The organism is Pseudomonas fluorescens, assembly GCF_001708445.1.
Lineage (GTDB): Bacteria > Pseudomonadota > Gammaproteobacteria > Pseudomonadales > Pseudomonadaceae > Aquipseudomonas > Aquipseudomonas gorinensis.
In genome coordinates, this window is the sequence record NZ_CP015637.1 from 2970250 (window position 1) to 3200935 (window position 230686).

The 230686-nt window shown below is 60.5% G+C and carries 206 protein-coding genes, 2 tRNA genes and 9 pseudogenes (2 of these 217 running past the window's edge); 122 read left to right on the forward strand and 95 right to left on the reverse strand.

Translation table 11 applies throughout. The features are described 5' to 3' along the window. Window positions 1-1241: the 5' portion of a tyrosine-type recombinase/integrase gene (locus tag A7317_RS13170; RefSeq protein ID WP_069076009.1), read on the reverse strand. Its footprint begins 13 nt before the window's first position; only the first 1241 of its 1254 coding nucleotides appear in the window; it begins with the start codon at window positions 1239-1241; its stop codon lies beyond the left edge, outside the window. Between the two features lie 446 nt (window positions 1242-1687). Between A7317_RS13170 and A7317_RS13175 the strand changes: the two genes are divergently transcribed. Next, entirely contained in the window at window positions 1688-2305 is a 618-nt protein-coding gene (locus A7317_RS13175) for a CatB-related O-acetyltransferase (RefSeq protein ID WP_024075416.1), read from the forward strand. Between the two features lie 263 nt (window positions 2306-2568). Here the strand turns inward: A7317_RS13175 and A7317_RS13180 are convergent, their stop codons facing one another. After that, window positions 2569-3318 carry an SDR family NAD(P)-dependent oxidoreductase gene (locus tag A7317_RS13180; RefSeq protein WP_069077397.1) on the reverse strand — a complete coding sequence of 250 codons (750 nt, stop codon included), beginning with the start codon at window positions 3316-3318 and terminating at the stop codon, window positions 2569-2571. 99 nt (window positions 3319-3417) lie between these two features. Here A7317_RS13180 and A7317_RS13185 point away from each other — a divergent pair, with 99 nt between their 5' ends. Continuing rightward, the gene (locus tag A7317_RS13185) at window positions 3418-3786 is read left to right on the forward strand and encodes a winged helix-turn-helix transcriptional regulator (protein WP_024075414.1); all 369 of its coding nucleotides are present in this window, start codon (window positions 3418-3420) and stop codon (window positions 3784-3786) included. A gap of 64 nt (window positions 3787-3850) precedes the next feature. Here the strand turns inward: A7317_RS13185 and A7317_RS31565 are convergent, their stop codons facing one another. Continuing rightward, window positions 3851-4714: a methyl-accepting chemotaxis protein gene (locus A7317_RS31565; protein ID WP_371128904.1), complete on the reverse strand. Its 864-nt coding sequence runs from the start codon at window positions 4712-4714 to the stop codon at window positions 3851-3853. Beyond that, window positions 4709-5479 (reverse strand): annotated as a pseudogene (locus A7317_RS31570) (MCP four helix bundle domain-containing protein); the annotation flags it as partial. The pseudogene A7317_RS31570 and the gene A7317_RS31565, both read right to left, overlap by 6 nt. A gap of 185 nt (window positions 5480-5664) precedes the next feature. Here A7317_RS31570 and A7317_RS13195 point away from each other — a divergent pair. Further along, complete coding sequence (locus A7317_RS13195; protein ID WP_069076010.1) at window positions 5665-6876, forward strand: multidrug effflux MFS transporter; 1212 nt, start codon at window positions 5665-5667, stop codon at window positions 6874-6876. 93 nt (window positions 6877-6969) lie between these two features. Next, window positions 6970-7827 carry an SDR family oxidoreductase gene (locus A7317_RS13200; RefSeq protein WP_069076011.1) on the forward strand — a complete coding sequence of 286 codons (858 nt, stop codon included), beginning with the start codon at window positions 6970-6972 and terminating at the stop codon, window positions 7825-7827. Between the two features lie 65 nt (window positions 7828-7892). Here the strand turns inward: A7317_RS13200 and A7317_RS13205 are convergent, their stop codons facing one another. Both A7317_RS13205 and A7317_RS13210 read right to left on the reverse strand, forming a co-directional pair. Next, entirely contained in the window at window positions 7893-8807 is a 915-nt protein-coding gene (locus tag A7317_RS13205) for a site-specific integrase (RefSeq protein WP_024075410.1), read from the reverse strand. Window positions 8808-8914: 107 nt separating this feature from the next. Next, entirely contained in the window at window positions 8915-9733 is an 819-nt protein-coding gene (locus tag A7317_RS13210) for a M949_RS01915 family surface polysaccharide biosynthesis protein (protein WP_069076012.1), read from the reverse strand. Between the two features lie 493 nt (window positions 9734-10226). On the opposite strand from A7317_RS13210, the gene arnC reads away from it, so the two are divergent. The 16 genes from arnC (at window position 10227) to A7317_RS13290 (ending at window position 27597) form a co-directional block, all read left to right on the forward strand. Beyond that, window positions 10227-11264, forward strand: a complete 1038-nt coding sequence (arnC, locus tag A7317_RS13215; RefSeq protein ID WP_024075408.1) for an undecaprenyl-phosphate 4-deoxy-4-formamido-L-arabinose transferase — start codon at window positions 10227-10229, stop codon at window positions 11262-11264. Next, complete coding sequence (gene arnA / locus A7317_RS13220) at window positions 11261-13252, forward strand: bifunctional UDP-4-amino-4-deoxy-L-arabinose formyltransferase/UDP-glucuronic acid oxidase ArnA (RefSeq protein WP_024075407.1); 1992 nt, start codon at window positions 11261-11263, stop codon at window positions 13250-13252. The genes arnC and arnA overlap by 4 nt, the downstream gene beginning before the upstream one ends. After that, window positions 13252-14136, forward strand: a complete 885-nt coding sequence (arnD, locus tag A7317_RS13225; protein WP_024075406.1) for a 4-deoxy-4-formamido-L-arabinose-phosphoundecaprenol deformylase — start codon at window positions 13252-13254, stop codon at window positions 14134-14136. The genes arnA and arnD overlap by 1 nt, the downstream gene beginning before the upstream one ends. Continuing rightward, complete coding sequence (gene arnT, locus A7317_RS13230; RefSeq protein ID WP_069076013.1) at window positions 14133-15788, forward strand: lipid IV(A) 4-amino-4-deoxy-L-arabinosyltransferase; 1656 nt, start codon at window positions 14133-14135, stop codon at window positions 15786-15788. The genes arnD and arnT overlap by 4 nt, the downstream gene beginning before the upstream one ends. Further along, window positions 15785-16132 carry a 4-amino-4-deoxy-L-arabinose-phosphoundecaprenol flippase subunit ArnE gene (gene arnE, locus A7317_RS13235; protein WP_024075404.1) on the forward strand — a complete coding sequence of 116 codons (348 nt, stop codon included), beginning with the start codon at window positions 15785-15787 and terminating at the stop codon, window positions 16130-16132. The genes arnT and arnE overlap by 4 nt, the downstream gene beginning before the upstream one ends. After that, window positions 16129-16530 (forward strand): 4-amino-4-deoxy-L-arabinose-phosphoundecaprenol flippase subunit ArnF, encoded by a 402-nt coding sequence (arnF, locus tag A7317_RS13240; RefSeq protein WP_024075403.1) that lies wholly within the window; start codon window positions 16129-16131, stop codon window positions 16528-16530. Before arnE ends, arnF begins: the two co-directional genes overlap by 4 nt. Then, window positions 16527-17906 (forward strand): UDP-glucose dehydrogenase family protein, encoded by a 1380-nt coding sequence (locus A7317_RS13245; protein ID WP_024075402.1) that lies wholly within the window; start codon window positions 16527-16529, stop codon window positions 17904-17906. The genes arnF and A7317_RS13245 overlap by 4 nt, the downstream gene beginning before the upstream one ends. Window positions 17907-17909: 3 nt before the next feature. Further along, window positions 17910-19532 (forward strand): ArnT family glycosyltransferase, encoded by a 1623-nt coding sequence (locus tag A7317_RS13250; RefSeq protein ID WP_024075401.1) that lies wholly within the window; start codon window positions 17910-17912, stop codon window positions 19530-19532. Window positions 19533-19745: 213 nt separating this feature from the next. Further along, window positions 19746-19997, forward strand: coding sequence for a type VI secretion system contractile sheath small subunit (locus A7317_RS30640; RefSeq protein ID WP_081329281.1), 252 nt, complete (start codon window positions 19746-19748; stop codon window positions 19995-19997). A gap of 165 nt (window positions 19998-20162) precedes the next feature. Continuing rightward, a complete protein-coding gene (locus A7317_RS13260; protein WP_024075399.1) occupies window positions 20163-20873 on the forward strand; it encodes an HPP family protein in 711 nt (236 codons plus the stop codon). Window positions 20874-21136: 263 nt separating this feature from the next. Next, a complete protein-coding gene (locus A7317_RS13265) occupies window positions 21137-22738 on the forward strand; it encodes an acyl-CoA dehydrogenase family protein (protein WP_237141789.1) in 1602 nt (533 codons plus the stop codon). A gap of 2 nt (window positions 22739-22740) precedes the next feature. Beyond that, window positions 22741-23958 (forward strand): cytochrome P450, encoded by a 1218-nt coding sequence (locus A7317_RS13270; RefSeq protein ID WP_069076015.1) that lies wholly within the window; start codon window positions 22741-22743, stop codon window positions 23956-23958. Window positions 23959-23960: 2 nt separating this feature from the next. Next, window positions 23961-24362, forward strand: a complete 402-nt coding sequence (locus A7317_RS13275) for a RidA family protein (RefSeq protein WP_024075396.1) — start codon at window positions 23961-23963, stop codon at window positions 24360-24362. Continuing rightward, window positions 24359-25204 (forward strand): alpha/beta hydrolase, encoded by an 846-nt coding sequence (locus tag A7317_RS13280; protein WP_069076016.1) that lies wholly within the window; start codon window positions 24359-24361, stop codon window positions 25202-25204. Before A7317_RS13275 ends, A7317_RS13280 begins: the two co-directional genes overlap by 4 nt. A gap of 134 nt (window positions 25205-25338) precedes the next feature. Next, window positions 25339-26442: an enoyl-CoA hydratase/isomerase family protein gene (locus tag A7317_RS13285; protein ID WP_069076017.1), complete on the forward strand. Its 1104-nt coding sequence runs from the start codon at window positions 25339-25341 to the stop codon at window positions 26440-26442. Between the two features lie 3 nt (window positions 26443-26445). Beyond that, window positions 26446-27597, forward strand: a complete 1152-nt coding sequence (locus A7317_RS13290) for an acyl-CoA dehydrogenase family protein (RefSeq protein ID WP_069076018.1) — start codon at window positions 26446-26448, stop codon at window positions 27595-27597. A gap of 320 nt (window positions 27598-27917) precedes the next feature. Here the strand turns inward: A7317_RS13290 and A7317_RS13295 are convergent, their stop codons facing one another. From A7317_RS13295 to A7317_RS13315, 5 genes are read right to left on the reverse strand one after another with little or no spacing between them, the layout of a single operon-like run. Then, window positions 27918-28691 carry an enoyl-CoA hydratase gene (locus A7317_RS13295; protein WP_069076019.1) on the reverse strand — a complete coding sequence of 258 codons (774 nt, stop codon included), beginning with the start codon at window positions 28689-28691 and terminating at the stop codon, window positions 27918-27920. Window positions 28692-28702: 11 nt separating this feature from the next. Further along, the gene (locus tag A7317_RS13300) at window positions 28703-29830 is read right to left on the reverse strand and encodes an acyl-CoA dehydrogenase (protein ID WP_069076020.1); all 1128 of its coding nucleotides are present in this window, start codon (window positions 29828-29830) and stop codon (window positions 28703-28705) included. 12 nt (window positions 29831-29842) lie between these two features. Then, window positions 29843-31027, reverse strand: coding sequence for an acetyl-CoA C-acyltransferase (locus tag A7317_RS13305; RefSeq protein WP_069076021.1), 1185 nt, complete (start codon window positions 31025-31027; stop codon window positions 29843-29845). Window positions 31028-31039: 12 nt separating this feature from the next. Further along, window positions 31040-31807 carry an SDR family NAD(P)-dependent oxidoreductase gene (locus A7317_RS13310; protein WP_024075389.1) on the reverse strand — a complete coding sequence of 256 codons (768 nt, stop codon included), beginning with the start codon at window positions 31805-31807 and terminating at the stop codon, window positions 31040-31042. 22 nt (window positions 31808-31829) lie between these two features. Beyond that, entirely contained in the window at window positions 31830-33479 is a 1650-nt protein-coding gene (locus tag A7317_RS13315; protein ID WP_024075388.1) for an AMP-binding protein, read from the reverse strand. A gap of 230 nt (window positions 33480-33709) precedes the next feature. Here A7317_RS13315 and A7317_RS13320 point away from each other — a divergent pair, with 230 nt between their 5' ends. The 4 genes from A7317_RS13320 (at window position 33710) to A7317_RS13335 (ending at window position 39044) form a co-directional block, all read left to right on the forward strand. Further along, window positions 33710-34603 carry a bestrophin family protein gene (locus tag A7317_RS13320; protein WP_024075386.1) on the forward strand — a complete coding sequence of 298 codons (894 nt, stop codon included), beginning with the start codon at window positions 33710-33712 and terminating at the stop codon, window positions 34601-34603. Window positions 34604-34679: 76 nt separating this feature from the next. Further along, window positions 34680-35738 carry a tetratricopeptide repeat protein gene (locus tag A7317_RS13325; protein ID WP_024075385.1) on the forward strand — a complete coding sequence of 353 codons (1059 nt, stop codon included), beginning with the start codon at window positions 34680-34682 and terminating at the stop codon, window positions 35736-35738. A gap of 136 nt (window positions 35739-35874) precedes the next feature. After that, a complete protein-coding gene (locus A7317_RS13330) occupies window positions 35875-37374 on the forward strand; it encodes an ATPase domain-containing protein (RefSeq protein ID WP_069077398.1) in 1500 nt (499 codons plus the stop codon). Continuing rightward, a complete protein-coding gene (locus tag A7317_RS13335) occupies window positions 37374-39044 on the forward strand; it encodes an ATP-binding protein (protein WP_024075383.1) in 1671 nt (556 codons plus the stop codon). Before A7317_RS13330 ends, A7317_RS13335 begins: the two co-directional genes overlap by 1 nt. 89 nt (window positions 39045-39133) lie before the next feature. Here A7317_RS13335 and A7317_RS13340 read toward each other — a convergent pair whose 3' ends face one another. From A7317_RS13340 to A7317_RS13360, 5 genes are all read right to left on the reverse strand, one after another. Next, complete coding sequence (locus A7317_RS13340) at window positions 39134-39511, reverse strand: response regulator (RefSeq protein ID WP_003217591.1); 378 nt, start codon at window positions 39509-39511, stop codon at window positions 39134-39136. A gap of 78 nt (window positions 39512-39589) precedes the next feature. Next, window positions 39590-40783, reverse strand: a complete 1194-nt coding sequence (locus A7317_RS13345) for a hybrid sensor histidine kinase/response regulator (RefSeq protein WP_024075382.1) — start codon at window positions 40781-40783, stop codon at window positions 39590-39592. Then, window positions 40777-41376 carry a chemotaxis protein CheB gene (locus A7317_RS13350; protein ID WP_024075381.1) on the reverse strand — a complete coding sequence of 200 codons (600 nt, stop codon included), beginning with the start codon at window positions 41374-41376 and terminating at the stop codon, window positions 40777-40779. The genes A7317_RS13345 and A7317_RS13350 overlap by 7 nt, the downstream gene beginning before the upstream one ends. Further along, a complete protein-coding gene (locus A7317_RS13355) occupies window positions 41373-42203 on the reverse strand; it encodes a CheR family methyltransferase (RefSeq protein WP_024075380.1) in 831 nt (276 codons plus the stop codon). Before A7317_RS13355 ends, A7317_RS13350 begins: the two co-directional genes overlap by 4 nt. Further along, the gene (locus A7317_RS13360) at window positions 42204-45701 is read right to left on the reverse strand and encodes a response regulator (RefSeq protein WP_069076022.1); all 3498 of its coding nucleotides are present in this window, start codon (window positions 45699-45701) and stop codon (window positions 42204-42206) included. 297 nt (window positions 45702-45998) lie between these two features. Here A7317_RS13360 and A7317_RS13365 point away from each other — a divergent pair, with 297 nt between their 5' ends. Together A7317_RS13365 and A7317_RS13370 are read left to right on the forward strand one after the other, a co-directional pair. Next, window positions 45999-46364 carry a response regulator gene (locus tag A7317_RS13365; RefSeq protein ID WP_155766399.1) on the forward strand — a complete coding sequence of 122 codons (366 nt, stop codon included), beginning with the start codon at window positions 45999-46001 and terminating at the stop codon, window positions 46362-46364. A gap of 229 nt (window positions 46365-46593) precedes the next feature. Next, window positions 46594-47994, forward strand: a complete 1401-nt coding sequence (locus A7317_RS13370) for a DUF1254 domain-containing protein (RefSeq protein WP_024075377.1) — start codon at window positions 46594-46596, stop codon at window positions 47992-47994. A 12-nt stretch (window positions 47995-48006) separates the two neighbouring features. Here the strand turns inward: A7317_RS13370 and A7317_RS13375 are convergent, their stop codons facing one another. From A7317_RS13375 to A7317_RS13390, 4 genes are all read right to left on the reverse strand, one after another. Beyond that, complete coding sequence (locus A7317_RS13375) at window positions 48007-48678, reverse strand: DUF3313 domain-containing protein (RefSeq protein WP_024075376.1); 672 nt, start codon at window positions 48676-48678, stop codon at window positions 48007-48009. 72 nt (window positions 48679-48750) lie between these two features. Next, entirely contained in the window at window positions 48751-49245 is a 495-nt protein-coding gene (locus A7317_RS13380; protein WP_024075375.1) for a hypothetical protein, read from the reverse strand. An 83-nt stretch (window positions 49246-49328) separates the two neighbouring features. Further along, window positions 49329-49793, reverse strand: a complete 465-nt coding sequence (locus tag A7317_RS13385; RefSeq protein ID WP_024075374.1) for a DUF934 domain-containing protein — start codon at window positions 49791-49793, stop codon at window positions 49329-49331. Beyond that, complete coding sequence (locus tag A7317_RS13390; protein WP_069076024.1) at window positions 49790-51454, reverse strand: nitrite/sulfite reductase; 1665 nt, start codon at window positions 51452-51454, stop codon at window positions 49790-49792. Before A7317_RS13390 ends, A7317_RS13385 begins: the two co-directional genes overlap by 4 nt. Before the next feature lie 237 nt (window positions 51455-51691). Here A7317_RS13390 and ccoN point away from each other — a divergent pair, with 237 nt between their 5' ends. From ccoN to A7317_RS13405, 3 genes are all read left to right on the forward strand, one after another. Next, window positions 51692-53119 carry a cytochrome-c oxidase, cbb3-type subunit I gene (gene ccoN / locus A7317_RS13395; RefSeq protein ID WP_069076025.1) on the forward strand — a complete coding sequence of 476 codons (1428 nt, stop codon included), beginning with the start codon at window positions 51692-51694 and terminating at the stop codon, window positions 53117-53119. A 1-nt stretch (window position 53120) separates the two neighbouring features. Continuing rightward, the gene (locus A7317_RS13400) at window positions 53121-53330 is read left to right on the forward strand and encodes a hypothetical protein (protein WP_024075371.1); all 210 of its coding nucleotides are present in this window, start codon (window positions 53121-53123) and stop codon (window positions 53328-53330) included. A gap of 90 nt (window positions 53331-53420) precedes the next feature. Next, complete coding sequence (locus A7317_RS13405; protein WP_069076026.1) at window positions 53421-54113, forward strand: aspartate/glutamate racemase family protein; 693 nt, start codon at window positions 53421-53423, stop codon at window positions 54111-54113. Here A7317_RS13405 and A7317_RS13410 read toward each other — a convergent pair. The 3 genes from A7317_RS13410 to A7317_RS13420 all read right to left on the reverse strand — a co-directional run bounded on the left by A7317_RS13410 (window position 54110) and on the right by A7317_RS13420 (window position 57015). Next, a complete protein-coding gene (locus tag A7317_RS13410) occupies window positions 54110-54622 on the reverse strand; it encodes a GNAT family N-acetyltransferase (protein WP_069076027.1) in 513 nt (170 codons plus the stop codon). The genes A7317_RS13405 and A7317_RS13410 overlap by 4 nt on opposite strands. Window positions 54623-54671: 49 nt before the next feature. Further along, window positions 54672-55817, reverse strand: a complete 1146-nt coding sequence (locus A7317_RS13415) for a glycerate kinase (RefSeq protein WP_024075368.1) — start codon at window positions 55815-55817, stop codon at window positions 54672-54674. A gap of 91 nt (window positions 55818-55908) precedes the next feature. Beyond that, entirely contained in the window at window positions 55909-57015 is a 1107-nt protein-coding gene (locus A7317_RS13420) for a sugar diacid recognition domain-containing protein (RefSeq protein WP_024075367.1), read from the reverse strand. A 173-nt stretch (window positions 57016-57188) separates the two neighbouring features. On the opposite strand from A7317_RS13420, the gene A7317_RS13425 reads away from it, so the two are divergent. Next, window positions 57189-58499 carry an MFS transporter gene (locus A7317_RS13425; protein ID WP_024075366.1) on the forward strand — a complete coding sequence of 437 codons (1311 nt, stop codon included), beginning with the start codon at window positions 57189-57191 and terminating at the stop codon, window positions 58497-58499. Between the two features lie 157 nt (window positions 58500-58656). On the opposite strand, the gene A7317_RS13430 is transcribed toward A7317_RS13425, so the two are convergent. Beyond that, complete coding sequence (locus A7317_RS13430; protein WP_069076028.1) at window positions 58657-59361, reverse strand: SDR family oxidoreductase; 705 nt, start codon at window positions 59359-59361, stop codon at window positions 58657-58659. A gap of 101 nt (window positions 59362-59462) precedes the next feature. On the opposite strand from A7317_RS13430, the gene A7317_RS13435 reads away from it, so the two are divergent. After that, window positions 59463-60365: a LysR family transcriptional regulator gene (locus tag A7317_RS13435; protein ID WP_024075364.1), complete on the forward strand. Its 903-nt coding sequence runs from the start codon at window positions 59463-59465 to the stop codon at window positions 60363-60365. Window positions 60366-60446: 81 nt separating this feature from the next. Further along, complete coding sequence (locus A7317_RS13440) at window positions 60447-61457, forward strand: aldo/keto reductase (RefSeq protein ID WP_069076029.1); 1011 nt, start codon at window positions 60447-60449, stop codon at window positions 61455-61457. Between the two features lie 34 nt (window positions 61458-61491). Here A7317_RS13440 and A7317_RS13445 read toward each other — a convergent pair whose 3' ends face one another. After that, the gene (locus A7317_RS13445) at window positions 61492-61968 is read right to left on the reverse strand and encodes an Lrp/AsnC family transcriptional regulator (protein WP_024075362.1); all 477 of its coding nucleotides are present in this window, start codon (window positions 61966-61968) and stop codon (window positions 61492-61494) included. A 134-nt stretch (window positions 61969-62102) separates the two neighbouring features. On the opposite strand from A7317_RS13445, the gene rarD reads away from it, so the two are divergent. Next, on the forward strand, window positions 62103-62984 hold the full coding sequence (gene rarD, locus A7317_RS13450) for an EamA family transporter RarD (protein ID WP_069076030.1): 882 nt from the start codon (window positions 62103-62105) through the stop codon (window positions 62982-62984). A 56-nt stretch (window positions 62985-63040) separates the two neighbouring features. Here rarD and hppD read toward each other — a convergent pair whose 3' ends face one another. Together hppD and A7317_RS13460 are read right to left on the reverse strand one after the other, a co-directional pair. Beyond that, entirely contained in the window at window positions 63041-64117 is a 1077-nt protein-coding gene (gene hppD, locus A7317_RS13455) for a 4-hydroxyphenylpyruvate dioxygenase (RefSeq protein ID WP_024075360.1), read from the reverse strand. 245 nt (window positions 64118-64362) lie between these two features. Continuing rightward, window positions 64363-65286 carry a DMT family transporter gene (locus tag A7317_RS13460; protein WP_024075359.1) on the reverse strand — a complete coding sequence of 308 codons (924 nt, stop codon included), beginning with the start codon at window positions 65284-65286 and terminating at the stop codon, window positions 64363-64365. Between the two features lie 77 nt (window positions 65287-65363). On the opposite strand from A7317_RS13460, the gene A7317_RS13465 reads away from it, so the two are divergent. From A7317_RS13465 to A7317_RS13475, 3 genes are all read left to right on the forward strand, one after another. Next, window positions 65364-66275 (forward strand): LysR family transcriptional regulator, encoded by a 912-nt coding sequence (locus A7317_RS13465; protein ID WP_024075358.1) that lies wholly within the window; start codon window positions 65364-65366, stop codon window positions 66273-66275. A 47-nt stretch (window positions 66276-66322) separates the two neighbouring features. Further along, complete coding sequence (locus A7317_RS13470) at window positions 66323-67864, forward strand: EAL domain-containing protein (protein ID WP_069076031.1); 1542 nt, start codon at window positions 66323-66325, stop codon at window positions 67862-67864. 198 nt (window positions 67865-68062) lie between these two features. Continuing rightward, a complete protein-coding gene (locus A7317_RS13475; RefSeq protein ID WP_024075356.1) occupies window positions 68063-68428 on the forward strand; it encodes a histone-like nucleoid-structuring protein, MvaT/MvaU family in 366 nt (121 codons plus the stop codon). A 109-nt stretch (window positions 68429-68537) separates the two neighbouring features. On the opposite strand, the gene A7317_RS13480 is transcribed toward A7317_RS13475, so the two are convergent. Beyond that, window positions 68538-69074, reverse strand: coding sequence for a DUF4946 domain-containing protein (locus A7317_RS13480; RefSeq protein WP_069076032.1), 537 nt, complete (start codon window positions 69072-69074; stop codon window positions 68538-68540). A 199-nt stretch (window positions 69075-69273) separates the two neighbouring features. On the opposite strand from A7317_RS13480, the gene gloA reads away from it, so the two are divergent. Next, complete coding sequence (gene gloA / locus A7317_RS13485) at window positions 69274-69795, forward strand: lactoylglutathione lyase (RefSeq protein ID WP_024075354.1); 522 nt, start codon at window positions 69274-69276, stop codon at window positions 69793-69795. Between the two features lie 51 nt (window positions 69796-69846). Here gloA and ahpF read toward each other — a convergent pair whose 3' ends face one another. The 3 genes from ahpF to A7317_RS13500 form a co-directional block, all read right to left on the reverse strand. Next, entirely contained in the window at window positions 69847-71412 is a 1566-nt protein-coding gene (gene ahpF / locus A7317_RS13490; protein ID WP_069076033.1) for an alkyl hydroperoxide reductase subunit F, read from the reverse strand. 126 nt (window positions 71413-71538) lie between these two features. Then, window positions 71539-72102: an alkyl hydroperoxide reductase subunit C gene (gene ahpC, locus A7317_RS13495; protein WP_003173835.1), complete on the reverse strand. Its 564-nt coding sequence runs from the start codon at window positions 72100-72102 to the stop codon at window positions 71539-71541. A 133-nt stretch (window positions 72103-72235) separates the two neighbouring features. Beyond that, window positions 72236-73168, reverse strand: coding sequence for a site-specific integrase (locus A7317_RS13500; protein WP_024075352.1), 933 nt, complete (start codon window positions 73166-73168; stop codon window positions 72236-72238). Window positions 73169-73338: 170 nt separating this feature from the next. Between A7317_RS13500 and A7317_RS13505 the strand changes: the two genes are divergently transcribed. Next, window positions 73339-74346: a DNA-binding protein gene (locus A7317_RS13505; RefSeq protein WP_069076034.1), complete on the forward strand. Its 1008-nt coding sequence runs from the start codon at window positions 73339-73341 to the stop codon at window positions 74344-74346. Here the strand turns inward: A7317_RS13505 and gorA are convergent, their stop codons facing one another. Then, window positions 74347-75705 (reverse strand): glutathione-disulfide reductase, encoded by a 1359-nt coding sequence (gorA, locus tag A7317_RS13510; RefSeq protein WP_069076035.1) that lies wholly within the window; start codon window positions 75703-75705, stop codon window positions 74347-74349. It lies immediately after the preceding gene. A gap of 118 nt (window positions 75706-75823) precedes the next feature. Continuing rightward, the gene (galU, locus tag A7317_RS13515; RefSeq protein WP_003212579.1) at window positions 75824-76663 is read right to left on the reverse strand and encodes a UTP--glucose-1-phosphate uridylyltransferase GalU; all 840 of its coding nucleotides are present in this window, start codon (window positions 76661-76663) and stop codon (window positions 75824-75826) included. A gap of 309 nt (window positions 76664-76972) precedes the next feature. Here galU and A7317_RS13520 point away from each other — a divergent pair, with 309 nt between their 5' ends. Then, on the forward strand, window positions 76973-77158 hold the full coding sequence (locus A7317_RS13520) for a hypothetical protein (RefSeq protein WP_016969599.1): 186 nt from the start codon (window positions 76973-76975) through the stop codon (window positions 77156-77158). Window positions 77159-77301: 143 nt separating this feature from the next. Next, a complete protein-coding gene (locus tag A7317_RS13525) occupies window positions 77302-77583 on the forward strand; it encodes a hypothetical protein (RefSeq protein WP_024075349.1) in 282 nt (93 codons plus the stop codon). An 11-nt stretch (window positions 77584-77594) separates the two neighbouring features. Here the strand turns inward: A7317_RS13525 and A7317_RS13530 are convergent, their stop codons facing one another. From A7317_RS13530 to A7317_RS13535, 3 genes and pseudogenes are all read right to left on the reverse strand, one after another. Continuing rightward, window positions 77595-77825: a hypothetical protein gene (locus A7317_RS13530; RefSeq protein WP_069076036.1), complete on the reverse strand. Its 231-nt coding sequence runs from the start codon at window positions 77823-77825 to the stop codon at window positions 77595-77597. A 77-nt stretch (window positions 77826-77902) separates the two neighbouring features. Next, window positions 77903-78008 (reverse strand): annotated as a pseudogene (locus A7317_RS31575) (cytochrome C); the annotation flags it as partial. A 121-nt stretch (window positions 78009-78129) separates the two neighbouring features. Continuing rightward, window positions 78130-78480 (reverse strand): hypothetical protein, encoded by a 351-nt coding sequence (locus A7317_RS13535; protein WP_024075645.1) that lies wholly within the window; start codon window positions 78478-78480, stop codon window positions 78130-78132. Window positions 78481-78692: 212 nt separating this feature from the next. Between A7317_RS13535 and A7317_RS13540 the strand changes: the two genes are divergently transcribed. The 11 genes from A7317_RS13540 (at window position 78693) to A7317_RS13585 (ending at window position 88545) form a co-directional block, all read left to right on the forward strand. Then, window positions 78693-78995 (forward strand): DUF1883 domain-containing protein, encoded by a 303-nt coding sequence (locus A7317_RS13540; RefSeq protein WP_024075646.1) that lies wholly within the window; start codon window positions 78693-78695, stop codon window positions 78993-78995. Between the two features lie 26 nt (window positions 78996-79021). Beyond that, complete coding sequence (locus tag A7317_RS30855; protein WP_168232635.1) at window positions 79022-79186, forward strand: hypothetical protein; 165 nt, start codon at window positions 79022-79024, stop codon at window positions 79184-79186. Between the two features lie 4 nt (window positions 79187-79190). After that, a complete protein-coding gene (gene alkB, locus A7317_RS13545; RefSeq protein WP_069076037.1) occupies window positions 79191-79856 on the forward strand; it encodes a DNA oxidative demethylase AlkB in 666 nt (221 codons plus the stop codon). Between the two features lie 75 nt (window positions 79857-79931). Beyond that, the gene (gene ada / locus A7317_RS13550; protein WP_024075649.1) at window positions 79932-80984 is read left to right on the forward strand and encodes a bifunctional DNA-binding transcriptional regulator/O6-methylguanine-DNA methyltransferase Ada; all 1053 of its coding nucleotides are present in this window, start codon (window positions 79932-79934) and stop codon (window positions 80982-80984) included. Window positions 80985-81185: 201 nt separating this feature from the next. Then, window positions 81186-82244 (forward strand): NAD(P)H-dependent flavin oxidoreductase, encoded by a 1059-nt coding sequence (locus tag A7317_RS13555; protein ID WP_069076038.1) that lies wholly within the window; start codon window positions 81186-81188, stop codon window positions 82242-82244. A gap of 166 nt (window positions 82245-82410) precedes the next feature. Then, window positions 82411-83130 carry a molybdate ABC transporter substrate-binding protein gene (modA, locus tag A7317_RS13560; RefSeq protein ID WP_370531124.1) on the forward strand — a complete coding sequence of 240 codons (720 nt, stop codon included), beginning with the start codon at window positions 82411-82413 and terminating at the stop codon, window positions 83128-83130. Then, window positions 83131-83811, forward strand: coding sequence for a molybdate ABC transporter permease subunit (modB, locus tag A7317_RS13565; protein WP_069076039.1), 681 nt, complete (start codon window positions 83131-83133; stop codon window positions 83809-83811). Then, window positions 83811-84896 carry a molybdenum ABC transporter ATP-binding protein gene (gene modC / locus A7317_RS13570; RefSeq protein ID WP_420492577.1) on the forward strand — a complete coding sequence of 362 codons (1086 nt, stop codon included), beginning with the start codon at window positions 83811-83813 and terminating at the stop codon, window positions 84894-84896. Before modB ends, modC begins: the two co-directional genes overlap by 1 nt. Window positions 84897-84975: 79 nt before the next feature. Beyond that, entirely contained in the window at window positions 84976-86025 is a 1050-nt protein-coding gene (locus tag A7317_RS13575; protein WP_024075654.1) for a DNA topoisomerase IB, read from the forward strand. A 123-nt stretch (window positions 86026-86148) separates the two neighbouring features. Further along, on the forward strand, window positions 86149-87771 hold the full coding sequence (locus tag A7317_RS13580) for an ABC-F family ATP-binding cassette domain-containing protein (RefSeq protein ID WP_069076040.1): 1623 nt from the start codon (window positions 86149-86151) through the stop codon (window positions 87769-87771). 69 nt (window positions 87772-87840) lie between these two features. After that, complete coding sequence (locus A7317_RS13585; protein WP_024075656.1) at window positions 87841-88545, forward strand: YoaK family protein; 705 nt, start codon at window positions 87841-87843, stop codon at window positions 88543-88545. Window positions 88546-88699: 154 nt separating this feature from the next. Here A7317_RS13585 and A7317_RS13590 read toward each other — a convergent pair whose 3' ends face one another. Then, window positions 88700-89053: a hypothetical protein gene (locus A7317_RS13590; RefSeq protein WP_024075657.1), complete on the reverse strand. Its 354-nt coding sequence runs from the start codon at window positions 89051-89053 to the stop codon at window positions 88700-88702. Window positions 89054-89162: 109 nt separating this feature from the next. Between A7317_RS13590 and A7317_RS13595 the strand changes: the two genes are divergently transcribed. Continuing rightward, window positions 89163-89402, forward strand: a complete 240-nt coding sequence (locus A7317_RS13595) for a hypothetical protein (RefSeq protein ID WP_024075658.1) — start codon at window positions 89163-89165, stop codon at window positions 89400-89402. A 176-nt stretch (window positions 89403-89578) separates the two neighbouring features. Here A7317_RS13595 and A7317_RS13600 read toward each other — a convergent pair whose 3' ends face one another. The 4 genes from A7317_RS13600 to A7317_RS13615 all read right to left on the reverse strand — a co-directional run bounded on the left by A7317_RS13600 (window position 89579) and on the right by A7317_RS13615 (window position 93399). After that, window positions 89579-89890, reverse strand: a complete 312-nt coding sequence (locus A7317_RS13600) for an AzlD domain-containing protein (protein ID WP_024075659.1) — start codon at window positions 89888-89890, stop codon at window positions 89579-89581. Next, the gene (locus A7317_RS13605) at window positions 89887-90582 is read right to left on the reverse strand and encodes an AzlC family ABC transporter permease (protein WP_024075660.1); all 696 of its coding nucleotides are present in this window, start codon (window positions 90580-90582) and stop codon (window positions 89887-89889) included. The genes A7317_RS13600 and A7317_RS13605 overlap by 4 nt, the downstream gene beginning before the upstream one ends. A 104-nt stretch (window positions 90583-90686) precedes the next feature. Then, window positions 90687-93038, reverse strand: a complete 2352-nt coding sequence (locus tag A7317_RS13610) for a dermonecrotic toxin domain-containing protein (RefSeq protein ID WP_155766400.1) — start codon at window positions 93036-93038, stop codon at window positions 90687-90689. Window positions 93039-93183: 145 nt separating this feature from the next. Next, window positions 93184-93399, reverse strand: coding sequence for a hypothetical protein (locus A7317_RS13615; RefSeq protein ID WP_024075662.1), 216 nt, complete (start codon window positions 93397-93399; stop codon window positions 93184-93186). A 174-nt stretch (window positions 93400-93573) separates the two neighbouring features. On the opposite strand from A7317_RS13615, the gene A7317_RS13620 reads away from it, so the two are divergent. The 11 genes from A7317_RS13620 to A7317_RS13665 all read left to right on the forward strand — a co-directional run bounded on the left by A7317_RS13620 (window position 93574) and on the right by A7317_RS13665 (window position 103401). Continuing rightward, on the forward strand, window positions 93574-93930 hold the full coding sequence (locus A7317_RS13620; protein ID WP_024075663.1) for a metalloregulator ArsR/SmtB family transcription factor: 357 nt from the start codon (window positions 93574-93576) through the stop codon (window positions 93928-93930). A 19-nt stretch (window positions 93931-93949) separates the two neighbouring features. Next, window positions 93950-95233, forward strand: coding sequence for an arsenic transporter (locus A7317_RS13625; protein ID WP_024075664.1), 1284 nt, complete (start codon window positions 93950-93952; stop codon window positions 95231-95233). A gap of 12 nt (window positions 95234-95245) precedes the next feature. Further along, entirely contained in the window at window positions 95246-95716 is a 471-nt protein-coding gene (locus A7317_RS13630) for an arsenate reductase ArsC (protein WP_024075665.1), read from the forward strand. A gap of 12 nt (window positions 95717-95728) precedes the next feature. Next, window positions 95729-96415, forward strand: a complete 687-nt coding sequence (gene arsH / locus A7317_RS13635) for an arsenical resistance protein ArsH (protein WP_024075666.1) — start codon at window positions 95729-95731, stop codon at window positions 96413-96415. Window positions 96416-96465: 50 nt separating this feature from the next. Next, the gene (locus A7317_RS13640; RefSeq protein ID WP_069076042.1) at window positions 96466-97257 is read left to right on the forward strand and encodes a helix-turn-helix transcriptional regulator; all 792 of its coding nucleotides are present in this window, start codon (window positions 96466-96468) and stop codon (window positions 97255-97257) included. 75 nt (window positions 97258-97332) lie between these two features. After that, the gene (locus tag A7317_RS13645; RefSeq protein ID WP_024075668.1) at window positions 97333-97944 is read left to right on the forward strand and encodes a LysE family transporter; all 612 of its coding nucleotides are present in this window, start codon (window positions 97333-97335) and stop codon (window positions 97942-97944) included. Between the two features lie 318 nt (window positions 97945-98262). Beyond that, window positions 98263-98556 (forward strand): hypothetical protein, encoded by a 294-nt coding sequence (locus tag A7317_RS30005; protein WP_081329196.1) that lies wholly within the window; start codon window positions 98263-98265, stop codon window positions 98554-98556. A gap of 235 nt (window positions 98557-98791) precedes the next feature. Continuing rightward, window positions 98792-101506, forward strand: coding sequence for a magnesium-translocating P-type ATPase (gene mgtA, locus A7317_RS13650; RefSeq protein ID WP_069076043.1), 2715 nt, complete (start codon window positions 98792-98794; stop codon window positions 101504-101506). A 77-nt stretch (window positions 101507-101583) separates the two neighbouring features. Continuing rightward, window positions 101584-101931, forward strand: a complete 348-nt coding sequence (locus A7317_RS13655) for a DUF2493 domain-containing protein (RefSeq protein ID WP_024075671.1) — start codon at window positions 101584-101586, stop codon at window positions 101929-101931. 18 nt (window positions 101932-101949) lie between these two features. After that, the gene (locus tag A7317_RS13660) at window positions 101950-102771 is read left to right on the forward strand and encodes a hypothetical protein (RefSeq protein WP_069076044.1); all 822 of its coding nucleotides are present in this window, start codon (window positions 101950-101952) and stop codon (window positions 102769-102771) included. A 102-nt stretch (window positions 102772-102873) separates the two neighbouring features. After that, on the forward strand, window positions 102874-103401 hold the full coding sequence (locus A7317_RS13665; RefSeq protein WP_069076045.1) for a DinB family protein: 528 nt from the start codon (window positions 102874-102876) through the stop codon (window positions 103399-103401). Between the two features lie 2 nt (window positions 103402-103403). On the opposite strand, the gene A7317_RS13670 is transcribed toward A7317_RS13665, so the two are convergent. From A7317_RS13670 to A7317_RS13680, 3 genes are all read right to left on the reverse strand, one after another. Further along, complete coding sequence (locus A7317_RS13670) at window positions 103404-103862, reverse strand: GFA family protein (RefSeq protein ID WP_024075674.1); 459 nt, start codon at window positions 103860-103862, stop codon at window positions 103404-103406. Between the two features lie 291 nt (window positions 103863-104153). After that, window positions 104154-104345: a hypothetical protein gene (locus A7317_RS13675; RefSeq protein WP_041160947.1), complete on the reverse strand. Its 192-nt coding sequence runs from the start codon at window positions 104343-104345 to the stop codon at window positions 104154-104156. A 161-nt stretch (window positions 104346-104506) separates the two neighbouring features. Beyond that, the gene (locus A7317_RS13680) at window positions 104507-104983 is read right to left on the reverse strand and encodes a hypothetical protein (RefSeq protein ID WP_069076046.1); all 477 of its coding nucleotides are present in this window, start codon (window positions 104981-104983) and stop codon (window positions 104507-104509) included. Between the two features lie 224 nt (window positions 104984-105207). Between A7317_RS13680 and A7317_RS13685 the strand changes: the two genes are divergently transcribed. The 5 genes from A7317_RS13685 (at window position 105208) to A7317_RS13705 (ending at window position 109506) form a co-directional block, all read left to right on the forward strand. Then, window positions 105208-105294 (forward strand) — tRNA-Leu (locus A7317_RS13685). 428 nt (window positions 105295-105722) lie between these two features. Then, window positions 105723-106244, forward strand: coding sequence for a winged helix-turn-helix transcriptional regulator (locus A7317_RS13690; protein WP_024075685.1), 522 nt, complete (start codon window positions 105723-105725; stop codon window positions 106242-106244). A gap of 22 nt (window positions 106245-106266) precedes the next feature. After that, complete coding sequence (locus A7317_RS13695; RefSeq protein ID WP_024075686.1) at window positions 106267-107376, forward strand: HlyD family secretion protein; 1110 nt, start codon at window positions 106267-106269, stop codon at window positions 107374-107376. Then, window positions 107373-108938, forward strand: coding sequence for a DHA2 family efflux MFS transporter permease subunit (locus A7317_RS13700; protein WP_069076047.1), 1566 nt, complete (start codon window positions 107373-107375; stop codon window positions 108936-108938). Before A7317_RS13695 ends, A7317_RS13700 begins: the two co-directional genes overlap by 4 nt. A 79-nt stretch (window positions 108939-109017) precedes the next feature. Beyond that, window positions 109018-109506 carry a PaaI family thioesterase gene (locus tag A7317_RS13705; protein WP_069076048.1) on the forward strand — a complete coding sequence of 163 codons (489 nt, stop codon included), beginning with the start codon at window positions 109018-109020 and terminating at the stop codon, window positions 109504-109506. Between the two features lie 348 nt (window positions 109507-109854). On the opposite strand, the gene A7317_RS13710 is transcribed toward A7317_RS13705, so the two are convergent. The 3 genes from A7317_RS13710 to A7317_RS13720 all read right to left on the reverse strand — a co-directional run bounded on the left by A7317_RS13710 (window position 109855) and on the right by A7317_RS13720 (window position 114854). Then, on the reverse strand, window positions 109855-112941 hold the full coding sequence (locus A7317_RS13710) for an efflux RND transporter permease subunit (protein WP_069076049.1): 3087 nt from the start codon (window positions 112939-112941) through the stop codon (window positions 109855-109857). Then, window positions 112938-114059 carry an efflux RND transporter periplasmic adaptor subunit gene (locus tag A7317_RS13715; RefSeq protein ID WP_024075690.1) on the reverse strand — a complete coding sequence of 374 codons (1122 nt, stop codon included), beginning with the start codon at window positions 114057-114059 and terminating at the stop codon, window positions 112938-112940. The genes A7317_RS13710 and A7317_RS13715 overlap by 4 nt, the downstream gene beginning before the upstream one ends. A 174-nt stretch (window positions 114060-114233) precedes the next feature. Continuing rightward, window positions 114234-114854, reverse strand: coding sequence for a TetR/AcrR family transcriptional regulator (locus A7317_RS13720; protein WP_024075691.1), 621 nt, complete (start codon window positions 114852-114854; stop codon window positions 114234-114236). A gap of 87 nt (window positions 114855-114941) precedes the next feature. Here A7317_RS13720 and A7317_RS13725 point away from each other — a divergent pair, with 87 nt between their 5' ends. The 4 genes and pseudogenes from A7317_RS13725 to A7317_RS31580 form a co-directional block, all read left to right on the forward strand. Next, window positions 114942-116408: an efflux transporter outer membrane subunit gene (locus tag A7317_RS13725; protein ID WP_024075692.1), complete on the forward strand. Its 1467-nt coding sequence runs from the start codon at window positions 114942-114944 to the stop codon at window positions 116406-116408. Between the two features lie 589 nt (window positions 116409-116997). After that, on the forward strand, window positions 116998-117603 hold the full coding sequence (locus A7317_RS13730) for a cysteine hydrolase family protein (protein WP_024075693.1): 606 nt from the start codon (window positions 116998-117000) through the stop codon (window positions 117601-117603). Window positions 117604-117874: 271 nt separating this feature from the next. Continuing rightward, entirely contained in the window at window positions 117875-118027 is a 153-nt protein-coding gene (locus A7317_RS30645; protein ID WP_155766405.1) for a hypothetical protein, read from the forward strand. Next, a pseudogene (locus tag A7317_RS31580) lies at window positions 117997-118160 on the forward strand (integrase); the annotation flags it as partial. The gene A7317_RS30645 and the pseudogene A7317_RS31580, both read left to right, overlap by 31 nt. Window positions 118161-118254: 94 nt before the next feature. On the opposite strand, the gene A7317_RS13735 reads toward A7317_RS31580, so the two are convergent. Continuing rightward, complete coding sequence (locus A7317_RS13735) at window positions 118255-120537, reverse strand: heavy metal translocating P-type ATPase (RefSeq protein WP_069076050.1); 2283 nt, start codon at window positions 120535-120537, stop codon at window positions 118255-118257. A gap of 571 nt (window positions 120538-121108) precedes the next feature. Between A7317_RS13735 and A7317_RS13740 the strand changes: the two genes are divergently transcribed. Together A7317_RS13740 and A7317_RS13745 are read left to right on the forward strand one after the other, a co-directional pair. Next, on the forward strand, window positions 121109-121756 hold the full coding sequence (locus A7317_RS13740) for a BON domain-containing protein (RefSeq protein WP_069076051.1): 648 nt from the start codon (window positions 121109-121111) through the stop codon (window positions 121754-121756). Between the two features lie 35 nt (window positions 121757-121791). Continuing rightward, entirely contained in the window at window positions 121792-122364 is a 573-nt protein-coding gene (locus tag A7317_RS13745; protein WP_024075698.1) for a phosphoribosyltransferase family protein, read from the forward strand. Between the two features lie 76 nt (window positions 122365-122440). Here A7317_RS13745 and ppsA read toward each other — a convergent pair whose 3' ends face one another. From ppsA to A7317_RS13760, 3 genes are all read right to left on the reverse strand, one after another. Beyond that, a complete protein-coding gene (gene ppsA / locus A7317_RS13750; RefSeq protein WP_069076052.1) occupies window positions 122441-124885 on the reverse strand; it encodes a phosphoenolpyruvate synthase in 2445 nt (814 codons plus the stop codon). 267 nt (window positions 124886-125152) lie between these two features. Further along, window positions 125153-127219: a maltose alpha-D-glucosyltransferase gene (gene treS, locus A7317_RS13755; RefSeq protein ID WP_069076053.1), complete on the reverse strand. Its 2067-nt coding sequence runs from the start codon at window positions 127217-127219 to the stop codon at window positions 125153-125155. A gap of 85 nt (window positions 127220-127304) precedes the next feature. Then, window positions 127305-128072, reverse strand: a complete 768-nt coding sequence (locus tag A7317_RS13760) for an AraC family transcriptional regulator (RefSeq protein WP_069076054.1) — start codon at window positions 128070-128072, stop codon at window positions 127305-127307. A gap of 187 nt (window positions 128073-128259) precedes the next feature. On the opposite strand from A7317_RS13760, the gene A7317_RS13765 reads away from it, so the two are divergent. From A7317_RS13765 to A7317_RS13785, 5 genes are read left to right on the forward strand one after another with little or no spacing between them, the layout of a single operon-like run. Next, entirely contained in the window at window positions 128260-129885 is a 1626-nt protein-coding gene (locus A7317_RS13765; RefSeq protein ID WP_069076055.1) for an APC family permease, read from the forward strand. Between the two features lie 12 nt (window positions 129886-129897). Next, window positions 129898-130824, forward strand: coding sequence for a 4-hydroxyproline epimerase (locus tag A7317_RS13770; RefSeq protein ID WP_069076056.1), 927 nt, complete (start codon window positions 129898-129900; stop codon window positions 130822-130824). 42 nt (window positions 130825-130866) lie between these two features. After that, window positions 130867-131814, forward strand: coding sequence for a dihydrodipicolinate synthase family protein (locus tag A7317_RS13775; protein ID WP_024075704.1), 948 nt, complete (start codon window positions 130867-130869; stop codon window positions 131812-131814). Window positions 131815-131873: 59 nt separating this feature from the next. Further along, entirely contained in the window at window positions 131874-133445 is a 1572-nt protein-coding gene (locus tag A7317_RS13780) for an aldehyde dehydrogenase (NADP(+)) (protein ID WP_069076057.1), read from the forward strand. 3 nt (window positions 133446-133448) lie between these two features. After that, window positions 133449-134699 (forward strand): NAD(P)/FAD-dependent oxidoreductase, encoded by a 1251-nt coding sequence (locus A7317_RS13785; RefSeq protein WP_069076058.1) that lies wholly within the window; start codon window positions 133449-133451, stop codon window positions 134697-134699. 67 nt (window positions 134700-134766) lie between these two features. Here A7317_RS13785 and A7317_RS13790 read toward each other — a convergent pair whose 3' ends face one another. The 3 genes from A7317_RS13790 to A7317_RS30860 form a co-directional block, all read right to left on the reverse strand. Continuing rightward, window positions 134767-135750, reverse strand: a complete 984-nt coding sequence (locus A7317_RS13790; protein ID WP_069076059.1) for a GlxA family transcriptional regulator — start codon at window positions 135748-135750, stop codon at window positions 134767-134769. A gap of 391 nt (window positions 135751-136141) precedes the next feature. Next, the gene (locus A7317_RS13795) at window positions 136142-136750 is read right to left on the reverse strand and encodes a LysE family translocator (protein ID WP_069076060.1); all 609 of its coding nucleotides are present in this window, start codon (window positions 136748-136750) and stop codon (window positions 136142-136144) included. 262 nt (window positions 136751-137012) lie between these two features. After that, window positions 137013-137159: a hypothetical protein gene (locus A7317_RS30860; RefSeq protein ID WP_172831352.1), complete on the reverse strand. Its 147-nt coding sequence runs from the start codon at window positions 137157-137159 to the stop codon at window positions 137013-137015. A gap of 212 nt (window positions 137160-137371) precedes the next feature. Here A7317_RS30860 and A7317_RS13800 point away from each other — a divergent pair, with 212 nt between their 5' ends. Then, complete coding sequence (locus A7317_RS13800; RefSeq protein ID WP_069076061.1) at window positions 137372-137623, forward strand: hypothetical protein; 252 nt, start codon at window positions 137372-137374, stop codon at window positions 137621-137623. Between the two features lie 88 nt (window positions 137624-137711). Here A7317_RS13800 and A7317_RS13805 read toward each other — a convergent pair whose 3' ends face one another. Continuing rightward, window positions 137712-138302 (reverse strand): hypothetical protein, encoded by a 591-nt coding sequence (locus tag A7317_RS13805; RefSeq protein WP_335718297.1) that lies wholly within the window; start codon window positions 138300-138302, stop codon window positions 137712-137714. 707 nt (window positions 138303-139009) lie between these two features. Here A7317_RS13805 and A7317_RS13810 point away from each other — a divergent pair. From A7317_RS13810 to A7317_RS30020, 3 genes are all read left to right on the forward strand, one after another. Next, on the forward strand, window positions 139010-139210 hold the full coding sequence (locus tag A7317_RS13810; RefSeq protein WP_069076062.1) for a hypothetical protein: 201 nt from the start codon (window positions 139010-139012) through the stop codon (window positions 139208-139210). 370 nt (window positions 139211-139580) lie between these two features. Beyond that, window positions 139581-140069, forward strand: coding sequence for a GNAT family N-acetyltransferase (locus tag A7317_RS13815; protein ID WP_069076063.1), 489 nt, complete (start codon window positions 139581-139583; stop codon window positions 140067-140069). 891 nt (window positions 140070-140960) lie between these two features. Then, window positions 140961-142337, forward strand: coding sequence for a helix-turn-helix domain-containing protein (locus A7317_RS30020; RefSeq protein ID WP_081329210.1), 1377 nt, complete (start codon window positions 140961-140963; stop codon window positions 142335-142337). A 113-nt stretch (window positions 142338-142450) separates the two neighbouring features. On the opposite strand, the gene A7317_RS30025 is transcribed toward A7317_RS30020, so the two are convergent. From A7317_RS30025 to A7317_RS13825, 3 genes are all read right to left on the reverse strand, one after another. Beyond that, window positions 142451-143050 (reverse strand): DUF4145 domain-containing protein, encoded by a 600-nt coding sequence (locus A7317_RS30025; RefSeq protein WP_081329209.1) that lies wholly within the window; start codon window positions 143048-143050, stop codon window positions 142451-142453. A gap of 551 nt (window positions 143051-143601) precedes the next feature. After that, a tRNA-Cys gene (locus A7317_RS13820) sits at window positions 143602-143675 on the reverse strand. A 213-nt stretch (window positions 143676-143888) separates the two neighbouring features. After that, window positions 143889-146177, reverse strand: a complete 2289-nt coding sequence (locus A7317_RS13825) for an acylase (RefSeq protein WP_069076064.1) — start codon at window positions 146175-146177, stop codon at window positions 143889-143891. A gap of 238 nt (window positions 146178-146415) precedes the next feature. On the opposite strand from A7317_RS13825, the gene A7317_RS13830 reads away from it, so the two are divergent. Continuing rightward, the gene (locus tag A7317_RS13830; RefSeq protein WP_024075720.1) at window positions 146416-146796 is read left to right on the forward strand and encodes a fe2+ zn2+ uptake regulation protein; all 381 of its coding nucleotides are present in this window, start codon (window positions 146416-146418) and stop codon (window positions 146794-146796) included. 14 nt (window positions 146797-146810) lie between these two features. On the opposite strand, the gene A7317_RS13835 is transcribed toward A7317_RS13830, so the two are convergent. Then, window positions 146811-147005 carry a hypothetical protein gene (locus tag A7317_RS13835; protein WP_017846379.1) on the reverse strand — a complete coding sequence of 65 codons (195 nt, stop codon included), beginning with the start codon at window positions 147003-147005 and terminating at the stop codon, window positions 146811-146813. 188 nt (window positions 147006-147193) lie between these two features. On the opposite strand from A7317_RS13835, the gene A7317_RS31295 reads away from it, so the two are divergent. Continuing rightward, complete coding sequence (locus A7317_RS31295; protein WP_024075722.1) at window positions 147194-147328, forward strand: hypothetical protein; 135 nt, start codon at window positions 147194-147196, stop codon at window positions 147326-147328. Window positions 147329-147758: 430 nt separating this feature from the next. After that, window positions 147759-151364 (forward strand): membrane-targeted effector domain-containing toxin, encoded by a 3606-nt coding sequence (locus tag A7317_RS13840; RefSeq protein WP_081329208.1) that lies wholly within the window; start codon window positions 147759-147761, stop codon window positions 151362-151364. An 84-nt stretch (window positions 151365-151448) separates the two neighbouring features. Here A7317_RS13840 and A7317_RS13845 read toward each other — a convergent pair whose 3' ends face one another. Genes A7317_RS13845 through A7317_RS13865 form a run of 5 tightly spaced genes read right to left on the reverse strand, consistent with a single transcriptional unit; the run spans window position 151449 to window position 155875 of the window. Further along, the gene (locus tag A7317_RS13845; RefSeq protein WP_024075724.1) at window positions 151449-152219 is read right to left on the reverse strand and encodes an ABC transporter permease; all 771 of its coding nucleotides are present in this window, start codon (window positions 152217-152219) and stop codon (window positions 151449-151451) included. Next, window positions 152216-153415 (reverse strand): ABC transporter substrate-binding protein, encoded by a 1200-nt coding sequence (locus A7317_RS13850; protein WP_024075725.1) that lies wholly within the window; start codon window positions 153413-153415, stop codon window positions 152216-152218. Before A7317_RS13850 ends, A7317_RS13845 begins: the two co-directional genes overlap by 4 nt. Further along, entirely contained in the window at window positions 153402-154205 is an 804-nt protein-coding gene (locus A7317_RS13855; RefSeq protein ID WP_069076065.1) for an ABC transporter ATP-binding protein, read from the reverse strand. Before A7317_RS13855 ends, A7317_RS13850 begins: the two co-directional genes overlap by 14 nt. Then, complete coding sequence (locus tag A7317_RS13860; RefSeq protein ID WP_024075727.1) at window positions 154202-155263, reverse strand: acyl-CoA dehydrogenase family protein; 1062 nt, start codon at window positions 155261-155263, stop codon at window positions 154202-154204. The genes A7317_RS13855 and A7317_RS13860 overlap by 4 nt, the downstream gene beginning before the upstream one ends. Window positions 155264-155314: 51 nt before the next feature. Next, on the reverse strand, window positions 155315-155875 hold the full coding sequence (locus tag A7317_RS13865) for a carboxymuconolactone decarboxylase family protein (RefSeq protein WP_024075728.1): 561 nt from the start codon (window positions 155873-155875) through the stop codon (window positions 155315-155317). A 102-nt stretch (window positions 155876-155977) separates the two neighbouring features. Here A7317_RS13865 and A7317_RS13870 point away from each other — a divergent pair, with 102 nt between their 5' ends. Continuing rightward, the gene (locus tag A7317_RS13870) at window positions 155978-156898 is read left to right on the forward strand and encodes an AraC family transcriptional regulator (protein WP_069076066.1); all 921 of its coding nucleotides are present in this window, start codon (window positions 155978-155980) and stop codon (window positions 156896-156898) included. Window positions 156899-156943: 45 nt separating this feature from the next. On the opposite strand, the pseudogene A7317_RS31080 reads toward A7317_RS13870, so the two are convergent. Continuing rightward, window positions 156944-157042: pseudogene (locus tag A7317_RS31080) on the reverse strand (LysR family transcriptional regulator); the annotation flags it as partial. A gap of 542 nt (window positions 157043-157584) precedes the next feature. On the opposite strand from A7317_RS31080, the pseudogene A7317_RS31585 reads away from it, so the two are divergent. The 3 genes and pseudogenes from A7317_RS31585 to A7317_RS13880 form a co-directional block, all read left to right on the forward strand. Next, window positions 157585-158592, forward strand: a pseudogene (locus tag A7317_RS31585) (HAMP domain-containing protein); the annotation flags it as partial. Window positions 158593-158907: 315 nt separating this feature from the next. Next, a pseudogene (locus tag A7317_RS31590) lies at window positions 158908-159450 on the forward strand (methyl-accepting chemotaxis protein); the annotation flags it as partial. 64 nt (window positions 159451-159514) lie between these two features. Further along, window positions 159515-161008 (forward strand): MFS transporter, encoded by a 1494-nt coding sequence (locus A7317_RS13880; RefSeq protein ID WP_069076068.1) that lies wholly within the window; start codon window positions 159515-159517, stop codon window positions 161006-161008. On the opposite strand, the pseudogene A7317_RS13885 reads toward A7317_RS13880, so the two are convergent. The 4 genes and pseudogenes from A7317_RS13885 to fabF form a co-directional block, all read right to left on the reverse strand. Continuing rightward, window positions 161005-162303: pseudogene (locus tag A7317_RS13885) on the reverse strand (APC family permease); the annotation flags it as partial. The gene A7317_RS13880 and the pseudogene A7317_RS13885 overlap by 4 nt on opposite strands. Beyond that, on the reverse strand, window positions 162282-162446 hold the full coding sequence (locus A7317_RS30655; RefSeq protein WP_155766471.1) for a hypothetical protein: 165 nt from the start codon (window positions 162444-162446) through the stop codon (window positions 162282-162284). The pseudogene A7317_RS13885 and the gene A7317_RS30655, both read right to left, overlap by 22 nt. Before the next feature lie 80 nt (window positions 162447-162526). Continuing rightward, entirely contained in the window at window positions 162527-162907 is a 381-nt protein-coding gene (locus A7317_RS13890; protein ID WP_024075536.1) for a RidA family protein, read from the reverse strand. Window positions 162908-162979: 72 nt separating this feature from the next. Next, complete coding sequence (fabF, locus tag A7317_RS13895; RefSeq protein ID WP_069076069.1) at window positions 162980-164248, reverse strand: beta-ketoacyl-ACP synthase II; 1269 nt, start codon at window positions 164246-164248, stop codon at window positions 162980-162982. 107 nt (window positions 164249-164355) lie between these two features. On the opposite strand from fabF, the gene A7317_RS13900 reads away from it, so the two are divergent. The 3 genes and pseudogenes from A7317_RS13900 to A7317_RS31600 all read left to right on the forward strand — a co-directional run. Beyond that, on the forward strand, window positions 164356-164844 hold the full coding sequence (locus A7317_RS13900) for a winged helix-turn-helix transcriptional regulator (RefSeq protein ID WP_024075534.1): 489 nt from the start codon (window positions 164356-164358) through the stop codon (window positions 164842-164844). Between the two features lie 124 nt (window positions 164845-164968). After that, window positions 164969-165736, forward strand: a pseudogene (locus A7317_RS31595) (PAS domain-containing protein); the annotation flags it as partial. Between the two features lie 111 nt (window positions 165737-165847). Beyond that, window positions 165848-166324 (forward strand): annotated as a pseudogene (locus tag A7317_RS31600) (methyl-accepting chemotaxis protein); the annotation flags it as partial. A 48-nt stretch (window positions 166325-166372) separates the two neighbouring features. Here A7317_RS31600 and A7317_RS13910 read toward each other — a convergent pair. The 10 genes from A7317_RS13910 to A7317_RS13955 all read right to left on the reverse strand — a co-directional run bounded on the left by A7317_RS13910 (window position 166373) and on the right by A7317_RS13955 (window position 178201). Continuing rightward, complete coding sequence (locus A7317_RS13910; protein ID WP_069076071.1) at window positions 166373-167695, reverse strand: OprD family porin; 1323 nt, start codon at window positions 167693-167695, stop codon at window positions 166373-166375. A 359-nt stretch (window positions 167696-168054) separates the two neighbouring features. After that, window positions 168055-168924 (reverse strand): NAD-dependent epimerase/dehydratase family protein, encoded by an 870-nt coding sequence (locus A7317_RS13915; protein ID WP_069076072.1) that lies wholly within the window; start codon window positions 168922-168924, stop codon window positions 168055-168057. A 1-nt stretch (window position 168925) separates the two neighbouring features. Continuing rightward, window positions 168926-169891 carry a glycosyltransferase family 2 protein gene (locus A7317_RS13920; RefSeq protein WP_227496798.1) on the reverse strand — a complete coding sequence of 322 codons (966 nt, stop codon included), beginning with the start codon at window positions 169889-169891 and terminating at the stop codon, window positions 168926-168928. A 48-nt stretch (window positions 169892-169939) separates the two neighbouring features. After that, window positions 169940-171034, reverse strand: a complete 1095-nt coding sequence (locus A7317_RS13925) for a glycosyltransferase (protein WP_069076073.1) — start codon at window positions 171032-171034, stop codon at window positions 169940-169942. Beyond that, window positions 171025-172137 (reverse strand): non-hydrolyzing UDP-N-acetylglucosamine 2-epimerase, encoded by a 1113-nt coding sequence (gene wecB, locus A7317_RS13930; protein ID WP_041161220.1) that lies wholly within the window; start codon window positions 172135-172137, stop codon window positions 171025-171027. The genes A7317_RS13925 and wecB overlap by 10 nt, the downstream gene beginning before the upstream one ends. A 4-nt stretch (window positions 172138-172141) precedes the next feature. Then, window positions 172142-174241, reverse strand: coding sequence for a glycosyltransferase (locus tag A7317_RS13935; protein WP_237141790.1), 2100 nt, complete (start codon window positions 174239-174241; stop codon window positions 172142-172144). Next, window positions 174183-174908, reverse strand: coding sequence for a 2OG-Fe(II) oxygenase (locus A7317_RS13940; protein WP_069076074.1), 726 nt, complete (start codon window positions 174906-174908; stop codon window positions 174183-174185). Before A7317_RS13940 ends, A7317_RS13935 begins: the two co-directional genes overlap by 59 nt. Beyond that, window positions 174905-176191 (reverse strand): polysaccharide pyruvyl transferase family protein, encoded by a 1287-nt coding sequence (locus A7317_RS13945; RefSeq protein ID WP_081329283.1) that lies wholly within the window; start codon window positions 176189-176191, stop codon window positions 174905-174907. The genes A7317_RS13940 and A7317_RS13945 overlap by 4 nt, the downstream gene beginning before the upstream one ends. Window positions 176192-176208: 17 nt before the next feature. Further along, complete coding sequence (locus tag A7317_RS13950) at window positions 176209-177465, reverse strand: ABC transporter ATP-binding protein (RefSeq protein ID WP_069076075.1); 1257 nt, start codon at window positions 177463-177465, stop codon at window positions 176209-176211. Next, window positions 177455-178201 (reverse strand): ABC transporter permease, encoded by a 747-nt coding sequence (locus A7317_RS13955; protein ID WP_081329200.1) that lies wholly within the window; start codon window positions 178199-178201, stop codon window positions 177455-177457. Before A7317_RS13955 ends, A7317_RS13950 begins: the two co-directional genes overlap by 11 nt. A 176-nt stretch (window positions 178202-178377) precedes the next feature. Between A7317_RS13955 and A7317_RS13960 the strand changes: the two genes are divergently transcribed. Beyond that, a complete protein-coding gene (locus A7317_RS13960; RefSeq protein WP_069076077.1) occupies window positions 178378-179334 on the forward strand; it encodes a class I SAM-dependent methyltransferase in 957 nt (318 codons plus the stop codon). 9 nt (window positions 179335-179343) lie between these two features. Here A7317_RS13960 and A7317_RS13965 read toward each other — a convergent pair whose 3' ends face one another. Continuing rightward, entirely contained in the window at window positions 179344-180246 is a 903-nt protein-coding gene (locus A7317_RS13965; RefSeq protein WP_024075521.1) for a GGDEF domain-containing protein, read from the reverse strand. A gap of 210 nt (window positions 180247-180456) precedes the next feature. Here A7317_RS13965 and A7317_RS13970 point away from each other — a divergent pair, with 210 nt between their 5' ends. From A7317_RS13970 to A7317_RS13980, 3 genes are all read left to right on the forward strand, one after another. After that, window positions 180457-181371, forward strand: a complete 915-nt coding sequence (locus tag A7317_RS13970; protein WP_024075520.1) for a universal stress protein — start codon at window positions 180457-180459, stop codon at window positions 181369-181371. Window positions 181372-181418: 47 nt separating this feature from the next. Further along, window positions 181419-182339, forward strand: a complete 921-nt coding sequence (locus A7317_RS13975) for a universal stress protein (RefSeq protein ID WP_069076078.1) — start codon at window positions 181419-181421, stop codon at window positions 182337-182339. A gap of 106 nt (window positions 182340-182445) precedes the next feature. Then, window positions 182446-182700 carry an Lpp/OprI family alanine-zipper lipoprotein gene (locus A7317_RS13980; protein ID WP_069076079.1) on the forward strand — a complete coding sequence of 85 codons (255 nt, stop codon included), beginning with the start codon at window positions 182446-182448 and terminating at the stop codon, window positions 182698-182700. A gap of 38 nt (window positions 182701-182738) precedes the next feature. On the opposite strand, the gene A7317_RS13985 is transcribed toward A7317_RS13980, so the two are convergent. After that, complete coding sequence (locus tag A7317_RS13985) at window positions 182739-183722, reverse strand: zinc-dependent alcohol dehydrogenase family protein (RefSeq protein WP_069076080.1); 984 nt, start codon at window positions 183720-183722, stop codon at window positions 182739-182741. Between the two features lie 15 nt (window positions 183723-183737). Then, window positions 183738-184478: a fumarate/nitrate reduction transcriptional regulator Fnr gene (fnr, locus tag A7317_RS13990; protein ID WP_041161215.1), complete on the reverse strand. Its 741-nt coding sequence runs from the start codon at window positions 184476-184478 to the stop codon at window positions 183738-183740. Window positions 184479-184739: 261 nt separating this feature from the next. Here fnr and A7317_RS13995 point away from each other — a divergent pair, with 261 nt between their 5' ends. After that, window positions 184740-187109 carry a phosphoketolase gene (locus tag A7317_RS13995; protein WP_069076081.1) on the forward strand — a complete coding sequence of 790 codons (2370 nt, stop codon included), beginning with the start codon at window positions 184740-184742 and terminating at the stop codon, window positions 187107-187109. Between the two features lie 11 nt (window positions 187110-187120). Here the strand turns inward: A7317_RS13995 and A7317_RS14000 are convergent, their stop codons facing one another. The 3 genes from A7317_RS14000 to A7317_RS14010 form a co-directional block, all read right to left on the reverse strand. After that, window positions 187121-187546, reverse strand: coding sequence for a potassium channel family protein (locus A7317_RS14000; RefSeq protein WP_024075514.1), 426 nt, complete (start codon window positions 187544-187546; stop codon window positions 187121-187123). Window positions 187547-187554: 8 nt separating this feature from the next. Then, the gene (ftsH, locus tag A7317_RS14005) at window positions 187555-189396 is read right to left on the reverse strand and encodes an ATP-dependent zinc metalloprotease FtsH (protein WP_069076082.1); all 1842 of its coding nucleotides are present in this window, start codon (window positions 189394-189396) and stop codon (window positions 187555-187557) included. A gap of 79 nt (window positions 189397-189475) precedes the next feature. Next, on the reverse strand, window positions 189476-190123 hold the full coding sequence (locus A7317_RS14010; protein ID WP_024075512.1) for a BON domain-containing protein: 648 nt from the start codon (window positions 190121-190123) through the stop codon (window positions 189476-189478). A gap of 295 nt (window positions 190124-190418) precedes the next feature. On the opposite strand from A7317_RS14010, the gene A7317_RS14015 reads away from it, so the two are divergent. The 3 genes from A7317_RS14015 to A7317_RS14025 all read left to right on the forward strand — a co-directional run bounded on the left by A7317_RS14015 (window position 190419) and on the right by A7317_RS14025 (window position 193568). After that, window positions 190419-191339, forward strand: a complete 921-nt coding sequence (locus A7317_RS14015) for a universal stress protein (protein ID WP_069076083.1) — start codon at window positions 190419-190421, stop codon at window positions 191337-191339. A gap of 35 nt (window positions 191340-191374) precedes the next feature. Continuing rightward, window positions 191375-192757 (forward strand): MBL fold metallo-hydrolase RNA specificity domain-containing protein, encoded by a 1383-nt coding sequence (locus A7317_RS14020; RefSeq protein WP_069076084.1) that lies wholly within the window; start codon window positions 191375-191377, stop codon window positions 192755-192757. 121 nt (window positions 192758-192878) lie between these two features. Next, entirely contained in the window at window positions 192879-193568 is a 690-nt protein-coding gene (locus tag A7317_RS14025; protein WP_069076085.1) for a BON domain-containing protein, read from the forward strand. Window positions 193569-193831: 263 nt separating this feature from the next. Here A7317_RS14025 and A7317_RS14030 read toward each other — a convergent pair whose 3' ends face one another. Then, window positions 193832-195685, reverse strand: coding sequence for a response regulator (locus tag A7317_RS14030; protein WP_069076086.1), 1854 nt, complete (start codon window positions 195683-195685; stop codon window positions 193832-193834). Window positions 195686-196083: 398 nt separating this feature from the next. Here A7317_RS14030 and A7317_RS14035 point away from each other — a divergent pair, with 398 nt between their 5' ends. The 8 genes from A7317_RS14035 (at window position 196084) to A7317_RS14070 (ending at window position 205356) form a co-directional block, all read left to right on the forward strand. Beyond that, a complete protein-coding gene (locus tag A7317_RS14035) occupies window positions 196084-197466 on the forward strand; it encodes an NAD-dependent succinate-semialdehyde dehydrogenase (RefSeq protein WP_024075507.1) in 1383 nt (460 codons plus the stop codon). 64 nt (window positions 197467-197530) lie between these two features. Continuing rightward, window positions 197531-198667 (forward strand): NAD(P) transhydrogenase subunit alpha, encoded by a 1137-nt coding sequence (locus tag A7317_RS14040; protein ID WP_024075506.1) that lies wholly within the window; start codon window positions 197531-197533, stop codon window positions 198665-198667. Next, window positions 198664-199005, forward strand: coding sequence for an NAD(P) transhydrogenase subunit alpha (locus tag A7317_RS14045; protein WP_024075505.1), 342 nt, complete (start codon window positions 198664-198666; stop codon window positions 199003-199005). Before A7317_RS14040 ends, A7317_RS14045 begins: the two co-directional genes overlap by 4 nt. Window positions 199006-199014: 9 nt before the next feature. Next, complete coding sequence (locus A7317_RS14050; protein WP_069076087.1) at window positions 199015-200451, forward strand: NAD(P)(+) transhydrogenase (Re/Si-specific) subunit beta; 1437 nt, start codon at window positions 199015-199017, stop codon at window positions 200449-200451. Window positions 200452-200515: 64 nt separating this feature from the next. Continuing rightward, window positions 200516-201550 (forward strand): alcohol dehydrogenase AdhP, encoded by a 1035-nt coding sequence (gene adhP / locus A7317_RS14055; protein ID WP_069076088.1) that lies wholly within the window; start codon window positions 200516-200518, stop codon window positions 201548-201550. A gap of 20 nt (window positions 201551-201570) precedes the next feature. Next, a complete protein-coding gene (locus tag A7317_RS14060) occupies window positions 201571-202671 on the forward strand; it encodes an NAD(P)H-hydrate epimerase (RefSeq protein WP_155766401.1) in 1101 nt (366 codons plus the stop codon). A gap of 179 nt (window positions 202672-202850) precedes the next feature. Further along, window positions 202851-203549 carry a dienelactone hydrolase family protein gene (locus A7317_RS14065; RefSeq protein ID WP_069076090.1) on the forward strand — a complete coding sequence of 233 codons (699 nt, stop codon included), beginning with the start codon at window positions 202851-202853 and terminating at the stop codon, window positions 203547-203549. A 76-nt stretch (window positions 203550-203625) separates the two neighbouring features. Continuing rightward, a complete protein-coding gene (locus tag A7317_RS14070) occupies window positions 203626-205356 on the forward strand; it encodes an HAD-IIB family hydrolase (protein WP_069076091.1) in 1731 nt (576 codons plus the stop codon). On the opposite strand, the gene A7317_RS14075 is transcribed toward A7317_RS14070, so the two are convergent. After that, on the reverse strand, window positions 205334-205903 hold the full coding sequence (locus A7317_RS14075) for a GNAT family N-acetyltransferase (RefSeq protein WP_069076092.1): 570 nt from the start codon (window positions 205901-205903) through the stop codon (window positions 205334-205336). The genes A7317_RS14070 and A7317_RS14075 overlap by 23 nt on opposite strands. Window positions 205904-206137: 234 nt before the next feature. On the opposite strand from A7317_RS14075, the gene mgtA (A7317_RS14080) reads away from it, so the two are divergent. Further along, entirely contained in the window at window positions 206138-209725 is a 3588-nt protein-coding gene (gene mgtA / locus A7317_RS14080) for a magnesium-translocating P-type ATPase (protein ID WP_081329197.1), read from the forward strand. Between the two features lie 11 nt (window positions 209726-209736). On the opposite strand, the gene A7317_RS14085 is transcribed toward mgtA (A7317_RS14080), so the two are convergent. Beyond that, window positions 209737-210234 carry a BCAM0308 family protein gene (locus A7317_RS14085; RefSeq protein WP_024075497.1) on the reverse strand — a complete coding sequence of 166 codons (498 nt, stop codon included), beginning with the start codon at window positions 210232-210234 and terminating at the stop codon, window positions 209737-209739. A 244-nt stretch (window positions 210235-210478) separates the two neighbouring features. On the opposite strand from A7317_RS14085, the gene groL reads away from it, so the two are divergent. From groL to A7317_RS14110, 5 genes are all read left to right on the forward strand, one after another. After that, window positions 210479-212098 (forward strand): chaperonin GroEL, encoded by a 1620-nt coding sequence (groL, locus tag A7317_RS14090; protein WP_024075496.1) that lies wholly within the window; start codon window positions 210479-210481, stop codon window positions 212096-212098. A 92-nt stretch (window positions 212099-212190) separates the two neighbouring features. Continuing rightward, window positions 212191-212748 (forward strand): nitroreductase family protein, encoded by a 558-nt coding sequence (locus A7317_RS14095; protein ID WP_069076093.1) that lies wholly within the window; start codon window positions 212191-212193, stop codon window positions 212746-212748. Window positions 212749-212939: 191 nt separating this feature from the next. After that, window positions 212940-213479, forward strand: a complete 540-nt coding sequence (locus A7317_RS14100; protein ID WP_306661580.1) for a Spy/CpxP family protein refolding chaperone — start codon at window positions 212940-212942, stop codon at window positions 213477-213479. Window positions 213480-213593: 114 nt separating this feature from the next. Next, a complete protein-coding gene (locus A7317_RS14105; protein ID WP_069076095.1) occupies window positions 213594-214478 on the forward strand; it encodes a universal stress protein in 885 nt (294 codons plus the stop codon). A gap of 57 nt (window positions 214479-214535) precedes the next feature. Further along, window positions 214536-215243, forward strand: coding sequence for a phosphoribosyltransferase (locus tag A7317_RS14110; RefSeq protein ID WP_069076096.1), 708 nt, complete (start codon window positions 214536-214538; stop codon window positions 215241-215243). Between the two features lie 17 nt (window positions 215244-215260). Here A7317_RS14110 and A7317_RS14115 read toward each other — a convergent pair whose 3' ends face one another. Then, entirely contained in the window at window positions 215261-216628 is a 1368-nt protein-coding gene (locus A7317_RS14115) for an erythromycin esterase family protein (RefSeq protein WP_081329198.1), read from the reverse strand. 141 nt (window positions 216629-216769) lie between these two features. Between A7317_RS14115 and A7317_RS14120 the strand changes: the two genes are divergently transcribed. The 7 genes from A7317_RS14120 to A7317_RS14150 all read left to right on the forward strand — a co-directional run bounded on the left by A7317_RS14120 (window position 216770) and on the right by A7317_RS14150 (window position 223927). Beyond that, complete coding sequence (locus A7317_RS14120) at window positions 216770-217408, forward strand: c-type cytochrome (protein ID WP_069076097.1); 639 nt, start codon at window positions 216770-216772, stop codon at window positions 217406-217408. Further along, window positions 217405-219225: a DNA polymerase/3'-5' exonuclease PolX gene (gene polX, locus A7317_RS14125; RefSeq protein WP_069076098.1), complete on the forward strand. Its 1821-nt coding sequence runs from the start codon at window positions 217405-217407 to the stop codon at window positions 219223-219225. Before A7317_RS14120 ends, polX begins: the two co-directional genes overlap by 4 nt. Window positions 219226-219327: 102 nt before the next feature. Beyond that, window positions 219328-219582 (forward strand): Lpp/OprI family alanine-zipper lipoprotein, encoded by a 255-nt coding sequence (locus A7317_RS14130; protein ID WP_024075488.1) that lies wholly within the window; start codon window positions 219328-219330, stop codon window positions 219580-219582. Window positions 219583-219697: 115 nt separating this feature from the next. After that, window positions 219698-220417 (forward strand): ABC transporter ATP-binding protein, encoded by a 720-nt coding sequence (locus A7317_RS14135; protein ID WP_024075487.1) that lies wholly within the window; start codon window positions 219698-219700, stop codon window positions 220415-220417. Further along, window positions 220414-221301, forward strand: a complete 888-nt coding sequence (locus A7317_RS14140; protein WP_024075486.1) for an efflux RND transporter periplasmic adaptor subunit — start codon at window positions 220414-220416, stop codon at window positions 221299-221301. Before A7317_RS14135 ends, A7317_RS14140 begins: the two co-directional genes overlap by 4 nt. Beyond that, window positions 221301-222788, forward strand: a complete 1488-nt coding sequence (locus A7317_RS14145; RefSeq protein WP_069076099.1) for an efflux transporter outer membrane subunit — start codon at window positions 221301-221303, stop codon at window positions 222786-222788. The genes A7317_RS14140 and A7317_RS14145 overlap by 1 nt, the downstream gene beginning before the upstream one ends. Further along, window positions 222746-223927, forward strand: a complete 1182-nt coding sequence (locus A7317_RS14150; RefSeq protein ID WP_237141791.1) for an ABC transporter permease — start codon at window positions 222746-222748, stop codon at window positions 223925-223927. The genes A7317_RS14145 and A7317_RS14150 overlap by 43 nt, the downstream gene beginning before the upstream one ends. An 87-nt stretch (window positions 223928-224014) precedes the next feature. Here the strand turns inward: A7317_RS14150 and A7317_RS14155 are convergent, their stop codons facing one another. The 6 genes from A7317_RS14155 to A7317_RS14180 all read right to left on the reverse strand — a co-directional run. Next, window positions 224015-224557, reverse strand: coding sequence for an Hsp20/alpha crystallin family protein (locus A7317_RS14155; protein WP_024075483.1), 543 nt, complete (start codon window positions 224555-224557; stop codon window positions 224015-224017). A gap of 76 nt (window positions 224558-224633) precedes the next feature. Beyond that, a complete protein-coding gene (locus A7317_RS14160; RefSeq protein WP_069076101.1) occupies window positions 224634-226043 on the reverse strand; it encodes a basic amino acid/polyamine antiporter in 1410 nt (469 codons plus the stop codon). Between the two features lie 224 nt (window positions 226044-226267). Further along, window positions 226268-227776 carry an amino acid ABC transporter permease/ATP-binding protein gene (locus A7317_RS14165; protein ID WP_069076102.1) on the reverse strand — a complete coding sequence of 503 codons (1509 nt, stop codon included), beginning with the start codon at window positions 227774-227776 and terminating at the stop codon, window positions 226268-226270. A gap of 115 nt (window positions 227777-227891) precedes the next feature. Continuing rightward, the gene (locus A7317_RS14170; RefSeq protein WP_069077403.1) at window positions 227892-228695 is read right to left on the reverse strand and encodes an ABC transporter substrate-binding protein; all 804 of its coding nucleotides are present in this window, start codon (window positions 228693-228695) and stop codon (window positions 227892-227894) included. A gap of 77 nt (window positions 228696-228772) precedes the next feature. Next, window positions 228773-229825: an isopenicillin N synthase family dioxygenase gene (locus A7317_RS14175; RefSeq protein WP_069076103.1), complete on the reverse strand. Its 1053-nt coding sequence runs from the start codon at window positions 229823-229825 to the stop codon at window positions 228773-228775. A gap of 13 nt (window positions 229826-229838) precedes the next feature. Continuing rightward, on the reverse strand, window positions 229839-230686 hold the 3' portion of the coding sequence (locus A7317_RS14180; protein ID WP_024075478.1) for a sugar phosphate isomerase/epimerase family protein. It continues 4 nt past the right edge of the window; 848 of the gene's 852 nt are visible here — the last part of the coding sequence; the start codon falls outside the window, past its right edge; the stop codon is at window positions 229839-229841.

The following is a 230686-nucleotide window of genomic DNA, read 5'->3' on the forward strand; positions in this document are numbered from 1 at the left end:
CGGCTCCAGGCTGCCGAGGTGCGCTGGGCATTGTGGAGGTTGGCCGACTCGGCTAGATAACGACCTGCGTAACGGCGTGGCATAGTCGAGGTCTCAGACCAACCGCAGACTCGCCGTAGTTCGTCCGTGGCCAGCTCGAGGTCATGCCCACGCTTTTCGATCAGGTAAGCCAAAAAGTGGTCTGCAAAGGTGTGGCGAAAGTCATGCGCAGAAAGTGTAGGCAACAATCCTGGATGAGCCAGCTCAATGGTCAGAAACAGCCGATCAAGAACGTTAGACAACGCGCGGATCGACAGCGGGCGGCCACGATCCGAGATGAACAAATAGCGATACAGCAATTTCATCGGTTTACCGTCACGCAGAGGGCGCCGGTCGCTCTGGATATAGCGCTCGTAGACCTCATACAACTGTGCGGAGATGCCTACGGTCCGCCCATGTGTTTTGAGCGCAGGCTCTTCAATGCGCGGGTCGCGGGGATCATGTTCGCGATCATTGATGCTGACATAGGCGTGCTGAGACCCTTTATTGATATCCGTGGTGTAGAGCTTCAGAAGCTCTCCGCGACGGATGCCGGTCTCCAAGAGCAATTCAATCATTAGCCAGTTACGCAGTTGCAAACGTTCTGGGAACGGATTCTCCGCAGCGCCAGGGCGAATCAGTGTGCGAACGATCTGTAGTTGCGTATCTGTCAGGCTGCGGTAACGAGTGCGGTCGGGACGAGCATTGATGATATGGCTCTCAAAGCGCCGCTCAATGACGTCAGCTACATCGGCAAATACCACGTTGATGTCAGCCTGTGTGGCTGAATTCTGACGGGCGCGCGGGATGTAACGGGTGACGCACCAAGACAGGTATTTCTTCAGCAGGCGCAGGTACTGGTCACGTGTTCGTGAACTGATCTGCTGAAAAAGTACAGTGCCAGGTTTGCCGATTCGGGCGATCAGATTATCGGCATGACGGCCACTTTGGAGCCAAATAGCGTAACCGTCCAGCAAAGCCAGAATCGCCTCAAAGTGGCAGGCCAAAATGGCCTCATCGATATCCATATCTCGGCTTTTGGCATAGGCGTAGAAAGCCTGGATCGCGCGCAGGTGCGCCGCAGCCGTGTTGTAAGCGCGGTGCCTGAGTTTGAGTTGGACGTAGATGAACGGAATGAGTATGGGCAACGGCGTCGCATCACCAGCTTGTACAAGCAGCGGTAGTCGTTGACCTGAAGAGAAACGGCACTGAATCAGTTTCATCGACAGCCACCTCATTCAAGGAATCGTCATGAACACTATGGACATGGCCCGTTGAGAGAGTAGACGTCAAATACGAATTCGTCGAATCAGTGACTTACGTGGCTTATGAACATATCTGACATAGCACCTGATTTAACATAATATACATTATGCGTAATACGATGTTACGTCTTGAGGGACAATGCCCACCGGATTTCAGCAGGCAAAACCCCTCTTGGCCATTGGCCAAACCTGCGTCGTCTCAAACCTGAGCGAAACCGCCATCCACGAACATTTCGCTCCCGGTCATAAAGCTGCTTTCTTCCGAAGCCAGGAACAATGGATTCTGGCTTGAGGTGCGCACTAGGCCGAAAAAACAAACCATCCATTTCACTTGCTAGCTTGCAACCCAGGTTTTCATTCTTCAGGATAACGTCCCATTCCAACGTCTGAATAAGGTTCTTCCCATGAAGCTACTGCGCATCTGGCGTGAGCGTCAGGAACGCAAAGCGCTGCGTGCACTGCCGAAGCTTGAGCGTGCAACACACAAACTGCGCAACCGTTATCCGCAATTCAGCTTTGGTATTGGCACCTATGGCGATCTCAAGGTACATGACTGGAATGAAGGAACGACATTGCGCGTAGGCGCTTATACTTCGATTGCCGGCAACGTCGAAGTGTACCTGGGCGGTCATCACCGCATCGACTGGCTAAGCTGTTATCCGTTTCCCGCCAAGGTCGAAGAAGTTGCCTATATTACTGACTTTGGCGGCAGCAATGGCGACGTGGTGATCGGCAATGATTGCTGGATCAGTTCACATGCAAAGATCCTTTCGGGTATCACCATTGGCGACGGCGCCGTTGTGGCGGCCGGCTCGTTGGTGACCAAAGATGTGGCGCCCTATTCAATAGTAGGCGGAAACCCGGCCAAGTTTATCCGTTGGCGTTTTGATGAGCCTGTTCGCCAGGTTTTGGAACAATCCGCCTGGTGGTATTGGCCTGAGAGCGAGGTACGTAGTGTCGCGCATCTGCTGTGCAGCTCTGATATCGAGCCGTTTATCGAGTACTTAAAACAACGTCAATAAGATAACTCGCTCTTGGCTATCGAGCGCTTTAGCCTGGATATACGTCATATGAACCTTCGATTGCGCTGCAGCATGGACGTTATAGCTAAATCCAGCGCCGGGAGCTTCGCAATTTTCCCGGTACTGGATTCGGCCTTATCAGGCCGCAAGTACCATAACGTCAGCGTCATTATGCGTAATACGATGTTACGTCTTGAGGGACAATGCCCACCGGATTTCAGCAGGCAAAACCCCTCTTGGCCATTGGCCAAACCTGCGTCGTCTCAAACCTGAGCGAAACCGCCATCCACGAACATTTCGCTCCCGGTCATAAAGCTGCTTTCTTCCGAAGCCAGGAACAATGCCGCGGCGGCAACTTCTTCCGGCTTGCCGATGCGGCCCAGTGGCAACTGCGTGATCATACCGTCGACGATCGCATCAGCCTGGCCCGTTGTGGCCAATGCCGAATCCAGGCCAGGTGTCGAGATCGGTCCTGGCGAAAGCACGTTGATGCGTATGCCCGTGCCTTTCAAATCCAGCGCCCAGCTCCTGGCGAAATTACGCAGCGCCGCCTTGGTGGCGCTATACACGCTGAATGCCGGCGTACCCATGCTTGCCGTCGTCGAGCCGGTCAGGATCACCGAGCCGCCCGCGCTCATCAGCGGCAAGGCCTTTTGCACGGTGAACAATGTACCTTTGACGTTGATACCAAACGTGCGGTCAAAAGACTCTTCAGTGATCGATCCAATGGGCTGGAAATCCCCAAGCCCTGCATTGGCGAACAGGATGTCGATCCGCCCCTTGTCCGCCTTGATTTGCGTGTAAATACGCTCAAGGTCGTCCAGCCTGGAAATGTCGCCCTGGATCGCAACGGCGTCGTGGCCGATGAGCTGCAACGCCTTGTCCAGTTCCGCCTGACGGCGTCCCACGACAACGACCTGTGCACCTTCATCAGCGAAACGTATGGCAGCGGCCAGTCCGATGCCGCTGTTCCCGCCGGTAATGACTGCAATTTTTCCGATGAGCCTGTTCATGATGGTTTCCCAAGAAAAGTTGAGGCCCAACTGTAGATCCGCGCTTTTAATTTGAATAGTATGCACCTTTTGGTAAGTACCCAATCAGTGAGCACGAGCATGGCCAATAACGCTTTCAGTTGCGGGCTCGACGCGGCCCTTGCAGTCATCGGCGGGAAGTGGAAACCGCTGGTTCTTTATCATCTGGCGAAGGATGTTCACCGTTACGGCGAATTGAGACGCGCCATTGGCGGTGTGACCGATAAGGTATTGATCCAGCAATTGAAAGAACTGGAGCGCGACGAAATCATTGCGCGTATGGACTTTCAGGAGATACCGCCCAAGGTCGAGTATTCCCTCACGCCTTTCGGGCAATCCCTGGCCACTGCGCTGGGCGCGCTGTGCGCCTGGGGGACGGAGCATATGGAAACGGTCGAGCGCATCAGCGAGCGAAGAACAACCGCCCTCGCCCAGCCTTCAGTTTCCTGACGTTACTCAACTCAACTAAATGACTATTTAGTTGAGTTAAATCAATAATTTACATTAAAAACCATCAAAGGCGAAAACGATCGACTGACTGTGAGAGCTCACCTGCCAGCAAGGACAACTCATCCGTCGTCGAGGCCGTTTGTGTTATCACCCGGGTATTGTTTTCCGACATGCCCGCGATCATCTCCACTTGATGGGCAATTTCATTACTGGCCAGGCTCTGCTCGCTGATGGTGCGGGAAATATCGTTCACCAGTTCCGTGGTATTGAGGGTGGCCTGCAGAATCTCGCGGATGGCGCGCTCGACGTCAGCGGTCACCGCCATGCCTTTATCGACTTGGGCGACGCCCTCCTCCATGCTGGTCACCGCCTCCCGGGTGCTTTGCTGGATACGCCCGACCATGCTGGCGATTTCCTGGGTGGATGCACTGGTGCGTCCGGCCAGGCTGCGCACTTCATCGGCGACCACCGCAAAACCACGCCCCTGCTCACCGGCGCGAGCGGCCTCAATCGCGGCGTTCAGGGCCAATAGGTTGGTTTGGTCGGCGATCCCCTTGATGACCTGGATAATGCTGAAGATCGCTTCGGATTCCTTGTCCAGTGTACGGATCACCAAGGCCGACTGCTGCGCTGAACGGGCAATGCCGTCCATGTCACTGACGACCTGGTGAATCACCCGCCCACCATCGGTGGCCAAGGCTTGCGCCTGGTTGGCCATGGTCAGGGCTCGTCCGGCATGGCGGGTGATTTCCTCAATACTGGCGGTCATTTCACTCGCCGCTGCGGCCATGGTACTGGCGGCGGCGCTCTGCTGTTGGCTACTGCCTGACACCTGATGGCAGCCATGGCTCAGTTGCTCGCTCATGCCATTGACGCCCTGGGCATTGCTGCGCACCACTTCGATCATGCCGCGCAAATCCCGCTGCATTGTGGCGAGGCTACGGATCAGCGCGCTGGCTTCGTCCTTGCGTTTGGGCTCGATAATCGGCTCGCTCAAGTTGCCATGGGCAATGCTGTCGGCAATACGGCTGGCGGCCTGTAACGGCCCCATAATGCTCAGGGTGACCCAGCGCCCCTGCGCCAGGAGCAGCAAAAGACTGGCAATCAATACCGCGCCCAGGGTGAAGTTGGCGTTGCTGATAGTCTGGCGCGTCTCGCTGCCGGTTTGTTGGGTGTTGTTTTCGATCAGGCCACTCAAGGTCGCCATCTGTTCTTCCAACTGGCTGAAAATGCTGTTGAACGCGCCCAGATCGGCACGAGCAGCCTCTGGATTCTCCAAGGCCAGCGCGACGATACGCTCGCTGGCGCTGATATAGGTGTCGAGACTCGGTTTGATTTTTTCCAGGGCGGCCTTGAGCGTGTCATCCAGCGGCAGCTTGAGGTTATCTCCCAATACCTGCCGGAAGTGTTCGGCATGCTCGTTCAGCGAGGCAGTGACCTCGGCTTTGGTGCTGGTGCTTTTGCCCAACCCCACCAACATCGCCGACAACACGTCGGCGCGCAGGGCGTCGTGCATCATGTCGGCTTCCATATGGTTGCGCAGCACCGTCATGCTGACCTCGTTGTCCCGCACGGCATCGCTCATCTGGTTATTCCCCAGATAACTGGCCAGGCTCATGATCAGGGCGGTGATCAACCCGGTCGCAATCAACAACATCAAGCGTAGTTTGATCGTCATGCTGGTTTTCCCCATAGCCTGGACCGCCGGTTGGTAGCCCTACCGCTTGAACATCACTGAACACGTTATCGGCTGAAGCTCTATGTTATTGAAGCCTAAGTTCGAGCAACTGCGCGGTTTACCTCAAAGCCGGTGCAGCGGCTTGTTTGCAGGGAAGCGGTTCTTTAAGCTGATCGGCCTTTGCTTCGCCCGGAACTGCCATGCCCAAACGTATCGCCCACCTCGCCGTGCTGTTGGGCCTGATCACCGCCGTCGGCCCCTTCGCCATCGATATCTACCTGCCCGCGCTACCGACCTTGGGTGCCAGCCTGAGCGCTTCGCCTTCGGCAGTGCAGATGAGCCTCACGGTGTTCTTCATGATCATTGGTGTGTGCCAGTTGTTCTATGGCCCGATCAGCGACGTATTCGGGCGCAAGCTGCCGATCTACGCCGGCCTGTTGATCTTCGCCGTGGGCAGTATCGGTTGTGCCTTGGCGCCGAGCATTGAAGTATTGATTGGTTTTCGCGCGGTTCAGGCCTTTGGTGCGTGTGCCGGGATGGTGATTCCCCGGGCGATTGTGCGCGACCTGTACACCGGCCATGAGGCCGCGCGCCTGATGGCATTGCTGATGCTGGTAATGAGTGTGTCGCCGATCCTGGCCCCGCTGGCCGGTAGCCTGGTCATCTCGCTCTGGAGTTGGCGCGAGGTATTCGTGGTACTTGCCGTGGTGGCGCTGCTCTGCCTGGTGATGACCATCGTGCAACTGCCCGAAACCCACCCCGCCGAACGCCGGCTGGGCAAGACCCTGGGCAGCGCGTTCGGCAGCTACGGCGCCCTGCTGCGCGACCCGGTGTTCACCGGGTTGTCGGTGGTGTGCGGGTTTGGCCTGGCGACGTTCTTCGTGTTTATCGGCAGCGCACCGTTCGTATATATCGAGTATTTCGGCCTGACGCCGACCCAATTCAGCCTGTGCTTTGCGCTGAACGCGGCCTCGTTCTTTGCCATGAGCCAACTCACCGCACGCCTGAGCGCACGCTTTGGCCTGGCGCCGTTGATTCGCTGGTCGGTGGTGGCGGTAGCGGCGGTCATGCTCGTGTTGGCCACCACCACGCTGTGGGGCAGCCACTTGGCCTTGATGATGACGCTGCTGTTTATCGGTTTTGGCTTTCTCGGCTTGCTGTTGCCGGCCGCCGGGGTGCTGTCCCTGGAGGATCATGGCGCGGTGGCCGGTTCTGCGTCAGCCCTGCTCGGTGCCATTCAGATGATCACCGCGGCCGCGTCCATGACCCTGGTCGGGTTGTTTGCAGACCACACCCCGGCCCCCATGCTACTCGGTATCGCGCTGTGTGCCGTGGCCGCAATGCTCACCACTTTATGGACCTTGCGCCGTCTGCCGGCACACTTGCGCTCCAGTGGCCTGCCTTCGCCGTAACCATTCGTCGGGCCTGGAAGGCATCCATTACAACTATCGCGGGCGGGCAAACACCTAATTCCATAGCACCCTTAAACAGCTACGGAGTTTGAAATGACCGACTACCCTCGCCCGCCTTTCGCCCCTCAAGCCCAATCGGTACCCGGCTCCCAGAAAAAAATGGACCCGTACCCCGACTGCGGCGAGCAGAGCTACAACGGCTCAGGCCGGCTGGCGAATAAAATCGCCCTGATTACCGGTGCCGACAGCGGTATTGGCCGCGCCGTGGCCATCGCATTTGCCCGCGAAGGCGCCGATGTGGCGATCGCCTACCTGGACGAACATGAAGATGCCCGTGAAACCGCACGCTGGGTCGAGGAAGCCGGTCGCCAGTGCCTGTTGTTGCCCGGTGACATCGCGCAAAAGGCCAACTGCCAGGCGCTGGTCGACAAGACTGTCGAACAGTTCGGTCGCATCGATGTGCTGGTGAACAATGCTGCCTTCCAGATGACCCACGAAACCCTCGAAGAAATCGAGGATGAAGAGTGGGTCAAGACCTTCGATATCAACATCACCGCGATGTTTCGTATCTGCAAGGCTGCCCTGCCCCATATGAAGGCCGGCAGTTCGATCATCAACACCAGTTCAGTCAATTCCGACATGCCCAAGCCGACGTTGCTGGCCTATGCCGCCACCAAAGGCGCGATAGCCAACTTCACCGGTGGCCTGGCGCAGTTGCTGGGCAGCAAGGGTATTCGCGTCAACAGCGTCGCACCCGGCCCAATCTGGACGCCGTTGATCGTGGCGACCATGCCCGATGAAGATGTGCAGAGTTTTGGCAGCGAAACACCGCTGGGCCGTCCTGGGCAACCGGTAGAGGTGGCGCCGATCTATGTGCTGCTGGCCTCGGACGAAGCCAGCTACATATCGGGCTCCCGTTACGCCGTCACCGGCGGTAAACCGATCCTCTGATCCTGCACATTACCCGGTGGGAGAGGCTTGCTCCCTCCCACACGGTTGAACAGTGCGCTGATCGTTTACAAATCAAACCGGTCCACCGCCCGCCGCCGCTCGTTGTCGTCACGCACGTCATAACTGGCGGTGGTCTGGATATTGGTGTGGTGCGCCAGTTTCTGTGCGATCGACAGGTCGTGCTCTTCGATCACCCGCGTGATAAACGAGCGGCGGAAATCGTGGGGCATTATCTTCACGCCGACCTGCTCACCGCGCTGACGGGCAATGTAGTAAATCGCGTGCTTGGTGATGCGCTCGCGTGTGATATGGCTGCCCCGACGGATGCGGTTGAAGAGAAAGGTATCGTCTTGTTCACCTTCCTTGAGCTGTTCGCGGCGAAACGCCAGCCAGGCCTGCAACTTGGCGAAAGCCCAGTCTGGCGCGTACTTGACCAGCTCCTTGTTGCCCTTGCCGATCACCCGCAAGCTGCGTTCCTGGAAATTGATCTGCCCCAGGTCGAGGTTGACCGATTCCGACTTGCGCATACCTGAACCGTAAAGGATGCCGATCACAGCGGCATCGCGCAGGCCCTGGGGGCGCGGGTCGGCGGCGCAGACTTCCATCATTTCGCGGATCAGCGTGCGTCGCAGGTTGCGCCCCTGGCCCAGGCGGCTGCCAGGAGTCGCCTTGACCGAACGCATCTTCAACAGATGCTCCTGGCTGATCAGGCTGATGCGCCAGGCTTCGTTCATCACCCCGCGCACCGCGTTCACATACAACGATGAGGTATTGGGGGCATAGCCGTCCTCGCGCAAGGCAGCGACGAGCGCGATCACGTGTTCAGGTTGCAGCAGGTGCCAGTCAATGTCTTCGAGGTTGATGTCCTCGTACCCCAGGCGGTCGGCTGCGTCTTGCAGCACATAGCGCATGGTCAATTGGCTGGAGGGGGCCAGGCGAGTGAGATAGAGGGTCAGTGGATTGCGGATAGACTCAGTCAAGGTAGATCAGCCTTTGGATTAAATACCTCGATCAAGTCATTGTTAAATCGAGGTATTTAGTGAATGGCGAGGGGCGAGTCTAACGCAGGACCCGCCCGCCTGCCACATCACGGGGCCGTTTCGTCATCCTCGGTGGGTTCCTGAGGCTGAGGTAGGGTCTGGGACTGGCTCCACTCGGCATCCTGCTTCTGCATCAGCGCAAACCAGTGCTGGCGCATGAACGTCAGGTAGTTCTCCGGCGCCTTGGCAAAATCCTTCTCGTCGGTATAGCAACCCGGCAACGGCAGCTCGGTACCCTGCTCCTTATACTGGCTGACCAGCGCCTGTTGCCCGGCTACGCTGCAGTCCTTGGGCAACGGCATGCCGCGCAGTGCGCCGGCCTCTTCGTCCCACCAGCTTGCGCCGTAGCGGTCGACACCGCGCAAACGGTACTTCTGCGACTTGCCCACATGCATGATCAGCTTGAATTCGTTAGGGCTGACATCGCTGGTGCAGGTACGCGAGTAACCCACGGTAGCCTGGGTGAGGCCGTCGCCGGCCAGGTCGGTGACCTTGGTGGCAGCCATGTCGAAGTGCAACGCCGCGTCGAACTCACAATGCTGTACATCGTCGTAGAGCATCCACATGCGTTTGGGGCGGTCGCCATCGATCAGGTATTGGGCTGCATAGACAAATGCCGATTGGGTGCCATCGTCCTCGCGTTCATTGAGTTGTTCGGCGAGCACCAGCAGGTTCTTGCCCTGACGGTCGTCCCATGTATAGGCGGCAACCTGCTTACCACGGACTTCAACGCCCTCCGGCACCTGGGTGACCGGGGTCAGCGCCACCCCCTCATCGGCCTGCACGGTCGTGATACACGCCATCGTCATCAACAAGCCCATCAACGCGGGCCGCAACTGGCCACGCAAAAGCTGCACGCTATTCATCCGAGTACCCTGGCAAGAGATGGCTTACTTTACCGGCACTTGAGCGGCAATGCAGAGAAGATTGTTGAATAAATTCGGCGGTCGAAGCCGTTGTTTGCCCGCAGGCTCCCATCAGCGGCCAACACGCGTCTATTTCGCGGATTTACCGCACGGCTCAACACGTTAGGTACCTAGCTGAACCCTAGCTGTCTACCTGTCAAATAAACGAGTTTTTCATCAGGCTTTCATATTCGTACAACATTTTTACGCTTAATCTTGGGTTCACGGACTTGAGAGCAAACCGCGCTTTACGGACTAACTAGTTGATTACCCTTTACCTTTGCGCAAAACGGTCTTTACTCCAGTTCACTTAGGAAGAACACACGGTCAGCCTTCAGGACGTTGAATGAACACCACGCACCCCACTGCCTTTTGATCAGTTGCCTGCATTTTCGCCCACTGATTGCTGCTGTTTTCACGCACCAAGCTGATCTAACCCCGAGGTCATGAATCTTTGAAACCCTACCCTATTCATTGTGTGTCGATCGTTATTCCGGTCTACAACGAACAAGAGAGCCTGCCTGAATTGCTGCGTCGCACCACCGCAGCCTGCAAGCAACTGGCCTACGAATACGAAATCATCCTGGTGGATGACGGTAGCCGTGACAAATCCGCCCAGTTGCTGGAAAACGCCGCCGAAGAAGACGGTAGCAACGTGGTGGCGGTGATCCTTAACCGCAACTACGGCCAGCATGCGGCGATCATGGCTGGTTTCGAGCAGTGCCGCGGCGACGTGGTGATTACCCTCGACGCCGACCTGCAGAACCCGCCGGAAGAAATCCCGCGCCTGGTGGAACAAGCCGCCCTGGGTTACGACGTGGTCGCCACCGTGCGCAACAATCGCCAGGACTCGGCCTTCCGCCGCTGGCCTTCGCGCCTGATCAACCTGGCTGTGCAACGCTCCACCGGTGTGGCCATGACTGACTACGGCTGCATGCTGCGCGCGTACCGCCGCACCATCGTCGACGCCATGCTTGCCTGCCGCGAGCGCAGCACCTTTATCCCGATCCTGGCCAACGGGTTTGCCCGCCACACCACGGAAATCCTCGTAAACCACGCCGAGCGCGAGCACGGCGAATCCAAATACAGTGCCATGCGCCTGATCAGCCTGATGTTCGATCTGCTGACCTGCATGACCACCACCCCGCTGCGCCTGCTGTCTATTGTCGGCTTCTGCCTGGCGGGCCTGGGCGGGCTGTTCGCATTTGCGCTGATCATCCTGCGCCTGGCCTTCGGTGCCCAATGGGCCGGTGATGGCACCTTCGTGCTGTTTGCGGTGCTCTTCGTGTTCACCGGCGGCCAGTTCATCGGCATGGGCCTCTTGGGTGAATACCTGGGCCGCATGTACAGCGATGTGCGCGCCCGCCCTCGGTTCTTTATTGAAAAAGTGCTGCGCAACCAACCGGCAGCACCGGCACCCGTGGTCGTCGTCGACGGCCTGGCGTCCTCCCATACCACCACTACTTCTCCTTCCGATCAGGTTTCGTCATGAATTCAAAAGCCGTTGTATTCGCTTATCACGATATTGGCTGTGCTGGCATTGAAGCCTTGCTGACGGCTGGCTACGACATTGCTGCCGTGTTCACCCATGCCGATGACCCCAAGGAAAACAATTTCTACGGTTCCGTCGCGCAACTGTGCGCCCGCAACGGCATCCCGGTGCATGCACCGGAAGACGCCAACCACCCGCTGTGGATCGAGCGCATCGCCAAGCTCAACCCGGACTTCATCTTCTCGTTCTACTACCGCAACCTGCTCAGCGAAGCCCTGTTGGCCACCGCCAGCAAAGGCGCGTTCAACCTGCACGGTTCGCTGTTGCCGAAATACCGTGGCCGCGCACCGGCCAACTGGGTACTGGTCAAGGGCGAAACCGAAACCGGCGTGACCCTGCACCGCATGGTCAAGCGTGCCGACGCTGGCGCTATCCTCGCCCAGCAGAAAGTCACGATCGAGCGCACCGACACCGGCCTGACCCTGCACGCCAAACTGCGTGACGCCGCCACCAACCTGCTGCGCGATGCCCTGCCACAACTGGCCGCGGGCAAGCTGACTGAAACCGCCCAGGACGAAAGCCAGGCTACCTATTTTGGCCGCCGTACCGCCGCTGATGGCAAGCTGGAGTGGAAAAAGCCGGCTGAAGAACTGTTCAACCTGGTGCGTGCCGTGACCCAGCCTTACCCAGGCGCCTTCTGCGCCGTGGGCGAGCACAAGCTGATCGTGTGGCAAGCCGAAGTCGTCAAGGGCAACGAAGGCCTGGCGCCCGGCCGCGTGATCAGCGTCAACCCGCTGCGCATCGCCTGCGGCGAAGACTCCCTGGTGGTCAAGTTCGGCCAGCGCAATGACAACGGCCTGTACCTGGCCGGCCCGTCCCTGGCCAACGAATTGGGCCTGGTCGACGGCTCCGTCCTGCGCGGCGCCGAATCCGGCCGCAAGCCACGTCGTACCCGTGTACTGATCCTAGGCGTGAACGGCTTTATCGGTAACCACCTGTCCGAGCGCCTGCTGCGTGACGACCGCTACGAGGTCTACGGCCTGGATATCGGCTCCGACGCCATCGAGCGCCTGCGCAGCCACCCGAACTTCCATTACGTGGAAGGCGATATCAGCATCCACACCGAGTGGATCGAGTACCACATCAAGAAGTGCGACGTCGTCCTGCCGCTCGTGGCCATCGCCACTCCGATCGAATACACCCGCAACCCGCTGCGCGTGTTCGAGCTGGACTTCGAAGAAAACCTCAAGCTGGTGCGCTACTGCGTCAAGTACAACAAGCGCGTGATCTTCCCATCGACCTCCGAAGTCTATGGCATGTGCCAGGACCAGTACTTCGACGAAGACACCTCCAACCTGGTGGTCGGCCCGGTCAACAAGCAACGCTGGATCTACTCGGTCTCCAAGCAACTGCTCGACCGCGTCATCTGGGCCTACGGCGACAAGGGCCTGAAATTCACCCTGTTCCGTCCGTTCAACTGGATGGGGCCACGCCTGGACCGCCTGGATTCGGCGCGTATCGGCAGCTCCCGTGCGATCACCCAGTTGATCCTGAACCTGGTGGAAGGCACCCCGATCCGTCTGTTCGACGGTGGCGAGCAAAAACGTTGCTTCACTGACATCGCCGACGGTATCGAAGCCCTGGCCCGTATCATTGATAACGACAACGGTGTCTGCGATAGCCAGATCATCAACATCGGCAACCCGGAAAACGAAGCCAGCATCCGTCAACTGGGCGAAGAACTGTTGCGTCAGTTCGAAGCTCACCCGCTGCGCAGCAACTTCCCTCCGTTCGCCGGTTTCCGCGACGTAGAGAGCAAGGCGTTCTACGGCACCGGTTACCAGGACGTGGCGCACCGCAAGCCAAGCATCGAAAACGCCAAGCGCCTGTTGAACTGGGAGCCAACCGTTGAGATGAGCGAGACCATCGGCAACACCCTCGACTTCTTCCTGAAAGAAGCCATGCTCGAAATCGCGGACAAGAAGTAATGCAGGCAGGTCTTCGCATTGATGTCGACACCTACCGTGGCACCCGTGAAGGTGTGCCGCGGTTGCTCGAATCCCTGGATGAAGCCGGGGTGAAAGCGACGTTCTTCTTCAGTGTTGGGCCGGACAACATGGGGCGCCACTTGTGGCGCCTCATCCGCCCGCAGTTCCTGTGGAAGATGCTGCGTTCCAATGCCGTAGGCCTGTATGGCCTGGATATCTTGCTGGCCGGCACCGCCTGGCCGGGCAAGCCGATCGGTCGTGACCTGGGGCACTTGATGCGCCAGGCCAAGGCCGCCGGGCACGAAGTCGGCCTGCACGCCTGGGATCACCACGGTTGGCAGGCCAACACCGGGCGCTGGAGTGAGGCACAACTAGTGGAGCAGATCCGCCGTGGCGTCGACACCCTCAGCGATATCCTCGGTGAACGCATCGACTGTTCAGCGGCGGCCGGTTGGCGTGCCGATGAACGCGTGGTGCAAGCCAAGCAAGGCTTCAACTTTCGCTACAACAGCGATTGCCGGGGCACCAGCCTGTTTCGACCGACATTGGCCGATGGCAGCGCGGGCACCCCACAAATTCCGGTAGACCTGCCGACCTTCGACGAAGTCGTCGGGCCGGTGGTGGCTGCCAAGGACTTCAACCGCTTCATCCTCGACCGCTTTGCCGAGTCGAAGCTGAACGTCTACACGATCCACGCAGAAGTAGAAGGGATTCTGATGGCCAATGATTTTCGCCAGTTGCTGGCCCAGGCAGGGCAGCGCGGCATCGACTTCAAACCCCTGGGCGACTTGTTGCCCGCGGACCTGACCACCCTGCCCCAGCAACACCTGGTGCGTGGCGCCCTGAGTGGGCGTGAGGGCTGGCTTGGAGTGCAACAGGCATGATCCGCCGTTGGGCGCTGCCCCTGCTACTGTTGGCGTTCGGTGTGTTTTATCTGCTGCCGCTGGCCACCCATGGCCTGTGGATTCCGGATGAAACCCGCTACGCGCAGATCAGCCAGGAAATGCTGCTGACCGGCAAGTGGGCCTCGCCGCACTTCATGGGCATTCGCTATTTCGAAAAGCCGGCCGCCGGTTACTGGATGATCGCGCTGGGCCAGGCGATCTTTGGGCAGAACCTGTTCGGCGTACGCTTTGCCTCAGCGTTTAGCACCGGCTTGAGCATCCTGCTGGTGTACCTGGTGTCGCGCCGGCTGTGGAATGACCCGCACAAGAGCCTGGTCAGTACCGTGCTCTACATGAGCTTTGTCAGCGTCGCCGCCCTGGGCGGTTACGCCAACCTGGACCCGCAGTTCACCTTCTGGGTCAACCTGACAGGCGTGGCGCTGTGGTTCTGCTTCGATAGCACCACGCGTAACGGTCGCCTGGGCGCCTGGGCATTGCTGGGCCTGGCCTGCGGCATGGGTTTTATGACCAAGGGTTTTCTGGCGTGGCTGCTGCCCGTGCTGATCGCCCTGCCCTACGCAATCTGGCAAAAACGCTTTCGCGAGCTGCTCGGCTACGGCGTGGTCGCCGTGGCCGTGGCCATCGTCGTCAGCTTGCCCTGGGCGTTGGCCGTACACTCGCAGGAGCCGGATTACTGGAACTTCTTCTTCTGGCACGAGCATATCCAGCGCTTCGCCGGCGAGGACGCCCAGCACGCCGAGCCATTCTGGTACTACCTGCCGCTGCTGCTAGCCTTCTCGTTGCCGTGGATGGCATTGCTGCCGGCTACGCTCAAGCAGGCCTGGCTGGAAAAACGTACCCCCAGGATCGCCTTCCTGTTGTTGTGGTTGCTGATGCCGCTGGCGTTCTTCAGCCTGGCCAAGGGCAAGCTGCCGTCCTACATCATGCCGTGCCTGCTGCCGCTGGCCTTGCTGATGGGCAACGCCCTGGCCGATAAACTGGCTCAGGGTCGCGACCGCGCCTTGCGCATCAATGGCTGGCTGAACCTGGTGATCGGGGTCGTGGCGCTGCTGGCGTTGACCTGGCTTCAACTGAAAAAACCGGTGTACGAGCACGGCCAGGAAACCCTGAGCCTGGTGCTGGTATTCGTTTTCCTGTTCGGTTGGATCATCGTCAACCTGCTGCAAGCCGCGCGCCCGCTGAAATGGTGGGCGGCACCGGTGCTTGGCAGCTGGCTGCTGGTGGCGTTGGCCCCGGCTGCGCTGCCCCATTCGGTGGTGTACAACAAGACCCCGGACCAATTCATCATCGATCACCTGCCGGCCCTTCAACCGGCTGCCGCGTTGCTGAGCAATGACCTGGGAGCGGCATCGGCCCTGGCATGGCGCCTGCAACGCCCCGACGTCACCCTCTATAACACCGTCGGCGAAGTGAAATACGGCCTCGCCTACCCGGACGCCACCCATCACAAGGTCGACATGACCCAGGTCAAGCAATGGATGAGCGATGCGCGTAAAAAAGGCGTAGTCGGCGTGGTGATGCGCGTTAAAGGCGAGGATGAAATAGCCGAGGTTGCGTTACTGCCTAAAGACGGCCAGCGCTTTGAGCAAGGCAATCTTGTGATTCTGATCTTCCCGCAGGTTACGCCATGATCACCCTGCTGCTGTTGTTGAGCGCCTGCCTGCTCACCTGCATGGGCCAGGTCTCGCAGAAGTTTGCCGTGGAAAGCTGGCGCGACCAGCCCGACGGCTGGGCGCTGAAACTGCGTTCACCCTGGCTGTGGGCTGCCCTGCTGTGCCTGGGCTTCGGCCTGCTGGTGTGGTTGCTGGTGCTGCAGCGCCTGGAGGTCGGAGTGGCTTACCCGATGCTGAGCCTGAACTTTGTGCTGGTCACACTGATGGCGCGCTTTGTGTTCAAAGAGCACATCGACAGCCGCCATTGGCTGGGCGTGGCATTGGTGATTGCCGGTGTCGTGCTGCTGGGGCGTCAGGTATGAGCCGGGCGCAAGGTTTTGCCCTGGCCCTGGGCAGTGTCGGCCTGGTCAGCGCCGCCCAGTTGGGCATGCGCTGGAGCATGACGCGCCTGCCCCTGCCCAACGAATGGCTCACCACCACCATCGACCTGTCTGCCCTGGGCGTAGTGATCCTGGCGATCATCGCCTATGCGCTATCGATGCTCTGCTGGCTCGGCGCGCTTAAACACCTGCCCCTGGGCCGCGCCTATTCGCTGCTCAGCATCAGCTACGCGCTGGTGTACCTGCTGGCAGCCAGCCTGCCGGTGTTCAACGAACATTTTTCGCTTTCAAAAACCCTGGGGGTGGCCTTGGTCATCCTCGGAGTACTGGTTATCAACTCTCGCCGTGCTAGCGCTGCAAGCCCCAGGAATGCCCCATGAAAATCAGTGTATTTGGTAGTGGTTACGTCGGTCTGGTGCAGGCCACCGTATTAGCCGAAGTCGGTCACGATGTCATCTGCATGGACGTTGATCAGAACAAGGTCAAGCTGCTGCAGCAGGGCCATGTGAGCATTTTCGAGCCAGGGTTGGCAGCGATGGTCAAGGAGAACCTGGAAAGCGGTCGACTGAACTTCACCTATGACGAAAAACTCGCCGTCGAACATGGTGAAGTGCTGTTTATCGCCGTGGGTACGCCGTCTGATGAAGACGGTTCTGCCGATTTGAAATACGTGCTGTCGGTGGGCGACGCAGTTGCCCGTCATCGCATCGAACCGGTGATCCTGGTGGAAAAATCCACCGTTCCCGTCGGCACCGGCGACACTTTGCGCGCCCATATCGAGAAAGCCCTGCACCTGGCTGGCCGGCACCTGGAGTTCGATATCGTCTCCAACCCGGAATTCCTCAAGGAAGGCTCGGCGGTTGCCGACTGCCGCCGCCCGGACCGGATCATCATCGGCTGCGAGCGCGAAGAAGTGCGCGATGTCATGCGCGACCTGTACGCGCCGTTCAACCGCAACCACGACCGCATCATCTTCATGGACCTGCGCAGCGCCGAACTGACCAAGTACGCCGCCAACTGCATGCTGGCCACCAAGATCAGCTTTATCAACCAGATCGCCGAGCTGGCCGAACACCTGGGGGCGGACATCGAAGCCGTGCGCCTGGGCATTGGCGCCGACTCACGGATTGGCTACCACTTCATCTACCCGGGGTGCGGCTACGGCGGCTCGTGCTTCCCCAAGGACATGCGTGCTCTGATCCACAGCGCCAAGCAGGCCAACTGCTCCAGCGACCTGCTGGAAGCCGTGGAAGCCATCAACCAGCGCCAGAAGAGCAAGCTGTACGAGCGCGTCAATGCCTTCTTCAAGGGCAACCTGCGTGGCAAGACCTTCGCGCTGTGGGGCCTGGCCTTCAAGCCCAACACCGACGACATGCGTGACGCCCCAAGCCGCGTGCTGATGGAAGCACTGTGGGCCGCCGGCGCCAATGTGCGCGCCTTTGACCCGGAAGCCATGCAGGAAACCCAACGCATCTACGGCGATGACCCGCGCCTGATGCTGATGGGCACCCCCGAATCCACCCTGAGTGGCGCCGATGCGCTGATTGTCTGCACCGAATGGCAGCAGTTCAAGGCACCGGACTTCGACCTGATCCACCAGCGCCTGAAAACCCCAGTGATCTTCGACGGCCGCAACTTGTACGACGGCGAGCGCCTGGCACGCAAAGGCTTCCAGTATTTCCCAATGGGCCGTGGCGACTCCTGCCAGTTGCCGATTCCCCAGCAGCAGTGGGTACCGCAGGTTGTGGAAGCCTGAGACGTGAACAAAGCTCAAGCGCCCCTGCTCACTGCAACGATTCGCCGACAGTCCCTTGGCTTGGGGCTGCTGGCGTTGCTGTTGTTCATTGCCGGCAACTGGCACCAGGCTATCATCGGCTTTGACTCGCGCTTCGTAGTGTTCGCCCAGGAGATGCTGCGCCATGGGCCAAGCTTCTTCCCCACGACCTACGGGCAACCCTACGCCGACTACCTGGCGACCTCGACACTGATGACCTGGCTGCTGTCCTTGCCCTTGGGCCAGGTCAACAGCTTCACGGCCTGGTTGCCAACGTCCATTGCTTCGGCGCTGATTGTCATGCTGGTGTACCGCCTGACGGCGCCGTACTCCCAGCGCTGGGGCCTGTTGAGCGTAGCGATGTTGCTGCTCAGCAGCACCTTCATCAGCGAAACCCGCGCCGTTTCCTTGGACCAGATGCTCGCGGCTGTCGCCCTGGCAGTCTTCTACCTGGGCTATGCCCATGATCACTTCGGTGCGGGCAAGCGCCTGCACTGGCTGTATCTGCTTTTGCTCGTGGGGTTTGCGATTCGCGGGCCGATCGGCCTGGTGATCCCTACGGGCGTGCTGTGCAGCTACTACCTGATCAACCGGCAATGGCGCCAGCTGTTCAGCTTTGGCTTCCTGGCCCTGGCCCTGCTGGTGGCGTGTGTCGGCCTGCTGTTGCTGCTGGCCAAGCTCAGTGGCGGCGAAGTGTTCATGCAAGACGTGATCCGCATGCAGTTCATGGGGCGCATGGATGGCAGTGAAGGCTCCAGCGGTGTGCTGTATTACTTCACCAGTTCCATGGGCAATTACGCGCTGGCCTACCCGTTGGCCTTGCTGGTGCTGCTCGCGGTGGCGATAGGAGGACGGCGCGCGCCGGATCCAGCCCTGCAGTTGGTGCTGTATTGCGCGGCGGCGGGCCTGCTGGTGATGCTCGGCTTGTCGGTTCCCCAGGCCAAGAAGGCGCGGTATGTGCTGCCGATGCTGCCGATGGCGGCAATAATTGCGGCGTATCCGTTCCAGGTGACGCAGGGCCGCCTGTTTGGCTGGTTGCGCGGCCTGATGCTGGGGCTTTGGACGCTGCTGCCGGGGCTGCTGATCGTCGGCCTGTGGCTGGCACGCCCACGCTATCCCGAGCAATTGAGTCATCTTGGCGGCGTCTTCGGCATACTTGGCGTGCTGCAGGTACTGGCGCTGCTGGCGCTATTCAAGTCACGGCTGCGCTCACTCGCGCCTGCCTTGACCGCGGTGCTGGCGGTATGGAGCACTTACATTCTGGTGGTCGAACCGCTGGAGCGCAGCCTCTACGACACCCGCACCTTCAGCCTTGCTGTTCAGGCGCAGGTCAAGCAGCAACCGGCGCCTGTCGTGCTGCATGCCCTGGGCAAGGACGCCAAGGCGATCAAATTGATCGTCAACCTTGATTGCGACCGGGTACCGCTGTTTACCCAACTGCCTGCCGAACTGGCGACGATCCAGGGGCCAGCATGGCTGGTGATGAGCAAAGCTGACTTTGAAGAGCTGCAAGACCCGCGTTTTCGTTCGATCACGCCAACGCTCACCGGCGAGTTCGACAAGAACCCCTACGTGCTGCTGCACCTGTCCAAAACCATCCAACCGTGACGCTGCCGGCTTCGGCCGGCACTTCCCGGAAAACTCCTACACAACTATGGGTAATGGCGCGTGGCGCTCCCCTTCCCCGTGCTCGAAGCCCAGCGGTAAACTCGCTCGTCAAAGGCGGTAACTATTTGCCACGCCTTGATCGAATGGATAACGACAAGGACGCTATCAGCCGCAGGCAACCCAGTGGCGTACCTCATTAAAAAGGATGATGCCGTGCGCGATGACTTATTGCTTGATGCTCCTTTTCCGTTGACGCATGAGCACGTCCATCTCGGCTACATCCCCATCCCCAGGCTGGAACGCCTCATGGAATTGCGTAACGCCCTGGTGGCGCTGAAAGGTCCATTGTCCAACGACCCCAAGGTGCGCGAAAACCTGCAGGAACGGCTCTTGAGCGATGAACTGCATAATCGCATCCTCGGCCAGGTCTGCCAGGCCCCCACTCCTTCGCCGCAGCTCAACTGAGTTCATCATTATTGAACTTAACCTTCATTAATATGCATTGGCGACCTTGCATCAGGGCCGGCACACTACGCAGGTTCCTCCCCCAAATGTTGGAACGTTCAAAGGGCTTTTCCGGGCAACCAGGCAAGCCTTTTTTTTCGCCTGCTGTTGACGGACCCTTTCTCAATGCTTGCTCGCTGGTTACCTGCTGCTATCAATACCCGCCCCGCCGAATGGAGCCGTGCCGCGATTGGCATGGCCCTGGGCACCCTGCTCAGTGTCTGGGTATGCGCCCAAGTATTTGGCATGGAAGTCGCCCTGCACTTGCTGGGGCCTCTGGGCGCTTCGGCAGTGTTGCTGTTCGCCGTCTCATCCGGGGCGCTGGCGCAGCCGTGGTCGATCATTGGCAGCTACCTGTGTGCCGCAGTGGTCGCGCTGTTGGTTGCTCGGGTACTGGGGCGCACCCTGGGCAGCGCCTGCCTGGCGGCGGGCATGACCGTCATCCTGATCTGCTGGCTGCGCTGCCTGCACCCGCCGGCGGGCGGCCTGGCGATGACCCTGGTACTGGCCGACCCCAGCTCGGCGGCCCTCGGCTGGCAGGAACTGCCGGCGGTCATGCTCGGCGCCGCTGCCTTACTCATGTGCGCGCTGGCCTACAACAACGCCACACGCACGCGCTATCCCAAGGGCGCGACCGAGGTACCGGGCATCTTCACGAATAAGTCTCAGGCAGCAAGAGACCCATCGATCACCGCCGCCGACCTCAAGCTGGCGTTAGCCGACATGGAGCAGTTCTACGACATCGAGCCCTCCGAGCTGGAACAGCTGATCCACGCTGCCGAAAGCCATGCGCGGCGCAGAAGTATCGGCCAAGTGTTGGCGAGTCGCGTGGAGTAGGCGCATTCACGACGAATGGTGTTTACGCCCGTGTGTGATGGGCTAAGGTTGTACAAACCACTTGTTGTTGTCTGCTTTTCTCTGAATTCTGGATCGCCGTAAACCAGTAGCGAAGACATTGGATCGTCTGGCTATCAATGGGTGCTCACAGAGCGGTGATACAGGTCAAGGCTTTCCCGGTTCCGCTCTCATCGTCGTTCCACATGCTGGCCCTCCTGCTCAAGTGTTTTGAATGCTCCATTCAAACCTGGTGAGGATCCATCGTGGACGACCACTTGCAGAAGGTGCTGCGCGCGCCGCTTTTCGACCCCCGACAGCGTTATCACCTGCCCCTTAGAGCCTACATGGACCTGACGATCAGGCGCATGCATGCGATTTTCGATGCGGGGCTGATCAACAACGACATGTGGCTCGGCCAACCCGACGCTTCACATTTTCGAGACCTGTGCGAACGCATCGGCCTGATCGGCGCCTACGACTACGCCCTGTATTCCTCGCTGGTGGATCACATGATCGCCGCCAACGCCCTGCTGACCCAGGGCAGCCCCGAGCAGGTGGCGCGCTACCGTGATGAAGTCATCCAGATGCGTGCGGTGTATGCGTTTGGCTGTACTGAAATCGCCAGTGGCACCGACGTCCGTAACCTCAAGACCACCGTCACCTATGATCCTGAACGGCACTGCCTGGTGCTCGATTCGCCCTGCGCAGAGGCCTGCAAGTATTGGATCGGCAACAGCCTGCACGCGGCGCAGGTGGTAATGGTGCTCGCGCGCTTGCTGGTCGACAGCCAAGACCAGGGGCACCACTGGTTTCGCGTGGTGATTCGCGACCAGGAAAACGGCCCTCTGCGCCCAGGGCTGAAGGTCATTGCCTGTGACCCCAAGGGCGGTATTCATGCCAATGAAGTCGGCGCCTTGCGTTTTTGCCAGATGCAACTGGGTACCGATGCGCTGTTGCAGCGCTACGCACGGTTTACCGCCAATGGACAGTTCATCAGCGACTTGCCCAAAGGCGAGCGCTTCATCAATGCACTGGAAACGTTCCTGCAAGAGCGCCTGTTGTTGATGGCCGCCTCGCGCCACGGTGCCGGGCTGTGCGCATACCTGACGTATCGATTTGGCCGCCACCGGCTGTTAGCGGTCGGCCCGTTGCTCGGCAACCCGCTGTTCCGTCAGCGCCTCTATAACGCCCAGCTCAAGGCACTGGCGCTCAAATACCTCGAACAGGCCATCCTCACCCGCTTCGAAGCACACTGGCCGCATACCGAGCAGCGCAAGGCGCTGCATATCCTCGCGGCCCTGAGCAAATGCGTCGGTACCTGGATGGGACTGGAAGTGATCGCCCAGTGCCGCGAACTCTGCGGCTCCCAGGGGTTCCATCACTACAACCAGATCGTCACCCTGCGCATGGACTTAGAAATCAGCATTACGTTCGCCGGTGACAACAGCGTGATGGCCTATCAGGTAATCAAGGATGCCCTGGCGCGCCCACGCTTCGACCACGTACCGCCGTGCAACCTTGGCCAGCAGATCGAGCAAACCATTGTCCAGGAGTGCCGACCGGGCAACGACTTTTCCCATCGACAGGCGGTCGGGCTGGCGTACGCCCGCGCACTCGACCTGATCATCCAGGCCGCCGAATCCGCACGCCTCCAGCCGCCCATCCTGCACGACCTGACCCACGTATTTGTTGCGTACCTGCACCACTGGGGCCTGCTCGCCAGCCCCGCGGAACAGCGGCCCAGCGTGGCACGCCTCGCCCAATTGGCCGCTTGGTTGAAGCCACCTTCGGTGTTGGTCAACGCACCGATCGCCAAAGCCGACTACATCCATCAATTCACCCGTGCACTGTATAGGGAGCAATGAACATGGCCCGTCCATCACCGCCCGACTTTTCCAACCCAGACACCGTTCGTGATCCCTATCCGGCGTTTGCCTGTCTGCGCGAACATTATCCGGTGTACTGGTGCCCCCATTTCCACGCCTGGATGCTGACCCGTTTTGATGACGTCTACGCAGCGCAGGGTGATGCCAGGCGCTACTCCTCCGACCGGATACGCCAATTGGTGAATGCCCAATTGCCAGAGGACAAACGCGCGATGGTCGAGCCTTTTGTGGAAAAAGCCTCGCGGTGGATGTATGCCCAGGACGGCCAGGCACACCAGGCCAGTCGCCAATTGTTGAGCCGGGCCTTTACCCCGCGCGCCATCGACGCATTGCGCGCAGATATCCAGGCGATTGTCGATGAGCTGCTGTCGCAATTGAGCGACGAACCGGAGCTGATGGCCGAGCTGTTCAACCAGGTGCCGGCGCGTATCCTGGCCAAACTCTATGGGATCCCGCAAAAAGACGCGCTGAGGCTGCGGCGCTGGACTGATGACATTCTGGTGTTTCTGGTGGGCAGCCTGGACCCGGCGTATGGCCCCCGCGAAGCCCTGCAAGGGCTGGAAGAAATGTATGAGTATTTCGGCGACCTGATCGATCAGCGCCGCCAGGCGCCCGAAGACGACCTTGTCAGCCGTGTGATCGCCGCGGGCGAGGCAGCTGCCATCACCAAGGGCAATTTACTCGCGCAACTGGCGTTCGTGCTGGTGGCCGGCAACACAACCAGCGCCGACATGCTGGGTATTGGCCTGCTGCACTTGCTGCTCAATCCCGATCAGTTGCAGGCGCTGCGGGCCGACCTTTCACTCATGGCGTGCGCCATCGAAGAAATGCTGCGGATCGACCCCTCGGGTCAATTCAGCCACCGCGTGCTGCGGGAGGACATCGAACTCAAGGGCCGCATGATGCGCAAGGGCGAGCTGGTATTTCTGGTCCGCGCCGCCGCCAACCGCGACGCCGCGCACTTCCTGGACCCGGACCGTTTTGATATCCGACGCGAAAAGAACGACCACCTGGCCTTTGGGCGCGGCGAACACTTCTGCATGGGGACCGCGCTGTTTCGGCTGGAGGCCCATATCGTGTTCACCAGCCTGCTGATGCGGTTCCCCAACCTGCGCTTGATCGATGGGAAGCCACCGGTTTGGCGCACCAACAACTTGCAGTTTCGAGGCCTGAAAACCATTCATGTGGAGCTCCACTGATCATGAACAACGATCCGATTCAGCGCTGCTTCTCAGCGGCGAAATGGGAAAAGGCCGGTGGCTACTGCCGCGCGTTGCGGGCCGGTAACATCATTGTCACCAGTGGCACAGTGGCCTTTGACGAAGACGGCAACCCCTACGCCCCAAACGACGTGTACCTGCAGACCCGGCGCTGCCTGGAGATCATCGAAGCGGCGCTCCAGCAGTTGGGCACGGACCGTACCCGAATAATTGCCACGCGCATGTACACCACCAACGTGAATTGGTGGCCGGAAATCGCCAAGGCCCATAAAGCGTTTTTTGATGGCTGCGAACCGACCACCATGTTGCTGGGCGTCTGCGCGCTGATCGGTCCGGAATATCTGGTGGAAATCGAAGCCCAGGCACAGGCGGCGACACCATGACCCCGGAACAAGCACGCAAGGAGGTACGCGATGCCGTGGTCATGGACGTCAGCGACCTGACCTTGGCGACCGAGGGACGACCAGTGGGGGTGCGCCTGTACCGCCCCGCGCGCCCTGCCCCGGCGCCGGTGCTGATGTACTTCCACGGTGGCGGTTGGGTCACCGGGGACCTGGACACCCACGACAGCTTTTGCCGGGTCATGAGTGAGTGGGCAGGTTGCGCCGTGGTGGCGGTGGATTACCCCCGCCCACCGGAACACCGCTTTCCCGCGGCGGTGAAGAGCTGCTATACCGCCACTTCCTGGATCGCCCGCAACGGTGCGTCCCTTGGGCTGGATCCGCAGCGCATCGCGGTCGCCGGGGGCGGATCGGGTGGTGGGTTGGCGGCGGTGATCTGCCAAATGGCCAGGGACCTGGGCGCCCCGCCCATCGGTTTCCAACTGTTGCTGTACCCAGTGCTCGACTGCCTGGCGCGCAACCGCTCCCGCAGGAACTTTGCCAACGGGTTTGGCCTGACAGCCGAACTGATGGACTGGTACCTCGACCAGTACGTACCGCCCGGTATTCCCCTGGGGCATCCCTGGCTTTCGCCGGCGCGCGATACCTCGCTGCAAGGGTTGCCCGCAGCCCTGATCATTACCGCCGGCTGCGACCTCTTGCGCGATGAAGGGCGCGCCTTTGCACGTGGCTTGAAACGGGCGGGCGTGCCGGTGCAACACAAGGAATACACCGGCATGCCTCATGGCTTTATCAACTATCCTGCCACTGAGGTCAGTGCCCGGCGTGCCGTGCTGCTCTGTGCCGAGGCCCTGGCAGGCTTTTTCGACCCGCCCCCAGCCTGAGCGGCACTTCTGCATAAATGCAAAAACGACCTGCAGGATTCCGGGTTGTACTGGGCAAATTTGCACTGGTAGGATCGCGAGATGGTTCATCCGCAAACATCTAGATAAAGAACAATAAAAGCAGGGAGTTACAGATGACTGCTCAGGTTTCATCCGAAGCAAGCCATACCGATAATCTGCAGCACGAAGTACTGGCCCAAGTGCGTAACCATATTGGCCACCTCACCCTCAATCGCCCTGCCGGCTTAAACGCCATCACCCTGGACATGGTCCGCAGCCTGTCTCGCCAGCTGCAGGCCTGGGCCGATGACCCTCAGGTCTACGCCGTGGTACTGCGCGGTGCCGGCGAAAAAGCCTTCTGCGCCGGTGGCGATATCCGTTCCCTCTACGACAGCTTCAAGAACGGCGACACGCTGCACGAGGATTTTTTCGTCGAGGAATACGCCCTCGACCTGGCCATCCACCATTACCGCAAACCCGTACTGGCCCTGATGGACGGGTTTGTCCTTGGCGGCGGCATGGGCCTGGTGCAAGGCGCGGATCTGCGCGTCGTCACCGAACGCAGTCGCCTGGCGATGCCGGAAGTGGCTATCGGTTATTTCCCTGACGTGGGCGGCAGTTATTTCCTGCCGCGCATCCCAGGCGAGCTGGGTATCTACCTGGGCGTCACCGGCGTGCAGATTCGCGCGGCTGACGCGCTGTACTGCGGGCTGGCGGATTGGTACCTGGACAGCACCAGGCTGGCCGACCTCGACCAGAAACTCGATCGCCTGGCATGGCAGGACTCCCCACTCAAGGACCTGCAAGGCGTACTTGCCAAACTGGCCGTACAGCAACTGCCCGACGCGCCGCTCGCGGCCTTACGCTCGCCTATCGATCATTTCTTTGCACTGCCGGACGTACCGAGCATGGTCGAACAGTTGCAGGAAGTCACCGTGGCTGACAGCCATGAATGGGCCATGACCACCGCCAACCTGATGAAAACCCGCTCGCCGCTGGCCATGGCGGTGACCTTGCAAATGCTGCGGCGCGGTCGCCGTCTCCCCCTGGAACAGTGCTTTGCCCTGGAGCTGCACCTGGACCGCCAATGGTTCGAGCGTGGCGACCTGATCGAAGGCGTGCGCGCCCTGATTATCGACAAGGACAAAACCCCACGTTGGAATCCGCCGACGCTCCATGAGTTGAATGCCAACCATGTCGAGAGCTTCTTCCACACCTTCAAGCAGGTTGCGAACTAAGCCATGCAAGATATTGAATACACTGAAGAACAAGTCATGATTCGTGACATGGCACGCGACTTTGCCCATGGCGAAATCGCCCCACACGCCCAGGCCTGGGAAAAAGCCGGTTGGATCGATGATGCCCTGGTCGCCAAGATGGGCGAGCTGGGCCTGCTGGGCATGGTCGTGCCGGAAGAATGGGGCGGCACCTACGTCGATTACGTGGCCTATGCCTTGGCGGTGGAAGAAATTTCCGCCGGTGACGGCGCCACGGGCGCACTGATGAGTATCCATAATTCAGTGGGTTGCGGGCCTATCCTCAACTACGGCACCACCGAACAGAAACAAACCTGGCTGGCGGACCTCGCCAGCGGCCAGGCCATCGGCTGCTTTTGCCTGACCGAACCCCAGGCGGGGTCCGAAGCCCATAACCTGCGTACCCGCGCCGAATTGCGCGACGGCCAGTGGGTGATCAACGGCGCCAAGCAGTTTGTCAGCAACGGCAAGCGCGCCAAGCTGGCCATTGTGTTCGCCGTCACCGACCCCGAACTGGGCAAGAAAGGCATCTCCGCCTTCCTGGTGCCCACCGATACGCCCGGGTTCGTGGTGGACCGTACCGAACACAAGATGGGCATTCGCGCGTCCGACACCTGCGCCGTCACCCTCAACCAATGCACAGTCCCCGAGGCCAACCTGCTGGGTGAGCGCGGCAAAGGCCTGGCAATTGCCCTGTCCAACCTCGAAGGTGGCCGTATTGGCATCGCCGCCCAGGCCCTGGGCATCGCCCGTGCCGCCTTTGAAGCGGCGCTGGCCTATGCCCGTGACCGCGTGCAGTTCGATAAGGCAATCATCGAGCACCAGAGCGTCGCCAACCTGTTGGCCGATATGCAAACCCGGCTGAATGCCGCGCGCCTGCTGATCCTGCACGCCGCGCGCCTGCGCAGTGCCGGCAAGCCCTGCTTGTCTGAGGCGTCCCAGGCCAAGCTGTTCGCCTCGGAAATGGCTGAAAAGGTCTGCTCCTCGGCCATGCAGATTCATGGAGGGTATGGGTACCTGGAGGATTACCCGGTGGAGCGTTACTACCGGGATGCGCGGATCACGCAGATTTACGAAGGCACCAGCGAGATCCAGCGGATGGTGATTGCCCGAGAGCTCAAGAATTACCAGCTTTGATTGAAACGGCTGTGGGAGGGGGCTTGATGTGGCAAGTGGACTTGATGCGGCAAATGGGCTTGATGCGGCAAGTCGGCTTGATATGGTGAGCAGGCTTGTTGTGGCGAGCGGGCTTGCCCCGCGTTGGGGCGCGAAGCGGCCCCAAAACCTGACGATTTAATAGGCCTGAATAAACGCGAGGGCCTTATTGGGGCTGCTTCGCAGCCCAACGCGGGGCAAGCCCGCTCGCCACAACAGGCCCACTTGCCACCAAGCCCGCTCGCCACTAGGCCCGCTCGTCACAACAAGTCCATTTGAACCCCGGTGTTCCGGATACCGGGTTATTTATCCTTGAACGCTGGCGCGCGCTTGGCCACGAACGCCGCCATCCCTTCCTTCTGATCCTGGGTGGCGAACGCTGCGTGGAACACCCGACGCTCAAAGCGCACGCCTTCCGACAGGCTGACTTCAAACGCGCGGTTCACGCTTTCCTTGACCATCATGCTGATCGGTACCGACTTGCTGGCGATCAGGGTGGCGACTTTCAGCGCTTCGTCCAGCAGTTCATCGGCTGGCACGATACGCGCGACAATCCCGCATCGCTCCGCTTCCACCGCGTCGATGAAGCGCCCGGTCAGGCACATTTCCATGGCCTTGGCCTTGCCCACCGCGCGGGTCAGGCGCTGGGTTCCGCCCATACCCGGCAGGACGCCAAGGTTGATTTCCGGCTGGCCGAACTTGGCAGTGTCGCCGGCGAGGATAAAGTCGCACATCAGCGCCAGCTCACAGCCGCCGCCGAGGGCGAAGCCGTTGACTGCGGCGATGATCGGCTTGCGGCGGTTGGCCACGCGGTCGCTGTCGCTGAACAGGTCATCGAGGTAGATCCGGGGGTAAGTCAGCTCGGCCATTTCCTTGATGTCGGCACCGGCCGCGAAGGCTTTCTTCGAGCCGGTGAGCACGATGCAGCCGATTTCCGGATTGGCTTCCAGGCTGTCGAGCGCCAGGTTCAGCTCACTGACCAGTTGCGCGTTCAGCGCGTTCAGGGCTTGCGGGCGGTTGAGGGTGATCAGTCCGACACGGCCCTGGACTTCGAGCAGGATGGTTTCGTAACTCATGTTTCGGCTCCTTAAAGATTGCGTGAAATGACCATGCGCTGGATATCGCTGGTGCCTTCGTAGATCTGGCAGACCCGCACATCGCGGTAGATCCGCTCCAGGGGGAAGTCGCTCAGGTAACCGTAACCGCCCAAGGTTTGCAAGGCGGCCGAACAGACTTTCTCGGCCATTTCCGAAGCGAACAGCTTGGCCATGGACGCCTCGACCAAGGCCGGTTTGCCGCTGTCACGCAGGGCTGCGGCGTAATGCACCATCTGACGGGCAACCGCGATTTGCGTGGCCATGTCCGCCAGGCGGAACGCCACGGCCTGGTGTTCGATCAAGGCTTTGCCAAAGCTTTCGCGTTCACGGGCATAGTCGCGCGCCGCTTCGAACGCTGCGCGGGCCATGCCCACTGATTGCGAGGCAATACCGACGCGACCGCCCTCAAGGTTGGCCAGGGCGATACGGTAGCCTTCGCCCTCCTCGCCCAGGCGATTCGCCACCGGCACCTTCACATCCTCAAACAGGATCTGGCAGGTGTCGGAGGCATGCTGCCCCAACTTGTCTTCAACCCGCGCCACGGTGTAGCCCGGTGAATTCGTCGGCACGATGAATGCGCTGATCCCGCGCTTGCCCGCGGCGGGGTCGGTGACCGCAAACACGATCACGATCCCGGCGTTTTGCCCGGAGGTGATGAACTGTTTGCAGCCGTTCAACACGTAATGGTCGCCTTCCAGGCGCGCCCGGGTTTTCAGGCTGCTGGCATCGGAGCCCGCTTGGGGCTCGGTGAGTGCAAAGGCGCCGAGCATGGCGCCGCTGGCCAGGGGTTTGAGGAATTGTTCTTTCTGCTGATCGTTGCCGAACGTAAGAATCGGCACGCAACCGACGGAGTTGTGCACGCTCATGATGGTCGAGCAGGCGCCGTCACCTACGGCGATTTCTTCCAGGGCCATGGCATAGGCCAGGTAGCCGGTGTCGCAACCGCCCCATTGTTCCGGCACCAGCATGCCGAAAAAGCCCAATTCGGCCATTTCGCCGATGGCTTCCTTGGGAAAGCGGTGCTCGCGGTCCCATTCGGCGGCGAACGGTTTCAGGCGTTCCTGGGCAAATTGCCGGGCCGCGTCACTGATTTGCAGCTGTTCGTCATTCGGGAGCATGGTGCAGAGTCCTTAATACAGGCATTCGACGGCCATGGCCGTGGCTTCACCACCGCCGATGCAAATGGCGGCAACGCCACGCTTGAGGCCTTTTTGGCGCAGGGCCGAAAGCAGCGTCACCAGGATCCGCGCGCCGGAGGCACCAATCGGGTGGCCCAGGGCGCAGGCGCCGCCATGGATATTGACCTTGTCGTGGGGAATCTCCAGCTTGCTCATGGTGACCAGGCTGACCACGGCAAAGGCCTCGTTGATTTCAAACAGGTCCACGTCGCCCAGGTTCCAGCCGGTCTTGCTCATCAGCTTGCGAATCGCCCCCACTGGCGCCACCGGGAACAGGCCCGGCTCGTCGGCAAACGCCGCATGCCCGTGGATCACCGCCAACGGCTTGAGCCCGCGCTTGTGCGCCTCGGACTCACGCATCAGCAGCAACGCCGCCGCGCCATCGGAAATCGAACTGGAGTTGGCCGCAGTGACGGTGCCGCCTTCGCGGAAGGCCGGCTTCAGGCTGGCGATCTTGTCCAGCTTGGCCTTGGGGGGTTGCTCGTCGTGCAGGATGGTCTTCTGCTCTTTGCCCACGGTGACCTGCACCGGGACGATCTCGGCGGTGAAGCAGCCTTGGGTGATGGCCTGCTGCGCACGGGTCAGGGAGGCAATGGCGAAGGCGTCCTGGGCTTCACGGGTAAAGCCGTTGTGCTCGGCGCAATCTTCGGCAAAGGTGCCCATCAGGCGGCCCTTGTCGTAGGCGTCTTCCAGGCCGTCGAGGAACATATGGTCGAGCACCTTGCCGTGGCCCATGCGGTAGCCGCTGCGGGCGCGGTCCAGCAGGTACGGTGCGTTGGACATGCTTTCCATGCCGCCGGCAACCACCACGTCGACGCTGCCCGCCAACAGCGAGTCATGGGCCAGGATGGTCGCTTCCATGCCCGAACCACACATCTTGTTGAGGGTGGTACAGCGCGTGGCCTTGTCCAGCCCGGCGCCGAGGGCCGCCTGGCGCGCAGGTGCCTGGCCGAGGCCGGCCGGCAGTACACAGCCGAACAACACCTCATCCACGGCATCGTTGGCGATACCGGCGCGCTCGACCACCGCGCGAATCGCGGCAGCGCCCAGTTGCGGCGCGGTCAGGCCCTTAAGGTCGCCCTGGAACCCGCCCATGGGCGTACGCGCGGCACTGACAATCACGATGGGATCATTCATGACGCATCCTCCTCACTTGGCTGCCATGCGCAAGGCACCGTCGAGACGGATCACCTCGCCATTGAGCATGCTGTTTTCGATGATGTGCCGCACCAACGCGGCGTACTCGGCAGGTTTGCCCAGGCGTGGCGGGAATGGCACGCCGGCGGCGAGAGAATCGCGGACTTCCGGGGTCATGCCCGCCATCATTGGCGTTTCGAAGATGCCCGGGGCGATGGTCATCACGCGAATGCCGAATCGCGCCAGTTCCCGTGCCGCCGGCAGGGTCAGGCTGGCGATCGCGCCTTTGGAAGCCGCATACGCCGCCTGGCCGATCTGCCCGTCAAACGCTGCGACCGACGCGGTGTTGATGATCACCCCGCGTTCGCCCTCGGCATTGGCTTCGGTTTCGGCGATGGCCGCCGCGGCCAGGCGCAGCAGGTTGAAGCTGCCGATCAGGTTGACGTTGATCACCTGGGCGAAGCTGGCCAACGCGTGGGGACCGTTCTTGCCGAGGATTTTCTCGCCACGCACCACGCCGGCGCAGTTAACCAGGCCATGCAGACCACCAAAGGCAGCCACGGCGGCCTTTACGGCGGCTTCGGCGGCGGCTTCCTGGCTGATATCCGCCACGGCGCTGCGGGCGTTGTCACCCAGTTGCCGGGCCTTGGCGGCGACGGCTTCGGCGTTCAGGTCCACCAGCATGACCTTGGCACCGGCCGCGATCAGCATCTCGGCCGTGGCCGCGCCGAGGCCCGAAGCGCCGCCGCTGACCAGAAAAACCTTGTTTTCAATCTGCATCATTGTTTCCTTGAGAGGTGGATCACGCCAACGCCGCTTGGGCCTTGGCGATTTCCTGGTTACGCAAGATAAAACGTTGCAGCTTGCCGCTCGGAGTCTTGGGCAAGTCGCTGACAAATTCGATTTCCCGCGGGTAGGCATGCGCGGCCAGGCGCTTGCGCACATGCAGACGCAGCTCTTCGGCCAGCTCCGGGGTCGCTCGGTATTGCTCGTTGATCACCACAAAGGCTTTCACCAGCTCGGTGCGCTCCGGGTCGGGCTTGCCGACCACGGCGGCTTCGACCACGGCCGGGTGTTCAACCAGCGCGCTTTCCACGTCGAAGGGGCCGACCCGATAGCCGGAGGTGGTGATCACATCATCACTGCGCCCCACAAAGCTGATGCTGCCGTCCGGGTTCAATTCGACCGTGTCGCCACTGAGGTAGTACTTACCGACGAACGCCTTGGTCTTCACCCCGTCGTAGCCGGCGAACCAGCACATCGGCGATTGCTCGCGGTCAATGGCGAGAATGCCCGGTTGGCCGGCGGGCAGCTCCTGGTAATCGTCATCCAGCACCACGATGCGATGCCCCGGCGAAGCAAACCCAGCCGAGCCGATGTGTACCGGATGCGCCAGGCCATGATGGTTGCACAGCACCATGCCCAGTTCAGTCTGGCCGTAGTGGTCGTGGATGGTGACGCCCAGGTTGTCGGCAAACCAGCGGATCACTTCCGGGTTCAACGGTTCGCCGGCGCTGCTGACAATACGCAGCTTGCCCTTGATCGAACGGGCGAACTGCTCGCCCCCGGCAATCAACAGGCGATAGGCCGTCGGCGAACCGGTGAGGTTGGTGATCCCGTATTTATTGATGACCCGGCAGGTGCTTTCCAGGGTGAACGGGCCGTCGTAGAAGGTGATCGGATGGCCCATGGACAACGGCCCGGTCACGCCGAAATAGATGCCGTAGGCCCAGCCCGGGTCGGCGACGTTCCAGAACGCGTCTTCAGGACGCAGGTCGACCGCATCACGGGTATAGCTCTGGAACGCAACGATGGCCTTGAGCGGTACCGACAAGGCTTTCGATGGCCCGGTGGTGCCCGAGGTGAACATCAGCAGGAACGGCTCTTCGGCGTCCAGCAGCACCGGCTCGCAGAGCTTGGAATAGTTGGGCAACTCGGCCCAGAAGCTGAAATCGCCCCGTACCAGACCTTCACCTTTAGGGCCGGTGACCGTGACGATGGTCGGGCAGCCCTGAACCTCCGCGAGCTTGGGCCGATTCACCGCATCGGTGACCACCAGGGCAGCGCCGGAACTGTTCAAGCGGTGTTCAATGGCCTTGGGGCCAAAGGCCGTAAACAGCGGTTGATAGACCGCACCGATACGCCAGGTGGCGAACACCACCACCAGCAACTCGGCGGTGCGTGGCAACAGGCCGGCGACCTTGTCGCCACGCTTGACGCCCTGAGCCAGCAGGAAGTTGGCGAAGCGTGCCGCCTGGTCCTGCAACTCGCTGAAGGTGGACGTGGCGCTACGCCCGTCCTTGCCCTCCCAGAACAACGCGATACGCCCCGGCAAGGCATGGCGGTCGCAACATTCAACACAGGCATTCAGGCCCTGCAGGTTGCCAGCCAAGGCGGCATCTACGGTGTGCTGGTAATCAAACTCGGTGGTGGCAGCCAAATACTCACGCATCGCTTTAAATCCTTCTGTATTTTTATTTTCAGGACGTAAACGGAACCCGTGAAATAGTCGCTCTAGAGCGTTGCAGCAGCAATGGTCAAAGCCATCAACCTGGCTGACTGGTTTGGCCAATGTCCTTTCATCATAGACCCCACCGATCAGCCGGTCGGCCCAAGCGATTGGACGGTTCGCCCGCCAGCTTCTAACCTGATGGCCTGCGCCACCTAAGAAGCCCCCTTGCGATGATCGTTCGCCCCAAACCCAACCTCCTGGGCATCCTGTTTTCCCTCAAGGGCTCGATTGCCAAGCGCATCGCCCTGCGCAGCCTGCTGGTGACATTGCTGGCCTCGGTGATCGTGCTGGTGGAAACCCTGCACCCCGCCTATTTCTCCAAGGTCAACGCCACGCCGTTCACGCTGCTGGGGCTGTCGCTATCGATCTTCATGAGCTTTCGCAACAACGCCTGCTACGACCGCTGGTGGGAAGGTCGCAAGCAGTTGGGGCAGATGCTCATTGATGTGCGCTCGTTGATACGTGAAACCCAGGTGCTCGGCGACCCACTGGAACGGGCAAGCCTGTTGCGCGGCTTGTGCGGTTTTGCCCACGGTTTGATCGCGCGCCTGCGCCTGGAGGATGAAGCCCAGGCGATCAAGCCCTGGATCGGGGTGCCGGCGGCCCATCCCAATCTTCCCGACCAGGTCCTGCAACAGCTGGGCGCGCGGTTTTCCACGCTGGCCGAACACGGCGTGATCAGTGAATGGCGCTACACCCAGCTCGAAACCCGCCTGGTCAGCCTCTGCCAGGTACAGGCTTCCTGCGAGCGGATCAAGGCCACGCCCCTGCCCTTTCCCTACACGCTGCTGCTGCATCGCACCATTTACCTGTTCTGCATTCTCTTGCCATTCGCCATGGCCGAACCGCTGGGCTGGCTGACGCCGGTGTTCACCGCCATCGTCAGCTACACCTTCTTCGGCCTGGATGAAATCGGTGACGACCTGGAAGACCCGTTCGGCTTCGACGAGAACGACCTGCCCTGCAACGCCATCGTGCGCACCCTGGAGCGAGAGGTCCTCGCCGCCCTCGGTGCAACCGACCTTCCCCCTGCCCTGGAGCCGGTGGACTACGTGCTGACCTGATGCCGGTTTGACACTCGCCCTGGTCTGACCGAAGCTGAGCGCTTTGTAATAGCTGCCCAAGCTTTCGGACGCCTGCATGTCAAAGTCACGCCGTTACTCCATCGTCGGCCTGTGCGCCCTGTTGTTGATTGTGCTGATCACCTGGTATTTCTCACGCGCCACCCCGGTCGCGGTGCCCCCTGCCATCGCCCACGGTTATTCCAAGGCCCTGAAACAGGCGCACAACGGCGAACCGGGGGCGGCCCGCGTGCTGTATCAGCAGTTGGCCCGGCCAGACCTGTCCGACGAACGTCGCGCCGCGCTGCATGCCGAATTGCCCAACTACCCCAGCCCCCAGGCCTTGAAATTGGCCGACAAGGACCTCGCCAATGAATCGCCACGGGTTCGTGAGGCGGCGATTCGCAGCATTGTCGGCCTGGTGCCCACCGGCCAGCGCACCCTGTTGCTCGGGCCACTCCTGGAGGACGCCGAGCAAAGCGTGCGCTTTGCCGCCGCCAACGCCTTGCTGGGGCTCTCGCCGGACACCCTGGGCCTGTATTTCGGGCCATTGCAGCAAGTGCTCGATGAATTCGTGAAAACGCTCAAGGCTCAGCCTGAAACGGCTGAAAGCTGGATTCAACTGGCGCGGCTGTACATCCACAGCGCGTTGCTGCCGGAGGCACAAAACGCCCTGGAACAGGCGATGCGCTTGCAGCCGGACAACCTGCAGGCCGTAGTCGCGCAAATTGAGCTGCTGGACAAACAAGGCAAGACCGACGAATCGCGCCAGTTGCTGGCTCGCCAATTGGCGGCGCACCCTGAGTCCGCCTACCTGCAACACGCCCTGGGCATGTGGCTGCTGCACCACGGCGAGCGCCCTTATGCGCTGCTCGGCCTGTCCAAGGCCGTGGAGCTGGAACCCGACAATCAGGATTACCGCTACGACCTCGCCACCACCCTGCATGCCCAGCAGGAGCTCGAGGCCGCCCAGCGCCAGTTGGAAGAAATCATCCAGCGCCACCCTGCCAACCGCAAGGCGCGGGTGTTGCTGGTCAATTACTGGAAGGAAAGCGGCCAATTGCAAAATGTGCAGGTACTGCTGGCCCAACTTGAGCAACAGAACCCAGACGACCCGGCCTTGCAACAAGGTCTTTGATACCAGGCCTGCATAAACCTGCGAAACGGACAAACTAATACAATGGGTTGAACCGCCACACGCCACCACGGTCAAGAGTTTATGGCGCGCCCTGAGGCGGCGCCCCTTCTACTTGTACGTGACCCGAGGGCACTTCTTGTCTACATCCAAAGAGCTGTTCAGTGAAAAGGCGGCCACCGGTATCGAAGGTCTTGATGACATTCTTTCCGGGGGACTCTCACGCAGCCATCTGTTCTTGCTGGAAGGCGAACCCGGCACCGGCAAAACCACCGTGGCGCTGCACTTCCTGCAAGCGGGGGCACACAACGGCGAGCGGTGTTTGTATATCACCCTGTCAGAGACCGAGCGCGAGTTGCGCCAGGGCGCCAAATCCCATGGGTGGGAACTCGACGACCATATCCATATCTTCGAACTGACCCCGCCGGAAAGCCTGCTCAACGCCGAGCACCAGCAGAGCCTGCTGTATTCCTCCGACCTTGAACTGGGGGAAGCCACCCGGCAGATTTTTGAAGTGGTCGAGCGAGTCAAGCCGACCCGCGTAGTCATCGACAGCCTGTCGGAGATCCGGCTCCTGGCACAAAGCTCGCTGCGCTATCGCCGGCAGATCCTGGCGATCAAGCATTACTTCGTACGCTATGACGCCACGGTGCTGCTGCTGGATGACCTGACCACCGAATCCCTGGATAAAACCGTACACAGCGTGGCCCACGGCGTGATTCGCCTGGAAGAGCTGACGCCCACCTATGGCGCTGAGCGGCGCCGTATACGCGTGGTGAAGTACCGTGGCCAGAAATACCGAGGTGGCTTCCACGATTTCACCATCATGGGCGATGGCATCCACGTGTTCCCGCGCCTGGTGGCAGCCGAACATCGCGGTGGCTACATCCGCGAGACCTTGAGCAGCGGTATTGCGGAGATGGATGCGTTGATGGGCGGCGGCGTGGAAACCGGCTCCAGCAGCTTGATCCTCGGCCCTGCTGGGACCGGCAAGTCATTGATCTCGATGATCTTCGCCGCCGCGGCGGTCGCACGTGGCGAAAAAGCCGCACTGTTCATCTTCGATGAAGAGCTGGGGCTATTGTTCGAACGCATGAAAAACATGGGCATCGACCTCGCCGCGATGCAAGCCACCGGCAACCTGCTGATCGAGCAGGTCGACGCAGCGGAGCTGTCGCCGGGCGAGTTTTCGCACCGCGTGCGCCGCTGCGTGGATGAACGTGGCATCAAAACCGTGGTCATCGACAGCATCAACGGCTATCAGGCTGCCATGCCGGAAGAAAACGCGCTGATCCTGCATATGCATGAACTGCTGCTGTACCTCAACCGCCGGGGCGCCGCCACGTTCATGACCGTCGCTCAACACGGGCTGGTCGGCGATATGCAGACCCCCGTGGACATCACCTACCTGGCCGACACGGTCATTCTGCTGCGTTACTTCGAAGCATTGGGCAAAGTGCGTCGGGCCATCTCGATCATCAAGAAACGTACCGGCTCCCATGAATCGACGATCCGCGAATACCGTATCGGCAGCGGCGGCATGACCGTGGGCGAGCCCCTCGACAACTTCCAGGGTGTATTGCGCGGTATTCCGATCTTCACAGGCTCCGGCTCACCCTTGCTCAAGGAAGAGGGATAGTGAGCGGTTTTTCCCCCCTCTCCGAGCGCGCAATCATCCTCGCACCCTTGGGGCGCGATGGTTCTCTGGCGCTGATGATGCTCAACGAAGCCGGCTACAGCGGTATGGTAGCCAGCAACCTGAACATGCTCTGCGACGCCTTGGAGCACGGTGCCGGCCTGCTGGTGATCGCCGCTGAAGCCTTGCGCGGGGTCGACCTCGAACCGCTGCTGGATCACCTGCATCAGCAGCCGGCCTGGTCAGACCTGCCGATTGTGCTGATGACCCACCACGGCGGCAGCGAACAGAATGGCTCCTCGCACCTGAGCGGGTTGCTGGGCAACGTGACCTTCCTGGAGCGGCCTTTCCATCCGGTGACGCTGATCAGCCTGGTCAGCGCCGCCCTGCGTGGTCGACGCCGGCAATACGAAGCCCGCGACCGCCTGGTGGACCTGAGCGAAAGCGAACTGCGCCTGCAACGCACCCTGGAAACCCTCGAACAACAAGTCGAGGAACGCACGGCCCAACTGCGCAGCAACGAAGAGGCATTACGCCAATCGCAGAAAATGGAAGCGGTCGGACAGTTGACCGGCGGTATCGCCCATGACTTCAACAACATGCTGACGGGGATCATCGGCAGCCTGGAGCTGCTGCGAAGGCGCGTATCGCGGGGCAAGCTGGATGACCTCGATAGCCTGATTGATTTGGGGGTGACGTCCGCCAACCGCGCTGCCGGCCTCACCCATCGTTTGCTGGCGTTCTCGCGTCGCCAATCGCTGGATTCCAAACCGGTGGATATCAACCAACTGGTCGCTTCCATGGGAGAGTTATTGCAACGCAGCATCAACGAAAGCATCGACCTCGACATGCACCTGACTGATGGCTTATGGACCGCCGAAGCCGACCCCAATCAACTGGAAAGTGCTCTGCTCAACCTAGTGATCAACGCGCGGGATGCCATGCCCGGCGGCGGCAAACTGCTGGTTGACACCACCAACCGCCATCTGGACAGCGTTTTCACGGCGGCCTACGGCACCTTGAAGCCCGGCGACTATGTAGAACTCAGCATCAGTGATACCGGCTGCGGTATTCCGGAACACTTGATGGGCCGAGTCTTCGATCCGTTCTTCACCACCAAGCCCATTGGCCAGGGCACGGGCCTGGGGTTATCGATGATCTACGGCTTTGCCCGTCAGTCCCACGGCCATGTGACGATCCACAGCGAAGTGGGCAAAGGCACCACCGTCAGCCTGTTCCTGCCGCGCTTTGTGGGCGAGCTCACTGCGCTGGAGGCCGACAACCCGACGTTGCTGCCCTTTGCCAATGCGGGTGAAACGGTATTGATCGTGGAGGACGACCCGGCCGTACGCGTATTGGTCTGCGCGGTACTGAAGGAGCTGGGCTACGGCTTTGTCGAAGCGGGAGATGCCGACGCGGCACTGCCGATTATCGAGTCCGAACAACGCATTGACCTGATGATCAGCGACGTCGGCCTGCCCGGTATGAACGGGCGGCAGTTGGCAGAAATCGGTCGCCAGATACGCCCGGATCTCAAAGTGCTGTTCATCACCGGTTATGCCGAACACGCCGCCGTGCGCGGTGGTTTCCTCGACCCGGGAATGCAGTTGATCACCAAGCCATTCACCTTTGATCTGTTAACGGCGAAGGTCAGGGAGATGATTCAGGCGTGACGCGGGTGAACGGGCCGATCTAGGCGGCAATCCGTTGGTTCGATTTAAAGCAGTGTCCCCTCATGCGGACACTGTCGCCTTGGGCTGTTTCAAGCTAAAAGTCGCTGGATATGCTCTTGCAGCGTATCCAGGTCAAACGGCTTGGCCAAAATCGGCGCATTACGCGTGATCGGGCTATTACAGTCGAGGATTTCCTGCGGGTAGCCGCTGATAAAGATGACTTTCAACTCCGGCCGCAATTTGATCGCCGGCTCGGCGATCTGCACCCCGGAGATTCCCCCAGGCAGGCGATAATCTGTGACCATCAGGTCCAAGTGTGGCTTGGTTGCGAGGATTTCAAACGCCTGCTCCCCATCGATGGCCTTCAATACCCGGTAACCCAGGCCGGCCAGGTATTCACCCAGCACGAACATAATGGATTCGTCGTCTTCGACGATCAGTACGACATCTTGTGCATCTTCACTCATGGGAAGCCTTTGTTCGGTCATTTGCTGCAAATACGACCATAGGGTCATGCAGAGGTTGCGTCGAGGTGACGATTGATTTCACACCGGCGCATCCAGGGGCAGGCACACCCGGAACAGCGCGCCCTCGCCTATCTGGCTCTCGACTTCGATGGTGCCGCCGTGGGCCGCCACGATCTGCTCGGAAATAAACAGCCCCAGGCCCAGGCCCGCGGCTACATGGCTGGCGGATACGCGCTCGAACTGCTGGAAAATCCGCTTCTGGTTGTCTTCGCTGATCCCGATACCATGATCACGCACTTCCACCCGCGCCTCGCCGTGCACGGCATAGACGCGCACCTCCACCGGGCTCTTGGCCCCGTAGCGCAACGCATTGGTCAGCAGGTTGGAGACCACCTGCTCGATACGGAACTCGTCCCAGTTGCCCTCCACCGGCCCTTCGGCGTCCAGTTGCATCGACGACTCGGCGGCCGCCACCTGGGGGGCAAAGTTCTCCAGCAGGTTGCGTACCAATTGCGTCAAGTCAAAGCGTGCCGGGCGAATCGACAGCTTGCCGGTGCGGATACGCGACACATCGAGCATGTCTTCGATCAAGCGGATCAGGCTCTGGATCTGGCGCTCATCGCGGTCGACCATCGCGTGCATCTTGTCCAGGGTAAACGCGGCGGCGTTATCCCGCGCCAGGTGCATCTTGCGCAGTTGGGTTTCGAGGATCAGCCCGTTGAGCGGTGTACGAACCTCATGGGCAACGATCGACATAAAGTCATCGCGCATGCGCACGGCCTGTTCCAGTTCAGCCTGGGTGGCCTGCAGGCGCGTCAACAGCAGTTCCTGTTCGCGGCGACTGCGCTCAAGGGCTTCGACCTGCAGTTTCATCGCCTTGCTCTGGCGGTAGAGGTCGACGAACACATTGACTTTGCTCTTCACCGCATGGATGTCCAGGGGTTTGTGCAGGAAGTCCACGGCGCCACTTTCGTAGCCCTTGAAGGCGTAATTCAGTTCGCGGCCCGCGGCGCTGACGAACACAATCGGGATGTTCTTGGTTTTCTCGGTACCGCGCATCAGTTCGGCCAGCTCGAAACCGTTCATGCCGGGCATCTGTACATCGAGGATCGCCATGGCGAACTCATGCTCCAGCAACAACGACAAGGCCTCGTCGGCGCTCAAGGCCTTGAAGACCTGGCGATCCTCGCGCTTGATCAGCGCCTCGAGGGCCAGCAGGTTTTCCGGCAGATCGTCGACGATCAGCAGTTTGGCCTGGACAGTACTTAACATGGGGAAGATTCCAGGGAAGCCAGCAAGGAGGCAATGCGGCTCAAGGTCAGAATATGGTCGGGGGTGTGCAGGGCCAGGGCTGCCCGTGGCATCACCGCAATGCGTGCTTCGTCGGGGTCCTGTACAACCGTGGTGCCACCGCTGTGCTTGACCTGCATCAGGCCATGGGCGCCGTCCTGGTTGGCGCCGGTCAACAGAATCGCGAGCAGGCCCTTGCCATAGGTATCGGCGGCGGAGGCGAACAGGTAGTCGATGGCAGGCCGGGAATGATGTACCCGGTCTTCCTGGCTCAGGGACAGGCTGCGATCATGCTCCACCGACAAGTGATAGCCAGGGCCGGCGAAATACAAGGTGCCCGGCTCGATCGCTTCTTTGTCCTGGCCTTCCCGTACCGGGATGCGCAGGCGCCGTGAAAAAACCTCGGCCAACTGGCTGCGGCGCTCATCCGGCAGGTGCAGCACGGCGACGATCGGCAGACCGAAGGTGTCGGGCAAGTCACTGAAAATACTCAGCAACGCCTCGACCCCGCCAGCGGAAGCGCCGACGACGATGGCTTCAATCCCGCGAATCGGGTTGGCGGCGGCGTCGTTCATGATTTTCGGTAGATCCGTTCCTGCTTGACCAGGGGTTCGAATTGCTTGCTGTAGCCGGAAAATTCCAGGGTTTCCTTGCTGCCCAGCACCAGGAAGCCGCGATGGCACAGCGACTCATGAAACAATCCAAACGCCCTGTCTTGCAACTTTTTATTGAAATAAATCAGAACATTACGACATGAAATTAATTGAGTTTCTGAGAACACGCTATCGGTCGCCAGGCTATGGTCAGCGAAGGTCACATTCTCACGCAGCGTCTTGTCGAAGATCGCGTAATCGTAAGCCGCGGTGTAGTAGTCGGCAAATGAACGCTGCCCGCCAGCCTGCTGGTAGTTGGCAGTGTAGGCGCGGACATTCTCCAGAGAAAAGATCCCCTGCTTGGCTTTGTCCAGGGACGCCGGGTTGATATCGGTGGCGTAGATGATGGTGCGCTCCAGCAACCCTTCTTCACGCAGCAGGATCGCCATGGAGTACACCTCCTCCCCCGTGCTGCAGCCGGCGATCCAGATCTTGATCGACGGGTAGGTCTTGAGCAGCGGCACCACTTCCTGGCGGATCGCGAGGAAGTGCGACGGGTCGCGAAACATCTCGCTGACCGGAATCGTCAGGAATTGCAGCAATTGCATGAACGCCGCCGGGTCGTGCAGCACCCGCTCCTGCAGCGCCGAAATGGTCGCGCAGTCGAACTGGCGCAGGGCGTGAGCCACGCGGCGTTTTACCGACGCACCGGAATAGTCGCGAAAGTCATAGCTGTACTTGAGGTAAATCGCCTCGATCAGCAGGCGCAGCTCAATATCGCTGCTTTTTTCCAAAAAACTTCGCTCCACTTAAATGCGTTCCATCTTCGGTAGCCATACGCGGATCAGCGAGAACAGGCGATCCAGGTCAATCGGCTTGGCCAGGTAATCGTTGGAACCCGCCGCAAGGCAGCGCTCCTGATCGTCCTTCATGGCCTTGGCGGTGACGGCAATGATCGGCAGTTTTTTCCAGCGCGGGTCCTGGCGAATCAAGGTGGTGGCTTCGTAACCGTCCATCTCGGGCATCATCACATCCATCAGCACCAGGTCGATATCGTCGATCTCATTGAGTCTATCGATGGCTTCACGACCGTTACGCCCGATGACCACCACAGCCCCCTTGTGCTCCAAGGCACTGGTCAGGGCGAAAATGTTGCGCACATCGTCGTCCACCAACAGAATCTTGCGGCCTTCGAACACCTTGTCGCGGCTGCGGGCAGTCTTGAGCATCGTCTGGCGTTCATGGGACAGCTGGGATTCGACTTTGTGCAGAAAGAGTGTCACCTCGTCCAGCAGGCGCTCCGGGGAACGGGCGCCCTTGATGATGATCGAGCGCGAATACTTGCGCAGTTCGGTCTCTTCATCGCGGGTCAGGTTGCGCCCGGTGTAGACAATCACCGGCGGGAACGAGCAGATATCCTCGGTGGCCATGCGCTTGAGCAACTCGTTGCCGAGCATGTCGGGCAGCTTGAGGTCGATGATCATGCAGTCATAGACGTTGGCGCGCAGCAGGTCGAGGGCCTCCTGGGCAAAGCCGACGGCGGTGATTTCGATGTCATCGTCACCGATCAGGCGGGCAATGCTGTCGCGTTGCAGGTCATCGTCCTCCACCAGCAGCACGCGCTTGACCTTCTGGGTCAGCTTGGCTTCCAGGCGTGCAAACACGTCCTTGAGCTCTTCGCGGGTGGTGGGCTTGACCGCATAGCCGATGGCGCCCATATGCATGGCGGCTTCGACGCGGTCTTCCACGGAAATCACATGCACCGGGATATGCCGGGTATTGGCATGTTCCTTGAGGCGCTGCAACACGGTCAGGCCCGAATGATCCGGCAGGCGCATGTCGAGCAGGATGGCATCGGGGATGTATTCCTCGGCCAGGCTGTAGCCTTCGTCTGCGCCATGGGCCACCAGGCAGTGGTAACCCAACTCATGGGCCAGGTCGAACAGGATGCGGGCGAAGTTCGGCTCGTCTTCCACCACCAGGATGCAACGGGTGGTAAACGGGGCTTTCTCGCGATCGTCGGCAAACCGTGGGATCTGTTTGGCGTCCGCGATCGGCAAGGGTGATACCGCGATCGGCTTGGGCGCCGGGACCGCAACCACCTGGCGTGGCGGCTCGATAGGCGCCGCGTCTTCCTCACGCTCGATGTACTGCTCCGGCAACACCAGGGTAAATACGCTGCCCTTGCCCGGCTCGCTGGTCACGCTGATATAGCCGCCGAGCAAGGTGGCCAGGTCGCGGGAAATCGACAGCCCCAGGCCCGTACCGCCGTAACGGCGGTTGGTGGTGCCGTCGGCCTGGCGGAAGGCTTCGAAGATACTTTCCTGCTGGTCCGGGGCAATACCGATGCCCGAATCACGCACGGTAAAGGCAATGCCCTCCCCCGGCGCCCGGGAGACCGACAGGCTGACTTCACCTTGCTCGGTGAATTTGATGGCGTTGGACAGCAGGTTCTTGAGGATCTGCTCCAGGCGTTGGCGGTCGGTGAACAGCATGGTCGGCGAGCCTTCCAGCACTTCGACCTGGAACGCCAGCTTGCGATCGGCGGCGAGCGGTTCGAACATCCCGCGCAGGCCGTCGACCAGGCGCGCCACACTGGAGTTTTCCGGGCGCACCTCCAGTTTGCCGGCTTCCACCTTGGAAATATCCAGGATGTCGTTGATCAGATTGAGCAGGTCATTACCCGCCGAATAGATCGACTCGGCGAACTTGACCTGCTCGGCACTGAGGTTTTCCTGGGGGTTCTCGGCCAACAGCTTGGCCAGAATCAACGAGCTGTTCAGCGGCGTACGCAGCTCATGGGACATGTTGGCGAGGAACTCGGACTTGTACTTGCTGGAGCGCTGCAACTCTTCGGCGCGGTCCTCGAGTTCGAGCTGGGCCTGGTTGAGTTCGACGTTCTTGCGGTCCATGGCGTCGCGCTGCTCCGCCAGGGTCTGGGTCTGCTCGGCCAACTGCTCGTTGGTCTGCTCCAGTTCCGCCTGTTGGGTCTCAAGGTGGGCCTGGGACTCCTTGAGGATGCGCGACTGTTCTTCGAGTTCTTCGTTGGCGGTCTTGAGCTCTTCCTGTTGCACTTGCAGCTCTTCGTTGAGCTGCTGGGTCTCGGCCAGCACTTCCTGCAGGCGCTGGCGATAACGCGCGGCTTCGATGGAAGTGCCGATATTCCCGGCGATCAGCTCCAGCAAATCAACGTCACGCTCTTCCAGAGGGCGCAGGAAACCCAGTTCGATCACGCCGTTGACCCGGTCATCGTCGCTCGTCGGCATCACCATCACGCTGCGCGTGGCGCCTTCGCCCAGGCCGGAGCTGACCTTGAAGTAGTCCACTGGCACGTCGTCGAGGCGAATCAGGCGATCCAGTTGGGCAGCCTGCCCGACGATACCTTCGTCACTGTAGATCGACTGTTCCTGCTGCTCCTGCTCGCGGGAGAAGCCGTACGTGGCCACGCGCTTGAGGCCGCCGTGTTCTTCGCGCACATACAGCGCCGCGACGGCCGAGCCCATGTACTGGGCGAAGAACTGCAAGATATTGCGGCCCAGCATGTTCAAGGTCAGTTGGCCGAGGACCTGTTCGGCCAACTCGGTCTGGCCATTACGCAACCAGGCTTGCCGCTCGAGGCGCTGCGCGATCTTCTGTTGTGACGCGAGGTTTGCGCTGTAACTATCGGATAAGGAAAGTAAATTCTTACGACCGATGTAGGCCAGAAAGCCACTCAACCCGAGTACAAATGCCAGGTACAAGCTGACGCTGATGACCGTGGTACGGGTGACGTCTTCGTTGCGGGCGATACGGAACTGCTGCTCCATCGCCACCGCATCGTCGTATTCCTTGCGAATTTCATCGGTCAGGCGCTTGCCGCGGCCGGCCTTCACAGCGCTACGGTAATCACCGCTCTCACGCTGCATATCAATCATCGATTGGGCGTACTTGTTCCACTCGATCTGCAAGGCTTCCAAGCGCTTGAGGCGGTCCACCTGCTGGGGGTTGTCCGCCACCAGGTCCTGCAAATTGCGCAAATCGGCAATGATGCGGGGCTTGGCCACTTCATACGGGTCGAGGAAATGCTCGTCACCGGTGATCAGGAAACCGCGCATGCCGGTTTCCAGGTCGACGGTCAGCTTTGACGTCTCATTGAGGTTGTTGATGACCCGGTCGGTGTGCTCCACCCACTGGATTACCGACAGCAAATAAGTGATCAGGCAGACGAAAAATACCGCGCTGAGCACGCCCACGCCCAGGGGCAGCGCGACGTTTCGGCCCAGCAGTGTACGAAAGCTCTTTTCATCGACAGTCGACGCGGGAGTCATGGGCATGCCTTGGCCAATTCAGAAAAACGAGGAGTTTGCCCCAAAGTTGCGCGCGAACGCTATTTTTCTGTATTGATTCGGCTGCTTAAATATCAGGCTGCTTGGCTCCGGAACTCCTCGCGCTTTCTTCCTCACCCCAAGAAGCAAGGGGAACAGAACAACCCGACGGGACATTCTGCTCCACGAACGTCACAATGCCAGCAATTACTTTGGAACTTGCTGGCGTTGCTTCCACTCATTACTAAGTTGTCTTTTTGCCTTTCACGCTCAGCCCCTCACCTTTCAGGAATGTCTACTATGCCCACCGCCTCCACCATCCTTGTAGTCGAAGATGACGCCATCGTGCGCATGCTGATCGTCGATGTACTCGAAGAGTTGGAGTTCGCAGTGCTGGAGGCCGCTGATGCCGAAAAGGCGCTCGAAGTGGTTGAAGACACCCACCAGACGATTGATCTGATGATGACCGACATGGGCCTGCCGGGTATGGACGGCAAGCAACTGGCGGCCAAGGTCCGTGAGTTGCGTCCGACCTTGCCGATATTGTTCGCCAGTGGCTATGCCGAAAATATCGATGTGTCTACCGGTATGCAGGTGATCGCCAAGCCGTTCTCGATCGATCAGTTGCGCGACAAGGTCAAAGCGATGTTGCCGCCTGCCGCATGACCGCCCACTGTCAGCGCATGCTGCCCACCCTGGACGGCTGTCAGCGCCTGCGCAGCCTCTGACGTTGAATTTCTCATTTATTGATTCGATCGGCCAAGTCAACGGCGGCTGCACGCCTGATTTCGTGCTTTTAACGTGACGTTCGGCCAATAAAAATGGAAACTCATGGCGCATCCGCGCCATGTACCATAACTCTCCCCACCAAGCCCCCCTGGAAGGACGCAACAACATGATTGGAAAACCGACGCGCCTGCTGTTGGCGAGCCTCTCGATACTCATGAGTACCGGTGCCTGGGCCGATTTCACGGCGACGCCGAGCGAAGCGCGGGCCATTGCCAAGGAAGCCTACTTGTATGGCTATCCAGTCGTTGAGATGTACAAGACGCTCTACACCCAGGCCGTTGATAAAGGCGGGGCCAACTTCAAGGCACCGTTCAACCATATCGGCAATACCGCCCAGGCGCTCACGCCAAAGGACACCGCATTCGCGACCCCGAACATCGACACACCCTATTCATTCGTGTGGATGGACCTGCGCAGCGAGCCGCTGGTGCTCACCCTGCCCAAGATCGAAGACGACCGTTACTACTCGGTGCAACTGATCGACCTCTATACGCAGAATTTCGCTTACCTGGGCACCCGCAGCACCGGCAACAATGGCGGCCACTACATGGTCGCCGGCCCGGACTGGAAAGGTCAGCAGCCAGTCAACGTGGACCGTGTGGTGTACAGCGAGAGCAATATTGCCTACGCCCTCTACCGCACTCAGTTGTTTGATGAAAAGGACCTGAACAAGGTCAAGCAGATTCAGAACGGCTACAAAGTGCAGTCGCTGAGCAATTACGTGAAGCAAGCCGCCCCGGCCAAGGCAGCCAAGATCCAATGGCCCAAGCCATTGGCGACCATGACCGAAGGACCGCAGTTGTTTCGCTACCTGAACTTCATGCTGGCCTTCGCCGCGCCCCAGGACAGCGAAAAAGACCTGCTGGCGCGCTTTGCCAAGATCGGCATTGCCCCTGGCGCCCCGTTCAAGGTCAACCAGTTGACGGCTGAACAGCGCAAGGCCCTGGAAGACGGCATTAGCGACGCCAGGGCGGAATTCGCAGCCTTTAAAAAGGACAAGCTCGACACCCATCAGGTCGCCAGCGCCGACCTGTTCGGCAGCCGTGACCGCCTGAAGAACAACTACCTGTACCGCTACGCTGGCGCCAACATCGGGATTTTCCGCAACTCGGCCGATGAGGCGGCGTCCCTGAGCTACCTCATCGACAGCGAGGGTAAACCCGCCAACGGCGCTCGTCACAGCTACACCGTCCACTTTGCCAAGGGCCAGCTGCCGCCGGCCGATGCATTCTGGTCGCTGACCATGTACGACGCCAAGACCAAGCTGCTGGTGCCCAATCACAAGAAGCGTTACCAGATCAACTCGCGGATGCTGCCCAACCTCAAGCTGGACGCCGACGGCGGCTTGACCCTGGCGCTGCAGCACCACGAACCGCCGAAAGAAGAACAAAGCAATTGGCTACCTGCCCCTCCTGGTCCGTTCTACGCGGTACTGCGGATTTACCTGCCCAAACCTGAGGTGGGCAACGGTGAATGGAAGCTGCCACCGCTGACCCCTCTCAAGTAGACGTTGGCGGACCTAGGGCTTTCTGAACTTCAGGGAGGACTGATGCAGGTCCGACGCCCAGCCATCGATGACGCCTTTTACATCATTGGGCGTCATCGCTTGTGCGTCGTTTTCCAGGGGTTTGCCGGTGCCTTTGCGCACGACCTGGGCGACGACGTTGCCGTTGGCCCCATCGAGAAACTGTGCCTCGGTACCCAGGATCGTGTCCTGGTCGCGAATGCCGCTGCCAGCGCTGACCGCCGCCGCGACTAACGCAACAGGCACATACTCATAGGGCTTGAGCCCCTGGGTCTTGGTGCTGACCGCCGTGATCGCTGCCCGCACCACCAATACCCCGTTGCCTGGCCCTTGCGCCAGGGGCAATGACTTGCCGAGCTCGCGCTTGAGCGCCTGGTTGAAGTAGTCGTTGATGCCGCGCAACGTGCTTTCGGGGATTTTCGTCGTGGCGTGGGGCTTGGGGTAGAACTGGGTGGGTTCGATATACACCGCGTTGTAGCGACTCACATCCAGCTTGGGGTCGACCCAGCGCATCACTTCGGCCCCCGAGGGCGACTTGGCCTCCTTAAGGCGACTGTAGTCGGAAAGGAACCCCGAATATTCATCCGGTTGTGTAACTTTGCTGGCACAGCCCACCATCCCGATCGAAGCGATGCAGAGCGTGCTGATCATTCGCCTTAGCTTCATGCTTGAACTCCTTGGCAACCATCATCAGAACGTTGAGCTGTAGGTATAGCCAATCACGGAAAAATCGCGCGCTTAGCCGCGTTCGCGGGGAATCAGGCTCTGTAACTGCGCCGCGAGGAAGTTGGCGTCGAAGCCGAAGGTGTCCGGGTCTTTCAGGCCGTTGGTCTTCTTCCAGAGCCAGTCGTTCTTATCCGCGGGCAATACCAGCGAGACACTGCCATGCCGCGCGGCGGTAAGGCCCATGACCGACACGCAGATCAACCCGCCGGCGCCCATGACCTCGGGCACGAACTCGACGTTTTTGCCGGTGATCTGCACCGTGAGTTTTTCCGTGTTGAAAGGCGATGTCTCCACCGGCATGCTCGGGCCGCTGGCCACGTAGGCTTCGCGGTGAACCTCCAGCAAGCCATGGGTCTTGACCGGTTCCAGCCACTGCTCGATCTGCTGGAACAACTCGCCGAGCTTTTGCGCCCAGCGGGCTGATTGCACATCGAACTGCTGTTTTTTATGCGCTTCGCTATCGGCGTAATGACGAAGCATCTCGCCCAGTTGCTGTACATCGTCCATTGCGGATTTCCTTGGGTGAGCCCATTTGCGAAACCCGATCATGGCAGATGCGGCGCCTGGCCGTACGATTAACGCCCGCCAGGCTATCGCCTGCGAAACAACGGCCGTGGCTCGATGGCGCTGCGGCCATACAGCACGCTCATCCCCGCCAGGCCCTTGAGGGCATCCTCGGCGGACTTGTCGGCCCGCAGCGCAAACGCATCGAACCCGCATTGACGCATATGGCTGAGTTGGTCGCGCAATACATCGCCAATTGCGCGCAACTCACCTTGCCAGCCCAGTCGCGTGCGCAACAGATAGGCTTGGCTGTAGGCACGTCCATCGCGAAAGCTGGGGAAGTCCAGGGCGATCAGCGGCAAGGTGGCGAGCCAGGGTTGCAGGTGCTCGACCTCATCATCCGGCCCCAACCACACACCCTGCCCCGCCTCATAGGCCGCCAACGGCAGGATCAACGGGCCAGGCGCTCGCACCTCGTCGCGCACCAATACCCAGGGATCATCCTCGACGATCCGCGCCACACCCTGTTCCAGCCTCAATAGGTTGATCATGCCGGCTGCCCCGCGTAGACCCGTTCCTTGAACGGCTCCAGGCCAATGCGCTGCAGCGTGTCGACAAAACGCTCCTCGCTTTCGCGATAGCGCACGAAGGTGCTGATGACTCGCTCGATCACATCGGGAATTTCCACGGCGCTGAACGATGGCCCGATCACTTTGCCCAAGGCGCTGTGCTTGCCCTGAGCGCCACCGAGGGTGATCTGGTACCACTCGCTGCCATTCTTGTCGACGCCAAGAATGCCGATATTGCCGATGTGGTGATGGCCGCAGGCATTGATGCAGCCGGAAATATTCAAGCTGATATCACCCAGGTCATGCAGGTAGTCCAGGTTATCGAAACGCTGCTGGATCGCCTGGGCGATGGGGATCGACTTGGCGTTGGCCAAGGCGCAGAAATCGCCGCCCGGGCAGGCAATGATATCGGTCAACAAGCCGATATTGGCCGCACCCAGGTCGTGTTCGCAGGCCAGTGTCCACAGGGCATGCAGCTGCTCCTTGGGCACGTCCGGCAGCACGATGTTCTGCTCATGGGCGATGCGTATTTCCCCAAAGCCGAAACGCTCTGACCACTGCGCCACGGCATCCATTTGCCGGGCGGTCACATCGCCCGGCGGCGCGCTGATTCCCGGCTTGGTGGAAAGCACCACGCTGGTGTAGCCCGGTACTTTATGTGGCATCACATTACGGCTGACCCAGCGTGCAAAGTGCGGGTTGTCCGCCAGGGCGGTGCCATAAGCCAGGCTGGTGTCGGCCAGGTGCGCATAGGCCGGTGGGACGAAGGCCGACGCCACACGGGTATATTCGGCGTCGGTCAACTGCGCCGGGCCATCGCGCAGGTACTGCCACTCTTCTTCCACCTCGCGGGAAAACGCTTCGATCCCCAGGGCCTTGACCAGTATCTTGATGCGCGCCTTGTATTTGTTATCCCGCCGACCGTGGCGGTTGTACACGCGCAATATCGCCTCGACATAGGACAACAGGTGCTGCCACGGCAACCCCTCGCGAATCATCAGCCCCAGGATTGGCGTGCGCCCCAGCCCACCGCCCACCATCACGCGCAACAGCATGTCGCCCTGGCGGTCACGGTAAAGGTACAGGCCGATGTCATGCATCATGATCGCGGCGCGGTCTTCGTCGGCCGAGCAGATGGCGATCTTGAACTTGCGGGGCAGGAACAGGAACTCCGGGTTGATGGTCGACCACTGCCGCAGGATCTCCGCCAGCGGGCGCGGGTCCAGAATCTCATCGGCGGCGACCCCGGCAAAGGCTTCCGTGGTGATATTGCGCACGCAGTTACCGGAGGTCTGGATCGCATGCATGTCGACCTGGGCCAGGCGTTCGAGGATGTCGGGCACCTGGTGCAGTTCGATCCAGTTGAATTGCAGGTTCTGCCGCGTAGTGAAATGGCCGTAGCCACGGTCGTAATCCCGTGCAATGCCAGCCAGCGTGCGCAATTGCCCGGCACTCAAGGTGCCGTAGGGGATTGCCACACGCAGCATGTAGGCATGCTTTTGCAGGTATAGGCCGTTTTGCAGGCGCAGAGGCAGGAACTCCTCCTCGCTCAGGTCGCCGGCGATAAAGCGTTCCACCTGGTCACGAAATTGCGCCACGCGCTCGAACACCAACGCCCGGTCGTATGCGTCGTATTGGTACATATCACTGCCTCATCAGGGTGGGCCGCATCCACGGTGCGGCTTCTATGGCACGACTATGCACCTGCGGCGCAGCGCGTTATAGATTCACATCCAGCGATAAAAAGCGGATCAGATGGCCTTGGAGCAGCGTTTTCAGGCTGGATGAACTGATCCGCAGTAATGAGATTTTTCTGAGTCTGTTTTGTTTTGCCCACGCTTCCTACAGTGCCACCACTTGGAACCGTGGGAGGACTGAGCATGACTACAGCAACAACCGGACAGGCCTATAACTATAAAGTCGTCCGCCAATTCGTGATCGCCACCCTCGTGTGGGGCGTGGTGGGCATGGCCATGGGCGTCTGGATCGCCTCGCAACTGGTCTGGCCCGAGATGAACCTTGACCTGCCCTGGACCACCTTTGGTCGCCTGCGACCGCTGCACACCAGCCTGGTGATCTTCGGTTTTGCCGGCAGTGCGCAATTTGCCGCCAGTTACTACGCGGTACAACGCACCTGCCAGGTTCGGCTGTTTTCCGACACGCTGGCCGCATTCACCTTCTGGGGCTGGCAGTCAGTGATCGTGATCATGCTGGTCAGCCTGCCACTGGGCTACACCACCACCAAGGAATACGCCGAGATCGAGTTCTCCGGCGCGGTGTGGATGACCGTGGTGTGGGTGGCCTATGCCATTGTGTTTTTCACCACCGTGGTGCGGCGCAAGACCGCGCATATCTACGTGGGCAACTGGTTCTTCGGCGCGTTTATCCTGGTGATCGCGATGCTGCACGTGGTCAATCACCTGGCGATCCCGGTGGACTGGTTCAAGTCCTATCCGGTCTACGCCGGGGCCACCGACGCGATGGTGCAATGGTGGTACGGACATAACGCCGTAGGATTTTTCCTGACTACCGGTTTTCTCGGGATGATGTACTACTTCGTGCCCAAACAAGTCGGGCGTCCGGTGTATTCCTATCGCCTGTCCATCGTGCACTTCTGGGCGTTGATCACCCTGTATATCTGGGCCGGCCCACACCACCTGCACTACACCGCGCTGCCGGACTGGGCACAGTCGCTGGGCATGGCGATGTCATTGATCCTGCTGGCGCCAAGCTGGGGCGGCATGATCAACGGCATGATGACCTTGTCCGGCGCCTGGCATAAGTTACGCACCGACCCGATCCTGCGCTTTTTGGTGTTGTCGCTTGCGTTCTACGGCACGTCGACCTTCGAGGGCCCGATGATGGCGATCAAGACGGTCAACGCGCTCTCCCACTACACCGACTGGACCATCGGCCACGTCCACGCCGGAGCCTTGGGCTGGGTGGCGATGATTACCTTTGGCGCGCTCTACCACATGATCCCCAAGGTATTCGGGCGTGAACAAATGCACAGCGTGCCGCTGATCAACCTGCACTTCTGGTTGGCGACCATCGGCACGGTGTTGTACATCGCCTCGATGTGGGTCAACGGCATCACCCAGGGCTTGATGTGGCGCGCGGTGAACGATGACGGCACGCTCACCTACTCGTTTGTCGAAGCCTTGCAGGCCAGCCACCCCGGCTTTGTGGTGCGTTTTGCCGGCGGCTTGTTCTTTCTCAGCGGCATGCTGCTGATGGCCTACAACACCTGGCGCACGGTGCGGGTCGCCGACTTGCATGTGGCCCAGCTCGATGCGCGGATCGCTTGATATGTGGAGTTTCCTCATACTGATATGCCTGTATGGCGCGGTGGAGTACTGCCTGCGCGGGCAGACCAACGAGAGCCTGGATGAGGCCAGTCTGATTCCCTTTGCCGACGACCCGGAAGTGGCACGGCGGGTGGAGCTGGCCACGGGAAAACCGGTCCACGCGGTGGCACCGGAAACCGCCCGGCCGGGCTGGATCAACCTGGACATGTGAAACTGCTCCGGTCATTTGCTCGGCAACTGCGTATGACTATTCGGCGACCGATGAGTAAGGTGGGGCGACATTCCTTGTCAGGAGCATCGCATGCGCACCATCGGCCTTATCGGCGGCATGAGCTGGGAGTCCAGCGCCGAGTACTACCGCATCATCAACCAGCACGTGCGCGACCAGCTCGGCCCGCTGCGCTCGGCGCAATTGTTGATGTACAGCGTGGACTTCGGCCCGGTGGAACAGGCCCAGCATGCCGGGCGTTGGGACGACGCCGCGCTGATCCTGGAAGATGCCGCGCGCCGCTTGCAGGCCGGGGGAGCCGAGTGCGTAGTGCTGTGTACCAATACCATGCACCTGGTGGCGCCGCGTATTGAGGCGGCGGTGTCGATCCCATTCCTGCATATCGCCGATGCCGCCAGTGCGGCGGCCGTCGAAGCGGGCACCTTGACGGTCGGCTTGCTCGGCACGGCGTTCACCATGGAGCAGGACTTTCTCAAATCACGCCTGGCCGCCCAGGGCTTGACCGTGCTGGTGCCCGAGGCGCATGAACGCCAGGCGGTACACCGGATCATCTATGAGGAGTTGTGTGTGGGGGTGATCAGCGAGGCGTCCCGCCAGGTATACCAGCGGGTGATCGAGTCCCTGGGCGCGCGCGGCGCCCAGGCCATCATCCTCGGGTGTACGGAAATCAGCCTGCTGATCAAGCCGGAACACAGCGACCTGCCGCTGCTGGACACCACCGAGCTGCATGCGCAGGCTGCGGTGGCGTTTGCCTTGCAGGATTAAGCCGACCGACGCAGGCGCGCCATGCTCAGGGTGTCGACGAAGACGCCATCACGCAGGGCGTAATCGCGCAGCCGCCCTTCGACTTCGAAGCCGAACTTGCGATACAGGTTATGCGCGGCTTCGTTGTCGGCATACACCGTGAGTTCGACACGGTGCAGGTTCATCCAGTTGTCGGCCACGTCCAGCGCAGCGGCCAACAACCGCGAGCCCACCCCCTTGCCTTGCCAAGCCGTGGCCACGCCCATGCCGAACGATCCCACATGGGCCTGGCGTACGCGCAGGTACTGTTCCAGGCCAAGCTGGCCAATCACTTCCCCCCCATGCAGCGCCACCAGTTGGAGCCGCCGCTCGTTGTCCATCACCAGGCGTTTGCGCCAGGTTTCAGCGGACTGGAAAGGCATCTGCAGCACCTGACGGCACACGGCCGGCTCGTTGTAGAGCGCGGCGACGCCTTCAAGGTGGGCTTCGGTAAAGCGCTGGATCACGATATGGGGTTCAGGCGGGTGCATTGTGTTTCATCCTTTGAAAGACAAGTGGCCGCCCAGTGTAGGGGTGGCTCTATCGGCGGTGCAACGCCGCCAACCGCCACACCCGCGCAATATCCGCCGACCTCTCCCGCAACAAGCGCGGTGCCTCACTGCACGCCTGCTCCAGGCTCATCGGCCCGGAGGGCAAAGCAAAAGCCGCCGCCACCCCATGGGCGTACATCTGCTCGTAGCCCTCGCCCAGGGTGCCGGCGATCACGATGACAGGGACGTTGTGCCGGTGAGCGATACGCGCCACACCAAACGGGGTTTTGCCCCGCAGGGTCTGGGCGTCGAAGCGGCCTTCGCCGGTGATCACCAGGTCGGCGCCGCGTACGGCTTCGTCGAGGCCCACCAGTTCGGCCACCACCTCCACACCGGCGCGGAACTGTGCGCCCAGAAAGGCCTTGGCGGCGAAGCCCAGGCCACCGGCGGCACCGCTGCCGGGCTCGTCGCGCACGTCCCTGGGCAGGACCTGGGCGCAATGGTCGGCAAAGTGGCCAAGGGCGGCGTCCAGCTGTTGGACTTGCTCGGGGTTGGCGCCTTTCTGCGGGCCGAAAATCGCCGAGGCGCCGTGGGGACCGCATAACGGATTGTTCACGTCGGCGGCGATGTCGAAACGCACTTGGGCCAGGCGCGGGTCCAGTTGCTCGAGGCTGATACGTGCCAGTTGGCCCAACGCCAGGCCACCCGGTGCCAGGGCCTGATCTTCGGCGTCGAACAGTTGCACACCAAGGGCCTGCATGGCCCCCGCGCCGCCGTCGTTGGTCGCGCTGCCACCAATCGCCAGGATGATGCGTTGGGCGCCAGCATCCAGGGCCGCGCGGATCAGTTCGCCGGTGCCATAGGTGGTGGTCCGGCATGCATCGCGCTGGCCTGGCGGCACCCGTTGCAGGCCACTGGCCTCGGCCATTTCGATGATGGCGGTGTGGCTGTCGGCCAACCAGCCCCAACGCGCGTCAACCGTCGCGCCGAGCGGGCCGCGTACGCGCTGGTGACGCAGCTCGCCATTGCACGCCGCAAGCACCGAATCCACCGTACCTTCACCGCCATCCGCCATCGGGCACTGGATCAACTGTGCATCCGGCCAGACCTGGGCCAAGCCTTCGGCAATGGCCTGGGCGACGCCGTCGGCACTCAGGCTGTCCTTGAACGAGTCGGGGGCGATGATGATTTTCATGGGCTTTCTCCGGTTTTTATGACGCCCATGCTGCCAGTTGGCTCCGGGAATAACGCCGGTCCGATGCACAAGTGCGGGTGGGGTTTGTTGTTCATTCGGACAAAGGCTGGGGCAATAGCTGCACGCCAAGGTACAGCGCGAGCATGCCATCGAGGGTCAGCGGGTCGACGCCGCTCAGCTCGGCGATGCGTTCCATGCGGTAGCGCAGGCTGTTACGGTGGATACCCAAGGCATCGGCGCAAGCCTGGCTTTGCCCATCGTGATCGCACCAGCTGCGCAACGTGGCCAGGAGTTGGCCGTTGCTGTCTTTGGCCAGCACTTTGCGCAAGGGGTTGAGCAGTTCGTCCAGCGCATCGTCGTTGCGATGGCGCCACAGCATCACCGGCAGACGGTAACGGTTGAGGGTCAACAGGCGCGACTGGGGCAAGATATCGCGCCCATAGGCCAACAAATCGCCGACCCTGCGGTAGCATCGACGCAATCCCGCCAGCCCATCGGCCTGCCCGCCAACGGCGACGCGCAGGATGTTCCAGCCCAGGCCCTGAAGCTTCTCCAGCAGGCGGAGGTTGTCCACCGGCACGGCTGCCGGTCGGCACCACAGCAGGGAAAACTGCGCCGAGCTCACACACCAGCTGTCCGGGTAGCGCGATGTCAGCCAGGCACTCAAGGCCTCCGCCGATTGCCCCACCCCCAATTCGAACAGGTAAGGCGTGCGTGCCATCTGCGGTTTGAGCCCCAGTTGTTGGGCTTCGTCCACCAGGCGGGGAGAGTCGCCGCTGTCAGCCAGCAACAAGGCGAGCAGATCGTCGCAGCGCTGGCGCCGCCATTGTTGTTCAACCTGCTGGTGACGTTGGCTGACCAACATTTCGGCGGTCATGCGCACCAGCTCGGCATAGGTGCGCAGCCCTTCCGGCTCGCCGGTGATGCCCAGCACGCCGATCAGACGTTGGTCATGCATCAACGGCAGGTTGATACCGGGCTGTACGCCTTTGAGGTGCTTGGCAGTCTGCCCATCGATTTCGACCACGCGGCCATTGGCCAATACCAGTTGCGCCCCTTCGTGGCGGGTGTTGATGCGTTCGGGCTCACCGCTGCCGAGGATCAGGCCCTGGCTGTCCATGACGTTGACGTTGTGGGGCAGGATCGCCATGGTGCGGTCGACGATATCCTGCGCCAAGTCATGATCCAGCTCGAACATGGGGCCATCTCCTGGAAAGAAGTCGTTGAAAGGGAGGGTTGTTCATCGGCACAGCGCAAACGATGCTTCACTGTGCGCGAGCACAAAGACAGCACCCCGCCAGGTGGCCGAGACTCGTTGGGCGATCAACGTTACCTGCGCATCGCGAAAAATCATAATAAAGAGAGATCCCCATGTCACAGAGCGCCGCTGCCACACTGGCCACCGATGACGATAAAAACGCCATCTACAAGCGCATCACCCTGCGCCTGATTCCCTTCATCTTCATCTGCTATCTGTTCAACTACCTCGACCGGGTAAACGTTGGCTTTGCCAAGTTGCAGATGCTCGATGCCTTGAAGTTCAGCGAAACCGTCTACGGCCTTGGCGCCGGGATTTTCTTTATCGGCTACGTGCTGTGCGGCGTGCCGAGCAACCTGGCGTTGACCAGGTTCGGCCCACGACGCTGGATTGCATTGATGATGATCGTCTGGGGCACGCTGTCGACCTGCCTGTTGTTTGTCACCACGCCGACGCACTTCTATACCTTGCGCCTGTTTACCGGTGCCGCAGAAGCGGGCTTCTTTCCCGGCGTGGTGTTGTACCTCTCGCAGTGGTTCCCGACGTTCCGCCGTGGTCGCATCATGGCCTTGTTCATGTCGGCGATCCCGGTCTCCGGCTTGCTCGGCAGCCCGTTCTCCGGCTGGATTCTCAACCACTTCGCTGCCGGCCAAGGCGGCCTCGCGGGCTGGCAGTGGATGTTCCTGCTGCAAGGCATCCCGACCGTGATCCTCGGCGCCCTCGCCTACTTCCTGCTCAGTGACAGCTTCGCCAACGCCAAGTGGCTCAAACCCCATGAGCGCGCGGTGCTGGAGGCCGACCAAGCGACGGACTTGGCGAACAAGCCGAAAACCACCACGGACTCCCTGGGAGAAGTGTTCAAGAATCCGGCGATCTGGGCTTTCGGTCTGATCTACTTCTGCATCCAGAGCGGCGTGTACGCGATCAACTTCTGGCTGCCGTCGATCATCAAGAACCTGGGGTTCAGCGATAACCTGGTGATTGGCTGGCTCAGCGCGATTCCCTATCTGCTGGCCGCGGTATTCATGTTGCTGGTGGGCCGCTCCGCCGACCTGCGCAAGGAACGGCGCTGGCACTTGGTGGTGCCGATGCTGATGGGCGCAATCGGCCTGGTCATCGCGGTGAATTTCGCCACCACGCCGGCCATTGCGATTCTTGGCCTGACCATCGCGACCATGGGCGCCCTCACCGGCCTGCCGATGTTCTGGCCGGTACCGACCGCCATGCTCAGCGCAGGCGCAGCAGCCGGTGGCTTGGCGCTGATCAACTCCATGGGCCAGATGGCCGGCTTCCTCAGCCCGTATATCGTCGGCTTTGTGAAGGATGCCACCGGGTCGACGGATATGGCGCTGTACTTGCTGGCGGCGGTGATTGTCGCGGGCAGTGTGTTGGCGTTACGCATGACGCGGACCTTGAAGGCCTGACGCCGTTTATGTAGGAGCAAGCTTGCTCGCGAAAAACGTCAACGATAACGCGTGTTTCCTGAATCAACGCGGTGCCAGTGAGTTTTTCGCGAGCAAGCTCGCTCCTACAGAAGGCGAGGTACGCTTAACTGGGAGACCCGTTTGCCGGGCGATAGCGCTACAGCAGACCGCCGCCGTCGATATCGATCACGGCACCGGTCATAAAGCCATTCTCCATGGCCAGCACATACCCGGCCGCCACCTCCTCCGCTTGCCCCACGCGCCCTACCGGCAACGCGCCGCCCGCCTTGGCAAACATCGCCAGCCGTTGTTCTTCAGCCAGCCCGGCATATGCCGGTGTGTCGATCACGCCTGGGCTGATCACATTGACCCGACGCGGTGCCAGCTCCTTGGCCAGTTGCTTGCCCAATGCTTCAGTGGCGGCGTTGATGCCGGTCTTGATGAACTGCCCCGGTGCCAATTTTCTCCCCAACTGGCCAGAGGTCAGGCTGATGCTGCCGCGCTCATGCATAAAAGGCAGGGCCAACTGGATGGCGCGCAGTGAACCCCAGAGCTTCACGTTGAAATTGTCCTGGGCTTCGTCCAGGTCCGTTTCGACCAGGGGTTTGGCCCGTACCGAAGGGCCCGAGGTATAGACCAGGTGGTCAAAGCGCCCCACGCGTTCGAACAGTTGCTGGAGGGAGTTGGCGTCGGTCACGTCCACCGGTTCGCTGCGCACGCCGTTATCGACGCCGGAGGACAGGCGTCGGCCAGCCAACACCACCTGCGCACCACGTGCGGTCGCCGCCTTGGCCACGGCGGCACCGATACCGCTGCTGCCGCCGATCACGATCACGGTTTGACCGCTGAGGGAGGATGTCATGGGGAAATGTCCTGGGTTAGAAAGTGAGCGTTCATCTTCCCAGCTTGGCAATCGACGAAAAATCCCGGTAAAACGACAGGATCTTTAAAGGATTTTTATAAATGAGCTCGATTCTCGACCTGGAAGTCTTTGTTCGCACCGCCGACACCGGCAGCCTGTCTGCCGCCGCACGCAGCCTGGGGCTGAGCCCGGCCGCCGCCAGCATCGCCCTCAAGCGCCTGGAAACCCGCCTGGGCAGTCGCCTGCTGGCCCGCTCCACACGCAGCATGCGCCTGACCGAAGAGGGTCGGCGTTACCTCGACAGCGTGCGCGAGGCGCTGGCGACGCTGGCCGAGGGTGAGCAAGCGCTCAGGCAGCAAAGCCATGGCTTGACCGGGTTGTTGCAGTTGGCGGCGCCGTCGGATTTCGGGCGCAACGTGGTGCTGGGCTGGCTGGATGCGTTCAAGCTCGAGCACCCCAACATCCGTTTGCAATTGATGCTCAACGACAGCAATGCCGACCTGTTCCGCGAAACCGTCGACATCGCCCTGCGTTTCGGTGTCCCCCGGGACTCCAGCCTGGTGGCGCTGCCGGTGGTGCCCGATCATCGACGCATCCCCTGCGCCAGCCCCGACTACCTGGCGCGCCATGGCACGCCGCGCACCCCGACGGAGCTGGCGCAACACAACACGCTGCGCTACATGCGCCAGGGGCGCGCCAACAACACCTGGTACTTTCGCCAAGGCGCCGTGCTCCAGGAAGTCGAGGTGACGGGCGATTACCTGAGCGATGACGGTGAAATCGTGCGGCGCTGGGCATTGGCCGGCCATGGCATCGCCTATAAGGCCAACCTGGATATCGCCCGCGACCTCAAGGCCGGACGCCTGGTGCAACTGCTGCCGGACTGGCAGGGCGAACCGACGCCGTTCAACCTGATGTGCCCCCACCGCCTGCAAGTGTCGGAGCGGGTGAAGGTGTTGCACCGTTTTTTACAGGTGCGCTGCCAGGCCTTGCTGAACGAATGAAGAAACGCGCGCAGGGCTTGTTCCAGAGCCTGCGAGTCTGGTATTGCATAACGTACATTTGCGCGTTTCGAGGAGCTTTCCATGATTTACCGCACACTGGGCCAGTCCGGCTTGAAGGTCAGCGCGCTGACCCTGGGCACTATGATGTTTGGCGAACAGACCAGCACCGAGGACTCGCTGCGCATCATCGACAAGGCCTGGGACCAGGGCATCAACTTTATCGACACGGCCGACGTCTACACCGGCGGGCGCTCCGAAGAAATCGTCGGTGAGGCCATCGTGCGTCATCGCGAGGACTGGGTGGTGGCCTCGAAAGTCGGCATCGGCCCCGTCGACGGCGTACCCAACCGCAGCGGTTTGAACCGCAAGCGGATTTTCAACGCGCTGGAAGCCAGCCTGAGGCGCCTGGACACGGATTACCTGGACATCTACTACCTGCACCGCGAAGACCACGGCACGCCGCTGGAGGTGACCGTGTCGGCGATCGGCGACCTGATTCGCCAAGGCAAGATCCGCTATTGGGGCCTGTCCAACTACCGGGGCTGGCGCATTGCCGAGGTGATCCGCGTGGCCGAGCGCCTGGGTGTCGACAAGCCGATCATCAGCCAACCGCTGTACAACATCGTCAATCGCCAGGCCGAGGTCGAACAGCTCACCGCCGCCGCCGCGTACGGCCTGGGCGTGGTGCCTTACAGCCCATTGGCCCGGGGCGTGCTCAGCGGCAAGTATGCGCCCGACGTCACCCCTGAACCGAGCAGCCGCGCCGCGCGCCAGGACAAACGCATCCTGGAAACCGAATGGCGCGTAGAGTCACTGCGAATTGCCCAGCAGATCCAGCACTACACCCAAGGGCGCGGTGTGGGGATGGTCGAGTTTGCGATTGCCTGGGTGCTGAACAACTCGGCAGTGAGTTCGGCGATCGTCGGGCCTCGTACCGAAGCCCAGTGGGACGCCTACACCGGAGCGCTGGATGTGCACATCAGCGCTGAGGATGAAGCGTTCATTGACTCACTGGTGACACCGGGGCATTCGTCGACGCCGGGGTTCAATGACGTGGGCCACTTCGTCTCCGGGCGAATCGCGCGACCTTGAGCCGACGCCCATCGCTTGGATGTGCGCCGCTGGCTCAGTCCAGCGGCACATCCAGGCTGACCTTGACCCGGTCCATCACCACGATGCTGCGGAACCACTTGATATTGCGGTTCTCGTAGAACAACTGCCGGGCCAGGGTCTCGTATGCCTTCATGGTCTCCACCACGATCACCAACATGAAATCCGCATCGCCAGTGACGTAATAGCACTGCTGCACCTGGGGAATCGACATCTGCGCCTTGAGTACATCAAGGTCTTCGATGTGCGTGCGTTCGGCGTGCACCTCCACCAGGATCGTGATCGGCTTGCCCAGCGCCTCCTGGTTGACCACCGCCGTATTAGCCGTGATCACCCCGCTCTGCTGCATGCGTTTGATTCGCCGCTGCACGGCAGCCGTCGACAAGTTGACCTGCTCGCCAATCACCCGCAGGGCGGTGGTGTTGTCATGTTGCAGGTGCTTGAGAATCGCCACATCGAATGCGTCGAGGGGTGGCTGCGGGGGGATGGACATCCGTACGAACCCTGGGTGTGAGAAAATTTCCCATAAGATGCCCCAAAACAGAGCAAACGTCTCAGCTCAAAAGCAATATATTCCCAGCCTGAAATCCCCCCTCTTTTTTAGCTATCGGTTTTCGCGAGGACAGCGTGTCTAAAGGTGTTGTGTTATCGGTATCGGCCTCGGTGTTATTTGCCGTGATGTATTACTTCACGTCATTGCTCACGCCATTGAGCGGCCTGGAGATTTTTGGCTGGCGCATGTTGCTGACCGTGCCGTGCATGACGGTGTTCATGCTCGTTACTGGCGAATGGCGACGGGTGTGGGAACTGTTGCGCAGGTTGGCGGCCCAGCCACGGCTGATTGCCGGGGTGGTGGTGTCCTCGGCTTTGCTCGGGGTGCAACTGTGGCTGTTTATGTGGGCGCCGCTCAACGGGCGCAGCCTGGACGTGTCGGTGGGGTACTTCCTGCTGCCGCTGACCATGGTGCTGACCGGGCGCCTGGTGTATGGCGAACGCCTTTCGCGCCTGCAACAGATTGCCTTGGTCTTCGCCGCCCTGGGGGTGCTGAACGAGTTGTATCAGGCGGGCGGTTTTTCCTGGGCCACGTTGGTGGTGATCATCGGCTACCCGGTGTATTTCGTTGTGCGCAAATACCTGGCAACCGACCACTTGGGCGGGTTGTGGCTGGACATGGCGTTGATGCTGCCGGTGGCCTGGTGGTTCGTGCAAAGCGGCGAACAAGGCTTCGCGGTGCTGGATGCCTATCCGAAGCTGTACGCACTGATCCCGATGCTGGGCTTGATCAGCGCTTCGGCGCTGGTGAGCTATATCATTGCCAGCCGCTTGCTGGCGTTCAGCCTGTTCGGCCTGCTCAGCTATGTGGAGCCGGTGTTGCTGCTCGGCGTGGCGTTGCTGCTGGGTGAAGGGATCAAGGCCGGGCAATGGCTGACGTACATTCCGATCTGGCTGGCGGTGATGGTGCTGGTATATGAAGGCTTCAAGCACCTGGTGCGCCAGCGAAAAGCCTGACGCCAGGCAAAAAAAATCGCCCGGCCGAGGCAGACCTCGACCGGGCGGTTTTTTGTTCAGTCGGCGGTCAATACACCGCGACGTACCTGGTCACGCTCGATCGACTCGAACAACGCCTTGAAGTTGCCCTCCCCGAACCCATCGTCGCCCTTACGCTGGATGAATTCGAAGAACACCGGGCCCATCAGGGTTTCCGAGAAAATCTGCAGCAACAGGCGCTTGTCGCCTTCAATGGACGAGCCGTCCAACAGAATGCCACGCGCTTGCAGTTGGTCCACGGGTTCGCCGTGGTTCGGCAGGCGGCCTTCGAGCATTTCGTAGTAGGTGTCCGGCGGTGCCGTCATGAAACGCATGCCCATGCGCTTCAACGCGTCCCAGGTCTTGACCAGGTCGTCGGTGAGGAACGCCACGTGCTGGATGCCCTCGCCGTTGAACTGCATCAGGAACTCTTCGATCTGCCCTGCGCCCTTGGACGACTCTTCGTTCAACGGGATGCGGATCATGCCATCCGGGGCGCTCATGGCCTTGGAAGTCAGGCCGGTGTATTCACCCTTGATGTCGAAGTAGCGGGCTTCACGGAAATTGAACAGCTTCTCGTAGAAGTTGGCCCAGTAAGCCATGCGCCCGCGGTACACGTTGTGGGTCAAGTGATCGATGACCTTGAGGCCGGCGCCTACCGGGTTGCGCTCCACGCCTTCGAGGTACACGAAATCGATGTCATAGATCGAGCTGCCCTCACCGAACCGGTCGATCAGGTACAGCGGTGCTCCGCCAATCCCCTTGATGGCCGGCAGGTTCAGTTCCATCGGCCCGGTTTCGATATGGATCGGTTGCGCGCCCAACTCCAGGGCACGGTTGTAGGCTTTTTGTGAATCCTTGACGCGAAACGCCATGCCACACACCGACGGGCCGTGTTCGGCGGCGAAATACGAGGCGATGCTGTGGGGCTCGTTGTTGAGGATCAGGTTGATCTCGCCCTGGCGATACAGCTCCACGTTCTTGGAACGGTGGGTCGCGACCTTGGTGAAGCCCATGATCTCGAAGATCGGTTCCAGGGTGCCGGGGGTGGGCGATGCGAATTCAATAAATTCAAAGCCCATCAGGCCCATCGGGTTTTCGTATTGGTCTGCCATGTTCGGCGCCTCATCATGCTTATGATTAACGGATATCAATTGCCAGCAAGGATGAAGCGCGAGGGCGGTGCACACGAGAGGCCCCGCACGCTGCGGGCGAGGAAATCACCAAAGATGAGGGGGGAGCCGAGTAGCTTCATGGTTACATCAGTCTCTGACGGCCGAGGCTTGCGTGAGCGCAAGTCCATATTCTTGTATGCGTAAATCGATTCTACACAGCGTAACCGAGTTTGTCCGTACTCTTATCAAATCCCCATTGCCCTGACCCGCGCAAGGGGTTTGTTGCACAGGTAGATCCCCAGCAGGATGACCGCGCCCCCCATCAGCATCGGCGCAGTCAGAGGCTCTCCCAGCAGCAATGCGCCACAGATCACGGCCGTCAGCGGATTGAGCGCGATAAATACCCCGGAACGTGTCGCACCAATGCGCCGGATACCCTCGTAGTAGCCGATATACGCCAGGGCCGAGCCCAGCACACCCAGGTACAGCAAGCTCAAGAGTTGTGGCAGATGAACGTTGCCGAGTGCTGCGGTGGTGAAGCTTCCCGTGGCCAACGTGGCAGTGCCCAGCATCGACGTCCCCAGCAATATCGACCAGGTCACCGTCTGCAAGGGGCCCAGGCTTTGGTTGAGTCCACGAGACAGCAGCGAGTAGACGCCCCACCCCGCCACGCAGCCGAGAATGAGCAGGTCGCCGATCCAGGCGTGGCTGGCCCCCTGCAACACGTGCGGGTTGCGGCTGACGATCACCGCCGCCGCGCCAACCAGGCACAACACGATGCCCAGCCACTGGGCGCGACCCAGGCGCTCCTTGAACCACAGCCAGGACGCCAGGCCGATCACCGCCGGGTTCAGCGCGACGATCAGTGATGCCCGCGAAGCATTGATGTACTGCAGCCCATAGAAGAAGCACAGGTTGTAGAAAAAGATCCCAAAAAACCCCAATACCGCCAACCGTGCCAGTTGGCGGGGGCTTGGGCGTACCAGCGCAATGCGCGCGCAAGCCAGGTACAGCAGCAGCGCCAGGCTCGCCAGGAGAAAACGCAGGCTGGCGGCCAGCAATGGATTGATCTGATCGGCCAGGTAACGCCCGGCGACGAAGGTGCCGCCCCAGACCATGGTAACGGCGGCGAGTTTGCAGTAAGTCAGGCGATCCGGGCTGGGGCTCATAGAAAGTTGCTCGAGGGGCGAAAGAATGCAGTTATTCTTTTGCTAATACTTCCTCATCGTAAAATGAGTGTTTGCTCATGACCCTGACTCAATTGGAAATCTTTGCCCTGGTTGCCGAGCTGCAAGGCTTTACCAGTGCGGCCCACCGGCTGGGCATCAGCCAATCCGCGGTATCCCACGCCATCAAGGCGCTGGAGCAGGAGTTGGGCGTGGAACTGTTTCGACGTCACCAAACCCTGGTGGAGCCGAGCGATATTGGCCAGCAATTACTCGGACGCGCCCGTGCCATGCTGGGCCTGGCCAACACCCTGCAACAGGAGGCCGCCGATGCCCGAGGCATGAAGCGCGGCACCTTGCGCATCGGTTCGTTTGGGCCCACTGCGTCAAATCGCTTGCTGCCGAGCATTCTCAGGCGGTTTCGCGCAGCGCATCCCGGCATTGAAGTGCACGTGGACGAGGGGCCTGATCGGCAAGTACTCCAGTGGCTGGATGAGCGGCGTATCGACGTCGGTTTCGTGGTACTGGAACAAGAGCGCCTCGATACCTTTGCGGTGTTCGAAGACCAGTTGGTGGCGCTGTTGCCCGCCGATCATCCCCTGGCCGCACGAGAGGCCCTGACCCTGCGAGACCTGTGTGACGATCCGTTCATTCTCACCGAGGCCGGCTCCTCGGAGTTGGTCACTCGCCTGTTCAGCGCGGCCCGGTTGCAGCCGAAGGTACGCTATCGCTGCGCCCAACTGCTCAGCACCCTGGAAGCGGTCAGTCGTGGCGATGGCCTGAGCATCGTGGCAGAAGCCTCGTTACCGCAGGCAAGCGACCCGCGTTATGTCAAACGCGCGTTGTCACCCCGCGTGCCGCGCCAGATCGGCCTGGCCGTGCTGGACCGGCGTCAGTCGTCTCCTGCCACGCTGGCCTTTATCGCGATGGCACAGGCCCCGGGAATGGCGAGCATATTTCCAGCCGGCCATCTATCATCGACGCATCCCTGACCGGCCTACCGGTACATTCCCCCACTGTGTAACAGGCCGTAGAACTCATGCCGCTCACCGTCCAAGGTCCTCGAAAGCCCTTCACACGCTACTCGATCAGTGCATTGTCCGGGCTGCTGCCGATCCTGATGGGTGTCGTCATCCTGTACTGGCAAGCCGAAGGCACGCTTGAACAGAGCACGGCCCAGACGGCCCAGGAGGCCGTGCGCCAGTTCGACCTGATGCTCGACAACACCGCACTGGCGGCCCAAGCCTTGCTCCCGCTGGCCGGCCAACCCTGCGACGCCGCTACGCAATTGGCCTTGCGCGAACAGGTCACGCGCCGACCGTTCGTACGCGCCACCACCTTGTCCTGGCAGGAAAACATCTATTGCAGCTCATTGTTCGGCAGCCACTACGCATCGCAGGTCAATCCGGATGATTATGTGGACGGTCGCCTGTGGTTGATGAATGGCAACCCGGTCACACCGGATACCGCGCTGCTGGTCTATCGCCTGGTCGAAGGCGACCAAGGTGCCTTTGCCTCGATCGATGGCTACCACCTGACCAACGCCCTGCGCCTGATCAGCCGCTATGCGCAATTGGTCCTGCAAGTGGGCCCCCATTGGCTGGACGCTGAGGGCAACGTGCATGACACGGCCGTGCCGCAGTTCGCGGTGGCCCATCACCACCTGGTCTCGCCGCGCTATCACTACAGTGTCGAAGCCGGTATGCCGGCGGGCGAAACCTGGCGTTATATGCAAGCGCGCTACCCGGCGATGTTCAGCCTGGTCGTGTTCTTCGGCATCCTGGCGGGCCTGCTTGCGCACTGGCTGCAAAAACGCGTGTCGGCCCCCTCCCATGAGTTACAACGCGCATTGGGGGCCAACGAGTTCATGCCTTATTTTCAACCCGTGGTCCGCGGCGATACCCGCCAGTGGGCGGGTTGTGAAGTGCTGATGCGCTGGAAACACCCCAAGGAAGGCCTGGTGCGCCCCGACCTGTTCATTCCGCTGGCCGAGGATTGCGGCCTGATCGTACCGATGACCCGCGCGCTGCTACGCCAAACAGCCGCGCAACTGGCGCCCCATGCCGCGCGCTTCAGCCCAGGCTTTCATATCGGCGTGAATATTACCGCCCGCCACTGCGAGGACCTGGCGCTCGTGGAAGACTGCCGGGAGTTTCTGGCGGCCTTCACGCCTGGCCAGGTCACACTGGTACTGGAGCTGACCGAACGTGAGTTGATCGAGCCCACGGACATCACCCGCCGCCTGTTCGACGCCTTGCATGCGCTGGGCGTCATGATCGCCATCGACGACTTCGGCACGGGTCATTCCAGCCTGGGTTACTTGCGTAACTTCAATGTGGACTACTTGAAGATCGATCAAAGTTTTGTCGCCATGATCGGTGTGGACGCGCTCTCGCGGCACATCCTGGACAGCATCATAGAACTGTCCGTCAAGCTCGACCTGGGCATCGTTGCCGAAGGCGTGGAAACAGCAGAGCAATGTGAATACCTTGCCGCACACGGTGTGCACTTCCTACAGGGTTATCTGTTTGGTCGTCCTTTACCTTGTGATGAATTCATTAAATCCCTGGCCCGCCATTGAATAGCCAGCGACTAATACGATGAAATAATGTTGTTCAGACAAAAGACATGATTTACTCATGACGGATTAACTACTACAATTTTTCTTGCCTGTGCAGAAGTCCGCAGGACGGCTTTTTCCTCGAGTCGCCTTAACGCGCTTGGCTTGTAGCTTTGTCTGCAGTTGATATCAGTCAAATACACTATTGGAGTACAGATTTTGTCCAGACTCGCCGAATTTCGCGCAGCAGAAAAAGCCCTTCAAGAACAGCTTGCCCAGCTGGAGTCCTTGAAGAACGATGCCGGCCTGAAGAAAGAAATCGAATTCGAAGAAAAGCTTCAAGCGCTCATGAAGAGCTATGGCAAAGGGCTGCGCGATATCATCTCGATCCTCGATCCCAACCTGGGCAAGGCCGGTGCGTCGGTTGTCGCCGCACCAAAACAGCGCCGCGCACGCGTGGTCAAGGTTTACCAAAACCCGCACACCGGCGAACTGATCGAAACCAAGGGCGGCAATCACCGCGGCCTGAAAGCCTGGAAAGAACAGTATGGCGCCGCCACTGTAGACTCCTGGCTTCGCGGCTGATCCACCGCACTAACAAAAAGCCTCGCATAAGCGAGGCTTTTTATTTTCGAGTTCGAAAACGAACTTAAATAACATTTCATTCGGTTCAAAAACGATTGATGTAACGCCATCAAAGTTTCAAGCTGTCACGCACCGAACTGACTTCATCCTTGCTCGCTTCGTAAGCTTGCGCTTGGCCCGCGTATGAAAATACATAGGCTTTATCGACATCAACAGCGCCCACCAATGTTTGCGACAGCACATGCCGCCCGTTTTCGGTAATCACGCAAGTAGTTTCGAGCGCATCGAGGCGACTCAACGTCGTGGGGTGCATCTTGGTGCAAACGCTTTGATAACCGCCTTGGGCAAAATCCTTCTGGATGGATTTACGCATTTCCAGCAATACCCCCTGAAGATTAACTTTATGCCCGGCCTCGATCGGCGTGCCAGTCAACTCCATGACCATCAGGGTGCTGCCGTTTTCATCGTTCTTGATGGCCCGTTGGCGCGACACGGCGGCAGGGTTGGCGGGTGCCTGGTCGTCGGGCACCACCTCCTCCACCTGCCAGCCACTGGGCCAATGAATTTCCGGGTCGGCCGCCAGCACAAAGGGGCTGCCCATCAGCAAACACAAGGAACTCAACAGCGGTCTACGAAATTCGATCATTGCAAAAAACGCCCAAGGTTCAAGCGACAAAGTTTGAGCCTCGGCACCCACGGGCCGCAAGGTCCGTGTGGGCTTTTTCATTTGGCGCTGCGCGCAGGCCTTGCGTATCATGGTTCGGCTGCACGGATGCCAGCCGCAAGCCAAGGGACCGCTCATCTCACATCGAGCCGCATTTGCCCGATTTTTTTCTGGAGGGCCCATGAGCCTGCACGATCTGAACACTTTCCCGGGCGTCACCGCCCAACCTGACACCGCCACCGCGAACTTCGTGTTCAACCACACCATGCTGCGGGTCAAGGACATTACCAAATCGCTGGATTTCTACACCCGCGTACTGGGTTTCTCCCTGGTTGAAAAACGCGACTTCCCGGAAGCCGAATTCAGCCTGTACTTCCTGGCGTTGGTGGATAAGGCCCAGATCCCGGCCGACGCTGCCGAGCGCACCCAGTGGATGAAGTCGATCCCAGGCATCCTGGAACTGACCCACAACCATGGCACCGAAAACGATGCCGACTTTGCCTACCACAACGGCAACACCGATCCGCGCGGCTTTGGCCATATCTGCATTTCGGTGCCGGATATCGTGGCGGCATGCGAACGTTTCGAAGCCTTGGGTTGCGATTTCCAGAAGCGCCTGACCGATGGTCGCATGAAAAGCCTGGCGTTCATCAAGGACCCGGATGCGTACTGGGTTGAGATCATTCAGCCAGCGCCGCTGTAAACGAAAAAACCCCATGATCGCTCATGGGGTTTTTCATTTCCGGGCCCGGATTTACGCCGGAGCGGACGTCCGAATCAGGTGATCGAATGCACTCAGGGAAGCCTTGGCGCCCTCTCCAACCGCGATCACAATCTGCTTGTACGGCACCGTGGTCACGTCACCGGCAGCGAATACACCGGGCAATGAGGTTTCGCCACGGGCGTCGACAATGATCTCGCCACGGGGCGTCAGCTCCACGGTGCCTTTGAGCCAGTCGGTGTTGGGCAGCAAGCCGATCTGCACAAAGATGCCTTCCAACTCGAGGGTCTTGAACTCGCCGCTGTCGCGATCCTTGTATGCCAGGCCGGTGACTTTCTGGCCATCCCCCTTGACTTCACTGGTCAACGCGCTGGTGATCACGTCAACGTTGGGCAGGCTGTACAACTTGCGTTGCAGCACCGCATCGGCGCGCAGCTTGCTGTCAAACTCGAGCAGCGTGACGTGGCTGACGATACCTGCCAGGTCAATGGCGGCTTCGACGCCGGAGTTACCGCCGCCAATCACGGCCACGCGCTTGCCTTTGAACAGCGGGCCATCGCAGTGCGGGCAGAAACACACGCCCTTGGCCTTGTATTCCTGCTCCCCCGGCACACCCATTTCGCGCCAGCGGGCGCCAGTGGCCAGGATCACTGTCTTGGACTTGAGCGTCGCACCGCTTTCAAAGCGAATTTCGTGCAGCTCACCGGCATTTTTCGCCGGGATCAGGCTGCTGGCGCGCTGCAGGTTCATGATGTCGACGTCGTACTGGCGCACATGGGCTTCGAGCGCGCTGGCCAGTTTCGGCCCTTCGGTTTCCTGTACCGAAATAAAGTTCTCGATGGACATGGTGTCCAGCACCTGACCGCCGAAACGTTCGGCTGCCACGCCGGTACGGATGCCTTTGCGCGCTGCGTAGATGGCGGCTGCCGAACCGGCCGGGCCACCACCGACGACGAGTACATCAAAGGCGTCCTTGGCGCTGATTTTCTCAGCGGCTTTTTCGATGCCGCTGGTGTCGAGCTTGGCGAGGATTTCTTCCAGGCCCATGCGGCCTTGGCCGAAGTTCACCCCGTTGAGGTAGACACTGGGCACCGCCATGATCTGGCGCTCATCGACTTCCGCCTGGAACAGCGCGCCGTCGATGGCGACGTGGCGTATGTTCGGGTTCAGCACAGCCATCAGGTTCAGCGCCTGGACCACGTCCGGGCAGTTCTGGCAGGACAGCGAGAAGTACGTCTCGAAGCTGAACTCGCCTTTAAGGGCGCGAATCTGTTCAATCACTTCGACACTGGCCTTCGACGGGTGGCCACCGACTTGCAGCAGGGCCAACACCAACGAAGTGAATTCATGACCCATGGGGATACCGGCGAAACGCAGGCTGATATCGGCACCCGGGCGGTTGATGGAGAACGACGGCTTGCGCGCATCATCGCCATCGGTTTTCAGGGTAATCAGCGTGGTGAGGCTGGTTACGTCCTGCAAAAGGGCAAGCATTTCCTGGGATTTCGCGCCGTCGTCGAGGGAGGCGACGATCTCGATCGGCTGGGTGACCCGTTCCAGGTATGACTTCAACTGAGCTTTAAGATTGGCGTCCAACATACGGGCGATTTCCTGTTCATTCGGTTTATTGCAGACAAAAAAACGCCCGAGCGTATCTCGCCCGGGCGTTTCGAGGGCGGTGTTGCTTACTTAGGTGCGGTAATCCGCCCTTGATACTTCACAGACTTAGATCTTGCCGACCAGGTCCAGGGACGGCGCCAGGGTGGCCTCGCCTTCTTTCCACTTGGCTGGGCACACTTCACCTGGGTGGGCAGCGACGTACTGGGCTGCCTTGATTTTGCGCAGCAGCTCGGAAGCGTCACGGCCAACACCACCGTCGTTCAGCTCAACGATCTTGATCTGACCTTCAGGGTTGATGACGAAGGTGCCGCGGTCTGCCAGGCCAGCTTCTTCGATCAGTACGTCGAAGTTGCGGGAGATGGTCAGGGTCGGGTCGCCGATCATGGTGTACTGGATCTTGCCGATGGCTGGCGAAGTGTTGTGCCAGGCAGCGTGAGCGAAGTGGGTGTCGGTGGAAACACTGTAGATTTCCACGCCCAGTTTCTGGAACTCGGCGTAGTTGTCAGCCAGGTCTTCCAGCTCGGTAGGGCAAACGAAGGTGAAGTCGGCTGGGTAGAAGAACACTACAGACCATTTGCCTTTCAGGTCAGCGTCGGTCACGTCTACGAAGTTGCCGTTTTTGTATGCGGTAGCTTTGAACGGTTTTACTTGGCTGTTGATGATAGGCATCGTTGACTCTCCGTCAGGGGTTAAGAAGTTGATGAAGTGAATCCTACCCACTCTTCTGGACGATGGCTCATTGGCAAACCTGATGCTGACGATTGGCTTTCTCTATCAGGCAACCGTATTAATAGAAGAAACATCAAATCAGCGCGGGAGTGGCCAAGGTCATGCCGAGAAAGGGTGTTGCTTCAACATAGCGCATGGCCGATTTCATGTCGCTCCAGCCGACGTAACTCATCAGCGACTTCAAATCCCAGCCGCTGCGATGGGCCCAGGTCGCAAAGCCGCGGCGCAGGGAGTGACTGGTGTAGTGCTCGGCAGCAATGCCCGCACGCTCAAGGGCCTGGCGCAGCAGCGGAATCACACTGTTGGGGTGCAACCCCTGCTCGCCCACGTTGCCCCAGCGGTCGATACCGCGAAATACCGGACCGCGCACCAGGGCCGACGCGCTGAGCCACTCGCTGTAGGCCTGCACCGGGCACAACCTTAGTAAAGCGGGGGTTTGGTAGGTCTTGCCGAGGTTGTCGCGATCGCTTTTGCTGCGTGGCAGATACAGGCTGATGCCGGCTCCGGGCACGGCCTGGACATGCTCGATGCTCAGCCGACATAACTCATCGCTGCGAAACCCCCGCCAGAAGCCCAGCAGGATCAGTGCAGTGTCGCGCTTGGCGCGCAACCATCGAGCTTGATCCTGAGCCTTGCCCGCCTCGATCGCCTCAACCTCAAGGGACGCCACCACTTGCTCCAGATGCTTGAGCTGCAACGGCTCGGCCTGTTTTTCCTGCGCAGGGTGCACGGCGCGAATGCCCTTGAGCACCTTGCGCACGACCGGCGCCTTGGTCGGGTCGGGGAACCCCTGGCTGGTGTGCCATTGCGCCAGCGCCGAGAGCCGCAGTTTCAAGGTGTTGACCGCCAATACCCCAGCGTGCGCCACCAGATAACGCGCCACGCTGTCGCTCGTCGCCGGCAGGAATCCGCCCCAGCTCACTTCGAAGTGCTCGATGGCCGCGCGATAGCTGCGGCGCGTGTTATCGCGGGTGGCGGCGTTGAGGTAACGATCCAGATCGCTCATGAAAGGCCTATTCGTACTGCTATCGGGGGTATCGGCGGCTGAAACCTGTTTGACACGGGATAATACGCCAATATCCCATCTGTTAAATCATGAATTTGAACCCTATTTTATTCGTGATACAGTATGTATCTACATAATACGTACCACAGTACTAAATCGACGGAGACCCCATGGCTCGCGGCGGCATAAACAAAGCAGTAGTTCAAACGGCACGCCTGGCGATCCTTGCCCGCGGCGAGAACCCCAGCATCGACGCCGTGCGCATCGAAATGGGCAATACCGGCTCGAAAACCACGATTCATCGTTATTTGAAAGAATTGGATGAGAGTGAAACCCGCCTGACCATTACCGAAGCCCCCATCGACGAGGAGCTTGGCGAACTGGTGGCGCGCTTGGCCCAGCGCTTGAAAGAGAAAGCCCAGGAGCCGATTGACCTGGCCTTGGCGCAGTTTGAACAGCAGAAGACCGCCCTGCTCGCCCAGATCAAAGCGCTGGAAGAGGCCCACAGCCAGCTGCAGCAGCAATTCGATATCCAGGCCGCGGCCCTCGCCGAAGAAAGTGCCGCCCTGCAAACCGCCAGCACCAGCCTGCAGACCGAGCAAACCCGCAACGCCGGCCTCAGCCAGGCGTGCAGTGACTACGAGCTGCGGATCAGTGACAAGGACGAACAGATTCGCTCCCTGGAAGAAAAGCACCTGCATGCCAGGGATGCGCTGGAGCATTACCGCACTGCAATCAAGGAGCAACGCGAGCAGGAACAGCGTCGCCATGAAGGCCAGCTGCAGCAGGTCCAGGCGGAACTGCGCCAGGCCCAGCAAAGCGCCATGGTGCGCCAGGACGAGATCACTCAACTGCACCGCGACAACGAGCGGTTGCTGATCGAGCAACGGGTAACAACGAAGGAACTCAGTGCATTGCAGGAGCAAATCCGCAAGGATCAGGCTCACCAGCTCAAGCTGAGCGAACAGGTCAATCAGATCGACAACGAACGCACCGTGCTTCAGGAGCGCCTGCGCGTCGCAGTACTGGACAGTCAATCACGCCAGGAAGCGCTGATCGCCCACCAGCAGACGAACAAGGCACTGGAACTGGACCTGATCAAGGCCCAGGCCACCATCGACGCGTTGCGCCTGGCGGCCGTCATTGCAACGGCGCCAGAGGCCACGCCTAAAGCCTGATCAGCCAGCCACGGGCGTGCGCATGGTGACGAACTCTTCCGCCGCGGTGGGGTGCACGCCGATGGTTTCATCGAAATGCTGCTTGGTCGCGCCCGCCTTGAGCGCGATCGCCAGGCCCTGCACGATTTCGCCGGCGTCCGGGCCAACCATATGGCAACCCAGCACTTTGTCGGTGTCGGCATCGACCACCAGCTTCATCAAGGTTTTCTCCTGACAGTCTGTCAGCGTCAGCTTCATTGGCCGGAACCGGCTTTCAAAGACCTGCACCGCATGGCCCTTTTCTTTCGCTTCTTCTTCCGTCAGGCCGACGGTGCCGATGTTCGGCAAGCTGAACACCGCCGTCGGGATCATCGCGTAGTCCACCGGGCGATATTGCTCAGGTTTGAACAAGCGACGCGCCACAGCCATGCCCTCGGCCAGGGCGACCGGGGTCAATTGCACGCGCCCTATCACATCGCCAATGGCCAGGATCGACGATTCGGCGGTCTGGTACAGGTCATCCACTTCGACAAAGCCGCGCTTGTCGAGTTTGACGCCAGTGTTTTCCAACCCCAGGTTATCCAGCATCGGACGACGGCCGGTGGCGTAGAACACACAATCGGCTTCCAGCACTCGACCATCTTTCAGCGTTGCCTTGAGGCTGCCATCGGCCTGCTTGTCGATGCGCTCGATATCGGCGTTGAACTGCAGGTCGAGGCCGCGCTTGGTCAGCTCTTCCTTCAAATGCGTACGCACCGAACCGTCGAAACCACGCAGGAACAGGTCGCCGCGATACAACAAGGAAGTGTGGGCCCCCAAGCCATGGAATATCCCGGCGAACTCGACGGCGATATAACCGCCCCCCACCACCAGCACACGCTTGGGCAGCTCTTTCAGGAAAAACGCCTCATTCGAACCGATCGCATGCTCGCGCCCCGGAATCTCAGGGATCTGCGGCCAGCCGCCCGTGGCGATGAGGATATGCTTGGCGGTGAAGCGCTCACCATTGATCTCCACCTGATGCGGGTCGACCAGTCGTGCGTGCCCCTCATGCAGGGTGACGCCGCTATTGACCAGCAGGTTGCGATAGATGCCATTGAGACGGTTGATCTCGCGATCCTTGTTGGCGATCAGGGTCGCCCAATCAAAGTTCGCCTCCCCCAGGGACCAGCCAAAGCCACTGGATTGCTGGAAATCTTCGGCAAAATGCGCGCCGTACACCAACAGCTTCTTCGGCACGCAGCCGACGTTCACGCAGGTACCCCCCAGGTAGCGGCTTTCTGCGACAGCCACCTTGGCACCAAAACCGGCGGCAAAGCGCGCCGCACGAACGCCACCGGAACCGGCGCCAATTACATACAGGTCAAAATCGTAGGCCATTTCACTCTCCTCGGCAGGCCATCAGCATACCGACTTACATGGGGCTGAAAAACGAAAAAGCCACCCGAAGGTGGCTTTCTCTAGCGTTCGTACTTTAAATCAGGCGGGCAACCGTGAATCAGTAAGCCTTGCCAGTCTTGTAGAAGTGCTCGTAGCAGAAGTTGGTCGCTTCGATGTAGCCTTCGGCACCACCGCAGTCAAAGCGGCGACCTTTGAACTTGTAGGCAATCACGCAACCGTCTTTGGCCTGCTTCAACAGGGCGTCGGTGATCTGGATCTCGCCACCCTTGCCTGGCTCGGTTTCTTCGATCAACTTGAAGATGTCCGGGGTCAGGATGTAACGACCGATGATCGCCAGGTTCGACGGTGCATCTTCCGGTGCTGGCTTCTCGACCATGTCGCGTACGCGGATCAGGCCGTCGCCAATGTCGTCGCCAGCGATCACGCCGTACTTGTTGGTTTCCTGAGGGTCAACCTCTTGAACCGCGACGATGGTGCAACGGTATTTCTGGTACAGCTTGACCATTTGGGTCAGGACGCCGTCGCCTTCCAGGTTTACACACAGGTCATCCGCCAGGACCACGGCGAACGGTTCGTCACCGATCAGTGGGCGGCCGGTGAGGATGGCGTGGCCGAGGCCTTTCATCTGGGTCTGGCGGGTGTAGGAGAACGAGCACTCGTCGAGCAGTTTACGGATGCCGACCAGGTATTTTTCCTTGTCGGTGCCCTTGATCTGGTTTTCCAGCTCGTAGCTGATGTCGAAGTGGTCTTCCAGCGCGCGCTTACCGCGGCCAGTAACGATAGAGATTTCGTTCAAGCCGGCATCCAGTGCCTCTTCGACGCCGTACTGAATCAGTGGCTTGTTCACCACCGGCAGCATCTCTTTGGGCATGGCCTTGGTCGCTGGCAAGAAGCGAGTGCCGTAACCGGCTGCTGGGAACAAGCATTTCTTGATCATATGAGTCCTTACAAAGGGCTGTGCGTACGGAATTCGGCGCAGTCTAATCAGGCCGCAGTCACCTTACAATGGGTCCTGCTGGCGTTGCGATGTCAACATAGAGAAAAAATGTCGTCGTAAGTTCCGCTAATCCTACGAAGCGCTTCACTAACGACATCCCCAAATCAGACTTTTCCTCCGATTTAAAAGGGACCCAACCTTTTTAGCACGCTTTTCGGCGCCAGACATTGACATGGAATAACTTCGGCGAGCCTGCGACATTTGGCGCTATCATTACGCCTTTGAATCCGACCACGAGATTGTTAATAGATGTCAGAACCCAAAGGCGTAAATGGCTACCTGATCACCCAGCGTGCGGACGGCTGGCACCTGATCAACTTCCACGGAGACAGCGTCGCCGGCACATTCGCGACCGAACGTGAAGCGATTGCGGTTGCCGAAGTGTTCGTGGATGAAGCAGGCCATGCGTCGAGCAAGCGCCCGAAGGGCAAGTAAACCTCGCCGCCCAGCGCATAAAGCCCCGTTCAACGGGGCTTTTTTGTGTTTGTCTGTACCTACATGGCAGTTCGCTATAATCTTCCGCAAACGCCCCACGACAGTGTCCGCGCGCCTTCCAACACCTTTGACGACGAACACACATGAACAAGATTCTGGCCCTGACTGCGGTACTGGCGCTTACCGGTTGCACCACCACCTCTGACGTCTATCTGAAAAACGGCGAACAGGGGCTGACCATCGATTGCTCGGGCGAAGCCAACTCCTGGGCCAGTTGCTACGAAAAGGCTGACGCCTCCTGCGCGGGCACCGGTTATCGCATCGTCGGTACCGAGGGTACGCCGGCGTTGAGTGAAGATGACAAGACCCTGGGCAAGGACGTCGGCAACTTCAAAAGCCGCAGCGTGGTAGTGGTCTGCAAGTAGGCGCAAGTGCCCTACATGTGAATTTCCGCAAACTTGATGCCGAGGCCGCGAATGGTCTCGATCAGGTCGTCCAGGCGCTGGAACGACTCCACCTCATCCTGATCATCCACCAGGAAAAAACTGCGCCCACCGCTTTTCTTGAAGAATACGATCCACTCGCCCGGATCGGCGGGGTTCTGGATGACATGGGTGGCCGAAATCTGACCCTCGGCATGTTGGGCTCTGACGTGTTCGCGTTTCATGACAGGTTTCCACATAAAGACAAATGCCGCGCAAACCCAAGGCTTGAGCGGCATTTTTGCATTGAATGACCGACAGTTTAACGGATGCCCTGCCCGATCAGCACGCCCTCTGCGGTTTGAGCGTAAAGATTGACCCCCGCGTGGCCGCTCGTGGCTGCTGACGTCGGCGGCCACCTCCCAGGCCGGCGTCCTGGCTCAGGTTGTAACGCTTGGCGGGTGGCGACAACTCATAAAAAAGCCTGGCGCTGTTACGACAGGGCCAGGCTTCTTTTATCGGATTCAAGGGGCGGCGGGTTCACGCGGCTTAGCCGGAAATGCACTCTTCACCGGCCTTCTTGACGTCACCCGGACGGATAGGCACGTTGGACATGCTCTCGTAGAGCTTGATGCTGCTGCCACTGGAACGCTCTTCGATCTCGAAAATCGCAGAAGGGTCGGCGGAGAACTTCTGTGGCACGATGACTTGTACCCCCTCCTTATGAGGTTCGATCTGCGGCGGCCGGCGCGTCGTGGACAGTTTGCGCACCACACAGGCAGCATATTCCTGTGGTTTCTTCCCGGATATAACCGCCAACGTCGGCGGGGTCTGCTTGATGTCTGCAACCGAAGCACACCCACCTAGCGCCAGGGCCAGAACCAACACACTCCACTTCATAAAAAACCTCCGATAAAGACCCTACGACAGCGGGGATGGTAATTTTCTCCCGCCAAAGTAGGATTTATCCCTGATAACTCGGTAGATAACTGTTTTAAATTGTCAAAGTCGTCGACGACGGCCCGATAATAAACGCGCTGGGGCTGATAAACTCCATCTTAACCTACGTATCGTTCTGATTTTTCAGAAAAAGCCCTTCTGGAGACACCCCCATGAAATTCATCCACCAGCGCGAGCACCTCAACGAAGGAGACATCGTTGTTATCGAATGCTCGCAAACCTGCAACATTCGCCTGATGAGCGACGCCAACTTTCGCAGCTTCAAAAATGGCGGGCGCCACACCTACCACGGCGGCGCTTTCGACAAATTCCCGGCAAAAATCACCGCGCCGAGCACCGGGTTCTGGAACATCACCCTGGACGTCGTGACCCGCCGCGCCATCAGCGTCACCCGTAAACCCACCTTGTCCCACAAGATCCGCATCGTTCGTCGCACCAGCTCCAAACTGAGCTGATCCGGACTCTCGACAGGAAAGAAGCTGTGACTACCACCAAATACGTCATCAAGTACAAGCTCAACGGCGAGCGTCGTTTTGAATTTGCCCAGTTGCACACCAACAGCGTTGAAGAAGCCAAGCAAGCCCTGGCAAAAATTCACGATGCCAACGACGAAATCACCGACATCAATGTGAGCAAGGCGCTGTAAGGACATGACCGGCCCTACCGCTGACCTGTTTGCCGATGATGCGCTGCAACAACCGCAGAAGCGCGAGCAGATTGGCGAACAGTCCTACGTCCTCAGAGGTTATGCCCTGCCCTGGATTGAGCGCCTCCTACCCGAATTGCGCCGTGTACTGGCGCAATCGCCATTTCGCAAGATGGTCACCCCAGGCGGATTTACCATGTCGGCGGCCTTGAGCAGCTGCGGCGAATTGGGCTGGAACACGGATGCCAACGGCTACCGCTACAGCGCGCTGGACCCGCGCAACCAGCAGCCTTGGCCGGCACTGCCCGACGCGATGCGCCAACTGGCGGTGCAGGCGGCCGCGCAAGCCGGGTTCAACGACTTTGTGCCCGACGCCTGCCTGATCAACCGTTACGTGCCAGGGGCAAAGATGTCATTGCATCAGGACAAAAACGAGCGCCGCTACTCGGCGCCCGTCGTGAGTGTGTCCCTGGGGCTACCGGCGATCTTCCTGTTTGGTGGCCATGAACGCAGCGACAAGGCGCAAAAAGTCTCGTTGTTCCACGGCGATGTGGTGGTGTGGGGCGGTGTCGATCGCTTGCGTTTCCATGGGGTGATGCCGATCAAGGATGGCGTGCATCCCATCATGGGCCCGCAACGTATCAACCTGACCTTTCGCACCGCCGGCTGATTTGACCGCAAGCTTCAGAGTGCCAGGCCGAGGCGTCCCGACTAATCTGGCGGTGACCCGTCAGGAGTGCAGGCAATGATCAATCCACAAGACCCCCGCTGGGCAGCCATCCTGGCCCGTGACCCCGAGGCCGACGCGCTGTTTGTCTACGGCGTGAAGACCACCGGCGTGTATTGCCGCCCCAGCAGCGCTTCGCGTTTGCCGCGCCCGGAAAACGTCGAATTCTTTGACACCGCGCAACAGGCCGAAGCGGCAGGCTACCGGCCCAGCAAGCGTGCCGCCGGCGATCAGACGCTACGGGCCGCGCATCACGCCCGCCTGGTGGCCGACGCCTGCCGGCAGATCGAGCAGGCCGACACCGCGCCAGGCCTGCAGCAACTGGCCCAGCACGCCGGGTTGAGCCCCTTTCACTTCCACCGGGTATTCAAGTCCGTCACCGGCCTGACCCCGAAGGGCTACGCCAGCGCCCATCGCTCGCGCAAAATCCGCGATGGGCTCAAGGATCAGCGTTCGGTCACCGACGCCCTGTATGACGCCGGCTTCAACTCCAACAGCCGCTTCTATGAATCGGCCAATCAGTTACTCGGCATGACGCCAAGCGACTACAAGGGCGGCGGCACCAACAACACGATTCGTTTTGCCGTTGGCCAATGTTCGCTGGGCGCGATTCTGGTTGCGCAGAGTCATCGCGGCGTCTGCGCGATCCTGCTGGGCGACGACCCAGACAAGCTGGTACGCGACCTGCAGGATCAATTTCCTAAAGCCGACATCATCGGCGCCGATCGCGATTTCGAACAATTGATCGCGCAAGTAGTGGGTTTTATCGAAGCGCCGGCCCTGGGCCTCGACCTGCCATTGGACCTGCGCGGCACGGCGTTCCAGGAACGGGTATGGCGGGCCTTGCGCGACATTCCGCCGGGCAGTACCGCCAGCTACGCGCAGATCGCCCAGCGGATTGGCGCGCCCCAGTCGTTTCGGGCGGTGGCCCAGGCCTGTGGGGCCAACAGCCTCGCGGTGGCCATTCCCTGCCACCGCGTGGTGCGCAGTGATGGCGAACTGTCGGGCTACCGCTGGGGCGTGGAGCGCAAGCGGCAACTGCTGGAACGGGAAAGCCCGACAAAAGCCTGACGGATGCCGATGTAGGTCAACGCCAGGTCCTGCGCCAGGCAAGCCTCGACCTTGCCGGCCACTTCGCCCCGCAGATCTACGCCATCGACTGATGACCGCGCACGAAATACCCGCTTCGTCCAGTGAATAAAACAGACTGGCCGGGTGCCAAGGGCCCTGCTAAAACAGCGCACAGTCTTACTAACGCTGGAGACGCATCCTATGAGCACCTGGCCAGACACCCGTATTCTCGACCTGTTGGGCATTGACGTGCCCATCATCCAGGCACCCATGGCCGGTGCCACCACCCCGGCCATGGTCATTGCCGCCAACCAAGCCGGTGCGCTGGGCTCGATGCCTGCCGCGGCGCTGAGCACCGAGCAACTGCGCGAAGCTTTGGCCACTATCCGGCAGGGCAGCACGCGGCCGATCAACGTGAACTTTTTCTGCCATCAGCCGCCATTGGTCGACGACGAGCGTGACCGTCAATGGAAGCATCTGCTGGAACCCTACTACCGCGAACTGGGCGCCGACTTCGATGCGCCGACTCCCGTGTCCAACCGTGCGCCGTTCGACGACGCGGCGTGCCAGGTCGTGGAAGCATTTCGCCCCGAGGTGGTGAGTTTTCACTTCGGCCTGCCGGAAAAAGCGTTGCTTGACCGGGTAAAAGCCACGGGGGCCAAGGTGCTTTCCTCGGCCACCACCGTCGAAGAAGCCGTGTGGCTGGAACAGCAGGGCTGCGATGCAATCATTGCCATGGGCCTTGAAGCGGGCGGGCACCGTGGGATTTTCCTGAGCGACGACCTCAACACCCAGATTGGCTTGATGGCACTGGTGCCGCAGATTGTCGACGCGGTCAGCGTGCCGGTGATTGCGGCCGGGGGTATTGGTGACGCGCGTGGCATTGTGGCGGCGTTCGCCCTGGGTGCTTCTGCCGTGCAAATGGGCACCGCCTACCTGTTCACGCCCGAAGCGAACGTCAGTGCGTCCCACCATCATGCGTTACGTCATGCCCAGGCCAGCGAAACTGCACTGACCAACTTGTTCACCGGCCGACCGGCGCGTGGCATTGTCAACCGCGTCATGCGTGAACTGGGGGCGATCAACCCGCTGGCTCCGGCGTTTCCGCGGGCTGGTGGGGCCTTGATGCCACTCAAGGCCAAGGACGAAGCGGGCTTCAGCAACCTGTGGTCAGGCCAAGCGCTGCGGCTGGGCAAGGATATCGGAACCTTTGAGCTGACCCGCGAACTGGCCAGGCAAACCCTGGCGAAGCTCAAGTAGAAGCAGGCCTGTGGCAACTTTGCACTGTACCGGCAATGGCCAACCGCTATATATTCCCATACATAGCGGTTAAGCCTTCAACCTATAACAAGCCGTACACGTCCCAAGGAGCTGCTTCATGATGATTCGCGCCGCACGCCTGGCCCCAACCGCCCTGGCCACCCTGATGGCTGCCTTCGCCGTGGGTTCGGCCCATGCCGATGAAGTGCAGGTGGCCGTGGCCGCCAACTTCACCGCACCGATCCAGGCAATTGCTGCTGACTTCGAAAAAGACACCGGCCATAAACTGGTCGCGGCCTATGGCGCCACCGGGCAGTTCTACACCCAGATCAAGAACGGCGCGCCGTTCGAGGTGTTCCTGAGCGCCGACGACACCACCCCGAAAAAACTCGAAGACGAAGGCGCCACCGTTAAGGGCTCGCGTTTCACCTACGCGGTGGGCACCCTGGCGCTGTGGTCGGCCAAAGCAGGCTATGTGGACGCCAAGGGCGAGGTCCTGAACAAGAACGACTTCAAGCACCTCTCCATTGCCAACCCGAAAGCCGCGCCGTACGGCCTCGCTGCCACCCAGGTGCTGGCCAAAGAAGGCTTGACCGAGAAGGTCAAGGACAAGATCGTTGAAGGCCAAAACATCACCCAGGCCTACCAGTTTGTCTCCACCGGCAACGCCGAGCTGGGATTCGTCGCCTTGTCGCAGATCTATAAAGACGGCAAAGTCACCAGCGGGTCGGCGTGGATTGTCCCCGCGTCGCTGCACGACCCAATCAAGCAGGATGCGGTGATCCTCAACAAAGGCAAAGACAGCGTCGCAGCCAAGGCACTGGTGGAGTACCTGAAAGGGCCAAAAGCCGCTGCCGTTATCAAATCCTACGGTTATGAGCTCTAAATGCCACTTTCGAGTGCCGATTTTTCCGCTATCTGGTTGACCGTCAAGCTGGCCTCACTGACCACTGTGATCCTGCTGGTCATCGGCACTCCGATTGCCCTGTGGCTGTCGCGCACCCGATCCTGGTGGCGCGGCCCCATTGGTGCGATCGTCGCCCTGCCGCTGGTGCTGCCGCCCACGGTCATTGGCTTCTACCTGCTGTTAACCATGGGGCCCAATGGCTATTTCGGCCAGTTCACCCAATGGCTGGGCCTGGGCACCCTGACCTTCAGTTTCGCCGGGTTGGTGATCGGTTCAGTGATCTATTCCATGCCGTTTGTGGTGCAGCCGTTGCAAAACGCCTTCTCCGCCATCGGCACACGCCCGCTGGAAGTGGCTGCGACCTTGCGCGCCAATCCCTGGGACACGTTTTTCACGGTGATCCTGCCCCTGGCACGCCCAGGATTCATCACCGCGTCGATTCTCGGTTTTGCCCATACCGTCGGTGAGTTCGGCGTGGTGCTGATGATCGGCGGCAATATCCCGGACAAGACCCGGGTGGTCTCAGTGCAGATCTACGACCATGTCGAAGCGATGGAGTATGCCCAGGCCCATTGGCTGGCCGGTTCCATGGTGATCTTCGCGTTCCTTGTATTGCTGGCGCTCTACTCCAGCCGTAAAACCAAGATGGGCTGGAGTTGATGTCGATGATTAATGTGCGCCTGCATCTCAAGTACGCCGCGTTTGCGCTGGAGGTGGACCTGCATTTGCCCGGTCGCGGCGTGACAGCCCTGTACGGGCATTCGGGTTCCGGCAAGACCACCTGCCTGCGTTGCATCGCCGGGCTGGAGCGCGCCAAGGACGGGTTTGTCCAGGTCAACGATGAAATCTGGCAGGACAGCCGCAGCGGGCTGTTCGTGCCGCCGCATAAGCGCGCGCTGGGTTATGTGTTCCAGGAGGCGAGCCTGTTTGCGCATTTGTCCGTGCGGGCCAACCTGGAGTTCGGCCTCAAGCGCATCCCTCGCCAGGCGCGGCGCGTTGACATGGCCCAGGCCACGGACTTATTGGGGATCGGGCATTTGCTCGAACGTCATCCCCAGCACCTGTCCGGGGGGGAACGCCAGCGCATTGGCATCGCCCGGGCATTACTGACCAGCCCCAAGTTACTGCTGATGGATGAACCGCTCGCGGCGCTCGACAGCAAACGCAAGGGCGAGATCCTGCCGTACCTGGAGCGCCTGCATGACGAACTGGATATCCCGGTGCTCTATGTCAGCCACGCCCAGGACGAGGTGGCACGCCTGGCCGATCACATCGTATTACTCAGCGAAGGCAAAGCCTTGGCCAGTGGCCCCATCGGTGAAACCCTGGCTCGCCTGGACTTGCCCCTGGCGTTGGGCGACGACGCCGGCGTGGTGATCAGCGGCACCATCAGCGCCTACGATGAACATTACCAATTGCTCACCCTGCAATTGCCCGGCAGCGCCTTGCGCATGCGTGTGGCCCATGCACCGCTCGCACTGGGCAAGGCCCTGCGGATCAAGGTGCAGGCGCGGGATGTCAGCCTCAGCCTGCAAGGCGAAGAACCCAGCAGCATCCTCAACCGCCTGCCGGTGACGGTTACCCAGGAAATTTCAGCGGATAACAGCGCCCACGTGTTGGTGCGCCTGGATGCTGGCGGCACGCCGTTGCTGGCGCGGATCACCCGTTTCTCCCGCGACCAATTGCAACTGCACCCTGGGCAGATGCTATGGGCGCAGATCAAGGCGGTTGCCGTATTGGCATGACAAACCTTTTTGGCACGACCGCAAAACCCTGCGGTCAATCAGACATACCGGCCTGACTGATTGCCAAGGACCCTGCGCCATGCCCGATTCTGCCTTGCCCGCCGACCTGCCCCACGACCTGCATTATGTTGATGACACGCAGCCAGGCATTCGCCGTAAAAAGCTGCGTGGCAAATTTCAGTACTTTGATCCCCAGGGCAAGCGCATCACCGATCCCGAAGACATCAAGCGCCTGAACGCCCTGGCCGTACCGCCCGCCTATACCGATGTATGGATCTGCGCCGACCCGCGCGGCCATCTGCAAGCCACCGGCCGCGACGCGCGCGGACGCAAGCAGTACCGCTACCACGCACGCTGGCGTGAAGTACGCGACACTGACAAATACGCACGCCTGCAAGCGTTCGGCGAAGCCCTGCCCAAACTGCGCAAGCAGCTGCAAGCGCAACTCGCCGAACCGGGGTTCACTCGGGAAAAGGTGCTGGCCACCGTGGTCATGCTGCTGGATGCCACATTGATTCGGGTCGGCAACACCCAATACGCCCGTGCCAACAAATCCTACGGGCTGACCACCCTGCGCAACCGGCATGTGGACATCAAGGGCAGCGAGATCCAGTTCCAGTTTCGCGGCAAGAGTGGTGTCGAGCATCAAGTCAGCGTCAAGGACCGACGCCTGGCTAGCGTGGTCAAGCGCTGCCTGGAGTTGCCGGGGCAGAACCTGTTCCAGTACCTGGACGAAGACGGTGAACGCCGCACGGTCAGCTCCCATGACGTCAACGCTTACCTGCACAGCCTCACCGGCGCCGACTTCACCGCCAAGGACTACCGCACCTGGGCCGGCACCGCCATGGCGCTGGCGGTCCTGCGCGAACTGGAGTGGCAACCGGAGTCCGACGCCAAACGCCATGTGGTGGCGATGGTCAAGGACGTCGCCAAGCAACTGGGCAACACGCCGGCGGTATGCCGCAAGTGTTATATCCACCCGGCGGTGCTTGAGCATTTCAGCCTCGGCCAGCTATCGAAACTGCCCAGGCCGCGGGTACGCAAGGGCCTGAAAGCCGAGGAAGTCGCGCTGGCGATGTTCCTGGAACAACTGGCTGCCGACTTGCCGGACAAGGCCAAGGTAGGCTAGCCTCTGCCTCCCTTCCAACTCATGGGACGACCGCCGACGTGAATCACTAAGCCTTCCAAAATGTATCTGCAACGAGCCGCCTGGCGCGCTTGTTGGCCTGTCGACATTTTTTTGGAGGTGCTGATGACTGACGTCAACCGGCTGCCCGTGCTTGTATCCCTGCAACACCTGTCCTTCCAGTTCGCCCATGGCGAAACCTTACTGGAAGACCTGAACCTGTCCATCGATCACACCCCCACCGGGATAGTTGGCCGAAATGGCTGCGGCAAAAGCATCCTGGCGCAATTGATCGCCGGGGTTCTGCGCCCCTCCTCCGGGACACTCAAGGCATACGCCAGCGTGGCCTACGTCCCGCAGGCCCTGGCCATCCAGGCCGGAACAACTGTGGCCGATGTCACGGGCACCGCTCCAGTATTGGCCGCGCTTGCACGCATGACCCAAGGCCAGGGGCAAAGCGATGACCTGGAACTGATTGACGAGCGCTGGGACCTTGCCGAACGCCTGCGTACAGCCCTGGATGCAGCCGGACTGCACGGCCTCGACTTCAACGCCGCAGCCGATCGACTCAGCGGTGGCCAGTTGGCCAGAGTCGCGGTGATCGGCGCCCTGCTGGCGGCGCCGCAGTTGCTGGTACTGGACGAACCGACCAACCACCTCGACAGCGCCGGTCGCGAGTGGCTGCTGCAAGCGCTGCACGACTGGCGAGGCGGCCTGGTGGTGGTCAGCCATGATCGGCAACTGCTCGACAGCCTGGGCCGCATCATCGAACTGTCGCCCCTCGGCGCTCGTGTGTATGGCGGCAATTACCAGGCCTATCGTAAACAGCGCGACACCGAGCAACACGCCGCCGTCTCGGCCTGGGAACACGCCCGCCTGGAACGCAGCCGCGAGCGTCGGCGCCTGCAAAATGACCATGACAGCCTGCAGCGCAGCGCCGCCCGTTCACGCAAGCATGCCGAGACCGCCAACGTCGACCGCTTCACCAAGGCCCGCTGGAAAGGCGCGGCGACGCAAATCGTCAGCACGCTGCGCAGTGCCCATCAGGCCTGCAAGAACGAGCTGGATGCGCAGGTGCGCCACGCCTACGAACGGGTGGCGCAACAGACACCAACGTTGCTGGCCTTGCCGGATTCGGCAGTCCCCAATGGCCGGCAAGTCGTGGCCCTGGTCGAGGCCCGCCTGCCGTGGGTGGATCAGCCGGCGATCACGTTCAGCCTGGCGGGCCCCGTGCGCGTCGCCGTGCGTGGGCCGAACGGTTGCGGTAAATCCACCTTGCTCAAGCTGCTGGCGGCCCAATGGCAGCCGGTCAGTGGCGAATGCTCAGTGCCGGTCCCGTGTGCCTACATCGATCAGCACCTGGCATTGCTGGACGACCAGCGCTCCATCATCGAGCAACTCAACCTGCTCGACACACCGCTGGCGGAAGCCGACGTGCGCACCCGCCTAGCCCTGCTGCAACTGGATGCAGTGCGGGTGACACGACCGACGGGGCAACTCAGCGGCGGCGAACGCTTGAAGGCCGCGATGGCGGTCGCCCTGTGGCGGCAAGTCCCGGCGCAACTGCTGTTATTGGACGAGCCGACCAATCACCTGGACCTGGAGTCGGTGCTCGCCTTCGAACAGGCGTTGAAAGGTTTTAATGGGGCGATCGTCGCGGTGTCACACGACGCAGCCTTTCTGCAGGCCATCGAGCCCACCCACTACTTGACCTGGCGAAACGATGGTTGGCGACTGGAGGGTGTCTGAGATCATTGCGCGGACGCACAAAGCGTCCTACGGTAGTGGCCGGATAATCTCACCGAGGAACCCGGCCCCATGCTGCCTTCATCCCGCAAGCCTTACACCAACGCCGCACTCGCTCACCGAGAGCGATGGCGCGGCCGAGTCGGCTTGATGCTGGTCGCCAGCCTTTCGGTGCTGGCGGGTATGACGGACGCCATTGGCTTCATGGCCAGCGGCGACTTTGTTTCGTTCATGAGCGGTAACACCACGCGCCTGGCGGTAGCGATCAGCGAGGGTGACCTCGGCCTGACCGGGCGCCTGCTGTTGCTGGTTGCTACCTTTATCGCTGGCAACGCGTTGGGGGTGGTCGTCAGTCGCGTCAGTCAACGCCATGCCCTGCCTTTGCTGTTGTGCATCGCGGCCCTGCTCTGCGGCGGTGCGCTATGGCCGTTTGCGGAAATGTTGCCGGCGTTGCTGGCGGCGATCGTGGCCATGGGCATGCTCAATGCGGCGGTCGAGGAGGTCAACGGCTTGCCGGTGGGTCTCACCTATGTCACCGGGGCGCTTTCACGCTTCGGGCGCGGGCTGGGCCGCTGGATGATGGGAGAACGGCGCAGTGGCTGGCGTGTGCAATTGATCCCGTGGACGGGGATGTTTGTCGGCGCGGTGCTCGGGGCGCTGCTGGAGCACCAGCTGGGCCTGCGTGCGCTGTTGATCAGCGGTGCCCTGGCGGCATTCCTGGGGGTGGTGACGTTGAAGATCCCCCGCCGCTGGCACCTGGGCTATATGCCTCGTTGAAGGGACGCGCCGATGCAAAGGGTGCCCGCCCGACGTTGGGCCTCGACATCCGTGTACTGGTAAAGAGCCATCACGTCGAGCGAGCGAGTGAATCATAAGGCAATGCCCAGTGGCTGTCCCGCCGGGCATTTCCGAAAACGGCTAAGGCAACGGATTACAGACAGGTCGCGAGAGCGGCCAACCGGCGCTTGGCTGGCATATCGTCCTGGGCGGCGAAGTAATTGATGGTGGAGCCGGCACCGGCAGTGCGCACATCCACAAAGTAATCGCCGCCGGTGGTGTAGACCGTGAAACCTCCGGCCTCGGTCGGCTCCTTGAACCCGCCGGCATCGACGCCGAACACGCTCTCGTCCTGCCAGCCGAACTGGATGCATTGAGCAACCACCAGGGCGGCCTTGTCCGAAGCCAGGGTCTTGTAGGGTGTACCGGCGCGCGCCGTGTTCATCTTCGAACCTGCGCAACCGCCGAGCATCGCCAGCACCAATGCGCCCACTACTACCTTCCGCATGCCATTGCCTCCTTGAAAAAAACGCGACTCTACCATTAGCAGGCGACACCCAAGGATTATTACGTCACCCTGTCGCCTACTTGCGAGTTCGCTTCTACCTGGAAAACCGATGACACCCAACGCCGAACACTACAACCCGTCCACCGATTACGCCGACAAGCTGATCAGCCGCATCGGCCAGACACCCACCTGGATCGCCAAGCGCATCGGTGTCACCGACAAGCGCATTCGCTACATTCTCGATGGCGAGCGCACGGTCAAAGGCGAAAGCACGCCAATCCAGATGACTTACACCGAGCAATTCGCCCTGGAGTGCCTGGCTGCCGAGGCGCAGTCCAGGAAGAAATGACCAGGCGCCGGTTTTAGCCTAAAGCGCCGTCGCAGCCCCGCCCAGGGCTGCTTTGCTGTCAGCCGTATGAATTTAGTTTCACTGTGAAGGAAGACCGTGCCACCCATACTGGCCAAGCTCATTTTTAGAAGTCTCCCTTCTGCCCGCCCTCCCGCGGGTTTTTTTTTGCCTGCGTATCAGAGCCACCAGCGAAACAGATAGAACAACGCCATGCTCAGCAGCACCGTGAGCAGCACGTTACGCGTCCAGAACATCAGTGCGACCGCGCAGACTCCGGCCAACAGGTAAGGATTGGCCGGGCTCAGGTTGAGTTGGTGGTCGGCGAGGAAAATAATCGGCCCGCAGATCGCCGTGAGCATGCCCGGCACGGCAAAACCGAGAAACTCCCGTGCGCCACGGTTGAGCCGTACTGGCAGCCGCGGCTCGAGAAACAGGTAGCGGTTGAGAAACACCACCAGCCCCATCGCCACAATCATGAGGTAGATCATCGCTGCCCTACCCCCAATCGCTTGCAGGCAAACCCTGCACTCATACCCAACACACCGGAAACCACCACCGCCGACTCCCAGTGCAAGTAACTCAGCCACACCGAGCACAGCAGCGCAACCGCGACACACACCACCGTCGGCACGTCACGAACCACCGGTGTAATCAAGGCGATGAAGGTGGCGGCGATAGAAAATTCGAGCCCGAGCTGATCAAGCCCGGGAATGCTCTTGCCGAGCACGATGCCGACCAGGGTGAACAGGTTCCAGACGATATAGAACGTCAGGCCCACCCCCAGGGCGTACCAGCGGTTGAACGTCTCACGGTCATAGTGGTTGACCAGCGCGAAGAACTCATCGGTCAGCAAAAAACCCAGGCTCATGCGCCAGCGCGTGTTCAGCGCGGATAACGTCGGGCGCATGTGCATGCCGTAGAGCAAATGCTGGGAGGTCAGCAACAGCGTCGTCAGCACGATCGACACCAGGCTGGCGCCGCTCTTGACCATACCGATGGCCACCAACTGCGCGGCCCCCGCAAAGACAATGGCGGATAAACCCTGGGCTTGCAGCGGCGTAAATTGCGCATCAATGGCCATGGAACCGGCGAGCAGTCCCCACGGCGCACAGGCCAGGGATAATGGAATGACGGCGATCGCGCCACGGGCGAACGCGTAATGAGGCAAGGCAGTAGGCATGAAGGCAGCTCATCGACAGACAGTCGACAAGCATGCCAGCGTACTAATCGGGTTGTCTTGAACGATATTGCACGGGCCCCGCCGTCCTTGCCTCTACGGCGGCCCTAGAGTGCCGGCATCGACGCTGCGGCCACAGCCTGTTTAGGGTTTTCCGACCGTGGAGGAAAATGCACAGGTTCATAACTGAAATTTTTGTATTTTTCGTAATCCTTACTGTCAACGTCGGAAGCATAGGGATTTTTTTTGATCACTCGATGCCGGCGCTCGGCAGGCAGTACATCATCGAACTGCACTAATTTTTTGCTTCGATCCGACGATGCAAAAACAGCCTCGATATCGTCCAGCGTGAACTCAGCATTGACTCTGTTTGCATAAGCCTTAACCGGAACCCCGATGTTCGCCTGAAACTGCGCAGCAAAAGAACGCTCTCCGCCGGCCCCCGAATGGCACATCAACAAACGTATATTTGCATATTTATCGGTGGGCACGTTGTTATCCCACAGCATCTCCGTCAACTCGTCGGCGTCATAACTCACGTCATTGAGCACCATATTCGCCACCGGCTCTGCGCCGTCGTCTGCGAGCATGCCATGGGCCACGATATTCAGTCGCTCCGCTCCGTTATAAGTGTCCACAAAGGTAAAAATCAGGTCGTTTAATTTATTCAGGTCCCTGGGCTGCTCATTCAGCTTGATACGTTTGGCGTCCTCCGAAGGGTGCGATTCATCAAGGCGTACCCGTTTATTATCGCTGGTGGATGGCGCATCCCCGGACAACTCGACAACATCGGTGGTCTGCGCGACTTCATCGCTGTCAAATACCGCCTCGAACGCCAAGAGTTTCTTGTTCTCGCCAGCCGCTTTTTCAATCGCATCCGGTAACTTTCCAAGGCCGCTGACGGAAAGGCCAGGCAAGCGCGCAGAAGCATGAAAAACGCTCGGCACGGCATTGAGCAGACCGAACACTGTGCGATCCGTGGCCGTTGATTTGCCATGCACCGCATCATCAATACCTACGCCGATTTCAGTGGCTCCAGCGGCGACGTAAACGGCCTCAGCGGCAATCGCTACTTCTGGAACGACCATTGCCAGTGGCGTCAGCATGAGCGCGGCCGTGGTCGCGGCCTCGGCAAGCGTGGTCAGCCGGCGCTTGAGCACATCGGCGTTGGTGACAATCTCATGGTCGGCGTCTGCATAGGAGCGTGCCTTTTGTCGCAGCGTCATGGCGCGGAACGGATCATCGCTCACAGGTTCTGTGGTGATATAGGCCTGCGGGTCCCATCCATTGGGTGCTTCAAACCCCCACTTATTGGGCGTTTTTGCCTCGGACCAGCCGCCCAGCCCCTTAAGCGCTTGTTTGACACCGTCCGAAAACACCTTGTCGTCTTGATCGTTTTCTTTGAAATGCGTACTCAACTGCACTCGTTTGTTCGGATCGGCCGCCTGATCCGCCAACCAGCCTTTCATCTGCGCAACGCTGTCAAATCGATGAATCGGTGAGGAGTTTCCGGGGATATACAGCAGCGTGTGATTGATTTTCTGGCCTTTGCCATTCATGCGCGGGCGCTTGTCAGTGACGTAGACGAGATCGGTGGAAGGACTGCCGTCAATGGACAACAGGCCGGTTTCAAGCGTGGCGGCCTGGCGAAACGGCGCCTTCAGGTCAGCCGCCGTCATATCGCTCAGACGGCTGCCGACACCAAACCCTGCGGCGCGCATGGCGAGGCTTGCTTCATAGTTACTGAGGCTGCCTTCTTTATGCTGGATCTGTGCCGCCGCGGCAAAAGCAAACTTGCTGCATTGCGTATATTTATCTTCATGGGCAGGCCAAAACTTATCCAGGTGGGCCTTGTAGGGCTCACTGAGTTCGGTCTGCCGCAACAAGTCCCGGAATGCCTGCGGCGTATGGTGCAGCGTTTCATTCGCATGATAAGTGTGCTGAGCGTTGGGATCGAACAGCGGAATAATATATTCGTGAGCGCCCGCGTAATCCGCAACATGCTGGCGCTGCTGGATGGCCATCGCCAACGGCGAATTCTCTTCTACCAGGTCGATAACTTTACGCCACCATGGCTTTTGCACCTTGGCCGTTTCATCGTCCGGATTTTTGTCGCGCATGTTTGTAAGGGCAGCCTCTGTCAGCGTGATGCTGTTCAGTAACTTACCCCCCGCCGGCTTGGGCTGACCGAGGTGATAATTGAACGTTGCGATACGCGCGACATCGGGGTCTATCTCTATTTTCCACTGACTCTTGAGTGCGGCCGCGATAAGAGCCGAAGTGTTTTGTGCGGGGGTAAGAAAACTCGACGTTATCGCCTTCACATAATCCCTGAGTTCAGGCGTAACAAGAGGAGATTGCAAGCGGACGGTTTTTTTAACACCTTCAGTACGGGGTATCGAACCTGATGCAGGCCCTGGCAGTTGTTGCGCAGGGCTGTTGACTTCGTTGCGACGCACCGTTGCGTCAAAATACGAGCCTATGACTCTCGGCGGTATCATATTAGGGCCTCAGGTTGTCAGGTCTATGATTGCTTCCTGACCCTGAGTAGAGATTCCCCCTTCAGGCGTTCCTTTGAGTTGTTTTCCTCATGTGATCGTCGGCTCAAGCCAGTCTGACCGATACCTGCTCCACCGAATCCCGCGCTTCACGCAGTTCGTGGGCGTCCTGGTTGAGCCGATGGATCGTATTGAGCAGGCGCTGGCGCAGCACTTCATCGCTGAGTTTTTCGACCGCGCGCATCAGGTCGAATGCCGCGGTTTCGTTATTTTCCGCGACGGAATCCAGGGTCTTGCGCAGGTTGCGAGTGGCACGGGTCACGCGAGGTATTCCTTCATCAGCAATAGCAGGCACTTTAGGACATTCATGTTTCATTTTAATTTCAAACACTTGTGGCGCATTTGCGCTGACTTGATCCATATCAATCGAAACAGGATTTGACTGAAACATATGGAAATACGTATATTCGTATATCCATATATATGTGCATCAGTCATGTCGGATCTTTTCTCCCCTCCAGCCCTGTTCAAATGCCTCGCCGACCCAACCCGGGTGCGCTTGACGCTGTTGATCCTGCGCGAAGGCGAACTTTGTGTGTGCGAATTGATCCATGCCTTGGACGACAGCCAGCCAAAGATCTCCCGCCACCTGGCACAACTGCGCAGTGGCGGGCTGCTGCTGGATCGTCGCCAAGGGCAATGGATTTATTACCGCATCAATCCGGCACTGCCCGACTGGGTGCGTCACGTGCTGGACACCACCTTGCAAGCCAATCAGCCATGGTTGCAAAACGACGCGCTGCGTCTTGATGCAATGGGCGACAGACCACAACGGGCCGGCACCTGCTGCTGAGCCATCGGAGCTTTTATTCATGCTTGTCGCTAGTGCGATTTTCCTGTTCACCATCATTCTGGTCATCTGGCAGCCCAAGGGCCTGGGCGTCGGCTGGAGCGCCAGCCTGGGCGCGATCCTGGCCCTGGCGTGTGGCGTTATCAGCCTGACGGACATCCCGGTGGTGTGGCACATCATCTGGAATGCCACCGGTACCTTTGTCGCCTTGATCATCATCAGCCTGTTGCTGGACGAAGCCGGCTTCTTTGCCTGGGCCGCCCTGCACGTGGCGCGCTGGGGACGCGGCCGGGGCCGTCGGTTGTTCGCCTATATGGTGCTGCTGGGGGCGCTGGTCTCGGCGCTGTTTGCCAATGACGGCGCCGCATTGATCCTCACCCCTATCGTGATGTCGATGCTGCTGGCCCTGCGTTTTTCCCCTGCCGCGACCCTGGCATTTGTCATGGGTGCTGGGTTTATCGCCGATACCGCCAGCCTGCCGCTGGTGGTCTCCAACCTGGTGAACATTGTTTCGGCAGACTATTTCAAGATCGGCTTCAACGAATACGCGGCAGTCATGGTGCCGGTGAACCTGGTCAGCGTCGCCGCGACCCTCGCGGTGCTGCTGTGGTTTTTCCGCCGCGATATTCCCGGTACCTACGACCCGGCCGACCTGGCAGACCCCGCCAGTGCGATCCATGACCGCGCCACCTTTCGCGCCGGTTGGTGGGTGCTGGGCATCCTGCTGGTGGGCTGTTTTGCCCTGGAGCCACTGGGCATTCCCATCAGCGCGATTTCCGCGGTGTGCGCCGTGCTGCTGTTGGTGATCGCAGCCAAAGGCCACAAGATCTCCACACGCAAAGTACTCAAGGAAGCCCCCTGGCAGATCGTGGTCTTTTCCCTGGGCATGTACCTGGTGGTCTATGGCCTGCGTAACGCCGGCTTGACCACCTACCTGGCGACCTGGCTCGACAGCTTCGCCACCTATGGCGTATGGGGCGCGGCGATGGGCACCGGGGTGCTCACCGCGCTGCTGTCGTCAGCGATGAACAACCTGCCGACCGTATTGATCGGTGCGCTGTCCATCGAGTCCAGCCATGCCGTGGGCGTGGTCAAGGACGCGATGATCTACGCCAACGTCATCGGCAGCGACCTGGGTCCGAAAATCACCCCTATCGGCAGCCTGGCCACGTTGCTGTGGCTGCATATCCTGGCGCGCAAGGGCATCAACATTACCTGGGGCTACTACTTCAAGGTCGGCATCGTACTGACCTTGCCGGTGCTGCTGATCACCCTCGCCGCCCTCGCCTTGCGCCTCACGTTCTGAAGGAACTCTGTGATGAAAGTCCTGTTCATGTGCACCGCCAATAGCTGCCGCAGCATCCTGTCAGAAGCCATGTTCAACCACCTTGCGCCGCCCGGTTTCGTGGCGATCAGCTCCGGCAGCTTCCCCAAGGGCCAGGTCCTGCCCCGTAGCCTGAGCACGTTGCAGGCGGCGGGCATCAGTACCGAGGGTTTGTACAGCAAGGGCAATGACGCCTTTGAAGGCAGCCCGCCAGACGTGGTGATCACGGTCTGCGACAAGGCCGCCGGCGAAGCCTGCCCGGTGTATTTCGGGCCTGCGCTGAAGGCGCACTGGGGGCTGGAAGACCCCTCGGATGTGCAAGGTGACGAGGCACTTGTCGATGCAGCATTCAAGGCCACGCTGGAGACCATCGAGACCCGCTGTCGTGCCTTTTTCGCCCTGCCGTTCGACCGCCTCAGCGCCGCTGAGCTGAAGGCTGAACTCGAGCGCATTGCGCTGTTATAACCGGAGAGCGTCATGACCACCCTGCCCAACCTGGACACCCGCCTCGCACCGCCCCGGCAGACCGGGCTGGCTCACCCTCCGCGTATCCTGCTGCTCTATGGCTCCAACCGACCCCGCTCGTTCAGCCGGTTGCTGGTTGAGGAGTGCGCGCGCTTGCTGCGCCACTTCGGCGCCGACACGCAAATCTTCAACCCCAGCGGCTTGCCATTGCCTGACGATGCACCCAACGACCACCCCAAGGTTCAAGAGCTGTTGGCGCTGATGCAGTGGTCGGAAGGCCAGGTCTGGTGCTCTCCCGAACGCCACGGTTCGATGTCGGCAGTGTTCAAGGCGCAGATCGACTGGGTGCCGCTGGCCCTCGGTGCCGTTCGCCCGACCCAGGGCAAGACGCTGGCGGTGATGCAAGTCTCCGGGGGCTCTCAATCCTTTAACACGGTGAACCAGCTTCGCGTGCTGGGCCGTTGGATGCGCATGTTCACTATCCCCAACCAATCCTCGGTGCCCAAGGCGTTCATGGAGTTCGATGAGCACGACCGCATGAAGCCGTCGGCCCTCTATGACCGCGTCGTGGATGTGATGGAAGAACTGGTCAAGTTCACCGTACTGCTGCGTGAACGCCCGGACCTCGTGGACCGTTACTCGGAGCGCAAGGAAAGCGCCGATGAGCTGTCACAACGTGTCAATCAACGGTCGATCTGAGCCCCTGTGCCAGCGTATGCTCGTGCCCAATCTCTTACCGAGTCGAGTCGATGAGCGTCATGCAACACGCCTGGTTGGGCAACTACGAAGTCAGTTCCACGTCCTGCACCGGCCTGACGTTTGCCCGCCACAGCCATGATGAATGCGTGATCGGCGTGAACCTGGTGGGCGAAGAAAAAGTCTGGCTGGACCGCCGTGAGTTCGAGGCCGGCCCGGGCAGCATTACCTTGTACAACCCAGGGCAGATTCAAGGCGGCGGTGCGGCGGACGGGGCTCCCTGGCAGTTCGTCAGCCTGTACGCCACGGCCGATCAACTGGCGGCTGACCTGGGGCTGGCGCACATGGAGTTCGATCGTTCGCTGTGCTTTCAGCCCGACCTTGCGCAACGATTGGCCGGCGCGGTGAAAGCGGCTTTAGGCGATGACACCCTGGTCCGTGAACTGCAAGAAGAAGCGCTGGTGCTGATGCTGGGGGAAGTGGTCAACGCCAGTGGCGTGCGCCTGCCCGGCAGCACGACACTCGGCCACAACCTGATCGGTCGCGCCCAGGAAGTGCTCGCCGCACAACTGCATCGCTCAGTGTCCCTGGACCTTCTCGGGGATGAGCTGGGCCTGTCCAAATTCCACCTGCTGCGCGCCTTCCAGAAAGAAACCGGGCTCAGCCCCCGGCAATGGGCCATGCAACTGCGCACTCGGCGGGCCAAAGGTCTATTGCGCAACGGCGTGGCGGCCTGCGAGGTCGCCCATCACGTCGGGTTCGCCGACCAAAGCCACCTCAACCGGCATTTCCGCGCGGCCTACGGCATGACGCCGGGGCACTACCAACGCCTCCTGAATCGCTGAACAGCGCAATCTGGTTCAAGACGCCCCCCCGCACACCCCCTCACACTGCCCACCCACATTTGAAGGAACGCGGGCATGCTGACGATCTTTTTCTACGCACTGGTATTCGGTTTTGTGTTTTGCCTTTCTCCCGGCGCGGTATTGGCAGAGACCTTGCGCCGCGGGTTGCTCCACGGCTTCATGCCGGCGCTGCTGGTACAGATAGGTTCACTGGTGGGCGATGCCGTGTGGGCGGTGATCGGCCTGACGGGTATTGCCCTGTTGATCCAGCATGATGCGGTGCGCGTACCGCTGACGATTATCTGCGCGCTGTACCTGGCCTGGCTCGGCATACGCAGCCTGATCGATGCCTGGCACCTGCCCGAAGCAGACAGCGCACCAGCCCGCTCCGGGCCCAATGCGTTGGCCGTGGGCGCGGCGATTTCCCTGGCCAACCCGAAGAACATTGTTTACTGGGGGGCGCTGGGCAGCGCCTTGTCGGGCATCGTCGGGGCCACGCCCAGCCATGGGCAAACGCTGATGTTTTTTGCAGGGTTCATGCTGGCTTCGGTGCTGTCGTGTTTTCTGATTGCGGCGCTGGTGAATCTGTTGCGCCAGAACGCCTCACCGACCTGGCAACGTATCAGTTACGGCGCCTGCGGTTTGGTATTGATCTACCTGGCGGCTTTGGCCGCACGCGGTATATGAAGTTATATATCCAGCAACTTCCGAGCGCGGCTTGCCTGAATGAACTCTGAACGCCGGATACTTTAATTAATTATGCGTTGACATTTTGTAACTGCCTAAGTAGATTGCCCCTGCCCGCAACTGGGGCCTTTTTTAAACCTCACAAAAGAAGCCAATGGACACAGTATCTAGTCGCTGTCCGAGCACCGCGAACGCGGGCATCGGGCGCCCAACCCAGAATATGACAGGACTCGCCTCCCCGGTCCGGTAAGCTGCGCTAGAGCTTGATGCTCCACCGTAACTGCCTCACCGGTCGCCCGTCCGGTCCCGAGGTGTGTTATGACCTTCCAACTCATTGCTCTACCCGATGCACGCATGCTGGCCGCGGCCTTGCGCGCCAAGCTATGCCGTGGGCCCGCGGGCGTTTGCCCTGCCCGCCCTGCCTGTACCACCGCCGCCCCCCCGGTGCGCCCGGCTCACCCGCTGGCGCGCTGGCGTATCTGCCCAGCCAGCGGCCAACGCGTGCTGCACTGGGATCACGCCGACCCGCTGGACCCTCAGAGACCTCTCGTTTCCAGCCTGGCTCAAGCCAGCCTGATGCTCGATCTTTACCTGAGCACTCGCGCTGCCTGAACCGTTTGGAAACAGCAACTTCCTGATTAATAACCTGGTGTTCTTTATGAACAAGCCCAGTCGTAACCCGCTGCGCGTTAGTTAACTAACGCGCTATTGGCGGGCGCAGTAAAAGTTATATCGAGACCTTATTTAAACCGATCGCGAAGTTAGCGACTCGGCATGCTTTCGCTCGCCTGTCATCAGGCCAGTAACGGGTATGTTTTGTCGAGAATTGGCGACAGGAGCACACACCATGAGCGCCGTAAAAAACGCCCCATTGAAGCAAAAAGCGCGCAGCGACGCCGACACCAAACTGTCGATGCGTGCCGCCCGCGAAGCCCACAACGGCCTGTCGGCCACCCTGGCCAACGTACGCGCCACCCAGGATGGCCTGACCGAACTCGACGCCGCCGCGCGTCTGCAACGCGAAGGCTATAACGAAGTCGCCCACGACAAGCCGCCTCACGCCATCGTCCAGTTCCTGCAGGCATTGAACAACCCGTTTATCTACGTACTGCTGACCTTGGGCGCCATCAGCTTCTTCACCGACTGCTGGTTGCCGATGCAGGCAGGAGAAGAGGTCGACCCGACCAAAGTCATCATTATCATGACCATGGTCCTGCTCAGCAGCTTGCTGCGTTTCTGGCAGGAACACCGTTCGGCCAAATCCGCCGAGGCCCTCAAAGCCATGGTGCGCACCACCGCGACGGTGCTGCGCCGCGAACAAGTGGGCAGCCAGCCAACCCTGCGCGAAGTGCCGATGCGCGACCTGGTGGCCGGCGACATTGTGCAACTGTCGGCGGGCGACATGATTCCGGCCGACATCCGCCTGATCGAATCCCGCGACCTGTTTATCAGCCAGGCCGTGCTGACCGGTGAAGCCTTGCCGGTGGAGAAGTACGACACGCTGGGGGATGTGACGCAAAAGTCCGCCCACTCCCCGGCCGCTGACCAGGGCAATTTGCTCGACCTGCCGAACATCTGCTTCATGGGCACCAACGTGGTCAGCGGCCGGGCCAAAGCCGTCGTCGTGGCCACCGGCGCGCGCACCTACTTTGGCTCCCTGGCCAAGGCCATTGTCGGCTCGCGGGTGCAAACCGCCTTTGATCGCGGGGTGAACAGCGTCAGCTGGCTGCTGATTCGCTTTATGTTGGTGATGGTGCCGATCGTGTTCTTCCTCAACGGTTTCTCCAAGGGTGACTGGGGCGATGCCTTCCTGTTTGCCCTGGCGGTCGCGGTGGGCCTCACCCCCGAAATGCTGCCGATGATCGTCAGCGCCAACCTGGCCAAGGGCGCCACGGCGATGGCCAAGCGCAAAGTGGTGGTCAAGCGCCTCAACGCAATCCAGAACTTCGGCTCGATGGATGTGCTGTGCACCGACAAGACCGGCACCCTGACCCAGGACAAGATCATCCTCGAGCACCACGTCAACGCTTTCGGCCAGCGGGATGACGCGGTGTTGTCCCTGGCCTGGCTCAACAGCCATCACCAGAGCGGCATGAAGAACCTGATGGACCAGGCCGTGGTGCAGTTCTCGGAACAGAACCCGAAGTTCCAGCAGCCATTTGCCTACAGCAAGGTCGATGAATTACCGTTCGATTTTGTCCGCCGTCGCCTGTCGATCGTGGTCAAGGACACCGCCGCCGACCACTTGCTGGTGTGCAAAGGTGCCGTGGAAGAAATGCTCGGCATTTCCACCCATGTGATGGAAGGCGGGGCCGCCGTGCCATTGGATGAGCGTCGCCGTACTGAACTGCTGGCGCTTGCCAACGACTATAACGAGGACGGTTTCCGCGTCCTGGTGGTGGCGACGCGTAATATTCCCAAGGCCTTGGCCCGCCAGCAGTACACCACGGCCGATGAGCGCAATCTGGTGATCCAGGGGTTCCTGACCTTCCTCGATCCACCCAAGGAAACCGCAGGCCCGGCGATTGCCGCACTGCAACAAATTGGCGTGGCGGTGAAAGTGCTGACCGGCGACAACGCGGTGGTCACCAGCAAGATCTGCCGCCAGGTCGGCCTCGAGCCTGGCGAGCCGCTGCTGGGCATGGACATCGAAGCGATGGACGACGCCACCCTGCAACGCCGCGTGGAAGAACGCACGGTGTTCGCCAAGCTGACACCGCTGCAGAAATCACGGGTGCTCAAGGCGCTGCAAGCCAACGGCCACACCGTGGGTTTCCTGGGGGACGGCATCAATGATGCGCCGGCCCTGCGCGATGCCGACGTGGGCATCTCGGTGGACAGCGGCACGGACATTGCCAAGGAATCGGCCGACATCATCCTCCTGGAAAAAAGCCTGATGGTGCTGGAAGAAGGCGTGCTCAAGGGCCGCGAAACCTTCGGCAATATCATGAAGTACCTGAACATGACCGCCAGTTCCAACTTCGGCAACGTGTTCTCGGTGCTGGTGGCCAGTGCGTTCATCCCGTTCCTGCCGATGCTGTCGATCCACCTGCTGCTGCAAAACCTGATGTACGACATCTCCCAGTTGGCCCTGCCGTGGGACAAGATGGACAAGGAATACCTGGCCAAGCCCCGCAAGTGGGACGCGAAGAACATTGGCCGCTTCATGATCTGGATCGGACCGACCTCGTCGATCTTCGACATCACCACCTTCGCGCTGATGTGGTACGTGTTCGCCGCCAACAGTGTGGAAATGCAGACCTTGTTCCAGTCCGGCTGGTTTATCGAGGGCCTGCTCTCACAAACCCTGGTGGTGCATATGTTGCGCACCCGCAAGATCCCGTTCTTCCAGAGCACCGCCGCCTGGCCGGTACTGCTGATGACAGGCGTGGTCATCGCCCTGGGCATCTACGTGCCGTTCTCGCCGCTGGGCACACTGGTGGGCCTGCAACCGCTGCCGCTGGCGTACTTCCCCTGGCTGGTGGGCACCCTGTTCGCCTACTGCTGCGTGGCTCAACTGATGAAGACGATCTACATCCGCCGCTTCAAGCAGTGGTACTGATCCCCCGCCGTTTAACCGGTGGCGGTCGCCCGACCGCTACCGTGCAATACAAGCGCTACTACAAGGAAAAAGGGCCTATGCGCGTCTTGATCTGTGCAGGTCGTCATTACGCCGACACCAAGCTGTCCCGCCAAGTACTGGATGCCTACCACCGCCTGCGCCCGGTGCAGGTGTTGATCCACGGCGGCAACCAGTTCCTGGGCAGCGATATCGAGGAATGGGCGCGGGAACTCGGCATCGACGTGGTGCGCTACCCGCCCAACTGGCAACACCACGGCAAACAGGCGGAACGCCAGCGCAACCATTTCATGCTCACCGACAGCCGCCCCGACGTGGTCATCGCCCTGCCGGGTGGTGATGACACCTCGGAGCTGGTCTGCCAGGCCAAAGCCAGCGGCATTTCGGTGCTGACCGTAGAAAGCTGAATTCAAGCGAGGTGCCTCATGCACAAAAAACACACCCCTCGGCGCCCGGACGGGTTTGCCAAATACCGCGCGCGCAACCATCGCGGCCCTCGGGCCACGCTGTTGCTGCTGCCCCCGGCAAAACGCCGCGCGTTGCAACGCAACCTGATCTTTATCGGCATAACCCTGGCGATCCTGTTGCTCATCGCCGTGCTCTCCAAAGCCCAGGCGGCAGGCGGGTCTTATACGGTCGACGATGGCGCGATCAATGCACCGGGCGAATGCAACGTCGACGCCTGGTACACCGCCAACCGCCACGATGGCGGCACCCACAACGCGACCCTGTCACCCGCCTGCACGTTCAGCGCACTGCCTTCGGTGCAATGGGGCGCGGCACTGTCCCGGGCCACCACTGGTGGCCCGGGTGAAACCCAGGTCAACCCGCAACTCAAGGCGCAGCTGTTGTCGAGCGAAACGTTGGGCCTGGAAATGGCGATTGCCGCCGGGGCGCACTTTGCCCTGGATCGGCGACACGGGTTTGACGGCGCGGACTTCAACGTGCCGCTGACCTGGCAATCTTCGCTGCCCCTGCGCCTGAACCTGAATGCTGGCTGGAGCCATGCCTACAACGACGGCGATCAAACCCACCGCCTGACCTGGGGCGCAGGCTTCGAATACCCGCTGGCGCAGTCCCTGACGCTGATCGCCGAACGCTACGGCCAGGCAGGCGGTGACCAGGCCTGGCAGGCGGGGCCGCGGTTGCATGTCGGGCCGTGGGTCGATGTCGACCTGGTGCTCGGGCGCAGCCTGATCGGTGAGCGTGACCAATGGCTGACCACTGGCGCCACAGTGCGCTTCTAGTCGCTGGCAGCGGCGCTGCTGTCCACCCGCCTGCCGGAACACCATGACCGTCGGGCGGGCACGCCTTATGATGGCGCCACCGCGCCGAGGAGGAATCACCCCGTGGACCGTATCGAACAGATTGCCCTGATGGCGACCTACAACCAGTGGATGAACCGCAAGGTGTATGACACCGCCCACCAGCTCAGCCATGCCGCGCTGATGGAAGATCGTCGGGCATTTTTTGGTTCGATCCTGGGCACGCTGAACCACCTGATGTTGGGCGACACCGTGTGGCTCAAGCGCTTCGCCCAGCACCCGGCAGGCTATGGGGCGCTGGCACCGTTAACCGCCATCGCCACGCCCACCGACCTCAAGCAACTGGCCTTCGCCAACCTGGGTGAACTCTGGACGCACCGCGCCTGGCTGGATCAACTGATCATCGATTGGGCCGGCACCCTGAAAGAAAGCGAGCTTGACCAGCGCCTGCGCTACCACAACATGCGTGGCACCGCCGCCGACAAGCCGTTTTTTGGCCTGCTGGTGCACTTTTTCAATCACCAGACCCATCACCGGGGCCAGGTGACGACACTGCTGACCCAGGCGGGGCACGATGTGGGCGATACAGACCTGCTGGCGCTGATCGACTGAACTCAGCGGGCGCTGAACTCGGCATAGGCTTGCAACAGTCGGGGGAAGTCTTGCGGGGCCGGCAGTTGCGCGAAACTCTCACGCGCCGGGGTAGACGCCCACGGCAGCTTTTCGCTGGCCCAGGTCTCCATGAAGGGTACGTATTCCCGGGCGTTATCCAGCAAGCTGGCGCGCACATTGACGAACTCATCGATGCCGTGGGGCCGGGTAAACAGCCAGCTCATGCAATGGGGGCAAAAGTAATGGCGGTCCACGCCATGCAAGCCGCCGATCACCGGGCAACCCTGGGTCACGGTGAATGCGCTGGCGGGAATCAATGCACTGAGGGAGAACGCGCTGGCGGTCATTTTCTGGCACCCGGTGCAATGGCACGCCATGGTGATCACCGGTGGCTGGCTCACGCTGAAGCGCACCTGGTTACACCGGCAACTGCCTTCCTGGGGCAGGTTGTTGATGCTCATCACTCATTCCTTTTTATGATTGGGACCGCGCCAGGGTAGCGTCCCACCATAGGGTTGAACAGGTGTGCGGCGTAAAACGAACGCTGTTGCGCGCGCTCGCGTGTCCCTCATGGCTCAACGCTGAACGCCCGGCCGATCGGGCTGTTGTGGCGAGCGGGCTTGCCCCGCGTTGGGCTGCGAAGCGGCCCCAATAAGGCCACCGCGTTTATCCAGGTATATTAAATCGCCAGGTTTTGGGGCCGCTACGCAGCCCAACGCGGGGCAAGCCCGCTCGCCACAACAAGCCTGCCCTCAATGATCGTTGGACACCCGCCTGGTGCGTGCCTTGTACACCGGCAGCGCGGCCGCATACGCCAGTGCCTGTTCGCGGGAATTGAAGGACGCCAACCGGTCCTTATGGGTACAGACCCGCCACGGCCCGAAGTTCACCTGCACGATATCGTAGCCATTCAGATGCAGCTTATTCAGCATTGGAGCGCTCATAGTCACCTCGCTTTCCTGAGATTTCCACGCAGTACGCGCCCTACCTTACACCCACATCCGCGAGCGTGGCCGACCGCATGTCGCAGGCCAGTGCAGTGGCCGAAGCCTATTAAGCAAGACCCGCAAGCGCGAACATTCTCGCGCCTGCGGTAACGCGTCGGTTACTTCACTTTGCTGCTCAGGCTTTCAACGCTGCGTTTCAAATCGTCCAGGCTACGCTTCAAGGCGTCGATGTCACTTTTCTGCCGGTCAATCGTGCTTTTCTGATCCTGGATCGTGCTCTTGAGGCTCGACAGTTGGCTATCACCGGCGCTGGCGGCGGAACCGCCCTTACGCTTGAGCTCGTCGAGCTCGCGGCCCTGGCCCTCGACTTTGCTGGTCAGGCTTTGCAGTGCGCTGGTGCTACGCTTCTGCTCCGCTTGCAACGCTTCGATATCGCCCACCGAAAGGCTCGACGACTTCAACACATATTGGTTACCCGCCTCCATCGAAGTCGCCGTCAACCGGTCACCGGCCGACGCACTGAAATCCCCCCACTTCACCGCACTCCCCGCCTGCACCGGGCCGACCACACCACCCGCCAATACCGCCACGGCGCCTATTGTCATCATCCAAGAACGCTTACGAACACGGAGCATCAATTGATTCCTTTCCGAACTGCCAGGATGGCATATCGCTATGACTGTCATTTATGAGCCTTGTTCCCGGATCTCGCACGCCTTTTGCGTTGTTCGTGAAGCCTATGTAGATCACTGATCTATCAAGCTTTTTCATCCAGCCCTTTGCACAAGAAAGGTGCCCGGCCACCTTGCGCCCAGGCGCCTGGATCTATATATTCCCAACCCTGTTGCACCGCGCTACCGCCCGAATGGCGAAACTGGTAGACGCATGGGACTTAAAATCCCCCGCTCGTAAGGGCGTCCCGGTTCGATTCCGGGTTCGGGCACCATAGATATCAAGGGCTTGCATGATGAACTTCATGCAGGCCCTTATCTTTTGTGTTCCTCAATTTCAGGATCTGTCCCGCAGTTCCCTTCCCTGGCGTTCTGCCGACTCAAATCAACAGTTTCTGTTCTTCACCCGTACGCTAACGGAATCGCTGCAGGCAAGGCGTTCCTGGAGCGGTCGAATACCCCTCTGTCTCATGGATTGATCTTCCCCTCCCCGTTTTTCCCCATCTCATCAAGGCTGCATCCGCGTAGAAACAACCAGTGAGCCATTCGAGGCCAACGCACCATCCGTATCGAGCGAAGCGAGCGGGTGCACGAGGGGGCGCACTCCGAACACAATAATAAATTCGCGCGAGTCACTTTCATTATGAAATTCACCGTGCAATATTATTATCGTAATACTTAGCAACAAATCCCGGAGATCGTCATGAAGAAAGCCAGCTTCCAGTCCATGCCCTGCCCGGTCGCCCGTGCCCTGGAGCACATCGGCGATGGCTGGAGCCTTTTGATCTTGCGCGATGCGTTCTATGGGCTGCGTCGTTTCGACGAATTTCTCACGAGCCTGGGGATCGCCTCTAACACGCTGACTCGCCGCCTGAACACGCTGGTGGCCAACGGTTTGCTGGAGCGGCGCCCCTACCAGGACAACCCGCCGCGCCACGAATACCACCTCACCGAAGCCGGCCGGGACTTGCGCCAGGTGATTCTCACGCTGATGGCCTGGGGCGCGCGGCATGCCGAGGGGTCATCCAAGGTGTTTCTCGCCGATGAGGACACCGGGCGCCCCGTGAAACTCGCGTTGATGGATGCCAACACCGGCAAGCCCATCACCCGCGAAGACCACCGCGTGCATGTCGCCGCCGACGCCGAACCATTGAGCCTGTGGCGCGCGCGAACCGGTAGGGCCTACACCGCAAAAGATCAACTGGTCAGCCCCTTCCCCCACTAATACGCAATGAGGTCATTTCGTCATGGACGCTCAAGTCAGCGCTTTGCCCGAACCCACGAAAACTTCCCGGCGCAAACACGTACTGCGCGTGGGGCTGCTGACCCTGGCCGTGGTGGGCGGCGTCTGGTACGCCAGCCACTGGTGGCTGGTCAGCCGATTTATCGAGGACACCGACGATGCCTACGTGGGTGCGGACGTAACGGTGATCAGCGCCAAAGTGCCGGGCTATATCAGCGAAGTGGCCGTGCAGGACAACCAGTTCGTGCACGCCGGCGACGTACTGGCCCGCATTGATGTACGCGACTACCGCACCGCCCTGGCCAAGGCCGATGGCGCCGTGGCAGCGCAACAGGCCGCGCTCGCCAACCTCGACGCCACCGAACAATTGCAACTGGCAGTGATCAACCAGGCCAGGGCGCAGATCGACGCTACCGACGCCGAAGCCCAACGGGCCGGCGACGATCAGACGCGCTACCAGCACCTGGTACGCAGCCAGGCCGTGTCGGTGGAAAGTGCGCAACGGGTCAACGCCGTGTGGAAGACCGCCCGCGCCGATCACTCCCGGGCGCAAGCCGGGCTGATGGCGGCACGCCGGCAGATCGACGTGATCGAAACCCAACGCGGTCAGGCCCGCGCCGCACTGCAGCAGGCCCAAGCCGAACGCGACCAGGCACAACTGAACATCAGCTACACCGAACTGCGGGCCCCGGTGGACGGCTACGTGGGCAATCGCCGCGCCCGGGTCGGTGCCTACGCCGCGGCCGGCAGCCAGTTGATCTCGGTGGTGCCGGCAAAAGGGCTGTGGGTGGACGCCAATTTCAAGGAAGACCAACTGGGCCGCCTGCAGATTGGGCAAAGCGTGAGCATCCGCGCCGATATCCTCCCCGGCCGCGAATTCCACGGGCACATCGAGAGCCTCGCCCCCGCCACCGGCGCACAATTCAGTGTGCTGCCGCCGGAAAACGCCACCGGCAACTTCACCAAGATCGTGCAGCGCGTGCCGGTGCGCGTGCGGCTCGACAGCAATGACGCCGACTTTGGCGCCCTGCGCCCAGGCCTGTCGGTGATGGCAAAGGTCAACACCCGTGAGGCGTTCGAAGACCAGGCCAGCGCCCTCAAGGCCCAGCTATGAACAACCCGCTGCCCGCCCTCAGCACTGCGCAAAAGGTCGCAGCCTTCGCCACCATGTGCGTGGGCATGTTCATCGCCTTGATCGATATCCAGATCGTGTCCGCTTCCCTCAAGGACATCGGCGGCGGGCTGTCTGCCGGCGCGGACGATACGGCGTGGGTGCAGACCGCTTATCTGATCGCGGAGATCATCGTGATCCCCATGTCGGGATGGCTCTCGCGGGTAATGAGCACGCGCTGGCTGTTCGCGGCGTCGGCGGCCGGGTTTACCTTGACCAGCCTGTTGTGTGCCATGGCCTGGAACATCCAGAGCATGATCGCGTTTCGTGCCTTGCAGGGGTTCCTGGGAGGCTCGATGATCCCGTTGGTGTTCACCACCGCGTTCATGTACTTCAACGGCAAACAGCGGGTGATCGCCGCGTCCACCATCGGCGCCATCGCGTCCCTTGCGCCCACCCTGGGCCCCGCCGTGGGCGGCTGGATCACTGATATTTCTTCGTGGCACTGGCTGTTCTACATCAACCTGGTGCCTGGCCTGTTCGTGACATTCGCGGTGCCGATGCTGGTGAAAGTCGACCGCCCCAACCCATCGTTGCTCAAGGGCGCCGACTACATCGGCATGGGCCTGATGGCGGTGTTTCTCGGCTGCCTGGAATACACCCTCGAAGAAGGCCCGCGCTGGAACTGGTTCAGTGACAGCACCATCTCCACCACCGCCTGGATCGCCGCTATCAGTGGCGGACTGTTTATCTGGCGCTGCCTGGAAATCAAGGAACCGATTGTCGACCTGCGCGCCCTGCAGGACCGGAACTTCGCCCTGGGCTGCCTGTTTTCATTTATCACCGGCATCGGCATTTTCGCCACCATCTACCTCACGCCGCTGTTCCTCGGCCGGGTGCGCGGGTATGGCTCGCTGGATATCGGCCTGGCGGTTTTTTCCACGGGGGTGTTCCAGTTGCTGGCGATCCCGGTGTACGCGCTGCTGGCCAACCGCTTCGACCTGCGCTGGATCTTGATGTTTGGCTTGTCGCTGTTCGCCCTGTCGATGTGGGACTTCTCCCCCATCACCCACGACTGGGGTGCCAAGGAATTGCTGCTGCCCCAGGCCATACGCGGGTTTGCCCAACAAATGGCAGTGCCACCGGTGGTAACCCTGACCCTCGGCGCACTGGCCCCCGACCGGCTGAAACTCGCCTCCGGCCTGTTCAACCTGATGCGCAACCTCGGCGGCGCCATCGGCATCGCCGCCTGCGCCACGGTGCTCAACGACCGCACCAACCTGCACTTCCTGCGCCTGGCCGAGCACCTGAATATCCAGAACGAATCCATGAATGTCTGGCTTGACCAGCTTTCAGGCAATGCCCAACTGCTCGGGCAAAACAGCCTGGATGCCAACCAGTTTGCACTGCGTCAGCTATGGGCGCTGGCGTGGCGTGAGGCGCAGACGCTGACCTATGCCGATTCGTTCCTGATGATCATGGCGTGCTTCGTCGTCGCCGTGTTACTGGTGCCGTTGATGCGCAAGGTACAACCGCCGAAACAGCCATCCGCGGATGCCCATTGAATTTTACCCACAACAGCCGCCACCCATTTTTACCCTAGCCGACCAGCGATATCGTTCCGGCATAAATGGAGAAATATCAATGAATCTAGTCGATGAAGTTGCACCCGGCCTATCCGGACTTGAGACCCTGCAGGCGCTGATTTCTGCCGGGGGACGGCCACCGATTGGCGAATCTCTGGACTTCACTTTTGTCGAAGCCGGTGACGGCTGGGCGGTCTTCACAGGCACGCCCGGCCTGCATGCCTACAACCCGATCGGCACGATCCACGGAGGGTATGCTGCAACGCTACTCGACTCCGCATGTGGGTGCGCCGTTCACTCCAAGCTTTCAGCAACCCAGGCCTACACAACCCTTGAACTGAAAGTTTCATATTTGCGCCCCATTACCACTGAAACAGGCCCGCTCCGGGCCGAGGGTCGTGTCATCTCGGTGGGTCGGCGCGCAGCGTTTGCCGAGGCGACATTGAAAGGTGCCGACGAGCGCATCTACGCAAGCGCGACCTCCACGTTGTTAGTGATGGAACGCGCACAAAGTACAGAACGTACACCATCATCACGGCGCAATTAATCTAATCGGGAAATCGGGGGTGAAATCCCCCCGGGCCGTAGTGCTGCCCTAAATTTCGCATGACAGCTTCGGGATATGGCTGGCGCCGCGCCGGTTGAACCAGGACAGGTTCCACTGGCCCGGCATTCGCCATGGCTGCGAAGTGGAACTGGATACCGAGCAACACCACAACCCAAGGGAGAAACAACTCCCATGCCAGTGACTACGATACGTTTGCTTTCCAATGACATTGACTCACCTTATGCGAGCTTCGTCATGGCCCCGTTAATCGGGGCCATGATTGGCTGTTGTCTTCGCCAGACTTGAGAGAAGGGCACGCTCACCCTGGCGAATTCATGTCCCCCTCATTCAGGCAGGATGTGCGGGTATCGAGGGTTCCCCTGAAGTGTCTGGCTTGATCTTGAACCAAAGGGCATACATCGCTGGCAGGAACACCAGGGTCAGTACAGTCCCGGCGAACGTACCGCCAATCAGGGTGTAGGCAAGCGTTCCCCAGAACACCGAATGGGTCAGCGGAATGAACGCCAGCATGGCTGCCAGTGCGGTGAGAATCACCGGCCGTGCACGCTGCACAGTGGCTTCTACCACGGCGTCATAGGGAGACAGACCGGCCTGCTTATTGGAGTGAATCTGGCCAATGAGGATCAAGGTGTTGCGCATGAGAATCCCAGACAGGGCAATCAGCCCTACCAACGCGTTGATCCCGAACGGTTGCTGGAACAGCAACAGAATGGGTACCACGCCAATCAGTCCCAGAGGTGCGGTAGCGAACACCATCATCATTGCCGACATCGAACGCACCTGAAGAATGATGGTGAGCAACGTCAGTGCGATCATGATGGGGAACAACGGCAGCAACGCCCTGTTAGCCTTCCCCGACTCCTCGATCGCCCCTGCCAACTCAATGCGATAACCCTTAGGCAACTGTTCAATAAGCGGTTGCAGCTGCTTCATCACGGCGCTGGAAACATCTGGAGGCTGAAGACCTTCAGCCACATCGCCACGTACAGTGATGGTTGGGGTTCGATCACGACGCCGCAGGATGGGATCTTCCATTCGGATCTCCACTGTCCCGACTTGAGACAACGACACCCTTTGGCCCTGCGCTCCGGTCAAGGTGAAGGCGTCGATTTTCGAGGGGTCCAAACGCGTGTCACCCGCTGAGCGTGCAATCACCTGGACCGAGCGAATGTCCTCGCGCACCTGGGTCACTGGTGCTCCGGTCAGCAGAAACTGAAGCTGCTGAGCAACATCTGCGGAGGTCAAACCAAATGCCTGCAGACGATCCTGATTCAGTGCCAGGTGAAGTGCCGGGGCACGCTCGCCCATGTCCGTATTGACGGTTCTCATCATGGGGCTGGCTTTCATCACCTCGCGCACTTGGCCGGCGATATCGCGTAGCACTTTCAGGTCCGGCCCCATGACGCGGAAGGCTACCGGATAAGGCGAATAAGGACCAAACACCAACTGGGTCACACGTACGCGTGCTTGAGGAGCCAGGCCATCAGCAACGGCTTGCCTCAGCCGGATCTTGAGCGCCTCACGCTCTTCCTGATTTGCCGTTAGCACGACAATTTTGGCAAAGGAAGGATCGGGCAACTCTGGCGCCATCGCCAAATAGAACCGTGGGGCGCCCTGCCCAATGTAAGCGGTGACTATCCGTGCTTCAGGCTGTTTCGCAACCCACGCCTCGACTTCGGATGCCGCTGCATCAGTTTGCTCGATGGATGTGCCATAAGGCATCTGCACCTCAACGAGTACCTCGGGGCGGTCTGATGTTGGGAAAAATTGCTTCTTCACCACGCTCATGCCGAGAATAGCGACAATGAACAAACCAACCACTGAGATCGCTACGAGCCCTTTACGGCGAATCACCACACCCAGTACGCGCCTGAAACGCAAGTAATTGGGCGTCCCGTAAATCGCGGCATGGCCGCCTTCAGGCACCTTGATCTGCGGTAGCAGTTTCACCCCCAGGTAAGGTGTGAACACCACTGCCACCACCCAGGAAGTGATCAGCGCAATGCCGACAATCCAAAACATGTTGGCGGTGTACTCACCTGCGGTTGATTTGGCGAAACCGTTAGGCATAAAGCCGATTGCAGTGACCAACGTGCCTGACAACATAGGGGCGGCGGTGTGACTCCAAGCATAGGCGGAGGCTTTGATGCGGTCATACCCCTCCTCCATCTTCACCACCATCATTTCAATGGCAATGATCGCATCGTCCACCAGTAGCCCCAGTGCCAGAATCAGCGACCCTAGCGTTATGCGGTCAAAGTCCTTACCTGTTGCGGCCATGACAATGAAAACTGCCGCCAGGGTCAACGGCACCGCCGCAGCGACGACGATGCCGACACGCCAACCCATGCTGAGAAAACATACCAGCAGAACCACACCCAGCGCCGCGAAAAACTTGATCATGAATTCGGTGACCGATGCATCTATGTTCACCGCCTGATCGGTGACCTTGCTCAATGTCATACCTAGCGGCAGTTGCTCGTTGATCGACGTTGTCTCGGCTTCAAGCGCCTTACCCAAATCGAGACCGTTCCAGCCGTCGCGCATCACAATACCGAGCAGCAAAGCGGGCTCACCATTGTTGCGCACCATGAACGTGGAGGGCTCCTCGTAACCGCGCTTGACCTCGGCCACATCGGACAATTTGAGGGTTCTACCCTGCACGGCCAGCGGCGTGTCGCGAATCTTCTGGAGGTCATCAAACGCACCATCGAGCCGGATGAACACCTGTGGTCCCTTGGCCTCGACTGAACCGGCCGACGTCATCATGTTTTGCGCGTTCAACGCGCTAAATATGTCTCGGGCGGAAATGCCCAATGTCGCCAGACGCTCGTATGACAGCTCGACATAAATGCGCTCGGACTGCTCACCAATGATATTGACCTTTTCCACACCCGCCACGTGCAGCAGGCGCTGACGCAAGGACTCGGCCTCGCGAACCAGCAGTCGTTGTGGCTCGCCCTTCGCCTTGAGCGCATAAAGGGCAAAGGTGACATCGGCATATTCGTCGTTGACGATCGGGCCGATGACTCCAGGCGGCAAACCCGCCTCTTCATCGCGGAGCTTCTTGCGAGCTTGGTAAAACTCCTCGGGAACAGCGGAAGGTGGCGTGCTATCGAGCAAATAGACGGTAGTGAGAGCCACTCCCGGACGTGTGAAGGTCTCGGTCCGGTCATACCAACGCAATTCCTGCATGCGTTTTTCCAGCTTTTCAATCACCTGATCCTGCATCTCCTGAGCCGTCGCACCAGGCCATACCGTTACCACCGTCATCTGTTTGATGGTGAAGGCAGGATCTTCCGCGCGCCCTAGCTTGAAGAACGCATACAGCCCGCCTATGGATATCAGAAGGATCAAGAACAGCGTGATCGAACGCTCACGCACGGCCAATGCGGACAGGTTGAACCCGCTCATCGGCGCACCTCAGCCACCGCTGCCTGAGCGTTGCCTGCCACCTGAGCCCTGACCTGCTCGCCCTCGCTTAAAAGGTGAACGCCCAACGCGACAATACGATCATTGACATTGAGATGACCTGTCACACGTGCAGTTTCAGCATCACTCAAACCGAGAAACGTTACAGGGCGCCAGGTCACCTGCTCAGGCTCCCGACTCACCACCCATACACCCGGACCTTTACCCGCGTCATAGAGAGAGGCGACTGGCACCTGGACTTCACTATTGATGGCGGTTGGCGTGCCGCCGATGGCAACCGAAATGGTCGCCCCCAGTGTGGCATTGGCAAGTGCGCCCTCCAGCACGTAACGCGCCTCAAATGTGCGGGTCAACCTGTCAGCCGAATCGGACAGTTGGCGCAGATGCGCCTTCCCTTCATGCTGGTCCAATCCATAAAGCTGCGCCGTCGCCGAAGAGCCCAGAGCAGGACGTAGCGTTTCAGGTAATTGAATAACGGCCTCACGTTGTCCGGAATGGGCAACACGCACTACCACCTGGCCTGCAACTACTACCTGCCCCGGCTCCGCTAAGGTGTCTACAACAACCCCGTCGGAGTCGGCCAGCAAGGTTGAATAACCGGTGGAGTTTTTCGCCACATCAGCCTGGGCTTTGGCGGCATTCAGTTGAGCCTTGGCCGAGTCGGCGGCTGCTTTGATTCCTGCGTAGGCCGAAGCAGATACAGCACCGACAGACACCAGATCACGGTAGCGCAACTCGTCATCAGAGGCCTGTCGGGATCGAGCCATTGCTGCGAGCACCGCTTCTTGCTGCGCCCGCGCTGTCAGCGTCAGATCGTTCGCATCAATGCGCATAAGCGGCTGTCCACGCTTGACGCTCTGGCCGGTGTCCACGAGGCGTTCCGTCACCTTTCCGGGCACTCGAAAACCAAGGTCACTCTGAACCCGAGCCGCTACGACGCCGGTGTATAGGCGAGCTTCAGGTACAGAAGGCTGAACCAGGCTGACGCGAACCAAAGGAGCCTGGAGACGAGGATCAGGAGGCTGTGCCTCGCTGCATGCAGCCAAGGCAAACGGCAATAGACCGATGAACATAAATGAAGTGGAACGGCGCTGGATCATAGAGACCTCTTGGAAGCGGATGCGCCATGCTCATCCAAGTGACCAAATAAGTCAACGGTCACGAAACGAACAAATGAAAGCCGTCTGCTGATCAAGGTGAGATCAGCAGAGTCGGCCTTAAGTTACGGATACAAGGGAAGTGCGGAGGTGTACAGATCTGCCAGCCAGCGCTTTTTAAGGCATCAGGCTGCGCAGAATAAGGCTGGAAATGAGCCCAGGGGCCTCTTCAACGACGTCAAGGTTGTGCTGCAACAGCAAAGGGTTGATGTAGGGGCGTAGTGCGAGGTGAATCGACTCCACTGTCTCATCCAAAGGCGTCTTGCGCTCAAACTCTCCGAGTTCACGCCCCTCTCGTACAATTTGCAGTACGAAGTGTTTGATTCGCATGTCATAGACCTGCGAGCTGGGCCAGCGCTCCGACGCAGAGAACGCCGCGATGTCATACAGTTTTCGATCATTAAAAAACAGGTCAACCCCTTTGGTTATAAGGCTTTTGACCAATCGTCGAAATCGCTCCGTGGGTGAGATACCCACGGCATTGATAGCTTCCTCCACGGCCGCAATGATTTGCGACAGGCAATTGCTGCAAATGGCTTCACCAATCGCCTGCTTGGAGTCGAAGAACTTGTAGATATACGCCTTGGAAAAACCGATCGCTTTCGCGAGGTCGGAGACTGTTGTCTTGCTGTAACCGTATTGACTGAAATGTTCGTTGGCCGCCGCGACTATCTGGTCTCGGATTTCGTGTTCGGCAGGACCGCGAGTGCTGGAAGAGGAAACGGATAATGGGTTCATGCGATTAGCTTACGCACCCGCAGGGCTGTTGACAACTTATGACCAAATCGTAATATGGTCACAAATCGATCATTTCAAAGGTGTCACATGCACCCTTTCCGTTTTGCCGTTTTGCTAAGTTTCGGTATGGTCACAGGCTGCTCGGTGGGCCCTGACTATTCGGAGCCCAAAGTAGAACTGCCCGCGCATTTTTCAGCGCATCCACCTACAACACGAACAGTTGACTCAACCTCCAGCGATCTTACCGTCTGGTGGAAGGCTTTCAATGACCCCGTTCTCAGCCAGTTAATCAATCGAGCCCTTGAACAGAACCTCGATTTAGCTCAGGCAACCGCCAGGATCGAACAGGCTCACGCGGGCTTGGGAGCAGCTAATGCCGCTCTTTTGCCGTCGGCCACCGTCAGTGGCCAAGCGGCTAGAGCGCGACAATCCTTGGAAACACCGTTGGGCCAAGTGCTGAATTCAGATCCATCCTATAACCGCTACGGTAGTGCTTATGAGGCGAATCTCAATGCTGGCTGGGAACTTGATGTGTTTGGAGGATTACGTCGAGGCAAGGAAGCAGCCGTGGCCGACTACCAGGCGTCCCAAGCAGCAGCAGTTGCCACACGGCTAGCAGTGGTAGCGCAGACTGCTGACCTTTACATCAGCATCCGCGGCCTGCAAGCACGCCTGGAAATTGCCCGAAAGCAAGTAGAGACGCGACAACACCTGCTCGCCACCATCGAACATCTCTACGCCAAAGGACTGGCTGCTGAACTGCAGCTGAATCAGACTCAAGGATCGTTGAACCAAGCGCAAGCAACGGTGCCAGTACTGCAGGCTGGCCTTGATTCGGCAATGAACGCTATGGATGTCATCTTGGGTAAGCCACCGGGTACTTATACTGCGCAGTTGGCTCAATCGACACACATCCCGGATGTACCACAATTCGCCAGCCTGGGCTCTCCAGCGGACCTCCTGCGCCGACGTCCAGATTTGATCGTCGCAGAGCGCCGGCTGGCGGCATCAAACGCTCGCATCGGCGAAGCCATTTCCGAGTACTACCCCAAGTTTTCCGTAGGCGCGCTGATAGGCAGCGCGACGTCGGTCTCCAGCGGAAATCTTTTCTCCAACGATGCCAGTCAGGCATCGGCGGTATTGGGACTACGCTGGAGGCTGTTCGACTTTGGCCGTATTAACGCTCAGATTGACTTGGCCAAGGGGCAAGAAGCTGAAGCGTTAGCCGCCTATCGCCAGTCAGTGCTACGGGCCTCCGAGGATGTCGAAACCGCTTTTTCCGCGCTGATCAACCGCGAGCAGCAGCTTAAACAGCTTGCGCAGGGTGAAATTGCTTTTACAAAAGCCCGAGACAGATCATTCACCGCCTACGAAAAAGGCGTGGTGAGCCTGATCGAAGTACTGGGTGCCGATGAGAACTTGTTAGCCGCATCTGATGGCAGAGCACAAGCCCAAACGGAATCGGCTCGAGCTGCGGTGGCCACATTCAAAGCATTGGGTGGCGGTTGGCAACACGAGTCACAAGACCCGCGATTTCTCTCGAGTGCCCAATAACAGTCGAATACCTCACGAAACGGTTCATCCCACTTTACGGCCTTAACTGGCCGTTTTTTTCTGGAGAAATGAACTCGGGGTCAAATGCAGATGTTCCTGAGGTACTGACGCAGTGGGAAGATGCTCATTCCCCTGCATGTCTGCTGGTGGACGGCAAGCCAGGTGCTCACCCAGAAGAATCAGCCTCGCCATCCATAGACCGGTAAAGAGCGTTCCCTTCTGGGTGAGCGCGGAAAAGATACTCCCGACTGACAATCATTATCAATAATTTCCGATTAGCCGCTGAGTGCGCAGGGGAAGCGGACCGTGGATTTGCAGTAGTCGCTGATGAAGTTACCTCCAGGGGTTCAGACCCAACCCTATCTCCCACTGCCCAGGGCGTGAACCTGCATAACCCTGGGAATCGGAACATCGAGGCCGTGCGATACACGCGGTCCTGAAGACAAAATGCATTAACCAACGTTGTACACTCATCGTGTGTAGCCGGAACCCAAGCGTAAAGCCATGACGCCATTCCCTATGCCCCCTGGTTGATCGGCGGCGCTTTGTGCCGTCCGACGTGGTAAATCCTACTGATCGGAGCATCACCATGAACCCGAGTACAACCGCCCTTGTGTTGATTGAATTCCAGAATGACTTCACCACCCCGGGTGGGGTCTTCCACGACGCCGTCAAAGACGTCATGCATGCCACCGACATGCTTGCCAACACCGCCACTACGGTGCAACAAGCGCGCAAACTCGGCGTGAAGATCATCCACCTGCCCATCCAGTTTGCCGACGGTTATCCAGAGCTGACCCTGCGCTCCTACGGGATTCTCAAAGGCGTGGCAGATGGCAGCGCCTTCCGCGCCGGCAGCTGGGGCGCTGAAATCACCGATGCACTGACCCATGAATCAAGCGACATCGTGGTCGAGGGCAAGCGTGGGCTGGACGGTTTCGCCACCACGGGCCTGGACCTGGTGCTGCGCAACAATGGCATCCAGCATCTGGTGGTGGCGGGTTTTCTCACCAACTGTTGCGTTGAAGGCACCGTCCGGACCGGCTATGAAAAGGGCTATGAGGTGGTGACACTGACCGATTGCACAGCGACCTTCACCGATGAACAACAACACGCCGCCGAGCAATTTACCTTGCCGATGTTTTCGCAAACGCTGAAGCACACACAGTTCCTGGCCGCGTTGAACGCCAAATAACCCAAAAATGCCCAGCGCGAAGGGTTGCCCGTCGTGATGCGGCGGGTAATCCGGCGAGCTTGGCAATCATTGGCAGGCCCGCATCGAACGACGCCGTTGCCGGTTCCTAGTGCAGAGGCGCTGGCCAGTTTCGATTCTTGGTTTGAAATCATAGAGCAGCTGCAGCAACAAATTTCAGAACTCGACGTTCGCTGGAATTAGCGCCTCACTCTTTCGTTCCACCCCTCCCCCTTCAAAGTCAGCCGCTATAGCGGCAAGGACGAGTGTTGCCGTGAGCATCATCGACGACGTAATGACCGACAAGATCACCCTGCACAGCCTGGACTTTGTGCAGGTTCAGCTGGAAGGCGGCCAGCGCCTCCACGTCTGGCACCCTGAGTTGCCCCGCCGCGCATGCGAGGGAGATTTGACGCGGCAAGGATGAAGGCCTGCATGGAAAAATCTGCCTTTCAGATGCGCGACATGCGCGCAAAAGCTGCAACAGACAAGAAGGAATCGACAGGCAGCAGTCGGGATGCACGAGATCAGTTGGGTATACAACTGTCAGCATGACATAGAAATATAACCTATTGTTTTATATGGCATTTAAACCAAAAATATCAGCGACAGGGTATCCGCCAGAGTCGAGAGCCTTGCGCGAGTTACTCACGTCTAGCGCCAATCCAGATTGTGAAACAGTTCGTCCTCCTGATCAAAGTGCAGGCGCACGAGGGTGTCCAGGCGAATCAGCTGATGCTGAATCTCGTCAGCAGGTGCCGTCGCGGGGTCGGAACTGAAGTCGCTGCTCATGCGCGCGAGTAAATGGATAAGGCGAAAGATCTCTCGGTGAGCATGGCTCATCGCTGACATGGGGTCCTCGCCCGGCATGCTCAGCGTCAGCAGCGGGTAGAGTGTGTCTTCGTCGTTGTGTTCGTGCTGCGCCAGTACTGTTTGCAGCTTGTCGACCAGCGCCACCAGGTCGCTCCGTGCTTGCGCAACTGGACGCTGGGCAAAGTCATTGGCCATTTGGTGCAGATCATTCAATACGGCAGTGAGTTGTTGATGCTCATCATGCAGGCGATCGATATGCTCAGCGGTGAGCGTTTGTTTCCTCCTTCCCCACCACGGCCCCAGTGCCCGCAGGGCATTGAGGATGATCACCACGTCTATGCCCTCCTGCACCATGGCGCCGATCAGCGGCTGCAGGTAACCCGAGGCTGCCACGGCCATGGCCAGCAATGACAACCCCATGCCGACCAGCACTCCCTGGCGCGCGATGTAACGGGTGCGCCGGGCGATGTCCAGTGCCTCGACCAGACGATCCAGTCGATCCACCAGCAGCACAACACCAGCGGCTTGTGCAGAAGCGGTGGCGCCGCTGGCTCCGATTGCCACACCGACATCAGCCGCCGCCAGCGCCGGTGCGTCATTGATGCCATCGCCGACCATCAGCGTGCTGGCGTGCTGGCCATCCTGCTGTAGCGCCCGCACTTTATCTTCAGGGGTCAACCCGGCACGCAACTCGTCAATCCCGGCAGACAGCGCAATCATCTCGGCAGTTTCCAGGCGATCCCCGGTGAGCATGACGATCTTTTCGATGCCTCTGTTGCGCAGTCGACGCAGCGTCTGTGGCGTTTCGCGCCGAATGTTGTCCGAGAAAACAAACAGGCCCGCGAGTTTCCCGTCCACGTCGATGAAGCTTCCGCTGCACGCCAGGTGGTCCATGCGGCGCAGCATGGCTACGACCCAGCCGGTTGCCTCGGCGTCTTTGTGCGCAAAAGACAAAGTACCAAAGCGCACCTGCATGCCATCGACGCACCCACAAAGCCCCGCGCCCGGGCTTTCTTCCACGCCCTGCGGGACGCTGAGCGACAACTGCCCCTGATGGGCTGCTTCAACAATTGCCTGGCAGATAGGATGTGTCGAGGCCTGCGCCAGAGACGCGGCCAGGCCAAGCAAGCGTTGCGGATCGTGCAGTCCGTTGACCTCTATCGACTGCAGACGAGCATGGCCGCTGGTCAGAGTACCGGTCTTGTCGAGAAAAACCTGCTTGACCGTGGCCAGTGCTTCCAAGGTCGCGCCATCCTTGATCAGGATCCCGCGTTGCGCTGCCCTTGAAATACCCGAGATAAACGCAATCGGTACCGCCAGAATCAAAGGGCAAGGTGTCGCCACCACCAGAACAGCCAACGCTCGCAAAGGATCGCCGCTCAGTTGCCAGGCCAACCCGGCAATCAACAATGTCAGCGGGATAAAGAACACTGCATAACGGTCAGCCATGCGCACGAAAGGAGCGCGTGAACGGCGCGCTGACTCGGCCATCCGCACGATGCCGGCATAGGTGCTCTGCGCAGCTGTTCGCGTGGAAATCAGCAAGATCGGCGCGCCGACGTTGGAAACACCGCTGTGCAGCAGCTCACCCTCTCGACGGGTGACGGGCAACGACTCACCACTGAGCGCCGATTCGTCCAGAACGGCCGTCGAACTCAGCAAGCGACCATCGACCGGTATCACCTCCCCCAACCGCACCAGCAATGTCTGATTCAGCGTGACCTGCTCGATGGGGATCTTGCGCAGGCTGCCGCCCTCCTGCAACCAGGCAAAGTGTGGCGCGCGGTCGATGAGCGCACGCAACTCACGGTCAGCGCGTTGCTTGGTGAAGTACTCCAGGGCTCGTCCGGTCGCCAGCATCAAGGCGATCACCGCGGACACCAGTGCCTGCCCGAAAAACAGCGCCGAGGTGATGGACAGCAACGCAATCAGGTCCACACCGGCCTCGCGCCGGGCAAGACGCCCCACAATCTCGATGAGCAGCACCGCAACCATCACCAGGCTGCCTGCGGCCCAACACATAGATGCCCAATCAGGCTGCTGCGCGACATGCGCAATGCCCCCGGCCGCCAGCGTCAGTGCCGTGAGCAGCAATAGGAGGGGATCCAGCCACTTAGCGAGCATGGAAGTGAGTTCCTCAAAAAGCGATTTGACCACCTCTGCCGTCACAACAAGGCCGAGCCAGGCCACGAGCAAGCACCTGGTCATGACGTTCCCGCTGTCGGTCCTCGCCTGCAAAGCGCAGCCGTTCGAATAAAATAGCTGGGTTTATCCAGTATTTGCGCTGACATTTATCACATAAACAGCGGGCGATTAACGGCGTGCGCCCCCTGGACCCTTTTTGATTTAGCTCAATATCTGTCGATCGCTCAGGCGTAAAAACAACAACGGATAGAACGAGCAAAGAGTCACTTGTGGCGAGCGTGCTAGCCATAATGCCGTTCAGTTAAGCGTACATCGCCTTCTGTAGGAGCGAGGGGGACGCCTAGTTCTTGCTCGCGAAAAACGTCAACGATAACGCGTGTTTCCTGAGTGAACGCGGCGCCTGTGAGTTCTTCGCGAGCAAGCTCGCTCCTACAAAAAAAGCCTTAACTGAACGGCATTAGGGCTAGCCACAGTTACAGTGTTCGTCATCAACTGACCAGCATCAGGTTGTTGTGCCCCGTGTTTTTTTAATTGAGAAAAGGACACCATCATGAATTACTTAAGTTTGCGAAATACCATTTTGGATGAGCTGGATTTTCAGCCCGATATCGACGCTGCCCACATTGGCGTAAGCGTGGACAACGGTGTCGTCACACTCTCAGGCTACGTGAAAAGCTACGCCCAGAAGATCAGTGCCGAGCGTGCGGTCAAAACTGTCAAAGGCGTACGCGCAGTGGCTGAAGAACTCCAGGTCCGGCTGAACAAAGACGCCGGCACAGAAGATGACGCCATCGCAAAACGCGCCTTGAACATCATCTCGTGGCGATCCGATACACCCGAAGGCGACATCAAGGTGATCGTGCAAAAAGGATGGGTGATCCTTGAAGGCCAGGTGGATTGGCAGTATCAGAAGGAAACCGCCGAGAGTGCCGTGCGCAAACTGTCCGGTGTGGTGGGCATAGACAATCGCCTCACCCTGCGCACGAGAGTCAAGGTCACGGATATTCAGCAGAGCATCGAAGAGGCACTCAAACGCAATGCAGAAGTCGATGCCAAGGGCATACAAATCAAGGTCGTAGGCGGTGTGGTCAAGCTCGAAGGCAAGGTGCATTTCTGGCGCGAACGTCAGATTGCGGAACGGGCCGCCTGGTCGGTGCCAGGTGTCAGTAAGGTGGAGGATTATTTGCTGATCGCCTGAATCAATGCCCCAAGGGTTAGGGAAAGGAGAAGGCAATGACGATCCTACTGGCAACCCAGCGGTTACGCCTGTATGACAGCAATGAGCTTGATAATGTGTTGCAGGCGATGGCGCGTAAGGCCACCCACTTGCTGCCAGCCTCGCACACGGCACTGATTGGCCTCCAACGCCGGGGCGAGCCTTTGGCTCAACGGTTGCGCCAGTGCATTGCGCGTCAGACCGGTCAACCGGAACTCCCTCTTTTCCCCCTTCAGGTCAAGCGTTACACCGATGACCTGCAAGTGCTGCATACCTACACGCAATTGATCGAGAACCCAGGCCTGGGCAACCTGGACGTTGCCAACACGACGTTCCTGGTTGTCGATGACGTGCTGTTTGAAGGTCATTCGCTGCTGCGTACTTGCGCCTATCTGGCACAACTGGGTGCTTGTCGGGTCTACACGGCGGTGCTGGTCGACCGACATGTCTGTCAGCAGCCGATCCGGGCCGACATTGTCGGCGTGCACCTGCAAGTCGCCGCCGATGACGTCGTCGAGTGCAACGTGCCGCCTTTCGAACAGGCGTTTTGCATCGAGGTGGTTCGGCATGGCGCTGCCCATCGGCGCTAGCTAATGGGGGTGTTATCTACGCAGGGTCGAAACCGCGATTACAGCGCTATTGCCGATGGTGCGAAAGCCGCCCTCTTCAACCGTCGGGAATCGCCCGACTGATTTGCAAGCGTTTTTCCGCAGCCAGGACGTGCCGAATCGTGGCGAGCACGGCGTCTGGACTGAGGCTCATCGAGTTGATGCCAATCTCCACTAGATATTCGGCCATCTCGGGATAATCCGACGGAGCCTGTCCACAGATTCCCGAGTGTCGAGTGTTACGCCTGGCGCCTTCTACCGCCAGGCGAATCATCTGTTTTACCCCTGGGTCGCGCTCATCGAAATCGAAAGCGACGACTTCCGAATCACGGTCCACGCCGAGTACCAATTGAGTCAGGTCGTTAGAGCCGATGGAGAAGCCGTCGAACAACTGGGCGAATGCATCGATCTGGATCACGTTGTTGGGTATTTCGCACATGATGTAGATCTCCAGCCCGTTTTCTCCGCGCTGCAGACCATGGCTGGCCATTGCCGCCAATACCTTTTCACCCTCCTTCACGGTGCGACAAAAAGGGATCATCAACTTGATGTTGGTGAGGCCTATGTGTTCACGCGCCCATTTCATGGCCGCGCACTCCAGCGCAAACCCTTCGGCATAGGCAGGATGGCTGTATCGGGACGCCCCCCGAAATCCGAGCATTGGATTATGCTCTTCCGGCTCAAAATACTGCCCGCCCAGCAGGGTTGCATATTCATTGCTTTTGAAGTCGCTCATGCGTACGACGCAAGGCTTTGGATACACCGCCGCGGCAATCGTGGCGACGCCTTCTGCCAAGGTCTTGATAAAAAAATCCGTCGGGTCTTGATAGGCCCTACCCAGCACCGCGATTGTTTCACGGGTGGCGTCATCCAGCTTTTCCGGGTGAGCAAGGGCCATTGGATGGACCTTGATGTATTCATTGATGATGAATTCCATACGCGCCAGGCCGATGCCATCTACCGGCAGGGAGGCGAGGCTGAAGGCCTGGTCGGGGTTAGCCAGGTTCATCATGATCTTGGTCGCGGGGCGTCCCAATTGGCTGAGGTCCGTCTCCTGGACATCGAAATCCAGTTCACCGTCATACACAATCCCGCTTTCGCCTTCAGCGCAACTGATAGTCAGCGACGCTCCGGTGTGGATGACCTCTGCCGCGTTCACTGCCCCCACGATCGCAGGAATACCCAACTCACGCGATACGATGGCGGCATGACAGGTACGTCCGCCCCCGCTTGTCACAACCGCCGCAGCGGTCTTGATGACGGGCTCCCAATCCGGCGTGGTGTTATCCGAAACCAGCACCTCGCCAGGCTTGAACTCGCTGAGCTGTTTGACATCGTTGATCACGCGGGCCTTTCCCGCGCCAATCTTGGTGCCGACCGCCTTGCCCTTCAGCAGCACTGTCGATCGTTGCTTGAGCTGATAAATGCGCAGCACGTTGCTGTTTTCTTGGGAGGCCACCGTTTCAGGACGTGCCTGTACCAAATATAACTGGCCGTCGACGCCATCCTTCGCCCACTCCATATCCATGGGTCTGTAAAAACCGGCTTTGCTCGAGTAGTGGTTTTCAACCTTGATGGCATAGTCGGCCAACTGCATGACGTCCTCGTCAGAGAGGCAGAAACGGGCTTGTTGTTCGGTGGATGTATCGGTATTCACGGTGTATTCCAGCGCAATATTTCCGGTATTGAGGGTCTCGGCAAACACCATCTTCTTTTCTTTGCTGCCCAGACTGCGCTTGAGCACGGCGCGGTAGCCTGCGATGAAGCTGGGTTTGTGCACGTAGAAACTGTCGGGCGCGACCGTGCCCTGTACGACATTCTCCCCAAGCCCCCAGGCAGCGTTGATGAACACGACATCCTTGAAACCCGTTTCCGTATCCAGGGAAAACATTACCCCGCTGGCACCGAGATCGCTGCGCACCATTTTCATGACGACAACGGCGAGACAGACCTTGAAGCAATCAAAGCCGTGGTCATATTTGTAATGGATAGACCGATCGGTAAAGTTCGACGCCAGGCAACGCTTGTAGGCATCAAGCAGCGCCTCTTCACTGGCGATGTTCAGATAGGTGTCGTTCTGCCCGGCGAACGAGGCCAGTGGAGAGTCTTCGGCGGTCGCCGAGGAGCGCACGGCCAGTGAAATGCTGTCACCGTATTCGTGTTTGAGTTGTGCGTAGCTTTGCCGTATTGCCGCCTGCAGGTCTTCCGGCAGCGTACAGTCATATACGATCGCCCTTGCCTTCTGCCCACGGGCTTGTAAATCCTTGATGTCATTGGCATCGAGACCGTCAAGTGCCTCGTGCAGCCGCGCCCAGGCCTTATTGTGCTCAAGGACATACCGATACGCTTGTGAGGTAATGGCGAACCCATTGGGTACCCGTACGCCCTCACCGGTCAGCTGCTGGTACATCTCGCCCAGCGAGGCGTTCTTGCCGCCGACCTGCGCGACATCGTCGAGGCCCAACTCCTTGAACCAACGAATATATGGCTGTGAGTGCGTCACGACGCCTCTCCTCCATTGAGTGAGGTGACCCGCGGCGGCATTTGGGACCGCAGGGCCCATGGCAATGCCGCCGATATATCGCCCAAGCGCCCGGTTTTCACCAGGCCAGCCAACAGGGATGAGGCGATTGAGTGAGTATCTGGAGTTGCGACGTGTAGCCTCTGATCTTTATCAACAAATGCGCACGGCCACTTCAATAGCGCGCGCCAGGCAGTCGTGGGCCACCGACTGGATCCTGAAACAGGCCCACGCCCCCCGGCGCTCCCACTAAAACATCGGCGAGCTGCTGACCACCCGCAACGCCAACCCTTCGTACGCATCCAGCGTAATGGTGAATTCACCCTCAGCGGTCAGGTCGCCCTCCACCCGCTCATTGATGATGTCCACCACCGGCCCCGGTGCAATGTTGGGCAGGTGCAGGGTTTCTGTGATCGGCGTATCGCCGAAGTTCAGCGCGGTGATTTGTATACCTTTGCCGGCCGGCAGTTCGTGGACCATGATCAGCAAGCCAGGGTGCTCGACATCCGGTACCAGGATCTGACGGCTGGCGGCGATGTCGTAGGCGCGGCGCACGGCGAGGATTTTTTGCAGTTGGGAGGCGAACGAGTCGGGGTCCTGCAACTGGCTGTTGAGGCTGCCATACAAGGTTTTCGAGCGGGGCATCTGCCCCGCCGAAAGCTCGGCCTCCGGGTTGAGGTCCACCAGGTCATAGGCACCTCGGTGAATCCAGCGGGTGTCTCCATCCTGCATCAGGTGCGCGACCTCATCGGCCGCGAGTGGCAAGGCCCCCACCAGGTCCCAGCCTGACAGGGCAAACACCCCCGGCTGCATGGCGTTGTACATCACCAGCAGCAGGTGGATCTGGCGAATCTGCGCGATATCGGCCGGCGTGATCGCGTCAAGATCGCGGATGCCCAGCGCCGCCGTGATGATACTGGCGGTGGTGCAGGACACGCCGTTGGTAACGAACTTGAGGTTGTACGGCGCATGCTCACCCGCCAGGCGCTCATACATCTGTTCGCGGATATGCTCGCGCAGGATATTGCCGGGAAAGGTCTGGCCCTGATAAAGAAAGCTGTCATGGGCGTGCAGGGTCCAGAAGTGCACCAGCTCCAGGGTCAGTTCATCATGGTTTTGCAAGGCGTGGATCAGCGAGCCGGGGTCGATGCCAAGGTTGTGCATCTGGCGCAGCATCAGGCGCAAGAACTCGGTGTCCCCCATCAGCAAGGCATGCTGGTAGGCCGGCCGGGTGATGAAGTCGTAGGACAGGTCAGCGCCGCCGTGGGACATGGAGGCGATATCGTCAACGGTGAGGTTCAACTCCTGGAAACTGAACCCGCCGGCCTTGCGAATCGCGCCACCCAGCAACTGGTTGCCGGTGATCGACAGCGGATGGCTCTCCGACCAGGCGGTGCCATCGAGCTTGCGCTCCACACCGAGAAAGCCATTGGCATCCAGGCGCAGGATTTTTGCGCCCATCACATCGATGGAATGCAACGCGTCGCCGATGATCATCTGCTGCGCCGCAAACGTAGGGTCGAGCCAGTTCAGCGAGGGCTGGCCTTCCTTGAAGTAATGCAGGTACACCCAGCGGCGCGGCTTGCCGTCCACCCCGATGACCACCGGCGTGGTGCTCCAGTCGGTTTCCTTCACGCCGGGCTCAAAGAAGATCACCCGCTGCAACTGGCCGACGATGTAGTGCTTGTCACGCAGGGCGTCCACCTGGAGTGGGCTGAGGTTCTGCGCATCACGCCCCGCGGCGACGTCGGGCAGCAATGGCCAGTCTTCCTCGCGGATTTCGACCATGTGGTAGAGCCCTGGGTAATCCTCGTAGGCCATCTCGGCCAGGCGGAAATCTGCGCCCTTGCCGGTGTGCGAGGGGATCACATCGTCGATGATCACCGCATTGTGCGCCGCCGCCATGCGCGTCAACGCCTGCAACTGCGCCTCGGTGCCCAGTTGCGGGTCGATGTCGAAACTGATGCGGTCGAAATTGCCGTCGATGGTCGGCGTGTGCGTGGTCCCGGACAAGCCGCCGGACTTTTTCAACGGACCGTTGTGAATGCCCTGGATGCCGATTTTCGACAATGCATGCCACAACGTCTCATCGCCTAGCGCCTCCAGCACCGTGCCGTCTTCGCGGGTGACAATCGACGCCGGATAGGCGGTGAACCACACCGACGACAAGGCGCACGCGTCACGCGGGCGGGTCTGTGCATACGGCTGTTGCCACAAGCGGCCCTGCCCCGAATAGAGCTTGGCCCGCTGGCGCGCCGCGTGGAGCATGGATTGCTGCACCAGCCAGTGCACATGAGTGTCGTCAGCCGCCGTCATAAGCCCAATACCTGTAGTCGTGAAAAAGTTACTCGTAAGCATAGGAGCCACGACGGGGGCTATTCGTTGCATTGCAGACCCGCAACTACTGCAATTGGCGATACTGCCTGGGCGTAAACCCGGTCGACGCCTTGAACTGGCGGGTGAACGCACTGTGGTCGGTGTAGCCGCAGTGCAGGGCCACCTCGGTGATCGGCATATCGGTGTGCAACAACCGATGGGCATGGTCCAGGCGCACTTTCTGGATCATCTGGCGCGGCGTCAGGTGGAACACGCGCTTGCAGTAGCGCTCCAACTGCGCCACGGAAATGCCGGCGATACGGGTCAATTCACCCAAGGTGACACGACGGTTGAAGTGCGCGCGAATGTGCTCGTCCACGGCGGCCAGGCGTTGGTACGCCGGGTGGGTTTCGCTGGCGGATTGCAGGTCGACCGAGATGCCGGCGAGGCCAATGATCTGGCCTTCATGGTTGTACAACGGCCATTTGTGGGTCAGGCACCAGCCCGGTTCGCGAGTGCCGTAGAGATGCAGTTCAAGCTGGTCCTCCAGCACAACCCCCTGCTCGAGCACGCGTCGATCCTGTTCGGTGTAGCCCGGCCCCAATTGCTCTGGGAACACTTCGGCGCTGGTCTTGCCCAGCAGCGGTTGCAACTGCTTGAGGCCGCAGCGCTGCACCAGGGTGCGGTTGGCAAGCACGTAGCGGGCGTCGATATCCTTGATGAAGATCGCGGCATTGGGGATCACATCGAGCATCGGCAATAGCTGCGCCACACCGGCCAACACCTGCTCGATGCTGTGCGGACGGCTCGCCTCGCTGCCTTGGCACAGGGTCGAAAACGCGCGCTGCAACATGACTTCCGCACCCCATTCGTGAGCCTGAGACCGAGCAGATTGCCCCATGTCCGGCGCGCTGTCGAGCGTGGGAAATTGTGCCGAATTCGTCATGCCTCGGTGCGCAAAACATCAATCGTCGCGCGGTTGATGGGTTCAGGATAGCGCCACTGCATGCCTATCCAATAACTCACAAGAAGGCGCCGCCATGTCTGCTCAAGGCAAGTTCAAGAAACAACTTTCACTGATGGACCTGACCTTTATCGGGTTGGGCGCCATCTTCGGTTCGGGCTGGTTGTTTGCAGCCAGTCATGTCTCCGCGATTGCAGGGCCTGCCGGGATTATTTCCTGGCTGATCGGCGGCTTCGCCGTTCTGCTGCTGGGCATCGTGTACTGCGAACTCGGCGCGGCCCTGCCCCGTGCAGGCGGGGTGGTTCGTTACCCGGTGTACTCCCACGGCCCGCTGCTGGGCTACCTGATGGGCTTTATTACGCTGATCGCGTTTTCCAGCCTGGTGGCGATTGAAGTGGTTGCCTCGCGCCAATACGCGGCAGCCTGGTTTCCCGAGTTGACCAAGGTCGGTTCCAGCGACCCGACGCCCCTCGGCTGGCTGGTGCAATTTGCCCTGCTGTGCCTGTTCTTCATCCTCAACTACCGCAGCGTAAAGACCTTCGCCATCGCCAATAACCTGGTGAGCGTGTTCAAGTTCATCGTGCCACTGCTGGTGATCGGCGTGCTGTTCACCTTCTTCAAGCCAGCGAATTTCCAGATGCACGGGTTTGCGCCGTTCGGCCTGTCGGGCATCGAGATGGCGGTGTCGGCCGGTGGGGTGATCTTTGCGTACCTGGGGCTGACCCCCATCATCTCGGTGGCCAGCGAAGTGAAGAACCCGCAACGCACGATTCCAATCGCGTTGATCCTTTCGGTGCTGCTGTCGACCGCCATCTACGTGCTGCTGCAAACCGCGTTCCTCGGCGGGGTGCCCACACACATGCTCGCCGATGGCTGGGCTGGCATCAGCAAGGAACTGGCGCTGCCGTATCGCGATATCGCCCTGGCGCTGGGCGTGGGATGGCTGGCCTACCTGGTGGTGGCCGACGCGGTGATCTCCCCCAGCGGCTGCGGCAACATCTACATGAACGCCACGCCGCGGGTGGTGTACGGCTGGGCGCAGACCGGCACCTTTTTCAAGATCTTCACCCGGATCGATGAGAAGTCCGGCATCCCACGCCCGGCGCTGTGGCTGACCTTTGGCTTGTCGGTGTTCTGGACCCTGCCGTTTCCGTCCTGGGAAGCGCTGATCAATGTGGTGTCCGCCGCGCTGATCCTCAGCTACGCCGTGGCCCCCGTGACCGTCGCCGCGCTGCGCCGCAATGCGCCGGGCATGGCGCGTCCGTTCCGGGTCAAGGGCATGGCGGTGCTCGGTCCGCTGTCTTTTATCATCGCCGCGCTGATCGTGTACTGGTCGGGCTGGAGCACCGTGTCGTGGCTGCTCGGCCTGCAAATCCTGATGTTTGCGGTGTACCTGCTGTGCGCCCGCTGGGTGCCGACCGCGCATGTGAGCCTCAAGCAACAGGTGCGCTCGTCAGCCTGGCTGATCGGCTTTTACGCAGTGACGATCCTGCTGTCCAAACTCGGCAGCTTTGGCGGCCTGGGCGTAATCAGCCACCCGTTCGACACCGTCGTCGTCGCCGTCAGCGCCCTGGGCATCTATTACTGGGGGGCAGCCACCGGCGTGCCAGCCCACCTGGTGCGCCTGGAGCACGACGCCGATGAGAGCGAAACCGTCGACGATCCCCACGGCAGCGCCACGCCGTCCCCGGCTTATCCCTGAATGGAGCGCGTTATGAAACGACTGCATGTCATCGACTCCCACACCGGCGGTGAACCCACGCGCCTGGTGATGAGCGGTTTCCCGGCACTGGCTGGCGCCACCATCGCCGAGCAACTCAAGCACCTGCGCACCGAGCATGATCAATGGCGCCGCGCCTGCCTGCTGGAACCGCGTGGCAACGACGTACTGGTTGGCGCGCTGTACTGCGAGCCCGTCACGCCGGGCGCCACCTGCGGGGTGATCTTCTTCAACAACGCCGGCTACCTGGGCATGTGCGGCCACGGCACCATCGGCCTGGTCGCCTCGCTTCATCACCTGGGGCGCATCGCACCGGGTGTCCACACCATTGACACCCCCGTCGGCCCGGTGGCGGCCACGCTGCATGAAGACGGCGCCGTGACCCTGCGCAACGTGCCCGCCTACCGCTATCGCCAGCAGGTGCCGGTGGAGGTCCCCGGGCATGGGGTGGTGTATGGCGATATTGCCTGGGGCGGCAACTGGTTCTTCCTGGTGTCGGACCATGGCCAGTCGCTGGAGATGGCCCACGTGGAAGCGCTCACTGACTACACCTGGACGATGCTCAAGGCCCTCGAAGCCCAAGGCATCCACGGTGAACACGGCGCGCTGATCGACCATATCGAACTGTTCGCCGACGACGCCCACGCCGACAGCCGCAACTTCGTGATGTGCCCCGGCAAAGCCTACGACCGCTCCCCTTGCGGCACCGGCACCAGCGCCAAACTCGCGTGCCTGGCCGCCGACGGCAAGCTGCGCCCCGGCGAACCCTGGGTACAAGCCAGCATTACCGGCAGCCAATTCGAAGGCCACTTCGAATGGGACGGCGAGCGCGTGCGCCCGTTCATCACCGGCCGCGCCTACATGACCGCCGACAGCACCCTGCTGATCGACGAACAGGACCCTTTCGCCTGGGGCATCTGAGCCTGGGCCCCTTTTTACTGAACGCTGCAAGGAGCTAGAACCATGAGCGACAACATCTTCACCGGCTGCATTCCCGCCCTGATGACCCCGTGCACCGCCGCGCGCCAGCCGGACTTCGACGCCCTGGTGGCCAAGGGGCGTGAACTGATCGATATCGGCATGAGCGCAGTGGTGTACTGCGGCTCCATGGGTGACTGGCCGCTGCTCTCTGAAGCCCAACGCCAGGAAGGCGTGGCGCGCCTGGTGGCTGCGGGCGTGCCGACGATCGTCGGTACCGGCGCGGTCAACAGCCGTGAAGCGGTATCCCACGCGGCGCATGCGGCCAAGGTCGGCGCCCATGGCTTGATGGTGATTCCCCGCGTACTGTCCCGTGGCGCCTCGGCCACCGCGCAAAAAGCCCACTTCGCCGCGATCCTCAACGCCGCGCCCACCTTGCCGGCGGTGATCTACAACAGCCCGTACTACGGCTTCGCCACCCGCGCCGACTTGTTCTTCGAGCTGCGCCGCCAACACCCGAACCTGATCGGCTTCAAGGAATTCGGCGGTGGCGCAGACCTGCGCTACGCGGCCGAAAACATCACCTCCCAGGACGACAACGTCACCCTGATGGTCGGTGTCGACACCCAGGTGGTGCACGGCTTCGTCAACTGCAACGCCACCGGCGCCATCACCGGTATCGGCAACGCCCTGCCACGGGAAGTGCTGCAACTGGTGGCCCTGAGCAAGCAGGCCGCCAAGGGCGATGCCAAGGCCCGTCGCCTGGCCCGTGAGCTGGAGAGCGCGCTGGCGGTGCTGTCGTCGTTCGACGAAGGCTGCGACCTGGTGCTGTACTACAAGCACCTGATGGTACTCAACGGCGACCAGGGCTACGCCTTGCACTTCAACGAAACCGATGCACTCAGCGATGCCCAGCGGCACTATGCCGAGAACCAGTACGCGCTGTTCCGCCAGTGGTACGCCAACTGGTCGGCTGAACAGAACCTCGCATAACCCCCGTGCGCCGCTGCGGTTCCTGCAGCGGCCAACCCTCTGTTTTCCAGGATGATCCCATGACTCTGACGGGCAAGATGCTGATAGGCCGGCAACCCCTTTGCGGCACGCGCGAGGCGATCCGGGCCATCAATCCCGCTACCCACACGCCAATGGAGCCGGCCTACGCCGGCGGTGAACGCCAACAGGTTGAGCAAGCCTGCGCCCTCGCCTGGGCGGCGTTCGACAGCTACCGCGAAACCACCCTGGCCGATCGCGCCACATTTCTCGACACCATCGCCGAGCGCATCGAGGCCCTGGGGGACGAATTGATCGAACGCGCGAGCGCCGAAACCGGCCTGCCGCGCCCGCGCATACAGGGCGAACGCGCGCGCACCTGCGGGCAGCTGCGCACGTTTGCGCGCTGCGTACGTGCCGGGGAATGGCTGGACGTACGCGTAGACACGGCACAACCGGAGCGCCAGCCAATGGCCCGCCCCGACCTGCGTCAGCGCCACATCCCACTGGGGCCGGTCGCGGTGTTTGGCGCGAGCAATTTCCCCCTGGCCTTCTCTGTCGCGGGCGGCGACACCGCGTCGGCACTGGCCGCCGGTTGCCCGGTGATCGTCAAGGCCCATGGCGCCCACCCCGGCACCAGTGAGCTGGTCGGCCGCGCAGTTGCCCAGGCCGTTAACGACTGCGGCCTGCCCGAGGGCGTGTTTTCGTTGCTGTACGGCTCCGGTCACGAGGTCGGGATCACGCTGGTGACCGACCCGCGCATCAAGGCCGTAGGCTTTACCGGTTCGCGCAGTGGCGGTATGGCGCTGACCCAGGCAGCGCAGGCACGGCCGGAGCCGATTCCGGTGTATGCGGAAATGAGTTCGATCAACCCGGTGTACCTGTTTCCTGCCGCGCTGCAAGCCCGGGGCGAAGCCTTGGCACAGGGGTTTGTTGCGTCGCTGACCCAGGGGGCGGGCCAGTTTTGTACCAACCCCGGCCTGGTGATTGCGGTTCAAGGTGCCGCCCTGGACCGCTTCGTCAACAGGGTCAGCGAGCTACTGCCGCGCAGCCCGGCCCAGACCATGCTCACTGCGGGGATTTTCAGTGCCTATGCAGAGGGCGTCGAGGCATTGACCCGCCACGCCCGGCTCGTTGCGCAGGGCCAGGCGGCGCAAGGTCCGAATCAAGGCCAGGCCCATCTGTTCCTGGCCTCGGCCGACGCGTTCCTGGGCAACGCCCATTTGCAGGCCGAAGTCTTCGGCGCCACTTCGCTGGTGGTGGCGTGCGCCGATGAGGAGCAAGTACGCCGGGTATCCGAACACCTCGAAGGCCAACTCACCGCGACCCTGCACCTGGATGAAGACGACCTGGTGCCTGCACGCACGCTGCTGCCGGTATTGGAGCGCAAGGCCGGTCGCCTGCTGGTCAACGGCTGGCCGACGGGGGTCGAAGTGTGCGACGCCATGGTCCATGGCGGCCCCTTCCCCGCCACCTCGGACTCGCGCAGCACCTCGGTGGGCACGGCGGCAATCCTGCGATTCCTGCGCCCGGTGTGCTACCAGGATTTCCCGGACAGCTTGCTGCCGACCGCACTCCAGCACAGCAACCCGCTGCTGTTGCGGCGCCTGCTCGACGGCCGGAGAGAGGCGTAGACCATGGCCGATTCCAACCCAACGGATATCGCCATCGTCGGCGCCGGCATCATTGGCGTCGCCTGCGCCTTGCAGTTGGCGCGCCAGGGCCGCCAGGTGGTGGTGATCGACCCACAGGACCCCGGCATGGGGGCCTCCTATGGCAATGCCGGCCACCTGGCCACCGAACAAGTGTTCCCCATTGCCGACCTGTCGATCCTCAAGCGCCTGCCCGCCATGCTGCTGGACCCCATGGGCCCACTGCGCCTGGACTGGAAATACCTGCCCCGCGCCCTGCCCTGGTTCGCACGCCTGCTGTTGAACCTGCGCCCGGCCAGCTACCAGCGCACCGTGGCCGGTATTCGTGCGCTCAATGAAGGTAGCCTCGGCGCCTGGCAGCGCCTGCTCGACAGCATCGCGCAGCCGCAGTTACTGCGCCAGGACGGCTCGTTGCTGGTGTTCGAGCGGGCCGCTTCGCGCGCGACGCTCGAGGCGCTGCGCCAGCGCATGCAACAACAAGGCGTGCCCGTGGATGTGTGGTCAAGTGCCGATATACGCCGCGCCGCGCCACAGCTGAGCGAGCAGCTCCTGGGCGGGTTGTTTTTTCCGGCGACAGGGCACTTTCTCGACCCTTACCAGGTGGTCTGCGCATTAGTCAGCGCCGCCCAGGCCAGCGGCGTGCAGTTCCTCAAGCGGCGGGGGCTGGATGGACGGGTTGACGCCCAGGGCGTGTCGCTGAGCACCGACCAAGGCCCGTTGGCCGCGCGCCAGGTCTTGATCGCCTGCGGTGCCCACTCGGCAAAACTCACCGCCGCGCTGACCGGTAAAAAAGTCCCGCTGGACACCGAGCGTGGCTATCACCTGATGCTGCCCCAGGAACACGGGCGACTGCCATTCGCCGTCACCTCCCTGGAGCGCAAGTTCATCATGACCCCCATGGCTGGCGGCTTGCGCCTGGCCGGCACCGTCGAATTCGCCGGCCTCGAGCGCCCGGCCAACATGCAGCGCGCCTGGCAATTGCAACGGCTGAGCGAAGGCTTGTTTCGCCAGGCCTTGAACGCGCAGGACGCCACACCCTGGATGGGGTTCAGGCCATCGTTGCCGGATTCGCTGCCCGTGATTGACCGGGTGTGCGATGGCAAGGTGTTGTTGGCGTTTGGGCATCAGCATTTGGGGTTGACGCAGGCCGCGGTAACGGCGGAGTGGGTGGTGCGACTGGCTTCAGCGCCGGCGACACTCTCCGGCATGGACGCCTATCGACTGGATCGCTTTTGAGAACACTCGCCGGGCGGGCGTCTTCCCAGGTGGCGTCGCCGCCTGACTGCACATCGCCTGCGTCAGGCTACTTGACCAAGCGCTTTTCCTTGGAGGGGCGGTATCCAAAATACGCGCTATAACACTTGCTGAAATGACTCGGCGACACAAACCCGCATGCCACCAGCACATCCACCTGGGACAGCTCGGTGTGCTGCAACAAACGCCGTGCCTCGGTCACGCGCAGTTCCATGTAATAGCGCTGCGGCGTGGTGCCCAGTTGCTCCTTGAACAGCCGTTCGAGCTGGCGACGGGAGCGGCCGACATAGACAGCGAGTTGGTCGAGCTCAAGGGGCTCTTCAAGGTTGGCGTCCATCAGCTTGACCACTTCGCGTAGCGGCGCGCTGACGCAGACGTTTTCCGTCGGTTTGATGCGCCGGTAGCGCGATTCTTCAAACGCGAGGATGTCTTCGATACCTTCGACCAGGGCTTTGCCGTGCAGGCCCTTGATCCAGTCGAGGGCCATATGGAAGGCACCGGAGGGGCTGGAAGCGGTGAGGCGGTCGCGGTCGATGACGTAGGGTTCGCTGGTGACATGGGTGGCCTTGGACACTTCCGCAAGTGCCGGGCGATGTTCGGGGTGGATCGCGCAACGATAGCCCTGCAACAGGCCGGCGCGGCCGAGGAACCAGGCGCCGTTCCACAACCCGGCGAGGCTGACACCCTGCTCGGCGGCGGTGCGCAGCAGGTGGATGAAATCGTCGTTGGCCTTGAGTTCGGTGCGCAAGCCACCGCAGATCACCAACAGCTCCAGCGCCTGCAGCGCCGCGATATCAAGGCACGCGTCGGGGCGGATCACCAGGCCCAGGTCACTGATGACTTCGCCCTCGTCGCAGCCAAAAGTGCGCGAGGCAAACAGTTCAGGGCGCAACAGGTTGGCGGTGACGAAGGTGTCGAGGGTCTGGGTAAATGCCGGCAAAGAGAAGTGTTCCAGCAGCAAGAAGCCGACGCGGGTGACCGACGCCGGCTGCTGGGAGGGATCATCGAGGTAGCGCAAGTTCTTGCCTTTCATGCCGCCGCTGAATTGACGTCTTTCCATCGAGGGTTGGCCCACTGTTATTGTTGATGCCGTGGGCGCCATCTTAAGGGGCAAATGCGGCGGCTGTCTCAGTCGGTACACTACGGCCGGCGCTGTACCAAGGTGCGCTGGGTCTCTGATCTTGTTAAAACCGGGCCCTTGGAAAGCCCGTGGCACAGCCTTACAAACGCATCTGATACGGTTTTTTCGTCGTCATCTGGGTCTGTATCGAAAACCGCCCGGGGCGGACAATGGCACACATCCCGACACTTCTGTCGCTCCCCTTCCCTTCGGAGGCCTTATGACCAAGATGGCACTTTTCCTGTTCGGCTTTTTGGTACTGACCATCGGCATCGGCCTGTTGGCGACCATTTCGCCGGTCTGATCAACTGGCAAACAGCATCGGATACAGTGATAGCACCAACAAACCCGCCATCGACAGGTTGAACAACCGCAACCAGCGTGACTCGCGCAACACATTGCGCAGGCCCGTGCCGCAGCCCACCCACACGCACACACTGGGCAGGTTGACCACGGCAAAGACCAGCGCAATCACCAGCACGTTGGTGACATAGCCCTCGACCGGCGTGTAGGTGGTGATGGCTCCCAGCGCCATGATCCACGCCTTGGGGTTGACCCACTGGAACGCCGCCGCCCCCAGGAAGGTCATGGGCGTGCCGTGCTCATCACTGCTTTCGGACATGCCGCCCGCGGTCGCGATCTTCCACGCCAGGTACAGCAGGTACGCCGCGCCCACATAGCGCAACAGCGTGTAGGCCCAAGGGAATAGCTTGAACACCTCGCCCAGGCCCAGGCCGACCGAAATCACCAGCAGCATGAAGCCGATACTGATCCCCAGCGCATGGGGCATCGAGCGACGAAAGCCGAAGTTGACGCCCGAGGCGAGTAGCATGGTGTTATTCGGACCGGGCGTGATCGAAGAAACGAAGGCAAACAGCACAAAGGCCGATAACAGGCTGGTCGACATAAACATGATGGGCATCCAAACGGGCGGTATGCCTGCGACGATAATGGGTTATGGGGCCCGTTGCCCCGTACAGCCAGGGGTAGATCGAGGCGTACAATTTGATGGCAGCGCTTTCACAAACCTTTCACAGGCAAGCGCCTAAGTTGAACCCAGCTCCTAGTGAACATCCCCTTTAGCCCGCTCTCCCCATCGCGGGCTTTTCTTTGCCTTGGATTTGGCCGATGCAAAAAAAAGAGGCAAGCCCTTGGCCTGCCTCCATTGCCTGCTATCAGCGCAAGCCAGGACCACCAGGCCCGCCAGGACCATGGCCACCGCCATGACCGCCGCCGCCCGGAGGCATGAACATCCAGCAACCGGACAAGGTCGACAGCAGCGCGATAACCACAACTGCCTTGGTTAGATAACTTAACTTCATGACCACACTCTCTTACTTGACGAGATTAACTTCTCGCACGGTATGACAGCGCAAAACAAAGTGCGTCACGACTATCGTGTAACCTGATGGTAGGGTTTGTAAGGTGGGCGGTACACACTGCCCACCCACAGCTTGAGTGTCGCTGTATGCGTCACCGGGTAAGAACATGCCTGGAATTCGAGGAACTTGAACGGCACCGACCGGAGAATTAAATGGAAGAACTGATACAGGGGCTCGACGGGCCCAGGACTGCTCAGCAAGAACTGTTTTACGACCTGGAAGATGCGGCAGCGGTGATTGGATGGTCAGTGGTTGAACTGACAGCGATAGCCGCAAGCGGCAAAACCCCGGCTGAGGCGCAAGCGCTGATGAGAATATGCGCGCTGCTGGCGGCTCAGCAGGAAAAGCTCAGTGTGTACGCGGATGAAGTAAAAGACCAATGCATCCTCAGGCCCGACGCCTGACTGGGATGCGAGTGCAACTGGGCAGTGCCAGGAGGGGCATGCACCCTTCACTTGTCCAGATTCAATAGTTCGTGCATCCGCTCCCCTATCATCCCCCGCAACCAGGCTGCATGAAACTCCATTTCTTCCAGAGAACTACCTTCAGCCAATCGATATTCGGACACATTGCCCTTCGGTCCCTGGCATACGACGCTGAAATGGCCATGGCGATCAAACATGGCGACCACGTAGGGCAGATATAAATGATGTCGCTGAATGGCACCCGCACTTCGATGGGTTTACGGACGCGATGGGTGACAGTGAGTGTAAGGAGCTGCTGGTTTTCGTCGAACGTAAAGGCCTGCACTCGAGGCGCGGAGGAAGCCCAGGCAAGCATCACCCCCATGAGCACCGCTGTGCCAAGCAGGGGCAGGATAAGCCACGACTCTGTAAAACTCGTCCCATGACTGGGCGGCACACCTTGCATGGCTTCAAGGCCGAGAATAACCAACATCACCAGCCCGTAGCCCGGCAACAGCAAAAGCAACCCCACGAAGAAACCAAAAAGGCCCAGACCAGTGCTGCCAACGACCGGTATATTCGGGCCGTAATGCCAGATAGGTGGATGGGCGGCGGGGGTTTCACTGCCTGGTGCGGCTAAAGGCGTTGCGACGAGGTGAGGCGGGCTTTGACGATTCATCCAGCAGGCTCCAGGAATGCAGCACAGACGTTATCACTGCTGACCCTTGAAAAGGGCGGCGCCACGAAATCGTCAGTGAAAACGTCGCCCGATCGACGAACAAGGCAAAACGGCGCTAAGGAAGCAGCTTGAACGTGAACACGTGGTACTTTTTTTGCCACGTTAGAGCCGTGGTCGACCGCTTTGCCGTCGAGCTGCAATCAACTACTGAATGTATGTTCGCATGCGTTGCATTTGTAATTGTCCAAGATGTATTCATCTACGGCTTTCCCTGCCACTGCTCCCGCCGTAGCACCGACTGCCAAGCCACCTAAAAAACCGATCACACCGCCAACGAGCGTCCCAACCCCAGGAAACAGGGCGCTGCCTATCGCCGCACCAGCAGCGGCGCCTTCCCCCCCGCCTGCTACTGCTCCTATCCCACCGGCTACGGCTCCAACGCCTCCTGCGACTTTCGTCCCGATATTTCTTTTCTGTGTTTTATCAGAACCACAACTTGGGCATGTGACTGGCATGTGACTTCCTTGGCGATTTAGTTTTTCGTTGGTTGCGAATTTTTAACGGACGAACAGTTCGAGGTGCAGATAAGTGAACGCCAGATGACGCCGATCGAACCGCAGCGTGGTGACCCAAGAATGAAGATCAGGTCTTCAGTGTTCGGTCCCATCTCTCGACATCATCCCAAGTGATCGGCTGATGATTTTCTCTTGCTCACCAGCGACATAGGCTACTATTTCGCCATCATGGTGTCCACGGATCGCGCTTGGCCGATGCTGTTGAAACAGTCGGTTTTTCAGAACACGGTGGAATGGGGCGATCAAAGCGCCTCTTCCGTACGTTTCCACGTGAAATCTCAGCCTAAAGGCGCTGCCAACATTCAAAATTTCAATCTTCGATGCATGCTTTGATGCCTCAAGAACTGCCGCCGACTTTTTCAACACAATCGGCCATTAGCGGACGCTTAGGCTCCTCAGCCTTGAAAATCGCGGCCAATAAAAAACCCCGTAGACGTTAATCTACGGGGTTTTCAAGAGTGGAGGCCGAGGTTGGAATCGAACCGGCGCAGGCGGATTTGCCCTCCATGAATAACTTTAATACTTTCAATAAATCAATGACAACTCAGTTCCGCAAACGCCATTCACTGCACATCAGACACAAACCAATAACAACTTAACAACTTAACAACTTAACAACTTAACAACAATATTTTACAAGCATAAAATTAAAACCCAATGCTAAAGTAAAACCTTTGAAATATGCACAAAGGTAAAACAATTTATGCTCGAAAAATCATTTTCAAAAAAGTCAAAAATTACTTTTAGAAGAATATCTTCGAAAACCGTATGGGATGTCTGCCAGCTCAGCAATACGTTGTCTCCTGAGCAACGCGACATGGTGGCAGATAACGGAGACTCAATTGCTGAAGCACACTTTTCAGAAAACGCCTGGTTTCGTTCCATTTATGCCGACGAAACTTTAGTTGGTTTTGTCATGCTGCATATAGGCGCTGACTACGACGAAGACATTGATTATCCCGGCGCCATGTTAACGCGGTTGATGATCGCAGGCCCCTATCAAAGGCTTGGATTCGCCAACGCAGCCCTGCAAATGCTGATTAATGATCTGAAAATACGAGGTTTCAGCGAGCTGCGAGTAGGTTATGGTCAAGGTGAAGGAAGTCCCGAAAAGTTTTATGAAAAACTTGGATTCAAGCCAACAGGTAGAATACTTGGGGAAGACGAGGTAGAAGCATTCATTAAATTCTAGACACAATAGTACAATCACATTAATTAGATATCTGCCAGGCAGACGAATCTAAAGCTCAATCTAAAACTGCGAGAGACAGATCGATAAAACGCCTGTCGTAAGGCGGAACACCATTTTATCGATCAGCCCCCTGCTTCGCTGTAAACACGCCCTTCACATATTGCGATCAATCCCACCGGCGCTGGGGAGGATCTGCAGCAGCTATGGCAGTCGGTGTGCGCCGGCGGACGGCCAAAAGCCGCCAGTGAGATTGCTCTCGAGCATGCAAGCAGACTGCTCGGCCACTCTTGCCAAGAGATCACAAAGAAGATCTATCAACGTGTAGGAAAGATCGTAAAACCCAAGAAATAAGGAGGGATGGCAGAACACTTAGCAAATCCCAGGCAATAAAAAACCCCGTAGACGCTAATCTACGGGGTTTCTAAGAGTGGAGGCCGAGGTCGGAATCGAACCGGCGTAGGCGGATTTGCAATCCATAAATATTTCTATATTTATCAGCAGCCCACATAACAATCAATTCCGCATCCCAATATTTACACGGCGCTGGAGCCTTCTAAAATCGGGCAGATCTATTTCGGTTGCGGATTGGATTTTCCACGCTTCGTCGCCTAAAGTCGGGTAGCCCTGTCACGCCTTCCGTGCAAAGGTCGTAGAGAGGGGTTTAGAAATCAGCTCGCCTTGGAGGCATCGACAATAGAGCCCACGCTAAGAGTGGAATAGCGTAGTTCACCAAAGCTAGGCGACAATTTTCACGGAGCACTGAGAGCTATGGGGAAAATGCTGGGCGTATCAGGCAAGGAAATGATCATCTGGCAAGGTTAGAAACCAGCTAGAAGGCGACAATACATTAGCCTGCTGATTAAAGTAAAATTAAGCAAGGAAGGTAAGTAGATGAATCTAGATGAATTCCTGAAGGCTCCCCGCGAGAGCTTGAATATCGAACTTAAGGCTTGGATTGACCCCGCCACACCAGAGGGAAAAGCCAAGATCGTGAAGGCGGCGATTGCGCTTAGAAACTTTAACGGTGGGTACTTAGGTATCGGAGTTTCTGATGACGGCATTCCTCTATCCGAACTAGCTCCTGAAAATGTGGATGAGCAATTCCATCAAGATACTATTCAAGCACTTATAGCCCGCCACTCCTCAGAGTCTTTTGAAGTATCTGTAGAATTTGGAATATTTAACGGGACCAAATTCCCCTTCATAACCATTCCCCCAGGAGTCCGCACTCCTGTCGCGGCTAAACTTGGTATCAACGACCCAAACATCCAGGCTAAAGAACTAGTCAAAAAAGACACAGTTTACGTACGCACACTAGCAGCCAATCACACTCCTAGTTCCGCTGCCGCGCAGTTTAGTGACTGGCCGCAGATCATGAATGTTTGTTTTGATAATAGGGAAGCGGACATCGGAAACTTTGTTAGACGTCATCTTTCAGGACTGGATATTCCTCGTCTACTATCCCAAATTAGTGGAGATTTTCTAGAGCCCGAGACAGCAGTAGTCGACGTATTTCTAAATGAGTGCCACCAACGATTTCTCGAGATAAAAAAAGCTGACGATGCTATAGATTTAGGCAAAGGTCGTTTCGAAGTTGCAGTCGTTATAAAGTGCGCTGCGGAGCGCGAAGCGGGAAGCGCTGACGATAACTTTTTATCCTCTTTTATCTATGCAAATCCCGGGCTTAACGGTTGGCCTTTGTGGTTAGACAGTCGAGCCTTTTCAGACCCTAGATCTAGACCAAGAACTCGCGCTGGCGGCTACGAGGTGCTCATCGAAGATTATGAAGGGTCTTTCATATTACCTCATTTAGACTTTTGGAGAGCGGAACCACCTGGACGTTTTTATCATTACCGAGTGCTATGGGATGACTTAGTCGCTATTAAAAATGGCACTAACCCCAACGAATTTTTAGCGATAGATATTGCAATCAGGACTGTAACAGAAGCGATTTCAGTAGCTATGTCCTTTGCCAAATCAATGGCTTTTCCAGAAAATGAAACCACTCTAGAATTTGCTTTTCGCTGGAGCGGCCTAGAAGGCAGACAGCTCAACTCATACAACTCGTTACGTTATATTTCGCCGGGAAGATTAAGTGGGGACGACCAGGTACTAACTCATGCAAACATCCCTCTTGACATCGCGCCATCTTCGATACCCTCATTAATTCCAGAAATTGTATCTGAACTTTTTAGCTCTTTTAACGGAATGACGCTTTCGAAAAATGTAATAGAGGAAATAGCTTTAGAGTTATTACAGAAGAAATAGTTATTCACCGGAGTTCAGTTACCAATATATACCCTCGCTATCTACTTCCCAAGCCGATAACGAGGATTCGGTTCCTTTAACCCGCCCCACTACTTCCAAGCTCCCTACCGCAATTATTTTTTCGCACTGCGTTCGACAAATCTATTAAACTTAGTATTCAATACAAATACGTACTCACATATAGCACTACTGAAATCCAGTAAATCTTTTGCATCTTCTTTGGATATCTTCTCACTACTAGCATGCGCTCCAATATTTCTATGTTTTCTCAACGCCTCCCCCCACTCAAACAGCCTTGTATCAATTACTTCAGCCTCCTTTAATTCTTTCAACCCACCTGCTAACGTTTTATTTTTTGTTTTATGGTGCATACATAAGCCTTCGATAGTCCTCCCACACATCACTGCACATGCGCTATACGCTTTAGCCTTAAAGCAGAGCCTTGCCTCTATAAGTGAAATACTTGCTACTTCAGGAATCTCACGATCAACACTCGCATCTTGTGGTGGCCACAACCGATGTAAATCATCCCATTCCCAATCATCGTACCCAACTTGTATCTTCTCCGTAATTCCTAACAGAGCCGACTTACATACTGGACATTGAACCAACACTCTTTTACAAGGAAAAGGATAATCGGGGTCGTTATCGTAAACCTCCCCTTTCTCTATTCCATCTACTTTTGACTCACAATGATTGCATTCAATTATCATGATTAATCTTTGCATCCTTAGAGTAAATTAATTTGTTTTTATCCCCAAACATAGATTTACGAAAAAGTACTGACGGCGAATCCCATTGCGATGGTATTAACTACATAGAGAATAACAGATAAGTATGCAATCGTTAGATAACAGGGTGGCCAATTTACATCTGCTTGAGCAGCCCACGCCGCTTTTCCGTGACCCGGATGATGGATTGGGCATAGCCTTCCCTCAATGCCCTAGCCCACCTAGCTAAAACACCGAAAATTCTTCGCCTTGTAGCACTGCCAACATTCAAGATTTCAATCTCCGACGCATACTTTGATGCCTCAAAAACTGCCGCCGAGGTTTTCAACAGAATCGACCGTTAATGGACGTTTAGGCTCCTTAGTCTCGAGCACAATCCCACGTCCAACCGAGGAGAGGCATACCAATAACGGCGTCTTGAATTTCCGTAAAAAGGTAGGGTTGCGGAAGCGATCCGAAAAATTGCGGAAGCGATGACCAAATCGCAGACAATAAAAAACCCCGTAGACGTTAATCTACGGGGTTTTCAAGAGTGGAGGCCGAGGTCGGAATCGAACCGGCGTAGGCGGATTTGCAATCCGCTGCATAACCATTTTGCTACTCGGCCTCAAACGATCAATGCCGTTGTTGCTGACATTCACCGTATAAAAACATGAGTGGGCTATAAAACCCTGCCTCTACTCTAACTCATTGAATACATTGAAGTTTTTAACGCTTCATTGCGTTCGATGGGCGCCATTATGTACTCATTTGCTTATGCCTGCAACCCCTTGATTTCAAAAAATATTCTGCCCAGTCATCAAGGGGTTGCGTGTGCGCCCTACTCCTTGATGACCTGTTCCCGGTACTGCGGGTCGGCCTTTATTTGCGCTTCGGTGAATGGCAGCGGGCGGAGTTTTTTCTCGGAGAATGCTTGGGTCTGGTCCTTGGCATAGTTGGACGCGGGGTTGCTGGACTGGGAGAACGCGAGCACGCCCAATGCGTTCGGCCCCTGGTCGTCGAAGCTGACGATTTGCAGGTAACTGCTGCCGCTGACCACTTCGCGTTTGCCATCGGCCCTTGGCACGGTTTGCATGGCGTTATAGATGCCGAGCGCTTGCGGGCCGCCGTGAATGGGGGTTTGCCCGGAGACTTGGATATCGCCCCAGCGGCTGTTGGCGCTGAGACCGAGCCCGGCGACTTCAGTTGCAGAGGCCAGCATGGCTTCGCGCAAGGCCTTGGCAACGTCGGGGCGGTCGATGGCGAGGCCACGGGGGGTGGTCAATGGTTCGGCCGGGTCGAAAGCCACGCGCCAGGCATCGGGGGTTTGTTGCAGGTGCTCCGCCAGGTTGATGAAGTGCACCAGGCCCAGGCCGCTGTCGAGGTTGGCGTGCCGGTCCCAGTGTTTGAGGCTGGTACACAGCGGTTGCAACGCGACAGCATCGCTGCCCAGTTGCGTGGCGCAGTATTCCAGCAGGTCGGGCATGATTTGGCCCGCCACATACACTTCGTTGTCCATGACCATGTTGTGCAGGTCCGCAACCGTGATCGGCCGTTGCTCCAGGGATTGCAGGCGCTGCACGGCGAAGCGCGCGCGCGGGCCGAGGCCGATGTGGTCCTGGCTGATCACTGGAGAGAAGCCGGTCAAGGGCGCCTTGGGGTTGGCCATCCAGGCCGAGTCGTTGGCGTGTTGCACGTAGTCGGTGCGCTCCAGTTGCGGCAGTTGGGCGGCGGCGAAGATGCCCGGTTGCGCGGCATGCGGGTCGATGTCCCAGGCGCAGGCGCTGCGGGCGCCGTCGAGGATGATAAATTGCAGGCCGGCCCGCGGGTCGCTGCATTGGGCGAGTTTGGCGGCGCTGACGTTGGGCACCACCGACAGGTTCATGTACAGGCTCTGGCCCTGATCATCGGCGGCCACGGTGTTGACCCACGGGATACCTTGCAGGGTGTGCACCGAGGTTTGCAGTGCCTTGAGGCTGGGGGCGCGGTTCATCGCGTACCACTGTTGCAGCACGCGGTCATTGCCCAGGTTGGCGTCGCGCAGGCTGAAGGCGTGCTGGCTGTCCCAATCCAGCTTGCCGGGCCATTGCACCACGGGGCCGAAGCTCGAACTGTAGACCGTACGGGACACGGCCTTGAGGCTGCCGTCGGCCTGTTTGACTTGCACCGTCACCGAGGTTTTCGCCAGGGGGATGGATTGACCGTCCAGCAGGTAGCGCGTGGAATCCTTGGGGTCGAGGGTCAGTCGGTACAGGGTGAAGTGTTTGGACGTGTCGACCGTATGGGTCCAGGCCACATGCTGGTTGAAACCGATGTTGATCACCGGCAGACCCGGCAGCGCCGCGCCCATCACATCCAGTTGGCCGGGGATGGTCAGGTGCATCTGGTAAAAACGCATGCCGCCCACCCAGGGGAAATGCGGGTTGGCCAGCAGCATGCCACGACCATTAAATGAACGATCACGGCCCACCGCGACGGCGTTGCTGCCGCGATCGAGACTGAAGCGCTGCTGCTGGGCCGCCGCCAGTTCAAACGCACTTGCGCGACGCTGCACGCTGGCGGTGGCCTGGGGTGGTGCCGCACCAACCAGGGCTTCGGCGAATTGGCCAACGCCGCCTTCAACCAGCAGCCTGCGGGTCAGCTTCACCAGATCTTCCACCACCAGCGGCCGCACCCACCCGGCCTGGCATGGCGCCGGGGCGCCCTGCTCTTTGAGATAGCGGTTGTAGCCGGCCACATAACCTTCGATGCGTTGGCGGATCGCCGGGCTCTGCGCGTTCCAGAAGGCGGCTACGGCCTCGGGGGTATTCAGCCAGGTGAAGAACACATCGCTGGCGAGGTTGTTGCGTTCTTCCAGGGTCGCCTGTTCCGGGCCGAAGAACCGCGCGCGCTGGCCATTGACGGTGACCACTTCATTGGCCAGCAGGCACAGGTTGTCCTGGGCGTAGGCGTAACCGATGCCAAACCCCAGGCCGCGCTCATCACTGGCGCGGATGTGCGGCACGCCGAAGCTGGTGCGCCGGATATCGGCGGACGCCTGCGCCACCTGCTCGCGCGCCGATGCAGCCAGACTCAAGCCCAGCATCAGTCCCGCCACGCACATCCTGGACAACCGGTTGGAAATAATCACACAGACTCCACAGTCAAATTGAACACCCTTGCCTGGGGTCATTCCCCCACCGTAAGGACGCAACAGACCGTGAATAATTTAGCGACGAAGTCCGTTCATTGAACGCGACTGCGTTGTGACAAAACCGATACCGACAAATTTTCTACATGCGGCACTTCATGATTTCGCTCACTCGTTCGTCTTATTGAATAAGAGCGCCATCATTTTCCTGATCAGGCTCTGATAAGGAGTTTTTTGCATGTACAACTCGCAACTGCCCACGGACGGACACTCAACGACCGCCGATGCCACGTTTGGCAGCGGCGTACAAGCCTTCGGCAAAGCGCCAGAGCAGCAAGGCAACCAACGAATTCGGCATTTACTCAAGTGTTTCGGCTTGCGCACCAGCCTGATCCGGCTGAAGGTCATCGACGCCCTGCTCACGGCCGCCGCCCACCAGCGCACCCTCGGGGTACGCGGCGTGCACAGCCACTTGCTGGAACTGGGCATCCCTTTGTCGTTCCTCAGCGTGCGTGAGGTACTCAAGCGCCTGTGCAGCGAGGGCGTGATCACCCTCAATGCCGATAAAAGCTACAGCCTCCATGAAGAGGCTGCCAAAGTGCTCGAAGGCCGCGCCTGACTCGACGACGTCAATCAGAAGTTAGGCTTGACCTTACGACGCATCACGCCATTGATCACCACCACGGTGACCGCCACGGCAATGGCGATGTACTGGAACGTTTTTTCGCTGATAACCCCGGTGTTCTGCAGGTAGGACAGGCCAAACATCGTCCCCAGTACCACCAGGGAGATCAGGATTGAATATTTCAAGCGTTGCTTTTGGGTCATGACGGGTTCCTGAACCTTGAGAATGTATCCACTTTGTATCGCCGAACATGCCAGGCACATACCCGATGACGGGGATGGAATGGGGTCGGCAGGGTCTCATGTTACAGGCGATGAAAAGCTTTGGCTTGTTCGATGCTTTTATTGAGCCGGCCTGATGTCACCCCGTGAGAACCCTGGAGGATTTTGAAATGTTCCGTCGAATCACCTGGCTGATTCCCCTGCTGATCATGCTGAGCATGAGCGGCTGCATCATATTCCCCCACGGCGGCGGCTGGCATGACCACCGCTATGAAGGTGGCGGGCCGGGTTACTACCATCGCTGAGGGGCAGGTTCCCGCCTATCCGTTTCTGCGGTAACGGCGGCTGGTCAGCCATGGATGCATCAACTGACACTCCCTCATCGGGGGCAAGCCCCCTCCCACATTTTCAACCGAGTACACCAGGCATAACTCCGGTCGGCGCCAGGGCAGCCAAAGCCAGAGCAAAAGCAGACTCAGGTCGACCTGATGTATGCAGCTCCAAATGTGGGAGGGGGCTTGCCCCCGATAGCAGTGGGTCTGCCACAGACGCATCAACTGACACACACCCGCAAGGACTTTTTCAAAAGTTAACCAACACTAAGCCTTACACAACACGGTATCTCCGGAGGGAACCCCCGCGGGTGTTTTTTGCACCCAAAAGGGGCGTCTGGGGAACAGGGATCCTCCTACTGGCAGGCGCTTATTCTCGGCACGTCTGAAAAGGTACCCTCCGATGACAAGTCTTTCCTCCACGCCCTTACCGCACCTTCTGCCCCAACAGCCTCCCCTCCTGATCGACACACCCACGCCCGCCCTCCCGGGCAACCAGCCCCCCACCACCGACACCGAACAGTCCGATTCAACCCAAACAAACCGCTCAACCACCGACACCGCCAGTGGCAGCTTGGCGCAAACCCTGGCAGACAAGCAGAACCTGCGCAGCCTCGGGCAAAAACTCAACGACATGGCCCAGCACCTGGGTGTAAACGCCACGCCGCAGGAGATCCTGGCCGCGCTGAAGTCGACCCCCATGGATGTGCAAACCGCCTCGTCCTATCCCGTCGCCCCCGGCCATGCCACGACAATGGAGGCCTTCATCACCTCCATAGGCGTGGCTGTACCGAACAGCCATTTCGCCTTGACCGCATTGGCAGACGCCGTGCTCAGCAGGGCCATTGAACACCCCCTGGGCAATCTGGGCGGTGCCCTGTCCTGGCCGCTGCCGCTGAGTATCGCGGAGCAACGCACGTTGCTCAGTGCCGCCACGCAATATGTCACGCTCCACCCCAACCCACCGTCGATGGGGGCAAGCCTGGGCCCGCTGGATTATCTCAACAGCAATCAGCCACTCAGCGGCGAAGCCGCACGTGATCCAGCGAAGGTGCTGGAAACCCTGCTCAGTACCCCCCGTGCACAAGCGCTGGGGCAAGCCATGCAGACTCAATTGAACGGCATTGCGACTGACACCAGCGTCAATGACTACACACTGGCTGCGCTCAATCTGATGCTGGACCCACAGTCCATCAGCACGCCCCATCGAAACACCGTCGCCGGGTTTGATCTGGCACAGTCGGAGCATTGGGGCAAACCCGCATCAGCCATATTCCCGGCCCTGAGCAAGCACTTGAGCGCGCAAGGCCACGCCACGGCCGAAATGGCCAACGTAGGCGCTTACCTGATGCTGGCCCGCAAGGCGCCCGAGTTGCTGATCAAGGACATCCCCAGCAACGTAACCTATGGCAGCCCTGCCTGGGTCAACCTGTCGATCGCCGCGGCAACAATAGAAGCCCAGACACCGGGCAAAGTGCCCAACATGGGCTTTGCCCAGGTCATGAATGCCGCCGAAGACGCCAGCCTGCAAGACCCAGCCATGACCCAACAGGCACAACGCGCCGCCCTGCGGGTGTGGGGCGTGGTGAGTGGCGCACTCTCCCAGCAAGAAGCTGATCGCTACAGCCCCGACGACGTCGAGAAGGTCCGCAGCGCGTTCAATCAACAGGCGAATGAACGATTGGAGGCGTCCAGCCAGATTCAGACTGAAATGCCCAGCCGCAAAGACATTGCCCTGGCCGCACTTAAACAACGGTTCGGCTCGGATGTGCCCTTTGAAGAAAAACTGCTGAGCGTCAAGAACACCAAGCAACCCCACATACAGCCGCTCTACGACCCCAATCGTGCCCCGGCAGGCTTGCACTCGTTGCTGGATATCGCCATGAGTGGCTTGCACCAGTACGAATGGGAAAGCACAGACCCACGCATCCTCCGCGCCACGCAAGGCGAGTCCCTCCAATTCGACGTGAACAGCACCTTCAACGATCAGTTCACCCAAGCCATCGATTCAAGAAAAAAGGGCATTGCTAAGGCGGTCAAACACATGATTGCCCAATTGCCCCTGGCCGACAGGCAAAACCTGGAGCATGGGGAACTTGAGTTCTACCAGCACAATACCTACAAGCTGGGGCTAGGATTTACCGGAAGAACCCTTCACAGCAAAAACGACAATTTGCTGGTTAAAGCCACAGGGCCAAGCGGCGAAACGGTGTATAAGATCGACCTGAAACAAGGGCGCGTGACCCAGGTTCCCACCACCGTTTTGACCGATCAGCACGAACGTAACGCCAGCCTGGTCTACCCGATTGAGCGGTTCACACCAACCACCTCGCCTGAGGCCGACTTCGCCCAGGACAAGACCGTCAGTTCTCCTCCGCCCACGCCTTCGAGCTACACAAGTGCCCGAACACAGTCCATTGCCGATGCCTTTGTCGAACACCTGGACATTGCCGGCAAAGACGTGGTCCGGCAGGCCAAGGGGGCTACCAGCTACGATCAGCAGATGGACACGGAGTGGAAACTGGTCAGCTTTTTACTGGACCTGATTCCACTCAGGTCGGCCATTGTCAACTTTCAAAACGGTGACTACCTGGATGGCGCGACAGACCTGGGCATGGATATCTTTGGTTTCGTCACTGCCGGCGCAGGGGCGGCAGCGAAAGTGACAAAAGCCGGAACCTCGGCCGTCAGTGCCGCAACCAAGGCCCTGCGGGTGGCCAAAATACTCGGGACCACCGTCATCGGTGAGCTCAACCCCTTCAGTAGTATAGGCGATCTGGTTCAAGGCGGTGCAAGGCTGATCGGCAACGGGATTGAACAGGTCAAGCGCATAGATCGTCATCACAACGTGTTGAATGTCGCCAGTGCCGAATATGGACCTATTACCCAAGGCACCTTCAAGGCTGCCGACCAGACCGTCGAGGGAAGCACCATCCTGTTTGATGGCCAACGGTATGCCTATGATCCCGACAAGGGCAAACCTTACGGAGCGCCGATCGAGGCATTCAACCCGCTGGACGGGATGATGCCGCCCGCCCCCAATATAAACGCATCCCGCAATCTCCCCGCATCCGCACACAATAACCGGCATAACCCGCTTAGCTCGAGCAACCGCCCGGCCCGTCCGCAGCCACCGGCGAATGGCCCGGTACAAGCGGTCCCGAACGGCATCCAAAAGACCGACCACTTACCTCAGGGGGAGTATGTCACCAGCATCAAAGGCGCGATAAGCGATGCACACTTCACCCCGAGCAGGAAGGCGGCAACCCGGCAAAAGTTCGGGCAAGAAATGAATGACTTTTATCGGCGGATGGCAAACGGCGGCCTTCCGGCTCGCCCCACCCTCCCCGTGATCCCTGGTCAAGTCACACCCAAAACGGTGATCGAAAAGGCCCTGGATGCATCCGATGGCGTGGTCTTTGGTGACATCCATAAAGAAATGGCCAGTTTCCAGACGCTGTTCGATAACGTAGACACCTTCAAGCAAAAAGGGGTCAAGAAACTGTATATCGAAGCCACGTTCTATGACGCACAGATGAAAGTCATTGACGACGGCATCGGTTTTCTCGGCAACGGCAAGACACCACGGCTATCGCCCTCATTCGATGAGTTGGTCAAAAAATTCAATGATGAAGGGATAGAGATCGTGCCCCTCGACCATCCTTATCTCACCCGGCACAAAGATGAGCCCGAGCAGTTCCAAGCAATCAATCAGGCGCAGCAAAATGAGCCAAGGCTCAGGGAATTCAATTACTACGCCGCACAGACCATTCGCCAGAACCCTCCGGGCGAAAAGTGGATTGCGTTGATGGGCAATGCCCATATGAAGACATCCCAAGGAGTCCCGGGAGTGGCGGAGCTGACAGGCGGCATTGGGGTGGGCGTTTTCACAAGGACAGACCCGGGAGTGAGCGTCGGAATGAGGAAGACCAAAAACCTCCCGGATCCGGCAAAGGCCTTAGATCCTCACGACGCACCGGGTGACCTGCACATTTTCCACGAGGTCTGAGGTCCAACCTACCCCCTGAACCCAGCCTGCTCATACGCGATGACAAAACGCCCGGCCGGAGGCCGGGCTTTTGTTCAGGGCCTGTCACCCGCCATGCACCCATCGCTGATGCAACCATCGCGCAAACGCATCCAGCGCAAAGCCCAGCAGCCCGATCAGCAGCACCATCGCCATCAGTTCCGAATAAGCCAGGCGGTCCCGCGTGTCGAGGATGTAATACCCCAGCCCGGCACTGACCCCAAGCATCTCGCACGGCACCAGCACGATCCACAAAATGCCGATGGCCAGGCGCACGCCGGTCAACACATGCCCGACCACGCCTGGAATGATCACCCGACGCAGCGTCTCCCAGCGCGTGGCACTCAGGCTCTGGCTCAACTGCAACCAGCGTGGGTCCAGCTGGCGCACCCCGGCAGCGGTGTTGAGCATGATCGGCCACACCGCGGCAAACGCCAGCAGGAAGTAGATCGGCTGGTCCCCGACGCCCATCAGCATCACCACGATCGGCATCCACGACAGGGGCGAGATCATCCGCAGGAACTGAAAGGCCGGCGTGGTCGCAGCCTCCAGGTTGCGCGAACTGCCCACCAGCAACCCCAGCGGTACGCCCACCAGCAAGGCAAGAAACAGCCCGACCACGATGCGCTTGAGGCTCACCGCAATGTGCAGGTACAGCTCGCCGCGCCCCAGCAACTCCCACAGGCTGCCGAACGTGGCCGCCAGTGAAAAACGCGCTGACAAGCCGTCGGCAGCGCCAAACACCTTCACACCCAGCCACCAGAGCAACAGCAACCCGGCCAAGCCTCCCAACCCGAGCAACCAGCCCGGCCACGCTACGGTTTTACCTCGGTTCAAGCGCCGATCTCCTCGTGCCGCTCAAAGCCCTCCGGCAAGCCAAAGGTCTTCATGCCACCCACGGCCTCGATAGCGTTGCGCACAAAGCGGTCATCCACGAGGTCCTTGGCGACGAAGGCCGGGTCGAGATCGGCGAGGAACTTCTTGTCGCCTTCGATCAAGGTGTCTTTCAGGCGCCGTACCAGTTCCTCGGTGTAGCTGGGGAAGGGATAGGGCTGGAAGTCAATGCGATGTTCGTCCCAGTTGGCATGCTGGATCGCACCCTCCGCCAGGTACGCAGCGCGGTCGCTGGCCGCCGGTGCCAGGACCTTGCTCAAGACCGGTTCGGCATGCGGCGTGTAGCGGTTCGGGCCATCCTTGGACAACAGCTTCACCGCTTCTTCGCGGTGGTCGCGGGTCCAGACCTGGGCCTTGACGATGGCATTCACCACCTTCTGCGACCACTCCGGGCGGTTGACCAGGTCATGCTCATGCATGAACACCACGCAGCACGCATGGTTACGCCACACATCGCCGGTAAAACGCTGCACGCGACCAACCTTGAGGTTTTCCGCCAGGGCATTGAACGGCTCGGCGACGATGTAGCCGTCGATGCGCTTGCTGGCCAATGCCGGCGGCATGTCCGAGGGCGGCAGCACGATCAGGTTCACCTCATTGGCCGCAATCGCGCCACCAGCCGCACGGGCAACGGGGGTAAGGCCGTTATCGCGGAACAGTTGCTGCACCACCACGTTATGGATCGAATACCAGAACGGAATCGCCACCGACTTACCGCCCAGTTGCTTGACGTCAGTGATGCCCGGCGCCACGGTCAGCCCGGAACCGCCGACGTGGTTCCATGCCACGACCTTGGCCGGGACCTGGCTGCCATAGCGTGCCCACACGGTCATCGGCGACAGCAGGTGAATCACGTTGACCTGGCCCGAGATAAACGCCTCGATCACCTGGGCCCAACTGCGTAGCAGCACCGGGCGCTCGGCCTTGATGCCCTCGGCCTCGAACAGGCCATTGTTATGCGCCACCAGCAATGGCGTGGCGTCGGTGATCGGCAAATAACCGATGCGTACCGGTGCATCCGGTTCATTGGCCGCGCGTGCCTGCAGGCTGCTCAACAGCGGCAAGGCACCGGCGGCGCTGAGCACCGCAGAGAGTTTGAGAAAATCACGGCGCGAGTGGGTCAGGTCATCCAGACACATGGCTAGGCTCCAGCAGGTCAAGGGGGTTGGGTTGAGGGCGGCTCGCCTGCCGTAGGGTTTTAAGAATCTCGATGCGCAGCGCGCCAATCGCTTCTACCTGTTCCTCGCGGGGTTGCGGCAGGTCGATCCGCCATTCGCCCAACGTGCGCGCCGGGCGGTTACCCAGTAGCAGGATGCGGTCGGACAGCAGCAGGGCTTCGTCGATGTCGTGGGTGATCAACACCGCCGCCGAACCCTGTTCGCGATTGACCTTGAGCAACAGGTGCTGCATGTCGGCACGGGTCACTTCGTCCAAGGCACCAAAGGGTTCATCGAGCAGCAGTACTTGCGGCTGGCGCGCCAGGCAGCGGGCCAACGCCGTGCGCTGGGCCATGCCACCGGACAACTGCGCCGGGAACTGCTGGCGCGCATGCTCCAGGCCCACGGCCGCGATGGCATGGTCAACGCGCTGGCGCCGCTCCTCGGGGCTCAGGTGCGGCTGACGGGCGAAGTCCAGGCCAAACGCCACATTCTTTTCCAGGCTCAGCCACGGCAACAGGCTTGGGTCCTGGAACGCCACCGCCACACGCGGGTGCGGGCCGCTCAATGGCTCGCCCAGTACCTGTACGCCGCCGCCCTGAGGCGCCTGCAAGCCGGCGAGCACCCGCAACAGGCTGGATTTGCCCACACCGCTGGGGCCGAGGATCGATACCACTTCGCCGGGCTGCAACTGCAGGTCGAAGCCTTGCAGCACCGGGCCGCTGGCGTACCCCAGGGCAATGCCCCGGGCCGTCAGAACCGACTGGCTCATAGCGCGGCCTGGCGTTGCAGTTCGGTGCGCAGTTGCACCAGGCTGGGCGTCACAATCGGCACAAAGGCCGACTCACGCCAGCGCCGGGCAAAACCACTGCCGTGCGCGGTGAGGTAGGCCTTGCCGCCACTGGCCTGCAGCTCAAGTTGCACGGCGCTCGCGGCGGTTTCCGCGAGGGCGATGCGCAGCTTGAACAATGGCACCGGTTCGGCGGCGAAACGTCCGGCCAGCAACCCTTTCTTGAGTTCGGTGACCAGGTGATCGAGGGTCACGCGCAACGCCTCCAACTCTTCACGCAACACGGTGCGGGACGCGCCCAGATGATAGGCCACTTCCGCCAACGAGCGACGCGCCAGGCCAATCGACATGCCGCATTGCAGGCCAAGAAACGCCGGGCGCACCGCCGGCAGGAACTGGCGTGCATCCTCATGCAGCAACCAGTCGCGACTCAGCTCCACACCTTCCAGCCCCAGGGCGGCCGTGTTGCTGGATTGCAAGCCGAGCAAATCAAGATCGTGTGAGCGCTGCAAGCCCGCCACTGAGTCCGGGATCGCCAGGATAAACGGCGCACCACCGTCGGCATGTTCAATCGCGGCGGCGGCGACGAAGCCGTTCTTGCGCAAGTTGGTCACCCAGTGCAGGCGACCGTTCAGGGTCCAACCGTCGTCGCTCGGCTCGCCGCTGATCTGCAATGTCTCGATACCCGAGAGGAACTTCATTGCATTCGACAGCCCCGTTGCCCCGGCCAGCTTGCCGCTGAGCAGGTCCGGCAACAACTGCTCACGCAGCCGCTCGTTGGGGCTGTGCAACAGATACTCGATAAACGAACGCTGCCCCCAGCACACAAAGGCTGCCGCCAGGGAATGGCTGGCAACATTCGCGATGGCGTCCACCGCCCCGCCCACATCGCCGCCGAGGCCACCGAGGTGCTTGGGTACGCCGATTCGCAACACGTTGGCGTCTGCCAACCGCGGCAGCACTTCCTGTGGGTCGCAACTGCCCACATCCAGGGCCTGCGCTTGAACATCGAGCCAACGGCTCAAGATTGGGTCAAGCATTCATGTTTCTCCTTGTTAAAGCAGATGACCATCACCGACGCGTGCGCGCCTTCAACTGGCCGGTTGTTCCCAACGGTACTGCGCCAGCTCCGGGTTCAGCGGGGTACGGGCAAACACATTAGCGAAGTTGCACAGAGTGGCCAGGCTGACCCCCAATATAACCTCCAGCGCCTGGCCTTCGGAGTAGCCGGCGGCCCGGAACGCCTCGTAGCCGGCATCGCTCACATCGCCTCGGGTAGCGATCACTTCGCGGGTGAACGCGGCGAGCGTCTCATAACGAGCATCGGGCAGTTCGCCACGCTGGCGCAGGGCTTCGATCACGGTTTCGGGCAGCTTGGCTTTGTTGCGCGCCACGGCGGTGTGGCCGGCCACGCAGAAATCGCAACCGTGGGTGGTCGCGGCAATCAGTTGCACCACTTCGCGATCGGCCAGGCTCAGCTCGGCCTTGGCGTTCAGGCCGGAAACGGTGATGTAGGTCTCCAACGCGGCCGGCGCATTGGCCAGCACGGCCAGCAGGTTGGGGATGAAACCCGAGCCTTTCAGCGCATTTTCCAGGAAGGGTTTGGCCGCTGGCGGAGCGGTTTCGAGGGTGAGCAGCGGTACGCGGGACATGGTGCGGTCTCCTTATTGGTTCGTGTACCAAGTCTGTTGGTTATAAAAAAACGCCTCAATAGGCTAAAGTAGCGATTACTTGCTCTTGAGTCTTTCCATTAGATGAATTCGTCCGGTGCACTTGTCGATTGGTTATTAGACAGCCTTGAACTCGAGACCAGCTTGTTTCATGTCGGGCGTTACTGCGGTGACTGGCACGCCAGCACCCACGGCCTGGCGCGGGCCAGTTTCCACCTGCTCGTGCAGGGCCAATGCTGGCTGCATATCGACGGCGAGCCCAGCCCCCAGCACCTGAACAATGGCGACGCGGTGTTTCTGTTGCGTGACCTTGAGTACCGACTGTCCGGCGAAGCCACGGCGGCGGGTGCGCAGGAATGCCCGCGTCGCCCGATGGTGCCACTGGACAGCGCGGCCACCGACGGCGTGGGGCTGGTCTGCGGGTTCTTTCACTTCCAATCCGGCTTGTCCGCAATGATTGTCGACAGCCTGCCCGCGTGGATCATCCTGCGTGCCGGTGACCCGTCATTGACCGCCGCGCGCAACCTGTTCGAACTGATCCTGCAAGAGTGCGAACGCACTCCGGCGCCCTCGTCCACCCTGCTCGAACGTCTGTGCCACCTGCTGTTCCTGTATGTACTGCGCCAACAAGTGATCGGCAACACCGACTTGGGCGGCCTCGCCGCGCTGGGCCGGCAGCCGGCATTTGCGCACCTGCTGGAACAATTGATCGCCCGGCCGGCGGAGCCCTGGACCCTGGAAAGCATGGCCGCCAGCACCGGCCTGTCGCGCTCGGCGTTTTTCAAGCGCTTCAATGAGCTGTGCGGGCAATCGCCAGGGCAAGTGCTACTGATGATGCGCATGCGCCATGCCTGCCAGCTGTTCAAAAACGACCAGACCGTGGCCGATGTTGCGCTGGAGGTGGGGTATCAGTCGGTGGCCGCGTTTACGCGGGCGTTCCACAAGGTCATTGGCCAGCAGCCGGGGGCCTATCGCAAGGGCCAGGCGCCAGGCGTGAAGCGCTAAGCCCACGCATCGTAATAAATGGAACGGTTTTGCAGGCGCCCGCCCCTAACGCTGTAACCCACTGCCGGGCCGCGCGCACAGTTCCACCAGCCAATCGACAAACACCCGCACCCGCCGTGATAACTGGCGGTGCGGCGGGTACAGTAGATACACTCATGTTGTTGACCTTATTCTATGAGGCAGTCGCTTTAGGGTTGGCCCGACCACACCGCATCGGCACCGGTTAGCGTTTTGTTTTAGTTGCGCGCTGAATTTGATCCTATGCCCGCCCTTGAGCCGCTCGCTATCCCAAATCGGTAGCATCCGAAGCCCCGCCCCAAAACAGGTCGAGGCGGCACGCTCAATCCCGGCGCAGTTGCCGATTTGGGATAGCCGCCTGGCCTGTCATGCCTGCAACCTAGCCTCAGCCGTGCTATGCCCGGATGCCGGCAACCAGAATAAGAATGAGGGCTCGCCCCCCAGCCCATCATCGCGAAGCCCACTTGTAGGACGCCCCGACCATGCATCAAGCTCACCTCACCATTCAATGGCGTATCACCCTGCTCAGCGGGCTCTGCCTGCTGACAGTGGTGGCGGCCCTGATTGGCGCCAGCGCGTATCAGAATCAAGCCAGTGCAAAGCTGCTTAAAGAGCAGAGCAGCGAGTTGCTCGCCCACGCTGCGCTGGAGCGCTTGCAGGCCCAGGCCATGGCGCACGGCCAACAGGTGGAGCGTTTTTTCAGTGAAACCGCGCTATATGGCGAAGGGTTTGCGCAACAGGTTCTGCAACTGCGCGAGCAAACGCTCAACGGTCGCCTGACGGTCGCGCAATTGCGCGAAGCCCTGATCAGCAGCGCCCGCGAAGCCCTGAAACAGCGCGAAAAAGTGCTCGGCCTGTACGTCATCATGCTGCCGGATGCGTTGGCCGGCACTGACGCCGCCTGGCGCGACCAACGCGCCATGGCAGGCAATGAAACCGGGCGCTTCGCGCTGTATTGGTCACAGAGTCAACCGGGGCAACTGGTGCAAGAGGTACTGAGCGAGGCACAAATCGCCGCGAACACCGCGCCCCCCGGCAGCGAACCAGGAAACGCCTGGTACGCTTGCCCTCAAGCACAAAGACGGGTGTGTGTGGTCGAGCCGTACACCATCGAAGTGGAAGGCCAGAAATCCCTGATGAGCAGCATTTCCATCCCCTTGATCGTCAACGGCAAAGTGCTCGGCGTGGTGGGCATGGATATTAGCCTCGACACCCTACAGAAGCTGGCCGCCGACCTCGGTCAGGACCTGTACCAGGGCAACAACGAAGTCACCATTATGTCGGCCTCGGGCCAAGTGGCAGGACGCAGCGGCAACGTCTCGGGCGACACGCTCGATATACGCCAGCCCCTTCAGCCCGTGGCGGGCAACCCGGCCTGGCAACTGGAGATCAAGGTTGCGCAAGCACGGGTGCAGGCGTCTGCCCGACTGATGCAAAGCGAACTGGACGCTAAAAGCCGCGAGGCCAACTGGCTTAACCTGGGCTTGGGCATTTTTGCCAGCATCCTGGGTATGCTGCTGATCTGGCTCGCCGCTTACGGCGTGACACGTCCATTGATCAAAATGGCCGAGCTGCTCGATGCCATTGTCGAAGGTGACGGCGACCTCACCCAGCGCCTGCCCGCCGGCAGGCGCGACGAGTTGGGGCATTTGGCCACTGGGGTCAATCGCTTCCTGGACACGTTGCAGCCCATTATTCGCGATATCCAGACCGCGTCGATGGATACCCGAAACAGCGCCGATACATCGTCAGGCATTGCCCGCGAAGTCAGTGTTGGCATGCAGCGTCAGTACCGCGAAGTCGAGCTGGCGGCGACCGCTTTGCACGAAATGAGCGCCAGCGCCCAGGAAGTGGCACGTCACTCCCACAGCGCCGCCAACGCAGCTACCACCGCAGAAAGCGCGAGCCGATCAGGCCAGGCGGTGTTCTCAACCGCCGAGCGCGGCATTGAGGCCCTTGATCAGCGCCTGGAAACCACGCTCCAACAAGTCAACGCGCTGGCCCATAGCAGCGCCCAGATCGGCCAGGTACTGGACGTCATCAGCGCCATCGCGCAGCAGACCAATCTGCTGGCGTTGAATGCAGCCATCGAAGCGGCCAGGGCCGGCGAACAGGGCCGTGGTTTCGCGGTGGTGGCCGACGAAGTCAGGCACCTGGCGAGTAACACCCAGAGCTCGGTCGAACAGGTACGCACGGTGATCGAAACCTTGCAACAGCTGAGCCAGGCTGTGGTGCACAGCACCCAACTAAGCCGCGAACAAGCCGGCGGCAGCGTGATCCAGGTACAACAAACCCGGGTGGCGCTGGAGAGCATTTCGAAGGCCGTGGATGTGATCGAACAGATGAATCAGCAGATCGCCAGCGCGGCACTGGAGCAAAGTGGCGTGATAGACGATATCAGCCATCGGGTCAGCGACATTCGTGGCATCAGCGAAACACTCGCCGGCCGGATGAACGAGGCGTCGAAGGCCAGTGATTTACTGCATCAAATGGCCAATCACCAGCAGCAACTGGTCAGGCATTTCCGCGTGTAAAGGGTATGCCGCCTGACTGAGCTACAGTGGCCGCCCTCCCATTCGCCTTCAATGAGCACCACCCATGACTTTTTCACGCCGCTGGCTGATCCTCGCGATTATTTCCAGCGCATTGCTGCTTATCGTCATCGACATGACGGTGCTCTACACCGCCCTGCCCACGCTGACCCGAGAGCTGAATGCTTCAGCCTCGGAAAAGCTCTGGATCGTCAACATCTATGCGTTGATCGCCGCTGGCCTGCTGCTGGGCATGGGGACACTCGGTGACCGTCTCGGGCACAAACGCCTGTTCATCGGCGGGCTTGGTGTGTTTGGCCTGTTCTCGCTGATGGCGGCGTTTTCAACCTCCGCCGCTGTATTGATCGGTGCACGTGGTTTCCTCGCAGTCGGCGCGTCGATGATGATGCCCGCCACGCTGGCGATCGTGCGGGTGACGTTCACCGACCCGCGTGAACAGGCCATGGCGTTCGGCATCTGGGCCTCGGTGGCGTCAGGCGGCGCGGCGTTCGGCCCGGTGATCGGCGGCCTGCTGCTGGAGCACTTCTGGTGGGGCTCGGTGTTCCTGATCAACGTGCCGATTGTGCTGGTCGCGTTGGTCGTCGGCGCGCTATTGATCCCGAATAACCCCGGGGATGCGAGCAAACGCTGGGACTGGCTGGGGTCGCTGCAGGTGATGATCGGCTTGATCAGCGTGGCGTATGCGGTGAAGGAGCTCGGCAAGCGCACGCCTTCTTTCGAAGGCATGCTGATCGCACTGGTGCTGGGCGCGCTGTTCCTGACGCTATTCATTCGGCGCCAGCGCCGCGCGACCCAACCGATGCTCGACCTGGCGCTGTTCAGTTCCTCCGGTTTCAGGAACGCGGTGATTGCGGCGGTTGTGTCGGCTGCTGCGTTGATCGGCATGGAGCTGGTGTTCAGCCAACGCCTGCAACTGGTGCTGGGCCTGTCGCCACTGGAAGCGGCATTGTTCATCCTCCCGCTACCGCTGGGCTCGTTTATCTCCGGGCCGCTTGCCGGTTACTACCTGCCTCGCCTGGGGAACCAGCGGATGCTGTTCTGGACGCTGCTGCTATCCGCGGCGTCGATGCTGGCTTACCTGCTGTTGTATGAGGCGGCGGTGTACCTGCAACTGATCGTTCTTGGGCTGCTGGGGCTTACCATTGGCGCAGCACTGACGGCGTCGTCCAGCACCATCATGCTCAGCGTACCGGCCGATCAGGCCGGCATGGCCGCCTCCGTCGAGGAGGTGTCGTTTGAATTGGGCGGTGCCGTCGGTGTGACGCTGTCGGGCAGCCTGTTGTCGGCGATTTATGCGTACTCGGCGGGCCTGGCGATTCCAGCGTGGCTGAGCCGCAATCCCGCGACATTCGACAGTCTGGACGATGCGCTGGTGGTCGCCGAAACCTTGTCGCCCGAAGGCGCCGCGATGCTGCGCGCATTCGCCCGCTCGGCCTTCGATGCGGGCTTTGTTGCGGTGCTGGTGGCGTCGGCAGCGCTGCTTTTGATCGCAGCGCTGCTGGTCAAGCTGGGCCATCAACCACCGCGGGCCGCGCCTTAGAGCTTGTGGCTGCCCAAGGCCAGGAACCGCTCTGGCGATGCCTTGCGCAGCCGCGCCGCGAGGAATACGCCGCCCAGCAAGGCCAATGGAATAATCGCGCAGAGACTGTAGGACAGCAATCGGCTGGCGCCGGTGAGCACGTCGAAATGCACCACGGCAAGGATCAGCACTGCCAACAGGGCCAGGCAAGAGAAACCGGGGAAAATCTGCCCACGCCAAACCCCGACCTTGAGCTGCGGTTGACCTCGGAAGTACATCAGCACCGCTGCCGAAGTGAGCGCCATCAGCAAAATCACGCTGAGCGTGGCCAGGTTGGACAGCCAGGCAAACAGTTGCAGGATCGGATCGGCATCCAGCGCAGCGAAAATCAGCACCACCACGGCCGAGATCAGGCTCTGCAACGCCGAGCCCATATGCGGGCTCTGGTGCACGCGGTGGGTCGTGCCTAACTGGCTGTGCAGCAAACCGTCACGGCCAATCGCATAGAAGTAGCGCGCGGCGGCGTTATGAAAGGCCAACAGCCCGGCGTAGATACTGACCATGAACAGGACGCGGATAATCTTTGTCAGGTGCGGGCCGACAAAGTGGTCGGACATGCCATAGATAAAGGTGGTCGGGTCCTGCAAGGCCTGCAGCATCGGCACGATTTTATCCGCGCCCACGCCCACCACCATCGACCACACCGACAATGCGTAGAACGCCCCAATCAGCAACACCGAGCAGTAAGTCGCAATCGGAATGGTGCGCTTGGGGTCCTTGGCCTCTTCGCCGTAGATGGTCGTGGCCTCGAAGCCGATAAAGGCGGCGAAACAGAACAGCAGGCCGATTGACGGCGTGCCACTGAACACATGGCTGCTGCTGAACGAATCAAGGTTGATGCCGCTGTCGCCGCCGGACTTGAGGATGGCGAAGTCCAGGACCAGGATCGCCAGGTATTCGGCGATCACCATCACCGACAGCACCCGTGCTGACAGGTCAATCTTGCGATAGCCCAGGATCGCGATGCTCGCCATCGCCATCAGCGAGTAAGCCCACCAGGGCAACACCAGGCCGAAGGCGGCTTCCATGGTGCCGCTGACCACCCCGCCGAACATCCCATACAACCCGACCTGCAGGATGTTATAGGCAAACATCGCCAGCACCCCGGCGGCACCGCCCGCCAGGCCACCCAGGCCTCGGGACGTGAACGCGTAAAAACCACCGGCATTGGTCACGTGGCGCGACATGGTGGTGTAACCCACCGAGAACGCCAGCAGCACCAGCAAGGCGAGGATCAGCAAGGCCGGGGTACCGGCTCGCACGCGAGGCCATCCTGCATGGCGCCGAAGCTGGGCCCGCCGATGTAGATGGCGTCGGCGCCATGCAGGATGGCCTCGCGTGCGATGGCGACATCGCGGGCAGGGCTGAGCAATTCCAGGTGATGCTTGGGCAAGGACATAGTTTTTTTAGTCAGGCTTGTCACGGTCGAGGCGGGCATTGTAGCTGCGAAACGCCTGACCGGCATCTACCACAGGGCTGTCAGGCCTTGGCAGCCATCGCCGTGACTTCCACGCGCATCCCTTCAACCGCCAGTGCAGCCACCCCAACCGCCGCGCGCACGGGCCATGGCTTGGCGAAAAAACGCTTGTAGACCTCATTGAATGCACCGCGATCGGCCATGTCCGTGAGGTAGATGGTCAGGTGCATGACCCGGTCCATGGAACTGCCGGCCTTTTCCAGGGCGACTTTCAACGCTTGCAGGGTGCATTCGCTTTGCAGGGTGATATCCCCCAGTTCCAGGCTGCCGTCGGCGCGGGTCGGGATCTGGGTGGAGACCAGGATGCCGTTGAAGCCGACGACATCTGAGGAAATCGAGTCGGCATCCGGATCGGGGGTGTAGGACAGGTCGTGGTTAGCCATGGGCGCCTCTTGTTGGCAGTGACAGAAAGGCGCCATGGTCCCCGAAAATAATCCCAGGGGCAAACCGCCGGCTTATACCCAGCGGCGGAACAGCACGCTGGCATTCACGCCACCAAAGCCGAAGCCGTTGGACAGTGCGTATTCAATCGCCATTGGCCGCGCATCTCCGCGCACCATGTCCAACCCGGCGGCCAGTTCATCCGGGTTTTCCAGGTTGAGGGTCACCGGTGCGACCTGATCGCGCAGGGCAAGCACGGTGAAGATGGCCTCGATGCCGCCCGCAGCCCCCAGCAAGTGGCCGGTGGCGGACTTGGTCGAGCTGATTGCCAGGCGGCCACCGTCACCGAACACGGTCCTGATGGCTGCCAATTCGCCTTTATCGCCCACCGGCGTCGAGGTGGCGTGGGCATTCAGGTACTGCACCTCGGACGCCTCGATGCCCGCCTGACGCAGCGCCTGGGTCATCGCCCGGCGCGCGCCGTCACCGTCTTCCGGGCCAGCCGTCATGTGGTACGCATCGGCACTGGTGCCGTAGCCCACCAGTTCGGCAATCGGCTGGGCACCGCGTGCAAGGGCGTGTTCCAGTTCTTCGATCACCAGGAGGCCGGCGCCTTCGCCCATGACAAAGCCGTCGCGTGCCTGATCGAACGGGCGCGAGGCGCGCTCGGGGGCGTCGTTGAAGTCGCTGGACAAGGCCCGTGCCGCCGCAAAGCCGGCCAGGCTGACCCGGTGGATCGCCGCGTCGGCTCCCCCGCACACTGCCACGTCCACTTCGCCTGCACGGATCATCCGCGCGGCGTCGCCAATGGCCTGCACACCCGCTGCACAGGCAGTGACCGGTGCGCCCAACGGGCCTTTCAAGCCATAGTTGATCGACACATGCCCGGCGGCCATGTTGCTCAGGAACGATGGGATGGTGAACGGCGACAAGCGTCGCGGCCCCTTGCTGTCGGTGGTACGTACCGCCTCCGCGATGGCCGGAAAGCCGCCGACGCCCGAGGCGATGATGGTTGCGGTGCGTTCCTGCTCCTGCACGGTCTTCGGTGCCCAGCCGGCCTGCTTCAACGCTTCATCGGCGGCCGCCAGTGCGAACAGGATAAAACGATCCATCTTGCGCTGCTCTTTTGCAGCCAACAGGCGATCAGGATCGAACCCGGCTTCGGGGTCCTGCAACACACTCTGCACTTGGCCGCCGATGCTGATGGCCAGGTCGCCGATCAGGTCTTCAGGCAGGCGACGAATGCCCGACTGCCCGTTCAACAGGCGTTTCCAGGTTGACTCCACGTCAGCGCCCAACGGTGTCAGCGCACCCATGCCTGTCACAACGATACGTTTACTCATGATCAATCGACTCCGGTTGCATTGAGGGTTAAGACCCTATGGACGTCACTATCATGATGAAAGTAACATGGCGTCACACAACTTTGCACCGGCCCCTAGGAACCTTTATGCAACGCAAGTCCCTGACCCGCGACGAATGCCCCATCGCCCGCAGCCTCGACCGGGTAGGGGAGTGGTGGAGCATTTTGATCATGCGCGACGCGCTGCAGGGGCTGCGCCGCTTCGATGAGTTTTCGCGCAGCTTGGGCATCGCTCCCAACATGCTCACGCGCCGCCTGACTGCGTTGGTGGAGGCGGGGATGTTGGAACGCAGGGCCTACAGCGAGCGGCCGCCGCGCTACGAATATGTACCGACCGCCAAGGGTGAGGATTTCCGCATGGTGCTGATGTCGCTGGTGGCGTGGGGCAACCGGCATTACGCCGAAGAGGGCACCAGTGTCGAGTTGGTCGAGCGGGACACCGGGCGACCGCTACAGCCTATGCTGGCGAGCGCCGAGGGCCACATCGTGCCCTTGGATCGCTGTGTGTTGCAGGCCGGCCCGGCGGCCAGCACCGGCATGCGTGAGCGGTTGGCTTCGCTCGCCGCAAAGCCTTGAATCATGCTGGCTCGCGCAAAAAACTTGACGTCAGAAAATAATCATTTTTGCGCGGTTAAGTCGCGTATTTCCCAGCCGATAGCGAATGAAGACATAGGTTTTTTCCGCACGGCTGAGGTACGTCATGTTCAACACAACGCTCAAAACCGAACTGGCGGCCAGGACGGCCGAAGTCACCGAGTTCAAAGGACTGATCAGCGCCCTGGAACGCTCCATGGCAGTGGTCGAATTCGACCTCAACGGCAAGGTACTGCGTGCCAACGACAACTTTCTGAAAACCCTGGGTTACAGCCGCGACCAGTTGGCGGGGAAATCCCACCGTGACTTTTGCTTGCCAGCGCTGACCAACAGCCCGGCCTACAGCCAGTTCTGGGGTGAGCTCAAGGCCGGTAAGTTCGTGTCGGGCACTTTTAAGCGGGTGGATGCCCACGGCAAGACCGTCTGGCTGGAAGCCAGCTACAACCCGGTGCTGGATGAGCGTGGCCAAGTGCTGAAAGTGGTCAAGTACGCCCTGGATGTCACGACAAAAGTCGAACAGGAGGCGGCGACCCGCAGCAAACTGGCCGCAGTGGACCGGGCAATGGCAGTGATCGAGTTCGACTTGAACGGCCAGGTACTGGACGCCAACGAGAACTTTCTGCACGTCATGGGCTATACGCTGGCCGAAATCAAAGGCAAACACCACCGCCTGTTTTGCGAGCCCAGCCTGATCAACAGCAGCGAGTACACCGATTTCTGGCGCCGCTTGAACAACGGTGAATTCTTCACTGGGCAATTCAAGCGCCTCGGCAAGCATGGCCGTGTCGCGTGGCTGGAGGCCAGTTACAACCCGGTCTACGACGGCGACGGCACACTGGTCAAGATCGTCAAGTTTGCCAGTGACATCACTGAACGGGTGGAGAAGTTCGAGGAAGACTCGCGCGGCGCTTCCCGTGCCTACCATATTTCGTCCGAAACCGAACGCTTCGCCGAGCACGGTACCCAGGTGATCCACGACACGGCCACGGAAATGCGCCGGATTGCCGAGCACATTGGTGCCTCGGCGCGACTGGTGGGGCAACTGGGTGATCGTTCCGAACAGATTACCGCCATCGTCAACACCATTCGCGGCATCGCCGACCAGACCAACCTGCTGGCGCTCAACGCCGCCATCGAGGCGGCACGGGCCGGCGACCAGGGCCGCGGGTTTGCCGTGGTGGCCGACGAGGTCAGGCAGCTGGCGGGACGCACCAGCCGCTCCACGGCGGAGATCGCCGAGATGATCGGCATGATCCTGTCGGAGACCCGAGATGCAGTCACCAGCATGAATGCCACCCAGGAAGGCGCGCAGCGTGGGGTCAGCCTGGCTGACCAGGCGGGTTCGGTGATCCTGCAGATCCGCACCAGCACCAGTGACGCGGTGAAAGCCGTGAGTATGTTTGCGTCCAAGATGGATGAGTCGGAAGTGATTCCGAAAACAGCGGTCGGCTGGGTGGGTTAGCCGCTGTGCGCCGGCCAGCGATGACGCTGGCCGGCGCGCAGCCGCCGCTTACAACAGGGTGAACGGGTAGTCGACGATCAGCCGCAGTTCGTTCAAGTTGCCGTCACCTTGGTCGGCATTCGACGCCACGATGGCATCGCGCACGCGCAGCGACAGGTTTTTCGCCGGGCCGCTCTGGACGACGTATTTGGCTTCCACATCTGTTTCGTGGTGCGCGCCATCGGCACCGTAATCACCGGCATAGGCGCTGTTGGCCGGTGTGTGGGTGCCATCGATGTCCGAACCGTTGATGTAGCGGGCCATGAAGCTCAAGCCCGGCACGCCGTAGCTGGCCAGGTTCAGGTCATAGCGAATCCCCCAGGATTGTTCGCCTGGGCCGTTGAAGTCACCCCATTGCACCGAGTTGGCCAGGTACACCGAATCGCCGCCTTCACCCGCGCCGTTGTTGCCGGTACCGATGTAATCGAACGGCGTGTCGCCATGCACTTTCTGGAACGACAGCGTCAGGGTATGGGCCGTCAGGAACGAATAGGCCGCCGCCAGCGAATAGGTGGTGTTGTTGATCGCTCCGGCCTTGGCGCTGCCCGTATCGAGGGTGCGATACAGGTTGCCATCCAACGCCAGCGACTGGTCATGCCCCAACGGCAGCACATAGTTGAGGTTGGTGTAGTACTGGCGCCAGATATCTTCCAGTTCACCGGCATACACGGTTGCACTCAGCGACGGGCTGAAGGTGTATTTGCCACCGACAAAGCTCGCACTGGAAGCCGGCACGTTGGCGTAGGTGGCGTAGATGTCGTGGTCATGGTTGCAGGTCATGCCACTGTTGGTGCTGGTGAAGTGCCCGGCCTCCAGGTCCAGCCCCGCGATTTCACTGCTGGTCAGGTCAAAGCCGGTGGCCGTCTGCGGCAACAGGCGAGTGCCACCGGTGGCGAAGACGGGCGCGGTGGGTTGCATGTCGCCGAATTTCAGTTGGGTCTTGGATATTTTCACCTTCACCGCGGCCCCCACGGAACCATAGGCGTCTTCCGGATCGCCGTGGCGGTCGGTCGGCAAGTTACCGGTACCGGCATCCTGGTGCGTGGCGTCCAGTTTCAAACCGCCAAAGGCGTAGGCATCCACGCCAAAACCAATGGTGCCCTGGGTGAAGCCCGAGGCGTAATTGAGCATGGCGCCTTGAGTCCAGTCACGGTTGTCGGCCCGGCCACCTTCGCGGTTGCGGTTCATGTAGTAATTGCGCAACAGCCCGGTGACGCTGCTGCCGTCGATAAAACCTTTGGCGTCGGCCTGGTCCGTCACGGACTCGGCGAGGGCCACCTGGCTGATACTGGCGCATATCGCCAGTGTTAACAGGCTCCACTGTTTGACCATGTTATTTACTTCCCCGAAATGATTGACGCGCACAGAAACACCGCACTTTTTACAGGGCGCATGAAGTTTTATTGGGCAGATGTTTCAGGTAAGAGAGACTGGTTTTTATTGTGCTCGACGTGTTTGTCGAAGCCGATTCTAAGCACAGTTTCCGTGGCCTGCAGCCGGCATTTGATTAAACTCGATTAATTAAACTTCACGTTTTTTAATCGGTCATGGGTGTAGCGTTGAAGCTGTCTTAGCCGCTCTGCTTCGACAAAAACCTTTGGTTGCCGCCGTAGTCGCTACGGCGGATTTTTTCTGTGCCTGGTTGATCGATAAGTTCTGCGGCCTTTATGTCGGGCAGCTCGCTGCCAAGCTCAAGGCGCAGGTTTTTTAGCTGATGGGGGCAAGTCTTCAGCGCTCAAATCAAACGCCCTCGGCGCAAAGCCGAATTGTTCACGCGCCGCTGAATGATCAAAGGTCAGGTCCTGGCTCATGCGCTGCGCCATGGCGCTTGAAAGGTGGCGATAACGCGGCAGGCAGCGTGCGAGCGCGATCACCTGGCGCAATAGCCAGGCCGGAACGTTGAGCGTCCGTTCCGGCCGCCCTACGGCCTGGAACACTCGCCTGACCATGGCGTGGTAGGGCAAGGTTTGTGCGCCTGACAGGTTGTAGCTGCCACTTGGCCAGCCCCTGGTTTCCAGGGCGGCAACGCACACCTGGACAATATCGTCACAGTGGACCGGTTGACGCAGGCCCACGCTGTTACCGATCAACGGGAAGAAACCGTAGCGCTGAATGAACCGGGCTATCTCGCAAATGCTTTTGTCCTTCCCATGCCCGTAGATCAGGGTCGGGCGTAGAACAGCCCACTGCGTGTTGTGTTCGCCCGCCCACTGCTGCAAGCGCTGCTCGGCATCGACCAGGCGTTGCGCCAGGGCACGCTCGCGAGGATCAGGCGAGGCTTGCTTGGTAAAGCGACTTGTCGAAGACAGGACCACGATGCACTTTACGTGAGCGCTGGCCAAACGCTCCAGGTAGTCAGGTAACACCCAGGCCGGGGCCAGCGAAACAAACGCGTCCAGGCATAGCTCCGGCCAGGTCTCGGCCGGCAGCCAGGTCACGTGTTCCTGGCAGGGTCTGCCGCCTTGACGGCTGAACGCGACGACCTGATGGCCTTCCCGCGCCAGGGCCCGCAACAGATGCTCACCGAGGAAGCTGGAACCACCGAGCAGGCCGATGCGCACCTCATTGCTCCCTGGGGCGGTTGTTCAACGCCGCCAGACACCGGGTGAACGCGTGACGCCCGACCATCAGGCCGAATCGAAACCAGACGCCAATCACCACGAACACCCACAAGAACACTGAATATTGCCGGCGGAAAAATTTGCGGTAAAACCGCAGGATTCCACGGTGCTTGTGCCACTCCACAAAATACGGACGGTTCCGACTGCAGCCTCCGAACACATGCGTCACCTGGGCATCCGGTACAAACAGGACGTTCCAGCCACCATGGTGAAAACGCATGCACCAGTCCAGGTCTTCGCAGTGCAGAAAATAGTCTTCGTCCCATAAACCAATGTGTTCGATCGCCTCGCGCTTGACCAACATGCACGCCCCGGAAATGGCTTCGACAGCAATGGGCTGCGGGGGCAGGGCTTCCTGATGCAGCAGGAAGTCGGAAAACAGCGCTGGCCAGAACCTGGCCAGACGCGACAGCCCGAACGCCCGCATGAATGCGCGCCTGGGCGTGGGAAATACCCGTCGGCCACCGGCCTGCTCAGTACCATCGAGATTGCACAGCAGCCCGCCTACCGCACCTATGTCGGCCGCCCCGTGCAAGGCCGTCAGCAAGCGCTCGATGGCTTGCGGAGCAATAACCGTGTCCGGGTTCAGGAACAGCAGGTTGGGTGCACTTGCAAGCCGTGCGCCCTGGTTACAGGCAACGGCGAAGCCCAGGTTCGCGTCGTTACGAATGATGTGCAGGGCATCGCCCACCGCACAGGTGCTCAGCAACCTGGCCAGGCTGTCATCATGGGAGTGGTTATCCACCACGATGACTCGGGTTGCACCGGCGTCAAGCACCGACTTCACACATGCCTGCAATAGGGCCCCCGCGTTGTAATTGACGATGATCACATCGCATTCGCGCGTTGGCGGCGCGTTGGCCTGCGTATCGAAAACCTGTACTTCCTGTACTTCCAACGGTGTCACTCCCTGTTCGTCCCGTCTGGTTATCGATTCACGTACACGCCCGGTCGCTCAAGGTATCGCCACGGAAAATCGAGTCGTCCAGGAGTTTTCGTGGCGAAACCTGCGCGTGTATGCATCTGATTCATTGAAGTTCAGCGCCTTGTCCATGGCCTGCCGGATGTCCCCGGGCCCCTCCACGAGAAAAGTGCCCGGGCACGTCCCTCGGTGGGCCATCTCGCCAAATACCGTACTGATCACTGGCAGGCCAAGCGCCCGATATTCGTAGTACTTGATCGGGTCGACATACCGTGTCAGCGCGTCGCTGGTGAAGGGAATCAACCCGACATCGAACGCCGCCATGGCTTTCAAGGCGTCCTCGTGGGATACCTCGCCACTCAAGTGGATGTTGCCGGGCAGACCAGCAGGCACAGGGGTGTGCAGCGGGCCGACCAGGCGTATGTCGGCATGCGGAAACGCCTCGGCGAGGGCAATCACGACATCCCAGGCAAACCACTTGGCGATGGTGCCGACGTAGCCCAGGACGGGTGTATTCCCTCGGCCTGCATGCGAACGCTGGCGGCTGGGCAGGCGCTCGATGGCGCAGGCATTGCCGAGCAGCTTGACGTTGTCCGAGCAGGCCAGCATTTGCGTCAGCAGCGCCGAGGAAGAAGCCAGTACCGTGGACACCGATTGAGCCGTGTGGCGTTGGCGGCGTTCCATGGCCCGGCGTGACAGCCCTGTATAGAACTCGGAAAAATTATCCATGGCATCGTAAAAGCTGGCTTCGAAAACAGGCTCCTGCAGCAGTCTCGACGCCAGGTGCGAAGGCTTGCCAATTCCCAGCACCGTGGGCTGTTGCGCAAACTCCCGCGCTTTCACAATCAGCGATTGCCAGAGCGGGCGGTTGATCCAGCCTGAGCCAGGCATCGGCTCGATTGGCAAGGCGCGAGGCTCGAGCACGGTCAACCATGCCGGCAAGGGCGCCTGTGCGACGGCAGGTGCAGGCCGCAGCCTTCTGAAATCGCTGAGTGTGGGAAAACGCGTGGGGTAGGGGTCTATCCAAAGGACGGGGGCGCCGGTTTTTTCATGGAAGCAGCGCACCAGTTCATGGGGTCGCTGGCTGAAGCTATGCCAGCGCATCGGTGAGAGATAGATCAGGCGCATGTGGAGAAATGCGCCGTCAATACCTGCACGATCCGCTCTGCGGCCATGCCATCCCCATAGGGGGATTGATCCTTGATCATGCTCGAGTAGAGCCCCTCGTCGTCGAGCAGATGCTGCACTGCCTGGACGATATCGGCAGTTCGGGTACCCACCAGCTTCACCATGCCATGCTCTATGGCTTCCTGGCGTTCGGTCTCGTTGCGCAACACCAGCACGGGCACGCCCAGGGCCGGCGCCTCTTCCTGGATGCCGCCCGAATCGCTGAGTACCAGGAAGGCGCTCTTCATGACGCGAATAAAGTGGTGGTAGCCCAGGGACGGGCAAAGCTCGATCCGTGGATGTCCTCCCAGCGCCGCCTCGACAGGCACTTTGACGCTGGGGTTCGGATGCACCGGGAAAATCACGCGCAAATCTTCATTGCGGTCGACCAGGTGGCGAATTGCGGTACAGATGTCGAGCAGGGGCGCGCCGAAGCTCTCCCGGCGATGCAAGGTCACCAGCAGGCGGCGTTCACCGTCGAGGGCGCCCTCGGTCGGTTCGTCACCCCGGCGAAGGCTCTGGTGCAGCGCGTCGATCACGGTATTGCCCGTGAGGTGGATGGCCTGGGGGGCAATGCCTTCGCCCAACAAATTGCCGCGAGCCCTAGGGGTCGGTGCGAAGTGCCATTTGGCAATGCGGCTGGTGACTGTCCGGTTCAGTTCCTCGGGAAACGGATTGCCCAGGTCGCCAGTGCGTAACCCGGCTTCCACGTGGCCAAAAGGAACCTGCTGGTAGAAACACGACAGGGCGGTGGCGAATACCGTCGAGGTATCGCCCTGTGCCAGCACGGCATCCGGACGCCACTCCAGCAGCAGTCGCTCGACCTGCGTCAGCAGGCGGCAGGTGAGGGCACTGAGCGACTGTTGGGGCTGCATCAGGTCCAGGTCCAGGTCGGGCTCGATATTGAACTCGCGCAATGCCTGGTCCATCAGTTCGCGGTGTTGCGCGGTGGCGACGACGTGGCAGGCGAACTGGGGCGAACGCTTGAGGGCATGGATGACCGGGGCCATCTTGATGACTTCCGGTCGCGTGCCCACTACTACAACTATCTTGCTTACGGGCATGTCGTTATCCATAACGGTGGGGTATCCAGGTGCCCCATTTTTTCTCGTAGATCGCTTTGTTCCGATCAAACAGGGCCTGGCGTTGGTCAATATCCATAAGGTTGAAGCTCGCCGACAGGTGATGGTGGATAAACACATCCCGAGCACAGGCATTGAAAAAACCCGCTTGCTCGACGCGCCGGCAGTAGTCGTCGTCTTCGAAGAAGCCACAGCCGAACGCTTCGTCCAGCGGTCCCACTTGAGCATAGGTGCTGCGTCGCAACATCACACAGAAAAAAGCCAGGGTCGGCAGTACGAACCACTCTCCCAGGTGCCTGTAGGTATACCCGCAGGCCCGATCAGGCATGTCTGCCAGTGAGTACGTAAGATCGATCTTGGCCTGGTTGCCGATATTGTTGGTGACGGGGCCGACCAGGCCGATACCGGGGTTGCGGTCCAGATGCCTGCGCAGGGTGTCTGCCCAGCCTGGGGTCACCTGGGTATCGTTGTTGAGCAGTACGAAGTAGTCCCCGGTAGCCACTGCCAGCCCCTGATTGTTGGCGGCGGCAAAACCACGGTTGTCGGCATTGAGGATGACGACCTGTCCATTGGCCTTGGCCCACTGATCGAGAAACGCCGGTGTGCCATCGCTGGAGCCGTTGTCGACCACAATGATTTCCAGCGCGGCGGCCTGGGCATTGGCGGTCAGGCTGGCCAGGCATGCCTGGGTCAGGGCCAGATTGTTGTAGGTCACCACAATCACACTGATCTCGCGCGGCACGTGCTGGGGTTCGGTGACGCTGAGCAAGGCGTCACGGCGCTGTTCCCAGGATTGGGCGGCGGCGAACGCCTGGCGCGCCGCACGGTGTTCGTCAGGTGGTTCGGCCAGCGCGTGGGCAATACCGTCGATAAATTCAGCCGGGTTTTGGGCCCGACGTATCAGCGCGCCAAACTGGTGGGTTTCTGGCAAATCGATGGCCACCACCGGCTTGCCGGCGCTGAGGTATTCGTAGACTTTCACCGGGTTGGTCGCCAGGGTCAACGGTATGACCTGGAACGGCAGGAGGCACACGTCCATCGCATACAAGTAGCTGGGAAGGGTGCTGTAGCTGACCTCGCCGGTGAATTGCACATTGGGATGGTGGCGCAGCTTATGCCGGGCGTTGGTGGTGTCCTCACCGACCAGGAGCACCAGGTGGTGCGCAAAGGCATCGGCAATGGCTGAAACCAGTTCGGTATCGAACCATTCGGCAATCGCGCCGTAATAGCCGATGATCTTGCGCCCTTGCGGGTCGTTGAACAGCGAGACGGGGCGCCTTGAAAAAAAACCGAAGTCCGCCGCGTTTCGAATCACCGTGCGCTGCGCGGAGGGCGTCTGCCCCCATTGCTGGGCGAGCCGGTCGGAAGTGAACACGGTTGCCTGGGCCTCCAGCACCAACTGCTGCTCAAGCTTCAGAATGCCGGCATCGGTGTTGCTGAAACCTTGGTGATGATCGATGCAGTCATAGACCATGCGGCTATTCGGCGCGGCCTTGGCCACGTCCAGCCAGAAAGGGTGGTGCACGATCCCGACCACCGCGCGGGGCCGGGTACACAGCAAGAGTTCGCCCAACCCATAGCGCAGCTGCGCCACCTGGATCGATGAGGGGACGGTGGAGTAAATGGAAGGCGGGTCGCTCAGGTGCAATTGGACTTCGAACAGGTTCCCCCTCTCATTGAGCGGATAGATGGAGAAACCCGGCTGATTCGAGGCCTTGAGCGTGCTGGAGACATAAAACACCCGCCGCCCACTGGCACTCAGTACCTGGGCGAGTTGTTGCGGCCGCTGATGGCGGAAGCTCCAGTCGATCACCCCCCAGATGATGTAGTCCGGGTACTGGGTGTCGGCGAGCAGTTGCAACTGCTTGACCGGGGGTGTTTCGCGCACCTGCGGCCACTGGCTTAACCGATGCACCGGCCGGAACCAGGCGCCACGGTAGATCACGCTCAGGCGCTTGCGCAGCCAAGGGGGCAACGGCAACCCACGCAACCACGTAAGCAGACCCGTCATCAGCGCTGTCGCCACCTTACGCATACCAACCCGCTCCGCCATGCGTAACGCCTTGGCGATGGGGCGAGTAGTCATGCAGCGGGGTGTCATCCCCCTCTGGCCACATGGAACTGGTCGAGCCCGGGCGATAGAACGTTACGGTAATACTGCGCCGGGAAACCGGGCTGTCGTCGACCACCCGTGACACGGCATGCCAGGAGGTGTCGCTACGCACCAGCACGGCCGAGTTGCCGACCACGGGAGGAATCTGCTCGAAGACGCTGTCGGGGTCCCTGGAACCGAGAATTTGCAGGCAACCGCCGCGCGCCGGGTTCCAGCTGTCATTGAAATAGAGGATATGGGTGACGACCTTGTCTGCCAGGTCCGGATGCGGGCCAAGGTTGGCGCCGGGACCGTAATGGAACAGGTTGACTTCCATGGGCGCGACACTGAGGTCCAGCCCCGTCAATGCGCTCAATGCCTGGCGGTAGGCCGATGAGCGCAGATCCTGCGCCAGTGCCATCCAATGCGGGCTGAGGGCCTGAGGGTTGACCACTTGGCCGGTGGTCATGGCGATCAATTGCCTGGCTTCGTACTCGTAGTCCTTTTCTCCGCCGTAGCCCTTGACCACTTTGAAATGATCGCAGGGGTAGGTCTCGGCCAGTGCCGCGGCGTCCTGCGGGCTGTATAAACCGTCGACCTGGGCCCAACGGAACGGTTGGTGTTGCAGGCGATGACGGGCGATCTTCTCCAGGTTGATCATGACGTGCTCCTTGAAATCAGTCGTTTAAAGCGGTGGTAGGCGCTGCGCCAATCGGGCTGCGTGGCCTGCGCCAACGGGCGCGGGGTTTCCACCGCCGCCTGCTGTGGCCCTTGCATGTTTTCGAGCAGCGCGGGCAGGAATTGCCAGAGGCGGTTGATGACTTCCGGGGCGGCCGCCCGTCGGGAAACGATGAGCCGCGCCACCTGGTCCCAGTGTTCACGCAACTGCTCGACGGCTTGGCAAGTGGCAGCGGAGAGGGGCCGCCTGCCAAGTTGATCGACCAGCCACTGCGGGTCCAACGTCTGGTCATGACGCAGCTGGAAGACCCGCCCGTAGGCAGGCAAGGCCGTGAATTTGCCGACTTCCAGGTCCGCTGAGCAGAAGACCGGCAGGCCGAAAGCGATTGCGCTGATTGCCAGGTGGTAACTGTGGCCCACCACGCCTGCCGAGTGCGCAATCAGTTCGGCCAGCAGCAACGGCGACGGCCAGAACGGTAGGGTGACTGCGCGGTCCAGCGGTGCCCCGAGGGCTGACGGGTGATCGCCCAGGACCGGTCCAATGGGCAGGACCAGTAATTTCACCCCGGCCAGCACATCACTGTTGCTGCGCCAAAGCGCGAGAAAGCTCTGCAAGCCTTGGGTGGCGTGTACGACCACGTAGGGGCCTGCCAGGTCGTAGCGCCTGAAAATATCGCGCAATTCAGCCGACGGGGTGTGTACATCCAGTACTTGGGCCAGACCGAAGGCCGTGTCGGGCAGTACCTTGATATCGGCATGCGCGCTCAATGTTTGCAGGGCCTTTTGTGTCAAAGCATCCCGTACCCTGACATGGGGGCTGTGCTCGACAGCAAGCGCCAACAGCGGCCGGCCCCATTCGGGGATTTCATTGCAGTGCATGCCGGGGGCATTCCAGATCAGTGGCACGCCGTTTTGCAACGCCATCAGCGCGGGTACCAGCCAATACCCGGTGGGGTGATGGATAGACGGATCGGGCGGCAGGTAACCGTCGGCGACACACTTGTCGAATCGGATGATAAAGCCACCGCCGATCAGCGTCGCATCCATCTGGTGGGCAAGCGCAGGCAGTTCGGTCAACGAGGTCACGGCATAGGGCCATTTGCGTGCGGACTTCCGGTGATAGGAAAACCGGTGCATATTCACCGCGCCGAGGCGCCGGGCCAGCTCCGCCTCGGCAATGATCGGGAACAACAGGTCGCCGTAGTTCTCCACGTCAAATGTGCCGTGAATCGCTATCTGCCAGACGTTGTCTTTATCGTTATGCACGCGAGTGGTGTCCTTGTTCACTGGGCTGTGGGCTCTGTAGGGGCTATCGCCTCGATACCGAGGTCGACGATGCCGAGAAAATCGCTGTCGAGCGTCAGGGTGTCGAAGGTCAGGAGCGCGACCTGTTTCTCGATCAGGTGAGCGCTTTCCTCGGTATGGCCATTCATGAGTTTCAACGTGATGTGGTACTTGCCGGCGGCAAAGCGCGAGCGGAACCTGGCCGTGAGGTGAGCCTTGCACCAACCGTCACAGGGTTGCTCGAGCACAAGGGCCAGGTTGGCACCGCCAATCACCAGCAAGCGCGGTTCCTGGATGGTGATACTCAGGCTGGGCAGCGTGATCGACTCCCGCACCCGAGCCTCGACCCTCAACTCAATCACTTCATCATGCACAAAGGTGGAGTGCAGGCTGCCGGTGTTGGTGAAGCAGGCGCTCAGAATGCCGCCTTCGTCGGTGCCGAATGCGATGCCGTCCGCCTTGCTCAAATGCACCTTGGGCACGACGGCCACGGTATTCTCGCTGGCGCCGCGGCGCTGCTCATCACGCATATCCAGCAGGTAGCGCTCGGCAACGTCCTCGGGCCGCCCGCTGGCGCGGACTTCGCCGCCACGAAGGTAAAGCGCCCGCTTGCAGAAGCGCTTGACCATGCTCATGTCGTGGGAAACGAACAGTAATGTCGTGCCGCGCTCGGCCAGCACTTCAAGGCGCTGCAAGCACTTGAACTGAAAGGAAGCGTCGCCAACGGCGAGGGCTTCGTCGACGATCAGGATATCGGGGTCCACCCATACGGAGACCGCGAACGCCAGGCGCATGAGCATCCCGCTGGAGTACGTCCGGGTCGGCTGGTCGATAAAGTCGCCAATGGCGGCGAAGTGGGTGATTTCGTCGAAACGTTTTTCGACCTCGGCGCGGCTGAGCCCCAATATCGCCCCGTTAAGAAAGACGTTCTCACGCCCCGTGAAATCGGGATTGAACCCGGAGCCCAGCTCAAGCAGCGCAGCAATACGGCCGTGGCACACCACGGATCCGGTGGTCGCGCCGAGCGTCCCGCAGATCAGTTGCAACAGGGTGGATTTACCGCTGCCATTGCGGCCAATGATGCCGATCGTCTCCCCCTTGAGGATGGTCAGGTCGACGTCTTTGACAGCCCATAACGGGCGGTAAAGCGGTTTACCGCCGGGCAACAGCAATTGCTTCAGCCGGTCTCGGGGTTTGTCGTATATCCGGAAGCACTTACCCAAACCTGTTATCTGTACGGCAACCTCAGAGGACATCGGCAAATCCATTTCTCATCCACTGGAAACACTGGAAGCCCACCCACGCCACCGCACACGATGTCACCAGGCTGATCGCCCAGGACTGCGGTTCAATGGGCACACCCCAGAACAGCACGCCGCGCGCCTGCTCGATGAGCATCGCCAGCGGATTGAGCAACAACAGCGAGCGGTACGCTTCAGGCAATACGTTGACCGGGTAGAACACCGCCGACACGAACAACAGGGCGGTGGTGAAGGCACTCACCACTTGACCGACGTCTCGCAGGTACACCCCGAGGCCGGCCAGCAGCCATGAAATACCCATGGAAAACAGTATCAACGGCAACAACACCAGCGGCAGCAACAACGCGGTCACGGGCGGAGTGCCGATCAACAGGAAATGGAACAACAACCAGATGAGCAGGCTCGCCGTCGCGTGCAACAGGACCGAGCCGAGGGACATCCAAGGCAGTATCTCCAGGGGGAATATCACTTTCTTGACGTAGTTGGTGTTATGCAGGATCAAACTGGGCGCGCGCTGCACGCATTCCGCGAAGATGTTGAAGACCAGCAACCCTGCAAACACCAGCAGTGCGAACTCCGTACGCGATCCGCTGCCGCCTTGCCACTGCTGCTTGAACATCACACTGAAAACCAGGGTGTACACCAGCAGCATCAGCAGGGGGTTGAGGAAAGACCACAGCACTCCCAGTACCGAGCCCCGGTAACGGCCGAGCACATCGCGCCTGATCATCGATATCAGCAGCTCACGGTACCTCCATGGGCTGGAAAAAAAACCGCCTGACGCCTTGATCATAGCTGGCAAGTCGTGTCCCTAATATGGCGTGCGTTGTTCGGGGTCATCAAAGGTATGGCCTGGAGAGAGGGCGGTAATCGACTAAAAGTAGTTCATAAAAGGAAATACACAAGATGACGCGCGTAACCGATAGGGAATTCAATGCCGCTCTACCGGTGATGCAGAAACTGCTGTGGGGACACCAGCAAGACCGAGAACGACTGCAAGCGCTCGGGATTAACCTGATTCCGGTTAATTTCTATTCGAATACACCCTCTATCGCCGAGACGCTGAGCGCCTACGAGTACACGGAGTCAACACCGCCTTATTTGAACTGCGGGATATTCGAGCCGGAAAACCTGCGGGCTGAACTGCTCGAACTGTTGCCTTACTCACAGGACTTCACGCCGGCCCATGCCGGGAATATGGACACCTGTCGTTCGTACTTCTGGGAAAACGGCCAGTTCATGTACAGCGATGCCATGTCTTACTACGCGTATATCCGGCGTATACGCCCGAAGAACATTGTCGAGATCGGCAGTGGCTTTTCCTCGCTGATTGCCTTGGAAGCCTTGGGTCATAACGGCATGGGCCGCTTGCGCTGTATCGAACCGTTTCCGCGTCCCTTCATCACTGCACTCGGCCAGGAGGGCGCGCTGGACCTGCACACACAACGCGCTCAAGACGTGACCGCCGACACCCTGAATGCGATGCTCGAAGACGGCGATATCCTGTTCATCGACTCCACGCATACGGTCAAGACCGGCAGCGATTGTGCGCACATCTACCTGCGCTTATTGCCGCGGATCACGCGCAAAATCACGGTGCATGTCCATGACATCTTCCTGCCGTTCGGCCTGCCGCAGCACTGGGCGATCGATCATCAGATCTATTGGACCGAACAGTATCTGCTGCTTGCGCTGCTGATCGATAACCCGCGGACCAAGCTGCTGTTCGGCAGCGCCTACCACAAGCATTTCAATGACCAACTGCTCACGGAATTGATGCGGGGTCGCTGCGAAAGCGGCGGCGCCAGTTTCTGGTTCGAGTACGACGGGCGCAGTCAGCGTGCCGCCGACACGACGCCCTGAGCCGGCCGCCTATTCAACAGGCCCTTGCAGCCAACTCAAGCGACAGGCATTACCCCCACCTTTCTTGGCCTGATACATCGCGTCGTCCGCCCGCGCCAGCAGCTGTTCGACACACGCGCCATCCGCCGGGTAGCGGCTGATGCCCACGCTGATGTGGGTGCTCACCCGATGGCTGTCGATCATGAACGGCTGGTCGATCGCGGCGATCAGCTTGCCGGCCAACCCTTCGACCTGTTCGGCCTGGTCCATGCCATTGATCAGCACCGCGAACTCGTCGCCACTCAGCCGGCACACCACGTCAGACCGGCGTACGGTCTGGCCGAGGCGTTCGGCCACGGCAATCAACAGTTTGTCGCCGCAGACATGGCCCAACGTGTCATTGACCGATTTGAAATGGTCCACATCGATGAACATCAACGCCAGGGCCCGACGCTGCTTTGCCGCATGCTTGATCGCTTGATCGAGCAGGTTCGTGAACAGGTTGCGGTTAGGCAAGCCGGTGAGGGCGTCGTGGAACGCCAGGTGTTGCATGTAGGCACGCTCTTCGTCCATGACGTTGAAGTTGTGCAGGATGGCGATGAAATGCGTCACCACCCCGTGGGGATCGAGGACCGGGGTAATGACCTGGTTGACCGTACAACTGCCGCCATCCTTGCGGCGCTCGACCATCTCGCCTTGCCAGGTCACGCCGGCGAGGATGGTCATCCACAGTTCTCGATAGAACGTGGTGGTGTGCCGGCCGGAGGTCAGCAGGTGAGGGGTTTTCCCCACCAGTTCCGGCTTGGAGTAGCCGCTGAGCAGGCAGAACGCCTTATTGATCCAGACGATGCAACCTGTGCGCTCGGTGATCAATACCGGGTTCGTCGCAGCGTCCAATGCCCTGACCAATACTTGCTGATCTTCGTGGTTCATTGCCCCCTCCGATACCGCCAATGATGCCGTAGGCCCTGATTCAGGCTAGGGGCAAAGCACCAGGCTGCGGTTGATCAACATCAACTTTTATCGGCCCCTGTCCAGCGAAAAAGCCGGCGTGAAACTGACAAAGATCAATCGATGGCGCCTCGAAACGCTCACTCTGTAGGTCTAGTCACGTCGTGAAATGACCGCGCGCCGAGGTGCCCCATGTTGCAGCCCCAACGTTTACTGTTGATTGCCCCTTCCGCCATGACGCACACACCGGCGTTCGATCGTGCCGCCGCACTGGCGCGCGCGATGCACCTGCCGTTGCACATCGTGGCATTCGACTATTTGCAGGCCCTGGCGGTCGCGGGCCTGTTCGCCCCCGAACAGATCAGCAAGGCCCGCGAAGGCTACCTGGACGCACACCGTCACTGGCTGGCCGAGCAAGCCGGGCAGATGAGCAAACACGGGGTGGTGGTCACCAGCGAGGTGGTGTGGGTGCAGCATCCCTATGAGGAAATCCTGCACTTCGTCAACGAAATGTCGCTGGCCCTGATCATCAAGGATGCCGAGCAAGTGCCGGCGTTGAAACGGGTGTTCTTTACCCCGCTGGACTGGCAACTGCTGCGCGACTGCCCGGTGCCCGTGCACCTGGTCACCGATTCACGCCATCCGCTGCCACGCAAGGTGCTGGCGATTGTCGACGTGTTGCGCAGTGAGGAACAGGACCAGGTGTTTAACGACCAGATCGTTGAAGCCGCGGTCAAGCTCGCGGCCCAGTGTGAGGCGCAGTTGGAATTGCTGCATGTGTATGACTGGGCCGCGGTGTACGCCAAGGACATGGGCTTTGGCGCGGTTCCCCTGGCGGCCGGGCTCTATGAGGCGCTCAACGAAGCGCAGCACGAAGCCTTCTCGTCCCTGGCCGAGCGCCAGGGCATTCCGGTTGAACGGCGCCACTTTATCGAAGGCGTACCGCTGTTCAACATCTGCGACTTCGCCCACACGCATCAGAGCGACATTATCGTGATGGGGACCGTGCAGCACTGGGGGTTGGACAAACTGCTCGGCACCACCGCCGAGAGCCTGCTGCAACGCGCGCCCTGCAGTGTGTGGGCGATTAAACCCGCACGGGGTTGAGCCATTGAACCCGCCGCCTATTTGGTCGGCGCCCGAAGAGGTGTGAAATGAGCCAGTACCAACGTCTGCTGCTGATCACTGATCGCACGCTGTATCACTCCCCGGCTCTGCTCCGGGCGGTGTCACTGGCCAAGGCGTGTAACGCGACCCTCGATGTGCGGGCGTTCATCGAACCCGCGCCGATTATCCACTTGTGGGAGGAGCGCGTGGACGAGTCGGTATATCAGGACTACCTGAGCCGCTATCGCCACTGGTTGGTCGAAGAAATCCAGCGCCTGGGCGGCACAGCGCTGAAGGTCTCGGTGGAACTGGTATTCACCACCCACCCCTTGCTCGACATCCTGCGCACCGTCGCTGACTTGAACCCGGACCTGGTGATCAAGGATGTGAAGCTCGAACCCCTGCTCAAACGCGTGTTTATCACCCCCCTTGACTGCCAACTGCTGCGTGAGTGCGCAACGCCGCTGCACCTGGTGAGCGAGGCCCGCTATGGCTTGCCCCACCGCGTAGTGGCAGCGGTTGATCCGTTCGATCCCGACACGCAGATCAGCGGCTTGAATGACACCATCATTCAGTGCGCCTACGCCCTGGCCCTGCAATGCGATGCGCCGTTGCACCTGTTGTACGCCTACGACCTGTCGCCCGCGTTCAATGGTGACGCGCCGCTGGTGATGGGCGGCTGGAGCGTGGACTTCGTCGAAGAGTTGCGCCAGTCCCTGCATCAGGCGTTCGTGTCGTTGGCCGACCGCTATGGGGTGCCACCGGAGCGGCGGCACTTTGTCATGGGCCAACCGGTGCCGGTGATCCAGGAGTTTGTCGAACAGTACCTGGCGGATGTAGTGGTCATGGGCACCGTTCACCGGGTCGGGCTCGACCGACTGATGGGCAGCAACACCGAACGCGCTTTGTATTCGGTACCGGGCAGCATTCTGGCGATCAGGCAGCCGCCAGCCAGCATCGACGGGTAGGGCGACTGTCCACTTGTTGACGAAGATCAGAGGGACACAGGCCCAGCACCAGATACTGGAAACGAATGCCGCTGATCGATCAATGACCTGAAACGAGGGATGCACCGTGAACAAATACCTGTCCATTTCACTGCTGGCAGTATTGCTGGCAACCTCCGCCGGCTGCAGTCATCAAGCCGCCAAAACGTTTGATGCGCGCCTGGAAGCCGCGGAAAACAAGGCCGCCACGGCGCGCCTGCGCGCGAATGAAGCCTACCTCAAGGCCGAACAGGCGGCGGCGTTGGCCAGCCAGGCCCAGCGCACTGCGGACGAAGCCAATGAACGGGCGATCCGCATGCTGACGACCGCCACCAGGAAATAGCCGGCGCGGCCTGTGTTCGGCGGCCGGCGCGCCGCCGTTCATGGCGTCAGCACGATCGCGCCGTTGAACTGCCCCGAACGCAAATGCGCCAAGGCTTGATTGGCCTCCTCCAGGGCAAAGCGGGTGATGTCGCAATGCACGGGCGTGTGCTGCAAGGTTTCGAAAAATGCCGCACCGTCGTGCCGCGTCAGGTTGGCCACCGAACGAACGCTGCGCTCGCCCCACAGCAACCGATAGGGAAAGGCCGGAATATCGCTCATGTGGATCCCGGCGCAAATCACACAGCCGCCTTTCACGGTGGCCGCCAACGCCAGCGGGACCAAGGCGCCGACGGGGGCGAAAATCAGGCTGGCATCCAGCAGGTGAGGAGGGGCCTGGTCCGAAGGGCCGGCCCACACCGCGCCCAGGGAGCGGGCATACGCCTGGCCGGCGCTGTCATCCGGGCGGGTGAACGCGTACACGGTTTGCCCACGGCCCAGGGCGACCTGAATCGCCAGGTGCGCCGCCGCACCGAAGCCGTAAAGCCCCAGGTGGCGGGCGTCGGCAGCCATCTGCAAGGCGCGAAAGCCAATCAGCCCGGCACACAACAACGGCGCAGCTTGAACATCGGAAAGGTCGGCGGGAATCGGCAGGCAAAAGCGTGGGTCAGCCAGCGTGTATTCGGCGTAACCGCCGTCCAGCTGGCAACCGGTGAACTGCGCCCGATCGCAAAGGTTTTCGCGGCCGCTGCGACAGAAGTCACAGGTGCCACACGTCCAGCCTAGCCAGGGCACCCCCACGCGCCGGCCGATCCAACCCACGTCAACAGCAGCGCCCACGGCGGTCACTTCTCCGACAATTTCATGGCCTGGCACCCGTGGCAGTTGCGCTTGCGGCAACTCACCGTCCACCAGGTGCAGGTCGGTACGGCACACGCCACAGGCCAGCACCTTGATCAACAGTTGCCCGGCGGCAGGCGTCGGGATCGGCCGTTGCTCAAGTTGCAACGGCTGGCCGGGGGTGTGCAGGACCATGGCACGCATGACGCATCTCCAGCGTTAGAGGGGGCGATGACAGCCTGCGACCAGGTGCTTGAGGCCCTCCGGGTCCTGGATCGTGACATTTCGCCCCTCGACATGGGCCAAGCCCTGATCGCGCAGGTGCGCGATGCCACGGCAGATGGTTTCCAGGCGCAGGCCCAGGTAGGAGCCGATTTCCTCGCGGCGCATCTTCAACACGAAGTGCCGGGCGGAATACCCGCGAGCACTCAAGCGTTGCGACAGGCTCAGCAGGAACGCCGCCAGGCGCTCATCGGAGTTCATCTTGCCAATCAGCATCAGCAGGGTGTGATCCTGCACGATTTCACGGCTCAACAGCCGGGTGAGGTTGTGCTGCAGCGAAGGCAACTGGCGGGCGAGGTTTTCCAGGTGGGTATAGTGGATGGGGCAGACCTCACTGTCCTCCAGAGCCACCGCTGTGCAGGCATGCGCGTCGGCACTGATCGCGTCCAGGCCGAGCATGTCGCCGGCAATGTGAAAGCCGGTGACCTGTTCACGGCCGTCGACCGAGACCATGCCGGTCTTGAATGAACCGATACGCACCGCGTACAGCGAGCGCAGCGGATCGCCTGTACGGAACAGGGCTGCGCCTTTTTTTACCTTAAAGCGTTGCGCGACCAGCGTGTCCAGTTGCGCCACCTCGTGCCCCCCAAGGCCGATCGGCAGGCACAGCGCCGACAGGGCGCAGTCGGAGCACTTCGTCTTGAGGGGGCGAAGTGGCTGCGGGCGCACTTGAGGCATGGAACGTAAGGCCGTCGGATTGTCGACCACAAACAAATGATGGACTGTCATACATGCACTCCGTCCAGGCCTGAGCCTGAGTGTAGGGACGAAAGGGAAATGGCACTGTCTGCACCCTTTGTTCGGTCTGCCCGCTTCCCACGTTCATTGAGCTTGAGCCCCGGCTTCAAGACTTGACGTACATCAAGTCTCGCGCATTCGAGGCCCACAGAATCGACGAATGACAATCCATGTTTCGAGCCTGGGCGGAGGGAGGGGGTTATGAGCGATTTCTTGAGTGCCGAGGAACTGGAAGGGCTGGACGCGTATTGGCGCGCGTCCAATTACCTGGCGGTGGGGCAGATCTACCTGAAGAGCAACCCCTTGCTCCAGGTTCCCTTGACCCAGGCGCACATCAAGCCGCGCTTGCTGGGGCATTGGGGCACGACGCCGGGGCTCAATCTGCTCTACACGCACCTCAACCGCCTGATCACCCAGTACGATGTCAACCTGCTGTTCGTCGCCGGGCCCGGCCATGGCGGGCCGGCGGTCGTCGCGCAGACCTACCTGGAGGGCACCTACACCGAGTGCTATCCGTCCGTGGAGCGCAATACCAACGGGTTGCTGCGCCTGTTTCGACAGTTTTCCTGGCCCTATGGCATTTCCAGCCATGTCTCGGCACAGATCCCAGGCTCGATCCATGAAGGCGGTGAACTGGGTTACTGCCTGGCCCACGCCTATGGCGCGGTGTTTGATAACCCGGACCTGATCGTCGCTTGCGTGATCGGTGACGGCGAGGCCGAAACCGGCCCGCTGGCCGCCAGTTGGCACGCCAATAAATTCATCAACCCGGCGCGTGATGGCGCGGTGCTGCCGATCCTGCACCTCAACGGCTACAAGATTGCCAACCCCACCGTCCTGTCCAGGATCAGCGAAGAAGAGCTGTCAGCCCTGCTGTATGGGTATGGCTACGATGCCTACTTCGTAGAAGGCGATGAACCGGCGCAGGTCCATCAAGCACTGGCCCGCACCTTGCACACCCTGCTGCTGAAGATCCGCGAGATCCAGCACGCGGCTCGCCAGCCACGGCGCAATGCGGCGCCGGAGCGCCAGCTGTGGCCCATGTTGGTATTACGCACGCCCAAAGGCTGGACCGGGCCGGCATTTGTCGATGGCTGCCGGGTCGAAGGCACATGGCGCGCCCACCAGGTCCCCTTGGCCAACTTCCAGGTGCCGGGCCATGTGCAGCAACTGGAGGAGTGGCTGAACAGCTATCGCCCCAACGAACTGTTTGATGCCGATGGGGCCTTGCTGCCGGAAATCGCGGCCCTGGCGCCCACCGGACACCGCCGCATGAGCGCCAACCCCCACGCCAACGGCGGGCTGTTATTGCGCCCGCTCGACTTGCCACGTTTTGCCGATTACGCCGTCGAACTGCCAGTGCCCGGTTGCCGGCGCGCCGAGGCCACTCGGGTCCTGGGGTTTTTTCTACGCGACGTGATGAAAAACGCCCAGGGTGCCGGCAACTTCCGCTTGTTTGGCCCGGATGAAACCGCCTCCAATCGCCTGGACGCGGTCTACGAGGTCACCGCCAAGGCGTGGATGGACCCGTTGGAGGCGGACGACCAGAACCTGGCGATTTCGGGCCGGGTCATGGAGATCCTCAGCGAGCACGTCTGTGAAGGCTGGCTTGAGGGCTATCTGCTGACCGGGCGCCATGGCTTGCTGTCGTGCTATGAGGCGTTTATCCATATCGTCGATTCCATGGTCAACCAGCATGCCAAATGGCTGAAAACCGCCGCCGGCGTGCCCTGGCGCAAGCCGGTGGCCTCGCTCAACCTGTTGCTGACCTCCCATGTGTGGCGCCAGGACCATAACGGCTTCTCCCACCAGGACCCCGGGTTTATCGACCTGGTCGCCAACAAGAAGTCCGACGTGGCGCGTATCTACCTGCCTCCCGACGCCAACTGCCTGTTGTCGGTGGCCGATCACTGCCTGCGCAGCCGCAATTACATCAATGTCATTGTGGTGGGCAAGCAACCGGAGTGGCAGTGGCTGGATATCGACGCGGCCGTGCGTCATTGCCTGGCGGGGATCGGTCGCTGGGGCTGGGCCTGCCGCGACGATCAGGACCCGGACGTGGTCATGGCCTGTGCCGGAGACGTGCCGACCCTGGAAACCCTGGCCGCCGTGACCTTGTTGCGCGAGTACGTCCCGGACCTGCGGGTACGGGTCGTCAATGTGGTGGACCTGATGGTATTGCAATCGCCGTCCCAGCACCCCCATGGCCTGTCGGATACCGCGTTCGATGAGTTGTTCACCCCCGACAAACCGGTGATCTTTGCCTTCCACGGCTACCCGGCGCTGGTACACCGGTTGCTGTACAAACGCACCAATCATGACAACTTCCATGTGCGTGGCTTCAAGGAGGAGGGCGCCACCACCACGCCGTTCGACATGGCGGTGATCAACGACCTGGATCGCTACCGATTGGCGCTGGACGTCGTCGAGCGTGTACCTCGCCTGCAGGAACAACGCCACGCCGCACAATCGCGCTATTGGTCGATGATGGAGAAACACAAGTTGCACCTGATCGAGCATGGCGAAGACCTGCCCGAAGTCCTCAACTGGCAATGGACGCCGGCCACCTAGTGGAGGGGCCGCTACTTGCGTTTCCAGTACTTCTGCATTTCGAGAAACAGAAACGAAGCTGTCCAGGTGATCAGCACCAGACCGGTCAGCGCTTGCAGGCCGGTCAAGTACTTGAGATGGCCCACGGGGGTGATGTCACCGAAACCGATCGTGGTGTAGGTGGTAAAGGAAAAGTACACACAGTCCATGAACGAGCCGTCGAAGCGCCCCGACAGGCGGCCCCATTCGCCGTAGCGCGTCATCAGGTAATAAGCCAGCGCAAAGCACCACACTTCGATCGCGTGCGCCAGCAGGGCACCAAAGACCCCGATGACCATCCTGAAGCGGCTCCAGACCCTGAGCCGCGGCAGCCAGTCGTTCAGCCGCAACAGGCATTCGTAGTGAATGACCACCGCCAGGATGACCACCAGCATGTTGATCAGGGTGACAGCCAGCATGGCAAGCCTCAGTGGGGGGCGTCGGAACCGATGCTCAGCGGTGCCCGTTGCTGCTGCGGCATGAGCGGCGCGAAGTCCTCCGGGGTCAGGCTTTCCTTTTGCATCAACAAGTGCGCACCGGCATCCAGGTCGGCGCGGTGCGCTTGGAGCAGGACCTTGGCGCGCCCATAGGCTTCATCGAGCAGGGCACGAATACACAGGTCGACTTCCCTGGCGGTCTGCTCCGAATAATCCTTCTCGCCGCTGCCCTGCATGCGCTCACCCAGGTACGTCATATTCTGGCGCTCCAGCACTGCTTGACCCAGTTCGGCACTCATGCCGAAGCGGGTCGCCAACTGCCGGGCGATATCCGTCGCGTGGGCCAGGTCATCGGCGGCCCCGGTGGAGATCTGAGCGTAAATCAGAAACTCGGCGGCACGCCCGGCCATCAGTACGACCATGCGGTCCTTGAGCATCTGGCAACTGATCAGGAAGTGGTCTTCGGTCGGGCGTTGCAAGGTGTAGCCCAGGGAGCCAATGGCCCGCGGCACGATGGAGACCTTGTGCACCGGGTCCATGTCCGGCAGGTGACTCGCCGCCAGGGCATGGCCCATCTCGTGGTAGGCCACGACCTGGCGTTCTTCCGGGCGTAACACGCTGCTCTTGCGTTCGAGGCCGGCGACCAGACGTTCCACGGCCGCGGTGAAATCCTCCAGGCCGACCGTGTTGGCGCCACGGCGGGTGGCCACAATCGCCGCCTCGTTGACCAGGTTGGCCAGGTCGGCGCCGGTGAAACCGGTGGTGATGTCGGCAATCTGTTCGCTGTCGAGCGCGGGGTCCACGGTGATTTTTTGCAGGTGGACCTTGAGGATCGCCTGTCGACCTTTGCGGTCGGGTCGATCGATCAGGACCTGGCGGTCGATCCGGCCGGCGCGCAACAGCGCCGGGTCGAGCACTTCCGGGCGATTGGTCGCGGCCAGCAGCACCACGCCTTCACGGGGGTCGAAGCCGTCCAGTTCGGCCAACAGCTGGTTAAGGGTCTGCTCTTTTTCGTCATTGCCGCCCAGGACCCCGACGCCGCGCATCTTGCCCAAGGCATCCAGCTCATCGATGAAAATGATGCAGGGGGCGGCCCCCCGCGCCTGTTCGAACAGGTCATGGACCCGCGCGGCGCCGACGCCTACGAACATTTCGACGAACTCCGAACCCGAGATCGAGAAAAACGGCACCCCGGCCTCGCCCGCAATGGCCTTGGCCACCAGGGTCTTGCCGGTGCCTGGCGGGCCGACCAGCAGCGTGCCTTTGGGAATATGCGCCCCCAACCGTGCGTACTTGTCCTTGTCCTTGAGGAACGAGACGATTTCCACCAGTTCGGCCTTGGCCTCGTCGATGCCGGCGACATCCGCGAAGGTGACCCCGGTGTCCCGTTGGACAAACACCTTGGCCCTCGACTTGCCGATGTTCATCAGCCCGCCAAGGCCCTGTTTTTCCGCGACGCCACGAAACAGGAAGTGCCAGACCACCATGATCAGGACAAAAGGCAGCAGCCAGCCCAGCAGGCCGTTCAAAAAGGTATTGTCATTGACCCCGGTAAAGCTCGCCCCCGATTGCGCCAGGTTCGCGGCCAGCGCGGGGTCGACCCGCACGGTGGAGAACAGGTTGTGGCCATCGATCGGTACCTGCAGCTTGCCGCTGATCTGGTCTTTTTCGACCAGCAGGTCGCTGACTTTCTGCTCGTTCAACAATTGCAGAAACTGACTGTAGGGGATGCTTTGCACCACCCGATGTTCCATCCACAGAAACTGCGCAACGGTGAACACGACAAACGCGGTCAGAAAGTAAGACAGGTTCCATTGATGGTTCTTTTTCATGACCTTGACTCAAAAAAAGGCACGCAAAGCAGACACAACCGTTGAATGCCCCGGTTGATACCCTGGGGCATTCCTCACCTCATGCAAGCAGCAAGTGATCTTCCACCCGCCTGACGCCAGGCACCGACCAGGCCGCCCGCTCCACGAGCTTGCGCTCACGCCACAGGTGCACCTTGCCGTCGAGCCTGACCACATCACCGTCGACCCTGACGTGAATATCCTTGGCGTCCACTTCGGCATTGCGCTTGAGCGCTTCTTCGATGCGTTTGCGGATATCGACGATGTCCACTCGGGGGCTCAGGGTCAGCCGATTGTCTACGCCGAGTACGCCGGATAGCTTGCGCACCGCTTTTTCTACGGTTTCCTTCTGGTATTGCCAGTCAACTTCCCCTTCAAGGGTGATCCAGCCGTGTTGAACGATGACTTTAACGGCATTGGGAGGCACGTCGGCGCTCCAACTGATGATGCTCAGGGCGCGGGCGGCGATGGTGTCGTCCGCAGTGCCGGCGCCTTTGTTCAGCCGGACCTGGATCTCCTCGGCGACGGCGCGCACGCCTTTGACGGCTTTGACCGCGCGTTCGGCGCGGACTTTTTGATCATAACTGCTGACATGTCCGGTCAGCGTGACTACGCCTTTTTCCACGGCAACACCGATGTTGGCTGCATCGATCTGTGGTTGGAACTCCAGCTCTTCCAAAATGGCTTTGCGCAAACTCAAGTCGCTCATGATGGTGTCCTCCGTCCAGTTCGTGGCTCATGACGGGCCGTCAGTGGCCAGTCACTGGTTTCTACGCCCGCGCCGCGGGAAATCATTGAGCTATATCAACAAGGGGTGAGTGAGCCGCAGGTCGATCCACGGTTTACGTGAAAGCCAGCCATTATTTGACAAAAATCAGAGTGCGTACCTTTCCGGGTCTGATACTTCAACCACGACTTTTTCAATCTGGATGAAGGGGGCATGGGGCTCGACAGGCAGTTGAGTGGCAGTCAGGCGGTAACGCCGGCCCGGATTGAGGTATGTGATGCTCAAACTCAAACGTATCTTATTGATCGCACCCTCCGAGATGACGCGCACCCCTGCCTTTGATCGGGCTCAGGCACTGGCCACTGCCAGCGGGGCATTGCTGCATATTGTGGCGTTCGACTATGTCACGCCGCTGGCGCTGGCTGGCGTGTTTGACCATGACGCGATGGCCCAGGCCAGGGAAGGCTACCTGCAGGTCCACCGTCACTGGCTGGAACAGCAGATACGTTTCCTGCGGCGCACCGGGTTGCAGATGACCAGTGAGGTGGTATGGGCCAAGCCAAGCCTGTCGCAGGTGCTGGACTACGTGAACGACTTCCACCCGGACCTGGTGGTCAAGGATGTGGAACATGTTTCGGCGCTCGAGCGCACCTTCCACCGCCCCCTGGATTGGCTGTTGCTGCGCGACTGCCCGGCCTGCCTGCACCTGGTGACCAACGCCAAGCGCCCAAAGCCGTTGAAAGTGCTCGCCGCCGTTGATCTGTCACACCTGGAAGAGCTGACCTTCGGGCTGAACGAGCGCGTCGTCGAAATGGCGTCCACCTGGGCGCGGGCCTGCGAAGCGCAACTGCATCTGTTGAATGTCAGCAACTGGACGGTGGTGGGCGATACGGCCCTGAGCGTGCCTACCCACAGCCTGGAAAGCAGTTTGAGCGAAGCCGTCAACGACGCCCAGGCGGAAGCCTTTGATGAGCTTGCCGAACGCCATGGCATCGAAAAAAAACGCCAACATGTGCTCAGCGGCATGCCCCACAAAGTGATCAGCCAGTTCGCCCGCCAGCATGCCTTCGATGTGGTCGTGCTCGGCACGGTCTATCGCGACCGGCTCGATCGGATGCTGGGCAGCACCGCCGAAAGCGTGCTGAACCGCACGTCCTGCAGTTTGATGATCGTCAAGCCGCTGCCCCGGTCTGATTGAAACGGCCCATTTTTTAAACGATCAAGGAGACAAGCATGCGCATGACATTTCTGGGGGCCGCTGGCACGGTCACCGGCAGCAAATACCTGCTGGAGCATCGAGACCTGCACATCCTGGTCGATTGCGGCCTGTTCCAGGGCTACAAGCAACTGCGCCTGCACAACTGGGATGCGTTCCAGCTGCCGGCGCGCGACCTGCACGCTATCGTGCTGACACATGCCCACCTGGACCACAGCGGCTACCTGCCGCTGCTGGTACGCAATGGCTATCGCGGTCCCGTATACGCCACGCCCGCCACCTGTGAACTGGCCAAAATCCTGCTGCGCGACAGTGGCCGCTTGCAGGAAGAAGAGGCCGAGTTCGCCAACCGCCACGGGTTCTCCAAGCACACTCCGGCCTTGCCGCTCTACACCGAACAGGACGCCGAGCGGGCATTGAAACTGCTGCGGCCGATCGAACTGCAGCACCGCGTCGCGATTGCCCCAGGCTTGAGCATCCTGCTGCGTGATGCCGGGCATATTCTTGGTGCGGCGACGATCGAAATCGTTGCCGATGGCGTCACGCTGGTGTGTTCCGGTGACCTGGGTCGCCCGAACGATCCCTTGATGTTCGCCCCGCAAACCATCGAGCAAACCGACTATCTGCTGGTGGAATCGACCTATGGCGATCGTCAACACCCCGTGGAGCCGCCCGAGGAACAATTGGCGCAAGTGATCACCCGCACCGCGCTGCGCCACGGTATCACCCTGGTACCGTCGTTTGCCGTCGGGCGCGCGCAACTGCTGATGTATCACTTGTATCGCTTGAAACAACGGCATGCGATCCCGGACCTGCCGATCTACCTCAATAGCCCGATGGCAACGGACGTCACGCGTTTGTACCAGCGCTTTCGGTCGGAGCATCGGTTGTCGCTGGAAGAGTGCCAGGGCATGTGCGATGGCACGCACTTCGTGTGTTCCGTGCAACAGTCGATTGACCTGGACCAGCAACGCACCCCGGCGATCATCATTGCCGCCAGTGGCATGGCCACCGGTGGGCGTGTGCTGCACCACCTCAAGGCGCTGGCGCCCAACCCGCTCAACACCCTGTTGGTTCCCGGTTTCCAGGCCGGTGGCACACGCGGCGCACAGATTGTCGCCGGCGCGCCGTCGGTTCGTATCCATGGCCAGGACGTGCCGATCCGCGCAGAGGTCGTGCCCATGCAAACCCTCTCTGCCCACGCCGATGCCGATGAAATCATGCAATGGCTGCGCGGCTTCAAGCGCGCGCCGAAACATACCTATGTCGTCCACGGTGAACCCAACGCCTCGGATGTGCTGCGCCGGCGCATCAGCCAGGAGCTGGGCTGGTCGGTGTCGGTACCTGAGTATCGGGACTGTGTGGAACTGCCCGCCGTGGAGCGTCAATTGAGCGCTTAGCGCACGTACGTGCGGCGTCGGGGTAGTGCTTGGAATAGGTACTTTCCGACCTGCTCGGGCGGGTGGCAACGCGCTACGCTTGGGCGGCTTGAGACGTTTGCAAACATTCCGGAGCTTTTTTATGAATAGCGATGAAAAGCTGAGGCAGCAGGTGATCGACGAACTGAACTGGGACCTGGCGCTGAAAGCCGATCAGATTCTGGTCCAGGTGTCCGATGGTATCGTCACGCTCTCTGGCAATGTCACCAGTCATGCCGAGCGCTGGCACGCCGAACAGGCTGTGGCGCATGTGGCTGGCGTCGTGGACCTGATCAACCGCATCGACGTGGTTCTGCCTTCCAGCCATGTGCGTACCGACAGCGATCTGGTCGCCGCGGTCGCTTCAGCGTTGCAAGGGAACACCTCGCTGGCGGAACACCGCGTCAACATCAGTGTGACGGATGGCTGGCTGGTACTCAGCGGTGAAGTCGATTCGGAGCATCAGCGCCAGGCGGCAGGCTATGCAGTGCGCTATCTGCCGGGGATCAAGGGGGTCAGCAACGATATCGTGGTCAAGACCCATGCCTCTGCGCAAACCATCAAGACCGATATCGAATCAGCGTTTCGCCGCAGAGCGATTATCGACGCCCACGGTATCGATGTGCGCGTGGACGGCGGGGACGTCACGCTTTCGGGCGTTGTCGGGTCGCTTCCCGAACGCGACATGGCGCGTTTGACGGCCTCGAGCACGGCCGGGGTGCAGAAGGTTGTCGACAACCTGGTGGTCGCGCCCAGCGCCCAACAAACGAATGGCCCAGGTGGCGCGGCTTGACTCACGGGGCAGCGGATCTCCCTCCGCGGCGAGCGGGCTTGTCTGTGGCGAGCGGGCTTGCCCCGCGTTGGGGCGCGAAGCGGCCCCATTACCGGCCATGGTTTTTTAACTGACGCACCGCGGTGCCTGGCTTTGGGGCTGCTGCGCAGCCCAACGCGGGGCAAGCCCGCTCGCCACAACAAGCCCGCTAGCCACAGACAAGCCCGCTCACCACAGTAAGCCCGCTCGCCACAGGGGAATTTGTCAGGGCCTGAAAATCATGCTCACGGGGTGAGCCCCTTACCATGACCCGCGGCTGAAAGGGCTTTTTCACCGGCCGCCAGGGCGATGCGAGCCAGTTCGGGAATCGATTTGGCTTCGGTCCGGCTCATGATCGACGCGCGATGCTTCTCAACCGTCCTTTGGCTGATACCCAGCTCGAACGCAATGTTCTTGCTGGGGTGGCCGTCCAGGACCATCTCCATGATTTGGCGCTGGCGGGGAGTCAGGTGACTGATATGGTCAATGGCGGCCTGGCGAAGCGCCTTGAAGCCCTGGGTATCCGCTTGGTTGGCCAAGGCGTTTGTCAGGCTGGTCAATAGCTGCTGGTAACGGAACGGCTTTTCGATGAAGTCGCACACGCCGGCCTTCATCGCATCCACAACATCCGCGACGCGGCTGTTGCCACTGATCATGATGATGGGCAACTCGTCCCCCCGTGCCCTCAGACGCCCAACCACCTCCAGCCCGCTGATGCCGGAGGGGCGTGCTTCAATCACCAGGCAGCCCCGTTGATCGCCGGGATAGCGCTCGAAAAACTGCTCGGCGCCAGCAGCGTCACGCACGGGGTAACCTTGGGCCTCCAATACCCTGCGCAAGTTGTTGCGCAACGCCTCGTCCTCGTCCACGACGTAGATCACCGCGCCCGAAGACGCCGGCAGGGCACCTGGCGCATGGCCTGTGGCTGCCGCGCTCAGTGCGGTACCAAGGGTTGCGCGCAGCGTATTCAAGCTCACGGGTTTGCGCAGCAGCATGCAATCGGCGGCGAGGACCGCGTGGGCAACCTGCCGCTGGGTGTCGGCGGTCAGTACGATAGCCGGCGTGGTTCGGTTGAATTGATCGCGCAGTCGCTGCACCAACTGCACACCGTCCATGGCGGGGGCCAGCGCATGTTCGGTCAAGACCAGGTCAGGCTGGAGACCTGAGCGTGCCAGCCACGCCAACGCGGCGGCACCATCACTGACCGCAGCCGTTTGATAGCCCAACGAACCTAAGCCGCAGCACAGCATCTCGCGGAGCAGGGCCTGCGGCTCGACAACCAGCAACAGCCGATGGGACGCCGTGATCGGCGGTTTGATCGCGGTTTTTGGGCGTACCGACGACCGCGCTGACGGCACGCTGATGGAAATGAGCGTGGCTTTTCCGGGCGAGTACCGGACCTGCAACTGCGCCCCCAGCATTGCGCTCAACTCATAGGTTGAAAGCGCGCCCGCGCGGCCATAGGCATCCGGCAGGAAAGGCGCATGCACAGGCATCGACACGATGCGCAAGGCGGCCTCGCGGCTTTCACAGCCCGAACACCACAGTTCCAGGCTCAGCCATTGCCGATGGCGCCGGGCGCCCAGCGTCAGGCGACTGTTGCGGTTCGCGTGCATGAGGTTGTACATCAGGCTGCTCAGTACTTGCCTGAGGCCCTCGGGAAGGCTCCTGACCCATGCCGAACACGGCACGATCCGCAGTTTGATGCGCCGGGCGACGGCCAACGGTAAACAGTCTTGGGCCAGTGCCTTGAACAGGGTTTGCACGGGGAAGTCCACGGCATCGTGCCGATCTCTCTCGGTGAGGGAGGAGGGCAGGTCGAGCGGGGTGTTGAACCGGCTCAACAAGTGCTCCACCGTGGCATCCAACTGTTCAAGCAGCCCTTGGGCAGGTGTCGCCGGATTCAGCTCATTCGCCTCGAGCTGCCCCGTGATCAGTGAGACCAACTGTGCTGTCTGGCGAAGTGTCTGGTCGATACCGCGCAGGCGTTCGACGCTGGGCGTGGTCTTGAGGGCCAAGGGTTGTTGAGCCGCAGGCGGTGCACTCCCAGATACCGTGTGCGGTAAGGCGTCCTCCGACATGGATTGGTTGACGTGCATGACTAACCCTCCTGACAAGACCCGATGGTGCGTTGCCTGCCGCGCAATCCTATGCGGTTTGTCCGACGCTTTAATTGATCTATGTAAGTATTTTCCGAGCTCCCACCTCTACCAGGGCCTTCTGCCTGGCGCCAATCGACAGCGCGTAAAGACGAAGCGCGACACCAGCCTGTGCGAGACGTCAACTCGCTCGTCTGCGCACCACCGAAGTGCGCCCCCGGCACCGTTAAGGTGCTCGGCCATCACCCGCCAGCAGCCCTTGATAAAGGCTTATGGGTAGATTCCGACGCTAGTCACCTGCCCCCATAGCGACCATCGTAATCCAGGCTTATGGGCAGGGCGGATGCAGGCCGTGCGCTCTGCGTTGAATGACTCAATTTGAGGGGAAGGCAACCGTTATGGCTTACACGACGATCAATCCATACAACGGCGAGTTGCTCGCACAATTCGATACGCTGACGGCTGAGCAACTGGAGCGCAAACTGGCCGTCGCGGCGCAGTGCTACGCGACGTGGAAAACCAAGACGTATGCCCAACGCGCTTCGGTCATCGCCAAAGCGGCTGAATTGATGCATCAGCGCTTCGACACCCTGGCCCGTAAGATCACATTGGAGATGGGCAAGCGAATCAACGAGGCCCGCGGCGAAGTCAAGTTCAGCGCCGATATCATGGCGTACTACGCCAAGAACGCCGAGCGCTTCCTGGCGCCGCAGGCGCTGGAGCCGAGTGCGGGCGAGGCGCATATGGAGAGCAGCCCCATCGGCGTGGTCTTCGGCGTCGAACCGTGGAACTTTCCCTTCTATCAGTTGGCGCGCGTGGCGGGCCCGCACTTGATGGCCGGTAACGTGCTGGTGATCAAGCATGCCGGTTGTGTGCCGCAATGTGCGATTGCCTTTGAGCAGGTCCTGCTCGAAGCCGGCGCACCGGCGGGGCTCTATACCAACCTGCTGATATCCCACGAGCAGTCCAGGCAGGTGGTGGACGACCCGCGTGTGCGTGGGGTGGCATTGACCGGGAGTGTCGCCGCTGGCCGCAGCCTGGCGTCGTGGGCGGGACAGAACCTGAAGCCGTCCTCCATGGAGCTGGGGGGCAGCGATGCGTTCATTGTGCTTGAGGACGCTGACCTGGACCTGGCGATCAAATGGGCGATCTGGGGGCGGATGTATAACTGCGGGCAGACCTGCTGCGCGGCAAAACGCTTCATTGTCGTCGAATCCATGGCCGATGCCTTCCTGGAAGGCTTCAAGGCCGGGCTTGCGGCCTTGAAACCCGGTGACCCCATGGAGGAAAGCACCACCCTGGGCCCGCTGTCTTCGGAAGCAGCCTTGTTGCAGTTACTTGGCCAGGTGCACACGGCGACGGCCCACGGGGCACGGGTGCTGCTGGGGGGCGGGCGTATCGATCGCGCCGGTTCATTCATGACCCCGACCATCCTTACCGATATCGCCCCCGACAATCCGGCATTCCGCGACGAGTTCTTCGGCCCCGTGGCGCTGTTTTTCCGCGTCAAGGACGAAGAAGCCGCGATCGCCCTGGCAAACGATTCCGACTTTGGCCTCGGCGGGTCGGTGTTCACCCGTGATGTGGAGCGGGGACGTCGGGTGGCCAGCCGGATCGAGACCGGCATGATGTTTATCAACAACATCAGTTGGAGCGATGCCGAACTGCCCTTTGGCGGTATCAAGGATTCGGGCTATGGCCGCGAACTGGGCGACATGGGCATCCAACAGTTCGTCAATAAGAAACTCGTGCGTTACGTGTCGGCCCAGGCACCGGTCTGAAGCCTTATCCCGTCCCTATCCCGGGCGCCCGCACACAGGCGGGCGCCCCCCCATGGAGCGCGCGATGTACGTCAATGTGGCTGTGATGAAAGAAACCCACCCGCACGAACGGCGGGTGGCCCTGGTACCGAGCCTGTGTGCGAAGTTATGTGCATTGGGCGCCAAGCTGCATATGCAAACGGGGGCAGGGGACGCGAGCTTCCTGCCCGACGCGGCTTATACGGACGTGGTGTTCGTCTCCGGCAACGGGCAGTGGCTGCATGAGGCCGATGTGGTCCTCGCCGTGCAGGCACCTTCGCAGGAGGTGGTCGGCAAAATGAAGCCGGGCTCGCTGCTCCTGTGTTTTGTGTATGCGCAGAACAACCCGGCCCTGGTGCAACGCTTGCTGGAGCGCCAAATCACGTGTTTTGCCATGGAGCGGCTGCCGCGGACCACGCGGGCCCAGTCGATGGACGCGTTGTCCAGCCAATCGGCATTGTCGGGGTACTACGCCGTGCAACTGGGGTCGGTGCATCTGTCTCGCATACTGCCAAAGGTCACCACCGCGGCCGGCATCGTCGGGCCTGCTCGGGTGCTGGTGCTGGGCCTGGGTGTCGCGGGGCTGGAGGCCATCGCCACCGCGCATCGGTTGGGCGCGGTGGTCGAAGGGTACGACGTGCGCCCGGAAACCGCCGAGCAGGCGCGCTCCCTGGGCGCCAGTTTTGTCGACGTGGGGGTCGATGCGCGGGGCAAAGGCGGTTATGCACGGGAGTTGAGTGACGCGGAAAAACACCAGGTCGCGCTCGTGCTGACTGAGCATATCCAACGGGCAGACCTGGTGATTACCACGGCGGCCGTACCGGGGAGGCCTTCACCACGCCTGATCAGCGCCGCACAGCTCGCCGGGATGAAGCCTGGCGCCGTGATCGTCGACCTGGGCGCCGAAGGCGGGGGCAACTGCGAGGGCTGCGTCCCTGGCCAGACCGTCAAGGTCGGTCAGGTCACGCTGTTGGCGCCGTTGAACCTGCCTTCGTCCTTGAGCCAGGACGCCAGCCTGCTGTATGCGAAAAACCAGTTCAACCTCTTGGCGCTGATGTTGAAAAACAACGTCATCCACATTGATTGGGACGATCCGTTACTGGCGCAAACGGCGCTCACCCACGCCGGCAAACTCATGCCACCGCTGAGCCCGACAGATGCGCCCAAGGAGAAAACCTCATGAGCAACGTTGGTTTTATCGGCCTGTATATTTTCATGCTCGCCGCGTTTGCCGGCTGGGTCATCATTGGCCGGGTCCCGGCGATCCTGCATACGCCGTTGATGTCGGGCTCGAACTTTATCCACGGCATCGTGGTGATCGGTGGCCTGATCGGCTTGCTCGACGCCGCGACACTGCCAGAGCAAGTGGCCGGGTTCGTCGCGGTGCTGCTCGGGGCGGGGAATGCAGCGGGCGGGTACGCCGTCACCGGCCGGATGCTCGCCATGTTCCAGACCAGCGCGCCGGAGCCCAAGCGGCGCAAAGCCCATCACTCCGCCACCCGCAAGGCTGAGAAGGCCTGAGGTTTGATCATGTTGATGATGACGTCGCAATGGCTGATAGGGCTGGTGTACTTCTTCGCCGCGTTTTTACTGATCTTCGGGTTGTGGCGCATGTCGTCGCCTGTCACGGCCCCCGGCGGTATCCATGTGGCCGGGTGGGGCATGGCGGGCGCGGTGATCGTGAGTTTCCTCTATGTGTTTTCCGTGAGCGAGGCGGCACGACCGCATCTGCCCACCAACATCGGCCTGGCGCTGGTGGCCTTGTTGCTGGGCGGTGGCGCTGCCTGGTGGAGTGGGCGCAAGGCGGCAATGACCGCCATGCCGCAGATGGTCGCGATCTACAACGGTATGGGCGGTGGCGCCGCCGCCGCCATCGCGGCCATGGAACTGTTCGGCGCGCGGGCGCTCGACCTGCCCACCTTGGCCGGCACATTGTTTGGCGCACTGATCGGCGCGGTTTCGCTATCGGGTTCGTTGATCGCCTGGGCCAAGCTCGATGGTCGCCTCGATAAACCCTTGCGCCTCAAGGGCCTGCAACTGATCAACGCGGCGGTGATGCTGCTGACCCTGGCTGCCGGCAGCTGGCTGATGCTCGCCATGCAGGCGGCAGACGGCGTGCCTGGCCATGTACCCTTGTTGATCGCCGGGTTCTTCGCGGGGGCGTTGCTGTTTGGCGTGTTGATGACGTTGCCCATCGGCGGTGCCGACATGCCGGTGGTGATCTCCATCTACAATGCCTTTACCGGCCTGGCGGTCGGCCTCGAAGGGTTTGTGTTGCAGGTTCCGGCCATGATGATCGCGGGCATGCTGGTGGGCGCCGCCGGTGTGTTGCTTACATTGTTGATGGCCAACGCCATGAATCGCACGGTGGCGCATGTGTTGTTTGCCCGTTTTGGTGATCAGCCCGTTCGCAAAGGCGCGGTGATCACGGGCGAGCTGAAGCCGACCGCCGCCAGTGATGCCGGGGTCGCCATGCGCTACGCCGCTAAAGTCATCATCGTGCCGGGTTATGGTTTGGCCGTCGCCCAGGGCCAGCAAAAGCTCTATGAGTTCGTGAAGCTGTTGCAGGCCCACGGTGTCCTTGTGCGTTTCGCGGTACACCCGGTGGCGGGGCGCATGCCGGGGCAAATGGACGTGTTACTGGCAGAAGCGGGGGTGCCCTACGACCTGATTTTCCAACTCGAAGACATCAATACCGACTTCCCCGACACCGATATGGTGCTGGTCATCGGCGCCAACGACGTGGTCAACCCCGCGGCACGCAATGACAAGGCATCGCCCATCTATGGCATGCCGATCCTGGACGTGGACAAGGCGCATCACGTGTATGTGGTCAAGCGCGGGGAAGGCAAGGGCTACGCGGGTATTCAGAACCCGCTGTTTTACGCAGAAAACTGCAACATGGTGTACGGCGATGCACAGGCTGTCCTGGTCAAGATGATCGAGGCGGTCAGAGGTTTGGGTTAAGGCTTTTCGGGCTGGCCGGGCACTCGCCGGGCCGGCAAACACCACTCTGGAAGAGGGTCGCGAGATGAACAGTAAGATGTTAGCCGCCGTCGTCGAGTCATTTGGACAACCATTGGTCATGCGCCAGGTGGATATTCCGGTACCGGGGCCGGGGATGATCCTGATTAAAGTGGAAGCCTGCGGGGTGTGTCACACCGACCTGCACGCGGCGCGGGGGGATTGGCCACTCAAGCCTTCCTTACCCTTTACCCCTGGACACGAGGGCATCGGCATCGTGGTGGCGCTGGGCGAAGGCGTGACGGCCGTACAGAAGGGCGAGCGCGTGGGGGTGCCATGGCTGTATTCGGCGTGCGGCCATTGCGAATACTGCCTGCAAGCCTGGGAAACCGTTTGCGCCCAGGCCGAGTTTGGCGGCTACACGCGCAACGGTGGCTTTGCCGAATACATACTGGCAGACCCTGAGTATGTGGCGCATATCCCCGCCGGCCTGACACCGTGTGAGGCCGCGCCGATCATTTGCGCCGGGGTGACCACCTACAAAGGCATCAAAGAGGCGGATGTGCGCCCGGGGCAGTGGATCGTCATTTCCGGGGTGGGCGGCCTGGGCCATCTCGCGGTTCAGTACGCCAAGGCCATGGGGCTGCGGGTGTGTGCCGTCGACATCGACGAGCGCAAGCTGGCCCATGCCACGCAACTGGGGGCTGACGCAGTGGTGAACGCCAAAGGCGCGGACCCGGTGGCCGCGGTCATTGCCGCCACCCAGGGCGGTGCCCATGGGGTGCTCATTACCGCGCCTTCGCTCGGCGCGTTCAAGCAAGGCGTCGCGATGACCCGCAAACTGGGGACCTGCGTGCTCGTCGGCTTGCCCCCTGGCGAGTTTCCCATGGCATTGTTCGACGTGGTCGCCAACTGCATTACGGTGCGCGGCTCGTTCGTCGGCAATCGCCAGGACATGGCGGAGGCGCTGGCGTTCGCCGCCGCGGGCAAGGTCAAGGCCGACATTGAACTGCAGCCGTTGTCTGCGATCAACCAGGTGTTCGAGCGCCTTGAGCATGGCGATGTCCCCGCGCGGGTGGTGATCGATTTCAGTGGCCGTTGAGAGCGTGAAAAAGCATGCATATGTTTGACAGAGATCGGCGCCAGAGCGTGTTGCTGACGGTGAGTCAGATGGCGGAAGCCGACCGGCTCTCGGTTGTCGCTGGCGTGTCGTCTTTCGCGTTGATGAGCAATGCCGGTGCGGCCGTGGCGCGCGAAATCCAGCGCCGCTGGACGCCCAGGCCGCTGGTGGTGCTCTGCGGGCCGGGCAACAACGGAGGGGATGGCTTTGTCACCGCGCATCGGCTGGCCGAGGCAGGCTGGCCGGTGACGCTGGCCATGTGGGGCGATCCATCGGCCCTGAAGGGCGAAGCCAAGCAGCACGCACAACGCTGGCAGGGCGCGGTTCACACGCTGAGCCCAGCGGTGCTCGAGGGGGCCGAACTGATCGTTGACGCGGTGTTCGGCGCCGGCCTTGCCCGCGCCCTGCAAGGGCCGGTCCTCGAGACGCTGACCGCCGCGGGCCGTGGCAATGCTCCGATTATCGCGATTGATATACCCAGCGGGGTCATGGGCGATACCGGTGAAAGCCTGGGCGCGGTCGCGGCCGTGCTGACCGTGACGTTTTTTCGCAAGAAACCGGGCCATCTGTTGCAACCTGGGCGGGCACTGTGTGGCGATGTCGTCGTTGCCGATATCGGTACCCCCGAAACGGTGCTCGACACCCTCGTCCCCCAGACCTATGAGAACCATCCCCGGTTGTGGCTGAGCGACTTGCCGCCCATCGCCACCCAGGATCGTGCCCCCCGATGCGCCGGCGTGCTGCCCCTCGACGAGGACGAATTCCGACAGAAATTCGCGTTTTCAGGCGACTCGCTGACCCGCACTCGAGCCGCTGCCCAGTCCTGCTCAAGGGTGGTGATCCTTGAAGGTGGTGACACGGTCATTGCTGCGCCGGATGGCCAAGCCATCATCAACAGCAATACACCCTCGAACCGGGCGGGTGCCAGCGTCGTATCGCGCTCGATCATTCATGGCCTGCAGGCCCAGGGGATGCCGGCGTTGTCGGCGGCAGCGGCGGGCATGTGGCTGCACGGCGCGGCCATTGCCGAGTTCGGTCCGGGGTTCTCGGCACAAGACTGGCCGGCCGTGCTGCCCGTGCTGTTGCGTGGCCTGGTCAATTGATTTGGCCCCTCGATCGGCGCGGGTTTGATTTTTATCAAGGAGCGCTTGCCAAAAAAAGGCAAGTTAGCCCGCAGCGGCTCCAGGTCGGCAGGGTGATCGACTTGATGAAAGAACAAAGATGAAGCCACGTCTGAAGTACCTTGCCCCCCCAAAAGATTACATACGAAGGTATTCAACCAATGGCTTCTCCCGCTGGCGTTACGGTCTCTGGGCTCCAATACAGGAAGTTCAACTTTTCCGGCTTTGAGCTGGCAGGTGATTTGCGATTGCCGCCAGGCACCGAGCGCCTGGTCATTCTGGTGCATGGGAGCGGCGGGGGCCATTCCAACCCGCGCAACCACTATATTGCGGAGTACCTGGCTCGCCACGGCATGGGGACCTTGATGCTCGACCTGCTGACGCGGACCGAGCAACGCTGGGATAACCTGACCGGCGTGCTGCGCTTCGACATTTCCTTGCTCGCCGATCGACTGACCAGGGTCATCGAGGCGATTGCCCACGATGCCGAGTTACGCCCGCTCGCCCTGGGGTTGTTCGGCGCCAGTACGGCCGCGGCCGCCGTCTTGGTCGCCGCCACCCGTGCGGCCACGGTACAGGCGGTTGTCAGCCGAGGAGGGCGCACCGATCTCGCGGCGCAGGTGTTGCGCCGGGTCAGGGCGCCCACCTTGCAAGTGGTCGGCGCGCAGGACCCGGTGACCCTGCACGTGAATGAACAGACCTGCCGGGCGTTGCACTGCACGCAACACCTGGAGGTCGTGAAAGGGGCCACCCATCTGTTCAAAGAACCAGGCGCCCTGGCGGACGTGGCGAGGTTGACCGGCAATTGGTTTGAAAAGTACCTGCACCCGAACCCTTGCCCACCCCTCCATAGGCCCTGAACGTGAAGTTCGCGCCCTGAGCGATGGCCCACCAATCGGCCGGTTTTCGTCGAGGTCAACCCCTCAAGGAGCACCCATGCACTTCTTAGCCTTGGCGGTCGACTATGACGGCACTATTGCCGAAAACGGCAGCGTCCCACCGGAAGTCTGTGCTTCACTCGCCGCCCTGAAACACAGCGGTCGCAAGCTGCTGTTGATTACCGGCCGCGAGTTGCAAGCGCTCAAGCACCACTTTGCGCAACTGTCGCTGTTCGACCTGGTCGTCGCGGAAAATGGCGCGCTCTTGTATGACCCCACTACCGATACCGAGGAACTCATCGCAGATCCCGCCTCGACCGAACTGGTGGGGCGCCTGCGCGAAAAGGGGGTGTCGCCCTTGTCCGTCGGCCGGTCCGTGGTCGCCACCTGGCACCCGTTCGAAGAGGCGGTGATCAGTACCATCCGCGAGCTTGGCCTGGAGCTGCAGATCAGTTTCAACAAGGATGCGATCATGATCTTGCCGTCCTGTGTGAACAAAGCCTCGGGCCTGAGTGCCGCGTTGTCGAGGCTGGGGATCTGCGAGCTGAACGTGGTGGGGGTGGGCGATGCTGAAAATGACCACGCGTTTCTGGCACTCTGCGGCTGTGCGGCGGCGGTGAGCAATGCCATTGAATCGATCAAGGCGCGCGCTGATATCTGCCTGACACAGGATCATGGTCGGGGTGTCTGCGAGCTGATAGAAAGGCTGCTGCAACAAGACGCGGCGCTGGGCAAGATCGAACGCATCGGCTTGCGGTTGGGCCAGACCGACGATGAGCGTCCGGTCTGGCTACCGCCAGGCTCGGTGTTGCTGATCATTGGTAATTCGGGGTCCGGCAAATCGAGCTACGTGACCTGGCTGACAGAACGCATGGTCCAGGCGCGCCAGGATTTCTGCATCATCGATCCCGAGGGCGATTACCTGTGCCTGGAGGACGCGGTTACCGTGGGCGGCCTCACCACGCCCCCCACGACAGAAGAATCACTGCGCCTTCTGTTACAGGCCCGGCTCAACGTAGTAGTGAGCACGCTCGCCCTGGACCCGCCCGCCCGGGTGCAACTGTTTGGCGAACTGCTGCCGTTTATCCAGCGTCTACGGAGCACATCCGGTCGACCCTACTGGCTGATCGTGGACGAAGCCCACTACATGCTGCCTCAGCGCGCGGTGTGGCCCTTGGGGTTTCTCGCCAATATGGGGGCGATCATCGTGGCCCTGGACTTCGACCAAGTCTGCCCGGCGTTGCTCGAAGGGGTCGATATGCTGGTGACCCTGGGCAGCACCGCGAGGGAATTGGTCCAACGCTTCGCCCATCACACGCAGCGAACGTGCCCCGCGTTCCCGGCACACCCACCGGGGCTTGAACCGGTATGCCTCTGGGACCTTCATCATGGTGAAGCGGTTGTGCTTCTGGAGCAGTTGCAGCCGCATCAAAAGCATCACCGCCACAGCGGCAAATACGCTGCCGGCAATGTCGGCGCATGGCGCGCGTTTTACTTTCCCGCGCTGGGCAAGCACGCGTCCAACCTGACGGAGTTTCTATCCGCGCTGGCGCAGCTGGACGCTCGGGCGTTTGGCGAACATCGAAGGGCCGGGGATTTTTCCAACTGGTTCCGCGAGGTGATTCGCGACGATGTCCTGGCCAACAAAACCCGCCTGATTGAAAACGACGACGCGGTATCCATCCCGGTGGCGTTGGAACAGATCAGCCGCCTCGTGCAATCGCGCTACCACCTTGAGCAGGTTGATGCGCCGGGAGCCGCCCCGGTCACAGCGCCAACTCATGAATAATGCGATCGAAATCACGCCCCTGGTACACCGAGGTAAAACCCGACTGCTTATACAAACCATGAATCGGGTAATCGGTCGATAAATCCGTCGAGCGCATCACGCTGAAGCCGTTGCGCCTGGCCGCGTCAATCAGGTGCCCCAGCAATAAATGCCCCAGCCCCTTGCGTAGCCAGGGGTCGGCGACGGCGACCGCGCAGTCGCAGCAGTCGTCTCTATCCATGGCTTGCCTGTAGCGGCTGACGCCAATGACCTGCAATTCGCCGTCATGGTGGATCAAGGCGAGATAACCCCGGCTGATATCCCCCGGGACGCTCAGCAGCGAGTCGATGATGCGCTCGTCGACATGGGTCACCGCCCCCAGGAAACGGAAGCGCAGTGACAGCGGCGACAAACGCTGGAAGAAGCGCAGCAGGCGTGCGTGATCGTCGGTCGACAGCGGACGGATCAGCACATGCGTTCCGTCGCGCAGTTTCTCCAGCCAGTGCTCTTCGGGTGACGCTTGATCCATCTCGGCGATGAGCGCGGCAGTGTGCGGGTTGGTCAGCATGGGGGGGGCTCCAGTGCAGGGCAGGTAGTGAAGTCGGTGGCCTCGCGGAACGACCTGCATCACAGTGCGGCTTCGGCAGCGCGGGCTTATTGATTAAAGTCACAAAGCCCGGCGCAAAGGGCCCGGCCATCCCGATAGCGGCACGGTCAATCCGGGGTGTTTGACCTGAATCAAACGCACGCCTGGCCGCCGCGGCAGAATCGGACACTCCGCTGGTTCGATCCGGGGCACGGCATGTCTGTCAAACCGTCCATTCCAGGTGTCACCCATCCCCCTGCGCGTGAAGAAAAACAGCCTTACAGCCGTTCTGCGCTGTGGCTGACCTGGCTGCTGGGCGCGGCGATGTTTGCGACCGTGGTCGGCGTGGCGTTGCAGTTCACCGACGTTGAATCCTTCACCCAGTTACTGACCCAGGCCGAACCGTTGTGGCTGCTGGCTGCGCTGGGTTTGCAAGCCTTGACGTATATGGCGCAGGGGCAGGTGTTTCGGCTGGTGCTCAAGGCCGGGGCACACCGGCTGTCGCTGTGGGACGCGGGCAAGCTCAGCCTGATGAAGCTGTTTGTCGATCAAGCCCTGCCGTCCTCCGGTATCAGTGGCGCCTTTGCGGTGGTGGCGTCGTTTGTGCGCCTGGGGTTTGCCAAACCGGTGGTGCTGGCCAGCCTGGTGCTGGATTTATCCGGCTATTTCCTCGCGTATGCGCTGTCGGTCGGCGTGGCGTTGCCGGTGGTGATCTTGCAGGGGCATGCGACACCCACGGTGATGACGACGTGCCTGGTGTTTGTCGCCGTCAGCCTGGTATTGGCCGTCGTCACGCCCAGGCTGGCCGGTAGTACCCACCTGGCGGCGCGTTTACCGGGGCAACGCTTTGCGATGGTTGCCAGGATCGTTTCATTGCTCACGGGCGCCGACCGCCAGTTGGTGCGCAGCCGAGGGTTGCTGTGGCGCATTACCGTGCTGGAACTGGCAATCATCCTGTTGGACAGCGCCACCTTGTGGGTTCTGGTGCGTGCGCTGGGGGTGTCCGCACCGCCGTTGGGGTTGTTTGCCGGATTTATGCTTGCCAGTGTGCTGCGCAGTATCGGCATTGTGCCGGGCGGTCTTGGCGCGTTCGAAGCCGCGGCGGTGGTGACGCTGCATTGGGTGGGGGTGAATGTTGCCGTGGCGCTGTCCGCCACCTTGTTATTCCGGGGTCTGACCTTCTGGTTACCGATGTTGCCGGGCCTCTGGCTGGCCCATTGGGAATGGCAGTCCTCCGCCAGGCAACCCGTGCACTTGGTCGACGCCGATTACTGGAGCCCAGCGCTCAGCCAGGTATTGAGCAGCCTGCGCAGCACGCCCCAAGGTTTGAGCCATGCCCAGGCCCGCGCCCGCCTGCGCAGGGCCCCGCCCCAGGCCAAGGACCGCCCGCAAGGCCTGGGCAGGCTGGTGCTGGAGCAAATGCGCACGCCCTTGGTGTTGATTCTGATGGTGGGTGCGCTGGTGGCCGTGGTGGTGGGGGACTGGCTGGATGCGGCGATTGTTGGCTGCATTGTGCTGATCAGCGCGGTACTCAGCGCCTGGTATGAAAGCCGCGCCAGCCACGCGGTGGAACAACTGCGCAGCAAGATCGCGCTACGCGCCACGGTGCGGCGCGCGGGCAAACCCGTGGACGTTGCCGCCAGCGAGGTGGTGCCAGGGGACATTCTGCTGCTCAGCGCGGGCAGCCTGATCGCGGCGGACGGGCGAATCTTGCAGGCACTCGACTGTTTTATCGGCGAAAGCCTGCTCACGGGCGAAACCTTCCCGGTGGAAAAGCTGGCGGGGGACTGTGCGCCGGATGCCACCTTGGGGCAGCGCCACAATTGCGTGTTCATGGGCACCTCGGTGCGCAGCGGTACCGCCGAGGTACTCGTCACGCGCTATGCCGCGCAGAGTGAAATCGGCCGTATCGCCAAGACCCTGGCGCTGCGCCCGCCCGAGACCGAGTTCGAGCGCGGCCTGCGACGCTTCGGCGGCCTGCTGTTGCGGGTGATGCTGGTGATCACCATCGTGGTGTTCGGCATCAATATCCTGCTGCACCGTCCGACCCTCGACACCCTGTTGTTTGCGATTGCGTTATCCATCGGCCTGTCACCGGAACTGTTGCCGGCGATCCTGAGCATTACGCTGGCCAAGGGCGCGCAGCGCATGGCGGCCAAGGGCGTGATCGTGCGTCACCTCAATGCCATTGAAAACCTTGGCGCAATGGACATCCTGTGTACCGACAAGACCGGCACCTTGACCCGCGGTGTCGTGGTGCTGGACGGCGCCATGGATGTCGAGGGCCAGCCCGCCACCCCTGTGCTGCAATTGGCGGTGTTCAACGCCAGCCTGCAGACCGGCATGCGCAACGCGATGGACGAGGCCATTACCCTGGCCGGTAAAACCCTGGCGCCGTGCCCCGCGGCCAGCAAGCTCGATGAAGTGCCGTATGACTTCGTGCGCAAGCGCCTGAGCGTGGTGGTCGCCCATGCACCTGAGGCCGAGCGGTTGGTGGTGACCAAGGGCGCGCTGGATAACGTGCTCGAAGTCTGCACCCAGGTGCGTCACGGCGCGCAGGACCTGGCGCTGACCGAGGCCGAACGGGCGACGATCGCCCAGCGCTTCGCGGCGTGGAGCGAGCAGGGGTTCCGGGTGCTGGGCCTGGCCACGCGGGCCGTGCCGGACCAGCCGCACTATGGCCGGGAGGTGGAAACCGAGATGACCTTTCGCGGCTTTCTGTTGTTCTTCGACCCGCCGGAGCCGGGGGTCAAGGACACCCTCGCCAGCCTCGACAGGCTGGGGGTGCAGGTCAAGATCATCAGCGGCGACAGTCATCTGGTCGCCCGGCATGTGGCCACGGCAGTGGGCCTGCCGGTGGAACGCATCATCACCGGCGCCGAACTGTCCAGCATGAAGGACGAAGCGTTGATGCACCTGGCGCCGCTGACCATGCTCTTTGCCGAGGTCGACCCCAACCAGAAGGAACGCATCATCCGCGCCCTGCAAAAGACCGGGCATGTGGTCGGCTATATGGGCGATGGCATCAATGATGCGCCGGCACTGCAAGTGGCCGACATCGGCATTTCCGTGGACAACGCCGCCGACGTGGCCAAGCAAGCCGCCGACTTTGTGTTGCTGGAGCACAACCTCGACGTATTGCGCGAAGGCATCGAGGAGGGCCGGCATACCTTTGCCAATACCTTGAAGTACATCTCGATCGTCTCCAGCGCCAACTTCGGCAACATGATCAGCATGGCCCTGGCATCCCTGGTATTGCCGTTCCTGCCGATGCTGGCCAAGCAAATACTGCTCAACAACTTCCTGTCCGATATTCCGTCCATGGGCATCGCCAGCGACAACGTTGACCGTGAATGGGAAAGCACCCCGCACCGCTGGAACATCAGCGAGATCCGCAGCTTCATGGTGGTGTTCGGGCTGGTCAGCTCGCTGTTCGATGTCCTCACCTTCGTGGCCCTGTACCTGATGGCGCAGAAGGGCCCCGAGGTATTTCGCAGTGGCTGGTTCGTGGAGTCGCTGCTGACCCAACTGCTGACCATATTCATCGTGCGCACCTACAGGCCTTTCTACCAAAGCCGCCCGGCGCCCCTGCTGCTGGGCAGCGCCGCGGCCATCGGCCTGCTGGCTGTCGGGTTGCCCTACAGCCCGATAGCGCCGTGGTTCGGGCTGGTGCCTTTGCCACTGCCGATCCTGCTGACAGTGCTGGCAATCAGCCTGGTCTACATGGGTGCGGCTGAGTGGGTCAAGCGGCTGTTTTACCATCGCCAGCGGTTGAGTCGCGCTCGCGATACGACGTTGCGTTAACCGCGTCGGGACTATTCATTGCGTGTCCACGTAACACTCAGGCCGTACTGAGTGTCGCCGTAGCGATATTGGGCCTTGCCTTTGAACGCAGCCTCCAGCGCATGCCCCAGGCGATTCGCGAGATGAATCCCGGTGGTGGTCACCACCAGGTCGTCCTCACTATCCGTCAGGTGGATGATGCGCTCCAGCGCGTGCTCCGTTGCTTCCATTTTTTCGGTGTTTTTGATCAGGTGGATGATTTCGTCATAGTGCTTTCGCAAGAAGCTGCCCGACAGCGTCACAGTGCCGGCGGGGGCATTCTCCGCAATGCGGCGGCAGGCAGGGCAGGTCACGGATTGCGCGTTGTGGACCCCGGTATTTTCAGCTCGGTTCCAATGCCAGTTACCGGCTTCATACACCGCGTCGCACTGCGGGCACATAGCCGCCCCTTCAACCCGCTGCAGGCAATAGGGATCATGGGCCTGGGTTTTGAACAGTTTGTTTTTCTGACTCTGCTGATATTTGTCCATGGCGTTTCTCCTGGCGCATCGAGGAAAAAGTAATGAAGGCCGCGTGGATTTCACGGGTTGATTTGGACGCTGTTTGCCATCGAGCGCGTTGATTTTTATCAACTCGGGGAGCGCCCGGCGACAGTCGGTGAGCGCTTCGCGACCCGTGTCGGCAAGGCGTGTGACTTTGTTGATAAAAGTCAACCTGGTTGCCGGCGCTTCAGACAAGCATGCAGGCTCCGTCGACATGAGAGGAGACCCCCTGATGGCTCACAGTAAAATCGTGTTTCGCGCGCCTGCTCGCGAAAAAATCCTCAGTGGTGCCACCCAACTGGCGGACGCAGTGCGCGTAACGCTGGGGCCGAAGTCCAAGTCGGTGTTGATGCAGAATAAATGGGGAAACCCGACGGTCTGCAATGATGGGGTCACGATCGCCAAACGCGTTGACCTGCAAGACCCCGAGGAGAACCTCGGCGCGCAGATGCTGCGCCAGGCCGCGGAGCGCACGGGTGAGGCGGTCGGCGACGGGACCAGCACGTCAACGGTGCTGGCCCATGCCATCCTGGCCGATGGTATCCGCAACGTGGTGGCCGGGGCCAGCGCGATCGACCTCAAGCGCGGCCTGGACCGTGGCCTGTTGCTGGTCGTGGAATCACTTGCCGCGCAGTCTCGCCCTGTCAGTACGCCCAAGGAGAAGGCCCAGGTCGCGACGCTGTCAGCCCATAACGATCCCGTCATCGGGCAACTGGTGGCTGACGCCCTGGAAAAGGTCGGGGTCGAGGGCGTGGTCAGCGTCGAAGAGTCCAAGACCACCGAAACGGTGGTCGAGGTCATGGAAGGCATGCGCTTTGATCGGGGGTATGTCTCGCCGTATTTCGTCACCGACACCGAAAAGATGCAGGTCGAACTCGAAGATGCCTGCCTGCTGCTCTGTGACCACAAGATCGGCGTACTCAAAGACTTGCTGCCGTTGTTGGAACAGGTCGCCAAAAGCGGTCAGCCCCTGGTATTGATCGCCGATGACATCGAAGGTGAAGCCCTGACCACCCTGGTCGTCAACCACATTCGCGGCGTGCTTAAAGCCGTGGCGATCAAGGCCCCTGGCTTTGGCGATCGACGCAAGGACATGCTGCAGGACATGGCCGTATTGACGGGCGCCACGGTGATCTCCAACGAACTGGGGATCAGCCTCGAGCAGGTCCAACTGCAACAGTTGGGCCGCGCGCATCGGGTTGTGGTCTCGAAGGACAGCACCGCGCTGATCGGCGGCGCCGGTACCCGCAAAGCCATCGACGCACGCCTGCAACAGATTCGCGGGCAAATGGCGGCGACCAGCAGCGAATATGACCGTGAAAAGCTGCAGGAGCGGCTGGCCAGGCTATCCGGCGGCGTCGCGGTGATCCGCGTCGGCGCGCCGTCCGAGGCTGAAATGAAAGCGCGCAAGGACGCCCTGGACGATGCTATTTCGGCGACCCGTGCAGCCATCACCGAAGGGATTGTCCCCGGCGGCGGCCTCGCGCTGCTCAAGGCCGTGCCGCTGATCGCCGCCGATGAAACCCAGGTGGAGGGCGATGCGCGCACCGGCCTGCAGATACTGCGCCGGGCGTTGGAAGCGCCGGCGCGGCGCATTGCGGAAAACTCGGCGGTAGACGCCGGCGTGGTCGTTGCGCGCATGCTGGCGGAGCCCGGAAACATTGGTTTTGATGCCTCCGCCAATGCGTATGTCGACATGTATGAAGCCGGCATTATCGACCCGACCAAAGTCGTGCGTATTGCCTTGGAGAACGCGGTGTCAGTGGCCAGTATCCTGCTGTTGACCGAGGCCACCATCACCGATATCCCAGAAAAAGAAGCGCCAGCCCAACCGTCGTTCCCGGACGCTTGAACGCCGGGGCGCGCCTGGTTTTTTATTCGAGTCACCCGAGCGTTCGTCCAGGCGGACACCGTGGTGAAACACCCTCATGGAGGCCCGCACACATGAACCTGACCAAAGCCATTGCCGGCCGGCGCTCGACACGTGACTACACGACAGAAGCCGTCGATGAAAAACTCATTCTTCGTTTGATCGACGCCGCCGTCCAGGCGCCCAGCTCGATGAACCAACAACCCTGGACGTTCACGGTGATCCGTGACCAGGCACTGCTGGAGCGGATTTCCCAGGAAGCCAAGGCCTGGGTGCTTGCCACGACTCCGGTGGGAGAGCACTCCAGTCACTTCCAAACGTTGCTCAGTGATGAAGACTTTCAGCTTTTCTACCACGCACCGGTATTGATACTGATCTCCGGTAACGAGCCCAACCAGTGTATTGAAAACTGCGCCCTGGCTGCCGAGAACCTGATGCTGGCGGCTTATGCCGAGGGGCTTGGAACCTGTTGGATCGGTTTCGCCCAGGGCTATCTGAATACGCCGCAGGGTAAGCACGCATTGGGGCTTCCCGCCGAATGGACGCCTGTGGCCCCAATCATCGTCGGTCATCCAAAGTCTGCGCCCGCGCCTATCGCGCACAAGGCGCCGTCCATTCACTGGATAGGCTGATCAGAGGGCGGTAGCCACGGTCGATCCTGCGTCGGGTTTGTCTATGGGTTTTCTGATGTGGATCAGCTCCGTTGCCAGGGCGGCTCCTATGCTTGAAATGCCCCATAACGTCGAGATGAACTGAAATGAACAGACCGCGCTTGATTGGCCAGTGTTTGTTGATCACGGCAAGCATTCTGCTGTTACCGTCCATGAGCGTCTTCGCCAACCCGGTGATGCCGGGCCCCGGTCCTGGTCCGATGTTTCATCACGCCGCCGGTTTCGATTGGGTCAAGCACACGCAGCGGACCCTGGACGACCTCAAGGGCAAGCTGATGCTCAAGCCGGAACAAATGCCCGCGTGGGAAACCTGGGCATCGGGCGTCATCACCGATGCCAATCAGCAAGCCGACAAGGGCAGGGCCGCCGACAGTGACCAAGCGCCGGCCAGGCAGGCTTCGAACAATCAAACGACGCCTGAACGGATGGCAAACGGCATCGAGCGCCTGCGCGTGCAAACCAACTGGATGCAGGCGCAATTGGTGCGCCTGGATGCCGCCCAGGCTCGGACCCAGACCTTTTATGACGCCTTGGACGCGCAGCAAAAAACCATTTTCGACCTGTTCTGGCGCGTGATGCACCGCAGAATGGCCGGTCAGGCTGCGTGGCAGATGCCCATGCACATGCCCATGCAGATGTCATGGCCGACAACCAACGACATGCCCTGCCAGATAAGCCAGCCCCTAGAGTAATGCGCGGCGCCATGGGGTGAACATCATGAACATTGCGCAGGGTTCCCGCGATACCGCCTGGCCCGATACGTGGAAGCGCCGGGGTGGTTTTTCCTTCCTGTCTGGAGATCGATCATGAGCCAATACACCTGCTTGTTACTGATCATCAACCCCGCCCTGCGGGATGCCTCGGCGATTACCCATGCCGGTGCCCTGGCCAAGGCCAGTGGCGCGAGCCTGCACATTGCCGCGTTGGCAAAACCGCTGGAAATATTGGCGTTGCTGGAAGGCGACGTGCGCGACCGAGCCCGCGAAAGCTACCTCGAGGATCACCACCACTGGCTGGAAGCCCAGGTCAAGAGTCTCCACGCGCTTGGCCTGAACGTGACCACGCAGGTGGCATGGGCCACTGACATCAAGCGAGACATCCTGGATTACGTCAGCGAGATGCAGCCCGACCTGTTGATCAAACAGGTGCAGCACGAGTCTGCGCTCAGGCGCGCGTTTTTCACCCCGCTGGACTGGCAGTTGCTGCGCGAGTGCCCGATTCCTGTGTACCTGGTCGGCGGCCGGGACCATGCCTTGCCGCGTATCGTCGTGGCTGCGGTTGACGTGTCGGATATCCAGCAGGCGAACAGCGAGCTGAACGCGCGCATCATTGATCAGGCCATCAACCTGGCCCTGCAATGCAATGCTGAGCTGCACATGCTGTATGCCTGCGATATGTCCGCGCTGTACATGGGCGACATGGGCGGTATGGCGCTTTCCAACCTCAGCAAGGAGCTGGCGAGCAACGAGGAAAAAAGATTCCTCGAACTGGCCAAACGTTATGGCGTGCCGTCGGACCGTCATCACTTCGTGTCGGGCAACCCGGTTGCGGTGCTGAGTCAATTCGCCAAGGAACACCAGGTGGATGTGATCGTGATGGGCCGGGTCCAGTACCGCGGCATCGAGAAGCTGCTCGGCAGTACCACTGAACACATCCTCTACCAAGTGCCTTGCAGCGTACTGGCGGTCTAGCGCGGCGAAGGCCCGGTGTAATCAACCAACAGGCGCTAGCGTCTGATGAGGTGCCCCATGATTCATAGCCCTTCACTGCAAACCCTCTGGCCCGATCGGTCGGTGGCCGGTCAAGGCCTGGTGGAGCCGTTGCTCAAATACGCAGGTCAAGCCGATGTCATCATCCTCGCCTTACCCCGTGGCGGAGTCCCCGTGGCATATGAGGTGGCTACCGCCCTGCAGGTGCGCCTGGACCTCCTCGTGGTACGCAAGCTCGGCATGCCGTCCCATCCGGAATTCGCCATGGGCGCCATTGCCAGTGGCGGTATCCATATACGCAACGAAGAGATGCTGCGCGATCATCCGATTGATCAAGACCGTTACGACGCCGTAGTCGCCCGCGAAACACGCGAGTTATCGCGCCGTGAGCAGGTTTACCGGGGCGCCCGAGCGCCGCTGCAACTGAAGGATCAGGTGGTCATCCTGATCGACGACGGCCTGGCGACGGGGGCCTCGATGCTCGCCGCGGTCCAGGCGGTGCAGTTGCAGCACCCGGCGCGTATCGTCGTGGCGGTGCCGGTAGCGCCGCTGGAGACGGTGGAGACCCTGCGCTGTATCGTCAATGAAGTGATCTGCCCGCTGACGCCTGAGCGGATGATGTCCATCGGTTACTGGTACGCGAATTTCCCGCAGCTCACCGATCAAGAGGTCATCAAGTTATTGCAGCTGGCCTGGCAACGCGAATCGACTGAAGCGCACTCGGGGGAGAACCGCCTCGAAACCTGAACCGCGAGGAGCGAACCCTATACACCGAACGGAAAGGTTTCGTCCTCCGGTTCCAGGTGTTCGCTTTTGGGCAGTGCCAGGGCCTTCACCGCTTGCGTTTGCTCGATCCAGATCATGGCGTCGAACTGTTCGGCCAGTACCGCTTCGAAGTAGTGGCTGTCACGTTCGGTGTCGGGGCGGTAAATCACCCCAATGGCACGTTCCAGAAGGGTATTGGACAACGCGGTGCGCAGCTCGCTGCGCTGCGGGTCGCGCCAGTCGGTCAGTGACGCCGGCACACCGGCCTTGAGGAACTGATGCTCCCAACTGTCGGGACGAGAGGGCCGCACCTCCTTGATGAGCATGTCGGCGTCCCAGTCATCGGCCGCCGCCACTTGGCCACGGTCGGTGCTCATGCCGATCAACACCGCATTGCGCCCATAGGCGCTGCGGCAGAGCTGGCCGATGTTGAACTGGCCCTTCCAGCCCATTTCCGTCGCCGCGGCATTGCCGATGTGGGAGTTGTGCGCCCAGACCACGGCTTTGGCGTGTGGCCCACGATGCTCAAGCAGGGCGCGAAGGGTGTCGAACATGTGGCGGTCACGCAGGTTCCAGGAAGCGGTCGAACCACGATAAACGGCACGGTAATACTGCTCGGCTGCCCGCACCACCCGGGCATTTTGCGCGGCATTGAAAAACCCTTCGTCATCCTGGATAAGCCCGGCCAATTGTTTGGCCAGCATCACGTTGAGTTGTTCGACCACCTGAGGTTCACAGGGCATCAGGCCGTTGCGTTCGACGAAGTGACCGTACAACGCGGGATCATCCTGCCAGGGCGTCAGGCAGCCATAGCGCCGTCGTGCTTCCACGGCCAATGGCGGATCAACCTTGTCCAGATAGTGCAGCACCTCATGAATCGAGTTGCGCATGCTGTACACATCCAGGCCACGGAATTCGACGCGATCTTCGCTGGCGCGTTGATGATTGTAGCGATGCAGCCAATGGGCAAAGGCCTTGACCTCAGCGTTGCGCCACATCCAGGTCGGGAAGCGGCTGAAGATGTGGCGGGTCCACGCCGACGGGGCCAACCCTCGGACATACCGGTCGACATGGCCGGCATCGGGCCAGTCGGCCTCCACGGCGACGATGGTGAAGCCGTGCCGCTCGATCAACCGTTGAGTGATGGCGGCCCGGGTTCGATAGAAATCGCTGGTGCCATGGCTGGCCTCGCCAATCAGCACCAGCCGCGCCTCCCCATAGCGATCGAACAGTTCACCAAACGCCACCGCATCGAGTGCCGGCAGTGGCTCGGCAAATTGACGCAGAACCGGCACGATGGCCGCCCTGTCGGCCGCGCCATAGTGTTTATCCAGCAGGCGTTGGGCGGGTGTGTTCACGGCCGTCATCCTCATCCAGGGTTTGTCTATTCCTATACCCCGACCCAGGCGAATCATTGAGTTTTGTCAATAAAGCCTGCACGACCTTGAGCGAAGGTGTTTGAACCCGCTACGCGCCGACGACCGACGCTGATCATGGAGGCATGTGCCATGAGGTGCTCTATCAACCGATCACACCTGGCGCTTGCCGTCTGCGTGGTGGTGCTTGTGGGCTGTTCCGGCACCCGTGATCGGGCATCGCAAAAAACCGCGTCCATGCCCGCGCTTGCCTTGGTGAACGACGTGTGTTCCCTGTGCCACGGGCTGACGGGGGAGTCGGTGTCGCCGTCGTTTCCCAAGTTGGCCGGTCAGCAAAAAGACTACCTCAAGGCGCAGTTGACCGATTTCAAAGGCCATGTGCGCATGGATAAGGCCGCGACTCAGTACATGTGGGGCTTCACCCATTTGACCGACGCGCAGATCGCTGACCTGGCGGACTATTTTTCAAAGCAGCGGCCCATGCAGGCAGAAAGCGAAACGCCGGATGCCAGGGGCGAATGGATCTTTCGCCACGGCGTGCCGGCAGCCGGTATCGCCCAGTGCAGCGCCTGCCATGGCAGCGAGGGGCAGGGCCAAGGTCGGACACCGCGCGTGGCCGGCCAGCATGCCGCCTACCTGATCAGCCAGATCAAGGTGTTTCAACAGGCTGACCTGCGTGAGCGGGGGGACCTGGAGAGCCAGATTGCGCATACGCTGTCGGACGCCGATGCCGAGGCGGTCGCGCATTACATGGCGAGGCTGGGGCCATGAAACTCACGGCTGTACCGCCTCGGGAAGCGTTGCTCGGCGCGCCGCCCCCCACGGCCGAACGCTCGCAGGCGATCAGTAACGATGAGATTGCCGCGGTGTTTGACGATATCGCCGACCTGCTCGAGATCGATGACGCCAACCCGTTTCGCATCCGTGCTTACCGGGTGGCGGCGCGCACCGTGAGGGCGCTGACGGTCGAACTGGCGCCGCTCATCGCACGTGGCGAACCCTTGCCAAAACTGCCGGGGATTGGCGTGGACCTGGCGGGCAAGATCAGTGAAATCGCCACGACCGGCAATTGTGCCCTGCGTCAGCGCTTGCGTTCGACATTGCCGCCTGGGCTGGTGGAATTGCTGTCCATCGCCGGCCTGGGGCCCAAACGCATCAAGCACCTTTACCATGACCTGGGCATCGCCACCGCGCAGCAACTGTGCGAGGCCGCCCAGCAGGGTCATATCCGTCACGTTCCCGGTTTTGGCGAACGGCTGGAGGCGCGCTTATTGAGCGCCGCGCAGAAGGGGCTCGGAAAGGATCGCCGATTGCCGCTGGCGGTTGTCGAGCCCGTGGCGCTGCGGTTGATCGAATACTTGCGCCAACTGCCTGGGGTCGAGGATGCCCAGTTGGCTGGCAGTCTGCGGCGTATGCGCGACACCGTGGGGGATATCGACATCCTGGTGACCGCTGCGCCCTCGGTGGGTGTCACGGCGCACTTGGTCAAGCACCCGGAGGTTTCCACCGTATTGGTGAAAGGTCGTACACGGGCCAGCGTCGTGCTGGATTCCGGTCTGCAAGTGGATGTGCGGGTCGTCAAACCCGCGGACTTGGGCGCCGCGCTGGTGTATTTCACCGGCAGCAAGGCGCATAACATCGCGATCCGCAAGCAGGCGCGGGACCTAGGGCTCAAGCTCAATGAATATGGGGTGTTCAAGGGGCAGGAGCGGCTGGCGGGGGCCACGGAGGTGTCTGTTTATCAGGCGCTCGGGTTGCGCTGGATCACGCCGGAGTTGCGTGAAGATCGCGGTGAAGTGGCGGCGGCACTCAGCGGGCGTTTGCCGAGGCTCGTGGAGGTGAGTGACCTCAAGGGTGATTTGCACGTGCACAGCCTTGACTCCGATGGCGGCAATAGCCTGGAGCAGATGGCATTGGCCGCGCAGCAAGCCGGGTTGGAATACCTGGCGATCACCGACCATTCCCGCGCACTCGCAGTGGCCCATGGTCTGGCTGGCGAGCGGTTGTTGAAGCAGATCGACCAGATCGATGCACTCAACGCCCGCCTTCAGGGCATCACCGTGCTCAAGGGCGTGGAAGTCGAGATTCTCGAAGATGGCACCCTGGATCTACCGGATACGATCCTGGGGCGCCTGGATCTTGTGGTGGGGGCGGTCCACTCCCATTTCGGCCTGACACTGCGCCAACAGACTCAACGCCTGCTCAGGGCCATGGATCATCGTTATTTCACGATTCTGGCGCACCCGTTGTGTCGCCTGATCAATGAACGCGCGCCGTTGAATATGGACCTGTCGGCCATCATCAGGGCCGCCGCCGCACGCGGCTGCTGCCTGGAGCTCAACGCGCAACCCCAGCGCATGGACCTGTTCGATCTGCAATGCCAATACGCCAAAGACCAGGGCGTGCTTATCAGCATCAATTCGGATGCCCATCGCGCCACGGATTTTTCGTATTTGCGCTACGGCGTCGCTCAAGCCCGGCGTGCCTGGCTTGGTAAGGATGACGTACTCAATACCCGCTCACTGAGCGCGCTGAAGTCTTTATTGGCCAAGGCGCGGGGAGGGCGCGCCGACGCTGCCAGGGAATGATTGTTGGTCGATAGTTGACAAAAATCAGAGTGCCACCACCACAGCGCCGGATACTTGAACCGCAGCAGGTGCTTTCCTGCCATGACCTTCAAGGAGATTCCCATGAATATGCGTTTACCCGTTGTGTTGCTCAGCATCCTGTTGGCGCTGTCGGCCGGTTGCAGTAGTAAGTCCGCCAAAGAGCTGGATGCGCGCCTGGAGTCGGCCCAAAGCAATGCGCTGTCGGCGAAAGCCAGGGCCGATGAAGCCTACTCCAAAGCCGAGCAGGCGGCGGCAGCCGCCAATCAAGCGCAACAGACCGCCGACCAAGCCAATGAGCGTGCCAGCCGGGTACTCGAAAAGGCGAGCCGCAAGTAGTGAACGGTTGCAGCACCCGACGCCTCGTCGGGCTTGCTGCAAGGCCGCTCCAACGCGGGCGGCAGCGACACAGGCTTGGGTATTCCGACCGGTGCCGGGCAGGGCAGGAGAAGTCATGAGTAGCGTCCCCACCACTGCCGCCGCACACCCGGCCATCGCGTCGAACGGTCTGAGTAAATGGTTTGGCGAGGGCAGTGCGCGCATGACGGCGGTCGATCAGGTGGCGCTGGTCGCGCAGTTTGGCGAAATGGTCTTTATCGTCGGGCCTTCCGGCAGTGGCAAAACCACCCTGTTAAGCATGATCTCCGGGATATTGCGCCCCGACGCCGGCACAGTGACGATCAATGGGCAGGATATCTGGAGCCTGAGCACCGACCAGTTGGCCGAGTTGCGGCTCAACAGCATTGGCTTCGTGTTCCAGGACTATCATCTCTTCGCGCGGCTGACCGCCGCTGAAAATGTGGCCATTCCCTTGATTCTCCAGCACCACGACTGGAATGACGCAATTGCGCAGGCCAGGCAAAGCCTGGAGGTCGTCGGGCTCAAGGACCGCGGGGACATCCTGCCGGTCAAACTGTCGGGCGGCGAGCAGCAGCGTGTCGCCATCGCCCGAGCGATTGTCGGCGCCCCGCAGATATTGATCCTGGATGAGCCCACGGCGTCCCTGGATGGCGACACCGGGAAAATGATCATCGCTTTCGTCAAGGAAAAAATCCTCAATCAGCAGCGCTGCATCCTGATCGTTACCCACGATGCGCGGATCAACGAGTACGCCGATCGCATCATCTATATGGAAGACGGCCGTATCTCCGAGCCCACCAGGGCTGCGCTGTGAAAAAGCCGATCCTGTTTGCGCTGGCGATACTCGGCGTGCTCGCCGGGCTGGTCGCTGCCTACCTGTTCGGACGCACCCCTCAAACGCTGCCGCCGGCCTTTGCGCCGGCGAGCAGCAGCTACGAGAGCGCCATCTATGCCAACGGCATCATCGAAAGCGAGCAGTCCGGTGGCAGCAATATCGTGATCTATCCGCAGGTCGCCGGGCCGGTCACGCAAGTGCTGGTGCGCGAGGGGCAGACGGTCACGCGCGGCACACCGTTGGTGATGATCGATGACGCATTGCCCCGCGCCAATTTCGAACTGGCGCAAGCCAATATGAGCACGGCGCGGGATCAGTACAACAAACGCCTGGCCTCATATGCGCTGGATCCCAAGTCGATCAGCAAGGACACCCTCGATACCGCGAAGGGCACGGCGGCCCAGGCGCAGGCATCGCTCAACGTGGCCGCCGCGGCATTGGCGCAATACGTGATCAAGGCCCCCAGGAGCGGGGTCATCCTGGCGATCAACAGCACCGTTGGCAGTTATGTGTCGTCCCAAGGTGCCTACGACACCTACACCCAAGGGTTCAGCCCGCTGGTGGTCATGAGTGCCGACCAGGCGTATCTGGCCGTTCGCTGCTACGTGGACGAGATCCTGATTGCCCGGCTGCCGGCCCCCGAACACATGCGTGCGCAGATGCTGATCCACGGCACGGATATCAAGGTTCCGTTGGAGTTCGTGCGCTTGCAGCCTTACGTATCGCCGAAGATCGAGTTGTCCAATCAGCGCCAGGAAAAAGTCGACCTGAGGGTGCTAGCGGTGATTTTCCGGTTTGATAAAAAAGACCTGCCGAGGGTGTATCCAGGACAGTTGGTGGATGTCTTCATAGGTCAGAAATAATGCACAGGCTCGCTTGGTTTGGCCGCGTATGCGCCGGTTGGCTCGCCCTGAGCCTGCTGATGCTGGGCAGCGCCTGTACGGTTGGCCCGGACTTTTCACGCCCGCCGGCTCCCACGCCATCCGGCTACCTGCGCGATGCGCTGCCGAGGTCGGTCGCGGCGCAGGGGCAGGAACAACGGTTTTTGCCGGGCAGTGAGGTGTCACCGTACTGGTGGCGTTTGTTTCAGTCCGCGCCGCTGGACGCACTGGTGGACCAGGCGATTGCTCACAACATGACCTTGCAGGGCGCCGAGGCCAGTCTGCGCCGAAGCCAGGACACGCTGATGGCCGGATATGGGGTGTTCTACCCGCAGCTGGATGCCCACTTCGGTGCCGGCCGGGAACGCAGTGCGCCCATTCAGCAAGGCCAGTCGACGCCCGGCTCGGTCTTCAATGTGCTGACTTTGAGCGGCACCATCAGCTACACGCTGGATGTGTTCGGCGGTGAGCAGCGCACCGTTGAGGGCCTGCAAGCGCAGGTCGACCAGCAACAGTGGCTGATGCAGGCGGCCTACCTGACGTTGACGGCCAATGTGGTCAATACGGCCATCGCGCGTGCGGCCTATACCGCGCAAATCGAAGCCACGCAGCAACTGATTGAGCTGCAAAAGCAGCAACTTCAATCGACCCAGGCCCAGGTACGCAGTGGTACGGCGCCGTATTCCTCGAGCTTGAGCGTGCAAAGCCTGATCGCCAGCAATGAGGCGTCATTGCCGGCGTTGAAGCAGAAAGTCAGTCAGGCCGAGCATCTACTCGCCACGCTTGAAGGCGCGATGCCCAGCCAACTGTTCCTTCCCGACATCCCGCTGAGCGGACTTTCCCTGCCCAAGGACCTGCCCGTCAGCCTGCCTTCCGTGCTGGTGCGCCAGCGCCCGGATATCCTCGCCGCTGAAGCGCAGCTGCACCAGGCCAGCGCCAATATCGGGGTAGCGACGGCGGCGATGTTCCCCAGCTTCAGCCTGACGGGTACCTACGGTACCGCCGGGGCTTCCGCCGGTTCCCTGTTCGCCGGCGCCGGACGCTTCTGGAGTGTCGGGCCTTCGATGGATATTCCCGTGTTCCAGGGCGGGCGCCTGTGGTACGGACGCCAGGCCGCCATCGATGCGTATCAGCAAGCGGCGGCGAATTATCGGCAGGTGGTGCTGGAGTCTTTCGCGCAAGTCGCCGATGCCCTCAAGGCCTTGGAGTTCGATGCCCAGGCCGTGCAAAAACAAGCCGAGGCACAAGCCACGGCGCAGGAGGCATTGCGCTTGTTGCAAGCCAACTACCGCGCGGGCCTGGTGACCTACCTGGAGCTGTTGGCCGCCGACGTGCAACTGCACCAGGTGAACATCGCTTACTTGCAGGCGTTGGCCCAACGTCACCAGGACACGGTGGGGTTGTTCGTCGCCCTGGGAGGTGGGTGGTGGAACCGTCCGGACGCGGCAGCGCAAAGGCCGGCGCCATGAAGTACACCGGCATCCTGCGCATCGGCTACAAGCTGCTGGTGAATGATCGCGCCAAGTTCTCTGCGCTGCTGGTCGGGATCACCTTTTCGGTGTTCCTGATGATGCAAATGACCGCGATGTTCGCCGGCATTCTGAATCGGGCGTATTCGACGGTCACCAACATCGGGGCGCCCATGTGGATCATCGATCCGTCGGTCAACACGCCCACCATCGTCATTCCTCTGCCGGACTATTTGCTGGATGCGGTGCGCAGCATGGACGAGGTTGAATATGCCGTGCCGATTTTCATTGGCAGTGCACAGGTGCGGCTGGCCGACGGGACGTACCAGGGCGTCAGCGTGATCGGCCTGGATGATACGAGCCTGTTTGGCCGCCCGGCGTTGGAGCAGGGGGCCATCGAGGACATCTACGCCGAGAATGCCTTCATCATGGTCCACGATGCCGAGTTTTCGAAGCTGGGCAACCCCCGTATCGGCACCTCGTTCGAACTCAACGATCACCGCGGCACTATCGTGGGCATCGCTAAAGTCCTGGTCGGCGGGTTGACTGGCGTACCGACGCTGTACACCACCTACCGGCGAGCCATCGAGTACATTCCGACCACCCGTTTTACGGTCTCCTACATTTTGCTCAAGCCCAGGAGCCGTGCGGCTGAAGCCGCGATCGAGCAGCAAGTGGCCCGCCTGGGTTATGTCGCCTTGACCAAGGAGGCATTCAACCAGCGCATTGCCGATTTCTACATCTACCAGACCGGGGTGGGTACCAACATCCTGCTGATGACTGTCATCAGCTTTCTGGTCGGCCTCTCGATTTCCGGCCAGACGTTCTACACCTTCATCCTGGAGAACCTGGACAAGTTCGCCGCCCTCAAAGCCATTGGTGCCAAGAGCCGGGAGTTGGTGTACATGATCCTGTTCATGGCACTGTTTACCGCCATGACCGGTTACGGCCTGGGCATCGCCCTGGTGACCCTGCTGATCAGCGTCACGCGGACTTACTTGCCTAACTACGCGGCGATCATCACCTTCTGGAACCTCGGGTTGGCGTTTGGCATGGTGTTGTTGATCGCGGGATTTTCCAGTTACCTGGGGATCCGCAAGGTCCTGAGGATTGAGCCGTACGATATCTTTCGCGGCTGAGGCGCATGCAGCGCGGTGGCCACGCCGGAGCGTACACAAAAAAAGCCCCTGGCCGGTTTCCCGGCGAGGGGCAAGATGGCCTGGGATTCACTCGCCCTTGATCGGCACGACCTTATCCGCTTTCATGGCTTCAGGCTTTTTCGGCAACGAGATGCTCAGCACACCCTTGCTGAAACTCGCGTCGATCTTATCGGCGTCAATTCCCTTAGGCAGGTTGAACACCCGTTCGAAGGAACCGTAGTGACGCTCGCTAAGGTGGTAGCCTTTGCGTTTTTCTTCCTTGTCCTCCTGCTTCTCACCTTTGATGATCAGGCTGCCATTGGACAGTTTGACCTCAATGTCTTTCTGGTCCATACCGGGCACTTCGGCGGTAATTTCGTAGCTTTTGTCTTTCTCGGTGATGTCCACGGCGGGCATGCCATGGCCTATCAGTTCGCGACGCCAGAACGGTTCAACGTCGAACAGGCCCCGGCTGAAGGGCGACAGGCTGGTACCGAGATTAAAGTCCTCAAACAGGTGGTCTACCTGTTGCCGCAGTTTTTCCAGTGGCCGCCACAGGTCTGTCGTCATGGGGAGCCGGTCGGATTTATGTTCGGTCGTGACCGGCATTTTTTTTGCGGAATTGCTCATCTTGATACTCCTCTCAGATAGAAGGCAGGCAACGCAGATCCATCGCGTGGCCTACCAGGACAGAACACGGGGTCTCTTACAAGGTCAGTGTCCCCGACCACAGCATCCAGCCGGCGTAGGCAGCGGCCGCCCAGATGATGATCAACAGCCCGGTTTCAGGGCCGCTGAGCGGTTGCCCCTGACGGGCTTTCATGCTGCCCAGGTAGATCAACGAGCCAGGGGCGTAGAGGAGGGCGCTGAGCAGCAGGTATTTAGGCCCGGCGGCGTAGAGCAGCCATACGCAATACAGCGTGGCGACCGCCGCGATGGCCATGTCGCGCAGTTGCAGGGCGCGGTGGCCGGCGTAGGTGGTGCCCTGCCAGGTCAGTTTCAATGCATAGAGGCCGCTGAACAGGTAGGGCACCAGGATCATCGACGTGGCCAGGGAGATCAGCGCGAGATAACTGGCGCTCGAATACAGGGTCAACAGCAGGAACACCTGGATGCAGCCGTTGGTCAGCCACAGCGCATTGGCGGGCACGCCCTGGGTATTTTCCGTGGCCAGCGCGCCCGGCATGACCTTTTCCTTGGCCGGCGTAAATACCGACTCGGCGGCCAGCAGCGTCCAGGCGAGCAGGGCGCCGCCCACCGAAATGATCAAGCCGATACTGATCAGCACCGCCCCCCATGGCCCGGCCGCTACCTGCAGTACACCCGCCATCGATGGGTTCTTGAGGGCAGCGAGTTCCGGTTGTTTGAGAACGCCCAGCGACAGCAACGACACCGCGATCAGCAGCAACAGCGTGATAACAAAACCGATCACCGTGGCGCGCCCGACATTCGCGCGCTCCGCAGCCCGTGCAGAAAACACGTTGGCGCCTTCGATCCCGATAAACACCCAGACAGTCACCAGCATGGTGCTTTTGACTTGATCCAACGTACTGCCCAAGGCGGGCGCGCCCCAGAAGTCGACGCTGAACGTCTCACGCTGGAACGCCGCGATCACCAGGCCGATGAACAGCAGCAACGGCACGATCTTGGCGAGGGTCGTCAACGCGTTGGCGCGGGCAGCGGTGCGCACCCCCCGCAGGATCATCCAGTGCAACGCCCACAGCACCACGGATGCACCGGCGATCGCGGCTTTGTTATTGCCATCGCCGAACAACGGGAAGAAGTAGCTCAGGGCCGCGAACAGGATCACCAGGTAACTGACGTTACCGATCCAGGCACTGATCCAGTAACCCCAGGCGGAATTGAAACTCAGGTATTCACCGCCCAGCGCACGGGCATAGGCAAATACGCCGTTGTCCAGCGCCGGTTGACGGTTGGACAGGGTCTGATAGACCAGGGCCAGCGACAGCATGCCGCTGCCGATCATCGAGCCGACCACCAGGGCGATCAACAGACTCAACGACAGACGCTTGGGTTCAACCTTGTGCAGACTGCCCGCAACGGGTTGGGCAGACGGCGGGGCGATCGGTTGGGAGCCTTGTAGATGCGTAGCCATGACGAACCTCCAGGAAACTAGCGTTTCTGCACCATCGAGTACGAAGGTGCGACTGCTGCGCTTAATTTCTGCGTGAAGGGCCAGGGCCTGGTTGATTTAAATCAGATGTAGGTGTCGTCGGGTCAGTGGGAATACCTAACTGATTGAATGGGTTTATAAAAAAAATCGCGTTGATCCGGGGCCCGATGGCTTGCGCAGGGTGCAAGCCACACACCGTCTCGCGTTCAAACCTGCATGAATTGCCTGATTCTGTCCCCGCACTGATCGGCACGAATGCGCTCAGGCGCCGCATCCAGCGCAACCAAACCGTTTTCCATGAAAATCACCCGGTCGGAAATTGACAGGGCGAAGTCCATCTCATGGGTCACTATCAACAGGGTCATGCCGTCTTTGGCCAAGTCGCCGATCACCTTGAGCACATCGCCCACCAGTTCCGGGTCGAGGGCTGACGTTGGCTCATCAAACAACATGATGTGGGGATCCATGGCCAATGCGCGGGCAATTGCCACCCGTTGTTGCTGGCCTCCAGACAATTGGTGCGGGTATTTTTGCGCGTGCGCCAGCAGCCCGACCTTGTCCAGCAGGGCGTAGGCACGCTGCTCACTGACGAACGTGTCGACGCCGTGATAGCGCGGTGCAAGCGTGACGTTGTCGAGAATGGTGCGATGTGGAAACAGGTTGAAGCTCTGGAACACCATACCGATGCGCTTCACCCCACGGCGGACTTGTTGCGCATGGGGGTTGTCACCGGCGTGGATATAACTTTCGCCGAACAGAATGATCTCGCCTTGGTCGATGCTCTCCAGGGCGTTGATCGTTCGAATCAGCGAGGTTTTTCCCGATCCCGACGGGCCGATGATGGAAATCACCTGACCCACATCAATGCTCAGGTTGATGCCCTTGAGCACCGCGTGCTGGCCGTAGCGCTTGTGAATATCGACCAGTTGCAGGGCGGGCGCCGAGCCGGCTCCCAACGCGGTACGAGCGCCCGTGGAAGGCGGGGCCACCTGTGACGCACGCAGGCGCTGCACGCTGATGTCATCCAGGGTGTGTGGTTTGCGGTTGTTGAGTTCCAGGTGTTGCTCCAGCCAATGAAACAGCCAGCCGAGCACGGTCACGATCAGCACGTAATACACCGCCACCGCCGACAGGGTTTCCATGACCAGGAAGTTTTGCGCGTACAGGCGCTGGCCTACGGTCAGTAGTTCGGTCAAGGAAATCACCGAGACCAGCGAGGTCAGTTTCACCACGGTGATGTATTCGTTGATCAGCGTCGGCAGGGAAATGCGAAACGCCTGCGGGATCACGATCAGGCGCTGTAGCCCGAGCAGGCCGATGCCCAGCGCGCGGCCGGCTTCTTTCTGGCCTTTGGCAACGGATATCAAGCCGCCACGGTGAATTTCCGCCATGTACGCCGCTTCGGTGACCACCAGCGCCAACAGGCCGGAATAGAAGGGGTTGGAGAGTACTTCACGGGTGACCGGGAACATCTGCGGCAGGTTATAGACGAACACCACCAGGACAAGCAGCGGCACGCTGCGAAAGAACCAGATATAAATCGACGCCGGCACGCTGACCCAACGCGTGGCCGAGAGTTTGGCCGAGGCCAGCAGGAACCCCAATAGCATGCCGATGAACCAGGCCAGCGTGCTGAGCTGCACCACGGTAACGCAGGCGCTCCAGAAGTCGGAGACTGAAAACAGAGAAAAAAAGTAGGGCCATTCAAATTGCATGTGTATCTCCAACTGCTCGCGCCGACGGGGCTTTACCCCAATGCCAGTCAGGTAAGGCTTTTTGTAGGAACTAGGCGTCCCCCTCGCTCCTACAGAAGGCCATGGCTGTACTGAGTCAGTTAGTCGGTGCTTCCAGGTTGTATTTCTTCAACAGGGCGGCGTATTCCCCCGACGCTTTCGTCGCATCGAAGGCCTTGAGCAGTGCCTGATAGAGCGCGTCGTTGCCTTTCTTGACGTAGATACCCAGCGTCTGTTGGTAGATCGAGTGCTCGGTGCTGACGACCACGCGGCCCTTGGTACGTTCTGCGATCATGCCGGCAGCGCCGTCGATCTCTACCTGAGCCTGCACATTGCCGGAGAGCAGTGCTTGGGTCACTTCAGGGGCGGACGGGAATTCGCTGACCATAATCGCGCCCTTGTTATTCGGGGTGCAGTAGTCAGTCGAGAGTGTGTTGAACTGCGCCACCCACGTGGTGCCTTTTTCCAGGCCGACTTTCAGGCCACAAAGGTCTTCCGGTACTTTCGGTTTCAGTGGGCTGTCCTTCAGCACCATGATTGCGGCACCGGTCTTGGCGTATGCGATGGTTTGCGCTTGAGTCTGCCGCTGGGGAGTGATGTACATGCCGGAGATGATCGCATCGTAGTGACCGGCGTTCAGGCTGAGGATCAGGTTGGAAAACTTGGTGTCAACGAAGTCAGCCTTGAGGTCCAGGTGCTTGGCGAGCAAGTGCGCAAGTTCGGGGTCGGAGCCGACGACGTTTTTATGTTCGTCGTAGGACTCGAAGGGCGGATAGGTGATCTCCATGCCGACCTTGAGTATGCCGGGCGTCACCGTGGTCGCCGCATGGGCGCCAGTCGAACCCAGGATTGCGACGGCAAGCAGGGTCAAGCGAACAACATTATTCATTGGATTGCGCATCATCGATGACTCCACGTCGGTAAAGTAGGACTGGGCGGGTTTTAAAACAGGGTTGTTGGAACCGGTCGAGGGTTGCATCAGGACGCGTTCTGCGCCTGGTTCTTCAGGTGGCCGAAGCTGGAGGGCTTGCGTGCCTTCTCATACAGCTTGAGTTCGCCGCGTTCGACTTTGCGGCGCAGGTACTGATAGGTCTGCAACGCTTGGCCGAACATGTGTTCGCCGATGGTGATTTCCTCGTAATCCTCACCCCCCGCCAGAAATTGCGGCAGCGGCTTGATCTGGGTGTGGAAGTCGCACGCGTAGAACAGTGGAAAGGAGTAGCGCTCCTCGCTGACGCTGCGCACTCGGTGAGCCGTGGCGACGAACGTCCCCGCGGTCATGACCTCCAGCATGTCGCCGATATTGACCACAAACGCACCGTCTACGGGCGGCGCATCAATCCATTGCCCCTGATCGTTCATCACCTCGAGGCCTGGCTTGTCGGCGAGCAAAATGGTGAAGCACTCATAGTCGGTATGCGCACCAATGCCTGGCGCGTCTTGTGCCGCCGTATCAAATGGGTAATGAATCAGCCGCAGCTTCGACGGTGGGCGCGTGACCAACGCGTCGAAATAGTCTTCATCCAGGCCCAATGCGAGTGCGAAGCCCTTGAACAGGCGACGACCTAATGCGAACACCGCTGCGTAATACGCTTCGACCGCGGGGCGGAAACCCGGCAGGTCGGGCCATTCATTGGCGCCGATCAACGGCGTTCCGGCAATGACCAGCGGATCGTCTTCGCCCACTTCAAAACCGATATCGAAGGCCTCCTTGTGATCCGGTTTGCCTTTGGCATAGACCTCTTCACCTTCAGGCACAAACCCCTTGTGGCTGCGGGAAGTGCCGATGTAGTGCTGCATCTTGTACTCAAGCGATTGCGCAAACAGCTCCTTCGCCGCGTGACGCAAGCCGTCGATCAGTGACGACGCGATGCCGTGGTTCTTGATGTACAGAAAACCCACCGCGCGGGCGGCGTTACCGAGTTCTTCGGCGACCGCCTGGCGTTGTGTGATGTCGTCGCTGTAAAGCCCGGCGATGTCCACCACCGGAATGCGACTGAAGTTGGCGCTCTTGGGCGTTTTGTCAGGCATGAGGGAACGCTCCTTATCGGGTTGAGGCGCAGGTGAAACGCCGGAAATGCTCGCGCTCGGTGTTTGCCATCCACACGTTCAGCGACCACAGATCGGCTACCGGTACATTGGTGAAGGGCAGATGATGCAGATAGCCGTCGGCACCGAACTCGGGTGTCAGCGTGCTGATTTGATAGCCGCGGAGTTCCTGGGCGCGCCAGACGGCCTCCCAATGTTGCTGATGGAAGGCCAGCGCTGGGCCGTACTCGGGGGCGGCGGGGTGGGGCACTTGCGGCCCTTGGTCATAACCGACCCGGGCCTGAATGTGGTGAACGCGTTCGACGAAGGCGCTGAGGTCGTCGAACGGATCATTGAGCAGGCGCTCGCAGGTGACCACCCAATGACTGATGTCACTGGTGAAGCGCAGGTCCGGCAGTTGACGAATCAGCTCGAGGGTGACCCACGGGTTGAACAACGAGCGAGCGCGATGGGTTTCAAAAGCACACACCTGGTCGTGCTTGCGCGCGAGGTCCATGGCGCGGCCAAAGAAGTCGACTTGCTGTGCCAGTGGCCAGCGGTCGTTGCCCGCCAGGAGGTTGACGAAGCGCGGCGACAACTCGGCGGCCCAACTGAGCTTCTTATCCAGGTCCAGGAGGTGTTCGTCGACACTCGCCGATTGTTCCGGCAGGACGTCGTAGGCGCTGAAGACGGTGCTGATATAGCTGACATGGTTAGCGCGTAGAAAGGCTGCAAACTCGGCACGCTCGCTGGCGGTCATGGGCAGGCGAGCTTCCATGCCATCGAAACCGGCCTCAAGCAACTCCTCGAGCGCTTGCGCCTTGCTTGCGGTGTAGCCCCACAGCGTGCGGAATATTTCCAGTT

Excerpts from the sequence above, each read along its gene's own strand:
- A7317_RS13785 (WP_069076058.1), top strand. The coding sequence starts at position 133,449 with ATGGCCGATTCCAACCCAACGGATATCGCCATCGTCGGCGCCGGCATC.
- A7317_RS14115 (WP_081329198.1), bottom strand. The coding sequence starts at position 216,628 with ATGACGGCCGTGAACACACCCGCCCAACGCCTGCTGGATAAACACTAT.
- A7317_RS13625 (WP_024075664.1), top strand. The coding sequence starts at position 93,950 with ATGCTTGTCGCTAGTGCGATTTTCCTGTTCACCATCATTCTGGTCATC.
- A7317_RS13375 (WP_024075376.1), bottom strand. The coding sequence starts at position 48,678 with ATGAAGCTAAGGCGAATGATCAGCACGCTCTGCATCGCTTCGATCGGG.
- A7317_RS14175 (WP_069076103.1), bottom strand. The coding sequence starts at position 229,825 with ATGCCTGACAAAACGCCCAAGAGCGCCAACTTCAGTCGCATTCCGGTG.
- A7317_RS13470 (WP_069076031.1), top strand. The coding sequence starts at position 66,323 with ATGCCGCTCACCGTCCAAGGTCCTCGAAAGCCCTTCACACGCTACTCG.
- A7317_RS14085 (WP_024075497.1), bottom strand. The coding sequence starts at position 210,234 with ATGGACAAATATCAGCAGAGTCAGAAAAACAAACTGTTCAAAACCCAG.
- A7317_RS13380 (WP_024075375.1), bottom strand. The coding sequence starts at position 49,245 with ATGGACGATGTACAGCAACTGGGCGAGATGCTTCGTCATTACGCCGAT.
- A7317_RS13245 (WP_024075402.1), top strand. The coding sequence starts at position 16,527 with ATGAAAATCAGTGTATTTGGTAGTGGTTACGTCGGTCTGGTGCAGGCC.
- A7317_RS14030 (WP_069076086.1), bottom strand. The coding sequence starts at position 195,685 with ATGCACGTCAACCAATCCATGTCGGAGGACGCCTTACCGCACACGGTA.
- A7317_RS13270 (WP_069076015.1), top strand. The coding sequence starts at position 22,741 with ATGGCCCGTCCATCACCGCCCGACTTTTCCAACCCAGACACCGTTCGT.
- A7317_RS13505 (WP_069076034.1), top strand. The coding sequence starts at position 73,339 with ATGGCTCGCGGCGGCATAAACAAAGCAGTAGTTCAAACGGCACGCCTG.
- A7317_RS13410 (WP_069076027.1), bottom strand. The coding sequence starts at position 54,622 with ATGCACCCGCCTGAACCCCATATCGTGATCCAGCGCTTTACCGAAGCC.
- hppD (WP_024075360.1), bottom strand. The coding sequence starts at position 64,117 with ATGGCAGACCAATACGAAAACCCGATGGGCCTGATGGGCTTTGAATTT.
- A7317_RS13725 (WP_024075692.1), top strand. The coding sequence starts at position 114,942 with ATGCACCCTTTCCGTTTTGCCGTTTTGCTAAGTTTCGGTATGGTCACA.
- A7317_RS13405 (WP_069076026.1), top strand. The coding sequence starts at position 53,421 with ATGCGCACCATCGGCCTTATCGGCGGCATGAGCTGGGAGTCCAGCGCC.
- arnA (WP_024075407.1), top strand. The coding sequence starts at position 11,261 with ATGAATTCAAAAGCCGTTGTATTCGCTTATCACGATATTGGCTGTGCT.
- A7317_RS13500 (WP_024075352.1), bottom strand. The coding sequence starts at position 73,168 with ATGAGCGATCTGGATCGTTACCTCAACGCCGCCACCCGCGATAACACG.
- A7317_RS13735 (WP_069076050.1), bottom strand. The coding sequence starts at position 120,537 with ATGCTCGCTAAGTGGCTGGATCCCCTCCTATTGCTGCTCACGGCACTG.
- ada (WP_024075649.1), top strand. The coding sequence starts at position 79,932 with ATGATCAATCCACAAGACCCCCGCTGGGCAGCCATCCTGGCCCGTGAC.
- A7317_RS13430 (WP_069076028.1), bottom strand. The coding sequence starts at position 59,361 with ATGACATCCTCCCTCAGCGGTCAAACCGTGATCGTGATCGGCGGCAGC.
- A7317_RS13465 (WP_024075358.1), top strand. The coding sequence starts at position 65,364 with ATGACCCTGACTCAATTGGAAATCTTTGCCCTGGTTGCCGAGCTGCAA.
- A7317_RS13705 (WP_069076048.1), top strand. The coding sequence starts at position 109,018 with ATGAATCTAGTCGATGAAGTTGCACCCGGCCTATCCGGACTTGAGACC.
- A7317_RS13695 (WP_024075686.1), top strand. The coding sequence starts at position 106,267 with ATGGACGCTCAAGTCAGCGCTTTGCCCGAACCCACGAAAACTTCCCGG.
- A7317_RS13200 (WP_069076011.1), top strand. The coding sequence starts at position 6,970 with ATGACCGACTACCCTCGCCCGCCTTTCGCCCCTCAAGCCCAATCGGTA.
- A7317_RS13995 (WP_069076081.1), top strand. The coding sequence starts at position 184,740 with ATGAGCGATTTCTTGAGTGCCGAGGAACTGGAAGGGCTGGACGCGTAT.
- A7317_RS13590 (WP_024075657.1), bottom strand. The coding sequence starts at position 89,053 with ATGCGGAAGGTAGTAGTGGGCGCATTGGTGCTGGCGATGCTCGGCGGT.
- A7317_RS14145 (WP_069076099.1), top strand. The coding sequence starts at position 221,301 with ATGCACAGGCTCGCTTGGTTTGGCCGCGTATGCGCCGGTTGGCTCGCC.
- A7317_RS13535 (WP_024075645.1), bottom strand. The coding sequence starts at position 78,480 with ATGAAGTGGAGTGTGTTGGTTCTGGCCCTGGCGCTAGGTGGGTGTGCT.
- A7317_RS14010 (WP_024075512.1), bottom strand. The coding sequence starts at position 190,123 with ATGAGCGACTTGAGTTTGCGCAAAGCCATTTTGGAAGAGCTGGAGTTC.
- A7317_RS13940 (WP_069076074.1), bottom strand. The coding sequence starts at position 174,908 with ATGATCAACCTGGAGAAGATCGCCCGTCATCGCCTGCAACACCAACCG.
- A7317_RS14060 (WP_155766401.1), top strand. The coding sequence starts at position 201,571 with ATGTTTGACAGAGATCGGCGCCAGAGCGTGTTGCTGACGGTGAGTCAG.
- A7317_RS13855 (WP_069076065.1), bottom strand. The coding sequence starts at position 154,205 with ATGAGCCAGTCGGTTCTGACGGCCCGGGGCATTGCCCTGGGGTACGCC.
- A7317_RS14040 (WP_024075506.1), top strand. The coding sequence starts at position 197,531 with ATGTACGTCAATGTGGCTGTGATGAAAGAAACCCACCCGCACGAACGG.
- A7317_RS13540 (WP_024075646.1), top strand. The coding sequence starts at position 78,693 with ATGAAATTCATCCACCAGCGCGAGCACCTCAACGAAGGAGACATCGTT.
- A7317_RS13870 (WP_069076066.1), top strand. The coding sequence starts at position 155,978 with ATGAATTCGTCCGGTGCACTTGTCGATTGGTTATTAGACAGCCTTGAA.
- A7317_RS13385 (WP_024075374.1), bottom strand. The coding sequence starts at position 49,793 with ATGATCAACCTATTGAGGCTGGAACAGGGTGTGGCGCGGATCGTCGAG.
- A7317_RS13295 (WP_069076019.1), bottom strand. The coding sequence starts at position 28,691 with ATGAGTTACGAAACCATCCTGCTCGAAGTCCAGGGCCGTGTCGGACTG.
- A7317_RS13185 (WP_024075414.1), top strand. The coding sequence starts at position 3,418 with ATGGCCAATAACGCTTTCAGTTGCGGGCTCGACGCGGCCCTTGCAGTC.
- A7317_RS13960 (WP_069076077.1), top strand. The coding sequence starts at position 178,378 with ATGACGCGCGTAACCGATAGGGAATTCAATGCCGCTCTACCGGTGATG.
- A7317_RS13770 (WP_069076056.1), top strand. The coding sequence starts at position 129,898 with ATGAAACGACTGCATGTCATCGACTCCCACACCGGCGGTGAACCCACG.
- A7317_RS13575 (WP_024075654.1), top strand. The coding sequence starts at position 84,976 with ATGCCCGATTCTGCCTTGCCCGCCGACCTGCCCCACGACCTGCATTAT.
- A7317_RS13985 (WP_069076080.1), bottom strand. The coding sequence starts at position 183,722 with ATGCGTGCCATGGTCCTGCACACCCCCGGCCAGCCGTTGCAACTTGAG.
- A7317_RS13800 (WP_069076061.1), top strand. The coding sequence starts at position 137,372 with ATGGAAGAACTGATACAGGGGCTCGACGGGCCCAGGACTGCTCAGCAA.
- A7317_RS13360 (WP_069076022.1), bottom strand. The coding sequence starts at position 45,701 with ATGACTCCCGCGTCGACTGTCGATGAAAAGAGCTTTCGTACACTGCTG.
- A7317_RS13710 (WP_069076049.1), bottom strand. The coding sequence starts at position 112,941 with ATGAGCGGGTTCAACCTGTCCGCATTGGCCGTGCGTGAGCGTTCGATC.
- A7317_RS13965 (WP_024075521.1), bottom strand. The coding sequence starts at position 180,246 with ATGAACCACGAAGATCAGCAAGTATTGGTCAGGGCATTGGACGCTGCG.
- A7317_RS14095 (WP_069076093.1), top strand. The coding sequence starts at position 212,191 with ATGAACCTGACCAAAGCCATTGCCGGCCGGCGCTCGACACGTGACTAC.
- A7317_RS13900 (WP_024075534.1), top strand. The coding sequence starts at position 164,356 with ATGCAACGCAAGTCCCTGACCCGCGACGAATGCCCCATCGCCCGCAGC.
- A7317_RS14105 (WP_069076095.1), top strand. The coding sequence starts at position 213,594 with ATGAGCCAATACACCTGCTTGTTACTGATCATCAACCCCGCCCTGCGG.
- A7317_RS13390 (WP_069076024.1), bottom strand. The coding sequence starts at position 51,454 with ATGTACCAATACGACGCATACGACCGGGCGTTGGTGTTCGAGCGCGTG.
- A7317_RS13600 (WP_024075659.1), bottom strand. The coding sequence starts at position 89,890 with ATGATCTACCTCATGATTGTGGCGATGGGGCTGGTGGTGTTTCTCAAC.
- A7317_RS13370 (WP_024075377.1), top strand. The coding sequence starts at position 46,594 with ATGATTGGAAAACCGACGCGCCTGCTGTTGGCGAGCCTCTCGATACTC.
- A7317_RS13585 (WP_024075656.1), top strand. The coding sequence starts at position 87,841 with ATGCTGCCTTCATCCCGCAAGCCTTACACCAACGCCGCACTCGCTCAC.
- A7317_RS14160 (WP_069076101.1), bottom strand. The coding sequence starts at position 226,043 with ATGGCTACGCATCTACAAGGCTCCCAACCGATCGCCCCGCCGTCTGCC.
- A7317_RS13645 (WP_024075668.1), top strand. The coding sequence starts at position 97,333 with ATGCTGACGATCTTTTTCTACGCACTGGTATTCGGTTTTGTGTTTTGC.
- A7317_RS13890 (WP_024075536.1), bottom strand. The coding sequence starts at position 162,907 with ATGGCTAACCACGACCTGTCCTACACCCCCGATCCGGATGCCGACTCG.
- A7317_RS13300 (WP_069076020.1), bottom strand. The coding sequence starts at position 29,830 with ATGCTCCCGAATGACGAACAGCTGCAAATCAGTGACGCGGCCCGGCAA.
- A7317_RS14065 (WP_069076090.1), top strand. The coding sequence starts at position 202,851 with ATGGCTTCTCCCGCTGGCGTTACGGTCTCTGGGCTCCAATACAGGAAG.
- A7317_RS13715 (WP_024075690.1), bottom strand. The coding sequence starts at position 114,059 with ATGATCCAGCGCCGTTCCACTTCATTTATGTTCATCGGTCTATTGCCG.
- A7317_RS13865 (WP_024075728.1), bottom strand. The coding sequence starts at position 155,875 with ATGTCCCGCGTACCGCTGCTCACCCTCGAAACCGCTCCGCCAGCGGCC.
- fabF (WP_069076069.1), bottom strand. The coding sequence starts at position 164,248 with ATGAGTAAACGTATCGTTGTGACAGGCATGGGTGCGCTGACACCGTTG.
- A7317_RS14120 (WP_069076097.1), top strand. The coding sequence starts at position 216,770 with ATGAGGTGCTCTATCAACCGATCACACCTGGCGCTTGCCGTCTGCGTG.
- A7317_RS13655 (WP_024075671.1), top strand. The coding sequence starts at position 101,584 with ATGCGCGTCTTGATCTGTGCAGGTCGTCATTACGCCGACACCAAGCTG.
- A7317_RS14110 (WP_069076096.1), top strand. The coding sequence starts at position 214,536 with ATGATTCATAGCCCTTCACTGCAAACCCTCTGGCCCGATCGGTCGGTG.
- A7317_RS13210 (WP_069076012.1), bottom strand. The coding sequence starts at position 9,733 with ATGAATAGCGTGCAGCTTTTGCGTGGCCAGTTGCGGCCCGCGTTGATG.
- fnr (WP_041161215.1), bottom strand. The coding sequence starts at position 184,478 with ATGCCTCAAGTGCGCCCGCAGCCACTTCGCCCCCTCAAGACGAAGTGC.
- A7317_RS13305 (WP_069076021.1), bottom strand. The coding sequence starts at position 31,027 with ATGAATGATCCCATCGTGATTGTCAGTGCCGCGCGTACGCCCATGGGC.
- A7317_RS13440 (WP_069076029.1), top strand. The coding sequence starts at position 60,447 with ATGATTTACCGCACACTGGGCCAGTCCGGCTTGAAGGTCAGCGCGCTG.
- A7317_RS13775 (WP_024075704.1), top strand. The coding sequence starts at position 130,867 with ATGAGCGACAACATCTTCACCGGCTGCATTCCCGCCCTGATGACCCCG.
- A7317_RS13315 (WP_024075388.1), bottom strand. The coding sequence starts at position 33,479 with ATGCGTGAGTATTTGGCTGCCACCACCGAGTTTGATTACCAGCACACC.
- A7317_RS13640 (WP_069076042.1), top strand. The coding sequence starts at position 96,466 with ATGAGCGTCATGCAACACGCCTGGTTGGGCAACTACGAAGTCAGTTCC.
- A7317_RS14130 (WP_024075488.1), top strand. The coding sequence starts at position 219,328 with ATGAATATGCGTTTACCCGTTGTGTTGCTCAGCATCCTGTTGGCGCTG.
- A7317_RS13700 (WP_069076047.1), top strand. The coding sequence starts at position 107,373 with ATGAACAACCCGCTGCCCGCCCTCAGCACTGCGCAAAAGGTCGCAGCC.
- mgtA (WP_069076043.1), top strand. The coding sequence starts at position 98,792 with ATGAGCGCCGTAAAAAACGCCCCATTGAAGCAAAAAGCGCGCAGCGAC.
- A7317_RS13520 (WP_016969599.1), top strand. The coding sequence starts at position 76,973 with ATGTCAGAACCCAAAGGCGTAAATGGCTACCTGATCACCCAGCGTGCG.
- A7317_RS14135 (WP_024075487.1), top strand. The coding sequence starts at position 219,698 with ATGAGTAGCGTCCCCACCACTGCCGCCGCACACCCGGCCATCGCGTCG.
- A7317_RS13880 (WP_069076068.1), top strand. The coding sequence starts at position 159,515 with ATGACTTTTTCACGCCGCTGGCTGATCCTCGCGATTATTTCCAGCGCA.
- A7317_RS14015 (WP_069076083.1), top strand. The coding sequence starts at position 190,419 with ATGCTCAAACTCAAACGTATCTTATTGATCGCACCCTCCGAGATGACG.
- A7317_RS13795 (WP_069076060.1), bottom strand. The coding sequence starts at position 136,750 with ATGTTTATGTCGACCAGCCTGTTATCGGCCTTTGTGCTGTTTGCCTTC.
- A7317_RS13285 (WP_069076017.1), top strand. The coding sequence starts at position 25,339 with ATGACTGCTCAGGTTTCATCCGAAGCAAGCCATACCGATAATCTGCAG.
- ahpF (WP_069076033.1), bottom strand. The coding sequence starts at position 71,412 with ATGTTGGACGCCAATCTTAAAGCTCAGTTGAAGTCATACCTGGAACGG.
- A7317_RS13850 (WP_024075725.1), bottom strand. The coding sequence starts at position 153,415 with ATGTGTCTGGATGACCTGACCCACTCGCGCCGTGATTTTCTCAAACTC.
- modC (WP_420492577.1), top strand. The coding sequence starts at position 83,811 with ATGTCGATGATTAATGTGCGCCTGCATCTCAAGTACGCCGCGTTTGCG.
- A7317_RS30860 (WP_172831352.1), bottom strand. The coding sequence starts at position 137,159 with ATGAAGTTAAGTTATCTAACCAAGGCAGTTGTGGTTATCGCGCTGCTG.
- A7317_RS13445 (WP_024075362.1), bottom strand. The coding sequence starts at position 61,968 with ATGTCCATCCCCCCGCAGCCACCCCTCGACGCATTCGATGTGGCGATT.
- arnT (WP_069076013.1), top strand. The coding sequence starts at position 14,133 with ATGATCCGCCGTTGGGCGCTGCCCCTGCTACTGTTGGCGTTCGGTGTG.
- gloA (WP_024075354.1), top strand. The coding sequence starts at position 69,274 with ATGAGCCTGCACGATCTGAACACTTTCCCGGGCGTCACCGCCCAACCT.
- arnF (WP_024075403.1), top strand. The coding sequence starts at position 16,129 with ATGAGCCGGGCGCAAGGTTTTGCCCTGGCCCTGGGCAGTGTCGGCCTG.
- A7317_RS13975 (WP_069076078.1), top strand. The coding sequence starts at position 181,419 with ATGAGCCAGTACCAACGTCTGCTGCTGATCACTGATCGCACGCTGTAT.
- A7317_RS13365 (WP_155766399.1), top strand. The coding sequence starts at position 45,999 with ATGCCCACCGCCTCCACCATCCTTGTAGTCGAAGATGACGCCATCGTG.
- A7317_RS13530 (WP_069076036.1), bottom strand. The coding sequence starts at position 77,825 with ATGAAACGCGAACACGTCAGAGCCCAACATGCCGAGGGTCAGATTTCG.
- A7317_RS13580 (WP_069076040.1), top strand. The coding sequence starts at position 86,149 with ATGACTGACGTCAACCGGCTGCCCGTGCTTGTATCCCTGCAACACCTG.
- wecB (WP_041161220.1), bottom strand. The coding sequence starts at position 172,137 with ATGCCCGTAAGCAAGATAGTTGTAGTAGTGGGCACGCGACCGGAAGTC.
- A7317_RS13835 (WP_017846379.1), bottom strand. The coding sequence starts at position 147,005 with ATGACCCAAAAGCAACGCTTGAAATATTCAATCCTGATCTCCCTGGTG.
- A7317_RS13310 (WP_024075389.1), bottom strand. The coding sequence starts at position 31,807 with ATGCAGATTGAAAACAAGGTTTTTCTGGTCAGCGGCGGCGCTTCGGGC.
- A7317_RS13860 (WP_024075727.1), bottom strand. The coding sequence starts at position 155,263 with ATGCTTGACCCAATCTTGAGCCGTTGGCTCGATGTTCAAGCGCAGGCC.
- A7317_RS14020 (WP_069076084.1), top strand. The coding sequence starts at position 191,375 with ATGCGCATGACATTTCTGGGGGCCGCTGGCACGGTCACCGGCAGCAAA.
- A7317_RS13555 (WP_069076038.1), top strand. The coding sequence starts at position 81,186 with ATGAGCACCTGGCCAGACACCCGTATTCTCGACCTGTTGGGCATTGAC.
- A7317_RS13345 (WP_024075382.1), bottom strand. The coding sequence starts at position 40,783 with ATGTTAAGTACTGTCCAGGCCAAACTGCTGATCGTCGACGATCTGCCG.
- A7317_RS30655 (WP_155766471.1), bottom strand. The coding sequence starts at position 162,446 with ATGTCCTTGCCCAAGCATCACCTGGAATTGCTCAGCCCTGCCCGCGAT.
- A7317_RS13815 (WP_069076063.1), top strand. The coding sequence starts at position 139,581 with ATGCTCGAAAAATCATTTTCAAAAAAGTCAAAAATTACTTTTAGAAGA.
- arnD (WP_024075406.1), top strand. The coding sequence starts at position 13,252 with ATGCAGGCAGGTCTTCGCATTGATGTCGACACCTACCGTGGCACCCGT.
- A7317_RS14070 (WP_069076091.1), top strand. The coding sequence starts at position 203,626 with ATGCACTTCTTAGCCTTGGCGGTCGACTATGACGGCACTATTGCCGAA.
- A7317_RS14025 (WP_069076085.1), top strand. The coding sequence starts at position 192,879 with ATGAATAGCGATGAAAAGCTGAGGCAGCAGGTGATCGACGAACTGAAC.
- A7317_RS13595 (WP_024075658.1), top strand. The coding sequence starts at position 89,163 with ATGACACCCAACGCCGAACACTACAACCCGTCCACCGATTACGCCGAC.
- ftsH (WP_069076082.1), bottom strand. The coding sequence starts at position 189,396 with ATGAAAAAGAACCATCAATGGAACCTGTCTTACTTTCTGACCGCGTTT.
- A7317_RS14045 (WP_024075505.1), top strand. The coding sequence starts at position 198,664 with ATGAGCAACGTTGGTTTTATCGGCCTGTATATTTTCATGCTCGCCGCG.
- A7317_RS14165 (WP_069076102.1), bottom strand. The coding sequence starts at position 227,776 with ATGCAATTTGAATGGCCCTACTTTTTTTCTCTGTTTTCAGTCTCCGAC.
- A7317_RS14170 (WP_069077403.1), bottom strand. The coding sequence starts at position 228,695 with ATGCGCAATCCAATGAATAATGTTGTTCGCTTGACCCTGCTTGCCGTC.
- mgtA (WP_081329197.1), top strand. The coding sequence starts at position 206,138 with ATGTCTGTCAAACCGTCCATTCCAGGTGTCACCCATCCCCCTGCGCGT.
- A7317_RS13275 (WP_024075396.1), top strand. The coding sequence starts at position 23,961 with ATGAACAACGATCCGATTCAGCGCTGCTTCTCAGCGGCGAAATGGGAA.
- A7317_RS13480 (WP_069076032.1), bottom strand. The coding sequence starts at position 69,074 with ATGATCGAATTTCGTAGACCGCTGTTGAGTTCCTTGTGTTTGCTGATG.
- arsH (WP_024075666.1), top strand. The coding sequence starts at position 95,729 with ATGACCACCCTGCCCAACCTGGACACCCGCCTCGCACCGCCCCGGCAG.
- A7317_RS13955 (WP_081329200.1), bottom strand. The coding sequence starts at position 178,201 with ATGATCAGGCGCGATGTGCTCGGCCGTTACCGGGGCTCGGTACTGGGA.
- A7317_RS13760 (WP_069076054.1), bottom strand. The coding sequence starts at position 128,072 with ATGTTGCAGCGCGCGTTTTCGACCCTGTGCCAAGGCAGCGAGGCGAGC.
- A7317_RS13970 (WP_024075520.1), top strand. The coding sequence starts at position 180,457 with ATGTTGCAGCCCCAACGTTTACTGTTGATTGCCCCTTCCGCCATGACG.
- A7317_RS14050 (WP_069076087.1), top strand. The coding sequence starts at position 199,015 with ATGTTGATGATGACGTCGCAATGGCTGATAGGGCTGGTGTACTTCTTC.
- arnE (WP_024075404.1), top strand. The coding sequence starts at position 15,785 with ATGATCACCCTGCTGCTGTTGTTGAGCGCCTGCCTGCTCACCTGCATG.
- A7317_RS13740 (WP_069076051.1), top strand. The coding sequence starts at position 121,109 with ATGAATTACTTAAGTTTGCGAAATACCATTTTGGATGAGCTGGATTTT.
- A7317_RS14100 (WP_306661580.1), top strand. The coding sequence starts at position 212,940 with ATGAGCGTCTTCGCCAACCCGGTGATGCCGGGCCCCGGTCCTGGTCCG.
- A7317_RS13400 (WP_024075371.1), top strand. The coding sequence starts at position 53,121 with ATGTGGAGTTTCCTCATACTGATATGCCTGTATGGCGCGGTGGAGTAC.
- A7317_RS13765 (WP_069076055.1), top strand. The coding sequence starts at position 128,260 with ATGTCTGCTCAAGGCAAGTTCAAGAAACAACTTTCACTGATGGACCTG.
- adhP (WP_069076088.1), top strand. The coding sequence starts at position 200,516 with ATGAACAGTAAGATGTTAGCCGCCGTCGTCGAGTCATTTGGACAACCA.
- A7317_RS13420 (WP_024075367.1), bottom strand. The coding sequence starts at position 57,015 with ATGTTCGAGCTGGATCATGACTTGGCGCAGGATATCGTCGACCGCACC.
- A7317_RS13780 (WP_069076057.1), top strand. The coding sequence starts at position 131,874 with ATGACTCTGACGGGCAAGATGCTGATAGGCCGGCAACCCCTTTGCGGC.
- A7317_RS13630 (WP_024075665.1), top strand. The coding sequence starts at position 95,246 with ATGAAAGTCCTGTTCATGTGCACCGCCAATAGCTGCCGCAGCATCCTG.
- treS (WP_069076053.1), bottom strand. The coding sequence starts at position 127,219 with ATGACGGCGGCTGACGACACTCATGTGCACTGGCTGGTGCAGCAATCC.
- A7317_RS30025 (WP_081329209.1), bottom strand. The coding sequence starts at position 143,050 with ATGATAATTGAATGCAATCATTGTGAGTCAAAAGTAGATGGAATAGAG.
- A7317_RS13325 (WP_024075385.1), top strand. The coding sequence starts at position 34,680 with ATGTCAAAGTCACGCCGTTACTCCATCGTCGGCCTGTGCGCCCTGTTG.
- A7317_RS14035 (WP_024075507.1), top strand. The coding sequence starts at position 196,084 with ATGGCTTACACGACGATCAATCCATACAACGGCGAGTTGCTCGCACAA.
- A7317_RS13830 (WP_024075720.1), top strand. The coding sequence starts at position 146,416 with ATGTACAACTCGCAACTGCCCACGGACGGACACTCAACGACCGCCGAT.
- A7317_RS13340 (WP_003217591.1), bottom strand. The coding sequence starts at position 39,511 with ATGAGTGAAGATGCACAAGATGTCGTACTGATCGTCGAAGACGACGAA.
- ahpC (WP_003173835.1), bottom strand. The coding sequence starts at position 72,102 with ATGCCTATCATCAACAGCCAAGTAAAACCGTTCAAAGCTACCGCATAC.
- A7317_RS30005 (WP_081329196.1), top strand. The coding sequence starts at position 98,263 with ATGACCTTCCAACTCATTGCTCTACCCGATGCACGCATGCTGGCCGCG.
- A7317_RS13935 (WP_237141790.1), bottom strand. The coding sequence starts at position 174,241 with ATGACTACTCGCCCCATCGCCAAGGCGTTACGCATGGCGGAGCGGGTT.
- A7317_RS13690 (WP_024075685.1), top strand. The coding sequence starts at position 105,723 with ATGAAGAAAGCCAGCTTCCAGTCCATGCCCTGCCCGGTCGCCCGTGCC.
- A7317_RS13680 (WP_069076046.1), bottom strand. The coding sequence starts at position 104,983 with ATGCTCCGTGTTCGTAAGCGTTCTTGGATGATGACAATAGGCGCCGTG.
- A7317_RS13290 (WP_069076018.1), top strand. The coding sequence starts at position 26,446 with ATGCAAGATATTGAATACACTGAAGAACAAGTCATGATTCGTGACATG.
- A7317_RS13425 (WP_024075366.1), top strand. The coding sequence starts at position 57,189 with ATGTCACAGAGCGCCGCTGCCACACTGGCCACCGATGACGATAAAAAC.
- A7317_RS13620 (WP_024075663.1), top strand. The coding sequence starts at position 93,574 with ATGTCGGATCTTTTCTCCCCTCCAGCCCTGTTCAAATGCCTCGCCGAC.
- A7317_RS31565 (WP_371128904.1), bottom strand. The coding sequence starts at position 4,714 with ATGCAGCGGGATTTGCGCGGCATGATCGAAGTGGTGCGCAGCAATGCC.
- modA (WP_370531124.1), top strand. The coding sequence starts at position 82,411 with ATGGCTGCCTTCGCCGTGGGTTCGGCCCATGCCGATGAAGTGCAGGTG.
- alkB (WP_069076037.1), top strand. The coding sequence starts at position 79,191 with ATGACCGGCCCTACCGCTGACCTGTTTGCCGATGATGCGCTGCAACAA.
- A7317_RS30020 (WP_081329210.1), top strand. The coding sequence starts at position 140,961 with ATGAATCTAGATGAATTCCTGAAGGCTCCCCGCGAGAGCTTGAATATC.
- A7317_RS13720 (WP_024075691.1), bottom strand. The coding sequence starts at position 114,854 with ATGAACCCATTATCCGTTTCCTCTTCCAGCACTCGCGGTCCTGCCGAA.
- gorA (WP_069076035.1), bottom strand. The coding sequence starts at position 75,705 with ATGGCCTACGATTTTGACCTGTATGTAATTGGCGCCGGTTCCGGTGGC.
- A7317_RS13195 (WP_069076010.1), top strand. The coding sequence starts at position 5,665 with ATGCCCAAACGTATCGCCCACCTCGCCGTGCTGTTGGGCCTGATCACC.
- A7317_RS13460 (WP_024075359.1), bottom strand. The coding sequence starts at position 65,286 with ATGAGCCCCAGCCCGGATCGCCTGACTTACTGCAAACTCGCCGCCGTT.
- A7317_RS13605 (WP_024075660.1), bottom strand. The coding sequence starts at position 90,582 with ATGCCTACTGCCTTGCCTCATTACGCGTTCGCCCGTGGCGCGATCGCC.
- A7317_RS13415 (WP_024075368.1), bottom strand. The coding sequence starts at position 55,817 with ATGAAAATCATCATCGCCCCCGACTCGTTCAAGGACAGCCTGAGTGCC.
- A7317_RS14000 (WP_024075514.1), bottom strand. The coding sequence starts at position 187,546 with ATGCTGGCTGTCACCCTGATCAACATGCTGGTGGTCATCCTGGCGGTG.
- A7317_RS13790 (WP_069076059.1), bottom strand. The coding sequence starts at position 135,750 with ATGAAAGGCAAGAACTTGCGCTACCTCGATGATCCCTCCCAGCAGCCG.
- A7317_RS13175 (WP_024075416.1), top strand. The coding sequence starts at position 1,688 with ATGAAGCTACTGCGCATCTGGCGTGAGCGTCAGGAACGCAAAGCGCTG.
- A7317_RS13805 (WP_335718297.1), bottom strand. The coding sequence starts at position 138,302 with ATGAATCGTCAAAGCCCGCCTCACCTCGTCGCAACGCCTTTAGCCGCA.
- A7317_RS13730 (WP_024075693.1), top strand. The coding sequence starts at position 116,998 with ATGAACCCGAGTACAACCGCCCTTGTGTTGATTGAATTCCAGAATGAC.
- A7317_RS14155 (WP_024075483.1), bottom strand. The coding sequence starts at position 224,557 with ATGAGCAATTCCGCAAAAAAAATGCCGGTCACGACCGAACATAAATCC.
- A7317_RS13180 (WP_069077397.1), bottom strand. The coding sequence starts at position 3,318 with ATGAACAGGCTCATCGGAAAAATTGCAGTCATTACCGGCGGGAACAGC.
- A7317_RS13670 (WP_024075674.1), bottom strand. The coding sequence starts at position 103,862 with ATGAGCATCAACAACCTGCCCCAGGAAGGCAGTTGCCGGTGTAACCAG.
- A7317_RS13350 (WP_024075381.1), bottom strand. The coding sequence starts at position 41,376 with ATGAACGACGCCGCCGCCAACCCGATTCGCGGGATTGAAGCCATCGTC.
- A7317_RS13925 (WP_069076073.1), bottom strand. The coding sequence starts at position 171,034 with ATGCGCCTGATCTATCTCTCACCGATGCGCTGGCATAGCTTCAGCCAG.
- A7317_RS13910 (WP_069076071.1), bottom strand. The coding sequence starts at position 167,695 with ATGGTCAAACAGTGGAGCCTGTTAACACTGGCGATATGCGCCAGTATC.
- A7317_RS13280 (WP_069076016.1), top strand. The coding sequence starts at position 24,359 with ATGACCCCGGAACAAGCACGCAAGGAGGTACGCGATGCCGTGGTCATG.
- A7317_RS31295 (WP_024075722.1), top strand. The coding sequence starts at position 147,194 with ATGTTCCGTCGAATCACCTGGCTGATTCCCCTGCTGATCATGCTGAGC.
- A7317_RS13525 (WP_024075349.1), top strand. The coding sequence starts at position 77,302 with ATGAACAAGATTCTGGCCCTGACTGCGGTACTGGCGCTTACCGGTTGC.
- A7317_RS13950 (WP_069076075.1), bottom strand. The coding sequence starts at position 177,465 with ATGTCCTCTGAGGTTGCCGTACAGATAACAGGTTTGGGTAAGTGCTTC.
- A7317_RS13745 (WP_024075698.1), top strand. The coding sequence starts at position 121,792 with ATGACGATCCTACTGGCAACCCAGCGGTTACGCCTGTATGACAGCAAT.
- A7317_RS13435 (WP_024075364.1), top strand. The coding sequence starts at position 59,463 with ATGAGCTCGATTCTCGACCTGGAAGTCTTTGTTCGCACCGCCGACACC.
- polX (WP_069076098.1), top strand. The coding sequence starts at position 217,405 with ATGAAACTCACGGCTGTACCGCCTCGGGAAGCGTTGCTCGGCGCGCCG.
- A7317_RS13260 (WP_024075399.1), top strand. The coding sequence starts at position 20,163 with ATGCTTGCTCGCTGGTTACCTGCTGCTATCAATACCCGCCCCGCCGAA.
- ccoN (WP_069076025.1), top strand. The coding sequence starts at position 51,692 with ATGACTACAGCAACAACCGGACAGGCCTATAACTATAAAGTCGTCCGC.
- A7317_RS13675 (WP_041160947.1), bottom strand. The coding sequence starts at position 104,345 with ATGAGCGCTCCAATGCTGAATAAGCTGCATCTGAATGGCTACGATATC.
- A7317_RS13840 (WP_081329208.1), top strand. The coding sequence starts at position 147,759 with ATGACAAGTCTTTCCTCCACGCCCTTACCGCACCTTCTGCCCCAACAG.
- galU (WP_003212579.1), bottom strand. The coding sequence starts at position 76,663 with ATGATCAAGAAATGCTTGTTCCCAGCAGCCGGTTACGGCACTCGCTTC.
- modB (WP_069076039.1), top strand. The coding sequence starts at position 83,131 with ATGCCACTTTCGAGTGCCGATTTTTCCGCTATCTGGTTGACCGTCAAG.
- A7317_RS13320 (WP_024075386.1), top strand. The coding sequence starts at position 33,710 with ATGATCGTTCGCCCCAAACCCAACCTCCTGGGCATCCTGTTTTCCCTC.
- A7317_RS14075 (WP_069076092.1), bottom strand. The coding sequence starts at position 205,903 with ATGCTGACCAACCCGCACACTGCCGCGCTCATCGCCGAGATGGATCAA.
- A7317_RS13660 (WP_069076044.1), top strand. The coding sequence starts at position 101,950 with ATGCACAAAAAACACACCCCTCGGCGCCCGGACGGGTTTGCCAAATAC.
- groL (WP_024075496.1), top strand. The coding sequence starts at position 210,479 with ATGGCTCACAGTAAAATCGTGTTTCGCGCGCCTGCTCGCGAAAAAATC.